188 protein-coding genes and 3 pseudogenes are annotated in these 202,911 nt (G+C 63.4%); 93 read left to right on the top strand and 98 right to left on the bottom strand.

Annotation, left to right across the window (positions count from 1 at the left end; translation table 11 throughout):
* Positions 1 to 161: transposase family protein (locus AC1D05_RS31215; RefSeq protein ID WP_477444546.1), on the bottom strand; the 161-nt coding region annotated here is incomplete at its 3' end.
* Positions 162 to 322: 161 nt separating this feature from the next.
* On the opposite strand from AC1D05_RS31215, the gene AC1D05_RS31210 reads away from it, so the two are divergent.
* The 6 genes from AC1D05_RS31210 to olsB all read left to right on the top strand — a co-directional run bounded on the left by AC1D05_RS31210 (position 323) and on the right by olsB (position 7,427).
* On the top strand, positions 323 to 1,408 hold the full coding sequence (locus AC1D05_RS31210; protein ID WP_477446177.1) for an RsmD family RNA methyltransferase: 1,086 nt from the start codon (positions 323 to 325) through the stop codon (positions 1,406 to 1,408).
* A gap of 17 nt (positions 1,409 to 1,425) precedes the next feature.
* Positions 1,426 to 2,283: a TrmH family RNA methyltransferase gene (locus AC1D05_RS31205; RefSeq protein ID WP_477446175.1), complete on the top strand. Its 858-nt coding sequence runs from the start codon at positions 1,426 to 1,428 to the stop codon at positions 2,281 to 2,283.
* 13 nt (positions 2,284 to 2,296) lie between these two features.
* Complete coding sequence (gene lspA, locus AC1D05_RS31200; RefSeq protein WP_477446173.1) at positions 2,297 to 2,794, top strand: signal peptidase II; 498 nt, start codon at positions 2,297 to 2,299, stop codon at positions 2,792 to 2,794.
* Positions 2,795 to 2,848: 54 nt separating this feature from the next.
* A complete protein-coding gene (gene acuI / locus AC1D05_RS31195; protein WP_477446171.1) occupies positions 2,849 to 3,838 on the top strand; it encodes an acrylyl-CoA reductase (NADPH) in 990 nt (329 codons plus the stop codon).
* Positions 3,839 to 3,982: 144 nt separating this feature from the next.
* Entirely contained in the window at positions 3,983 to 6,265 is a 2,283-nt protein-coding gene (locus AC1D05_RS31190; RefSeq protein ID WP_477446169.1) for an ATP-binding protein, read from the top strand.
* Between the two features lie 286 nt (positions 6,266 to 6,551).
* Positions 6,552 to 7,427 carry a l-ornithine N(alpha)-acyltransferase gene (gene olsB, locus AC1D05_RS31185; protein WP_056577807.1) on the top strand — a complete coding sequence of 292 codons (876 nt, stop codon included), beginning with the start codon at positions 6,552 to 6,554 and terminating at the stop codon, positions 7,425 to 7,427.
* Positions 7,428 to 7,520: 93 nt separating this feature from the next.
* On the opposite strand, the gene AC1D05_RS31180 is transcribed toward olsB, so the two are convergent.
* Positions 7,521 to 8,153, bottom strand: a complete 633-nt coding sequence (locus AC1D05_RS31180) for a trimeric intracellular cation channel family protein (protein ID WP_477446167.1) — start codon at positions 8,151 to 8,153, stop codon at positions 7,521 to 7,523.
* A gap of 104 nt (positions 8,154 to 8,257) precedes the next feature.
* Entirely contained in the window at positions 8,258 to 8,890 is a 633-nt protein-coding gene (gene grpE / locus AC1D05_RS31175) for a nucleotide exchange factor GrpE (protein ID WP_172224116.1), read from the bottom strand.
* 238 nt (positions 8,891 to 9,128) lie between these two features.
* On the opposite strand from grpE, the gene AC1D05_RS31170 reads away from it, so the two are divergent.
* Together AC1D05_RS31170 and AC1D05_RS31165 are read left to right on the top strand one after the other, a co-directional pair.
* Positions 9,129 to 9,329, top strand: a complete 201-nt coding sequence (locus tag AC1D05_RS31170) for a hypothetical protein (RefSeq protein ID WP_477446165.1) — start codon at positions 9,129 to 9,131, stop codon at positions 9,327 to 9,329.
* A 139-nt stretch (positions 9,330 to 9,468) separates the two neighbouring features.
* Entirely contained in the window at positions 9,469 to 10,491 is a 1,023-nt protein-coding gene (locus AC1D05_RS31165) for a fatty acid desaturase (RefSeq protein ID WP_477446163.1), read from the top strand.
* 168 nt (positions 10,492 to 10,659) lie between these two features.
* On the opposite strand, the gene AC1D05_RS31160 is transcribed toward AC1D05_RS31165, so the two are convergent.
* The 7 genes from AC1D05_RS31160 to cysG form a co-directional block, all read right to left on the bottom strand.
* Positions 10,660 to 11,280, bottom strand: coding sequence for a DJ-1/PfpI family protein (locus tag AC1D05_RS31160; RefSeq protein WP_475457312.1), 621 nt, complete (start codon positions 11,278 to 11,280; stop codon positions 10,660 to 10,662).
* Between the two features lie 191 nt (positions 11,281 to 11,471).
* Positions 11,472 to 13,079 (bottom strand): GMC family oxidoreductase, encoded by a 1,608-nt coding sequence (locus AC1D05_RS31155; RefSeq protein WP_477446161.1) that lies wholly within the window; start codon positions 13,077 to 13,079, stop codon positions 11,472 to 11,474.
* Positions 13,080 to 13,177: 98 nt separating this feature from the next.
* Positions 13,178 to 13,711, bottom strand: coding sequence for a DUF934 domain-containing protein (locus tag AC1D05_RS31150; protein ID WP_477446159.1), 534 nt, complete (start codon positions 13,709 to 13,711; stop codon positions 13,178 to 13,180).
* 171 nt (positions 13,712 to 13,882) lie between these two features.
* On the bottom strand, positions 13,883 to 14,647 hold the full coding sequence (locus AC1D05_RS31145; protein WP_477446157.1) for a phosphoadenylyl-sulfate reductase: 765 nt from the start codon (positions 14,645 to 14,647) through the stop codon (positions 13,883 to 13,885).
* The gene (locus AC1D05_RS31140; protein WP_477446155.1) at positions 14,622 to 16,292 is read right to left on the bottom strand and encodes a nitrite/sulfite reductase; all 1,671 of its coding nucleotides are present in this window, start codon (positions 16,290 to 16,292) and stop codon (positions 14,622 to 14,624) included. The genes AC1D05_RS31145 and AC1D05_RS31140 overlap by 26 nt, the downstream gene beginning before the upstream one ends.
* A 45-nt stretch (positions 16,293 to 16,337) precedes the next feature.
* Positions 16,338 to 16,631: a DUF2849 domain-containing protein gene (locus AC1D05_RS31135; protein ID WP_477446153.1), complete on the bottom strand. Its 294-nt coding sequence runs from the start codon at positions 16,629 to 16,631 to the stop codon at positions 16,338 to 16,340.
* Positions 16,628 to 18,094, bottom strand: coding sequence for a siroheme synthase CysG (gene cysG / locus AC1D05_RS31130; RefSeq protein WP_477446151.1), 1,467 nt, complete (start codon positions 18,092 to 18,094; stop codon positions 16,628 to 16,630). The genes AC1D05_RS31135 and cysG overlap by 4 nt, the downstream gene beginning before the upstream one ends.
* On the opposite strand from cysG, the gene AC1D05_RS31125 reads away from it, so the two are divergent.
* The 3 genes from AC1D05_RS31125 (at position 18,086) to AC1D05_RS31115 (ending at position 20,977) form a co-directional block, all read left to right on the top strand.
* Positions 18,086 to 18,325 carry a hypothetical protein gene (locus tag AC1D05_RS31125; RefSeq protein ID WP_477446149.1) on the top strand — a complete coding sequence of 80 codons (240 nt, stop codon included), beginning with the start codon at positions 18,086 to 18,088 and terminating at the stop codon, positions 18,323 to 18,325. The two genes, cysG and AC1D05_RS31125, sit on opposite strands and share 9 nt — an antisense overlap.
* A 199-nt stretch (positions 18,326 to 18,524) precedes the next feature.
* Positions 18,525 to 18,974, top strand: a complete 450-nt coding sequence (locus tag AC1D05_RS31120; protein WP_477446147.1) for a baeRF12 domain-containing protein — start codon at positions 18,525 to 18,527, stop codon at positions 18,972 to 18,974.
* 218 nt (positions 18,975 to 19,192) lie between these two features.
* Positions 19,193 to 20,977 (top strand): cation:proton antiporter domain-containing protein, encoded by a 1,785-nt coding sequence (locus AC1D05_RS31115; RefSeq protein ID WP_477446145.1) that lies wholly within the window; start codon positions 19,193 to 19,195, stop codon positions 20,975 to 20,977.
* On the opposite strand, the gene AC1D05_RS31110 is transcribed toward AC1D05_RS31115, so the two are convergent.
* Entirely contained in the window at positions 20,974 to 21,786 is an 813-nt protein-coding gene (locus AC1D05_RS31110; protein ID WP_477446143.1) for an AraC family transcriptional regulator, read from the bottom strand. The genes AC1D05_RS31115 and AC1D05_RS31110 overlap by 4 nt on opposite strands.
* Positions 21,787 to 21,900: 114 nt before the next feature.
* On the opposite strand from AC1D05_RS31110, the gene AC1D05_RS31105 reads away from it, so the two are divergent.
* A complete protein-coding gene (locus AC1D05_RS31105; protein ID WP_477446141.1) occupies positions 21,901 to 22,821 on the top strand; it encodes a zinc-binding dehydrogenase in 921 nt (306 codons plus the stop codon).
* Between the two features lie 120 nt (positions 22,822 to 22,941).
* Positions 22,942 to 24,126, top strand: a complete 1,185-nt coding sequence (locus AC1D05_RS31100) for an MFS transporter (RefSeq protein ID WP_477446139.1) — start codon at positions 22,942 to 22,944, stop codon at positions 24,124 to 24,126.
* Positions 24,127 to 24,133: 7 nt separating this feature from the next.
* Here the strand turns inward: AC1D05_RS31100 and AC1D05_RS31095 are convergent, their stop codons facing one another.
* From AC1D05_RS31095 to AC1D05_RS31055, 9 genes are all read right to left on the bottom strand, one after another.
* Positions 24,134 to 24,886, bottom strand: coding sequence for an SDR family NAD(P)-dependent oxidoreductase (locus AC1D05_RS31095; RefSeq protein ID WP_477446137.1), 753 nt, complete (start codon positions 24,884 to 24,886; stop codon positions 24,134 to 24,136).
* Positions 24,887 to 25,046: 160 nt separating this feature from the next.
* Positions 25,047 to 27,332, bottom strand: a complete 2,286-nt coding sequence (locus AC1D05_RS31090) for a transglycosylase domain-containing protein (protein ID WP_477446135.1) — start codon at positions 27,330 to 27,332, stop codon at positions 25,047 to 25,049.
* Between the two features lie 123 nt (positions 27,333 to 27,455).
* A complete protein-coding gene (locus tag AC1D05_RS31085; protein ID WP_477446133.1) occupies positions 27,456 to 28,487 on the bottom strand; it encodes a WD40 repeat domain-containing protein in 1,032 nt (343 codons plus the stop codon).
* A 146-nt stretch (positions 28,488 to 28,633) separates the two neighbouring features.
* Positions 28,634 to 30,601, bottom strand: coding sequence for an acyltransferase family protein (locus tag AC1D05_RS31080; RefSeq protein WP_477446131.1), 1,968 nt, complete (start codon positions 30,599 to 30,601; stop codon positions 28,634 to 28,636).
* Between the two features lie 55 nt (positions 30,602 to 30,656).
* Positions 30,657 to 30,803, bottom strand: a complete 147-nt coding sequence (locus AC1D05_RS31075; RefSeq protein WP_027031097.1) for a hypothetical protein — start codon at positions 30,801 to 30,803, stop codon at positions 30,657 to 30,659.
* A 25-nt stretch (positions 30,804 to 30,828) separates the two neighbouring features.
* Positions 30,829 to 31,083, bottom strand: coding sequence for a GlsB/YeaQ/YmgE family stress response membrane protein (locus tag AC1D05_RS31070; RefSeq protein WP_095199549.1), 255 nt, complete (start codon positions 31,081 to 31,083; stop codon positions 30,829 to 30,831).
* A gap of 76 nt (positions 31,084 to 31,159) precedes the next feature.
* Positions 31,160 to 31,393, bottom strand: a complete 234-nt coding sequence (locus tag AC1D05_RS31065) for a hypothetical protein (protein WP_477446129.1) — start codon at positions 31,391 to 31,393, stop codon at positions 31,160 to 31,162.
* A 93-nt stretch (positions 31,394 to 31,486) separates the two neighbouring features.
* Positions 31,487 to 32,107 carry a ribonuclease D gene (locus tag AC1D05_RS31060; RefSeq protein WP_477446127.1) on the bottom strand — a complete coding sequence of 207 codons (621 nt, stop codon included), beginning with the start codon at positions 32,105 to 32,107 and terminating at the stop codon, positions 31,487 to 31,489.
* A gap of 80 nt (positions 32,108 to 32,187) precedes the next feature.
* Positions 32,188 to 33,573, bottom strand: coding sequence for a M20/M25/M40 family metallo-hydrolase (locus tag AC1D05_RS31055; protein ID WP_477446125.1), 1,386 nt, complete (start codon positions 33,571 to 33,573; stop codon positions 32,188 to 32,190).
* Between the two features lie 420 nt (positions 33,574 to 33,993).
* On the opposite strand from AC1D05_RS31055, the gene polA reads away from it, so the two are divergent.
* Positions 33,994 to 36,945, top strand: coding sequence for a DNA polymerase I (gene polA, locus AC1D05_RS31050; protein ID WP_477446123.1), 2,952 nt, complete (start codon positions 33,994 to 33,996; stop codon positions 36,943 to 36,945).
* A 151-nt stretch (positions 36,946 to 37,096) separates the two neighbouring features.
* Here polA and AC1D05_RS31045 read toward each other — a convergent pair whose 3' ends face one another.
* Positions 37,097 to 37,501 (bottom strand): Fur family transcriptional regulator, encoded by a 405-nt coding sequence (locus AC1D05_RS31045; protein ID WP_477446121.1) that lies wholly within the window; start codon positions 37,499 to 37,501, stop codon positions 37,097 to 37,099.
* A gap of 229 nt (positions 37,502 to 37,730) precedes the next feature.
* Between AC1D05_RS31045 and AC1D05_RS31040 the strand changes: the two genes are divergently transcribed.
* From AC1D05_RS31040 to amrB, 5 genes are all read left to right on the top strand, one after another.
* Positions 37,731 to 39,932 (top strand): caspase family protein, encoded by a 2,202-nt coding sequence (locus tag AC1D05_RS31040; RefSeq protein WP_477446119.1) that lies wholly within the window; start codon positions 37,731 to 37,733, stop codon positions 39,930 to 39,932.
* A 175-nt stretch (positions 39,933 to 40,107) separates the two neighbouring features.
* Positions 40,108 to 40,431 carry a hypothetical protein gene (locus AC1D05_RS31035; protein ID WP_477446117.1) on the top strand — a complete coding sequence of 108 codons (324 nt, stop codon included), beginning with the start codon at positions 40,108 to 40,110 and terminating at the stop codon, positions 40,429 to 40,431.
* Positions 40,428 to 41,135 carry a DUF4760 domain-containing protein gene (locus tag AC1D05_RS31030; RefSeq protein ID WP_477446115.1) on the top strand — a complete coding sequence of 236 codons (708 nt, stop codon included), beginning with the start codon at positions 40,428 to 40,430 and terminating at the stop codon, positions 41,133 to 41,135. Before AC1D05_RS31035 ends, AC1D05_RS31030 begins: the two co-directional genes overlap by 4 nt.
* 2 nt (positions 41,136 to 41,137) lie before the next feature.
* Complete coding sequence (locus AC1D05_RS31025; protein WP_477446113.1) at positions 41,138 to 44,170, top strand: caspase family protein; 3,033 nt, start codon at positions 41,138 to 41,140, stop codon at positions 44,168 to 44,170.
* Positions 44,167 to 45,852: an AmmeMemoRadiSam system protein B gene (gene amrB / locus AC1D05_RS31020; RefSeq protein WP_477446111.1), complete on the top strand. Its 1,686-nt coding sequence runs from the start codon at positions 44,167 to 44,169 to the stop codon at positions 45,850 to 45,852. The genes AC1D05_RS31025 and amrB overlap by 4 nt, the downstream gene beginning before the upstream one ends.
* Before the next feature lie 4 nt (positions 45,853 to 45,856).
* On the opposite strand, the gene AC1D05_RS31015 is transcribed toward amrB, so the two are convergent.
* Together AC1D05_RS31015 and AC1D05_RS31010 are read right to left on the bottom strand one after the other, a co-directional pair.
* Positions 45,857 to 47,683: an MORN repeat-containing protein gene (locus tag AC1D05_RS31015; protein ID WP_477446109.1), complete on the bottom strand. Its 1,827-nt coding sequence runs from the start codon at positions 47,681 to 47,683 to the stop codon at positions 45,857 to 45,859.
* A 141-nt stretch (positions 47,684 to 47,824) separates the two neighbouring features.
* Positions 47,825 to 48,799: a trypsin-like serine peptidase gene (locus AC1D05_RS31010; RefSeq protein WP_477446107.1), complete on the bottom strand. Its 975-nt coding sequence runs from the start codon at positions 48,797 to 48,799 to the stop codon at positions 47,825 to 47,827.
* Between the two features lie 514 nt (positions 48,800 to 49,313).
* Here AC1D05_RS31010 and AC1D05_RS31005 point away from each other — a divergent pair.
* The gene (locus tag AC1D05_RS31005; protein ID WP_477446105.1) at positions 49,314 to 50,411 is read left to right on the top strand and encodes a S1 family serine peptidase; all 1,098 of its coding nucleotides are present in this window, start codon (positions 49,314 to 49,316) and stop codon (positions 50,409 to 50,411) included.
* A 91-nt stretch (positions 50,412 to 50,502) separates the two neighbouring features.
* Here AC1D05_RS31005 and mgrA read toward each other — a convergent pair whose 3' ends face one another.
* The 7 genes from mgrA to AC1D05_RS30970 all read right to left on the bottom strand — a co-directional run bounded on the left by mgrA (position 50,503) and on the right by AC1D05_RS30970 (position 58,020).
* Complete coding sequence (gene mgrA / locus AC1D05_RS31000; RefSeq protein ID WP_477446103.1) at positions 50,503 to 51,549, bottom strand: L-glyceraldehyde 3-phosphate reductase; 1,047 nt, start codon at positions 51,547 to 51,549, stop codon at positions 50,503 to 50,505.
* A gap of 133 nt (positions 51,550 to 51,682) precedes the next feature.
* Positions 51,683 to 52,825 carry a Gfo/Idh/MocA family protein gene (locus AC1D05_RS30995; RefSeq protein WP_095199561.1) on the bottom strand — a complete coding sequence of 381 codons (1,143 nt, stop codon included), beginning with the start codon at positions 52,823 to 52,825 and terminating at the stop codon, positions 51,683 to 51,685.
* Between the two features lie 11 nt (positions 52,826 to 52,836).
* Positions 52,837 to 53,583, bottom strand: coding sequence for a sugar phosphate isomerase/epimerase family protein (locus AC1D05_RS30990; RefSeq protein ID WP_477446101.1), 747 nt, complete (start codon positions 53,581 to 53,583; stop codon positions 52,837 to 52,839).
* 72 nt (positions 53,584 to 53,655) lie between these two features.
* Positions 53,656 to 54,756 (bottom strand): ABC transporter ATP-binding protein, encoded by a 1,101-nt coding sequence (locus tag AC1D05_RS30985; protein WP_477446099.1) that lies wholly within the window; start codon positions 54,754 to 54,756, stop codon positions 53,656 to 53,658.
* Entirely contained in the window at positions 54,756 to 55,679 is a 924-nt protein-coding gene (locus tag AC1D05_RS30980) for a carbohydrate ABC transporter permease (protein WP_477446097.1), read from the bottom strand. The genes AC1D05_RS30985 and AC1D05_RS30980 overlap by 1 nt, the downstream gene beginning before the upstream one ends.
* Entirely contained in the window at positions 55,676 to 56,572 is an 897-nt protein-coding gene (locus tag AC1D05_RS30975; RefSeq protein WP_477446095.1) for a carbohydrate ABC transporter permease, read from the bottom strand. The genes AC1D05_RS30980 and AC1D05_RS30975 overlap by 4 nt, the downstream gene beginning before the upstream one ends.
* Positions 56,573 to 56,763: 191 nt before the next feature.
* Positions 56,764 to 58,020: an ABC transporter substrate-binding protein gene (locus tag AC1D05_RS30970; RefSeq protein WP_477446093.1), complete on the bottom strand. Its 1,257-nt coding sequence runs from the start codon at positions 58,018 to 58,020 to the stop codon at positions 56,764 to 56,766.
* 406 nt (positions 58,021 to 58,426) lie between these two features.
* Between AC1D05_RS30970 and AC1D05_RS30965 the strand changes: the two genes are divergently transcribed.
* Positions 58,427 to 59,479 carry a LacI family transcriptional regulator gene (locus AC1D05_RS30965; protein ID WP_477446091.1) on the top strand — a complete coding sequence of 351 codons (1,053 nt, stop codon included), beginning with the start codon at positions 58,427 to 58,429 and terminating at the stop codon, positions 59,477 to 59,479.
* A 121-nt stretch (positions 59,480 to 59,600) separates the two neighbouring features.
* Here AC1D05_RS30965 and gndA read toward each other — a convergent pair whose 3' ends face one another.
* From gndA to AC1D05_RS30935, 6 genes are all read right to left on the bottom strand, one after another.
* Positions 59,601 to 61,028 carry an NADP-dependent phosphogluconate dehydrogenase gene (gene gndA / locus AC1D05_RS30960; RefSeq protein ID WP_477446089.1) on the bottom strand — a complete coding sequence of 476 codons (1,428 nt, stop codon included), beginning with the start codon at positions 61,026 to 61,028 and terminating at the stop codon, positions 59,601 to 59,603.
* Positions 61,029 to 61,177: 149 nt separating this feature from the next.
* Positions 61,178 to 62,815, bottom strand: a complete 1,638-nt coding sequence (locus tag AC1D05_RS30955) for a copper resistance CopC/CopD family protein (RefSeq protein WP_477446087.1) — start codon at positions 62,813 to 62,815, stop codon at positions 61,178 to 61,180.
* 53 nt (positions 62,816 to 62,868) lie between these two features.
* Positions 62,869 to 63,387, bottom strand: a complete 519-nt coding sequence (locus tag AC1D05_RS30950; protein WP_477446085.1) for a YcnI family copper-binding membrane protein — start codon at positions 63,385 to 63,387, stop codon at positions 62,869 to 62,871.
* A gap of 39 nt (positions 63,388 to 63,426) precedes the next feature.
* Complete coding sequence (locus AC1D05_RS30945; RefSeq protein WP_477446084.1) at positions 63,427 to 63,966, bottom strand: copper chaperone PCu(A)C; 540 nt, start codon at positions 63,964 to 63,966, stop codon at positions 63,427 to 63,429.
* 98 nt (positions 63,967 to 64,064) lie between these two features.
* Positions 64,065 to 64,421, bottom strand: coding sequence for a DUF2946 family protein (locus AC1D05_RS30940; RefSeq protein WP_477446082.1), 357 nt, complete (start codon positions 64,419 to 64,421; stop codon positions 64,065 to 64,067).
* A gap of 133 nt (positions 64,422 to 64,554) precedes the next feature.
* Positions 64,555 to 65,457, bottom strand: a complete 903-nt coding sequence (locus tag AC1D05_RS30935; protein WP_477446080.1) for a GntR family transcriptional regulator — start codon at positions 65,455 to 65,457, stop codon at positions 64,555 to 64,557.
* Between the two features lie 256 nt (positions 65,458 to 65,713).
* Here AC1D05_RS30935 and AC1D05_RS30930 point away from each other — a divergent pair, with 256 nt between their 5' ends.
* From AC1D05_RS30930 to AC1D05_RS30905, 6 genes are all read left to right on the top strand, one after another.
* Positions 65,714 to 67,219 (top strand): UxaA family hydrolase, encoded by a 1,506-nt coding sequence (locus AC1D05_RS30930; RefSeq protein WP_477446078.1) that lies wholly within the window; start codon positions 65,714 to 65,716, stop codon positions 67,217 to 67,219.
* A 62-nt stretch (positions 67,220 to 67,281) separates the two neighbouring features.
* The gene (locus tag AC1D05_RS30925; protein ID WP_477446076.1) at positions 67,282 to 68,280 is read left to right on the top strand and encodes an aldo/keto reductase; all 999 of its coding nucleotides are present in this window, start codon (positions 67,282 to 67,284) and stop codon (positions 68,278 to 68,280) included.
* A 341-nt stretch (positions 68,281 to 68,621) separates the two neighbouring features.
* On the top strand, positions 68,622 to 69,617 hold the full coding sequence (locus tag AC1D05_RS30920) for a substrate-binding domain-containing protein (protein ID WP_477446075.1): 996 nt from the start codon (positions 68,622 to 68,624) through the stop codon (positions 69,615 to 69,617).
* 161 nt (positions 69,618 to 69,778) lie between these two features.
* The gene (locus AC1D05_RS30915) at positions 69,779 to 71,332 is read left to right on the top strand and encodes a sugar ABC transporter ATP-binding protein (RefSeq protein WP_477446073.1); all 1,554 of its coding nucleotides are present in this window, start codon (positions 69,779 to 69,781) and stop codon (positions 71,330 to 71,332) included.
* Positions 71,329 to 72,294 (top strand): ABC transporter permease, encoded by a 966-nt coding sequence (locus AC1D05_RS30910; RefSeq protein WP_477446071.1) that lies wholly within the window; start codon positions 71,329 to 71,331, stop codon positions 72,292 to 72,294. Before AC1D05_RS30915 ends, AC1D05_RS30910 begins: the two co-directional genes overlap by 4 nt.
* A 70-nt stretch (positions 72,295 to 72,364) precedes the next feature.
* Positions 72,365 to 73,381, top strand: coding sequence for a zinc-binding alcohol dehydrogenase family protein (locus AC1D05_RS30905; protein ID WP_477446069.1), 1,017 nt, complete (start codon positions 72,365 to 72,367; stop codon positions 73,379 to 73,381).
* Between the two features lie 15 nt (positions 73,382 to 73,396).
* Here AC1D05_RS30905 and phnF read toward each other — a convergent pair whose 3' ends face one another.
* Entirely contained in the window at positions 73,397 to 74,146 is a 750-nt protein-coding gene (phnF, locus tag AC1D05_RS30900; protein ID WP_477446067.1) for a phosphonate metabolism transcriptional regulator PhnF, read from the bottom strand.
* Positions 74,147 to 74,266: 120 nt separating this feature from the next.
* On the opposite strand from phnF, the gene phnG reads away from it, so the two are divergent.
* The 13 genes from phnG (at position 74,267) to phnE (AC1D05_RS30835) (ending at position 85,575) form a co-directional block, all read left to right on the top strand.
* On the top strand, positions 74,267 to 74,728 hold the full coding sequence (phnG, locus tag AC1D05_RS30895; RefSeq protein WP_477446065.1) for a phosphonate C-P lyase system protein PhnG: 462 nt from the start codon (positions 74,267 to 74,269) through the stop codon (positions 74,726 to 74,728).
* Positions 74,728 to 75,339, top strand: a complete 612-nt coding sequence (gene phnH / locus AC1D05_RS30890; protein WP_477446063.1) for a phosphonate C-P lyase system protein PhnH — start codon at positions 74,728 to 74,730, stop codon at positions 75,337 to 75,339. Before phnG ends, phnH begins: the two co-directional genes overlap by 1 nt.
* A gap of 2 nt (positions 75,340 to 75,341) precedes the next feature.
* Entirely contained in the window at positions 75,342 to 76,454 is a 1,113-nt protein-coding gene (locus AC1D05_RS30885) for a carbon-phosphorus lyase complex subunit (RefSeq protein ID WP_477446061.1), read from the top strand.
* Positions 76,451 to 76,870, top strand: coding sequence for a FosX/FosE/FosI family fosfomycin resistance hydrolase (gene fosX / locus AC1D05_RS30880; protein WP_477446059.1), 420 nt, complete (start codon positions 76,451 to 76,453; stop codon positions 76,868 to 76,870). Before AC1D05_RS30885 ends, fosX begins: the two co-directional genes overlap by 4 nt.
* A complete protein-coding gene (locus AC1D05_RS30875) occupies positions 76,867 to 77,784 on the top strand; it encodes an alpha-D-ribose 1-methylphosphonate 5-phosphate C-P-lyase PhnJ (RefSeq protein WP_477446057.1) in 918 nt (305 codons plus the stop codon). Before fosX ends, AC1D05_RS30875 begins: the two co-directional genes overlap by 4 nt.
* The gene (phnK, locus tag AC1D05_RS30870; RefSeq protein WP_477446055.1) at positions 77,781 to 78,557 is read left to right on the top strand and encodes a phosphonate C-P lyase system protein PhnK; all 777 of its coding nucleotides are present in this window, start codon (positions 77,781 to 77,783) and stop codon (positions 78,555 to 78,557) included. Before AC1D05_RS30875 ends, phnK begins: the two co-directional genes overlap by 4 nt.
* A gap of 2 nt (positions 78,558 to 78,559) precedes the next feature.
* Positions 78,560 to 79,267 (top strand): phosphonate C-P lyase system protein PhnL, encoded by a 708-nt coding sequence (phnL, locus tag AC1D05_RS30865; RefSeq protein ID WP_477446053.1) that lies wholly within the window; start codon positions 78,560 to 78,562, stop codon positions 79,265 to 79,267.
* On the top strand, positions 79,264 to 79,878 hold the full coding sequence (locus AC1D05_RS30860) for a DapH/DapD/GlmU-related protein (protein ID WP_477446051.1): 615 nt from the start codon (positions 79,264 to 79,266) through the stop codon (positions 79,876 to 79,878). The genes phnL and AC1D05_RS30860 overlap by 4 nt, the downstream gene beginning before the upstream one ends.
* Positions 79,879 to 80,361: 483 nt before the next feature.
* Positions 80,362 to 81,072: a DUF1868 domain-containing protein gene (locus AC1D05_RS30855; RefSeq protein ID WP_477446049.1), complete on the top strand. Its 711-nt coding sequence runs from the start codon at positions 80,362 to 80,364 to the stop codon at positions 81,070 to 81,072.
* Positions 81,073 to 81,204: 132 nt separating this feature from the next.
* Positions 81,205 to 82,062: a phosphonate ABC transporter ATP-binding protein gene (phnC, locus tag AC1D05_RS30850; protein WP_477446047.1), complete on the top strand. Its 858-nt coding sequence runs from the start codon at positions 81,205 to 81,207 to the stop codon at positions 82,060 to 82,062.
* 102 nt (positions 82,063 to 82,164) lie between these two features.
* Positions 82,165 to 83,073 carry a phosphonate ABC transporter substrate-binding protein gene (gene phnD / locus AC1D05_RS30845; RefSeq protein ID WP_477446045.1) on the top strand — a complete coding sequence of 303 codons (909 nt, stop codon included), beginning with the start codon at positions 82,165 to 82,167 and terminating at the stop codon, positions 83,071 to 83,073.
* A 159-nt stretch (positions 83,074 to 83,232) separates the two neighbouring features.
* Positions 83,233 to 84,204 (top strand): phosphonate ABC transporter, permease protein PhnE, encoded by a 972-nt coding sequence (phnE, locus tag AC1D05_RS30840; RefSeq protein ID WP_477446043.1) that lies wholly within the window; start codon positions 83,233 to 83,235, stop codon positions 84,202 to 84,204.
* A 3-nt stretch (positions 84,205 to 84,207) separates the two neighbouring features.
* The gene (gene phnE, locus AC1D05_RS30835; protein ID WP_477446041.1) at positions 84,208 to 85,575 is read left to right on the top strand and encodes a phosphonate ABC transporter, permease protein PhnE; all 1,368 of its coding nucleotides are present in this window, start codon (positions 84,208 to 84,210) and stop codon (positions 85,573 to 85,575) included.
* Positions 85,576 to 85,751: 176 nt separating this feature from the next.
* On the opposite strand, the pseudogene AC1D05_RS30830 reads toward phnE (AC1D05_RS30835), so the two are convergent.
* The 4 genes and pseudogenes from AC1D05_RS30830 to AC1D05_RS30815 form a co-directional block, all read right to left on the bottom strand.
* Positions 85,752 to 86,519: pseudogene (locus tag AC1D05_RS30830) on the bottom strand (transposase); the annotation flags it as partial.
* Between the two features lie 330 nt (positions 86,520 to 86,849).
* Positions 86,850 to 87,329, bottom strand: coding sequence for a tetratricopeptide repeat protein (locus AC1D05_RS30825; RefSeq protein ID WP_477446039.1), 480 nt, complete (start codon positions 87,327 to 87,329; stop codon positions 86,850 to 86,852).
* A gap of 30 nt (positions 87,330 to 87,359) precedes the next feature.
* Positions 87,360 to 88,331, bottom strand: a complete 972-nt coding sequence (locus AC1D05_RS30820) for an MBL fold metallo-hydrolase (protein WP_477446037.1) — start codon at positions 88,329 to 88,331, stop codon at positions 87,360 to 87,362.
* 113 nt (positions 88,332 to 88,444) lie between these two features.
* On the bottom strand, positions 88,445 to 88,666 hold the full coding sequence (locus tag AC1D05_RS30815) for a DUF680 domain-containing protein (protein WP_477446035.1): 222 nt from the start codon (positions 88,664 to 88,666) through the stop codon (positions 88,445 to 88,447).
* Between the two features lie 379 nt (positions 88,667 to 89,045).
* Between AC1D05_RS30815 and AC1D05_RS30810 the strand changes: the two genes are divergently transcribed.
* Genes AC1D05_RS30810 through AC1D05_RS30800 form a run of 3 tightly spaced genes read left to right on the top strand, consistent with a single transcriptional unit; the run spans position 89,046 to position 94,245 of the window.
* Entirely contained in the window at positions 89,046 to 93,152 is a 4,107-nt protein-coding gene (locus tag AC1D05_RS30810; RefSeq protein WP_477446033.1) for a Pls/PosA family non-ribosomal peptide synthetase, read from the top strand.
* Positions 93,149 to 93,610 carry a GNAT family N-acetyltransferase gene (locus AC1D05_RS30805; protein ID WP_477446031.1) on the top strand — a complete coding sequence of 154 codons (462 nt, stop codon included), beginning with the start codon at positions 93,149 to 93,151 and terminating at the stop codon, positions 93,608 to 93,610. The genes AC1D05_RS30810 and AC1D05_RS30805 overlap by 4 nt, the downstream gene beginning before the upstream one ends.
* Positions 93,607 to 94,245 carry a 4'-phosphopantetheinyl transferase family protein gene (locus tag AC1D05_RS30800; protein WP_477446029.1) on the top strand — a complete coding sequence of 213 codons (639 nt, stop codon included), beginning with the start codon at positions 93,607 to 93,609 and terminating at the stop codon, positions 94,243 to 94,245. The genes AC1D05_RS30805 and AC1D05_RS30800 overlap by 4 nt, the downstream gene beginning before the upstream one ends.
* A 9-nt stretch (positions 94,246 to 94,254) precedes the next feature.
* Here the strand turns inward: AC1D05_RS30800 and AC1D05_RS30795 are convergent, their stop codons facing one another.
* From AC1D05_RS30795 to AC1D05_RS30785, 3 genes are all read right to left on the bottom strand, one after another.
* The gene (locus AC1D05_RS30795) at positions 94,255 to 95,355 is read right to left on the bottom strand and encodes a KamA family radical SAM protein (RefSeq protein WP_477446027.1); all 1,101 of its coding nucleotides are present in this window, start codon (positions 95,353 to 95,355) and stop codon (positions 94,255 to 94,257) included.
* Between the two features lie 287 nt (positions 95,356 to 95,642).
* Positions 95,643 to 96,539 (bottom strand): NmrA family NAD(P)-binding protein, encoded by an 897-nt coding sequence (locus AC1D05_RS30790; protein WP_477446025.1) that lies wholly within the window; start codon positions 96,537 to 96,539, stop codon positions 95,643 to 95,645.
* On the bottom strand, positions 96,536 to 96,718 hold the full coding sequence (locus AC1D05_RS30785) for a DUF1127 domain-containing protein (protein ID WP_477446023.1): 183 nt from the start codon (positions 96,716 to 96,718) through the stop codon (positions 96,536 to 96,538). The genes AC1D05_RS30790 and AC1D05_RS30785 overlap by 4 nt, the downstream gene beginning before the upstream one ends.
* 216 nt (positions 96,719 to 96,934) lie before the next feature.
* Here AC1D05_RS30785 and AC1D05_RS30780 point away from each other — a divergent pair, with 216 nt between their 5' ends.
* Complete coding sequence (locus AC1D05_RS30780; protein ID WP_477446021.1) at positions 96,935 to 97,846, top strand: transcriptional regulator GcvA; 912 nt, start codon at positions 96,935 to 96,937, stop codon at positions 97,844 to 97,846.
* Positions 97,847 to 97,869: 23 nt separating this feature from the next.
* Positions 97,870 to 98,154: pseudogene (locus tag AC1D05_RS30775) on the top strand (helix-turn-helix transcriptional regulator); the annotation flags it as partial.
* A gap of 420 nt (positions 98,155 to 98,574) precedes the next feature.
* On the opposite strand, the gene AC1D05_RS30770 reads toward AC1D05_RS30775, so the two are convergent.
* From AC1D05_RS30770 to AC1D05_RS30760, 3 genes are read right to left on the bottom strand one after another with little or no spacing between them, the layout of a single operon-like run.
* The gene (locus AC1D05_RS30770) at positions 98,575 to 98,787 is read right to left on the bottom strand and encodes a tautomerase family protein (protein WP_477446019.1); all 213 of its coding nucleotides are present in this window, start codon (positions 98,785 to 98,787) and stop codon (positions 98,575 to 98,577) included.
* A gap of 30 nt (positions 98,788 to 98,817) precedes the next feature.
* Positions 98,818 to 99,708 carry an SDR family oxidoreductase gene (locus AC1D05_RS30765; RefSeq protein ID WP_477446017.1) on the bottom strand — a complete coding sequence of 297 codons (891 nt, stop codon included), beginning with the start codon at positions 99,706 to 99,708 and terminating at the stop codon, positions 98,818 to 98,820.
* 11 nt (positions 99,709 to 99,719) lie between these two features.
* A complete protein-coding gene (locus AC1D05_RS30760; protein ID WP_477446016.1) occupies positions 99,720 to 100,478 on the bottom strand; it encodes an SDR family oxidoreductase in 759 nt (252 codons plus the stop codon).
* Between the two features lie 103 nt (positions 100,479 to 100,581).
* On the opposite strand from AC1D05_RS30760, the gene AC1D05_RS30755 reads away from it, so the two are divergent.
* Together AC1D05_RS30755 and AC1D05_RS30750 are read left to right on the top strand one after the other, a co-directional pair.
* Positions 100,582 to 101,475, top strand: a complete 894-nt coding sequence (locus tag AC1D05_RS30755; RefSeq protein WP_477446014.1) for a LysR family transcriptional regulator — start codon at positions 100,582 to 100,584, stop codon at positions 101,473 to 101,475.
* A gap of 213 nt (positions 101,476 to 101,688) precedes the next feature.
* Positions 101,689 to 102,624, top strand: a complete 936-nt coding sequence (locus tag AC1D05_RS30750) for a hypothetical protein (RefSeq protein ID WP_477446012.1) — start codon at positions 101,689 to 101,691, stop codon at positions 102,622 to 102,624.
* A gap of 522 nt (positions 102,625 to 103,146) precedes the next feature.
* On the opposite strand, the gene AC1D05_RS30745 is transcribed toward AC1D05_RS30750, so the two are convergent.
* Positions 103,147 to 104,775 carry a caspase family protein gene (locus tag AC1D05_RS30745; RefSeq protein WP_477446010.1) on the bottom strand — a complete coding sequence of 543 codons (1,629 nt, stop codon included), beginning with the start codon at positions 104,773 to 104,775 and terminating at the stop codon, positions 103,147 to 103,149.
* 126 nt (positions 104,776 to 104,901) lie between these two features.
* Here AC1D05_RS30745 and AC1D05_RS30740 point away from each other — a divergent pair, with 126 nt between their 5' ends.
* Both AC1D05_RS30740 and AC1D05_RS30735 read left to right on the top strand, forming a co-directional pair.
* The gene (locus AC1D05_RS30740; RefSeq protein WP_477446008.1) at positions 104,902 to 106,890 is read left to right on the top strand and encodes a CHASE2 domain-containing protein; all 1,989 of its coding nucleotides are present in this window, start codon (positions 104,902 to 104,904) and stop codon (positions 106,888 to 106,890) included.
* 12 nt (positions 106,891 to 106,902) lie between these two features.
* Entirely contained in the window at positions 106,903 to 107,688 is a 786-nt protein-coding gene (locus tag AC1D05_RS30735; RefSeq protein WP_477446006.1) for a hypothetical protein, read from the top strand.
* A gap of 404 nt (positions 107,689 to 108,092) precedes the next feature.
* Here AC1D05_RS30735 and AC1D05_RS30730 read toward each other — a convergent pair whose 3' ends face one another.
* Complete coding sequence (locus AC1D05_RS30730; protein WP_477446004.1) at positions 108,093 to 109,664, bottom strand: serine hydrolase; 1,572 nt, start codon at positions 109,662 to 109,664, stop codon at positions 108,093 to 108,095.
* A 171-nt stretch (positions 109,665 to 109,835) separates the two neighbouring features.
* Here AC1D05_RS30730 and AC1D05_RS30725 point away from each other — a divergent pair, with 171 nt between their 5' ends.
* Positions 109,836 to 111,497, top strand: a complete 1,662-nt coding sequence (locus tag AC1D05_RS30725) for an acyl-CoA synthetase (RefSeq protein WP_477446002.1) — start codon at positions 109,836 to 109,838, stop codon at positions 111,495 to 111,497.
* 26 nt (positions 111,498 to 111,523) lie between these two features.
* Here AC1D05_RS30725 and AC1D05_RS30720 read toward each other — a convergent pair whose 3' ends face one another.
* Both AC1D05_RS30720 and AC1D05_RS30715 read right to left on the bottom strand, forming a co-directional pair.
* Entirely contained in the window at positions 111,524 to 112,507 is a 984-nt protein-coding gene (locus AC1D05_RS30720) for a methyltransferase (RefSeq protein WP_477446000.1), read from the bottom strand.
* A 141-nt stretch (positions 112,508 to 112,648) separates the two neighbouring features.
* Positions 112,649 to 113,467 carry a DUF2066 domain-containing protein gene (locus AC1D05_RS30715; protein WP_477445998.1) on the bottom strand — a complete coding sequence of 273 codons (819 nt, stop codon included), beginning with the start codon at positions 113,465 to 113,467 and terminating at the stop codon, positions 112,649 to 112,651.
* 52 nt (positions 113,468 to 113,519) lie between these two features.
* On the opposite strand from AC1D05_RS30715, the gene AC1D05_RS30710 reads away from it, so the two are divergent.
* The 3 genes from AC1D05_RS30710 (at position 113,520) to AC1D05_RS30700 (ending at position 117,525) form a co-directional block, all read left to right on the top strand.
* A complete protein-coding gene (locus AC1D05_RS30710) occupies positions 113,520 to 114,167 on the top strand; it encodes a CGNR zinc finger domain-containing protein (RefSeq protein WP_477445996.1) in 648 nt (215 codons plus the stop codon).
* A 164-nt stretch (positions 114,168 to 114,331) separates the two neighbouring features.
* On the top strand, positions 114,332 to 115,306 hold the full coding sequence (locus AC1D05_RS30705) for a nucleoside hydrolase (RefSeq protein ID WP_477445994.1): 975 nt from the start codon (positions 114,332 to 114,334) through the stop codon (positions 115,304 to 115,306).
* A gap of 266 nt (positions 115,307 to 115,572) precedes the next feature.
* Positions 115,573 to 117,525, top strand: a complete 1,953-nt coding sequence (locus AC1D05_RS30700; RefSeq protein WP_477445992.1) for a tetratricopeptide repeat protein — start codon at positions 115,573 to 115,575, stop codon at positions 117,523 to 117,525.
* A 155-nt stretch (positions 117,526 to 117,680) separates the two neighbouring features.
* On the opposite strand, the gene AC1D05_RS30695 is transcribed toward AC1D05_RS30700, so the two are convergent.
* Positions 117,681 to 117,962 (bottom strand): hypothetical protein, encoded by a 282-nt coding sequence (locus AC1D05_RS30695; protein ID WP_477445990.1) that lies wholly within the window; start codon positions 117,960 to 117,962, stop codon positions 117,681 to 117,683.
* A 353-nt stretch (positions 117,963 to 118,315) separates the two neighbouring features.
* Between AC1D05_RS30695 and AC1D05_RS30690 the strand changes: the two genes are divergently transcribed.
* From AC1D05_RS30690 to AC1D05_RS30665, 6 genes are all read left to right on the top strand, one after another.
* Positions 118,316 to 119,200 carry a hypothetical protein gene (locus AC1D05_RS30690; protein WP_477445988.1) on the top strand — a complete coding sequence of 295 codons (885 nt, stop codon included), beginning with the start codon at positions 118,316 to 118,318 and terminating at the stop codon, positions 119,198 to 119,200.
* Positions 119,201 to 119,414: 214 nt separating this feature from the next.
* A complete protein-coding gene (htpG, locus tag AC1D05_RS30685; protein WP_477445986.1) occupies positions 119,415 to 121,301 on the top strand; it encodes a molecular chaperone HtpG in 1,887 nt (628 codons plus the stop codon).
* Between the two features lie 166 nt (positions 121,302 to 121,467).
* Positions 121,468 to 122,304 (top strand): ABC transporter permease, encoded by an 837-nt coding sequence (locus tag AC1D05_RS30680; RefSeq protein ID WP_477446189.1) that lies wholly within the window; start codon positions 121,468 to 121,470, stop codon positions 122,302 to 122,304.
* A complete protein-coding gene (locus AC1D05_RS30675; protein WP_477445984.1) occupies positions 122,301 to 123,140 on the top strand; it encodes an ABC transporter permease in 840 nt (279 codons plus the stop codon). Before AC1D05_RS30680 ends, AC1D05_RS30675 begins: the two co-directional genes overlap by 4 nt.
* Positions 123,137 to 124,279: an ABC transporter substrate-binding protein gene (locus AC1D05_RS30670; RefSeq protein ID WP_477445982.1), complete on the top strand. Its 1,143-nt coding sequence runs from the start codon at positions 123,137 to 123,139 to the stop codon at positions 124,277 to 124,279. The genes AC1D05_RS30675 and AC1D05_RS30670 overlap by 4 nt, the downstream gene beginning before the upstream one ends.
* Complete coding sequence (locus AC1D05_RS30665) at positions 124,272 to 125,450, top strand: ABC transporter ATP-binding protein (RefSeq protein ID WP_477445980.1); 1,179 nt, start codon at positions 124,272 to 124,274, stop codon at positions 125,448 to 125,450. Before AC1D05_RS30670 ends, AC1D05_RS30665 begins: the two co-directional genes overlap by 8 nt.
* A gap of 62 nt (positions 125,451 to 125,512) precedes the next feature.
* On the opposite strand, the gene AC1D05_RS30660 is transcribed toward AC1D05_RS30665, so the two are convergent.
* The 3 genes from AC1D05_RS30660 to AC1D05_RS30650 all read right to left on the bottom strand — a co-directional run bounded on the left by AC1D05_RS30660 (position 125,513) and on the right by AC1D05_RS30650 (position 128,280).
* Entirely contained in the window at positions 125,513 to 126,490 is a 978-nt protein-coding gene (locus AC1D05_RS30660) for a GlxA family transcriptional regulator (protein ID WP_477445978.1), read from the bottom strand.
* A gap of 154 nt (positions 126,491 to 126,644) precedes the next feature.
* Positions 126,645 to 127,406 carry a hypothetical protein gene (locus tag AC1D05_RS30655; RefSeq protein WP_477445976.1) on the bottom strand — a complete coding sequence of 254 codons (762 nt, stop codon included), beginning with the start codon at positions 127,404 to 127,406 and terminating at the stop codon, positions 126,645 to 126,647.
* Positions 127,407 to 127,578: 172 nt separating this feature from the next.
* Entirely contained in the window at positions 127,579 to 128,280 is a 702-nt protein-coding gene (locus AC1D05_RS30650; protein ID WP_477445974.1) for an alpha/beta hydrolase, read from the bottom strand.
* 187 nt (positions 128,281 to 128,467) lie between these two features.
* Here AC1D05_RS30650 and AC1D05_RS30645 point away from each other — a divergent pair, with 187 nt between their 5' ends.
* The 5 genes from AC1D05_RS30645 (at position 128,468) to AC1D05_RS30625 (ending at position 136,223) form a co-directional block, all read left to right on the top strand.
* Entirely contained in the window at positions 128,468 to 130,012 is a 1,545-nt protein-coding gene (locus AC1D05_RS30645; protein ID WP_477445972.1) for a winged helix-turn-helix domain-containing protein, read from the top strand.
* A 288-nt stretch (positions 130,013 to 130,300) separates the two neighbouring features.
* Complete coding sequence (locus tag AC1D05_RS30640) at positions 130,301 to 132,892, top strand: bifunctional diguanylate cyclase/phosphodiesterase (protein WP_477446187.1); 2,592 nt, start codon at positions 130,301 to 130,303, stop codon at positions 132,890 to 132,892.
* Between the two features lie 261 nt (positions 132,893 to 133,153).
* Complete coding sequence (locus tag AC1D05_RS30635) at positions 133,154 to 134,683, top strand: FAD-dependent monooxygenase (RefSeq protein WP_477445970.1); 1,530 nt, start codon at positions 133,154 to 133,156, stop codon at positions 134,681 to 134,683.
* A 100-nt stretch (positions 134,684 to 134,783) separates the two neighbouring features.
* A complete protein-coding gene (locus AC1D05_RS30630) occupies positions 134,784 to 135,491 on the top strand; it encodes a hypothetical protein (protein WP_477445968.1) in 708 nt (235 codons plus the stop codon).
* Positions 135,492 to 135,581: 90 nt separating this feature from the next.
* A complete protein-coding gene (locus AC1D05_RS30625) occupies positions 135,582 to 136,223 on the top strand; it encodes a glutathione S-transferase family protein (protein ID WP_477445966.1) in 642 nt (213 codons plus the stop codon).
* Positions 136,224 to 136,266: 43 nt separating this feature from the next.
* Here the strand turns inward: AC1D05_RS30625 and AC1D05_RS30620 are convergent.
* Positions 136,267 to 137,175, bottom strand: a pseudogene (locus tag AC1D05_RS30620) (translation factor GTPase family protein); the annotation flags it as partial.
* 74 nt (positions 137,176 to 137,249) lie between these two features.
* Positions 137,250 to 137,606 carry a hypothetical protein gene (locus AC1D05_RS30615; protein WP_477445964.1) on the bottom strand — a complete coding sequence of 119 codons (357 nt, stop codon included), beginning with the start codon at positions 137,604 to 137,606 and terminating at the stop codon, positions 137,250 to 137,252.
* 296 nt (positions 137,607 to 137,902) lie between these two features.
* Between AC1D05_RS30615 and AC1D05_RS30610 the strand changes: the two genes are divergently transcribed.
* Together AC1D05_RS30610 and AC1D05_RS30605 are read left to right on the top strand one after the other, a co-directional pair.
* Complete coding sequence (locus tag AC1D05_RS30610; protein ID WP_096448255.1) at positions 137,903 to 138,343, top strand: lipid-binding SYLF domain-containing protein; 441 nt, start codon at positions 137,903 to 137,905, stop codon at positions 138,341 to 138,343.
* A 202-nt stretch (positions 138,344 to 138,545) separates the two neighbouring features.
* Positions 138,546 to 138,983, top strand: a complete 438-nt coding sequence (locus AC1D05_RS30605; protein WP_477445962.1) for a VOC family protein — start codon at positions 138,546 to 138,548, stop codon at positions 138,981 to 138,983.
* A gap of 45 nt (positions 138,984 to 139,028) precedes the next feature.
* Here AC1D05_RS30605 and AC1D05_RS30600 read toward each other — a convergent pair whose 3' ends face one another.
* Positions 139,029 to 140,651, bottom strand: a complete 1,623-nt coding sequence (locus AC1D05_RS30600; RefSeq protein WP_475459643.1) for an ABC-F family ATP-binding cassette domain-containing protein — start codon at positions 140,649 to 140,651, stop codon at positions 139,029 to 139,031.
* Positions 140,652 to 141,036: 385 nt separating this feature from the next.
* Between AC1D05_RS30600 and AC1D05_RS30595 the strand changes: the two genes are divergently transcribed.
* Both AC1D05_RS30595 and AC1D05_RS30590 read left to right on the top strand, forming a co-directional pair.
* Entirely contained in the window at positions 141,037 to 141,348 is a 312-nt protein-coding gene (locus tag AC1D05_RS30595) for a hypothetical protein (RefSeq protein ID WP_477445960.1), read from the top strand.
* A gap of 32 nt (positions 141,349 to 141,380) precedes the next feature.
* Positions 141,381 to 141,704, top strand: coding sequence for a hypothetical protein (locus AC1D05_RS30590; RefSeq protein WP_477445958.1), 324 nt, complete (start codon positions 141,381 to 141,383; stop codon positions 141,702 to 141,704).
* Between the two features lie 157 nt (positions 141,705 to 141,861).
* Here AC1D05_RS30590 and AC1D05_RS30585 read toward each other — a convergent pair whose 3' ends face one another.
* Together AC1D05_RS30585 and AC1D05_RS30580 are read right to left on the bottom strand one after the other, a co-directional pair.
* On the bottom strand, positions 141,862 to 142,491 hold the full coding sequence (locus AC1D05_RS30585) for an NADPH-dependent F420 reductase (RefSeq protein WP_477445956.1): 630 nt from the start codon (positions 142,489 to 142,491) through the stop codon (positions 141,862 to 141,864).
* A gap of 23 nt (positions 142,492 to 142,514) precedes the next feature.
* A complete protein-coding gene (locus AC1D05_RS30580) occupies positions 142,515 to 143,213 on the bottom strand; it encodes an SDR family NAD(P)-dependent oxidoreductase (RefSeq protein WP_477445954.1) in 699 nt (232 codons plus the stop codon).
* Positions 143,214 to 143,385: 172 nt separating this feature from the next.
* Here AC1D05_RS30580 and AC1D05_RS30575 point away from each other — a divergent pair, with 172 nt between their 5' ends.
* Positions 143,386 to 144,015 (top strand): glutathione S-transferase family protein, encoded by a 630-nt coding sequence (locus AC1D05_RS30575; protein WP_477445952.1) that lies wholly within the window; start codon positions 143,386 to 143,388, stop codon positions 144,013 to 144,015.
* Positions 144,016 to 144,116: 101 nt separating this feature from the next.
* Entirely contained in the window at positions 144,117 to 144,605 is a 489-nt protein-coding gene (locus AC1D05_RS30570; RefSeq protein ID WP_477445950.1) for an RrF2 family transcriptional regulator, read from the top strand.
* A gap of 102 nt (positions 144,606 to 144,707) precedes the next feature.
* Here AC1D05_RS30570 and AC1D05_RS30565 read toward each other — a convergent pair whose 3' ends face one another.
* From AC1D05_RS30565 to AC1D05_RS30555, 3 genes are all read right to left on the bottom strand, one after another.
* Entirely contained in the window at positions 144,708 to 145,136 is a 429-nt protein-coding gene (locus tag AC1D05_RS30565; RefSeq protein ID WP_477445948.1) for a cupin domain-containing protein, read from the bottom strand.
* A gap of 61 nt (positions 145,137 to 145,197) precedes the next feature.
* On the bottom strand, positions 145,198 to 145,950 hold the full coding sequence (locus AC1D05_RS30560) for an SDR family oxidoreductase (RefSeq protein ID WP_477445946.1): 753 nt from the start codon (positions 145,948 to 145,950) through the stop codon (positions 145,198 to 145,200).
* A 64-nt stretch (positions 145,951 to 146,014) separates the two neighbouring features.
* Entirely contained in the window at positions 146,015 to 146,494 is a 480-nt protein-coding gene (locus AC1D05_RS30555) for a carboxymuconolactone decarboxylase family protein (RefSeq protein ID WP_477445944.1), read from the bottom strand.
* A 126-nt stretch (positions 146,495 to 146,620) separates the two neighbouring features.
* On the opposite strand from AC1D05_RS30555, the gene AC1D05_RS30550 reads away from it, so the two are divergent.
* Positions 146,621 to 147,598, top strand: coding sequence for a LysR family transcriptional regulator (locus AC1D05_RS30550; RefSeq protein ID WP_477445942.1), 978 nt, complete (start codon positions 146,621 to 146,623; stop codon positions 147,596 to 147,598).
* Here AC1D05_RS30550 and AC1D05_RS30545 read toward each other — a convergent pair.
* A complete protein-coding gene (locus AC1D05_RS30545; protein WP_477445940.1) occupies positions 147,577 to 148,176 on the bottom strand; it encodes a YdeI/OmpD-associated family protein in 600 nt (199 codons plus the stop codon). The two genes, AC1D05_RS30550 and AC1D05_RS30545, sit on opposite strands and share 22 nt — an antisense overlap.
* 249 nt (positions 148,177 to 148,425) lie before the next feature.
* Between AC1D05_RS30545 and AC1D05_RS30540 the strand changes: the two genes are divergently transcribed.
* Positions 148,426 to 149,037 (top strand): hypothetical protein, encoded by a 612-nt coding sequence (locus AC1D05_RS30540; RefSeq protein WP_477445938.1) that lies wholly within the window; start codon positions 148,426 to 148,428, stop codon positions 149,035 to 149,037.
* 26 nt (positions 149,038 to 149,063) lie between these two features.
* On the opposite strand, the gene AC1D05_RS30535 is transcribed toward AC1D05_RS30540, so the two are convergent.
* A complete protein-coding gene (locus tag AC1D05_RS30535; protein ID WP_477445936.1) occupies positions 149,064 to 149,537 on the bottom strand; it encodes a cupin domain-containing protein in 474 nt (157 codons plus the stop codon).
* A gap of 65 nt (positions 149,538 to 149,602) precedes the next feature.
* On the opposite strand from AC1D05_RS30535, the gene AC1D05_RS30530 reads away from it, so the two are divergent.
* Both AC1D05_RS30530 and AC1D05_RS30525 read left to right on the top strand, forming a co-directional pair.
* Positions 149,603 to 150,058 carry a MarR family winged helix-turn-helix transcriptional regulator gene (locus tag AC1D05_RS30530; RefSeq protein WP_477445934.1) on the top strand — a complete coding sequence of 152 codons (456 nt, stop codon included), beginning with the start codon at positions 149,603 to 149,605 and terminating at the stop codon, positions 150,056 to 150,058.
* A gap of 122 nt (positions 150,059 to 150,180) precedes the next feature.
* The gene (locus AC1D05_RS30525) at positions 150,181 to 150,909 is read left to right on the top strand and encodes an SDR family oxidoreductase (protein WP_477445932.1); all 729 of its coding nucleotides are present in this window, start codon (positions 150,181 to 150,183) and stop codon (positions 150,907 to 150,909) included.
* Between the two features lie 25 nt (positions 150,910 to 150,934).
* On the opposite strand, the gene AC1D05_RS30520 is transcribed toward AC1D05_RS30525, so the two are convergent.
* Together AC1D05_RS30520 and AC1D05_RS30515 are read right to left on the bottom strand one after the other, a co-directional pair.
* Complete coding sequence (locus AC1D05_RS30520) at positions 150,935 to 151,882, bottom strand: LysR family transcriptional regulator (protein WP_477445930.1); 948 nt, start codon at positions 151,880 to 151,882, stop codon at positions 150,935 to 150,937.
* A 16-nt stretch (positions 151,883 to 151,898) separates the two neighbouring features.
* On the bottom strand, positions 151,899 to 152,804 hold the full coding sequence (locus tag AC1D05_RS30515) for a S1C family serine protease (RefSeq protein ID WP_477445928.1): 906 nt from the start codon (positions 152,802 to 152,804) through the stop codon (positions 151,899 to 151,901).
* 228 nt (positions 152,805 to 153,032) lie between these two features.
* Between AC1D05_RS30515 and yghU the strand changes: the two genes are divergently transcribed.
* The gene (gene yghU, locus AC1D05_RS30510) at positions 153,033 to 153,899 is read left to right on the top strand and encodes a glutathione-dependent disulfide-bond oxidoreductase (RefSeq protein ID WP_477445926.1); all 867 of its coding nucleotides are present in this window, start codon (positions 153,033 to 153,035) and stop codon (positions 153,897 to 153,899) included.
* Between the two features lie 176 nt (positions 153,900 to 154,075).
* Here the strand turns inward: yghU and AC1D05_RS30505 are convergent, their stop codons facing one another.
* Both AC1D05_RS30505 and AC1D05_RS30500 read right to left on the bottom strand, forming a co-directional pair.
* Positions 154,076 to 154,375 (bottom strand): DUF1236 domain-containing protein, encoded by a 300-nt coding sequence (locus AC1D05_RS30505; protein WP_095793610.1) that lies wholly within the window; start codon positions 154,373 to 154,375, stop codon positions 154,076 to 154,078.
* 704 nt (positions 154,376 to 155,079) lie between these two features.
* A complete protein-coding gene (locus tag AC1D05_RS30500; protein ID WP_477445924.1) occupies positions 155,080 to 155,295 on the bottom strand; it encodes an exopolysaccharide production repressor protein in 216 nt (71 codons plus the stop codon).
* A 237-nt stretch (positions 155,296 to 155,532) separates the two neighbouring features.
* Between AC1D05_RS30500 and AC1D05_RS30495 the strand changes: the two genes are divergently transcribed.
* The 4 genes from AC1D05_RS30495 (at position 155,533) to AC1D05_RS30480 (ending at position 158,194) form a co-directional block, all read left to right on the top strand.
* The gene (locus AC1D05_RS30495) at positions 155,533 to 156,273 is read left to right on the top strand and encodes a sulfotransferase family protein (protein ID WP_477445922.1); all 741 of its coding nucleotides are present in this window, start codon (positions 155,533 to 155,535) and stop codon (positions 156,271 to 156,273) included.
* A gap of 89 nt (positions 156,274 to 156,362) precedes the next feature.
* A complete protein-coding gene (locus AC1D05_RS30490; RefSeq protein WP_477445921.1) occupies positions 156,363 to 157,496 on the top strand; it encodes a DUF535 family protein in 1,134 nt (377 codons plus the stop codon).
* Positions 157,497 to 157,685: 189 nt separating this feature from the next.
* A complete protein-coding gene (locus AC1D05_RS30485; RefSeq protein WP_477445919.1) occupies positions 157,686 to 157,892 on the top strand; it encodes a hypothetical protein in 207 nt (68 codons plus the stop codon).
* Between the two features lie 56 nt (positions 157,893 to 157,948).
* A complete protein-coding gene (locus AC1D05_RS30480) occupies positions 157,949 to 158,194 on the top strand; it encodes a hypothetical protein (RefSeq protein WP_477445917.1) in 246 nt (81 codons plus the stop codon).
* 298 nt (positions 158,195 to 158,492) lie between these two features.
* Here AC1D05_RS30480 and AC1D05_RS30475 read toward each other — a convergent pair whose 3' ends face one another.
* The 15 genes from AC1D05_RS30475 to AC1D05_RS30405 form a co-directional block, all read right to left on the bottom strand.
* Positions 158,493 to 159,704 carry an amidohydrolase family protein gene (locus AC1D05_RS30475; RefSeq protein WP_477445915.1) on the bottom strand — a complete coding sequence of 404 codons (1,212 nt, stop codon included), beginning with the start codon at positions 159,702 to 159,704 and terminating at the stop codon, positions 158,493 to 158,495.
* Between the two features lie 345 nt (positions 159,705 to 160,049).
* Positions 160,050 to 160,601 (bottom strand): isochorismatase family protein, encoded by a 552-nt coding sequence (locus tag AC1D05_RS30470; protein WP_477445913.1) that lies wholly within the window; start codon positions 160,599 to 160,601, stop codon positions 160,050 to 160,052.
* 62 nt (positions 160,602 to 160,663) lie between these two features.
* Positions 160,664 to 161,272 (bottom strand): mobile mystery protein B, encoded by a 609-nt coding sequence (locus AC1D05_RS30465; RefSeq protein ID WP_477445911.1) that lies wholly within the window; start codon positions 161,270 to 161,272, stop codon positions 160,664 to 160,666.
* Positions 161,269 to 161,727: a mobile mystery protein A gene (locus AC1D05_RS30460; protein ID WP_477445910.1), complete on the bottom strand. Its 459-nt coding sequence runs from the start codon at positions 161,725 to 161,727 to the stop codon at positions 161,269 to 161,271. The genes AC1D05_RS30465 and AC1D05_RS30460 overlap by 4 nt, the downstream gene beginning before the upstream one ends.
* A 134-nt stretch (positions 161,728 to 161,861) precedes the next feature.
* Entirely contained in the window at positions 161,862 to 163,454 is a 1,593-nt protein-coding gene (locus AC1D05_RS30455; protein WP_477445908.1) for a WD40 repeat domain-containing protein, read from the bottom strand.
* A 444-nt stretch (positions 163,455 to 163,898) separates the two neighbouring features.
* Positions 163,899 to 165,092: a hypothetical protein gene (locus AC1D05_RS30450; RefSeq protein WP_477445906.1), complete on the bottom strand. Its 1,194-nt coding sequence runs from the start codon at positions 165,090 to 165,092 to the stop codon at positions 163,899 to 163,901.
* A gap of 185 nt (positions 165,093 to 165,277) precedes the next feature.
* Positions 165,278 to 166,420, bottom strand: a complete 1,143-nt coding sequence (locus AC1D05_RS30445; protein WP_477446185.1) for a peroxidase family protein — start codon at positions 166,418 to 166,420, stop codon at positions 165,278 to 165,280.
* Positions 166,421 to 166,459: 39 nt separating this feature from the next.
* Positions 166,460 to 166,804 (bottom strand): hypothetical protein, encoded by a 345-nt coding sequence (locus tag AC1D05_RS30440; RefSeq protein ID WP_477445904.1) that lies wholly within the window; start codon positions 166,802 to 166,804, stop codon positions 166,460 to 166,462.
* Positions 166,805 to 167,405: 601 nt separating this feature from the next.
* On the bottom strand, positions 167,406 to 168,176 hold the full coding sequence (locus tag AC1D05_RS30435; protein WP_477445902.1) for an exodeoxyribonuclease III: 771 nt from the start codon (positions 168,174 to 168,176) through the stop codon (positions 167,406 to 167,408).
* A gap of 7 nt (positions 168,177 to 168,183) precedes the next feature.
* Entirely contained in the window at positions 168,184 to 168,828 is a 645-nt protein-coding gene (locus AC1D05_RS30430) for an alpha/beta hydrolase family protein (RefSeq protein WP_477445900.1), read from the bottom strand.
* Positions 168,829 to 168,882: 54 nt separating this feature from the next.
* Positions 168,883 to 169,995: a tetratricopeptide repeat protein gene (locus tag AC1D05_RS30425; RefSeq protein ID WP_477445898.1), complete on the bottom strand. Its 1,113-nt coding sequence runs from the start codon at positions 169,993 to 169,995 to the stop codon at positions 168,883 to 168,885.
* A complete protein-coding gene (gene ku / locus AC1D05_RS30420) occupies positions 169,992 to 170,900 on the bottom strand; it encodes a non-homologous end joining protein Ku (RefSeq protein ID WP_477445896.1) in 909 nt (302 codons plus the stop codon). Before ku ends, AC1D05_RS30425 begins: the two co-directional genes overlap by 4 nt.
* Before the next feature lie 586 nt (positions 170,901 to 171,486).
* Positions 171,487 to 173,982, bottom strand: coding sequence for a DNA ligase D (ligD, locus tag AC1D05_RS30415; protein WP_477445894.1), 2,496 nt, complete (start codon positions 173,980 to 173,982; stop codon positions 171,487 to 171,489).
* A 47-nt stretch (positions 173,983 to 174,029) separates the two neighbouring features.
* Positions 174,030 to 174,254 (bottom strand): hypothetical protein, encoded by a 225-nt coding sequence (locus tag AC1D05_RS30410; RefSeq protein ID WP_477446183.1) that lies wholly within the window; start codon positions 174,252 to 174,254, stop codon positions 174,030 to 174,032.
* A gap of 120 nt (positions 174,255 to 174,374) precedes the next feature.
* Positions 174,375 to 174,551, bottom strand: a complete 177-nt coding sequence (locus tag AC1D05_RS30405) for a Flp family type IVb pilin (protein WP_477445892.1) — start codon at positions 174,549 to 174,551, stop codon at positions 174,375 to 174,377.
* Positions 174,552 to 174,988: 437 nt separating this feature from the next.
* Between AC1D05_RS30405 and AC1D05_RS30400 the strand changes: the two genes are divergently transcribed.
* A complete protein-coding gene (locus tag AC1D05_RS30400) occupies positions 174,989 to 175,300 on the top strand; it encodes an EthD family reductase (protein ID WP_477445890.1) in 312 nt (103 codons plus the stop codon).
* Positions 175,301 to 175,475: 175 nt separating this feature from the next.
* Here the strand turns inward: AC1D05_RS30400 and AC1D05_RS30395 are convergent, their stop codons facing one another.
* From AC1D05_RS30395 to AC1D05_RS30375, 5 genes are all read right to left on the bottom strand, one after another.
* Positions 175,476 to 175,784: an EthD family reductase gene (locus AC1D05_RS30395; protein ID WP_477445888.1), complete on the bottom strand. Its 309-nt coding sequence runs from the start codon at positions 175,782 to 175,784 to the stop codon at positions 175,476 to 175,478.
* A 102-nt stretch (positions 175,785 to 175,886) separates the two neighbouring features.
* A complete protein-coding gene (locus AC1D05_RS30390; protein WP_477445886.1) occupies positions 175,887 to 177,107 on the bottom strand; it encodes a GNAT family N-acetyltransferase in 1,221 nt (406 codons plus the stop codon).
* Between the two features lie 29 nt (positions 177,108 to 177,136).
* Positions 177,137 to 178,363, bottom strand: coding sequence for a GNAT family N-acetyltransferase (locus AC1D05_RS30385; RefSeq protein ID WP_477445884.1), 1,227 nt, complete (start codon positions 178,361 to 178,363; stop codon positions 177,137 to 177,139).
* Positions 178,364 to 178,372: 9 nt separating this feature from the next.
* Positions 178,373 to 179,674 carry an MATE family efflux transporter gene (locus AC1D05_RS30380; RefSeq protein WP_477445882.1) on the bottom strand — a complete coding sequence of 434 codons (1,302 nt, stop codon included), beginning with the start codon at positions 179,672 to 179,674 and terminating at the stop codon, positions 178,373 to 178,375.
* Positions 179,671 to 180,840, bottom strand: coding sequence for a glycosyltransferase family 4 protein (locus AC1D05_RS30375; protein ID WP_477446181.1), 1,170 nt, complete (start codon positions 180,838 to 180,840; stop codon positions 179,671 to 179,673). Before AC1D05_RS30375 ends, AC1D05_RS30380 begins: the two co-directional genes overlap by 4 nt.
* A gap of 439 nt (positions 180,841 to 181,279) precedes the next feature.
* Here AC1D05_RS30375 and AC1D05_RS30370 point away from each other — a divergent pair, with 439 nt between their 5' ends.
* Both AC1D05_RS30370 and AC1D05_RS30365 read left to right on the top strand, forming a co-directional pair.
* Positions 181,280 to 182,449, top strand: a complete 1,170-nt coding sequence (locus tag AC1D05_RS30370) for a DUF1972 domain-containing protein (protein ID WP_477445880.1) — start codon at positions 181,280 to 181,282, stop codon at positions 182,447 to 182,449.
* A complete protein-coding gene (locus tag AC1D05_RS30365; RefSeq protein ID WP_477445878.1) occupies positions 182,446 to 183,723 on the top strand; it encodes a glycoside hydrolase family 5 protein in 1,278 nt (425 codons plus the stop codon). The genes AC1D05_RS30370 and AC1D05_RS30365 overlap by 4 nt, the downstream gene beginning before the upstream one ends.
* A 9-nt stretch (positions 183,724 to 183,732) precedes the next feature.
* Here the strand turns inward: AC1D05_RS30365 and AC1D05_RS30360 are convergent, their stop codons facing one another.
* Together AC1D05_RS30360 and AC1D05_RS30355 are read right to left on the bottom strand one after the other, a co-directional pair.
* A complete protein-coding gene (locus tag AC1D05_RS30360) occupies positions 183,733 to 185,127 on the bottom strand; it encodes a VpsF family polysaccharide biosynthesis protein (protein WP_477445876.1) in 1,395 nt (464 codons plus the stop codon).
* A gap of 1 nt (position 185,128) precedes the next feature.
* A complete protein-coding gene (locus AC1D05_RS30355) occupies positions 185,129 to 187,183 on the bottom strand; it encodes a GumC family protein (protein ID WP_477445874.1) in 2,055 nt (684 codons plus the stop codon).
* 381 nt (positions 187,184 to 187,564) lie between these two features.
* Here AC1D05_RS30355 and AC1D05_RS30350 point away from each other — a divergent pair, with 381 nt between their 5' ends.
* Positions 187,565 to 189,067, top strand: a complete 1,503-nt coding sequence (locus tag AC1D05_RS30350) for a glucosamine inositolphosphorylceramide transferase family protein (protein WP_477445872.1) — start codon at positions 187,565 to 187,567, stop codon at positions 189,065 to 189,067.
* Between the two features lie 94 nt (positions 189,068 to 189,161).
* Entirely contained in the window at positions 189,162 to 190,370 is a 1,209-nt protein-coding gene (locus AC1D05_RS30345) for an FAD-dependent oxidoreductase (RefSeq protein WP_477445870.1), read from the top strand.
* Positions 190,371 to 190,382: 12 nt separating this feature from the next.
* On the opposite strand, the gene AC1D05_RS30340 is transcribed toward AC1D05_RS30345, so the two are convergent.
* The 5 genes from AC1D05_RS30340 to AC1D05_RS30320 all read right to left on the bottom strand — a co-directional run bounded on the left by AC1D05_RS30340 (position 190,383) and on the right by AC1D05_RS30320 (position 195,244).
* The gene (locus tag AC1D05_RS30340; protein WP_477445868.1) at positions 190,383 to 191,237 is read right to left on the bottom strand and encodes a sugar phosphate isomerase/epimerase family protein; all 855 of its coding nucleotides are present in this window, start codon (positions 191,235 to 191,237) and stop codon (positions 190,383 to 190,385) included.
* 1 nt (position 191,238) lies between these two features.
* Entirely contained in the window at positions 191,239 to 192,015 is a 777-nt protein-coding gene (locus AC1D05_RS30335; RefSeq protein WP_258582462.1) for an ATP-binding cassette domain-containing protein, read from the bottom strand.
* Positions 192,012 to 192,983: an ABC transporter permease gene (locus tag AC1D05_RS30330; protein ID WP_477445865.1), complete on the bottom strand. Its 972-nt coding sequence runs from the start codon at positions 192,981 to 192,983 to the stop codon at positions 192,012 to 192,014. The genes AC1D05_RS30335 and AC1D05_RS30330 overlap by 4 nt, the downstream gene beginning before the upstream one ends.
* A gap of 136 nt (positions 192,984 to 193,119) precedes the next feature.
* Entirely contained in the window at positions 193,120 to 194,109 is a 990-nt protein-coding gene (locus AC1D05_RS30325) for a sugar ABC transporter substrate-binding protein (protein ID WP_477445863.1), read from the bottom strand.
* A gap of 73 nt (positions 194,110 to 194,182) precedes the next feature.
* Entirely contained in the window at positions 194,183 to 195,244 is a 1,062-nt protein-coding gene (locus AC1D05_RS30320) for a LacI family DNA-binding transcriptional regulator (protein WP_477445861.1), read from the bottom strand.
* A 204-nt stretch (positions 195,245 to 195,448) separates the two neighbouring features.
* On the opposite strand from AC1D05_RS30320, the gene AC1D05_RS30315 reads away from it, so the two are divergent.
* The 4 genes from AC1D05_RS30315 to AC1D05_RS30300 all read left to right on the top strand — a co-directional run bounded on the left by AC1D05_RS30315 (position 195,449) and on the right by AC1D05_RS30300 (position 198,473).
* A complete protein-coding gene (locus AC1D05_RS30315; RefSeq protein WP_477445859.1) occupies positions 195,449 to 196,480 on the top strand; it encodes a hydroxyacid dehydrogenase in 1,032 nt (343 codons plus the stop codon).
* Positions 196,481 to 197,141: 661 nt separating this feature from the next.
* Positions 197,142 to 197,231 carry a putative RiPP precursor gene (locus AC1D05_RS30310; protein ID WP_477445857.1) on the top strand — a complete coding sequence of 30 codons (90 nt, stop codon included), beginning with the start codon at positions 197,142 to 197,144 and terminating at the stop codon, positions 197,229 to 197,231.
* Between the two features lie 300 nt (positions 197,232 to 197,531).
* Positions 197,532 to 197,747, top strand: coding sequence for a CsbD family protein (locus AC1D05_RS30305; RefSeq protein ID WP_019859538.1), 216 nt, complete (start codon positions 197,532 to 197,534; stop codon positions 197,745 to 197,747).
* A 345-nt stretch (positions 197,748 to 198,092) separates the two neighbouring features.
* Positions 198,093 to 198,473 carry a YkvA family protein gene (locus AC1D05_RS30300; protein ID WP_477445855.1) on the top strand — a complete coding sequence of 127 codons (381 nt, stop codon included), beginning with the start codon at positions 198,093 to 198,095 and terminating at the stop codon, positions 198,471 to 198,473.
* 118 nt (positions 198,474 to 198,591) lie between these two features.
* Here AC1D05_RS30300 and AC1D05_RS30295 read toward each other — a convergent pair whose 3' ends face one another.
* Entirely contained in the window at positions 198,592 to 198,771 is a 180-nt protein-coding gene (locus AC1D05_RS30295) for a hypothetical protein (protein WP_477445853.1), read from the bottom strand.
* Between the two features lie 646 nt (positions 198,772 to 199,417).
* On the opposite strand from AC1D05_RS30295, the gene AC1D05_RS30290 reads away from it, so the two are divergent.
* From AC1D05_RS30290 to AC1D05_RS30270, 5 genes are all read left to right on the top strand, one after another.
* Positions 199,418 to 199,810 (top strand): hypothetical protein, encoded by a 393-nt coding sequence (locus AC1D05_RS30290; RefSeq protein WP_477445852.1) that lies wholly within the window; start codon positions 199,418 to 199,420, stop codon positions 199,808 to 199,810.
* Positions 199,811 to 200,084: 274 nt separating this feature from the next.
* Positions 200,085 to 200,774 (top strand): Crp/Fnr family transcriptional regulator, encoded by a 690-nt coding sequence (locus AC1D05_RS30285; RefSeq protein ID WP_477446179.1) that lies wholly within the window; start codon positions 200,085 to 200,087, stop codon positions 200,772 to 200,774.
* A 101-nt stretch (positions 200,775 to 200,875) separates the two neighbouring features.
* Positions 200,876 to 201,064 (top strand): hypothetical protein, encoded by a 189-nt coding sequence (locus AC1D05_RS30280; RefSeq protein WP_477445850.1) that lies wholly within the window; start codon positions 200,876 to 200,878, stop codon positions 201,062 to 201,064.
* Positions 201,065 to 201,306: 242 nt separating this feature from the next.
* Positions 201,307 to 201,567 (top strand): DUF982 domain-containing protein, encoded by a 261-nt coding sequence (locus tag AC1D05_RS30275; protein ID WP_477445848.1) that lies wholly within the window; start codon positions 201,307 to 201,309, stop codon positions 201,565 to 201,567.
* A gap of 7 nt (positions 201,568 to 201,574) precedes the next feature.
* Complete coding sequence (locus AC1D05_RS30270; protein ID WP_477445846.1) at positions 201,575 to 202,048, top strand: hypothetical protein; 474 nt, start codon at positions 201,575 to 201,577, stop codon at positions 202,046 to 202,048.
* Positions 202,049 to 202,657: 609 nt separating this feature from the next.
* Here the strand turns inward: AC1D05_RS30270 and AC1D05_RS30265 are convergent.
* Positions 202,658 to 202,911 (bottom strand): integrase core domain-containing protein (locus tag AC1D05_RS30265; protein WP_477445844.1); only part of this gene is annotated, 254 nt, incomplete at its 5' end.

Below are 202,911 nucleotides of genomic sequence, written 5' to 3'. Positions count from 1 at the left end.
GCTTCCGCCCCGGCGATCACCGCCATAAGACACAGCAGCAGCACCTCATCCAGCGGATACCTTACCTTCGCACTCTGCCGACCATCAGGCAGATCCTTGAAATGACCCAGAAAAACAACCGTTTCCGCGAACGCACCGGCGTTGCAAGCCACATCGTCCATCCAGATATTCCCCCTCAGAATCAAATGATCTCGACAGATTCAGCTCTCAACCTCCTTGTCACGCGTTAACTCACCCGATTGCCCTGGGGGTAGTGGCAGACTTGGTTGCGAAGCCGGTTGCCCTATGCCAAAAGCGGCACGCCGCTCGGAGATGCTCCTGCTTGAAGTCTTTTCGCGACAAACGCCGCGACAGCCGCCCGCCCGCAAAAGGCGGAAGTGGAGAGGTGCGTCCGAACGAGACGCGTGGCGCCGCACGTCCGGAGGCCAAACCGCGCGAGCGGCATGAGACCAGAACCGACGATCGCAACGAACCGAAATCCGCACCGCGCATCCTCGCCCGCCGCGAAGGGACGCTGCCCGCTGAGCAACTTCCGGTAATCCTCGAAGTGGCACCCAACGCCGATTACGCACTGCTCGACAGCGGCGCCGGCGAAAAACTCGAACAATACGGCCCCTATCGCATCGTGCGGCCCGAGGGCCAGGCAATCTGGCAGAAGACCTTGCCGGCCAAGGACTGGGAGCGTGCCGACGCCATCTTCACCGGTGACACTGACGAGGAAGGCATCGGCCGCTGGCGTTTTCCGAAGACGCCGCTCGGCGAGACCTGGCCGATGAAGCACGACGGCATCGACTATCTCGGCCGTTTCACCTCGTTTCGTCATGTCGGCGTCTTTCCCGAACAGGCCTCGCACTGGGACCATATGGCTGGCTTGATCGCGGCGGCGAAGCGACCAGTCAAGGTGCTCAACCTGTTCGGCTATACCGGCCTTGCCTCGCTGGTAGCGGCCCGCGCGGGCGCCGAGGTCACCCATGTCGATGCCTCGAAGAAGGCGATCGGCTGGGCGCGTGAAAACCAGGAGATGGCCGGGTTGGGCAGCAAGCCGATCCGTTGGATCGTCGACGACGCGGTGAAATTCGCCGAGCGCGAAGAGCGCCGCGGCAGCCGCTACGACATCATCCTGTTCGACCCGCCGGCCTATGGCCGCGGCCCCAAGGGCGAGGTCTGGCAATTGTTCGAGGATCTGCCTGGTCTCACCGACCTTTGCCGGGCGATCCTGACGCCGAAACCGCTTGCCGTGGTGCTGACCGCCTATTCGATCCGCGCCTCCTTCTTCGCCATCCACGCTCTGATGCGCGACACTTTTGCCGGCATGGGCGGCAGGGTTGAATCGGGTGAGCTGATCATCCGCGAAAAGTCTGCCGGCAGGGCGCTTTCGACCTCACTGTTTTCGCGTTGGGTGGCCTGAATGCCCTGGAGTCCTGAATGAACGAACGGCACGTCGGCGCACCTGGCCAGGTGAAGGAAGTCACCAGCCTCGCCAATCCGCTGATCAAGGACATCAAGGCGCTTGCGCTGAAGAAATTCCGCGACCAGCAGAACGCCTTCATGGCCGAGGGGCTGAAGCTGATCATCGATGCGCTCGACCTCGGCTGGCAGATCAGGACGCTTGTGTTCGCCAAGGCCGGGCGCGGCAATGCCGCGGTCGAAAAGGTCGCGGCACGCACGGTTGCCGCCGGCGGCACGGTGCTCGAAGTGTCGGAAAAAGTGCTTGTCGCCATCACCCGCCGTGACAATCCGCAAATGGTGGTCGGCGTCTTCTCGCAGAGATTCCTGGCCCTGAAAGACATCCGCGCCGACAATGGCGATGTCTGGGTGGCGCTCGACCGGGTGCGCGATCCCGGCAATCTCGGCACCGTCATCCGCACCGTCGATGCCGTCGGCGCCAAGGGCGTCATCCTGGTCGGCGACACCACCGATCCTTTTTCGGTGGAGACAGTGCGCGCCACAATGGGTTCGATCTTCGCCGTGCCGGTGGCCAAGGCGACGACCGAAGCTTTCCTTGCCTGGCGCGGCGGGTTTTCAGGCCTCGTCGCCGGCACGCATCTGAAAGGCGCCGTCGATTACCGCTCGGTCGATTTCTCCCGTGGGCCGGTGCTGCTGATGATGGGCAACGAGCAGCAGGGCCTGCCCGAAAGCCTGGCGGCGAGTTGCGACCGGCTGCTGCGGATCCCACAAGCCGGCCGCGCCGATTCGCTCAATCTTGCCGTCGCCACCGGCATCATGCTGTTCGAGATCCGGCGCGGCGCGCTGAAGCTCGAACCTATCGCCGACCAGCAATGAAGGTTGCCCGCCCGTGAGATCATGGTCCCCCTACGCGCTGCTCGTCGTCGCGGCCATTGCGCTTGATCAGTGGATAAAGCACCTGGTCGAGACCGGCCTGCCCTTCCAGGAAAAGCTCGATCTGGTGCCGTTCCTGGCGCTGTTTCGCACCTACAACACAGGCATCGCCTTCTCGATGTTCTCCTCCTTCGGCGACACCGGCCTGGTGGTCATCGCCGTGCTGGTCGTCGCTTTCGTGCTCTACCTCGCCACCCGCACGCCATCGGCCCATGTCATCGCCCGCACCGGCTTTGCCCTGATCATCGGCGGCGCGCTGGGCAATCTGATCGACCGCGCCGTCTACGGCCACGTCATCGACTACATCCTGTTCCACACGCCGGTCTGGTCCTTTGCCATCTTCAATCTCGCCGACGCCTTCATTTCCGTGGGCGCGGCACTGGTCGTCTTCGACGAACTCATCGGCTGGCGGCGCGAGCCCAAGCCTTCGAACGCCAAGCCTTCCAAAGATTGACCGCAGGCGGCCATCGCCGCACAGTCCACACCGAGCAAGCTCGCGGAGAAAAAGATGTCCGAAACCTTCAAAGCCATCCTCGTCTCGCGCGATGCCGACAAGAAGCAATCGGTGGCCGTGACGGATCTCACCGACGCCGACCTGATGGAGGGCGACGTCACCGTCGCGGTCGAGGCGACGACGGTGAACTACAAGGATGGGCTGGCCATCACGGGCAAGGCGCCGGTGGTCCGCCGCTGGCCGCTGGTGCCAGGCATCGACTTCGCCGGCACGGTGATCTCGTCCTCCAATCCCGACTGGCGCCAGGGAGACCAGGTCATCCTGAATGGCTGGGGCGTCGGCGAAACGCATTTCGGCGCCTATGCCGGGCGCGCCCGCGTCAAGGGCGACTGGCTGGTGCCGCTGCCGGAAGGCATCAGCGCGCATGACGCGATGGCGGTCGGCACCGCGGGCTACACCGCCATGCTCTGCGTCATGGCGCTGGAGCGGCACGGCATCCTGCCAGACCGCGGCCCGGTGGTGGTGACGGGTGCCGCCGGCGGCGTCGGTTCGGTCGCGGTCTCCATCCTGTCCAGCCTCGGTTACCACGTCATTGCGTCGACCGGCCGCAATGCCGAAAGCCCTTATCTGATCAACCTCGGCGCCGCCGAGGTAATCTCGCGCGACGAGCTCAACCTGCCCGCCAAACCGCTGGCCAAGGAACGCTGGGCCGGCGGCATCGATTCGGTCGGCAGCCACACGCTGGCCAATGTGCTTTCGATGACCTCCTATGGCGGCGCGGTCGCGGCCTGCGGCCTCGCCGGCGGCATGGATCTGCCGTCGAGCGTCGCCCCCTTCATCCTGCGCGGCGTCTCGCTGCTTGGCATCGATTCGGTGATGGCGCCCAAGGCTGTGCGCCTTGAGGCCTGGCGGCGCATTGGTTCCGATCTCGACCTGCAGAAGCTCGCCAGCCTGTCCACGACCATCGGCTTCGACGGCATCATCGATGCCGCGCGCGACATCGTCGACGGCAAGATCCGCGGTCGCGTCGTCGTCGACATGTAAACCCGCCGAGCTGGTCGCAGGCGGCGGACTGAATTGCCAAATCCGGTGGCGAATCCGCCGCTGCCGGGACAAAAACGCCCTATCCGCTAAAATTCGAACGATCCGCCGCAATTTTCCATAATCTCTGTCTGGCAAGGATTTCGCATGATCGCGGAATCCGACAGCCAGCAGGTGGACAAGGGCGACGACGTCGATGCGTTTGCCGGACCCGCACGGCGGTTCATCGCTGCGCCGCCGCTGGTGCCCGAGCCGCAAGTGGCCAGGCGGGAAAGCCTGCCGCTGCTGACCTTCGCTGCCATCATCGTACTGGCCGGCCTCGCGCATCTGACCGGGGCGCCGATCTTCATCAGCCTCGCATTGCTGGCAACCGGCCTCGCCGGCCTTGGAATGCATCTGCATGCCAGACGCAGCGTCCACCGCACCGTGGTGCTTCTGGACGAGACCACCGCCCGCAGCCGCGCCGAGATCGAGACGCTCGCCGACCGCATGTGGGAAATGCAGGAAAGCGAGGAGCGCTTTCGCGGTCTCATCGACGCGCTTGGCGATCTCGTCATCCATCGCGACCGCGACGGCTACATCGTCTATGCCAACAAGGTGTTCGCCGATCTGGTCGAAACCGATCAGCGCGACCTTGCCGGCAAGACCCTTGCCGAACTCGGCATCGAGGTCGGCATCGTGCCCGACGCCGCCTTTTCCGACCATGAGTGCCTGAGTTCCACCGATGTCGCCATCCGCACGCCGAGCGGCTCGCGCTGGTTCTCCTGGATCGAACTGTCGGTGCGCGACAAGGATAGCGGCGCGGCCTCGCATCGCGCCATCGCCCGTGACATCACCGCCCGCAAGCGCGCTGAATCCTCGCTGATCACCGCGCGCGAGCGGGCCGAATATGCAAGCCAGGCCAAGTCGCGCTTCCTCGCCACCGTCAGCCATGAAATCCGCACGCCGATGAACGGCATCATGGGCATGGCCAGGCTATTGGCCGACACCAGCCTGTCGCCGGAACAGCAGACCTATGTTGGCGCCGTCTCGACCTCTGCCAGCGCCTTGCTCGCCTTGATCGAGGATCTGCTCGACTATTCCAAGATCGAGGCCGGCCGCTTCGATCCGGAGCCGCAGCCGATGTCGGTGCGCGAGATCGCCGACAACATCATCGAATTGCTGGCCGCGCGCGCCTTCGCCAAGGATATTGGCCTCGGCTGCCACGTCGAACCGGATGTGCCGCAATTGATCACCGCTGATCCAGGCCGGGTCAGGCAGGTGCTGCTCAACCTCATCGGCAACGCCATCAAGTTCACCGACAGCGGCGGCGTGCTGGTCAGCATCGCGCGCGCCCGCACCGAGACCACCGACCGCATCTGCTTCACCATCACCGACACTGGTCCCGGCCTGCGCGACGAGGACATGGAGCGCATCTTTGAAGAGTTCGAGCAGGCCGACGGCACCTCGACGCGCACACATGGCGGGGCGGGGCTGGGGCTTGCCATCTCCAGGCGCCTGGTGGCTGCCATGGGCGGCACGATTTCGGTCTCCAGTCGGCTTGGCCAGGGGTCGGAATTCGTCTTCGAAATCCCAGCTACGGAAGCTACCGAGGCGCCGCAGGGCCGGCAGAACGTGCTTGCCGGCAGGCGCGCGGTGATCCTGTCCAGGAACGCCGTCGAGGCCGACGCCATCGCCCGCACCATCCGTGCCAATGGCGGCACGGCCGGTATCGCCACCACCGTGGCGCAGGCCGCCCCCCTGGCCGAGGGCTGCGACGCGCTTCTGGTCGACGCGGCCATGGAGGAGAGTGACGGCAGGCTGCTCAAGCGGTTGCGCCAAAGCGGCTTTTCCGATTGCGAAGCCATCACGCTGATCGCGCCGACCGACCGCGGCATGCTTGGCGAGTTCCGTGCCAGCGGCTACGCGACCTTCCTGGCCCGGCCGGTGCGCGGGGGAACACTTTTGCGTGTCCTTTTAACCAGCCATGCGCCGGCCCTTGCCCAGCCGCAGCCGGAAAAGCGTCGCACTCCGGCACTTCGCGCCTCAAGCGACCGCCAGCAGGGCCTGTCCGTGCTGATCGCCGAAGACAACGACATCAATGCCATGCTGGCACGCGCCACGCTGTTGAAGGCGGGGCACCGCGTCAAGGTGGTCGGCAATGGCAAGGCCGCCGTCGAGGCCGTCACCAGCGCCGGACACAAGCACCGCTTCGACGTGGTGCTGATGGACCTGCATATGCCGGTCATGGACGGGTTGGACGCCATTGCCGCGATCCGCCGCCATGAAGAGGAAACATCGGCGGCGCCCGTGCCGATCATGGTGCTGTCGGCCGACAGCCAGGAAAAAACCCGCCATACGGTGCTAGCCCACGGCGCCAGCGGCTTCGTCACCAAGCCGCTCGACCCCGATGCGCTTGTCAGCGCCGTCGAGGGCCAGGTCGCCGCTTGAACAGGTTTTTTCCGGCGCGCGGCTAGTGCATTTCGCGCAAAAGTGACTCCGTTTTTGCGACGACGACATGCATGAAAACAAGGACCTGACGCGCGTTGCCTGGGCTCGCGCAAACGCGACGCACTTCATGTTTCCTCACCGAACGTAGCCGGTTGACCGTTTTCGCCAGCCGACGAAGTATTGCCCGCGACGCCGTATCACGGTACTGTCACAATCCTGTTGCACCTACACCGTATCCCCGTGCCAAGAGGGATGGCTCGAAGGAGAATCACTCGTGCATACAGTTATGCCGGAATGTGACACTCGGCCAAACGCCAGCAGCGCCTTGCTTGCCGGACGTAACGTCGATTCCGTCATAAAAGGCGCAGCACTCGGCCGTATCGGCAATCTCGAAGTGCGGCTCGCCCGCAACGAGGCCGAGATCGCGGCCGCGCAGGAAGTGCGCTACCGCGTATTTTACGACGAGCTTGGTGCCAGGAAGGACCTGTTCCAGGCGCAGGACCGTCGCGACGCCGATCGGTTCGATCCGCTCTGCGACCATCTTCTGGTGCTGGATACGACGCTTTCAGGCCCCGAACATCGCCGTATCGTCGGTACCTATCGCCTGCTGCGGCAAGAAATCGCGGCCACCGCCGGCGGCTTCTATTCCGAAGGCGAGTTCGAGCTGACCAAGCTCATCGCCCGTCACCCCGGCCAGCGTTTTCTCGAACTCGGCCGTTCCTGCGTTTTGCCGCAATACCGCTCGAAGCGTACCATCGAGGCGCTGTGGCAAGGCATCTGGGCCTATATCAACCACTACGAAATCGGCGTGATGACCGGCTGCGCCTCTTTTCACGGCACCGTGCCGGCCGCTCACGCGGAGGCGCTCACCTATCTTGCCCATCACTGCCGTACCAACTCCGCCTGGGACGTGCGCGCGGTTTCTGATCGGTACTGCTCCATGGATCTGATGCCGATCGAGGCGGTCAATGCCAAGGCGGCGATCGCGGCGATGCCGCCTCTGGTCAAGGGCTATCTGCGGGTCGGCGCCCGCATCGGCGACGGCTGCGTCATCGACCGCGAATTCTCGACCGTCGACGTCTTCGTGGTGATGCCGGTCAAGGAGATCGGTGCCCGCTACGTCAACTACTATGGCGGGGAAGCGCAGCGTTTCGCGGCGTGAGTAGTGAGTAGTGAGTAGTGAGTAGTGAGTGCTATGCCGCGACATCACGGACACTCTACTGACTACTGACTACTGACTATTCCCTACTCACTCTTACGGAATATCCTCCGGCCGCCTTCCCGGCCTGCTCTTGTAGGACGCAAACGTCCAGCCGAAACGCAGCGCGCCGCCGCGCACGGCGAGTGCCACGCCGAAGCCGGCCAACCCCGAGATGATCTGCGGCAATCCGGCGACGTCGCCCAGTGTGAAGATGGCGGCGCCCGCCAGAGCCGCCGTCACGTAGATCTCGGGTCTCAGCAGCACCGATGGCTCGCCGGCCAGCAGATCGCGCAAGATGCCGCCGAAAGTCGCGGTCAGCATGCCGGTGATGATCGAAACCACCGGCGAACCGGTGATTGCCAGGCCCTTTGCCGCGCCCATCACCGAAAAGGCGGCCAGCCCGATGGCGTCGAGCCACAGCAGCAGCTTATAGCGGGATTCGACACGGTGCGCGGTGAAGAAGACCAGAACCGCCACAACAGCGCAGATCAGCACATAGTCGCGGTTTCCCACCCAGAAGACCGGCACATTGAGGATGAGGTCGCGAAATGTGCCGCCGCCAATGCCGGTGACACTGGCCAGGAACAGGAACCCGATAATGTCGAGCTGCTTGCGCGACGCAGCCAACGCCCCGGTCGCCGCAAAAACGGCGACGCCGGCATAGTCGAGAAGGGCGATGGGGTGCATGGGGATAAGGCAGTAGGGATTAGGAGTTGGGCATATGAATAGCACGAAGCCGCGCGATTGATATGGCTGCCTTACTCCCAACTGCCCTACTGCCTAATCCCTAGCTACGCATCCTTCTCGGCCTCGTCATTGACAGGCCCCGGCTCGACCGGCGCCTCGGCGGCAATCTTCGGGCCGCCCTTGGCGACGCCGACCATGGCCGGACGAAGCACCCGCTCGCCGATCGAATAGCCCGGCTGCACGACCTGAACCACCGTGTTGGCCGGGACATCGGGATTGGGCACTTCGAACATCGCCTGGTGGAAATTGGGGTCGAACTTCTCGCCTTCGGGAGTAAGCTTCTTGACCCCGTGCCGTTCCAGCGCCGACAGCATGGCACGCTCGGTCAGGTCGACGCCTTCGATCAGCGCCTTGAAGCCGGCGTCGCCCGACGCCTTGGCCTCGGCGGGTATAGCGTCCAGCGCGCGGCGCAGATTGTCCGACACCGACAGCATGTCGCGAGCGAAATTCGCAACCGCATAGGTGCGGGCGTCGTGGACGTCGCGCGCGGTGCGGCGGCGCAGGTTCTCCATCTCGGCCGCGACGCGCAGCGCGCGGTCCTTCAGCTCTTCATTTTCCTTCAGCAGTCGCACAAGCGCTTCATAGTCGCCGTCGATGCTGCCTTCCGTGCGCTCGGCATTGGCCTCAGCCGCCTCGACTTCACTGGGGGCGCGTTCGTCTTTTGCCTGGTCGCTCATCGCCGTTTCCCGTCATCTCGAATGGTGTGGATTTTGTGCCCGATATCGAGGTTTGGCGGCCAAAAATCAAGGGGTAAGCCACCGGGAGGACCTTCGGAGGACCGATACGGTGACCAATGACACTCCTTCGATTTTAATTCAAATTTTACCGTACTTGCCGGCTTGGCTTGCCACAGAAGCGTGATCTGGGAACCATTCCCTTGCTGCAGGAGTTTCGGAACCGACAAAGGATTTTGAAATGATGACCCGCGACAAGGCTGAAAAGGGAGAAAAGCTCGCCACCGAAGTCAGGCGCCAGTTCGGCGCCGAGGCGATGACGCGCTTTCTGCGCACCTTGCCGGCTTTCCGTGCCGAAGCCGACATTCCCAATCGCTTCAGGGAGTTGCTCGACGATCTCGATCGGGTGGAGAGCAACAGCCTTGGCGGCGGGCGTCAATAGGTGGCGCCCGGCCGGGCCATCCCTGCCTCTCAGGACTCTGGAGAACCGGCCCGGGATCGCCTGTCGCGCGACAATTACGCACAGTAATTTTGCGTGATGGTTGCCTTGCGGTGGCCACAAGCCCCGCCTATGCTTCCTGATGAACATGATTTCCCCTGATGCGGCCGCCAACAGCAGGCGTGCCTGGCTAAAGATTCTGGCGCGCTACAAGAAGCCGGATCGGCGACGCAGCGCCATCGAACTTGCCATCACCCTCATTCCGTTTGCCACGCTCTGGGCACTGTCCTCGGCGGCCTATGCCTACGGCCATTGGTGGGGGCTGATCCTGATCCTGCCGGCGGCCGGGTTCCTGGTGCGCATCTTCATGATCCAGCACGATTGCGGCCATGGCTCCTTCTTCGCCAACCGGTATGCCGACGACTGGATCGGCCGTGCGCTCGGCGTCCTGACGCTGACGCCCTACGATTGCTGGCGGCGCGCCCACGCTGTGCATCATGCCAGCGCCGGCAATCTCGACGAGCGCGGCATGGGCGACATCAGGACGCTGACCGTTGCCGAATACCGGCAATTGTCCTGGCGAGGCCGCCTTGCCTACCGGCTCTACCGCCATCCGCTGGTGATGTTCGGGCTGGGGCCGATCTGGCTGTTCATCTTCGAGCAAAGACTGCCCATCGGCATGATGCGCGGCGGCCTGACGCCATGGGTGTCATCCATGACCACCAATCTCGCCATCGCGGTTGCGGCGGCCATTCTCATCTGGGCCGTCGGCCCCGGCGCCTTCCTGGTCGTCCATCTGCCGATCGTCATCCTCGCCGGTTCGGCCGGCATCTGGCTGTTCTACGTGCAGCACCAGTTCGAGGAGACGGAATGGGCAAAGGATGACGACTGGGAATTCCAGCATGCCGCCCTGCATGGCTCGTCCTACTACGATCTGCCGCCGGTGTTGAACTGGTTCACCGGCAACATCGGCGTCCATCACGTCCATCACCTCTCCGCCAAGGTGCCGGGCTACCGGCTGCAGGAAGTGCTGCGGGATTACCCGGAACTGCGCGGCATCGGTCGCGTCACGCTGCTCGACAGCCTTCGTTGCGTCAAACTGGCATTGTGGGACGAAAACCGCCGCAAGCTGGTATCGTTCCGCGAAGCACGGGCGGCTATCTAGGCAGTTTCAGGAAAAGTGTGAACGACGACCGCCGCGCCATGGCGCGGCGGCGGCGCTAGAGCAATTCCAGGAAAGTGTGTACGGTTTTCCGTCTGGAATTGCGTAAAAACAGAGAGTTAGAGCGGTTTGCCGTTTCCATGAAACGGTGAAACGCTCTAACGTCCCGGATCAGGCCGCCTGGCGCTCGTCGCGCATCAGGATTTCGCCATGGCGGATTTCGGTGCCCAGCACCTTCAGGCATTCGCGGATGAAGTTGGACAGGCCCGGCCAGCCCTTGGCTGACACCAGATTGCCGTCGACATGGGCGCCGGTCGGCGCGACATCGATGTAGATGCCGCCGGCCAGCGTCACTTCCGGCTCGCAATAGTGCAGTGCCGCCACTTCCCTGCCCCGCACCACGCCATCGACCGCGATCAGGATCTGCACGCCGTGGCAGATGGTGAAGATCGGCTTGCCGGTCTCGTGGAAATGCCGCACCAGCGCCTGCACCCGTTTGTCGATACGGATGTATTCGGGACCGCGCCCACCCGCCGCGTAGACGGCGTCGTATTGGGCCGGATCCACCTCGGAAAACGTCTTGTTGAGGATGTAGTCGTGGCCGAGCTTTTCCGTGTAGGTCTGGTGCCCTTCGAAGTCGTGCAGCGAGGTCTTCAGGATATCGCCCGCTTTCTTGTCCGGGCAGACGACATGCACTGTGTGGCCGACGGCATGCATGGCCTGTTCAAAGACGAAAATCTCATACTCCTCGCTGAACTCGCCAACGAGCATCAATATTTTCTTGCCAGCCATTCCCGGTTCCTCCCTTGTGGCCATTTATTTCGAAGTGCGAAATAATAGACCTATCCTAAGGGCAGGCCCGCGAAAGGGAAAGTGTAAATCGCACAATTGGTACGACCAGTTTTCGTCATTCTCTGCCGAAGAAGCCACAAGGCGCTTCTCATCGAGCGAAACCAGCATCGCTGGTTCGACCAGACTTGCAGTCAGGCTGCAGCCTTGATCATGTCCGCCGCCTTTTCAGCAATCATGATGGTCGGCGCATTGGTGTTGCCGCCGATCAGGGTCGGCATCACCGAGGCGTCGACGACCCGCAAGGCTTCAAGGCCATGGACCCGCAATTGCGGATCGACCACCGCCATCTCGTCGACGCCCATCCGGCAAGAGCCGACCGGGTGATAGACGGTGTCGGCACGGGCGCGGATATGCCTCGTCAGCTCGGCATCGCTAGGCAAGCCGGCGATATGCATCTCCTTGCGCCGGTAACGCTCCAGCGCCGGTGAAGCTAGCACCTGCCGGGTGAGCTTCACGCCCTTCAGCAGCAGCTCGGCATCGCGTTCGTCATCAAGAAAGCGCGGATCGATGCGCGGCGCGGCCACCGGATCGGCACTGACAAGGCCGACCTCGCCGCGCGAATGCGGCCGCAAGATGCAGACGTGACAGGAGAAACCGAAGCCGTAGTGCAGCGTGCGCGCATGGTTCTCGACCAAGCCGATGATGAACTGCAACTGCAGGTCAGGGCGATCGAGCGCCGGATCGGATTTGACGAACGCGCCGCTTTCCGCTGCCGGCGAGGCGATCAGTCCAGTTCCATCCCGCCGCCATTGCAGGATATGCCTCAGGAAAGCCAGCGCCCCGCGTGGGCTCATGCCAAGCATGTCGGTATTCCCAGATTTCCAGCCGACGATGAAATCGAGATGGTCCTGCAAATTCTTGCCGACACCCGGCAATTCGTGGACGACGGGAATTCCGTGCATGGCGAGTTCGGCGGCCGGGCCGATACCGGACAACAGCAAGAGTTGCGGCGAGCCGAAGGCGCCGCCGCACAGGATCACCTCGCGCGACGCCTGCGCCACCGCCTCGCCCTGTCGCGTGCGGTAGCGGAGGCCGGTGGCGCGCTTGCCGTCAAGGACGATGCCGGTGGCGTGCGCGCGCGTGATGACAGTCAGGTTGGTCCGCTGCATCACCGGATGGATATAGGCGGCGGCCGACGAACAGCGTTCGCCATTGCGCGTGCCGCCGGCAAATTGCGTGACCTGAAAATAGCCGGCGCCCTCTTGCTCCGGCCCGTTGAAATCGTCCGTCATGCGGATTTGGTTTTCCGCGCAGGCCTCGATGAAGGCTTTCGCGATCGGCCGGGGCGAACGCTGGTTCGACACTTTCAGCGGGCCGTCGCCACCATGCAGGGCGTCCGTGCCGCGCTCATTGCTTTCGGCGCGCCGGAAATAGGGCAGCACCTCGTCCCACGACCAGCCGTCGCAGCCGAGATCGGCCCATTCGTCATAGTCGCTGCGATGGCCCCTGACATAGAGCATGGCGTTGATAGCACTGGAGCCACCCAGCGCCTTGCCGCGCGGCTGATAGCCCTTGCGGCCGCCAAGACCTTGCTGCGGCACCGTCTCGAAAGCCCAGTTGTTAATCTTTGGCCGGCCGGAAAGCATGCCGATGATGCCGGCCGGAGCGCGGATCAGCATATCCCTGCCCTCGCCGCCGGCTTCGATCAGGCACACGGTGACGGATGGATCCTCGGAAAGCCGTGAAGCAAGCGCACAGCCAGCGGACCCACCGCCGGCTATGACATAGTCGTAGCGCATGAAGACCCTCCCCGATCATCCGACGAATATTTCCGTCCGGACAGCTCAGAGAAGGCCTGATCGCAAGCGATGTAAAGACGCGCGCAATTACCGCAGCGTCAGCTGCTGCGAACGCGCCGCCAGGAATATTTGGGACCGTTCGGCTCCGGCACGGCGGTTGGCTGGTAGTAGAGCCCCAGCCCGCCGGTGCGGCCCTCTTCCAGGCGCTTCAACAGCACGGGGTTGGAAATCTCGAACTCGTCGAAGCCCAGCCGCAGCATATGCGGCAACGGGTCGACCAGCACCTGTCCGGTGGCGCGAACGGCACCTTCGAAGTGGTAGCGGCTGCGCAGTAGTTCAGCCTTGGAGAAGGAGCGGCCGTCGCTGAAGGCCGGGAAAACCAGCGCCACCAGCGACAGCTGGTCGAGCAGGTCTGCGATCTTCTCCAGCTGGTCGCCAGGCTGCAGCACCACGCCGAGCCGCTCTTTGGCGGACCGGCGCACCTCCGGATCAAGGTCGAGGAACGCCTGCAGCGGCAGGATGAAGCGGCCATTGCCGGAAAGCGCGTCCGCACTTTCGGCGTGAGCCCACTCATCCTCGCGAAAACCCTCAGGGGTCCAGAGCCGGGTCTCCGGTGTCGTCGGTTCAGTCATCAAAAATTCCTAAAAATTCAAAGAAGCTCAGGGTGCGTTGAGATTCAGGTCAGGCCGAGCCGAAAATGGTGGCTTCCGAGAACCGGAGCGGAGCGTACTTGAAGTACGTGAGCACCGGAAGCGCAGGAAACCGCCATTTGCAGGCCGGCCTCACCTGAATATCAACCCGCCCTACAGTGATGCGTCGGTCAGCGATACTTCCAACCCCGACAGGTGAATGCCGCACTCGGTCTTGGCATGACCGGCCCAGCGGCCGCTGCGCGCGTCCTCGCCCGGCTGCACCGGTTGCGTACAGGGGAAACAGCCGATCGACAGATAGCCATAGGCGACCAGCGGATTTTCACGCAGCGCATGCGCGCGCATGTAGTCGGCCTGGTCCGATGTCGTCCAGTGCGCCAATGGATTGATGCGGATGCGCGCGCCGACCGCCTCGAACACCGGCAACGCTGCCCGCGTCGAGGCCTGGAAGCGCTTGCGCCCGGTCAACCAGGCTCGGAACGGTGCAACCCCGCGCGCCAGCGGCTCGACCTTGCGCACGTCGCAGCAGGCATCGGTGTTGCTCTGGTGCAGATTGCCCGTTGGATCGATCCGCTCGAGCGCAGCCTCCTCGGGCTTGATCACCCTGATATTGGTCAGCCCGAAATCGGCGACGAGCGCATCGCGATAGCCGAGCGTCTCCTCGAAATGCTTGCCGGTGTCGAGGAAGATGACCGGCAGCGTGCGGTCGATCTCGGCGATCATGTGCAGCAGCACCGCCGAATCCGCGCCGAAGGACGACACCGCGGCGATCTCGTCGTGAAACAATTCGCGGGCCGAGCGTTCGATGATCTCGAGCGGCCTCAGATGGCCATAGAGCGCATCAAGCCCCGCCGCTTTCGCGGCGGCGCCGTCATCGACATCGGCTATCCGGTCAAGCGGCCTTGGCTTCGCCAGCATAGAGCGCCTCCTTGAACGGCGCGGGACCGACACGGCGGTAGGCGTCGATGAATTTTTCCTGTGGGTTGAGCCTGAGGCCGAGATAGGTCTCGACGATCTGCTCGATGGCGTCGGTGATCTCTTCCGACGAGAAGCCCCGGCCGATGATCTCGCCGACCGACGTGTTCTCGTCGGCCGAGCCGCCCAGCGTCACCTGATAGAGCTCGGAGCCCTTCTTCTCGACGCCGAGAATGCCGATATGGCCGACATGGTGATGGCCGCAGGCATTGATGCAGCCTGAGATCTTCAGCTTCAACTCGCCGATCTCGCGCTGACGTTCCAGCGAGGCAAAGCGTTGCGAGATTTCCTGCGCGATCGGGATCGAGCGTGCGGTGGCCAGCGCGCAATAGTCGAGGCCCGGGCACGCGATGATGTCCGATATCAAATTGGAGTTGGCCGTCGCCAGCCCGATGTCGACCAGCGCGTCATAGACCGCCTTGAGGTCGCTCCGCGCCACATGCGGCAGGATCAGGTTCTGCTCATGGCTGACACGCAGCTCGTCGAAGGCGTATTTCTCGGCGATGTCGGCCACCGCTTCCATCTGGCTGTCGGAAGCATCGCCCGGCACCTCACCGATGCCCTTGAGCGAGATCGTCACCGCCGCGTAGTCGGGATGGCGGTGTGTCACCACGTTCTGGTCGAGCCATTCGGAGAAGCCCTTGGAATCGAGGCGCGCCAGCTTGACCGCCTGGTCGCCTTCCGGCCGGTCAGTCAGCGCCGGCGGCGCGAAATAGGCCTCGATGGCGCGGATGTCGGCATCCGGCAGCTTCAGCTCGGCGTCCTTCAACTCCTGCCACTCTGTCTCGACCTGGCGGGTGATTTCCTCGACCCCGGTCTCGTGCACCAGGATCTTGATGCGCGCCTTGTACTTGTTGTCGCGGCGGCCATAGAGGTTGTAAACGCGCAGGATCGCCGTGCAGTAGGACAGAAGGTCGGCTTCCGGCAGGAAGTCGCGGATTTTCCTCGCCACCATCGGCGTGCGGCCCTGGCCGCCGCCGATATAGACGGCAAAGCCAAGTTCGCCGGCGGCGTTCTTCTTCACATGAAGGCCGATGTCATGGGTCTGGATGGCGGCGCGGTCGCGCTCCGCCCCTGTCACCGCGATCTTGAATTTTCTGGGCAGGAACGAGAATTCCGGATGCACCGACGACCATTGGCGCAGGATTTCCGCATAGGGGCGCGGATCGGCGACCTCGTCGGCGGCCGCGCCGGCAAAGTGATCGGCGGTGACGTTGCGGATGCAATTGCCGCTGGTCTGGATGGCGTGCATCTCGACGCTGGCTAGATCGGCGAGGATCGCCGGAATGTCCGACAGCGCCGGCCAGTTGAACTGGATGTTCTGGCGCGTGGTGAAATGGCCGTAGCCCTTGTCGTATTTGCGGGCGATGTGGCCGAGCATGCGCAGCTGCTTGCCGTTCAGCGTGCCGTAGGGCACCGCGATGCGCAGCATATAGGCATGCAGCTGCAGATAGACGCCGTTCATCAGCCTGAGCGGCCGGAACTGGTCCTCGGTGATCTCGCCAGACAGCCGGCGCTGAACCTGGTCGCTGAACTCGGCGACGCGGGCCTGGACAAAATCGTGGTCGAACTCATCGTAACGGTACATGCTTCGTCTTTCAGGGCGCGTCCGCCCGTTTCACTCAAATCCTGGCTACGCCGCCCGCTCGGCCTGCTTGCCGAGATCGCCGCGGATGGTCGGGCCAGCGGCGCGGATCTTTTCGCGCAACCGCACCGGCTCGACAACGCCGTCGACGACGTCCGCGTCGATCAGATTGACGTCGACCACCTGATTGTCGGCATAGGCCTTGGCGCCGATCGCTTCCAGGCGGTCCTCGGCCGCCTTGTCATGGGCGAGGTCGGCGTGGTCCACCGTCTCGGCCCAGCCGCCATCGGCGTACCAGACGGCGATGCCATCGGTCAGGCGGTTGGCGGTCAGTATCTTCATGGCTGAACTCTCTCAGTGGCGGCAATGGCCGCGCCTTCGTGCCCCAAATCCTCGTGCCTGTGTGCTGCGAGCGGCTCGGACCGTTCAAAATTGGCGCCGGCAACCGCATCGCCGATAATGGTCATGACCGGCCCGGAAAGGTCGCCACGCGCTTCCAGCGACGGCAGGTCGGCAAGCGTGCCGTGGAAACGGCGCCGGTTGGCTAGGCTGGCATTCTCGACCACGGCGACCGCCGTGTCCGGCGACAGGCCAGCTTCGATCAGCCGACCGGCGACTTCGGCCGCGACCGAGCGGCCCATATAGACGGCGACGGTGGCGCCGGAAATGGCGAGCTTCGCCCAGTCGGGCAATGAATTGCCCTTAAGGTCGTGGCCGGTGGTGAACACCATCGACGAGGACACACCGCGCAAGGTCAGCGGCAGTTCGAAATCGGCGGCGGCGGCGAAGGCCGCGGTGACGCCCGGAACCACCTCATAGGCAATGCCGGCGTCGCGCAGTGCCGCCATCTCCTCGCCGGCGCGACCGAACACCAGCGGATCACCCGACTTCAGCCGCACGACGCGCTTGCCCTGGCGGCCAAGCTCGACCAGCAGCGCGTTGATCTCGGCCTGGCTCTTGGTGTGGCAGCCCTTGCGTTTGCCGACCGGCAGCCGCTCGGCATCGCGGCGGCCCATGGCAACGACCGCCTCCGGCACCAGCGCGTCATGGACGATGACATCGGCTTCCATCAGCAAACGATGCGCCCGCAAGGTCAAAAGATCCTCGGCGCCGGGACCGGCACCGACCAGGGCGATGTGGCCCGCAGCCGGTGCGTTGGACAGCAGAAGATTCACGGCGGCGTCATGCGCCTGCGACAGCTGGCCGGCTTCCACGGCATGGGCAGGCGCACCGTGGAAAAAACTGCTCCAGAAGCGGCGGCGGGCATTGCCTTTCGGCAGCACTTTCTCGGCGGCACCACGCAGCGAAGCGGCGAGCGTTGCCAGCGACCCGAGCGACGGCGACAGCATCTGATCGATGCGGCCGCGCAGCATCTGGGCAAGCACCGGGCCGGCGCCTTCGGTGCCGATGGCAATGGCGACCGGCGCGCGGTTGACCAGCGCCGGTGTGAAGAAATCGCAGAGCTCAGGCCGGTCGACGGCATTGACGGGGATGCCCAGTTTCCGCGCGTCCGCCACGACGCGGCGATCGAGCGCCTCATCGCCGCTGGCGGCAAACACCATGACCGCGCCTTCGAGCTGCGAGGCATCGTAGGCCGCCGCGACATGGCTGGCGCCGGACTGGGTGATGAAGGCAAGCAACTCCGGTTCGGCATCTTGGGCAATGATCCGCAGCACCGCGCTCGATTGTGCGATCAGCCGCGCCTTGGCCAGGGCTTCCTCGCCACCACCGACAATGGCCACGGCTTCGCCCTCGACCCGCACGAAGACGGGGAAGGCGTTGAGCTTGGCATTGGCATGCGGCATGACAAAAGCAATCCGGGAACAGTATCGCAGTTTTACGCCCGGGCGCGAAAAACCAGAAGCAAAGCACTCGCGCATCCTGTGATGGCAGGCAATCGCTTTTTCGCAACTGCGAAAGGCAGGAGAAAAATATTCCACATCCAGAGTATGGGCGGATTCAAGCCGCTGAAGCGGGCCTTGATTTCAGGTCTTTTTAGCCGCCCGCCATTTGTTTCGCAAAACAGTTTTTTCTAATTTCTACCAATTCAGTAGATTAAAGTCGCCGATCGCCGACTCTCGACCCTCGGCCTCGGTCGGCGGGCGTTCAACTGGCCTATGCAGGTGGAACATTACCGCTTCGCAAGGCGTTCCCATCATGTCCGCAATCCGAAATCGAAACTGCTCCGGAGCGCCGCACAAGGCGGCACCGCAGCAAGGAAAGGAACCCATCATCATGGGCACGATCAAGCTGAAGCATGGCATCTGGGTCATGGTGGCCGACGGCGAAAAAGCGCTCTTCCTCAAGAATGCCGGCGACAACAAGTTTCCCAACCTTGAGGTCGTGCAGATGATGGAGCAGGAGAATCCGCCAACCCGTGAACAAGGCACCGACAGTCCAGGCCGGCACAATGATGGCCCGTCGGTACATCGCAGCGCCGTCGAGGACACCGACTGGCACCGGATCGGCAAGGAGCGCTTCGCCGATGACATTGCCGCTCGGCTCTACAAGCTCGCGCATGGCGGCGAGTTCGACAGCATCGTGCTTGTCGCCCCACCCGTGGTGCTCGGCGCCATGCGCAAGAAACTGCACAAGGAAGTCGAGGACAAGGTGGCCGCCGAGATTTCAAAGACTCTGACTAACCACACCATATCCGAGATCGAGGCCTTGCTGCAGGCAGCCTGACCCCAGGCCACGGATCGGCTATCGAAACGAATGCCATCAAGAGCCCAAATCTGACCGGCGTCTGCTCAGCCGCCGGTCAGGCATCTTGCCGCCGCACCGTCGATTTTCGCGCCCTGCGGGTTGCATCACCGTCACCCCTTCCACCATATTGGAAAACAGGCGGCGGCTTCGGGCGGCGCACATCCGACATCGCTAGTTTGAAAGGCGCTCCATAGACAATGCCGCATGACACGCCCCTTATCGCCACCATCGTCGCCGGTCTGGGGCTGGCTTTCGTCTTCGGGGCTCTCGCCAACCGTTTCCGCATTCCGCCCCTAGTGGGCTATCTCGTAGCCGGCGTGCTGGTCGGGCCGAACACGCCCGGTTTCGTCGCCGATGCCGGGCTGGCCAATGAACTGGCCGAGATCGGCGTCATCCTGCTGATGTTCGGCGTCGGCCTGCATTTCTCGCTCAAGGACCTGCTGTCCGTCCGCGCCATCGCTGTGCCCGGCGCCATCGTCCAGATCGGTTTTGCCACCGCACTCGGCGCCGGACTGTCCTGGATGCTCGGCTGGTCGATGGGCGCGGGTCTGGTGTTCGGTCTGGCGCTGTCGGTCGCCTCGACCGTGGTGCTGCTGCGCGCGCTTCAGGAGCGCCGCCTGATCGAGACCGAACGCGGCCGCATCGCCGTCGGCTGGCTCATCGTCGAGGACCTCGCCATGGTGCTGGCGCTGGTGCTGCTGCCGGCCCTTGCCGGCGTGCTCGGCGGCCAGGAACAGGCGGATGTGCATTCGAGCGGCCTGCTGTCGCTGCCGGCCAGCTACGGTATCTGGGGCGTCGTCGGCATCACGCTGGCCAAGGTCGCCGCCTTCGTCGTCGTCATGCTGGTGGTCGGCCGCCGGGTCATCCCCTGGATCCTGCATTACGTCGCCCACACCGGGTCGCGCGAGCTGTTCCGGCTGGCGGTGCTGGCCATCGCGCTCGGCGTCGCTTTCGGCGCGGCGAAACTGTTTGGCGTCTCGCTGGCGCTCGGCGCCTTCTTCGCCGGCATGATCATGAGCGAATCCGAGCTCAGCCACCGCGCGGCGGAAGAATCATTGCCTTTGCGCGATGCCTTCTCGGTGCTGTTCTTCGTCTCCGTCGGCATGCTGTTCGACCCGTTCAGCCTGTTCAGCAACGGCCTGCCGATCCTGGCGACGCTCGCCATCATCGTCATCGGCAAGTCACTGGCGGCCTTCGTCATCGTCATCGCCTTCGGCTATCCCCTGGCGACAGCCCTAATGATTTCGGCCAGCCTTGCCCAGATCGGCGAATTCTCCTTCATCCTGGCCGAACTCGGCGTCGGACTGAAACTTCTGCCCGAGCAGGGCCGCGACCTGATTCTCGCCGGCGCCATCCTGTCGATCGTGCTGAACCCGCTGATGTTCCTGGTCATCGACTGGATGAAGCCTTGGCTGGAGGCCCGTGCCACCGGGACCGCACCGCCCGCGGACGCAAAGCCGGTCGGTCCGGCGACGGAACCGGGCCAGGTGGCCTCGGTTGCGGCGACGTCCAACAAGGAAGACGGACCGCCGCCGAAGACGGCACTCACCGGCCATGCCATCCTGATCGGCTATGGCCGTGTCGGCGGCCTGGTTGGCGCGGCGCTGAAAGACGCTGGCTTGCCCTTCGTCGTCATCGAGGACGCCGACAAGACGCTGGCCAGGCTGAAGGCAGACGGCGTCGAAACCGTCGCCGGCAATGCCGCCAATGCCGAAGTATTCGCCGCCGCCAATCCCGAAGGCGCCAGGCGGCTGATCCTCGCCATCCCGAACGCCTTCGAGGCCGGCCAGATCGTGCTACGGGCGCGTGCCGCCAATCCCGGCATCAATGTCGTCGCCCGTGCCCATTCCGATGCCGAGGTCGAGCATCTCAAGGGGCTCGGCGCCGACACGGTGATCATGGGCGAGCGCGAAATCGCGCGCGGCATTGTCGAAGAGGTGCTCGGTCACAAGCTGGAGGCTACCGAGCCATCCGCGGCCTAAGCTGATCGCACGAAGGCAGAACCGCCATTCTGCGCGATGCTGCTGAGATACTGTGCGGGAGGCTTGCCGAGCGCCTTTTTGAACATGGTGATGAAGGCGGTGACGGACTCATAGCCGAGATCGCCCGAAACCCGCTGAACGCTTGCGCCCGCAGCCAGCTCCCTGATCGCGACGATCAAGTGCAACTGCTGACGCCAGCGGCCGAAGCTCAGTCCGGTTTCCTTGACCACCAAGCGCGCGAGGCTGCTCTCGCTGAGCGCAACGCGATTGGCCCATTCCGCCAGCGTGCTGCGGTCAGCGGGATCGTCCGCCAGCGCTTCGGCGATCCGCCGCAAGCGCGGCTCGGAAGAGATCGGCAGATGCAATTGCTGGACAGGCATATCAGGCAGTTCGGCAAGCAGGACGCTTCCTAGGAAAGCGCACCGCACGTCGTCCGGCGCGCAGTCCGACAGCTCGATGATCAGCTCGCGCAGCAGCGGCGAGATCGAAAGCGTGCAGCACCGGTCCGGCAGCTCGGCGGCACCGGGCTCGATGTAGACGAAGAAAATCCGCGCATTGGCCGTCGCGATGTTGCTGTGCTCCATGCGGCTTGGCACCCACACGCCGCAATGCGGCGGTACCATCCACAGGCCACTGGGAACGCGGCAGGTCACGCCGCCGCCGAGCGCGAAGACGAGTTGCCCTTTGCGATGCCAATGGGCTGACACCTCCGCTCTGGTTTCGGGGACGTCGACGCGCACGGCAATCGCCGGCGCCGAAAACTCGTCCACATCGAAATTCAGCCAAGGGTAGTGAAGGGGTTGTTTCATGGTTGACTGCTTTTAGCGATCATTTCCTCTGATATCTAAATTATTCAAGAGAGAAAATCGATAGGGTCCGCTTGTGAACGCGGGCGTCCACCACGCGGCAATGAGGTATGAACCATGCTTGCCCTAGTTATCTCTCCCGACAGCGAGGCCAGGTTGAGGCTCGCCGAGGTCGAGGAACCCCGGCCCCTCGCGCACGAAGCGCTGATCGCCGTCCATGCAACCTCGTTGAACCGTGGCGAACTGCGCCTGCTCGCCATACGTCCGGACGGCTGGATACCCGGCCAGGACGTCGTTGGGGTCGTCGAACGGGCGGCCGCCGATGGCTCCGGGCCGGCCCTTGGCACGCGGGTCGTGGCCTTGGTCGACGAAGCCGGCTGGGCCGAACGTGCCGCGGTTCCGACCGAGCGTCTCTCCGTCCTGCCGGAGGAAGTCAGTTTCGTCTCGGCGGCCACGCTTCCGGTCGCCGGCACGACGGCGCTCAGGACGTTACGCCATGGCGGTGACCTCACTGGCCAGCAGGTGCTGATCACCGGCGCGAGCGGTGCGGTCGGCCGTTTCCAGATCCAGATCGCCCGCGAGCAAGGCGCCTCGGTGACCGCGATCGCCGCTGCCCGGCATGCCGACGATCTCCGCGGCCTCGGAGCCCAGCAGGTTGTCGAGTTGATCGAGCGGGCGGAGGGACCGTTCTCGCTGATCACCGAGTCGGTCGGCGGCGAAAGCCTCGCCCACGCAATCGAACGCATCGCGCCTGGCGGGACCATCGTCATCTTCGGTTCGAGCAGCGGCGAACTGACGCCGGTTGGCTTCCGCCAGTTCGTTCCGGGCCATGAGGGCGCGAGACTTCAGACCTTCGCCTACTACAATTCCGGCTCGGGCATTGGCGTAGATATCGCCTCGCTGCTCACGCTGGTCGCAGCCGGCCGGCTTGAGACCCGCGTGGCCTTGAGCTTGCCGTGGACAGACATCGCCCAGGCTCTGGACGCCCTGCGACAGCGCAGCTTCAGCGGCAAGGCTGTTCTCACCATAGCCCGATAAGCAGGCCGTTCTGGTCGACGGCCCTGCACTCCGGCACGGGCTGGAGACGGCTGACGATATTCATTTCCGCAACACGCAAATCAAAGCGCCCAGGCGCTAGCAACAGGTCAGGAGCCTGCCATGACGGTAAGAGACATTGTCAGGACCTCGAGCGGCCAAGGGCTTCTCCTGGTCGGCATCATGCTGATCGCATCGACGCTTCGCGCGCCCATCACCGGCATAGCACCGATGCTCGGCATGATCAGGCAAACGAGCGGCATCAGCGCCGCCGAAGCGGGAATGCTGACGACCCTTCCCTTGCTGGCGTTCGCGGCGATCTCGCCTTTCGCGGCTGGCCTGGCGCGCCAATACGGCATCGAAAGGTCGTTGTTCGCCGCGCTGCTTGTCGTCGCGACCGGTATTGTCCTGCGCTCGACCAGCCCCCTCTGGGCGCTGTTCGTCGGCACCGGTACAGTTGGGGCAGGGATTGCTGTCGCCAACGTCCTGCTGCCAAGCTTGCTGAAGCGCGATTTTCCCAACCGGGTCGCCAGCCTGACCGGCTTCTATGCCATCGTGTCCGGACTTTCGCAGGCATTGGCATCGACCGCGGTGATCCCGCTCGCTCAATTGCCGGGGTCGAGTTGGCATGTCTCGCTCGCCTGCACGCTGATCTTTCCAGTCGCGGCCCTGATTGCCTGGGCGCCTCAGCTTCAAATGCCGGCAGCCCCGGAGCGAGCGGCAGCCTCCACGCAGGATCGCGGACACCTCTGGCGCTCGGCCCTTGCCTGGCAGGTTACGGGCTTTCTTGGCCTCACCTCGCTGGTCTTCTATGTGATTGTCGGATGGCTGCCCTCGATCCTGGCGGAGGCAGGCTATCCCGCAGCGACCGCGGGCTCGCTGCATGGGCTGTGTCAACTGGCAATCGCGATCCCCGGCCTGCTGCTCGGCACCGCCGTCAAGCGTATGAAGGACCAGCGCGCCATGGCCATCGGCATGGCACTGATCACATGTTTCTCGCTGCTCGGCCTCTGGCAGCTACCGGCCCTCGCAGCACTTTGGATCGCGCTGTTCGGCTTCGGTGCCGGTGCCGCCTTCATGCTTGGCCTCTCCTTCGTCAGCCTGAGGGCCGCGCACAGCCATGAGGCGGCAGCACTATCGGGAATGGCGCAATGCCTGGGCTATTCGCTGGCGGCCGTTGGCCCGCCGCTGGCCGGCCTTGCCCATGATGCGACCGGGACCTGGAGCCTGGCCCTGGGCGCCTGCGCCGTCGCCACCTTGCTGATGGCGGTCCTGGGAAGCCTTGCGGGGCGGGCGAGGACGATCTGACGTCTAGCTAGACGTGCTGGCCGCCATTGATGTGGATTTCCGAGCCCGTCACATAGGACGCCTGCTGCGAGCACAGGAAGAAGATGATGTCGGCAACTTCCGCCGTGGTGCCGAGGCGCCGCAGCGGAATGGTCTCGACGATCTTGTCCGTACCCGGCGACAGGATCGCGGTGTCGATCTCGCCTGGCGCAATGGCGTTGACGCGGATGCCATGCGGACCAAAGTCATGCGCCATTTCGCGCGTCAGCGAGCCGAGTGCCGCCTTCGATGTCGCATAAGCGGTGCCGGCGAAAGGATGCACACGGGTGCCGGCGATCGAGGTGACATTGACGATCGAGCCCTTGGCCGCGGCTAACTCTTTGAACAACCCCCGCGCGAGCATGATCGGCGCGAAGAAATTGACCTGGAACACATCGCGCCAGACATGCATCGGCGTGTCGATCGAGTCCATGCGGCTGTTGCCGTCCTTGAGCTTCGGCGAGATACCCGCATTGTTGACCAGCGCATGCAACTGGCCGCCATGCGCTTCCAGCCTATGGCGGATTTCGGAAACAGCGATGCCGACATCTTCCTGGTCGGCGAGATCGACCTTGATGTGGTCCTCGGGGCCTGCCGGCCACGGGCAATCCTCGGCAAAGGCCTGCCGCGAGCAGGTGATGACGCGCCAACCCTCGCGCGAAAAGCGCTTGACCGTGGCGTGGCCGATGCCGCGGCTGGCGCCGGTCAGCACGATGGTTTTTCTTGTGTCAGTTTCAGCCATGTCGCGGTCTCCGGCCGGAGGTGTAGCCGAACACCGTGGCGCTGGCGAGAGGCGGATTGACGCCGCTCGGGTGACCAATGCATGTCGCCCAAAAGTGACTTCGGTTTTGGGAGAACGACATGTATAAAAACAAAGAGCTAAAGCGCGGCGCGCTTTAGCCTCAGCCGCCGCCCAGAATATCCAGGATCGAGGTCCGCTTCTTCTTGAGCGGACCGCCGACGCTGCCTGGCGGCACCGGATGCCCGACCGAGGCGGTTGTGCCATTGTCCGCAGGCATGTCAAAGCCATCCGCATCGACGGTCTGAGCGGGACGCACCGCGCGGGCCGGCGCTGGCGCCTGGACAACAGGAGCGGCTCGCGGAACTGTCGGCGCCGGCGCCTGCTGGCCAACCGACGCGGACGGAACCGGTGCCGGCTGGTTGTTGTCGACAGAGGGTATGTCGTCGGGGACGATCGTGTCGGCCGGCGTCGATTTCCAGGTTCCGGGAAGCGGCCGCACCGGCACACCTTCGTGCGCGGCGACCATGAATTCGTGCCAGGCCTGCGCCGGCAGCGCGCCGCCGGTGACCTTCTTCATCGCCGTGCCGTCATCATTGCCGAACCACACGCCGGTGGTGAGATTGGCGGTGTAGCCGACGAACCACGCATCGCGCGAATTCTGGCTGGTGCCGGTCTTGCCGGCCGACGGCCAGGCGAAAGCCGCCTTCTTAGCCGAACCGAACTCGACCGTGCCCATCATCATCGAGTTCATCATGCCGACGATCTCGGGTTTGACCACACGGGGCGCGTTGCCGCCGCCGCTGTCATAGAGCACCTTGCCCTCGGCGGTGGTGATGCGGCGGATGAAATGGATGTCCGGTTTGTAGCCGCCATTGGCGAACGGCACATAGGCCGAGGTCAGTTCCAGCGGCGTCACTTCCGAAGTGCCGAGCGCGATCGAGGTATTGGCCTGCAGATCGGACTGGATGCCCATGCGGTGCGCTGCCTCGACGACGGCGGTCGGCCCGACCTCCATGGTCAATTGCGCGGCAACCGAGTTCAGCGACTTGGCCAGCGCCGTCGCCAGCGTCACCTTGCCAAAGTACTTGCCGCCGTAATTGTCGGGTGTCCAATTGCCGATCCTGATCGGCGCATCATTGCGCGTGCTGTCAGGCGTGCGGCCGGCTTCGAGCGCCGCCATGTAGACGAACGGCTTGAATGCCGAGCCCGGCTGGCGGCGCGCTTCCGAGGCGCGGTCGAACTGGCTGGTCGAATAGTCGTAGCCGCCGACCATGGCGCGCACCGCGCCGGAATCGTCGATCGACACCAGCGCACCCTGGGTGACGTTGAGCTTCTTGCCGCTTTCATCGATCAGCCGGCGGATCGACTGTTCGGCAAGCTTCTGCAGGTTGAGGTCGACGGTGGAGTCGATGACGATGTCGCCGCGCACGTCGCCGATCAGGTCGGGCAGTTCTTCCATGATGGTGTCGGCGACATAGTTTTCCGAGCCCGTCCAGTAGGACGGCGAACGCGTCGCCGGAGCACTGAGCGCCGTCTTGAGTTCCTTGTCGCTGATCTTGCCTTCCTCGCGCATGGCGGCGAGCACCAGCTGCGAGCGCTCCTCGGCGGCTTTCGGATCACGCGCCGGCGACAACCGCGACGGGGCCTTCAACAGGCCGGCAAGCAGGGCCGCTTCCGACAGGGTGACGTCGCGCGCGCTCTTGCCGAAATAGCGCCGCGACGCTGCCTCGACACCATAGGCGCCGGAGCCGAAATAGACCCGGTTGAGGTACATTTCGAGGATCTGGTCCTTGGTGTGCTTGTGCTCCAGCCACAGCGCCAGCAGCACCTCCTGCACCTTGCGCTCCAGCGTGCGGTCGGGCTTCAGGAACAGGTTTTTCGCCAATTGCTGCGTCAGCGTCGAGCCGCCTTGCGAGAAATGCCCGCCGGCGAGGTTGGTCACCATGGCGCGCGACAGGCCGATCGGATCGACGCCGAAATGCGAATAGAACCGGCGGTCTTCGATAGCGATGACGGCTTCCGGAATATAGGGCGACATTTCGTGCAGGCCGACAGCCTCGCCGCCGCTCATGCCCCTGTTGGCGAGCAACTGGCCATCGACCGAAACGATCTTGATGTTGGGGGCGCGATCAGGGATCGACCAGGTCGTCGCCGCCGGCATCTTGGCGCCGTAGTAGACGACGACGCCCGCCACCGCGATGCCGCCCCAGATGGCGAGCACGAAGCACCAGTAGAACAGCCGGCCAAGCACGCCGAACAGGCCGCGTCGGCTCCTGCCACGCCCGCCGCGCGACGATTTCGCCTTCGACGATTTGCGCTTTGCGGAGGCTTTGCGGTTGCTGGGCACGACGCGATCCTCCTCGCTCACCGAAAGACCCGGCTGGGATCGCGCCTGTGGCGGTCCCTCGAAACTGGGCTCGATGCGGCTGTCTCTGCGGTTCGCCATGCCTGCGCTTGCTATCCCCGGTGCCTATGGCGCTCCGGTTGCAGAGTAGATGCGGCGATTTAAGGGCGGGTTAAAGCAGGGTTTATGCACCCTTTTGAAATTCCTTACGATTTTCTAAATTCGTTAACGCGCATTGCCGCTGTGTGTTGGCCGGCCGCGTTGAGCTGAAGCGGTCCCGCCGTCCGATGAGCCGATCATCGATGCGAGGGAGAAAAAAGCCAGCGTCTGCTCTTCGCAAGTCATCGCAACGACGCTGTCGGAGCGGTCGATGTCGAGGCCTTTCGGGCCGCCTTCCTCGGGACTAGCCCTGCCGCGCAGGAAGGTTTCCTCGTCGAGCACGGCAACCGAACGCGCCGGCGCGCGATGCCCGTTCCAGTCACCGTCGCCGGCATAGACATGCACCATCCGGCTGCCGGCATCGGCGACGAGGATGTGCCGATCGTCCGCCGTAAAGCGCACACCGTGCGGATAGCCGGCGTGCTGCAGGACGCTGGTCGGTTCGGTGTCGGGCCCAAGCGACGCGGACATAGAGTAGAGCTTCACGTCCTGGGTGCCGTGGCTGCTGACCGCGATCCAGCGGCCGTCATGGCTGAGCGCGATGCCGTCCGGTATATCGAGACCACGCTCCAGCAGCCGCTGGTTGCTCGTCGCGCGATAACCGAGCCACCGGTTGACCACGTGCCTTGTGACCAGATGCGTGTAGTTGTTGCAGACCAGCAGGCTGACACGATCGCGCGACTCGCGCCTGACGGCAATCGAACCCGGCGAATTCAGTTTGAAGGGCCGCCTGCCCTTTATCAGGCGAATGGCTGATATCTCGCGACTCTGGCCGGCCGGCTCTTCGCGCGGCAGGCTGAAGATCGCAACCAACCCGTCGCGGTTGCCGATCGCCAGGGTGCGGTCATCAATGAAATCCAGGCCATGGATTTCGCCCATATTGTCTGACGTCAGCTCCATGAAATCGCGGATCGTTACATCGGGACCACCAGGTCCGCCCCCGATGTCGATGCGCAGGGCCAGCAGGCGCTTGCGCGCATAGCCGGCGATCACCAGCAATCGATTGTCCGGTGAAAAGCGCAGATCCTCGGTGCGTCCGATCGCCGAAAGCGCCGCCCGCACCGCCGCGCTGGCCTTGAAGTTGATCGCGGGGATCATTGGCGACTCAGCCTGGGAATCGAACAACGGAAGGGATCGAGAAATATCCAACTGATCCCGGCTCCTTGAAGACTGTTTGCCCCGCTTTGATGCCCGATCGCCCTCTCGACGGTCAAGCGCAATACAGGATTGTCAGGCTTCAAGGCCTAGAGCCCCGCCGCCTTCGCCAGATAGGGCGCCAGCGCCAACGCGTAGGTCGCCGTCATATGGTGATAGTCGCGCCAGACGATGATGTTGCCGACGACAGCGGCGCATGTTTCCTTGGCACACAAGGCATCGTTCATGTCGACGACACGGACCCCGGGCAATGGCGCGGCGGCAAGCGCAAAGACGTTGCTTGCCTCGACCTGCTTGCGCGCGGTGACGCATTTGTCGGGGTTGGCGGCCAGGCAGTCGCCAGGGTCGAATTTGACGAAGGGTGTGTTGCGGATGGCGATGATCTTCACGCCCGCTCCGTTCAACTCACTCCAGATGCCGCGCAGGCCTTCGATCATCGCCGGCTCCGGCGTGTCGGAATAGCGCGACTGGCTGGTGAACATCAGGTCTGGCCGCAGCTTGCCGATCTCGGCCAGAACATTGTCGCGCCATTGCGCGCAGGCCTCATAGGGTTTGCCGTTGTCCGTCACAGCAGCGCGGGTGAAAGGGCAAGCAGCCTTTGTGAAGGTGACCAGTTTCCATTTGTGGTCCCTGGCGATCTTGTCGATGGCCGGAACCCATTGCGCCGCGTGTGAATCCCCGGTGACCACAATGGTCCGGCCTCCCTGGGGATCGCCAAGCTGGCAGCCCACCGGCTCCGTGCTGTCCTGCTCCTGGTGGCATTTCAGGCGGTAGACGACCGGCACGTCGCGCTTCAATTTGCCAAGCGCCGGCAGCAGCTCGACACCGTCCGGAACCACGGCATTGGCAAGCAGCGCCGCAGGCCCCGGATAGTTCGGGGTTCCGATCAGGCTGATGTCGACGCCTTGACGGTCGAGTGCGTAGCCAAGACCGCCGGACGCTGCGACGCAGACGGCAATCGCAGCCGAACCGTAGGCCAAGGGGCGCCATTCCGTTCGTCCCTGCGGCCGGCGGTACCGCTGTTCGACATAGCGGTATGACAGCTCTGAGATGCCTAGCGTCAGCGCCATCAGTCCAAGCCCCGCAAGAATGCCCACAGCCGGGCGATGTGCGGTGTAGAAGACGATCAACGGCCAGTGCCAGAGATAGATCGAATAGGATCGGTCGCCGACATAGCGCAGGATCGCGACATCGAAGCCGCGGAACCGGCCAAGCCCGATATTCCCGGCGGCTATGACCAGCACGGCCCCCAGCGTCGGCAGCAGAGCGTGGAGGCCTGGAAACGGTGTCGAGGCGGAAAACAAGAATGCCGAAATCACGATACCACCGATGCCTGCCGCCGTCATCGCAAGGCGCCACGGGGCGGTTGGTGAGAACCGTTCGCCAGCCAGCGCCAGCAGCCCGCCCAGCGCCAGTTCCCAAAGGCGCGTATGGGTGACGAAATAGGCCCAGGCGGGGTCGGCTCGGGTCACGACCACCGAAGCCATCAAAGATCCGGCGAAAACAACGGCCAGCGCGACCAGCAATACACCCTTCGGGGGTCGCCCGAGACGCCGCGCGAGCCAGATCGATGCCGCCATCAGCAACGGCCAGACGATATAGAACTGCTCCTCGATCGACAGCGACCAGTAGTGCTGCACCGGGCTCGGCGCTTCCGCCGCACCGAGATAGTCGACCGCCTGCAAGGCGAGCCGCCAGTTCTGCACATAGAGAGCGCTGGCCGCGACTTGGATAGCCGTCTCTTCCCATCGCGCCTTGGACAGAAAGACCAGCGTACCGGCGAGCGTGACGAGAAGAGCCAGGATCGCCGCCGGCAACAGCCGCCGCACCCGCCGCGAATAGAAGCTTATCAGCCAGGCGTGGCCGCCGGCAGTTGCCAGGCGGGCGAGCAGGTCGGTGATGAGAAAGCCGGAGATGACGAAGAACACGTCCACCCCGACATAACCGCCGGGAAGAGCTGTTGGCCAGAGATGGAAACCCACGACGAGGGCGACGGCAACGCCGCGCAGCCCCTGGATTTCGGGGCGCCAGCCATGCTCCTCGCTTTTATCGATCAAGGCCGCCCGCCATCTGCAAATCAAGCGATAAGACGCCGCCCAATCAACGGCAGGCTCAGTTCTGCTGGATCGAAATGCCTTTGTCGTCGATCTTGAGCTCGACACCTTTCGGCTTGGTCTGCTCGCGGTAGACATAGGCGCCAAGCGCGATGACCACGACGACGAGCGCGCCAATGAGGAGATAGAGTGTGTTCTGCTTCATGGCGCGCTCTTTTCGATGTCGAGCCTCAGGCTCGTTTCAGGACCTTGACCAGCACCAAAAGGATGATGGCGCCGATCGTGGCGTGGATGATGGAAGCGAGAATGCCGCCGCCAATGGAGAAGCCGATCCGCGGCAACAGCCAGCCGGCGATGAACGCACCGACGATGCCGACGATGATGTTGCCGATCAGGCCGAAGCCGAAGCCGGAAACGATGAGACCGGCAAGCCAGCCGGCGATGGCACCGATAATAATGAAGACGAGCAGGCTTTCGACGCCCATGGCGATTTTCCTCCGAGCAAGAGGGCGAGTACGGAGCGGAAGGCTCCGAATCGGCCCCGATATCAACGGCTTCAGGCTATTCGAAAGCGGCCTTGCTCGCCAGCGGCGCGCTCACGTCGTCATCGCTTGAGGCTGGCCGCCAGCTGGTCGGCTCGACCTTTTTCTGGGTGTTGCTGTCGATGTAAACCCACCAGCCGCCGTCGCGATGTTGCGCGATGGATTCGTTGACGACGCCGTCGCTGTCCTTCCACATGACGGAGACCTTGGAGCCGTCGGTCGGCGCTGTCGATATCGGCTTGCGATCGGCCATGTCATCCCCCTCTGAAGTGATGCGCTGAGCCGACAAAACGCTACGGCTTGCATCTGGTTCCAAACCGGCCTCAGCAGACCGTCGGCAGGGCCATCAGCTATGAGCGAAGATATCCTCTTCGTCCCAGCCCATCAGGTCAAGCTTCGCCCGCGTCGGCAGGAAGCGGAAGCAGGCGTCGGCTTCCTTTGTCCGCCCATCGCGTGCCAGCCGCCCGGCCAGAACATCGCGCAACCGGTGCATATAGAGCACATCGGAAGCGGCATATTCGAGTTGCTCGGGCGACAGCGTCTCGGCCGCCCAGTCCGACGATTGCTGCGCCTTGGACAGGCCGACGCCGAGAAGCTCGAAGCAGATGTCCTTCAGCCCGTGCCGGTCGGTATAGGTGCGGGTGAGCCGCGAGGCGATCTTGGTGCAGAACACCGGTTCGGGCATCACCCCGAACGCATTGTAGAGCACGGCAAGGTCAAATCGGCCGAAATGGAAGAGCTTCGTCACGTTGCGGTTCTTCAGCAGGCTGACGAGGTTGGGCGCCTTCTTCTGGCCGGGTGCGATCTGGATGACATCGGCGCTGCCGTCGCCAGGCGATATCTGCACCACGCACAACCGGTCGCGATGCGGATTCAGACCAAGCGTCTCGGTGTCGATGGCCACCGCCCCGACATTGTAATGCGTGAGGTCGGGCAGATCATGCTTGTGAAAACGGATATCGGCCATTGTCTTCTCCGGATCGCGGCTTTGCGTTCGTCCTCGCCGCGATCCGGTGAAAAATCAACAGGAAAACGACTTTCCGCCGCTCAGCGCGTCAGTGCATCGAGAATACGCGCCCACGAGCGCTGGCCCTTGTGGAAGGATGAGAGCTCGTATTTCTCGTTGGGCGAGTGGATCCGGTCGTCGTCGAGGCCGAAGCCGACCAGCAAAGATTCCATGCCGAGATAGGTCTGGAAATCACCGACCACGGGAATGGAGCCGCCGCTGCCCGTTGTCACCGCCGGCTTCGGCCATTCGTCCGACAGCGCGTTCTTGGCCTTGGCCAGGAACGGCGAGTCGTAGGAAAGCTGGATTGCCGGCGAGCCGCCATGCGGATGGAATTCGACCGAACAGTCGGCCGGAATGCGCTCCTCGACGAATTTCTGGAAGGCGGCGCGGATCTTGGCTGGATCCTGCTTGTGGACGAGGCGGAACGACACTTTTGCCGAGGCTTCCGCCGCGATCACCGTCTTGAACCCCTTGCCGGTATAGCCGCCGATGATGCCGTTGAACTCAGCTGTCGGCCGCGCCCAGGTCAGCTCCAGCACCGAACGGCCCTTTTCGCCTGACGGGATCGACAGGCCAACGGGTCCAAGGAAGGTCTCGGCCGTCTCGCCCAGCGTCTCCCAGGATTTCAGCACCTGCGTCGGCGTTTCCTCGACACCGTCATAGAAGCCGGGGATGCTGATGTGGCCATCCTTGTCGTGGATGTCGGCCAGCACCTTTGCCAGGACGCGGATCGGGTTGGCGGCGGCACCGCCATAGAGACCCGAATGCAGGTCGCGATCGGCGGCCTTGACCGTGATCTCCTCGCCGACCAGCCCGCGCAGCCCGACGCAGATCGACGGCGTGTCGCGGTCCCACATGCCGGTATCGCAGACCAGTGCGAAATCGGCCTTGAGTTCGTCGGCATTGGCCTCGAGGAATGGCTTCAGCGACGGCGAGCCGGACTCCTCCTCGCCCTCGAACAGGATGGTGACGCGGCATGGCAGATTGCCATGCACCTGCTTCCAGGCGCGGCAAGCCTCGACGAAGGTCATCAACTGACCCTTGTCGTCGGCCGAGCCACGGCCTGATATCACCTTGTGGTCGGGTCCGACCTCCTTCACCGCAGGCGCGAACGGATCGTTTTCCCACAGTTCGATCGGGTCGACCGGCTGCACATCATAGTGGCCATAGAACAGCACATGCGGCGAACCGGCCGGCCCTTCATGATGCGCCACCACCATCGGGTGGCCTGGTGTATCGCGCACGCTGGCATCGAAGCCGATCAGGTTGAGTTCCGCCACCAGCCACTCCGCCGCCTTGCGGCAGTCGGCGGCATAGGCCGGGTCGGTGGAGATCGACTTGATCCTGAGCAGGCCGAATAGGCGCTCCAGGCTCTGGTCGAGATTTTTGTCGAGACGGTCGAGGACGGGGGAAACTGCGGACATTTGGCAAGCCTTTCGATTCAGTGCCGGAACCGTAAAGGCAGAGCGGCGAAACGAAAAGCCCGGGACCATTGGACCAAGGCGCCGGTCGGCTATCCCCGGGCAAAAAAAGACCGCCGTGGTGGAGGGGGAACCACGGCGGTCCTGTACTCGAAACGATGCGGCAGCCCGGAGAGGGGGATAGGCTGCCGCAGTTGTCCGGGATAGGCGGGGGACGGGCCTTGCTCCGGACTCGGCGAAAACTGCCGATGACGTGTATTTGGGTCTCTGAACGTGGCGATTCAAGGGCATCAACGTTACACTTTTGTAACGTGCTCGTGAGCGGGCCTGTATAACCCCGATCTGTCAGGGTGTTGACGGAACCGATACCTGGCGGTGTCTTTGGCATGGACCAAGCCATCGCGCCGCGCTATCCCTGCCGGCATGAAAAAAGGCGATCATCTCTTCCTTATCGACGGTTCCGGCTACATCTTCCGGGCCTACCACGCACTGCCGCCGCTGACCCGCAAGTCCGACGGCCTGCCGGTCGGCGCCGTTTCCGGTTTCTGCAACATGCTGTGGAAGCTGATGCAGGATGCCCGCAACACCGATGTAGGCATTGTGCCGACGCATTTCGCGGTCATTTTCGACTATTCCTCGAAAACCTTCCGCAACGACCTCTACCCCGAATACAAGGCCAACCGTTCGGCGCCACCCGAGGATTTGATCCCGCAATTCGGCCTGATCCGCCAGGCGACCAAGGCGTTCAACCTGCCTTGCATCGAGATCGAAGGTTATGAAGCCGACGACCTCATCGCCACTTATGCCAGGCTGGCCCGCGAAGCTGGCGGCGACACCACCATCATCTCTTCCGACAAGGATTTGATGCAGCTGGTCGGCGACACGGTCGGCATGTACGACCCGATGAAGGACCGTCAGATCGGCATTCCCGAAGTTATCGAGAAATGGGGCGTGCCGCCGGAAAAGATGGTCGATCTGCAGGCGCTGACCGGCGATTCGGTCGACAATGTGCCTGGCGTACCCGGCATCGGGCCGAAGACGGCGGCGCAGCTGCTGGAGCAGTTCGGCGACCTCGACAGGCTGCTGGCCCGCGCCGGCGAGATCAAGCAGGACAAGAGGCGCGAATCGATCATCGCCAACACTGACAAGGCGCTGATCTCGCGCCAATTGGTGACGCTGAAGAACGACGTGCCGGTAACCGACGGGCTGGACGACTTCGTCCTGCATGCCCCGGACGGGCCAAAGCTGATCGGTTTCCTGAAAACCATGGAATTCACCTCGCTGACCCGTCGCGTGGCGGAAGCGACCAGCACCGAGGCCGGCGACGTCCAGGCGGTCGCCGTCACAGTCGAACGCGCCGATAACGCGCACGGCCCCGATGTCGGCGCCGGAGCGCCGGCTCGGACCAGTGCCGAGCCGAGCCAGACCAACGGGGTGGCGACCACCGCAGCGGACACCGCCAAGCAAGGCGACACTCCTTCCCTGCTCTCAGCCCTGCGGCTGGAGCGTGCGGCAACCGGCAAAATCGACACGTCAGCCTATCAATGCATTCGCGATATCGCGACGCTGAAGGCGTGGGTCGCCGAGGCGCGGGAGGCTGGTGTCACCGCCTTCGACGTCAGGGCGACGTCGGGCGATCCGATGCAGGCCGAACTGATCGGCATGGCGATAGCCACGGCGCCCGGCCGCGCCGGCTACATTCCCTTCGCCCACAAGAGCGGCAATGGCGACCTGCTCGGCGGCGGTGCGCTCGAAAACCAGATTCCGCTTCGCGAGGCGCTGGCGGTGCTGAAACCGCTGCTCGAGGACAAGTCGGTCCTCAAGATCGCGCAGAACCTGAAATACGATCTGGTCATCATGAGCCGCTATGGCGTCGATGTCGCGCCGTTCGACGACACCATGCTGATCTCCTACGTGCTCGATGCCGGCACCCCGCATGGTCACGGCATGGACGCGCTGGCCGACAAATGGCTTGGCCATACCCCGCTCGTGCTCAAGGACGTGACCGGCTCCGGCAAGAGCGCCGTCGGTTTCGACCAGGTCGACATCGACAGAGCGACCGCTCATGCCGCCGAGGATGCCGATGTGACCTTGCGGCTCTGGCTGGTGCTGAAACCCCGGCTTGCCGCCAAGGGCCTGGTCTCCGTCTATGAGCGCTTGGAGCGGCCGCTGGTGCCGGTGCTGGCGCGCATGGAGCAACGCGGCATCTCCGTCGACCGGCAGATCCTGTCGCGACTGTCGGGCGAACTGGCGCAAGGTGCTGCCCGGCTCGAAGAGGAAATCTACCAGCTCATCGGCGAGCGCATCAACATCGGCTCGCCCAAGCAGCTCGGCGATATATTGTTCGGCCGCATGGGCCTGCCCGGCGGCTCCAAGACCAAGACCGGGCAATGGTCGACTTCGGCACAACTGCTGGAAGACCTTGCCGCCGAAGGTCATGAACTGCCGCGCAAGATCGTCGACTGGCGCCAGCTGACCAAGCTGAAATCGACCTACACCGATGCGCTGCCGGGCTTCATCCACCCCGACACCAGGCGCGTCCACACCTCCTACGCGCTCGCCGCGACAACGACGGGCCGGCTGTCATCCTCCGACCCGAACCTGCAGAACATTCCGGTGCGCACGTCCGAGGGCCGCAAGATCAGGACGGCCTTCATCGCCGACAAGGGCAACCGGCTGGTTTCGGCCGACTACAGCCAGATCGAACTGCGCGTGCTTGCCCATGTCGCCGAAATCCCGCAATTGCGGCAGGCTTTCGCCGACGGCGCCGACATCCATGCCATCACCGCATCGGAAATGTTCAACGTGCCCGTGGAAGGCATGCCATCGGAAATCCGCCGCCGCGCCAAGGCGATCAATTTCGGCATCATCTACGGCATTTCCGCCTTCGGCCTCGCCAACCAGCTGTCCATCCCGCGCGAGGAGGCCAGCAACTACATCAAGAAATACTTCGAGCGCTTCCCCGGCATCCGCGATTATATCGAGGAGACCAAGGCCTACGCCCGCGAGCACGGCTTCGTCGAAACCATCTTCGGCCGCCGCATCCACTATCCGGACATCCGCTCGTCCAACCCGTCGTTGCGCGCGTTCAACGAGCGCGCCTCGATCAACGCCCGCCTGCAAGGCACCGCCGCCGACATCATCCGCCGCGCCATGGTGCGCATGGAGGAGGCGCTGGACAAGGCAAAGCTGTCGGCCCGCATGCTCTTGCAGGTGCATGACGAACTGATCTTCGAAACGGTCGAGGCGGAGGTCGAGGCGACAATCCCGGTCGTGCGCCATGTCATGGAAAACGCGGCGATGCCGGCGGTATCGATGTCGGTGCCGCTGCACGTCGACGCCCGCGCGGCCAACAACTGGGACGAGGCGCATTAGCGCCAACGCAAGGTGTGTTGAGATTCAGGTCAGGCCGAGTCGAAAACGGTAGGTTCCGAGAACCGGAGCGGAGCGGACTTTTCGTACGTGAGCACCGGAAGCGCAGGAAGCTGCCGTTTGCAGGCCGGCATCACCTGAATATCAATACACCTTAAGCTGCCTCGGCCCGGCACTTCGCACACGTCCCGCGAAATTCGATCACCGCCTTCTTGGCGGCGAAACCGGTGGAGCGCACCCATTCGTCAAGCTGGTGGCCGACGTCGTGATCGGACATTTCGGTCACTTGCCCGCATGTGTCGCAGATGGCGAAAGCGGTCATCGAATGGCTGTGGTCATGCGGCTCGGCGCAAGCGACGAAGGAGTTGATGCTTTCCAGCCGGTGCACGAAGCCGGATTTTACCAGCGTGTCGAGCGCGCGGTAGACCTGTAGCGGCGCGCGAAAACCGCGCTCGCGCAACTGGTCAAGCAAGGTGTAGGCGCTAAGCGGCCCGCTGGCGGCCTCGAGCTTCTCGAGTACGCACACCTGGTTTTTCGTCAGCACATCCCTTGCCGCCATGGTCTCGTTCCAACTTGTCCTGCGCCATCCCAGGCTGTTTGCCCGTGCAAACGGCCTGATCCCATTCAGATAGCGACGAACCGCCGTCTTTGCTACTGTTCTGTTGTTGTCCCGGGCCAATCGATCACGTGCGGGCATATTTGATGACGGAGCGATATTCAAAATACTGACAAAATCCTCGACGAGGATAGTTTCGCTTGGGAAATTCGATCGGGCTTGGGGAAGCAGTATGATCAAATTGACACGCCGGACGCTGCTGGTCGGCACGTCGGCGCTAATGGCGGCCGGTGCTGTATCGTTCCGGGCACTGGCGGCATCGCGCACCTACCATGCGCTGCTGGTGGCCTGTACCGAATATCCCGCTCTGCCGCAAAGGAACTGGCTTATCGGGCCGAAGAACGATGCCGGCCTGGTGCACGAGTATTTGCTGAAGAACGTGCCGGACCCGGTTAGGTTCGCGCCTGAAAACGTCACGCTGCTCGCCAAGGACGTGCCTGGCGCCAATGGCTTGCCGACCCATGCTGCGATCAAGGCCGCCTTGGCCGACCTCGCCGCCAAGGTTCAGCGCGACGATTTCGTCTACCTGCATCTGTCCGGCCACGGCGCGCAGCAGCCGGAGAGGGTCAAGGGCGACGAGACCGACGGGCTCGACGAGATTTTCCTGCCCGTCGATATCGAGAAATGGATCAACCGCGATGCCGGCGTGCCGAACGCACTGGTCGACAACGAAATCGGCGACGCGCTCGACGCCATCCGCAACAAGGGCGCCTTCGTCTGGGCTGTGTTCGACTGCTGCCATTCCGGCACCGCCACCCGCGCCGTCGAAGTCGACGACGAGCTGGAACGCAAGGTTGAATTCGCCGACCTGGTCGGCGGCGACGAGGCGGCAAGAGCGGCGGCCATCAAGACCTATGAGGACACTGTCGCAAGCGCCTCGAGTGGCCTCGACGAGAATGGCGCGCGCAAGCCCGCCTTCAACCTGACGCCGACCGGCGGCGAGCCGATCACCAAGGGCAAACTGGTCGCCTTCTACGCCGCTCAGACGGTGGAGACGACGCCGGAGATGCCGCTGCCCAAGGGCACGACGGACGCCCCACGCTTCGGCCTGTTCACCTTCACCATCCTGTCGAAACTGGCCGAGAACCCCAGCGTCACCTATCGCCAGCTTGGTCAGGCCGTGCTGCAGCAATATTCGGCCGACAGCCGAACCCGGCCGACGCCGCTGTTCGAGGGCGAACTCGACGCGCGCGTCTTCGGCACCGACAAGACCGACGCGGTCATGCAGTGGCCCATAGTCGTCAAGGACGGCGAGGCGACGATCGGCGCCGGCCTGCTGCATCGCCTGACGCCGGGCAGCAAGCTCGCCATCCTGCCGTCGGCGCTGTCGCCGCTGTCCGACGCGGTCGGTTATCTCGAGGTGGAGTCGGCAAAAAACCTGGAAAGCCACGTCAAACCGGTCGAGTTCGAGAAGAAACCGGCACTCAAACTGGCCGACATTCCCGCCAACGCCTATGCGCGGGTGGCGGAGATCGCTGTCGACTACAAGCTCACCGTCGCACGGCCGGCCGCAACGAAGGGACTGGAGAAGGAAGCGGCTCTGGTCAATTCGGTCCTCGACGAACTGGCCGCGGCCAAGGAGACCGGCTTCAACATCGAGCTGGTTGATCCCGGCAAAAGCGCCGAGCTGCGCTTCGCGGTGATGCGCGAGAACGCCATTGAAGGCGCCGCCAAGGACGCGTCCGACAAGCCGGCGCTGTGGTTCCTGCCGGCATCGGGCGACGTGACCTTGAAGGACGGCGGCAAGCCGCCGCTGATCATCATCCATCCGGACGATCGCCAGAAGCTGGTCGACGCAACGACCAGGAATTTGCGCACCATCTTCCGGGCCACCGGGCTGTCGCGGCTGGCGGCGGCCTCCGACTACAAGCCCGAGGATGTCGACGTCCAGTTCCAGGTCAAGCGCCGCGACAAGGATGGGCTTGAGCCGTTGCAGGCCTCGGTGGTGCCGCGCGCCTCGCCGGGCGATGAGGTGCATGTGCTGGCCAAGAACAGTTCGGACCAGCTGGTCGACATCAACGTGCTCTATGTCGGCAGCGACTATTCGATCACCCACATCGTCGCCGAGCGCCTCGCCCCGCAGGCGACGCTCGAGGAAGGGCTGCTCGCCTTCACCGACACCAGCTTCGGCATGGAGCGGATGATCGCGGTGCTGACCGAGGCGCCACCGGAGAGCGAGAAGGAAGATCTGAGCTTCCTGGCGCAGGACGGCGTCGCCTCGATGACGCGTGGCCTCGGCCCCGCCAGCTTCTCCGACATGCTTGCCGATATCGGCGCGGCGCCGCCGACCCGCTCGGTGATGCGGCTTGCCGACAAGAGCGGCCCGAAGGGCGCGGTGATGATCTTCCCGATGGAGACGGTGCCGCGCGCCTGAGTTTCGGCGCCGGGCCAGACCGCCCGGTATAGCCGGCTCTTGCGCGATTGGCGCGATATGAGAACATCCCCAGCCGCAGCCAAGGGCCCAGCGGCTGATGCAGCAGATAGGATCGATTGTGAAGAAGTCTTTATTCTCCTGGCGTGGAACGGTTGCCGGACTTGCCGGCGGCCTGTTGCTGATTGCCAATGCCTCGGCGCAGGACAGCTGTGGGCTCTGCGCCAAGCAAGTGATCATCAATTCGGAACTGGCAACGTGCTTCCTCGATCAATATGACCAGTTCGCCAAAACCAGCAGTGACGCGGTGGTGGTCGATCTCTCAAGCTGCGCCTCGCGCGGCGTGGTCGAGGCATTGCCCTCACCGAACAAGACGCCTGTGGAACCGGACGTGCAGTTCATGGTTTCGCACCCGCAGCTGCAGTGCCTCAAAAAACAGCTGGAGACGCCGGGCATCGTGCTTGATCCCTCCGCCACCATCGAACTGGACAGCTGCAAATGAAGAAGCCGGGGGGCACGACAAAGCAGGCGCCGGTGGCCGCGGCCGCCAAGGCGCCGGCGGCAAAGCAGACGCTGCCGGAAACCACCGAGGGTTTCCCCTGGCCAAGCAGCCATGAGATCAAGAAGGAGAGCAATCCCTTCACCGATCGCGACTGGCGCATGCTCGTCTATGCCTGGTCGGGCATGCTGGTGCGTTTCGCCATCATCTTCACCCTGGCATTCTCGGTCTACCAGTTCCTCGCCAACCAGGAGCAGAAGCGCGTCGAGCAGACCATGTCACTGGTCGAGCTTTGGGAAACCAAGGACTACCAGCAGGCGCAGCGGGCGCTGAAAGATCGGCTCGCGGCCCTCAATGCCAAATACGACAATCTGCTCAGCGCCAATCCTTCGCCGACCGAGGAGCAAGTTTTTCGGCAGCGCATCGGCATCGAGGCAATGACCGCCGCTGGCGGCGACATGCCGCTCGCCGATTTCAACGAGAATTTCGACCGCATCGTCTATTTCCTCAACCGCCTGGCCTTCTGCGTCGATGGCGACCTGTGTTCGCGCAAGGTGACCGACGCCTATTTCCGCGACTACGCCGTCTCGTTCTGGAGTTATTTTGCCGGCTATGTCGACAAGCAGCGCAAAGCTGGTTCGCCGACTTTCGCCACGGCGATCGAAGCCTATGTGCGTAACGGGCAACCGGCGGCCGAAGCCAAATAGCGATGGGAAAGGCCGGGATCCGCGTTCGCATCGTGCGCGCCTGCCGCTGGCTCGCCATGGCTGGAGCGTTGGTCACGGCCTCGGTCGCCCGCGCCGAGGACGCCCCGGATTTCCATCTCGATCTCGACACCGGCGGCCATACCGCCCGGATTGCCGACCTCGCCTTCACACCCGATGGCGAGGATATCGTCTCGGCATCCGACGACAAGACCATCCGCATCTGGGACTGGCAGAGCGGCGTAACGCTGCGCACCATACGCGGCTATCTCGGCAATGGCAGCGACGGCAAGGTCTTCGCGGTTGCGGTTTCGCCGGATGGCAAGACGATCGCCGCCGGCGGCTATTTCGGCGCCAGTCTCGGCGACAAGCCGCCCTATGGCGACATCAGGCTGTTCGATTTCGCCAGCGGCAAGATCAAGGCCGTGCTTGAGGCCGCCGACTACGCGACCTATGATCTCGCCTTTTCTCCCGATGGCAAGACGCTTGCCGCCGGCGGTGCCGACGGCGTCGTCTATCTGTGGAAACAGGACGACAAGGCCGCGTCAGGCTGGACGCTGGACGAGAAGCTCGACGCCGATTCCTGGCACATCGACAAGCTGGCCTTCGCCGCTGCGGGAACCCGGCTGGCGGCGACCACGACCGACAACGGCATCCGGCTCTGGGATGTGGCCAAGGGCGAGGAGATCGCCTTGCCGGCAGAGGCCGAGCCCTTGCGGGACATCAGCGTCATGGCGCTGGCCATCTCGCAGGACGGCAGCCTGTTTGCCACCGGCAGCAAGGACGGCCAGGTCCAGCTCTGGCGCGCGGTGGACGGCACGCTGGTGCGCGCCATGCCGAGGCAGGATTTCCTCATCGGCTCGCTGACCTTCGCCAAGGGATCACGGCTGATCGCTTCCTGCGGCTATCGCTGCGCCGACAAGCACCGCTCCATCGTCTGGAACACCGACAGCGGCGATAAGCTGCTCGACTATGCCGGCCATGACGGCACGGTCTATGCCAGCGCCGCCAATGCCGACGGCTCGCTGGTGGCGACCGCCGGCGGCACCCGCAACGCTATCCAGGTCTGGGACCCGGCGACGGGGGAACGCAAGGCCCTGCTGCAGGGGGTGGGGGAGCCGGTGACTGCCATCGGCATCGACGCGGCGAACGGCATCATCGCCTGGAGCAATGCCAACCCCTGTCCCGAGCGCGTGGCTTGCCCGGAACATATGGGTGCTCTGGACAAGAGGCTGGAGCTGCCCACCACCGAGCGGTTCTTCGAGGATCCGCAGCCGTTGACGGAGCCGGGCTCGTTTGCCCGCGCCGCGCTGAGCGACGGCGAGTGGTCGCTGCACGCCACTCAAGGCGGCAAGGACGCACTGGAAAACGCGGTGCTGGAGATCGCCAATGGCGGCAAGGTGGTGCGCTCGATCGAGAACGATGCCACCAACGGCTTTGTCCATTCCGCCTTCACGCTCATCGACAACGGGCTTGGCCTGATCACCGGCGGCAATGACGGCACGCTGCTGGAATACAAGGCCGCGACCGCCAGGGTTTTCGGCGAATTCACCGGCCATACCGGCGAAATCAACGCAATGGTCGCTTCCGAGAAGGCCGGCCTGCTGGTCACCGGAAGCGCCGACCAGACAGTGAGGCTGTGGAACCTGAAGACGCACGAGCTGATCGTGTCGATGTTCTTTGCCGGCTCGCAATGGATCGCCTGGATGCCGCAGGGCTACTATTATTCCTCCGATGAGGGCGACAAGCTGATCGGCTGGCAGGTCAACCAGGGCCGCGACCATGAAGGCCGCTTCATCCGTGCCGGCCAGCTGAAGAAATACCTCTGGAGCCCGGAAATGGTGCGCCGCGCCATCATCCTGCGCAGCGCCAAACAGGCGGTCAAGGAGATGCGGCCGGGCGTCGACAATGAGTTGCAGAAGCTGTTGCAGCGCAAGCCGCCGGAATTCGGCATCCGCCTCGCCGACGACCAGAGCAAGGTCCGCGACGGCTATGTCGCCGTCGAGATCACAGGCGCCAAGGAAGCCGGCACCGATGTCGCCGGCTTCTCGATCCTGTCGAACAGCCGCAATGTCGGCGACATTGCCACTCGTTCGGCGGACGGCAACAATACCATCGTCGAAGTGCCGGTCGAGGATGGCCAAAACACCATCCGCATCACCGGCACCAATGAATATGGTTATCTGACCGAGCGCAGCGTGACGGCACTGGCGAGGAAGGTCGAGAAGGCCGAGGCCAAGGGCAAGCTCTATGTCGCTGTCATCGGCGTCGACAAATATCCGTTCCTTAGCGATGCCTGCTCCGGCCACGCCTGCGACCTGCGTTACCCCGTCGACGATGCCACCGAATTCCTCAAAGTGATCGCGCAGAAATCGGCGCCACTGTTCTCATCGATGGAGACGCTGGTTCTGGTCAACCGCGAGGCGCTCGACGAAAGCCCCGACAAGGCGCAGCAGACCTACACGGTCGCCAGCGCCGACAACATCATGGAACCGGACTCGCACACGATCGACGACCAACTCGCCGATTTCCTCGACAGGCCCGGCGAGCACGACACCACCATCATCTTCGTCGCCGGCCATGGCATCAACATAGACGAGGACTACTATTTCATCCCGACCGATGGCCGCAAACAGGATGCCGATCGCTGGAAGCGCTCCTCGCTTGTCGACTGGGGTGATATCCAGAAATCGGTCGAGCGGGCCAAGGGCATGCGCTTCATGCTGCTCGACACCTGCCATGCCGCCAACGCCTTCAATCCGCGCCTGGAAAAGGACGCGCAGGACGCGCGCATCGTCGTGTTCTCCGCCACCGCCGCCAACAACACCGCCGCCGAACTGCCCGAACTCGGCCACGGTGTCTTCACCTATTCGATCCTGGAAGGCCTGCGCGGCAAGGCGAGAACCTCGGATGGCGGCGTCACGCTGTTCGGGCTCGCCGATTTCATTTCGCGTGAAGTGGTGCGGCTGACATCGTCGAAGCAGAAACCGTTCTACTATGTCGGCGGGGTGGAGAACATTGTGTTGGCCGAGCCGTGATCGCTCGTTTGCTGACTATTGTCGTATGTTCTCTGATTGTCAGCGGAGCGGTACAGGCCGCCCCTATCGTCTGCCCGCCCGGCACCGAGAACTTCCCGCCCTTCTACGACGACGCGACGCTGTTCAAGAATGCCATCGCCAGCGTCGCCGATGTCCAGCCATCCAACCAGCGGCTGACCGGTATCACCGTGCCGCATCATCTGCTGGCCGCCGACCTCGTGGCACTCGGCTTCCGCGCGGCATCCGGCTTCCGCTACAAGCGCATCGTCATCCTGTCGCCGGACCATTTCCACAAGACGCACAAGCTCTACGCCACCACGGCGCGCGGCTTCGACACGGTGCTTGGCCCGGTTACAGCCGACACCGATGCCGTGCGCCTTCTGGAGGCACATGGAGACATGGTCGAAGAATCCTGCCTGTTCGACAAGGAGCACGGCGTGCGTGCCATGCTGCCTTTCCTCCACCACTATTTCCCCGAGGCGAAAATCGTGCCGATAGCGATGTCGGTGAAGGCGAAGCGCGGCGACTGGGACAGGCTGGCAGAGGCGCTCAAACCGATCGTCGACCAGGACACGCTGATCGTCGAATCCACCGACTTTTCGCATTATTTGCCGCAGCATGATTCCAGGCGTTTCGACCAGCAGACGCTAAACATGCTGGCCGCCGGATCGCTCGATGGCATAGCGGCCCTGCGCCAGCCCGATCATGCTGATTCCGTCGGCGCGCTCTACATCCAGACCAGGCTGCAGCGCGAATTGTTCGGCGCCCAGCCGCTGGTCGTCGCCAATGAGAACTCGCAGGAGCACACATCCGACTATGTCGAGCGGACCACCAGCTATGTCGTGGCGCTGTTCGGTGCCTTCGGTCCCGGCTTCAACAACCCGGCACGGACCAAGGACAGGATCTACTATCTCGCCGGCGATGTGAATTTCGGCCGCGCCATGAAGAAAATCCTGGTCCGCGACGGCGTTGCCGACAAGATCGTCGACAGCATCCTGGCGCTGACCGGATCGCGGCCGCTGATCGTCAATCTCGAAGGCGTCATCCTGCCCAATGTGCCGGAAGCGATCGACGATATGACGCTGGCCATGCCGGAAGACCTCGCTGCCAGCATGCTGAAGCGGCTGCATGTCGCCGGCGTCGGCCTCGCCAACAATCACGCTCATGATCTCGGCCCGTCTGGCTATGCCGAGACGCTGCGCGCGCTGGACGAGGCAGGCATCGCGCATTTCGGCCAGGGCGAGACGCTGGCGCTTGCCGATCTCGATCTCGTCGGCCTGACCGACATCGACACCAACGGCTCCAAGAACACCGACCTGTTGACCCCTGCCTTGCTCGACCGGTTGCTGCATGAGAATGCGCAGCGGCCGGTGGTCGCCTTCGTCCATTGGGGCCGCGAGTACAAGACCGAGCCGTCGCCGCGTGAAGACATGCTGGCTGACCAGATGCGGCTGCGTGGCGTCTCGGCGATTGTCGGCGGCCATCCGCATGTGTCGAGCGAGGCGATCGTCCCGCTTGCCGGCGGCGATGTGGCGGAGGTCTATTCGCTCGGCAATTTTTTATTCGACCAGAGTGCCGAACGCTCGTCAGGATCGATGCTGGAACTGCGCGTCTTCGCCCAAGGCACGATCTTTATCAGGCTCATTCCGCTGCCCAACTATTTCGAGATGGGACGGAAGTAGGAGCCTAGCCGCAACCGACCATGTCGCGTGGCAGGTAACAAGCCGCCGGTTCGGTCCTGGTCTCGAACAGCGACCGCTTCGGCTTGAAATAGAAGAAGGTCACCGGCTTGCTCTCGCGCACACTGCCGTCGGCAAAATGCGCGGCGATGCTGAAACTGTGGATCGACGACATCGACGACCACATTTTCAGCCGCGCCGTGTAGGCGCTGAGGTTCTTGTTGCCGCGCACCGGCATGGCAATCGTGTAGTTATGCTTGCCGATCGGGAACTCGATGTTCTGGTAGCGCATCGCTTCGGGCGTGCCGCCACCGCCATCGCCGCATTCGGCCATCGATTCCGGGGTCTCGAAAACCGCCATGCTCACCGAGGCGCGGAACGGCTCGCTCTTCTGATAGACATGACCTTCGTCATCCGCCCAAGAATAATCGAACTTGCCGATCGCATTCAGCGTCATCAGCTGTTGCATATTGCCGAGATAGTCGGCGACCTCGCCGAACTTGATCTTGTTGGTCAGCTGGCTGCGGCAGACATTGAGACTGTCCACCGAAGGGCAGGGAAAACGCCCCGTTTCCAGACTGGCCGTATCGACACCGGCTTCGGTGAGCACGCTCTTTATCGATACGTCGACGCCCTCGCCGAAACTGCCGATGTCCTTGGTGAACATCCGGCTTGGCTCGCCGGTTGGCTTGCCATCCTCGTCCACCGTGGTGAACTGGATCGACATCTTCATGTCCTTTGCGTCGCCCCAGCCATTGTTGATGATCGAGAAATCCGGCCGGAAGCCGACGCAGCCGAAATGCTCCGATATCGATAGCATCGGCTTGCGATAGGCATCGCTCGACGCGACCTTCATTTCCAGGCTGTCGAGCCTGACTTTGGATTGGTCTGTTGTCTTGAGGTCCACCTCGGCAAAGGCCGGCGCGTCGTCCCAGTCCTTGCTGCCAAAGACATTACTGGTCGTGATCTGCCCGGTGCCGTTCCAGCTGTCATTGTCCTCATCCGCCTGCGGATAGATAGCGATGTCCTCGTCGCGCACCAGATGCTGGTACTGCATGTCGGATTGCTGGGTCATGCGCTGGTCGACCACGACGCCGATTTCGACCTTGTCGGCATCACCGCCGCCGGTCTGCGCCTTGAGCAGGCCGCCGACCCGGGCATCGGCCAGCACGTCCGGGCGCGAGCCGCCGACCTCCTTGCCCATCACCCATTGCGATTCATAGACCGTGCCGCCGGCGAGCCGGGTCTGGCCCTTGGCGTTCTTCAGGCCATCGACAAAAGAGCCGGCAAAGATCTCGCCGGTCTTCGACAGCAGCCGGCCCTCGCCATTCGGCATGCCGTCGACGAATTGCCCCTCATAACGGTTGCCGTCGGCATCGACGTGGATGCCTTTCCCGTTGAGTGCTCCGGCGAGCCAATGCCCATCGAAAACCTCGCCCGAGCGCAGTTCTAGCCGGCCCTGCCCGTCGGGCCGGCCGTTCCTGACATCACCGAAATAGCTGGAATAGACGGTCTTCGGATCATAGCTCGCCGATCCGCGCACGCGCCACACCAGCCTGCCCTTGCCGTTGATCGTGCCGTCCTCGGCGATGGTCTTATCGGGCGACTGGCCTGCCGCCGGCTCCCAGACGAAGTCGAGGTTCTTTTCCGGATGAAAATCCCAGACACGCACCGTCCGGCGCAGCACCGAGCGTGTGTCGGCCTGATAGACGATCTGCACGCGCTCTGCCCAGGCGCCGCCGACAGCGGCGGGATCGGCGAAAGCCGGCGAAAGCATCAGCGTGGCCAGCATCGATGCAGCCGCGACCCCGAACACTGACCTTGCCCGCGCCATCCCCAAAACCCCTTTGGATGCCAACCCCTTGGCAAGCCAAGCGTAGTCGCGGTGCCTGCCTCGTGCAAGCGGAAGGATCGGCACGAAAAAGGCGGCAGGATTGACCCGCCGCCTTTGCATTCTCTGCGAACCCAGCCCGGATTATTTGTACAGGCTGTTGATCCACTGGATGTTGGCAGCGTTCAGGCGCACGGCGGTGTTCGCCTCGGGGCTTTCCGCCACGTTGACGCCGGTGATGATGCGCTGCTTGGAGTTGTTGTCGTAGGCATAGACCGAGCTGCCGCTCGACCCCGGGAACGTATCGCAGTCATACTGGAAATATTCCGGGGCGATGTTCTCGGCTTTCACTTCGCAGCTCGCCTTCCACATCGTGCCCATCGGCTTGTCGCCAGGATAGCCGACGAGGTTGGCGGTGAAGTCACCGAGATCGTCATAGTTGGCGTAGCCCAGCCAGCCGAGGTTGGTGCCGACATCCTGCTTCAGCGTGATGATGCCGAGATCCCACGGGATGACCGAACCATAATAGCCCTGGTAGTTGTCGATGAAGCCTTGCAGCACATAGGCGCTTTCATAGGTGAAGGCGCCGAACGGTGCGTCATCGGCAGTGCTGCCATTGAGGCCCGGCACGAACAGATAGTCGGACAACCAGTCCTTGTCCTCATGGCTGTAGAGGCAGTGCGCCGCGGTGAGCACGGTGCGCGGGCCGATCAGGGTTGCCGAGCAGCTGCCGTAGCCGGTCTTCGACTTGGCTTCGAGATAGCCGATTGCCGAGAACGGATAGGTCTTGGTGTTCTTGACCTGCTCGCGATCGTCGGTGCCGAAAACCTGGCGTCCGGCTTCGCCTTCGCCGAGCCCCGGATCCTCGGTCTTGCGCGGCCCACCTTCAGCTCCATTGGCCGGCGCATTCAGTTCCTTGATGATGAGCTCGCGCAGCGCTTCGCTCGGCTCGATCTTGATCACCTTGCCATCGGCGGAACGTCCGACGATGCCATAGGATTTCACAGCCGTTTTCTCGTCGGTGAGCGGCGCGGCGCGGCTGTCTTCGTCAGTAAGCTTCGGTGTCGTGATCGGTTTTGCCCGACCAGCCTTGAAGTCGCCTGAAGATACGTCCCGCATGCTTTCGCCATTACCGGCACTGGCGGAACCAGGGTCGGCGGCGAAAACCGGGACCGCCCACATTGCGGTGGAAAGCAATGCGGACGCAATTATAACGTTTGTCAGTTTTGTCATGGTGAGACTCTCCCAAAAGTCAGCAAGGACTGGATCAAAATACAGAAATATTGTCGAGATCGTGGTGGTAGCGAAAAAATGGTTAAGGCAATCGGCGCACGCACCGGTTCGTTGTTTGCCACGGTCAATCTAAGCCCCCGCCAAAAGACCCTATCGCGACATACTGCCTAAAATAATCCTAGATTGGCAATGACAAATCGCTTCCACGTAGCCCGTGGGGGGCTATAGGATTTTGTGCGGGTTCTACTCGCGGGCACGGTTAGCAAAAGTGGGCTTCGGTTTTGTGACCGAGCGCGCGCCGTTTCGATACGGCACGCGTACGGATCGCTGAACCGGCAGCACCTCCTTGTACAATGCCCGGCGTCGATCTGCGCGGGAGAATTGTCTCAGGAGGGTTCAGGTGCACATCACAAATCGGTTCGGACCAATCGCTGCCGCATCGCTGCTTGGCATTGCCGCTGCTTTTGTATCAATCAACACCGGCCGGGCGGATGAAGCCACCGCAAGGCCCGAAGCGGCGGTCTCGCCGATGCAGCGGGTGACCGACGCCAGGGCCAAGGCGGCAGCGGAAAACCCTGACGGCGCCGACCGGGTCTATGGCGGCAACCAGGCCGAAAAGGGCGCCTATCCGTTCCAGGTCGCGCTACTCACCACCGCCAGGCTGGACGAGAATCCGGCCTCGCAGGCCGATGCACAATTCTGCGGCGGCAGCCTGATCGCGCCGCAATGGGTGCTGACAGCGGCGCACTGCCTCAACGACAAGGGCAAGCCGATCTCGCCGGACTCTGTCACCGTGCTGACCGGCGCCACCGACCTCAGCGAAGGCAAGCGCCACAAAGTGGTGCAGGTCATCGTCAACGAGGGTTACAGCGAGCAGACGCTCGACAACGACCTCGGCCTGCTCCGGCTTGCGGATACGGCCGATGCGCCGACCATCAAGCTCACCCGTGAGGCGACCCCCGACACCGGCAAGACCACCGTCACCGGCTGGGGCAAGATGCAGGACGGGACGTTCCCGACCACGCTCATGGTCGCGGACCTCGATCTGCAGCCGAACAAGGCCTGCAACAGCGGCATCAAGGCCATCTACGCGCATGATTTGAAGGCGGCGCTTGGCGATCTGTCGCACCGCATGCGCTACTCGGAAAAGGGCATCGATGCCGCCGCCAACGCCATCGCCGCCGACATGACCGACCCGCTGACCAGCAACATGATCTGCGCCGGCACCACCAGCGGCGTGCGCGATGCGTGCAACGGCGACAGCGGCGGCCCGCTGTTCATCACCGGCGCCGACGGCCCGGTCCAGGTCGGCGTCGTCAGCTGGGGCGAAGGCCCAGCCGACGGCAGTGCGGCCTGTGGCCACAAGGACGCCTATGGCATCTACACGCGGCTGGCCAACTACAGCGGCTGGATCGAGGCGAAGATGAAGACCCCTGCTCCGGCGCCGGAAAAGCCGAAGGCAGGGCTGGGCACCGCCCAGAAGCCGAAGACGCCCTGAAACGCGACATTTGCTTTCACATGAAAACGGCGGGAGATGTCCCGCCGTTTCTGTTTGCCGGCTTGCCAAATGAAGCCATTGCCTTGGCACCCTATTTCCTCGGCGGACCTTTGCGCTCGGCGGAGGCCGCCCACAGATTGATGTCGGATTCGCGCGCATAGCTGTCGATCTCGGCCAGTTCGGCATCGCTGAAGTCGAGCGCCTTCAGTGCGCCGACGCAGTCCTCGACCTGCTCCGGCCGGCTGGCACCGATCAGCGCCGACGTCACCTTGCCCTTTCGCAGCACCCAGGCCAGCGCCATCTGCGCCAGCGTCTGGCCACGCTTGCCGGCAATCGCGTTCAGTGCCTTGATATTGGCGATGGTGCGGTCGTTGATGAAGGCCGACTTCAGCGACTTGCCCTGCGAGGCGCGGCTGCCTTCGGGGATGCCGCCGAGATATTTGTCGGTCAGCATGCCTTGCGCCAGCGGCGAGAACACGATCGAGCCGACGCCGAGCCCTTCCAGCGTATCGAGCAGGCCATCTTCCTCGACCCAGCGGTTCAGCATCGAATAGCTCGGCTGGTGGATGATGCAGGGCGTGCCGAGCTGCTTCAAAATATCGGCGGCCTCGCGGGTGCGCTGCGAATTGTAGGACGAGATGCCGGCATAGAGCGCCTTGCCCGAGCGCACCGCATGGTCGAGCGCGCCCATGGTTTCTTCCAGCGGCGTGTCGGGATCGAAGCGGTGCGAGTAGAAGATGTCGACATAGTCGAGCCCCATCCGCTTCAGGCTCTGGTCGAGGCTGGCCAACATGTATTTGCGCCCGCCCCATTCGCCATAGGGGCCTGCCCACATCTCATAGCCGGCCTTGGTCGAGATGATCAGTTCGTCACGATAGGCGGCAAAGTCGGTGCGCATGATTTCGCCGAAAGCGGTCTCGGCCGAGCCGGGCGGCGGCCCGTAATTGTTGGCGAGGTCGAAATGGGTGATGCCGAGATCGAAGGCCTTGCGGGCGATCGCCTGCTTGGTCTTGTGCGGCGTGTCATTGCCGAAATTGTGCCACAGGCCGAGCGAGATCGCCGGCAGCTTGAGGCCGGACCGTCCGCAACGGTTGTAGATCATTTTCTCGTAGCGGTTTTCGGCGGCGATGTAGGGCATGGGAAATCCTCAGGATCAGGCGGCGCGGGGATCGCCGGAAGGAACAATTGATTCGATGCTCGCCCTCTCTTTACCCCCTCCCCGGCGAAACGGGGAGAGGGAGATTTGAAAAATTATCGATAATCCCTGCAGCCTATTTTTTCTTGGCCAGCAGTTCCTTGGCTGCCTTGACGCCAAGGGCGGCCGGGCGCTCGCAAGTGGTCTGCATGGCGACGAATTTTCCCGTTTCGCCGGAACGCAGGATGCCGGTCATGACATCGACGGCATGCAGCGCCAGCTCCATCGAACAGCGGTGCGGCCGCCCCTCGACGATCGCCAGCGCCATGTCGGCGAGGCCTGATGTGCGGTAATTGGCCATCATGCCCTGGCCGTGCATCTCATTGGGAACGCCAAGCGGGTGCTTCCATTTCGGCAGCTTCTTGACCGGCTTGCCTTCTTCGGTGAAGCGCACGTCGCCGCCGAAGAAATTCGGATCCGGCACGAACACCGTGCCTGCCTCGCCATAGAGCTCCATCGGCGCGTGGCCGTGAGCCCAGACATCCCAGCTGGTGTTCAGCGTCACCACGGCGCCATTCTCGAATTCCAGCAGGCCGTGGATGGTGGTCGGCGTGTTGACCGGAATTTTTTCGCCCGCGCGCGGTTTCGATGAAATCGTCCGCTCCTTGGCCGGGGTCGTCGCGAAAGCCGCCACTTGCTTCACCGGTCCGATCAGCTGGATCAGATTGGTGATGTAGTACGGCCCGATATCGAGCACCGGTCCGGCGCCCGGCTGGAAGAAGAAATCCGGATTGGGGTGCCAATGCTCCATGCCATGGCCCATGACATGGCAGGTACCGCTGGTGATCTTGCCGAGCTTTCCCTCGTCGATCAGCTCGCGCACGAGCTGGTGCGCGCCGCCGAGGAAAGTGTCCGGCGCCGAGCCGATGCGCAGCCCCTTCTTCTCGGCCCGCGCCTTGAGGTCCTGGCCCTCTTTCAGCGACAGCACGAACGGCTTTTCCGAATAAACGTGCTTGCCAGCGTCGAGCACCCGTTTCGACACCTCGTAATGCACCGCCGGTATCGTCAAATTGACGATGATGTCGATGTCGTCGGCCTTGAGCAGGTCCTCGACAGTCTCGGCGCGCAGCTTGAATTCCTTCGCCCGCGCCCTGGCCGCATCCATGTTGATGTCGGCGCAGGCACGCATCTCGATGCCGCGAAACAGCGGCGCCAGCGAGAAATACGCCTTCGAGATGTTGCCGCAGCCGATGACGCCAATACCCAGTTTCTTTGCCATGATGATTGTTCCTAGTAAGCCTTGACGGATGCGATCGAGCGGCGGGCGAAGCGCTCGATGTCGTTGGGATTGTCCTGTTCCATGACAAAGTACTTTGCCGCGCTCTTGGCCCGCAACAGTTTGATCAGGCCGGCCCAGTCGATCGTGCCGTGGCCGACATCCGACCAGCCATCCTCATCCAGTCCTTCGCCCGGCTTTGCAATGTCCTTCACATGTACGGCGACGATGCGCTTGCCGTGCTTTTCGATCCAGGGCAGCGGATCGGCGCCACCGCGCACCACCCAGGCGAGGTCCATCTCCCAGCCGATACCGGGAGCGGAAGACAGAATGTGCTCCTGCGGCACCGAGCCGTCGGCGAGTGCCTTGAACTCGAAATCATGGTTGTGCCAGGCAAAGCCGTAGCCGGCCCTCGAGGCCACCTCGCCGACCTTGGCCAGACGTTCACCGAAGCCACGCCAGCCGGCCGCATCGGACGGCCTTTGCTCTGCCAGGAGATAGGGGCAAATCAAGAGCTTGATGTCGAGCGCCTCGGCGATCCTGCGCACGCCGTCGAAATCCTTCTCCAGCGCGTCGATGGAGAAATGCCCGGTCGGCATGGCAAGGCCGTTCTTGTCGAGTTCGGCGCGGAAGGCCTTGGGATCGTCATAGACGCCGCCGAAGCCTTCGACTTGCGTGTAGCCAAGCTTGCCGAGTGTCGCGAGCACGCCTTCCCAGGGCTGGAAATTGCGGGCGCTGTAAAGTTGGAATGACCAGTTCATCGTCTTGTCCGTTCTGCTTGGGATGGTGGGACTTTGGGGATGGATTTTGGGGGGATGGTTCTTGGGGAGAGATTAGAGCCGGTTGCCGGTTTGGGCATCGAACAGCGAGGCCCGCATCGGATCGAAGCCGATGCTTACCGCGTCCGCATTTTTCGGCGTGCGCTCCGACGTCACCCGGACGGTGAAATTCTGCTTGCCGAGCTTCAGCCAGACCAGCGTATCGGAACCCATGGGTTCGACGACTTCGACATTTGCGTCAGCCGTAAAAGGCCAGCCGGCGCCGCTGTTGAAGGCGACGTGCTCGGGGCGCATGCCGAATACGGCCGGCCCCGCTACTGGCTCCTTCTCGAAGGCGTAGGTCGCGAGTGGAATGCGCACATCCTCGACGAGGAAATGCCAGTCGCCCTTGTCCTTCTCCAGCCTGCCGTCGATGAAATTCATCGCCGGCGAGCCGAGGAAGCCGGCGACGAAACGGTTGACCGGGCGGTTGTAGATGGTCTGCGGCGCGTCGAGCTGCTGGATGACGCCGCCCTTCATCACCGCGATGCGGTCGGCGAGCGTCATCGCCTCGATCTGGTCGTGGGTGACGTAGATCATGGTGTTCTGCAATTTGCGGTGCAAAAGCTTGATCTCGACACGCAGTTCCGAGCGCAATTTCGCGTCGAGGTTGGACAGTGGCTCGTCGAAGAGGAAGACGTCGACATCGCGCACCAGTGCGCGCCCGATCGCCACGCGCTGGCGCTGGCCGCCGGAAAGTGCCGAGGGCTTGCGTTGCAGCAGCGGCTCGATCTGCAGAATCTCCGCGGCGCGCGCGATGCGTTTGGCGATTTCGTCCTTGGGCAGGCCCGCGACGCGCAGGCCGAAAGACAGGTTCTTTTCCACCGTCATCTGCGGATAGAGCGCGTAGGACTGGAACACCATGCCGATGCCGCGGTCCTTCGGCTCTTCCCAAGTGACGTTCTTGCCCTTGATGAAGATGCGGCCTTCGGAAACGTCGAGCAGGCCGGCAATGCAGTTGAGCAAGGTCGACTTGCCGCAGCCGGAGGGACCCAGAAGCACGATGAACTCGCCTTCGGCGACATCGAGATTGAGCGTCTTCAGCACCGTCACCGCGCCGAAATTCAGCGACAGATCCTGGATCGATACGCTGGTACCGTTTTGCGCCATATCCATCAGCCTTTCACTGCGCCGGCGGCGATGCCGCGCACGAACCATCTTCCCGAGATGAAGTAGATGATCAGAGGTACCGCCGCCGTCAGAATGGTGGCTGCCATGTTGACATTGTACTCCCGCACGCCGGTCGTGGTGTTGACAATGTTGTTGAGCTGCACCGTCATCGGCCAGTTGGACCGCCCGGCAAACACGATGCCGAACAGAAAATCGTTCCAGATGCCCGTCACCTGCAGGATGACGGCGACGACGGTGATCGGCACCGACATCGGCAGCATGATGGAGAAGAAGATGCGCCAGAACCCCGCACCGTCGACCCGCGCCGCCTTGAACAGCTCGACCGGCAGCGCCGCATAGAAATTGCGGAACAGCAGCGTCAGGATCGGCATGCCGAAGATCGTGTGAATGATGATGATGCCGGGAAGGGTCGCAAACAGCCCGACCGAGCTCAGGCCGATGATCAGCGGATAGATCACGACCTGATAAGGCACGAAGGCGCCGAAGACGAGCAAACCGAACAGCAGATTGGCGCCCTTGTAGGGCCAGAAGGTCAGCGCATAACCATTGATCGAGGCGCAGATGATGGAGATCATCACGCTCGGCACGGTGATCTTCACCGAATTGTAGAAGCCAGGGCTGAGCCCGTTGCAGTCGCGGCCGGTGCAGGCATGCAGCCAGGCGTCGGCCCAGGGCTGAAAGGTCGGCTCGAGCGGAAAGCTGAAAAGATGTCCGAGCCTGATCTCGGGCATCCCCTTCAGCGACGTGACGATCATGATGTAGACCGGGATGAGGAAGAAGAGCGCCGCAACGACCAGGAACGCATAGAGGCCGATGCGACCGGCCGATGTCCGCCGTGGTTTCGGCCCGAAGGGCGCGACGCCGGCTTGATCCAGCTGCTCTTCAGTGGTGATCACGCCGGCGGTCATACGGCTGCTTCCCGCTGGCGATTGCGCCGCCACAGAACAAGTCCACCGAAAGCCAGCACGACCAGCACGGGCAGCAGCATCATCGTTGCCGCAGCCATGCCCTGGCCGACGTTCTGGCGCACTGTGATGAGCTGGATCACATAGACTGCCGGCATCGACGTGGCGATGCCGGGACCGCCGCCCGTCATGGCGATGACCAGGTCGTAGACGCGCACCACGCCGACACATTGCAGAACAAAGGCGGTGGCGAAGGCGCCCTTCATCATCGGCGCCACGATGGAAACATGCGTGCGCCATGTCGGGATGCCGTCGACCTTCGCGGCTTTCCAGATCTCCTCGTCAACGCCGCGCAGGCCGGCAAGCAGGATCGCCATCGTCACGCCCGAGCCCTGCCAGATGCCCGCCACGACCAGCGCGTAGATCGCGGTGTTGGCGTCAACCAGGGGGGCGAAGCTGAAGCTCGACCAGCCCAGATTGTGCATTGCCTCCTGCAGGCCGAGATTGGGATCGAGCACCCACTGCCAGACGAGGCCGGTGACGATCAGCGACATGGCGAAAGGATAGAGGAAGATCGAGCGGAACAGGTCTTCCTGGCGGATGCGCTGGTCCATGAAAACGGCGAGCAGATAGCCGAACACCATGTTGCAGGTGATGGACATCAGGCCGAAGAACCAGATGTTGTTGACCGAGACGAGCCAGCGGCTATCCGCCCAAAGTCGCCTGTACTGCGCCAAGCCGACGAAATCATAGGTGGGGAAGAGCTTGGAACTGGTGAACGACCACATCACCGAGAAGCCGATGCCGATCACGAAGACGCCGACGGCAACAAGAATCATCGGTATCGTGCCGATGACGGCAGGCAGGTGAAATCTACGCCTCCAGCTCCTCTGCATCGTCCGTCTTTCTCCGCTTCTACCGACACGCCGGGCTATCTGCCGACACGAAAGTCAGCCTCGGCCACGTTCCCAACCGCCGCGGCTTCCGATCCTGCGATTGTCGGTCCGCCGACAACGCTTTCTGCTTGGCGAGCCGAGGTTGGACCGAGGCGCTGCTGCAATAGCGGCGCCTCGGTGCTGATCGGCTCCTAGTCGGAATTTCCGATGATGGTGGCGAACTTCGCGGTGGCGTCGTCAGCCGTCATGGAGTCGTCGGCGAAGAATTGCGCGACGAGTTCATTGAGCTGCTGGTTGGTGTTCTCGGTGATGAACCGGTTGGTCGCGGTGACGATGTTGGCCGGATCTTCCACCGCTTTCAGCGACTTCTGCATGCACGGGTCGGCCGTCGACATGTCGACATCGCCACGTACGGGCATCGACCCCTTGGCGTTGTTGAAGGCGACCTGAACCTCAGGGCTGATGAGCAGTGCGGCAAGACGCTTCTGCGCCGCCTCGACATCCGGATTGTTCTGCTTGAAGAAAACGATGATGTCGCCGTCGGTGCTGACCACCGGCTTGGCCTCGTTCAGGCCGATCATGCAGCCGAAATCCTTGACGCCGGTCATGCCGGCGGCCGCGAATTCGCCGCGCGCCCAGTCGCCCATCACCTGAAGTCCGGCCTTGCCGGTGATCACCAGATTGGTGGTGTCGTTCCAGTTGCGGTTGGCATAGCCATTGTCGGTGAACTGCTTCAAGGTCCTCAACTGGGTGAAGACGCCTTTCATTTCGGGGCCGCCGGCAATTTCGGCGCTCTTCTTGGTGTACATCTCGTCACGCTTGGCGACGCCGAGAGCCTCGGTGACCATGTCCTGGAAAAGCAACTGGATCTGCCAGCCGTTTCCGTCGCCGCCGATGGCGAAGGGAATGAAGCCGGCCTCCTTGATCTTCGGCGCGGCCGCGATGAATTCGGCCAGGCTCTTCGGCTCCGGCACGCCGGCTTTCTCGAACACCGGCTTGGAATACCAGGCCCAGTAGTTCGAGTGAATGTTGACCGGAACGCACCACCAGTGGCCGTCAACGAGGCAGGCGCTGCCGATCGCCTTCGGGCGGATAACCTGACCCCACTTGCCGGCGGTCGCGATGTCGGTGAGGTCGAGCAGCTTGCCGCCCGAAATCAGTTCCTCGTACTGCCGACCGGGATTGAACTGGGCCGCACCGGGCGGATCGCCGCCGAGCACGCGCTGCATGACCGTCGAGCGGGCGGTTTCACCCAGGGCAATCGCGCTGTCCACCCACTTGTCGCCATGGCCGTCATTGTCGAAGGCCTTTGCGAACTGCGAGACCGCCGCCGACTCGCCCTTCGATGTCCACCAATGGATGACTTCCAGGTCCGTGGCCCTGGCCGGGCCGGCAAACTGCAGCGCGGCCGATGCTGCCAGCGCAGCGGTCAAAATCCTGTATCGCATTTCGGTTCCTCCCAGAATCTGAAACGTTACAGATTTTGGATAAGGCAATTGCAGGGACGACGCAACCCTGAGGCATGCGGTCGTCCGATATTTTTTCGAGCCGCGAATAAAATACACGATCGACTATCTCGTTGTGCGCCGCAATATGAGCCATCGCAGTGCAAAACAAACGCTTCGGCCACGGAAGCCGGCAAAACGAGCGTCGGAAGGACGCTTCGCCTTGTATTCCCAAGGGAAATCACGACCCCGTGTTCGCCGGCCTATTCGCCAGCCGGCAAACGAGATTGGCAATCTGTAACGTTTCAGTATATTGCCGCCTTCGCCGGGCTTGAAATTGTGCGACGCCGCAAATCGCGGCGATTGCCGACCCGCCCTGCGACTGCTATGCGCCTGACGGGCGGGACGAATGGACAGACGGCGTACGGAAAAGAACGAAGAGACGTCGGCCAAGGAGCGGCCAACGCTGAAGACGCTTGCCTTCATGACCGGGCTCGGCGTCACCACCGTATCGCGCGCCCTGAAGGACGCGCCGGAGATCGGCGCCGAGACCAGGCGCCGCGTCCAGCTGGTCGCCAAGCAGATCGGTTACCGGCCCAACCGCGCCGGCGTGCGCCTGCGCACCGGCAGGACCAATGTCATCAGTCTTGTGCTCAACACCGAGCGCGAAATCATGAGCTTTGTCTCGGACATCATCTACGGCGTTTCGGAAGTGCTCGCCGACACGCCCTATCACCTGATCGTCACGCCCTATTCGCGTTCACAGGATCCGCTCGACCCCATACGCTATCTGGTCGAGACCGGTTCCGCCGATGGCGTCATCATCTCACGCACGCAGCCGAATGATGCCAGGGCCCGCTATATGCTGGAACACGGCATTCCTTTTGCCACGCATGGCCGCACCGACATGGGGCTGGTCCACCCCTATCATGATTTCGACAATCACGCTTTCGCGGTCGAAGCCGTGCGTCGCCTTGCGAGCATGGGACGCCGCAAGCTCGCTCTGCTGGCACCACCCATTGGACTGAGCTACCACAGCCATACGGTCAACGGCTTTGCCGATGCGCTGAGCGAGGTCGACGCCAGCGAGATCCCGTTCAGCACCGTATCGATCGACCATTCGATCGAGCAGATCAGGACGAGGACCGCGCAGCTGATGCGCCGCGACATCAGGCCGGACGGCTTCGTCAGCAGCGGCGCTGCCGCCACGCTAGCGCTCGTCGCAGGCATTGAGGATGCCGGCCTCAAGCTTGGCCGCGACGTCGATATCGTCTCCAAGCAATCTTCGGACCTTTTGCACCTGTTCCGGCCCGAACTGCTGATCGTCAACGAGAACTTCCGGCTGGCAGGCTCTGAGCTCGCCCGCTCGGTGCTCGGCTGGATCGGCGGCGCAGCACCTGGCTCGCTGCAAAGTCTCAGCGTGCCCGGCGAGGTTCTTGCCTACCAGCGCTCAATGGCCTAGAGTGTTTCACCGTTTCATGGAAACGGCGAACCGCTCTAACTCTTTGTTTTGACGCAATTCCCAAGGGAAGGCGCTACGCGCTTTTCCCGGGAAAACCGCTCACACTTTTCCTGGAATTGCTCTAGCCGGCTGCGCCGCTGCCCCACGGGCCATGGAAGGCACCCTGCTCGCCGATGCGTTCGAAGCCATGCGCGCCGAAGAAGTCGCGTTGCGCCTGGATCAGGTTCGAAGTGCCGCGGCCCTGGCGGTAGCTGTCAAAATACGCAAGCGCGGAAGACAGCGCCGGCACCGGCGCGCCGGCCTCGGAAGCCCTGGCCACGATACGCCGCAGCGACGGATGCGCGTCCTGCATCAGGCTGATGAAAGCCGGCGCCATCAAAAGATTGGTCGAAGCGCCGCCACTGCTGAAAGCCTCGGCCATCGTATCCAGCATCTGCGAGCGGATGATGCAGCCCGCCCGCCAGATCCTGGCGATGGTCGGCATCGGCAGGTTCCAGTTGAACTCCTTGGAGGCGCCAGCCATCACCGCGAAACCTTGCGCGTAGGCGGCGATCTTGCCGGCGAACAGCGCCAGTTCGAGGTCTTTCAGCAGCGCATCCTTGTCGCCGGAAATCTTCGTCACGCCGATATTGCCATAGGCTTTTTCCGCCGCCTGCCGCTCATCCTTGATCGACGACAAAACGCGCGCCGCCACCGCCGCCTCGATCGCGGTCGCCGGAATGCCGAGCTGCTGCGCCTCGATGACAGACCATTTGCCCGTGCCCTTCTGGCCGGCGCGGTCGAGGATGATGTCGACCACCGGCTTGCCGGTCTTGGGATCGTCGGCGGCCAGCACCTTGGCGGTGATCTCGATCAGGTAGGAGTTGAGCCGGCCCTTGTTCCAGTTTTCAAAGACGGTGCCAATCTCCTTCGGCCCCATGCCCAGGCCATCGCGCAGGATGCCGTAGATTTCGGCGATCATCTGCATGTCAGCATATTCGATGCCGTTGTGAATGGTCTTGACGAAGTGGCCAGCGCCATCGGTGCCGAGCCAGGCTGCACAGGGCTCGTCCTTGAATTTGGCGGAGATGGCGGTCAGCACTTTTTCGACCCGCTTCCAGCTATCTTCCGTGCCGCCAACCATGATCGACGGGCCGTGGCGCGCGCCCTCCTCGCCACCGGAGACGCCCATGCCGATAAAGGTCAGGCCCGAGCCGGACAATTCGGAGAAGCGCCGCATCGTGTCGCGGAAATTGGCGTTGCCGGCGTCGATGACGATGTCATTGGCCGACAGCACGCCGCGCAGCGCTTCGATCTGTTCGTCGACCGGCTTGCCGGCCAACACCATGATGATGATCGGACGTGGCGGGCGGATCGCCGCGGCGAGTTCTTCCAGACTGTAGCAAGGCACCACCATGTCTTTCAGCACGCCGGCATTCTCGACGAAAGCGTCGGTGCGTGCCCTTGTGCGGTTGAAGACGGCGATGCGATGCCCGTGTTCGGCGATATTCAGCGCCAGGTTGGAGCCCATCGTGCCAAGGCCGATCAGGCCGATTTCGGCTTTTTCCATCGTTTCTTCCCTGCTTTCGGATCTTGTTGGTTGGAGCCCGCGATTTGGCGGGATGATTGACGGGCCTTTCAGGCCGCGTCAACCGCCTCGCCGAATTGTGTTGCCGTTGCACAATGCAGACCGTTCGACAACGGTATCACATCTGTCGGTTACGGCCTGATGTCCACCGGGGCCTCAATCTTCACGATCTCGAAGTCCGAGACGAGGATGTCGATGCGCACCGTCCAGCGGCCGGGAACCGGGATGACGAGGTTGTCGACACGCCAGCTGCCGTCGCCGGGCTTGGTCGCCGCGCGCTTCAACGGTTCGATGCCGGAATCAGGCTTCGACAGCACCAGCGTCACTTCCTTGGCGTCAAGCGGGCCGAAATCACCGGTCATGATGATCATCGAGGCGGCGACAGGCCCGGCATGGCCCGGCACGATGCTGAGATCGGCCATCGCCTGCAGCGTATGGATATGGACCGAAACCGGCTGCGCCGCAGCGATCGCCAGCGCCCGCGGCGGCGGCGTGAAACGCCAGCCCGCGGCAACGCCGAAGATCGCCAGCACAATCAGCATTTCGACGCCGATCGAGCGGGTGAGCCTGCGTTGCACCTCCGTAGCGCCCGCCTCGGCCGAGGCCGTCAGCTTCCAGCGATTGACGGCAGCCAGCGTGAACAGGAAGACCAGCAGCGCGAGCTTGACCAGCAGCAGCCGGCCATAGGCGGTGCCGACCAGTGCCAAGGGCGTCTGCACCTGGATGACGGCCAACACGGTGCCGGCCACGGCAAGCACGGCCACGACAGGCAGGATCGCTGAGGAGAAGCGGCGCAGGAAAGCAACGGCATCAGCCGTCTGGCGCTTCAGCGCGAGACCGAGCGGCACCAGTGCGCCGGCCCAGAAGGCAATGCCGACGCCATGCACGAACACCATCGGCCGCGTCAGCCATTGTGGTTCGGCCGCACTGGCGTGGCCGCTGGCGGCAAGCGCAACGCCGACGCCGGCAAGGCCGGCAAGCGCAAATGGCCTGGCGAGTACACGCGGTCCGGCCAGCGACAACAGACCGAGCCCCAGCGCGATGAGAGCGACCAGCACCGTCCAGCCGAAGCTGGTACCGAGCCCGGTCCGCCAGATCACGGCTTGCGCGAGATGGGAGAGCGGCGCCCCGAGCGCATCGAGACCCTGAAAGCCGAGCGACAAGGGTGCCGCCAGCAGCCCGTAGAGGATCGCCGCGGTGACAAAACGCTGACCGGCTCGTCCGTCGCCGCCTAGCCAAGCAAGCGCGAAGGCGCCGCCAACGCCGAGGAAAAGACCGATGTAGAGAAAGACCTTGCTGATCCAGATCGCCGACCGCAGCGGCCAGTCGACGGCTTCGGACACGGCGGGCGGTTCGCTTGGGGCGTCGATGGAAAACAGCAGCGAACCGCCGACCGGATGGCCGTCGGCGGAAATGACACGCCAGCTCAGCACATGCGTGCCGGATTTGAGCGCTTGCGGATTGTCGATCTCGACCGTCTGGTCGGTGAGGCGGAAGGATGTCAGCGCAACAGGCGTGCCATCGGGCTTCACCAGCGTCAGCACCAGCGGCGAAACCGGCTCGCTGAAGGTCAGCGAGAATTGCGTCGGAGCCTGCGCCAGGACCGCACCGTCAGCCGGGTCGGTCTTGATCAGTGCGGCATGGGCAAAGGCCTGGTTTGCCGAGGCCACAATGATGAACAGCATGATCAGGGCCAGCAGCCCGCCGGCAATGCGGCCGAGGGGCTTGCCGGTCGGACCGACCATACACAGGGAAGATATTGCGGTCATGGCATGCCTTGGGGTGCGGCGCGCCCTTATGAGCAGAGCGCGCCGCGAGAAGATTACTTCTTCGGCAAGAGCTTGATGCCGGGCGCGGGGTTCTCCAACGCGTCCTCATCCTGCCCTGCCGCCGGAATCTCGATCCAGCGGTCGGTGGCGCCATCGCATTCCTGCACCACCGGGAAGTAGAGTTTCTGGCCGACGGGCAGGTCCGCCGTCAACGTCGCGCGAAAGACGAACTCATCATAGAACTCATCCGGCAGATTGCCGCCGCTCCAGTCGACTTCCTTGACGCCGTCGGTCACCGCCTGACCATAGAGCTGATAGGATTTTTCATATTTGCCCTTCTTGGTCTGCAGCGTCCAGCCCGGCTTCGGCATCGGCTTCACCGCGATCACCCCTTCCGGGATCTGCACGCGCACAGCGGTCGTCGCCTTGCCGTCGCAGCCATGCGGCACGCGCAGCACTGCCTTGTAGGTCGAGCCGACCGCCGCTTCCTGAGTTTCGAGCGTGATGTGCGCAAAGGCGGCATTTGTCCCGAGCACCAGAAGCACTGCGGCCGACAGAAGATACTTGCTCATGATGGTCCCTCTAGAATCTTGATCGGTACGATGGCCGGTTCAGTCGTTGTCTTCTTGAGGCGCCGCGCTGCCCATGGCCTGCACGGCGAATTTGATTGTCACCGTCCCGGCCTTTTCGAAGGTCAGCGTGGCGGCGAACATCTCGCCTTGCTTGGGTGGCTGCTTCAAATCCATGAACATCACATGATAGCTGCCGGGACCCAAAACGACCTTGCCGCCGGCTGGAATCTCCAGGCCGCCGACAACGGGCCGCATGGTCATGACGCCGTCCTTGACACCCATCTCATGCAGTTCGGCCTTGTCCGAAATGTCGGAGGAAATCGACAGCAGCCGGTCCGGCGCGCTGCCGTTGTTTGTAACGGTAAAATAACCGCCGGCCACCTTGGCGCCGGCCGGCGTGGCGCGTGACCAGGGATGGCCGATCTCGATATCGCCGACCTTGAACTCATGCGCCATGACGGACTGGGCGCCTACGAGCACAATCGCGAAAGCCAGCGCGACAGCGCCGAGATGCTCCTGGAAGCGGGACAGAATGCGGCTGAACAGCGGGCCTGCGGCTGTGGGGGAAGAATGGGACATGGTTGCTCCATGAAGTGAGGATCGCGCCGTTGCCGGTCGCGAGCCGTTTGATCTTTGGATGGGTGCGCCCGCGAAAGGTTCCGCCGGGCAAAAAGGGTTCAGGCCGCCAGCGGCGGCGCGCGCGGGTTCGACGGCGAACGTTCGCGCGCGAAATCGAGATGAATGCTCGCCGGAAAGACGAAGGCGACCGCTTCAAAGGAAAGGCTGCCCAGGGCCAGCCCGGCATCGGGCGGCGGCGCAAAGGCCGATGAAAACATGCCGCAGCCAAGCGTGCAGCAGGCCGGTAGGTGGGACGGGTGCTGGTCACCGTCAGGACGCTGGGTGGCGCCGTCGCGGGTGCAGATGATGTTGCCGAAGGCGTCGAGCTGCGCGGCATTCGGGCCGGTGCCGAAGGCGAACGCGCCGAGCGTCGACTGGAGCAGCAGCAGGTAGGCCGCGACAAGCGCGACCGGCATGCTCCAGCGTCTCCCCTTCTTGCTCAAATGACTTGCCTGTTCAAACCATCTGCCTCTTCAGGCTTGGAAGATACCTACCACGGCCGGAGCAGGCCGAAAATCGGCAATTCGACACTGCGGCAACGCGGCGCGATTAGGATTTCTGCAATGGCCGGCTTTCAGGGATTGAGGTCAAAAGCGTGTTACGCGCCGACTTCAGGTGCTTGCGGCAGGCGGCATCGACCTTGCCGAGGTCGCGCGATTTGAGCGCCTCGATATAGGCAAGATGCTCGCTGACAGCGACTTCGTTGCGCTCGCGCTCCTGCGCCTTGTTCCACTGGTAGTGGTAATGGAAGATCATGGCGATGACGTCGTAGAAATCGACGATGAAACGGTTGCGTGACGCACGGTGGATAAGCCGGTGGAAGCGCTCGTCCAGCTCCGAAAACTCGTTGAACCGCGTGGCGATCTCGCGTGACAGCTGGCGATGTTCGTCCTCCAGGCGGTCGAGATCGGCCCAGACCGGGCTGTCCTGCGGCAAAGCGGCGAAGGCAGCCGCCGAGCGTATTTCGAACATCTCGCGGATTTCGGTCAGCTCCAGTGCGAAGGCCCGCGTAAAACCCTTCAGCACCCAATGGCTGTTGCGGCGCTTCTCGATCAGGCCGAAGCGCGAGAAGCGGATCAGGAATTCTCGCACGCTGGTGGTGCCGACGCCGATCTCGCGCGCCAGTTCGAGCTCGTTGATCTGCATGCCGACCTCGGCGCCGCCGGCGAGCAGCCTGCGCATGAACGACCGCTCGATGATCTCGGCCAGCGTGTCGGTCTCTTCCTCGGGGAAGAAATCGTCGGGACTCGGGTCGCGCAGCACCGTCTTGGCGCGCTTGTTCCAAGCGATCAAGCCGGTTTCCTCCATGCGCGTCAGGATGCTGCGCACGGTGGTGCGGCTGACGCCGAGCAGCGCGCCCAGCTCCGGTTCCGACGGCAGGCTGCGCGTTTCGTCGAGCAGCCTGAGGCACCTGTTGTAGGCGTCTTTGTAGACGTTGTTGCTCTTCGACATCCCCTGCCCCGTTCGCGCTGGCGCTTGCGGCGGCCGGCTTGAAGCGCAATATGACGTTCCTATGACCCTGAAAAGCAGGAATCGCTTTCGCCGATGTCCGGGTCATTGCTTGCAGCGCCACCACTTGCCCGGGAGCACGCGGGACGCCCATGAAAAAACAATTGACGCAAAACTGTTTTTTCACGATAAAAGACATTAGCTCTTATCAAGCGCGTGTCAATCCGCGCGCATCCCAAGATCACCCAGGAAACCGCCCGTGAACGTCTCCAACACCATTCTTCTGTCCTCCGCCGACAACGTCGCCGTTGCCAATGGCCGCATCGAGATCGGCACCGCGCTGCCGGGCGGCGCGCTTGCCACCGCAATCATCGAGCCCGGCCACAAGGTGGCGATCAAACCGATTGCCGCCGGTGAAGCCGTGGTCAAATACGCCCAGGCGATCGGCCGCGCCACGCAGGACATTGCGCCGGGCGAGCATGTCCATTCGCACAATCTGGTTTTCGAGGCCGGCCGCCTGCCGGTGGTGCCGCCGAGCGAGGCCGAGCATGCGACCGAGGCCGACCGCGCCCGCACCTTCATGGGCTATCGCCGCGCCGATGGCCGCGCCGGCACGCGCAATTTCATCGGCATTATCGCCAGCGTCAATTGCTCGGCCACCGTCTGCCATTCCATCGCCGACACCGCCAACCGGACGTTGCTGCCGAAATATCCGGGCATCGACGGCTTCGTGCCGATCGTGCACGGCCAGGGCTGCGGCATGAGCGCCACTGGCGACGGCATGATGGTGCTGCACCGCACGCTGGCCGGCTATGCCCGCCACCCGAATTTCGGCGGCGTGCTGATGGTCGGCCTCGGCTGCGAGGTCAACCAGCTCACCCTCTACGGCCAGAAGGGTGCTGCAGCGGGAAAACGCCATTTCAACATCCAGGACGCCGGCGGGTCGCGCAAATCGGTGGAGAAGGCGATGGACGTGCTGGCCGAGATCGCCGAGGAAGTCGGCCAGCTGAAGCGCGAGCCGATCCCGGTCAGCGAGATCGTCGTCGGCCTGCAATGCGGCGGCTCCGACGGCATGTCGGGCATAACAGCCAATCCGGCGCTGGGCGCGGCCGTCGACATCCTGGCTGGCGTCGGCGGCATCGGCATCCTGTCCGAGACGACGGAAATCTACGGCGCCGAGCATCTGCTCGCCTATCGAGCCGCGACGCCCGAGATCGCCAAGAAGCTCGATGGCTATGTGAAGTGGTGGGAAGACCACGTCGCCAAGCATGGCGCCTCGATCGACAACAACCCCTCGCCAGGAAACAAGCGCGGCGGCCTCACCACCATCCTGGAAAAGTCGCTGGGCGCGGTCGCCAAGGGCGGCCAGACGCCGCTCAACGGCGTCTTCGGCTATGCCGAGAAGGTCACCGGCAACGGACTGGTGTTCATGGACACGCCCGGCTACGACCCGGTCTCGGCCACCGGCCAGGTCGCGGGCGGCGCCAACGTCATCGTCTTCACCACCGGCCGCGGTTCCTGCTTCGGCTGCCGGCCGACCCCCTCAATCAAGGTCGCCACCAACTCGACCATGTATCACCAGATGGAAGAGGACATGGACGTCAATTGCGGAGTCATCGCCTCGGGCGAAAAGACCATCGCCGGCATGGGCCGCGAGATCTTCGAACTGATCGTCGAGACGGCTTCCGGCCGCAAGACCAAGAGTGAGGATTTCGGCTACGGCGACAACGAGTTCGTGCCCTGGCATCTCGGCGCGACGCTCTAGATTTAGCTGATATGTGGTAGAATGGCCGGGCCGGACAACGGCCGGCAACGGGGAGGCTTTGCATGGAAAAACGCCGCATCGGCCAGACGGCGCTCGAGGTCACCGAGATCAGCTTCGGTGGTGCCGCGATCGGCGGCCTCTACCGCGCCTGTTCGCGCGAGGCGGCGATGGAAACGCTGCAAGGCGCGTGGGAGGCGGGCTTGCGCTATTTCGACACCGCGCCCTTCTACGGTTTCGGCCTGTCGGAGCGGCGCTTCGGCGACTTCCTGCGCTACAAGCCACGCGATTCCTATGTGCTGTCCACCAAGGTCGGCCGCCTGTTTCACCCCGTGCCTGAAGACGAGGTTCCCGATCACTCCTATGTCGACCCGCTGCCCTTCGCGCTCGACTACGATTATTCCTATGACGGCATCATGCGGTCGGTCGACTTCAGCTATGCGCGGCTTGGCCTGAACAAGATCGACATCCTCTATGTGCACGACATCGGCGCTTACACGCATGGCGTCGAGAAGACCAAGCTGCACTTTCGCCAGCTGATGGATGGCGGGCTCAAGGCGCTCGAGGAGCTGAAGCGGGCCGGCACGATTTCCGCCTACGGGCTCGGCGTCAACGAAGTCCAGATCTGCCTCGACGTGATGCGCCGGGCGCCGCTCGACTGCATCCTGCTCGCCAGCCGCTATTCCTTGCTCGACCGCAGCGCGGAAGCCGAACTGCTGCCCTTGTGCCGGGCGCAGCAGACATCCCTTGTCATCGGTGGCGTCTTCAACTCCGGCATCCTGGCGACAGGCCCGGTGACAGGCGCGCATTTCGACTATGCGCCGGCCACCGCGGATGTCCTTCACCGTGTCGATGTGATGGAGAAGATCGCCGGCGAAGGCGGCTATCCCTTGGCTGCCGCGGCGTTCCAGTTCCCCCTGCAAGATCCGGTGGTCGCCACCGTGCTGACCGGTACCGCCAAACTGGCGAACCTGACACGCAACCTCGAACTGCTCGACATCGACGTGCCGGAGACGGAATATCAGAAATACCGTCCTTACACGGTGGTGCAGGATCTGGGATGAAAGCGGCATCTTGCCGACATGCCCTTCATGGCGGGCTCCAACTTCACAAATCCGCGACATCTCTGAGAGAATGAACATTCCATGTTGACTAAAGTATGGAATTAATATTCCATACCTCTACGGAACGAAACGGAGCTTCTGGCTGCATCTTGGGAGGAGCAGCGTGCGACTGTGTCCCGCCGACGACAGCAAGTCAGGCGCGAAACACCGCTTGCATCGTCCAGATCGATGCACTATCAAAACAGCGTAAATGTTTTTTATTGATAAAGTTCTGTTTGGGCCACGCCTATCCGGACGGAGCTTTCCGTAACGTTCACCGGGCGACTTAGGGAGGAATCCTAATGAAATTCGTGACCAGCATTCTCAACCGCCGCGCTGTCATGGCACTGGCAGCAGCTTCGATGCTCGCCGGCGTCATGCATTCGGCGCCGGTTTCGGCGGCGGACGTAACCATTCCGATCATCGTCAAGGACACCACGTCCTTCTACTGGCAGATCGTTCTGGCCGGCGCCCGCAAGGCCGGCAAGGATCTCGGCGTCAATGTGCCGGAACTCGGCGCCCAGGCTGAAACCGACGTCAACGGTCAGGTCTCGATCCTCGAGAACGCCGTCGCCAGCAACCCGGCCGCGATCGTGATTGCGCCCACCGAGTTCAAGGCGCTTGGCAAACCGATCGACGAAGCCGCCGCCAAGGTCAAGGTCATCGGTATCGACTCCGGCGCCGACTCCAAGGCCTTCACCTCGTTCCTGACCACCGACAACGTGCAGGGCGGCCGCGTTGCCGCTGACGGCCTCGCAGCCGCCATCGGCGCCGCCAATGGCGGCAAGATCGAGGGCGACGTCGCCCTGATCACCAACGCACCCGGCGCCGGCTCGCTCGAACAGCGCAAGCAGGGCTTCACCGAACAGCTCAAGGCAAAGTATCCGGGCCTGAAGCTGGTCGCCGACAAATATGCCGACGGCCAGGCCACGACCGGCCTCAACATCGCCACCGACCTGATCACCGCCAACCCGAACCTCAAGGGCATCTTCGCCTCCAACCTGATCATGGCGCAGGGCGTCGGTCAGGCTGTCGCCGAGAACAACCTTGGCGGCAAGCTGGCGCTGGTCGGTTTCGACAGCGATGAGAAGCTGATCAAGTTCCTCAACGACGGCGTCATTTCCGCCCTCGTCGTCCAGGATCCGTACCGGATGGGCTATGACGGCATCAAGACCGCGCTCGCCGCGTCCAAGGGCGAGAAGGTCGAAGCCAATGTCGACACCGGCGCCAATCTGGTGACCAAGGACAACATGAAAGACCCCAAGATCGACGCGCTGCTGAACCCGAAGCTCAAGTGAGCCGTCGCATTCATAATCGTTTCCGGGGCCTCGCGCCCCGGAAACATCCACTGCCGGCACAAACGGCTTGGCAACACGCAAGCTTAGGCTAGGCTGTTTTTCGAGGCGCATGTCCTGGCCTTGCCGCATGCCGATCGTGAGGCCAATCTGGGAGGATTGTCATGATTTCGACGGCGCAGGACCTGCACCCCGCCCCCGCGCTGGAGCCCGGCAGGACCATCCTCGAATTACGCGGGCTGGAGAAGCGTTATCCCGGCACGCACGCGCTGAAGCCGGTCAACCTCGCTTTCAAGTCCGGCGAGATCCACGCCATCGTCGGCGAGAACGGCGCCGGCAAATCAACCCTCATCAAGCTCCTGACCGGCGTCATGCCGCGCACCTCAGGCGATGTCTTCTGGGAAGGCAAACCGGCAGCGCTCGCCACCCCGCATGAGGCGATGGCGCTCGGCATCAACGCCGTGCATCAGGAGGTCGTGCTCTGCCGTCATTTGACGGTCGCCGCCAACATGTTCCTCGGCGAGGAGAATTCGCGCTTCGGCATCCTGCAGCAGCGCGCCATGGTCAGGGAAGCGCAGAAGATCATCGACGATCTCGGCTTCGACCTGCCGGCACATGTCGTGCTTGGTGACCTGACCATCGGCCAGCAGCAGCTGATCGCCGCCGCCCGCGCCACCGTGCGCGGCACCAAGTTCCTGATCTTCGACGAACCGACCGCCTACCTCACCCGCAAGGAGGCGGACCAGCTCTTCACGCTGATCCGCCGGCTGAAGGGCGAAGGCGTGACGATCATCTACATCAGCCACCGCATGGAGGAAGTCTTCGAGCTCGCCGATCGCGTCTCCGTGCTGCGCGACGGCACGCTGGTCGGCACCAGGAACATTGCCGAGACCGATGACGCCGAGCTGGTCAAGATGATGATCAACCGCTCAATCGAGCAGGTCTATCACAAAGAGCATTTCACCCCCGGCGCTGCAATCGTCGAGACCAGGAACCTGTCGGGCAAAGGCTTCGAAAATGTCTCGATGACGGTCCGCGCGGGCGAGATCATCGGGCTCTATGGCCTGATCGGCGCCGGGCGCAGCGAGTTCGTCACCACGCTTTACGGCCGCCATCGCAAGTCGGCAGGCGAAATTCTGTGGGAAGGCAAGCCGGTTCAGGTCAACTCCGAACATGACGCGATCAAGCTCGGCATGGCGCTGGCGCCGGAAAGCCGCCGCGACCAGGGTCTCTGCCTCAATCTGCCGGTCGGCCTCAACCTCAACCTGCCGATCTACAAGCGCATCTCCAGCAATTTCTTGATCTCCAACACAAAGGAGAAGGCGGAGGCCGACCGCCAGATCGCCGGCCTCCGGATCAAGACGCCGACACGCGGCGCGCTGGCGTCGAGCCTTTCCGGCGGCAACCAGCAGAAGATCGTCATCGGCAAATGGCTGGCGCATGGCGCCAAGCTGTTCATCTTCGACGAACCGACGGTCGGCGTCGATGTCGGCACCAAGGCCGAAATCTACCGCCTGTTCGGCGAATTGCTGTCGAAGGGCGCCGGCATCATCCTGATCTCGTCCTATTTGCCGGAGGTCTACGAACTGGCCGACACGCTGCACGTGTTCCGGCGCGGCAAGCTGGTGGCCACGCATGGGTTCCACACCGCCAGTCACGAGGACATTCTCACGCAGGCGCTCGCCGAGAAACAAGAAAAACTGGGAGGACAGACATGAGCATCGAGGCGATCCCCGCTGAGAAACCGAAGCGCAACTACAACGTCCTGTTCGGATTGACGCTGCTGGCGCTGCTGGTGTTGCTCTGGATCGTCCTTTCGCTGGCGACGCCAAGCTTCGCTTCGGGCAACAACATCGCCAATCTTCTGCGCCAGGGCTCGATGATCGCCATCATGGCGGTCGGCCAGACCTTCGTCATCATCACCGGCGGCATCGATCTGTCGGTCGGCGCGGTGGTCGGCTTCGCCACCGTCGTCGTCGCGATGATGATCAATGCCGGCTTCCCGATCTGGCTCGCCATTCTGGTGACATTGCTGGTCGGTGTCTCCATCGGCATGTTTCACGGCTTCGGCATCGTCAAGATGGGCCTGCCGCCCTTCATCATCACGCTGGCGACGCTGACCTCGCTGCGCGGCATCGGCCTTCTGATGACCAACGGCAATTCGATCAACATCAACAGCGACACCTTCACCGCCTTCTCGCGCAATTCCTTCGTCGGCATTCCCAATCTGTTCTGGATGGTCATCCTGGTCGGCATCCCGGCCTATATCTTCCTGCATCACAGCCGCTGGGGCCGGTATCTGTTCTCGGTCGGCTCCAACGCCGAGGCCTCGCGCCTGTCCGGCGTCAACGTCCAGCGCACCATCTACATGGCCTATACGCTGTCCGGTCTGTGTGCGGCCTTCGTCGGCGTGCTGCTTGCCGCCCGCATCGGCATCGGCAACCCGACCCAGGCAGAGGGCTGGGAGTTGCAAGCGATCGCCTCGTCGGTCATCGGCGGCACCTCATTGTTCGGCGCCGTCGGCTCAGTGCACGGCCCGCTGCTCGGCGCCTTCATTCTGGCCACCATCAACAACGGCGCCAACCTGCTCAACGTCAACTCGTTCTGGCAGCGCATCATCACCGGCGCGCTGATTATCATCATCGTCTACTTCGACGGGCTGCGCCGCCGCGGCAAGTAGCCCACCTCAATCGATCGCCGGTCCGCCAGAAGTGACGGGCCGGCGATTTCATTAGAGACTGGATTGAAGCATGAAAGCCGTCGTCTGCCGCTCGCCCGGCGAGCTTGTCCTGGAAGACCGCCCGGCGCCTGGCGCCCCGCCCGCCGGCTGGGCGCTGGTCGCGGTCAGCCATGTCGGCATCTGTGGCACCGACTACCACATCTTCGAGGGCAAGCACCCGTTCCTGGCCTATCCCCGCATCATGGGCCATGAAGTGTCGGGGACGATCGTCGAGACCGGTGAAGGTGTCGACCTTGCCGTTGGCGAGCCGGTCGTCATCAACCCCTATCTCTCCTGCGGTAAGTGCATCGCTTGCCGGCACGGCAAGCCGAATTGCTGCGTCAGGATCGAGGTGCTCGGCGTCCACCGTGACGGCGCCATGTGCGAACGCATCCTGGTGCCTGCGCAAAATCTCTATCCGGCAAACGGCCTGTCGTTGGCCGACGCCGCCGCCGTCGAATTCCTCGCCATCGGCGCGCATGCCGTGCGGCGCGCGCGGGGTGAGCCCGGTGCCCGCACGCTGGTCATCGGCGCCGGCCCGATCGGCCTCGGCACCGCCATCTTCGCCCGCATAGCCGGGCTCGACGTGACGCTGCTCGACATGAGCAGTGAAAGGCTGGCCTTCGCCGAAAACGAACTTGGCTTCCGGACCCTTGACGGATCACGCGGCGCGGTACCCGATCTGGTCAGGGAGGCGACATCAGGCGAAGGCTTCGACGTAGTGTTCGATGCCACCGGCAACACCCAATCGGTGCAGTCGGCCTTCGCTCATGTCGCGCATGGCGGGACACTGGTGCTGGTCAGCGTCGTCAAGGACGACATCGTCTTTTCCGACCCCGAATTCCACAAACGCGAAATGACACTGATCGGCAGCCGCAATGCGCTGCATGCCGACTTCGACCATGTCGCCGCCTCGATCCGCAATGGCGCCGTGCCTTTGGCCAAGCTCGTCACCCACCGCACATCGCTTGCCGATACGCCGCGCGATCTCGCCCGCTGGGCGCATGAGAAATCCGGCCTGATCAAGGCCGTGATCGAGGTGGGGTAGCCGGCCGCCGCCGACTCACAGCGCCGACAATTTGAGCTCCACCCGTTCCGCCGGGAAGCGCGATTCCGAAAACTGGATCGGCTGGCCATCCGGCGTCACGTTGACGGCGACCGTGACCAGCACGATGGCGCCAGGCTGCAGATCGAGTGCGGCAAGGTCAGCCGCATCGGCGTGGCGCGCCGACAGCACGGTCGATTGCCGGAGATAATCGTCTATGCCGAAGCGGGCCAGCGACGCGGTGATCGAGCCGGTGTCAGCCATCGCCTTGTCGATGCCGGTAAAGCGCCTGGCATCGAACCATCCGGCAGCGCGCGACACCGGCCGTCCATCGGCTTCGCCGCGTGTCTCCAACCTGATAACCTCGGCTCCTCTGGCCAGGCCAAGCCCCTCGGCAACACGCTGGCTGGCCGGCTCGACGGACGAGGAGAGCAGCACGATATGCCGTTCCGACGTTTGCCCTTGCAGACCGGTCGAGAACCGTGTGCGTGCGCCGATCGGATAGGACAGCCGCTTGCGTGACAGCACGAAGGTGCCGCGTCCCTGCTCGGCCCGCAGCACCCCTTCCTGCACAAGCGCCGATATGGCGCTGCGCACCGTGTGACGGTTGACGCCATAGCGCTCGGCCAGCGCCACCTCAGGCGGCAGTGCGGCATTCTCGGCGAAATCGCCGGTGGCGATCGCCTGCAGAATACTGTCTGCGATCTGCCGCCACAGCGAAACGCCGCTGCACCGCTCGATGCTGTCGGCCGCCATCTGCCCAATCATAACTTCCCCCCGCCTTCTATCGCTTGTCATCCACCCGTCATGGACTCGCGTTAGGTAATATGTATAATTTGTATAGTTGTCTATATCAATAGACAAATTCAGCAAAGAGGAATGCTGCCGATGCGAGGACAGGAAGCCCGCGACCAAGCCGAACGCAAGGCCGCCATGGCGACGCTGGCGCAATCGAGCGGCGACGACGTCGTCCGGCTCTGGAACGAGGCCGGCCTGCCTTCGCAAGCCGAACTGCTGCGCGGCCCCGAGACTGGCCTGGTGACGCTGCGCGGCCGCATCGGCGGCGGCGGCGCGCCCTTCAATGTCGGCGAGGCGACCGTCACCCGCGCCACCGTCCGTCTGCCGTCCGGACAGGTCGGCCATTGCTACGCGCTCGGCCGCGACAAGCAGAAGGCGAAGCTGGCGGCGATAGCCGACGCGCTCTGGCAGGACCCTGCCCGCCGCGCCGAGGTCGAGACCAGGCTGATCGCGCCTTTGAGGTTGGCCTTGACGACCGCCCAGGAAAAACGCCGCGCCGAGACGGCGGCAACGAAGGTGGATTTCTTCACCATGGTTCGCGGAGAAGACTGATGGATATTGCTGCGCAATCGATCGAGGGCGGCTTCGCCGATCCGGTGTTCAACGCCCAGACCGTTTTCCGCGCCGTCATGGACGCGATGGCGCGGCCGGGCAGCGTACAGCCCTTGCCGACCTTGGCCCGCCCGCCGGCGCCGTTCTCGGCAACCGCCGGCGCCGTGGCGCTGGCGCTGTGCGACAACGACACGCCGCTCTGGCTCGACCCGGCCCTGCACACCTCCGCCGCGATCGGCTCCTGGCTTGGTTTCCACACCGGCGCGCCGCTGGCCAACACGCCTGCCGACGCGCATTTCGCCTTCGTCGCCACGCCGGCCGAGATGATGTCGCTCGACGGCTTTTCGCAGGGAACGCAGGATTACCCCGACCGCTCGACCACGCTGATCCTGCAGGTCAGCGACCTCACCTCAGGCGCTCCACTGCTGCTCGAAGGTCCCGGTATCGAAACCAGCGCCACGATCGCGCCCGCGCAGATGCCGCGCCATTTCATCGAGCAGTGGAAGCAGAATACCAAGCGCTTTCCGCGCGGCGTCGACATCATCCTCGTCACCGCTGAAGGCATAGCCTGCCTGCCGCGCACGTCGCGCATCAAGACGATGGAGGCTTGAAGATGTATGTCGCGGTAAAAGGCGGCGAGGCCGCAATCGCCAACGCCCACAGCCTGCTCGCCGACCGTCGGCGCGGCGACCGTTCAGTACCGGCGCTGCGCCTCGACCAGATCGTCGAGCAGCTGGCGCTCGGCGTCGACCGGGTGATGAGCGAAGGCTCGCTCTATGACCGGGAACTCGCAGCATTGGCAATCGTCCAGGCGCGCGGTGACATGATCGAGGCGATCTTCCTGGTGCGCGCCTACCGCACCACGCTGCCGCGCTTCGGCTACAGCAAGGCCATCGACACCAGCACGATGCGGGTCGAGCGGCGTGTCTCGGCAACCTACAAGGATCTGCCCGGTGGTCAGTTGCTTGGTCCGACCTTCGACTACACCCACCGGCTGCTCGATCCCGAACTTGCCGCCGGCGCCGATGTCGCCGAACCCTTGCGGCGCGAGACGGAAGCGCAAGCCATGCCGCGCGTCTCGGCGATCCTTGCCCGCGAAGGCCTGATCGAACCCGATGGTGAGATGCCGCAGGACCATGTCCCCGGCGACATCACCCGCGAGCCGCTGGAATTCCCGATGGCGCGCGACATCCGACTGCAGGCGCTGTCGCGCGGCGATGAAGGTTTTCTCTTGGCGCTCGGCTATTCCACGCAGCGCGGCTATGCCCGCAACCATCCCTTCGTCGGCGAGATCCGCATCGGCGAGGTCGAGCTGGAATTGGACGTTCCCGAACTGCCCTTCGCGGCACCGCTCGGCACGGTCCGGGTCACCGAATGCCAGATGGTCAATCAGTTCAAGGGCTCGGCCAAGGCGCCGCCGCAGTTCACCCGCGGCTACGGCCTGGTCTTCGGCCAGAGCGAGCGCAAGGCGATGGCCATGGCGCTCTGCGACCGGGCGCTGCGTGCCTCCGAACTCGGCGAGGACATTGTCGCCGCGGCCCAGGACGAGGAGTTCGTCATCTCGCACTCCGACAACGTCCAGGCGACCGGCTTCGTCGAGCATTTGAAGCTGCCGCACTATGTTGACTTCCAGGCCGAACTCGACCTCGTGCGCCGTATGCGCGCCGAGTACGAAGCCCGCGAAAACCCGGCGAAGATCGAAGAGAAGCGGGAGGCCGCGGAATGATCGAAGGCCTGTCCCACATGACCTTCATCGTCCGCGATCTAGACCGGATGACCGAGATCCTGACCGGAGTTTTCGACGCGCGCGAAGTCTATGCCAGCGACGCCATGCAGTTCTCGCTGTCGCGCGAAAAATTCTTCCTGATCGGCGACATCTGGATCGCCATCATGCAAGGCGAGGCGCTGCCGGAGCGCAGCTACAACCACATCGCCTTCAAGATCGATGACGCCGATTTCGACCGCTACGCCGAGCGCGTCGGCAAGCTAGGCCTCGACATGCGCCCGCCGCGTCCGCGCGTCGAGGGCGAAGGCCGCTCGATCTATTTCTATGACGACGACAACCACATGTTCGAACTGCACACCGGCACGCTCACCGAGCGGCTGGCGCGCTATGCCAAGGGAGTTGAGGTCGCATCATGACCGACATCGCCACCTACAACTTCGCCTATCTCGACGAACAGACCAAGCGGATGATCCGCCGGGCGATCCTCAAGGGCATCGCCATTCCCGGCTACCAGGTGCCCTTTGCCTCGCGCGAAATGCCGATGCCCTATGGCTGGGGCACCGGCGGCGTCCAGGTCACCGCCTCGATCATCGGCCCGGACGATGTGCTGAAAGTGATCGACCAGGGCGCCGACGACACCACCAATGCGGTCTCCATCCGCGCCTTCTTCAAGAAGGTCGCCAATGTCGCGGTGACGACCGATACCGCCAGCGCCTCAATCATCCAGACCCGCCACCGCATTCCCGAACATCCGCTCACCGCGGGCCAGGTGCTGGTCTACCAGGTGCCGATCCCCGAGCCGCTGCGCTTCCTCGAGCCGCGCGAGACCGAAACGCGAAAGATGCATGCGCTGGAGGAATACGGCCTCATGCATGTGAAGCTCTACGAGGACATCGCCAAGCACGGCCGCATCGCCACCACCTATGCCTATCCGGTGAAGGTCGAGGGCCGCTATGTGATGGACCCCTCGCCGACACCGAAATTCGACAATCCCAAGATGCACCGCTCACCGGCCCTGCAGTTGTTCGGCGCCGGCCGCGAGAAGCGCATCTACGCGGTGCCGCCCTTCACCGAGGTCGTCAGCCTCGACTTCGAGGACCATCCGTTCGAGGTACAGACCTTCGACCAGCCCTGCGCACTGTGCGCGGCGGAGAATGTCTATCTCGACGAGGTCATCCTCGACGATCATGGCGGCCACATGTTCGTCTGCTCCGACACCGATCATTGCGAGAAGCGGCGGGCTGACGGCCATCGCGGCCACCTTGCTCCGGAAAACCATCCTGCCCCGGAAACCCATTCTGTCTCGGAAAAAATGGAGCCGGCACAATGACCAACGAACCGCTGCTGCGCGTCTCGGCGCTGTCCAAATTCTACGGCTCGCGCGTCGGCTGCGACAACGTCTCCTTCGACCTGTGGCCGGGCGAGGTCCTTGCCGTCGTCGGCGAATCCGGTTCCGGCAAGACGACGCTGCTCAACTGCCTGTCGACGCGGCTGCTGCCCTCTTCCGGCACCGCCAGCTACCGCATGCGCGACGGCCAGTTCCGCGAGCTCTACCGCATGAGTGAGGCCGAGCGCCGCTTCCTGATGCGTACCGACTGGGGCTTTGTCCATCAGAACCCGGCCGACGGCCTGCGCATGACGGTGTCGGCCGGCGCCAATGTCGGCGAACGGCTGATGGCGGTGGGCGACCGCCACTACGGCAAGATCCGCGCCACAGCGGTCGACTGGCTGTCGCGCGTCGAGATCGAGGAAGATCGCATCGACGACGAGCCCCGCGCCTTTTCCGGCGGCATGCGCCAGCGCCTGCAGATCGCCCGCAACCTCGTCACCGGGCCACGGCTGGTGTTCATGGATGAGCCGACCGGCGGCCTCGACGTCTCGGTGCAGGCACGCCTGCTCGACCTCCTGCGCGGGCTGGTCACCGATCTTGGCCTCGCCGCCATCGTCGTCACCCACGACCTGGCGGTAGCGCGGCTGCTGTCGCAGCGCATGATGGTGATGAAGGACGGCCGCGTCGTCGAAAGCGGCCTTACCGACCGCGTGCTCGACGACCCGCGCGCGCCTTACACGCAGTTGCTTGTTTCCTCGATTCTGCAGGTCTGACGATGCCGACGCCTCTCGTTGTTTCCGACGTCGCCAAGAGCTTCACCATGCATCTGCGCGACGGCATCAAATTGCCGGTCGTGGCCGGTGTCTCGTTCTCGATCAAGGCCGGCGAATGCACGGTGCTCGGCGGCCCGTCCGGTGCCGGCAAGAGCTCGATCCTGAAAATGCTCTACGGCAACTACGCCGTCGACGAGGGCCAGATCATCGTCAAGCATGAGGACGGACTGATCGATCTCGCCCATGCCAGCCCGCGCACTGTGCTTGCCGTTCGCCGGCAAACGATCGGCTATGTCAGCCAGTTCCTGCGCACCGTACCGCGCGTCGCGGCGCTCGATGTCGTCGCCGAACCGCTGGTCGAGCGCGGCGAAGAGCGCGAGACAGCCAGAGGCAAGGCACGCGCCCTGTTGGCGCAGCTCAATTTGCCGGAAAAACTCTGGGCGCTGCCGCCGGCGACCTTCTCCGGCGGCGAGCAGCAGCGCGTCAACATCGCGCGCGGCTTCATCACCGAGCACCCGATCCTGCTGCTCGACGAACCGACCGCCTCGCTCGACGCCAAAAATCGTGACGTGGTGATCGAACTCATTGCCGCCAAGAAGGCAGCCGATGTCGCCCTGCTCGGCATCTTCCACGACCATGATGTGCGCGAGGCGGTGGCCGACCGCATCATCGACGTCACTGCCTTCGCTCCAGGAAAAATCGCCGCATGACCAGGAAACTGTCGGAGACGCCACTGATCCACCCGACGGCGGAAGTGCACAATTCGACGCTCGGCCGCTGGACCGAGATTGCCGACCGCAGCCGGGTTTCGGAAAGCGAACTCGGCGACTATTCCTACATGATGCAGGACTGCGCCGTCTGGTGCGCGACGATCGGCAAATTTGCCAACATCGCGGCAAGCGTGCGCCTCAACGCCACCAATCACCCGACCTGGCGGCCGACGCTGCACCACTTCACCTACCGCGCCTCGGACTATTGGGACGACGCCGAGCACGAGAGTGAATTCTTCGCTGAGCGTCGCGCCAAGCGCGTCACCATCGGCCACGACACCTGGCTCGGCCACGGCTCGACCGTCCTGCCCGGCGTCACCGTCGGCGATGGCGCGGCTGTCGGCGCCGGCGCGGTGGTCTCGAAGGACGTCCCGCCCTACACCATTGTCGCCGGCGTGCCGGCCAAGCCGATCCGCGAGCGCTTCGACCGCCGCACCGCCGAGCGCTACCAGGCACTCGCCTGGTGGGACTGGGACCACGCCAGGCTGCGCGCCTCACTCGACGATTTCCGTGACCTGTCGGCGGAGGCGTTTCTGGAGAAGTATGGTTGACGCGAATGGTGTTTTCGTCGAACTAATAATCAGCCAACCAATGCGATGGAGCATATGTGACCTTTATTGTCGTAATCCCTCTTTTCATTGGACTGGGGTTGGTCGCGTTGGGGATTTTGGCGATTAAGCTTGGAGTTAAGCGTTGGAGGCAATCTGACGTTGGCTCTTCAGTAACGTTGATGATATTGGGTTGTGTTTTGCTCACGGCGGCGATAGCCCCGCTCTATATGTTGTGGATCCTTGCGCAACTTACAGGTAAGCCAGGCTGACAAAGTAATACAAGCAAAGCAAGATAATTCGGAGAGCGAGGGTAGACCGGCATCTTTACATTGCTATAGGTGGGCGCCATGCGTTTTATTGACCAGTATCGCTTGCTTTGGTATGCCTTGTTCGCGGCTCGCTATATGCTTTTGAAACATTCGACAATTTCATATCCCTGACACAGGACTCGGACAGGACGCCATCTCCCCCAAGGAGATCGCCATGCTCGAAACCGTGAAACCCTCGCTCGCCGGATTCTTTGCCGGCTCCAACCCGGCTCCGCCGGCGCATCTTGGCACGCGTTACGACACGTCAGGCAATTTCCTGACCGAGCCCGGCAACACCGTCGTCAGTCATCTCGTCAGCGGTTCGCCGTCCGAGGCAGTCATGCTTGTGGTGCGCGACAAGATGCTGGCGATGCCCGACGCCGACCGACTCGCCTTCACGCCCGTTTCCAGCCTGCACATGACGCTGTTCCAGGGCATCATCGAGTACCGCCGCCGCTTGCCCTACTGGCCGCAGGACGTGCCGCTCGACACCAGCATCGACGCCATGACCCGGCTTTATCTGGAACGCTTGAAAGGCTTCGAAGGCTTCGGTCCCTTCAACATCAAGGTGGTCGAAATCGTGCCGACCGGCCTCACCGTTGCCGGTGCGACGGACAACGACGTGCGCATCATGCGTCAATGGCGCGATGCGCTGGCGGTGCCGTTCGGGTACCGGCACCCCGATCACGACACGTATGTCTTCCACATCACCTTCGCTTACCAGATCCAGCGCCTGGCAGATGCCAGAGCCGCTGCGTGGCAGACGCTGTTCGATGAGGGCCTGGCACTTTTCGCACGGCAGGCACCGGTGATCGAGATCAAGGCCCCCGCCTTCTGCGCCTTCCGCGACATGAAGCATTTCGAGGAATTGCTGGTGCTTGGCTGACCGTCGGCAAGACACCAGTCGTCGCGCCTGTGGAGCGTAACAAAACTGACATGCTGGCGACATGGCAGGTTCATGTGGCTGCGTTAGGCGAGAGCCTGACGATCAATAAGGCCCGGACTGGAGCCCAGCCCCATGTCAGCAAGCTCTGCCACGCTCGAAATCCGCGGTGTCAGCCGACGATTTGGCAAAAACACCGCCGTCAGCGATGTCAACATCTCGATCCCGCAGGGTCAGATGGTCGGTGTCATTGGTCGTTCGGGCGCCGGCAAATCGACCCTTCTTCGCATGATCAACCGTCTTGTCGACCCCAGCCAGGGGTCGATTTTTTTTGACAGCGCCGAGGTCTCCCAGCTGCGCGGCTCGCCGCTGCGGCGTTGGCAGCGCGACTGCGCCATGATCTTCCAGCAGTTCAACCTGGTGCCGCGCCTCGACGTGCTGACCAACGTGCTGCTCGGCAAGTTGAACCACCGTTCGACCCTGTCCAACCTTCTCGGCATGTTTTCGCGCGCCGAATGCGCCGAGGCAGTCGCCGCGCTCGAGCGGCTCGATATTGCCCGCACCGCGCTTCAGCCCGCCGGTACGCTGTCCGGCGGACAACAGCAGCGCGTCGCCATCGCCCGCGCCCTGATGCAGCAGCCCAAGGTGATCCTCGCCGACGAGCCGATCGCCTCGCTCGACCCGCTCAACGCCAAGGTGGTGATGGATTCGCTGCAGGACATCAATCTGCGCGAAGGCATCACCGTCGTCACCAACCTGCATACGCTCGATACCGCGCGCACCTATTGCAGCCGCATCATCGGCATGGCCGCCGGCAAGGTTGTCTTCGACGGCCCGCCCGAAGAGCTCAACCGCGAGGCCGTGCGTCTCGTCTATGGCGCCGACAGCAATGGCGGCGAAATCGCCGAGGCCATCACCTCGACCAGCGTTGCCTTCAAGCAAAAGATTGCAGCATCCGCCGGACCGCTCGAGCCTGCATTCCCAGGTTACTGAGTTCAAGAAAGGGCGGCTCGGATCGTCCGCCCGCGTCAAGGGCACCTGTCAAAATCGATAACGCTGCCGGCGCGGGGCCGGAACCTACAGGAGAGATATCAAATGTTCAGGAAGATGGTTCTCAGCGCCGTTTCGGTGCTCGCCATGGCAACCAGCATGGCCCACGCCGCCGATCTGAAGGAATTCCGCGTCGGCATTCTGGGCGGTGAAAACGAGACCGACCGGCTGCGCAACTACCAGTGCCTTGCCGACCATCTGAAGACCGAATTCGGCTTCGAGAAGGTCTCGCTGTTCCCCGCCGCCGACTATGACGGCGTCATCCAGGGCCTGCTCGGCGGCACGCTCGACTTCGCAGAGCTCGGCGCGTCCGGCTATGCCAGCGTCTATCTCAAGGATCCGAAGGCGGTGACCCCGATCCTCACGACCAAACAGACCGACGGTTCCACCGGTTACTATTCGATCGGCCTGGCGCTGAAGACCTCGGGCATCACCGACATCAAGTCGGCCAAGGGCAAGAAGCTCGGCTACGCCGATCCGGATTCGACCTCCGGCTACCTGATCCCGCTGACGCAAATTCCGAAGGACACCGGCGCCTCCAACGAGACCTATTTCGCCTCGACCCAGTTCAACGGCGGCCATGAGAACAACATCCTGGCCGTGCGCGATGGCAAGGTAGACGTCGCGGTGGACGATTCCTCCGGCATCGGCGACTTCAAGAACGGCTACACCTCCGGCACCTTCCACAAGGAAGTCGCCAAGGGCGCCGTCGACTCCAACGACTTCGTCGAAGTCTGGCGTTCGGGCCAGATCCCGAACGGTCCGCTGGTCGTGCGCGCCGCGCTCGGCGACGAGATGACCGCCAAGCTCGCCGCCTTCTTCACCGATCTGCCGAAGAAGGACAAAGCTTGCTTCGAGGGCGTCGAAGGTGGCGATTTCACCGGCTACGTTCCGGTGAAGCCGGACTTCTACAACGTCATCGTCGAAGCCCGTAAGGCAGCCATCGGCGGCTAACGGCGAAATCGAAAAGGGCGGTGTTACTAAAGCGACGTGCGTTCATTTGGACGCACAAAGTACGCTTTAGCACTTAGGATTGCCGCATCGGACCTTCAGAAAATCGGGTTTCGATTTTCGGGCCGATGCGGCGGCACCGCCCTTTTTGCATCTCCGATCATGACCCTTTCCGTGACAGCCCCCTCTTTGACAGCCTCTTCCGGCGCCACCCACCAGATGGCCGATGCCTGGCGACGCCAGACGTCGCTGCGCCGGTTCTATACAGTGCTGGGTGTCGGCCTGCTGCTCGTCGCGATGTTCGCCAGCATGTGGTTCGCCGACGAGGCCAATGCCGGGCACTTCTTCGACCGGCTGCCGCATATTCTGGATTTCTTGAGTTGGCTCACCCCCAAGGACTGGAACGACGTCTGGCGGGCGCTATTCGACATTGCCTCGCCGCATGACACCGGCACGCAGGAATTCAACTTCCCGCTCGGTCGCATCTATGTCTGGGGCGGGTTCTACATCCCCGAATATTTCGAGCTGATGATCACCACCGTGAACGTGGCCCTGGTTTCGACCTTCATCGGCCTCATCTTCGCCGTGCCGTTCTCGTTCATCGCCGCGCGCAATCTGACGCCCCATCCGCTGCTGCGGCTGATCGTCAAGCGTTTCATGGAGTTGCTTCGCGCCTTTCCGGAGATCGTCATCGCCGGCCTGTTCGCGGCCATCGTCTCGATCGGGCCGATCGCCGCCATCATCGCCATCGGCCTGCATTCGATCGGCGCACTCGGCAAGCTGTTCTACGAGGTCAACGAGAACATCGACATGCGTGCCGAGGAAGGTCTGCGCGCGGTCGGCGCCAACTGGTTCGAGCGGGTGCGCTTTGCCGGCCTGCCGCAGGTGCTGCCCAATTTCATGTCCTACACGCTGCTGCGCGTCGAGATCAATGTCCGCATCTCGACCATCATCGGCGCCGTCGGCGGCGGCGGCATCGGCGAGGAATTGAAGCTCTCCATCTCGCGCGGCTTCGGCGCCAAGACGCTGGCGCTGGTGCTGCTCTTGTTCACGACCATCTTCATCATTGACCAGTTTTCCGCCTGGCTGCGCCGCAAGCTGGTCGGCGAACAAGCCTTCATGATGGGGGCGTAAATCATGGCCAGCATGACCGCCGAGGAGATGCTGTCGATCGAGGAGCGCTATCCCCAGGTGTTCCGGCGGCCGCTGTACAAGCGCTTCGCCCCGCTCTTCCTGTTCGTCGGCATCCTGACGTACCTCATCTATGTCCTGTGGTTCTTCAGCCTGCCGCAAGTGCTGCGGGAATCGCACTGGGAGCGTCTGCCGCTGTTCCTGACGCAATGGATCAGCTACGATTTGCAGCCAGAGTTCCGCCTCGACCAGCCTGAGATCACGCCAAAATACCCGCGCTTTTCCGCGCTTGGCGAGAACCCCAACCCCGACTGGGTGATCAAGAACCCGGACGGCACCTTCACCGTGCTGATCGACGGCCCGGCGAAATCCGTCACCTTCGACAAGGCGCAGGCGACGATCGTGGCCAACGGCCAGACCGTGCCGGTTTCGCTGACCAGCGGCAAGCCGGTGATCACGGGCCCGGTGCCGGACTGGATCACCGCGCATGACGACGAGGTGGTCGCCAAGATGGGCTTCGTCGGCGAGGTGCGCGTCACCGTCGACCGCGTCAAGGTGCGCAAGCGTTTCCTCGGCTGGGCGAATTTCGTCTTCGACACGCGCTCGCCCTTCTTCGGCAAATCAGCGTCAGAAGTGGTCTCTCTGATCGTATCCGGGCCTGAGCTGAAACCGGGCACCTCGAACCTGGCGCTGGCCGGCAACAACATCTGGAACAACGCCCAGTGGCAGCATGGCGACGTCTGGACGAAGCTTTTGCAGACCATCGTCATGGCGTTTCTGGGCACGCTGCTCGGCGGGATCGTCGCCTTCCCGCTCGCCTTCTTCGCCGCCCGCAACATCACGCCGAGCGGCGCCCTCAGCCAGGTGCTGAAGCGCTTCTTCGACTTCATGCGTTCGGTCGACATGCTGATCTGGGCGCTGTTCTTCACCCGCGCCTTCGGCCCCGGACCTCTGGCCGGCAGTGCCGCGATCTTCTTCACCGAGATCGGCACGCTCGGCAAAACCTATTCCGAGGCGCTGGAGAACATCGACGACAAACCGCGCGAAGGCGTGCTGTCGACCGGCGCCAACGGCCTCCTGGTGCAGCGCTACGGCGTGATGCCGGAAGTGATACCCGTCTTCATCAGCCAGACGCTCTACCAGTGGGAATCCAACACCCGCGGCGCCACCATCATCGGCGCCGTCGGCGCCGGCGGCATCGGCCTGAAGCTGTGGGAAGCGATGCGCACCAACTCCAACTGGGCCAACGTCTTCTACATGGTGCTGCTGATCCTGCTGGTCGTCTTCATCTTCGACAACATCTCGAACTTCCTGCGCCGCCGGCTGAGCCGCACCATCCACGACTACAACAGGATCCAGGCCGAGCAGGGGTAACCTTGTGACGCATAAGCGCGGGCGTCGTATAGTGCCGCGCCAAGGGTCGACCCCCACTCCGTCGAGCTGCGCTCGACACCTCTCCCCCGATCGACGGGGTGGAGGAAAGGCACGAGTTTGCCACCCTTGGCTCCTTTCCTCTCCCTCCGGAGGGGGGAGAGCGACTATCTGGGGTGTCAAGTTGCATTTGCGAACTCAGTTCTCGCGTCGCGTGCTTTTGCATTGAGGATGACGAGAAGTTTTCTGGCGAGTGCGATGCGGATGAGCATTTTGGGCTTTCCCGCCTGCTGCAACCGTTGAGCGAACGCTTTGAGGTGGGGATCGAACTTGGCCACGATGGCCGCGACGACGAAGAGGATGCCGCGCGGCCCAGCACGTCCGCCGCGCACATGCCTGTTGCCGGCGCGCCTGCCGCTGTCGTTGGCGATGGGGGCGAGGCCCGCCAGCTTGGCGATGGCTTTGTTGGAGATGAGGCCGATCTCGGGCTGTTCGGCCATCAGGCGGGCAACGGTGCGGCCAGCCACACCCTTGAGCGAACGAAAGGCCGACCCCAGCTTGGCCCACAGCGGATCGTCGTCGATCATGGAGGCGATCTCGCCTTCCAGGCGCCGCTGCTCGCGCTTGAGGAAGGCCAACATGGCCTCGATGCTGGCGCATGCCTCTGCATCGGGTGCAGCACTTTTGCGCTGCTTGTTGATGGTGGTATCGCCAACAACCTGGCAAAGCCGCCCGACCAGCGCAGCAAGGCGCTGCTGGGAGTTGCYGGGCGGTGGCGTCGGGACGATCTTCTTGACTGCGCCGTAATGGGCAATGACAGCAGCGTCGATCCGGTCGGTCTTCTCCAGATAGCCCATCGCCTCGGCGAAGCGGCGCACGCTTCTGGCATTGACCAGGGCGCATGGCATGCCATGCGCCCACAAAAGCATGAAGCCAAGCCGCTCATACTCCACAAATGATCCTGTTCACGGTAACCTGCCTTGTACGTACGGTTGGAACCAAGCGACTTTTCGGTCGTGCGTGACGAAGGCGAAGATCCCAAGCTCTCCCGCGGTTGTAACCTCAGGTGGTACGGGCGACTTCGCCAAGCCAAGGTCCGGCTGGCCGGCCGGACCTTGGCTCAATCGCTTCAATCCCACGAAATCTCTCTCGTGTAGATACAAGGTGGCTCGGCGAAGCCGAGACGGAGTGGGGGCCGACCAGCGCAGCATAGGACAATGCATGGCCAAGCTCATGCGGTAGCCACGTCCGTGAAGGACAGAGAACGGGTCACGGCTTTACTGCGTCACCTTGGTGTCGATCGCCTTCTGCAGGTCGGAAAGCTCGTCGCAGCCGGCGGGGCACAGCTTTTGCAGCGACGCCAGTTGCTCCTTGGCCTTGGCCATGTCGCCGGTCTCGACATAGAGCTCGCCCAGATATTCGCGGGCGGCCTTATGGTCGGGCTTCAGCTCCAGCGCCTTGTTGTAGTAGGTCAGCGCAGTGGTGAAGTCGCCGGTTTTGCGCAGCGTGAAGCCGAGCAGATTGTAGACGTCGGCCTGCTGGTTGTCTTGCGCAAGGTCACGCAGATCGGCCAGCGCGCCCTTGTAGTCCTTGGCGGCGATCTTGGCCTGGACGGCGGTGAGGTCGGGCGCGTCAGCGCCCTCGATATCGTCGACCGCATAGGCCGGCATGATCGTTGCGACGGGAACCACGGTCAGCACGGCAATGGCGCCGAGCAGGCCGTAGAGGGCGTGCTTGCCCAGGAAGGATTGTTTCATTGTCTTTCTCGCTTGGTCGGAGTTACCCGTTCAAATCTGAACGGGAGAGAAGCCGTAGGCATTGCCGTCTTTCACGAAGACGCCGGTGCCGGGGAACGGGAAGTGCGAACCGGAAATGCGGATGTTGTCCGCGATCACCCGGTCGATGATCTTGTGGCGGGTGGCAATCGCGGTGGGTCCATCCTGGTCGTAAGCGCCCTGCCACTCCGGATGCGGCGCCAGAAGGGCGGGCACATACATGGTGTCGGCCGAGATCATCAGCTGTTCCTTGCCGGAATTGGCGAGGTAGACCGAATGGCCGGGCGTATGGCCAGGCGCGGCGATGATCTGGATGCCGGGTGCGACTTCGGCACCGTCCTGAACCAGCTTCCAGTTCTTCCATTTCGGAAAGTTTTCGGCGATGCGCTTGCCCGCCGGCTTGCGGCCCTCGGGCAGCTTGGCCAGACGGCTGGGGTCGGTCCACCAATTGTATTCGGTGGTGTTGACGATCAGCTCGGCATTGGGGAACACCGGCGTGTTGGTGCCCTTCTCCATCAGGCCCCAGACATGGTCGGGGTGGAAATGCGAGATCATGATGGTGTCGATCGCCTTGTAGTCGATGCCGGCGGCGGCCATGTTGGCCGGCAGATGCGTGGCATTGGCCTGCCACTGGCCGACGCCGGAGCCCGCATCCATCATGATCAGTTTGCCGCCCATCTTGAGCACGACGACGGTGAGCGGAATGGGCATGAAGTCGGTCGGCAGCCCCGCCTTGGCGAGTGCAGCCTTGGTGTCGTCGACGGAAACATCCTTGATGAAGGCCGGGTCGTGCGGCTTCTTCCAGATGCCGTCATAGATGGCGGTCACCTCGATGTCGCCGACCGTGTATTTGTAGAAGCCGACGGTCGGCTCCACCGGGGTCTCGGCGAAAGCGGGGCGGGTGAACTCAAGTTTGCCGGCGAGGCCGAAGGCGGCAGCGGCGGCGGCGGATTGAAGCACTGTGCGGCGTGTCATGCTGAACATGGTGGTCTCCTGTGGGTTGCGTGGCGGAAGGAGTGACGGAGGGCCACGCCACATGGCCCCCCGTCCTGATTGCGGACCGGGTCGGGACCTCGAGGGTGTCCCGACCCCTGAATTCAGTTTCCCCAGATGCCCTGGCCTGATTCATCCGCATCAGATTTCATCGTCGCCTGGGCACTGTGCCGGACCATGTCCGGCTTGCGGATCGAGGCGGTGTAGCTGTTGTCGATGGTGGCTGCCGTCGGGTTGGCGTTGTCGGCGCCGAAATGGTCGCTGCCGGCAAAGGCAGCACTCGAGGCAAGCACCATCGCAGCCACGCTGAGAGCGAGCTTGGTCATTTCTAAAAATCCTTGTTCGTTTCTTCGGGTCGCGGGCCGCTGAATGGCCCCGCTGAAGTGAAGACCCGGCAGGGCCACGCTTTATTCCCGGACGGTATGAGATTTTTTTGAAAGGGCGGAATTTGGGGCGGCGGGCTCCCGGAAAAGGCCGACTAGAGAGAGTCTAGGAAGAGCCCTCAGACACACTTCAGAAACAATATTCAACAGTTCGGAAAAACTGGCGAAAAGATCGGATGGCATAAGCATCCCTCAACGGCCGGGAATCGGTCGCCGCACGCGCGCATATCAGTCAGATGCAGCGGCGGCGCAGCCGGCAAGACCTGCCAAGCGGCGACATGAACAGCCTGGCAATGCGCGGCCAGGACGGGAAAGTTTGGAAATGGATTACGGTATCGATATCGCCGCATTGGACAGGGACGCGGCAAGGCCGGGCAGAGAGCCCGAAACGGGCGACGTGCAGCCGAAAACCGGTTCCGCAATGGTCGCGCGCGCCCAGATCCTGACGGGCGCCGACTTCGCCCGGGCAGGTCAGCCCGACGAGCGGCTGGACAAGGTCTTCGAGCAGCTCGCAGAGACATTCGCCACCTTGCCTGCGGTGATCTCCGACGGACGTAGCTGGACCTATGAGGAACTGGACAGCCGCGCCAACCAGTTCGCCCGTGTGCTGATCAAGCGCGGCGTGCGGCCGGGCCACCGGGTCGGGCTCATTCTCGACCGGTCGGCGGAAACCTATGTCGCCGTGCTCGCCGTTGTGAAGGCAGGCGCCGCCTTCGTGCCGCTGGCCACCGCCTTTCCGCAAGAGCGCATGGCGCTCATCATCGAAGACGCCTCAGTCAGCCTGATCGTCACCATCGCCACCTATGCCTCGCGCGCCGACCAGCTGCCGGTTCCCCATGTGCTGATCGACAGCGCTGCCGCCGAAATCTCCAAACAGTCCGGCGCGCCGCTGAAGCCGCACAAGGCCCCCACTGCCGGCGAAGACATCTGCTACATCCTCTACACTTCTGGCACGACCGGCAGGCCGAAGGGCGTGGCTGTCCGGCACCAGAGCTTCGTCAACTTCATCCGCGTCGCCGCCGCATCCTACGGCTACAGACCGGGCGACCGCGTCTACCAGGGCATGACCATCGCCTTCGACTTTTCCTCCGAAGAGATCTGGGTGCCCTTCGTCGCCGGCGCGACCGTGGTGCCGGCACCCGGCCAGATGCCTCTGGTGGGCGAGGAGCTCGCCGATTTCCTGCGCCAGCACAGCATCACTTGCATGGCCTGCAGCCCGACCCTTTTGTCGTCGATGACATCTGATGTGCCCAGCCTGCGCACGCTCCTGGTCGGCGGCGAGGCCTGCCCGCACAATCTGGTGGTGCGCTGGTCGAAGCCGGGGCGGCAGATCCTCAACACCTATGGCCCGACAGAGGCGACCGTCACGGCGACGATGGGCGCGCTGACGCCGGACAAGCCCGTCACCATCGGCGCGCCGCTGCCCACCTATTCCATCGTCATTCTCGACCCTTCGCTGCCGGAGCTGGCCGAACCTGGCGAACTGGGCGAGATCGGCATCGCCGGCATCGGGCTCGCAGTCGGCTATCTCAACAGGCAAGACCTGACGGACCAGAAATTCATCCCCGATTTCCTCGGCCTGCCGAACAATCCGTCGCAGCGCATCTACCGCACCGGCGACCTTGGCCGGATCAACGGCGATGGCGAGATCGAATATGCCGGGCGCATCGACACCCAGGTGAAGATCCGCGGCTATCGCATCGAGCTCGGCGAGATCGAGGCGGTGCTGCTGGACCAGCCGGAGATCGCGCAAGCTGCCGTCACCACCTGGGAGATCGAGCCCGGCCGCGTCGAACTGGTCGCCTATTACGCGCGCAAGGCCGGCCAGCCGGCGCTGTCGCGCGCCGACATCGCCCAGACGATGAAGCGCCGCCTGCCGGATTACATGGTGCCCTCCTATCTGGAGGAACTGCCCGCGATCCCGATGACGGTCTCCAACAAGGTCGACCTTCGCCAGCTGCCGAAGCCGACAAGCGTGCGGCTTTCCGCCGACCGCACCATGGTTGCGCCCGGCAATGACGACGAGCGCTTCCTGGCCGAGGCGCTGGCCGCGTTGCTGAAATTCGAAGACGTGTCGGTCGAGGACAATTTCTTCGACGATCTCGGCGCCAACTCGCTGTTGATGGCGCATTTCTGCGCCCGCGTGCGCACCCGCAAGGAATGGGCGACGACGTCCATGCGCGACATCTATCTCTACCCGACGGTCGCGCGCCTGGCCAAGCATCTGAGCGTAGCTGAAGAGATGACGACGGCCACCAACGAGCCTGTCCTCACCCGCCGGGCATCGAACTTTGCCTACTGGACCTGCGGCATGGCGCAGTTGCTGTTCTATGGGGTCTACAGCTATGTGGCGCTGTGGGCGATCAACATCGGCCTCAACTGGATGTATGACGCGCTCGACGATCCGCTGCAGCTCTATATCAGGTGCGTGGCGCTCTCCTCCGGCGTCTTCTTCGGCATGACGGGCTTTGCCGTCCTGGCGAAATGGGTGCTCGTCGGCCGCTGGAAGGCCGAGGCGTTCCCGATCTGGGGCCTGCGTTACTACCGCTTCTGGGTGGTCAAGACATTGATCCGCACCGCCCCGGTCGTGTTGTTCCGCGGCAGCCCGCTCTACAGCTTCTACCTGCAGCTGCTGGGAACCAGGATCGGCAAGAACGCCGTCATCGAATCCCGGTCCGTGCCCGTCTGCACGGACCTCATCTCGATTGGCGCCAACACCATCCTGCGCAAGGAATCGCTGATCCTCGGCTTTCGGGCGCAGTCCGGCTATATCCATATGGGTCCGCTGACCATCGGTCGCGATGCCTTCGTCGGCGTCGGCTCGACGCTCGACATCGACACGTCGATCGGCGACGGCGGCCAGCTCGGCCATTCGTCCTCGCTGCAGCGCGGGCAAAGCATCCCGGACGGCGAACACTGGCATGGGTCGCCGGCCGTGCCGACCACGGCGGACTACTGCAAGGTGCGCAACGAGAACGCTTCCGACGTCAGGCGCTTCCTCTTCGAAGCGGTGCAGCTGATCGGGTTGTTTGCCGTCGTCATCCCGCTGCCGCTGCTGTTCCACAGCTATTGGGAGAATGTCGGCGACGACTATCAGGAAACGATCGGCCTGGTCGCGATCGGCACCACGGTCACGCTCTTCGGCTATATCGCCGTGGCTTTTCTCGCCGCGACGCTGCTGCCGCGCCTGCTCAGCCTGGTGCTGAAGCCAGGCCGCACCTACGCGCTCTACGGTTTCCGCTACTGGCTGCAGGCCGCCACCGAATTCTCGAGCAATTCGCGTGTGCTGGGGCTGTTGTTCGGTGACAGCTCGGCGATCGTCTATTACATGCGCGCCATCGGCTGGAACCTCAACAAGGTGGTGCAGACCGGCTCCAATTTCGGCTCCAACCAGCAGCACGAAAACCCGCTCCTGTGCGAGATTGGCAGCGAGACCATGGTGTCGGACGGCCTGTTCATGATCAACATGCACAAGTCGGCCTCCGCGTTCCGTCTCGAGCCGACGCGCATTGGTGAACGCAACTATCTCGGCAACAACATCTACTATCCGCCGGATGGGCGCACGGGCGACAACGTCCTGCTCGGCACCAAGGTGATGATCCCGATCGATGGGCTGCTGCGCGAGAATGTCGGGCTCCTGGGTTCGCCTGCGTTTGAAATCCCGCGCATGGTCAACCGCGACAAGGAACTCATCGCCGGCGTCGACGAGGCCGACCGCCGCAAGCGCATCCCGTTCAAGAACCGCCACAATCTGGTGACGATCCTGCTGTTCTTGGCAACGCAATGGGTCATGCTGTTCGCCACGCTGGCGATCTGGGACCGGGCACTGAACTACTACACCGAATGGGCGGAGGTCGCTCTCTTCGTCGCCGTGCTCCTGACCTCGGCGATCACCATCCCGTTCTACATCTTTGTCGAGCGGGCAAGCCTTGGCTTTCGCAGGCTGAAGCCGCGGATCACGACGATCTACGACGTCGACTTCTGGCGTCACGAACGCCACTGGAAGCTGGCGGATTCGCCGATCGTGAACCTGTTTGGCGGCACGCCGTTCCGGCCGATGATCCTGCGCCTGCTCGGCGTCAAGGTCGGCAAGCGCGTCTATGACGGTGGAGCCAACCTCACCGAACGCTCGCTGGTCGAGATCGGCGATGACGCCACGCTCAACGAGGGCTGCGTCATCCAGGCTCACTCGCTGGAGGAAGGCGCGTTCAAGTCCGACTACATCCGCATCGGCAAGGGCTGCACGCTCGGACCGTCGGCGTTTGTCCATTACGGCGTCGTGATGGGTGAAGGATCGGTGGCCGATACCGATTCCTTCGTGATGAAGGGTGAAGAGCTGGAGCCCTACTCCATCTGGCGCGGCAACCCGGCCAAGCTGCATCGCTTCGTCATCCCGGTCACGGAAGACGGCGCCAAGGCGTCGGCTTGAAGGCCGCAGAAGTCCGCCTTGCTCCCGTGACCGAGGCCAACCGGGCCCTGGTCGCAGCGCTGGAACTGGCCCCGCAGCAGATGGATTTCGTCGCTGGCAATGCGGAGTCCCTGGAGGAGGCTGAATCCGACGAGGACGCCCGGCCGCGCGTGGTGATGGCCGGGGATCGTGTCGTCGGTTTCCTGATGTACGACGCACCGGAAGATGACGACGAGGCGCGCATCTACCGCTTCATGATCGACCGCGCCAGCCAGGGCAAGGGCTATGGCAAGGCCGCGCTGCGCGAGGTGCTGGACGAAATCAGAAGCCTCGGCCACATCAGGCACGTCTCGATCTGCTATGAACCGGAGAATGAAGCGGCACGCCAGCTCTACCGCGCCGCCGGTTTCGTCGAAGAAGGGCTCGACGAGGATGGAGAAATGATCGCCGACCTCGTCCTGCCAAGGGATGACCGTTGACGCGACCGCCCTCCCCTGAAGCCGCGCTGACCGAGGCGATGGCGGCAATAGCGCCCCCAGGTGTCCGGACCGGATGCCGGCTGATAGGCGACGCGGACGAGGCCCATCTGCTGCCCGAAGAGGCGCGTTCCATCCCCGCGCGCCAGCCGGCCATGCGGCGCGCCAGCGGTGCCGCCCGCTGGGTCGCGCACCGACTTCTGGCCGATATCGGCATCGCGAATGTCGCCATCCCGCGCGCGCCGTCCGGTGCCCCGGTCTGGCCGGACGGGATAATCGGTTCGCTCGCCCATGACGATGACATGGCCGTGGCGGCGGTCGCGCCTGTCGGCCGTATCGTCTCCCTCGGCATCGATGTCGAGCCCGCACAGCCCCTGCCGGATGATATTTTCGCGATCGTTGCAACCGGCGCGGATCGGACCGGCGCGGCGGACCGGCGGCTTGCCGGCCGCATCCTGTTTTGCGCCAAGGAAGCGGTCTACAAGGCGGCCTATCCGCTCGACCGCGAGATACTGGGCTACGAAGATATCGCCGTCGACCTCGACGCGGGCCGCGCGACGACGAAGACCGGCCGCAAGGTCAGGCTCGCATATTGCGTTGCCCCGCGGGTGGTCGTCCTGGCGTTTGTCGGCGAATAGCGCGCCGCCCTATTCGCTCACAATCTCCCGATAGGTCCTCACCGCACCGTCCAGCCCGCGTATCCGCCATGTCTCCCCATCGCGTCCCTCGACAGGACACGGCCCGAGCGGCACCTTGCCGCCGCCTTCCGGCAGGTCGAGCACATAGACCGGGTTGCAGATGCCGGACAGCCGCGCCCTCAGCGCTTCGACCAGCGCCTGGCCCTCGGCAATCGTCGTGCGCCGGTGCGCCATGCCGCGCGCGAGGTCGCCATGGTGCAGGTAATAGGGTTTTACCCCCAGCCGATACATCAGCTCGCGGCAGAGCTCTTCCAGCACCTCGACGCTGTCATTGACGCCTTTGAGCAGAACGCTCTGGTTGAGCAGCACGAAGCCCGCTTGCCGCATCGTTCGGCAGGCCGCCTCGGCAGCATCGGTGATCTCGCGCGCGTGGTTGAAATGGGTGACGACGGTGACCATCAGCCGGCCCTGCAGCGCCGCGACCAGCCCCGAAGTGATGCGGGACGGCAGCGCCACCGGCACGCGCGTGTGGATGCGCAAGAGCCGCACATGCTGGATCGCCTCGATGCGCGCGACGATCTCGGCCAACGCCTTGTCGGGCAGTGACAGCGGGTCGCCGCCGGTCAGGATCACCTCGCGGATTTCGGGATGATCCGCGATATAGGCCAGCGCCGGCTCCAGCGCCTCGCGCGTATAGCCGCGACCTATAGAGGTCAGCGACTCCTTGCGGAAGCAGAACCGGCAATAGACCGCGCATTGATAGGTCGGAAACAGCAGCACCCGGTCGGCATGGCGATGCGTCAGCCGGGGCACCGGGCTGAAGTCATGGTCGGCGATCGGATCGCCAAGCTCGCCCTCCGTCTCCACCAATTCGTCTGGCGACGGGATGACTTGCGCGCGGATCGGATCGGCGGGATCGTTCCAGTCGATCAGGTCGAGATAGGCTTTCGGCGCCCGCACCTTGTGGAGCGTAGCGGCAGCTTGCGCGGCCGCGCGCTCGGCTGGCGACAGCGGCAGGGCGGCAAGATCGCGCACATGGCGCACACCCTGGCGGACATCGTCCTGCCAGTCGGCGTCGGGGGCGCGGGTTGCATCTTTTAGGTCGGTCATTGGCGGCCTCGGGCTGTTCGCGCGGACCTATCGGCCGGATGGGCGGTTGGGTCAACCACTGTGGCAACGCCAATTGCGCCCGCCGCACTCTACGGCGCCCCCCTCTGTCCTGCCGGACATCTTCCCCTCGAGGGGGAGATTGGCAGTTTTGGCGCCGGCTCTCCCCCTTGGAGACATTGGAGATTGGCGAAGGCCGTCGCGACATCGATCTCCCCCCTTGTGGGGGAGATGTCCGGCAGGACAGAGGGGGGCGCCGTAGCGCATCAGCCTTTGCCAGCGTCCAACCTTCACGCCGTACGCCCGGCCTTTGCCACCATCGCCACAAAAGCACTCTCAATCGTCTCAAACCTCAGCTCCGGATAAAGCGCCCCCGCCTCGGGTGTGTTCGTCTCAAGCGCGGTCTCGCCACGGATCCAGAACGCCCGCAGCAACCCAAGGCCGGGCGCTGCCGCGATCATCGCCTCCAGTTCCTCGGCGCTCATGTTCACGATGCACGGCGAGCGGCCGCTGACCCGGCGCCACAGTTCGATCATCACACTCTGCGTGATCCTGTTCTGCGCGATGCGGATTTCGTGTCGCACGGCATTGGGATCCTCCAGCGCGCGCATGGTGACGGCAGCGATGTCCCTTTCGCTGACGAAGGTCGCCGACACATTGCCGTCGCCATAGAGCGTCACCTCGTCCGGCGGCAGGGAGGCCGAGCCGAAGCGTGTCAGGTCGCCGAGCGTCGCCACCCAGGTCGAGAAGAAGCCGTTGGTATAGATCACCGTATAGGGCAGATCAGCCTCCCTGACCGCGTCGAAGACGGCTCTCTTTATGTCGAGCGGCGCGATCGAGCCGGGTGCGGCGGCGGCAAAGTCGAGGCCGAAGCCGGCGGAGGGCACGAAGCGGGAGACGCCGACATCTTTCACGGCGCGCACCAGCGTCATTTCGCTGGCCGAACCGACATGCACCGAGCTGATGACGCGATCGGCCTTGCCGACGGCGCGCACAAGGCTGTCATAGTCGTCGAGATCACCGACATGCACCGTGGCGCCCAATTCCTTGAGCGGACGCATCCGCGCTTCGTTGGCTGAAGTCGCCGGCCGGACAAGCACATGGACGCCGTCGCCATTATGCGCGCTGGCCTTCGCCATCTCGCTGCCCAGAAGCCCCGTCGCGCCGATGATCAGGGTGCTGGTCATATCCTCCTCCCATTACCAAGAATGGAACCGTCCCAGTCGCGCTCCAGGCCGATATCCTGCAGACGACGGTCGGAAAGGCGGGAAATACGGCGCAGCACGCGCCGACGCTCGAATGCTGCGGTACTGCGCATGGCAAGGCCGCTCATCGCGGCGCCAATGGGTCCAAGGGTTAAGGTCATCGTCCGTCTCCTGTTTCGTTAGGCGCAAGCGTGCCGGTGTCGCCCCAATGGAGCGAGCATGATGATTGCTCACACTATGTCTGGGTCGTGGGGGCGCATCGACGGATGGAAACTAGATGTCTGTGCGCCGGTACGTCCTGATACTGGGCATTTCCGGGCTGGACGACAAACGACTCTTTGTGCATGATTTGTGAGCAACGCTCACAGGTCAAGATCATGCCGCGCAGACTGCCGCCCCTCACCGCTTTGCCCGCTTTCGACGCCGCAGCCCGGCACTTAAGTTTCACCAGGGCAGCGGAAGAGCTCAACCTCACCCATGGCGCGGTCAGCCGCGCTATCCGCAACATAGAGGACAGGCTGGGCATCCAGCTTTTCGATCGCGGGACACGATCCGTGCGCCTGACTGCCGTCGGTGCTGCCTACGCGGTCGAGGTCGGCAAGGCGCTCGACCAGATCGCCGCCGCAACCATCGTCGCCACGCCCGACCGCTCGACGCGCATCCTCAACGTCAGCACATCCGACGGCTTCGCCGGCCGCTGGCTGGTGCCGCGGCTGCATCGCTTCCACCGCGCCAATGCCGATATCGACGTGCGGCTGGCGACCTCGGGCGTGCTGGCCGATTTCGTCAGCGACGGCATTGACATCGCCATCCGCTACGGCAAGGGCGGCTACACCGGCGTGACGGCGGAATTTCTCGCCGATGAGGAGGTCTTCCCCGTCTGCAGCCCGGAGTTGATGCAAGGTGACCATCCGCTGCGCCAACCCAGGGATCTCAGGCATCACAAGCTTATCCATGACGCCTTTCGCATCGACTGGGCGACATGGTTGCGAGAGGCAGGCGTCGACGGCATCGACCCCAAACGCGGCGTGCGCTTCGATTCCGCCACCTTCGCCGTCGAGGCCGCCGTGCATGGCGAAGGCGTGCTGCTAGGCCGCAGTGCGCTGGTCTCGGCCGATCTCGCGTCAGGGCGGCTGGTGCGCCCCTTCGACCTCGCGCTGAAATCGGCGGCCAGCTACTACCTCGTCTATCCCGAAGGCGCGCTGCGCCAGAAAAAAGTCAGGGCGTTTCGCGACTGGCTGTTTGCCGAGGTGGCGGCTGACTGGGTCGGCATGCCCGGGAAGGACTGAGGCGGAAAGTCCCGCCCACCTATGTTGCCAAGGCGGCCGCCATGTCGCGCACCAGTTTTGCTTTCCATTTCAGGCGGACAGCCGGCGTCGCGCCGCTGACCTACCTGACGCAATGGCGCATGCATCTGGCCGAGCGCGCTCTGCGCGAGGAAGACACGCCCGTGGCGGTGCTGGCCCGCTCCCCTCGGCTACACCTCGGAAAGCGCCTTCAGGCGCGCCACCGGCACCGCGCCCAAGCGCTATCGGACCGCAGGGAAAGCCGAACGCTGGAGGATACGGAGGCGCAGTCGTTGAGCCTGGTGTCTTGAGACTTCGCATGCAGCCAAACTTTGCAGCGCCGCGCTGCCCCCCACCCCGCTGCTTCGCAGCGACCCTCCCCACAAGGGGGAGGGTGAGGAAGCGCTTCATCCACCCGTGCAACAGTGTTCTTATGGGGACGCGGAAAACTGGGCTCCCCACCTCCCCCTTGTGGGGAGGTCGGACCGAAGGTCCGGGTGGGGGTGCTGGCGCAACCCTTGCAGAACTTGTTTCCCTCCCCCTGCGGGTCGTAGGCAAGCGCGAGCAAGACAGGTGGACAGCCCGGGGCTGTCCACCTGGCCCCCGCCTGATGCATGTCGCCCCAAAGGGGGCATCGGTTTTCAGGGAACCGACATGCAGGCCCGCGGACAGAGTGGACGTTGGCGTCCGCGGCGGCCAGTCGTCATATGACGGGTATCAGCCCGGAGCGGCTAGTCCTTGGCGCGATAGGCTTCCGGTATGACGAACACCTCGTCGGCGCGGCCATAGCCGCCGTCAGCGACTTCCTCGATCAGCACCATCGTGGTGGCGCGCGCGACCTCGCCGAAAAAGTCGACGAACATGGCTGTGGTCCGATGGATGAGGTCTTCCTTCTGCGCCCTTGAGAGTGCGGCCTGCGGTACTTTGATGTTGGCGAACGGCATGGTTGTATTCCTTCTGTTTGAGATTGGATTTCAGGCTTTGGGATGGAGCAGGTCGGCAAGGCCGATCCGTTCCAGCAACTGCGCACGCACGCGGGCGGCAACGCCGTTGACGATCACGGCGCCATCGTCGGAGGGGTCGATATGGACGCGCAGCGGACGGCTTCCGTGCGGCATGGCGACGAGGTCGACGATTGCTCCCGCAACCTCGGCCGGATCGGCATCCGCCGGCTCAAGCGACGCCAGCCCCTTCAGCGCCTGCTGATCGGCACCGGCATAGGGACCGGACCAATAGGCGTCAGCGCGCTCCGCGTCGGCCGGCGCCGCCGCATGGTGGAAATGCTCGGTGCCCTTGGTGAAGGCGCCCGGCACGACGATCGTCGTTTCGATGCCGAAGCGGGCGAGTTCCAGCGCATAGCTCTGCGCCAGCGCGTCCATGCCGGCCTTGGCGGCGAAATAGGGCGCCAGGAACGGCGGCGTGCCGCCGCGCGTGCTGCTCGAACCGACCCAGATCATCTGCGCCCGGCCGAGAGACCGCATATGCGGCAGGGCGGCACGGTTGACGCGCTGCGTGCCGACGACGTTGACGTCATAGAGCTGCGCCAGTTGTTCGGGCGAGAACGCCTCGGCCGGCCCGAACCCCATATGCCCGGCATTGTGGATCAGCACGTCGAGCTGGCCGGCCTCAGTGACGATCTGCTGGATCGCCGCCTGCGCCGAGGCGTCGGAGGTGACGTCGAGCGCAATGGTCTTCAGCGCCACGCCCTCGTCACGAGCGAACTTTTCCATTTCGGCTACCGCCGCGCCACGTGCCGAGGGGTCGCGCATCGAGGCATAGACCGTGTGGCCCGCCCTTGCGAGCGCCCGCGCCGTCATGGCGCCGAAGCCTGAGGAAGCGCCGGTGATCAAGATTGTCTGTTGCATGTCAGTCTCCTTCAGAGAACGCCGCCATTGGCGCGGATGATTTGTCCATTGACCCAGCCACTGTCCGGCCCGGCCAGGAACGCGACCACGCCGGCAATGTCGTCGGGTTGGCCGAGCCGGCCGAGCGGGATCATCTTGGCCGTAGCCTCGATCTGCGCCGCGCTCTTGCCATCCGTGAACAGCGCGGTTTCGACCGGTCCGGGTGCCACCGCATTGACGGTGACGCGGCGTGCGCCAAGCTCCTTGGCCAGGATGTGCGTCATCGCCTCGACGGCCGCCTTGGTGGCGGCATAGACGCCGTAGCCCGGCTGATAGAGACCGACGACGCTCGAGGAGAAATTGACGATGCGGCCGCCATCGCGAAGGCGTTTTGCCCCTTCGCGCATGCCACGGAACACACCGCCGAGATTGATCGCCACCTGGGTGTCGAACGCGGCGTCGTCGGTCGCGGCGATCGGCGAAAGCTTCATGATGCCGGCATTGTTGACGAGGATGTCGACACCGCCGAACGCCTTCTCGCCGGCGTCGAACAGTGACGCGATGCCTGTGGGATCGGCGATGTCGGCCTGCACGGCGATCGCCTTGCCGCCTTCGGCTTCGATCGCGCTGACGACCGCTTCGGCCTCGGCACGGCCCCGTGCATAGTTGACGACGACGGCGACGCCGTCGCGGGCGAGCCGCTGTGCGATCGCCGCGCCGATGCCCTTGGAGGCGCCGGTCACGATCGCGATTCTGATTGGATTGCCCGTACTTGTCTGCTGGTTTGTCATGGAAGTCTCTCCGTGTTGTTGATGACACGGATATAGCCGTTGCCATCTTCCGGATAATCAGCCGCCTCTTGACATCACTATTCGGAAACTGCGAACAAAGGTCATGGATCGGCTGGACACGATGCGGCTCTTCGTCCGCGTTCTGGAACGGCGCAGCTTCACCGCTGCCGCCGCCGATCTCGGCCTGCCGCGTTCAACCGCGACGGAGGCGATCCGCCGGCTCGAAGAGCATCTCGGCGCCCGCCTGCTGGAGCGGACGACGCGGCAGGTGAACGCCACGCAGGATGGCGAGGCCTACTATCAGCGCTGCCTGTCGATCCTGGCCGAGATCGAGGATGCCGAGGCCGCCTTCCGCAACGCAGAACCCTTCGGCCTGCTGCGCATCGACGCCAGCACGCTGCTCACGCGCACCTTCCTGCTGCCGCGCCTGCCGGAGTTCTTGGCCCGCTATGTCAGGATTGACCTGCAGATCGGCCAGAGCGACCGGCTGGTCGACCTCGTGCGCGAGGGTGTCGATTGCGTCATCCGCGTCGGCGAGCCGCCTGACAGCGGCATGATCATGCGCCGTCTAGCGATGATCCGCGAAATGACTTGCGCCAGCCCGGCCTATCTCGAACGCCACGGAATACCCGCCTCTCCCGACGCGCTCGACGGCCACCAGGCAGTGGGCTTCGTCTCGTCGCGCAGCGGCGAGGTGCTCCCCTTCGAATTCACCGTCAACGGCAAGATCCGCGAAGTCCGATTGCCCGGCCGCGTCGCCGCCAACAATTCCGACACCGCCGCCGATCTGGCGCGGCTCGGCCTCGGCCTCATCCAGGCGCCGCGCTATCGCTTCGAGAAGGACCTTGCCGACGGCACGCTAGTCGAAGTGCTGGCCGACTACCCGCCATCGCCGACGCCGCTGTCGGCGCTCTACCCACAGAACCGGCAGCTCTCGCCGCGCCTGCGCGTCTTCCTCGACTGGGCCGCGCGCATCTTCGCCGAGGCGAACCTTTAAGAGCAAGTCCAGGAAAAGTGTGTAGCGGTTTTCCCGGGAAAAGCGCGTAGCGCTTTCCCTTGGGAATTGCGTCAAAACAAAGAGATAGGGATGCAGCCATCGGTTCCGTTGCCCATCATGGGTACCTCGCCGCTATCGACCTCACCGACGAAACCGTAGGTATTGAAGCAAAATGGCACTATTCTGTGCGGTCTGGGGTCTTGGAACAAGCGGATGGATTTCAACACGGGCCATGGCTACCTCCTCATTGGCGGCCTTATCCTGGTCGGCGCCGGGCTGCTGATCCTGTCGCTGATCGTCAATCTTCGCGTCGCCCACAGCGTGCGCGACGATGTGCGCCATCGCGAAAAGCTGCTCGAATATTACCGCAACATCTTTTCACAGCTGGGCGTGATCCTGATCGGCATCGGCGTGTCGCTGTTCATCTTCTTCTTCCAGCAGAACTATCAGGACCAGCGCAGGCGCGAGACGGAACTGCAGCAGGTTCTCGCCAAGCTGGCGGCGCGCATTGCCCGCGGCGCCCCCGTCGTCGGTTCGCTTGGCGAATTCGACACGCTGCTGGATGAAGGCGGGCCCTATGTCAGTCCGGAGCTCGGGGGAACGAACGCCGCGGTCAGCGCGCAGGGAACCGAGCTCGGCAAGCAGGTCGCCGAGATCCTCCTGGTCGAGCGCGACGTCGATATCAGGGACTTCGATATCCTGAACCTGTCGCGCGATTTCGAATCGTCGTCCGTCGTCAACGAGCTCGATCCGACGCTGTGGTTCAACATCGTGCGTGACGAGAGCGAGGTCAAATACGCCACCACCCAGCTCGCCCTCGACTACAAGGACCTGCAGGACGCGATCGGCGGCGAGCCGGTCGAGGTCGCGCTCGCCGATCCTGAAAAACAGCGCAAGATCAAGCATGAGGTGCTGGACATCTTCTACGATGCCGACCTGCTGCGCCAGCGCAGCAGGCGGTTTCTCGGCCGCGCGTGCTGGCTCTTGAGCGACGGGCGCGGCTTCGTCAGCCTTCGACCGATCGATGTGATCGAGGCCGATGTCAGGTCGCACCAGGAATGGATCGAGCGCTCGAAACCGCTACTGACGCAGGCGAAGTCGGGCAGCGGTGATTGCTTCAAACTGCTCCGGTTCGGCCAGGGGTCGTGAGGTGGGAGCGAGCGGGCAAGGCCCACCGCTTTGGTGCCAACACCCAATCACTCTCAACGACCGGGTTCGACCCATTGCGGACTCTTAGTTGCGGGGGGCGCTTGACGCGATCCGCCCCCTGAGGCGCCCTTCGTTTGTTGCTTGGTGAATGGCGGCTTTGCGCCTCATTTCGGTCGCAGTGATCGTAGTCTGTGAATCCTGAAAGCAGTCACTGTCGGCGACACGAGGAGGGCCGCGGGACCGGCGACCGTTCCGGCGCCGCCGCCGATGGATCATGCACCAAGCCCGTTCGCGTATTTTCAGGCAGTGGATTCCGCTATCTGGCGTTGAAGCTCGATTGTGCGTGTGCAGCTTTGACGCCGCTGTCGAACTCCAGAACCGCAATATTACTCATGAGCTTTACGATACGACCGCCGTTCATGTTAAGATCGGTTCTTGACTCGCCTATGTAGCTCTTTCAACTGCTGGTCTCGTAGCATCAGTCTTTCAACATAGGTGCGGCCGACGGCAGACTCCGCCCTTCTACATTCTCTCCATGATAATTTTTCCTGAACACCCGCTGCCGGCTCCAGTCCCTTTGAATTTGCCAGTTCCGTTGCTACCTTTTATGACACCAGTCAGGGTGTTCCCGCCTCTTTTTCCTTTATCAATAAAGGAATGCTTTATATTTACTGCGCCGCTGCTAGAAACACTTCCAGTAAATCCGGAGCTAGACGATACTTTGCCGTCACTTATGACGACATATGTTGAGAGTTCTCGCCAGTCGCCGCAATCCGTTGTGGCTCGTCTGACTAATTTCCATGTGCCATTGAAGGCGCTTAGCCTGCTCGTCTGAGGCAGACAATGATCGCCCTGCACCACCATTCCGTCTTCACAAGCAAGCGGGCAGATACGAGTTCCGACCGCCTTTAGTTTTTCCAGAAGTGCCGCCGTCGGTTCCAACGATGCAAGCTTGACACCTTGCCGGTCGGCATAGTCTTGAAGTGCTTTGCGGCTGCCTAAGCCCCATTTGCCGTCGGCATGGCCGGCCAGGCACCCCAGGCGAACCAGTTCCGCTTGAGTAGCCAGCGTAAGTTCGCCAGAATTTATGTCGCCTGCCGGTGACCGCGCCAGCGGGTCGGGGTGTTCAAGGCTTGCGACTTCCGTCCCCTTGGCGCGCTCCGTCCCCGGCCGGTGCGCCACCTGTCGTTCCGTTTCGATGCGCTTGTCGATCGCGTCGATCTTCAACTTCGCAAGGGGTGCAAAAGCGCCCCCCGGAAATTGCTGCAAATACGCCTCGAAGAAGCTCTTGTCGGTCGAGTCCTTGATAGTCGCCCAATATGCAAGTTCGACTGCATTGTCCGGCAACGTCGACTGTGAAGTGGGGGCAGATGCCGCCTTCGGTTCCGTTGCGAGAGGCTCCAACACTACCTCGCCCGTGAGCGAAGAGTTCTCCCAAGGCACTTGCTTGCCATCTGTCGCAGCCAGCACATCGCGGCGCACATCGATGAGGTCGCGCATGATATCGTGCCCCGGCGTGCCGAGGTGAGCGACCAGTGCAGTCGTGAATGGAGAATTCCGCCCCGCTCCGTCCATGGCGACATTGCCCGGTTGTGTTGCGAAAGCTATGAGCGAGCCGACTCCGCTGCCAAGCCTGGCCAGACCCCGACGCACGGAACCGGAGCGCGTCCCCATCGAGCGGGAAAGCTTCTCGGTGAACGGATTGTCCCGGCAAGCATCTAGGAAGATGAGGTTGACCTTGGTGCTGCGCTCCATCGCTGAAAGTACGAGGTCGATCGGAAGGGCCTCAAAGTCGAGGTCGTTGTAGCTGGACAACTGTGCATCGACCGGCACCATATAGTTGCTGCCATTCACCTGCAGGCCGTGTCCGGCATAGAAAAAAAGTGCCATGTCGGCACCGTCGAGCTTCTCCAAGAACTGGCGGACCGTGCGACGCATTCCCGCCAAGTCGAGGTCCTGGTCGCTCACGACCTGAAAGCCAAGGCTTTCAAGTTTGGCAGCTATGTCGGAGGAATCGTTCTTCGGATTGGCTAGTTGGACGGCATGCTGGTAGGCCGAATTGCCAATCACCAACGCAACGCGTTTCTCGGCGACTGCGTGTCCCGAAACAGTGGCAAGCAATAGAACCAAAAGAATGAAAGCGCTGCGCATGGCAGAAACGGCTCCCCAAGGGAACTGTAGCAGAGGCTAATGCAACCGAAAAGAGCTATGCCCCCGGGGCTGCGGACGAGTGGCCCGCCACAATTTGCTTGATGCGCCTGAACGGGTATGCTGGCTGTGAGCATCGCTTCACTGGCACTAAGGATCTGTTTCGGCGTGTGGACACTTAGCCGAATCGTCAGCGTTCGGCGAAATGCGATCGCCGCATCGCTCGCCTATTTGATTCTGCTGGCCCTCTCGACTGCTCTCGTGTCACCGCCATTGGAGAATATCCTGCGCGACGTGATGATGGTCTCTATCTCGCCGTTCACCCATCCTCCACCCAACATTGTTGTGGTCTCAATAACAGAACAGACCCTGGCGGATTTTCCATACCGCTCACCACTGGACCGTGCCTTCTTGGCCGACATCCTGGCTCGGATCGAGTCGGCCCGCCCTCTTGCCATCGGCATCGACCTGCTGTTCGACCAGGCAACAGAGCCGGAAAAGGATGCCCGCCTCGAAACTGTCATCGAAACCGCCAGTGTGCCTGTGGTGATCGCCTCGGCTTCGCGGACTGACGGCCTTACCCAAAGGCAATCCGACTTTCTAAACGCGTTCGCTCCGTCGGCAAAGCGGGGCCTTGCAGCATTGTTGCATGACAATCTCGACGGCGTGGTCCGTGGAGCCTTTCCCGGTCGAGAAGGCGACGGGGCCTGGATGCCAAGCTTTGCTGCTGTGATCGCAGCATCAACCGGCGTTGGTCGCGGCCACTGGCCGGAGGAGATGGTCTACTACCGCACGGCGAACAGCTTGCCCTTCAGCTTTCCAACCTATCCGGCACAGGCCGTTCCGCTGGCACCGCTCAGCTGGTTCGAGGGGAAATATGTTCTTATCGGTGTAGATCTACAGCAAATAGACCGTCATCCGACACCGTTCGCGTTGTTGAGCGGCGCGAAAATCGGTGTCCTCCCTGGCGTCGCGATCCACGCCCATTCGTTAGCCAGGCTCGTGTCCGGGAATCGGATAACGACCCCTTGGCCTGCAGTGGGCTATGCGCCAATGCTTCTTGTCGGGCTGTTCTGCTTGTGGATCGTTTCGCGTCCGATCCCGGTGGTCTTCAAACCTGTCGCGGTCGCTTGTGCGGTGCTGCTGGTGTGGATCGGTGAGGCGTGGGCCTTCGCGCGGTTCGCAATCCTCGTTCCGATGGTCGCCCCTGCATTGCTTGTGGTCGGCCTGTCGGCGTTCGTTGGCTTCCTGGCTTGGAGACGGGACGCCAAGGCTCGCCAGTTCATTCAGAACGCGTTCTCGAAATATGTCAGTCCGGCCGTTGTTGCAGCGATTGTCAAGGAACCCAACGCTCTCCATCTCGGTGGCGAGAAGCGTGAGCTCACCTGTGTATTCACGGATGTCGAGGGATTTACGTCATTCAGCGAGCAAGTCGCGCCAGAGGTGCTCGCAGATGTATTGAACGAATATCTGAACGGGCTCTGCGAGTTATTTATCGAGCATGGTGCAACCATCGACAAGGTCATCGGCGATGCGGTGGTCGGCTTCTTCGGGGCTCCGGCAGCACAAAATGACCAAGCGGAGCGGGCGGTGTCTCTGGCACTTGCTGTGCAGGACCACGCGCAGCGGCTGCGAGAGAAATCGGCACGACGGGGCCATTCACTCGGATCCACCCGCATAGGTATTCATGGCGGGCCGGCAATCGTCGGCAACTTCGGGGGAAATCGGTTCTTCAATTACACAGCTATTGGAGATACTGTAAATGCCGCAGCCCGGCTTGAGGGAGCGAACAAGTATATCGGCACCAAAAACTGCATCAGCTCCGAAGTGGCGAGGCAGACGACGCGCTTCCTGTTACGCCCTGCTGGAGTTCTACACCTTAAGGGCAAGAGCCAAGGCATCGAGGCTTTCGAGGCAATGACACGTATTCCAGAAAATAAGATACTCTGCGAGGAGTATTTGAACGCGTATGCCCTACTTGCCGCAAGGGATACGCGGGCGATAGCGGCATTTAAGGTATTGGTCAAAAACTACCCGCAAGACGGCCTGATCGCTTTTCACCATAACCGTCTTGCAAGCGGAGAGTTCGGAGCAGACATTCATCTTGTCGGGAAATAAGGTCATCGTGACATGAGCCTCCGGCGTTCGACCTCGCAGATCGCCTCCCTGATCGTCGCGACGACCGTCCTTGTGACGACGCAACACGCGGCAGCCGGCAGCCAGTACGTGGTCCTGTCGACTCAGCCGATGGTGGATGAACTGCCGCCCGGCAAGCTCTTTATGCCAAGCGACGTCATCAACGTTCCAGCCGGTACGGTCGTCACTCTGCTCGGCGAAGACGGCAGCGTGAACGCGCTTTCGGGTCCAAGTTCCTTCGTGGTTACGGAGGATGCATTGACGTCCGGCAGTTTACAGGGGACTACCAACCCGAACGAAGGGCCTTCAAAACTTGACCTGATAGCGGTCCTCTTGGCGAATGAGCGCAAGAGAACGGAGTCCATCGGCGGTTCGCGCACCACTACCGACTATTCCACTCCGAGCGGACTCGACGACCCTTGGGCAGTGTCCATCGAAGAATCCGCCCCTGGCTGCATCCGCGATGGTGAAATGGTTCTAGCGCGCGCGGGCACAGGTCAGAGCGCGGTTTTCTCGATTCGCATCGGCGACGGTGAGCCATTCAACGGCATAGTCTGGAGCGCCGGCAAGCTCACTTACTCTCTTCCAGACCGTATTCCTCCCGAGGTGAAATCTGTTGTCGTCGAGACCAACAAGACATCGGCGTCGATCGAAATTAAAACGTTTCCAAAGAACGCCGTTCTTGAAAATCCGCTGGAAGTTCTTGGATGGATGGTGAGCAGCGGTTGCAAACGCCAAGCGTTGGCCTTGGTGCGTCAACTTGCGACAAAACAGCGATAGGTTATTGGCCAGGAGCCAACGCCGCGAATGCCGGAGCGACTGGCTCTACTGTGCGGCGGGCGGTGGCGGCGCGCTCGGCAAGGCGGCCCAGGTGATCGTCAGGACCAATGAAAGGGCGCCCAACTCGAACTTTCAGGCAAGCAGGTAGGCCTGCAAGTCAATGCCGATCTCAGCGGTATGGCCATCACGGTGAAGTAAGGCCCGTCGCTCCGTTCGTTTTGCCTGCAGTTGGCCCACTACGCTGAATACAAAGGTCGGCTTTCTGGCTTTATCATCTCGGAAGCAGACGTTCCGCTTGCGGCCCCGTCCCGGCCGTTGAGAAACGCACGTCCGAAGAGCTACTTCTGGCGCAATGTGCTTCGCTCTAACAGCTGAGCCGAACGGCAACTCCACCCTGTCGGCCCTTAGTCACCCACCCGCCGCAGTGTGCCGAGATGGTTGTCGTCGAGGAAGCCGATGGTCATGGCCGACGCCTTGCCGTTGGCGCCGACGACGAAGCTCACGCCGGTCGGCCTGTCCGGCGTCTCGGCATCGGGGAAGGTCAGGAACAGATCGCCGTCGAAATGCGTCAGTGAGTAGGACCGGGCGCCGGCCGGGCCGACCTTGAGCACAAGGCTGTCTCCCGCGCTCGCCACGACAGCATCGCCGATGAAGTCGTTGGTGTAGCGGCCTGCATAGGCACTGGCCGGTGCGGCCGGCCTTGCCGGAGACGGCGGCGTGGCATAGGTGGCCTTGGCCGCTTCGACCACCGGACCGAACATGCCAGCATAGATGCCGTCCCACGCCTTGATCCAGTCCTTCTCGACCGAACCCTCGAAAACGAGATCGGCAAAACTGTCGGACAGCCCCTCCGGCACCCCTGTCGGGAAAGCGTTGGCGAGGATGACGATGCCAAGCTTCTCCTCCGGGAAGATCGTCACCAGCGTACGCGCGCCGACGCTGAAGGCACCCGCATGGCCCCAGCTCAAGCCATGGCGGCCGAATTCGACATTCCAGCCAAGGCCGTAGAACGATGCGCCGCCCGAGACAGGGTTCTTGCCCCGCGTCATCAGCGGCACATGCGTTTGATCCAGCGCATCGGCGGCAATCAGCGTCTTGCCGGCGTAGACCCCGTTGCCGATGATGAGGCGCACCCATTGCGAGAGATCGCGTGCGCTGGAACTGACGCCGCCCGCGGGCGCCTGCGCATCAGGATCACGCTTGATCTTCGCGGCCCAGGCACCATCAACCTTGATATGCAGCGTGGCACGATCGGCGTGCTTGACGAAATCGGCGAGACGCGAACTTGTCGAGGCCATGCCAAGCGGACGATAGAGCTTCTCCTCGGCGACCTCCTCCCACGGCTTGCCCGCCGGCATGGCGGCCGCGATCGCGCCCTCGGTCAGACCAAAATTGCTGTAGGAATAGCCGGCGCGAAAGCTCGACGATGGCGGCACGAAGCGCAGGCGATGCAGGATTTCGGCGCGATCATAGCCAATGTCCTCGAGGTCGTCTCCGGCGGTGCCCGGAAGCCCGCTGCGGTGCGAAAACAGGTCGCGCACGGTGAGTTGGCTGGTCGGATAGGGATCGGCCAGCCGGAAGGCCGGATCGAGGTCGGTGATCTTCGAATCCCAGGACACGATCCCGTCGCTGACCAGCGCCGCTACCACGGTGGCGGAGACCGGCTTTGAAAGCGAGGCGATCTGGAACACAGTGTCCGGATCGACGGCCTCCGGCTTGCCGGCCTCGCGATGCCCGAAACCTTTCAGGAAGACCACCTGGTCATCATGCACGACCGCTATGGCGAGACCTGGCACGCCACCTTCGGAGACGGCGGTTTGCGCCAGCGCTTCCAGCTTCGGCAGGGCGGCAGCGATGGCCTCGGGCGTGACGGGGTCGGCCGATGCGGTATGGGGCCAAAGCACCATCACGGCGATGACGGCCCAAATCCTCAAATGCCAAATCCTCAAATCACAGAGATTCCGATCAAGCCGCATGCTCGCGCCTCCCCTCCGTGCATTCATCCGACAACAGTACAGCCTGGCGCCGGCGAGGCCAATGCTGGCTCACCTCTGAACTTTCGCCGCAATCGACCCGCGCTGCGTTTTCGGGCAATCTCCCGGCGGCGCATCCATGGGGAGATGATGCGCCGCCGAGGGAGGATAGCCATGACCAGGACGCCAGCAGCCAGCCTGCCGCGCTATGAGGATGCCGTTGCGCGCTTCCGCATCGAGGATGAAGTTGCCCGGCTGCACGGCGACCCGGCAACCGGCATCAATGCCTATGTCGAATGCTGCGGCCGCCATACCGGTGAAAACCGGCTGGCCTTGCGCGCGATCTCCACCGGCGGCGAGTTGCGTGAATTCAGCTTCGATGATCTCGCTGATATGTCGGGCCGCGTCGCCAACCTGCTGAAGGGCGCAGGCGTCGGCCCTGGCGACGTTGTGGCCGGCATGCTGCCGCGCATCCCGGAACTGGTGGCGCTCATCCTCGGCACCTGGCGCATCGGCGCCGTCTATCAGCCGCTGTTCACTGCTTTCGGCCCGAAGGCGATCGAACACCGCCTCGGCTACAGCGGCGCCAAGCTGGTCGTGACCAATCCCGCCAATCGCGGCAAGCTCGACGAGATGGAGGCTTGCCCGCGTGTGGCAACCATCCTTGGCGCCGGCGATACCCTGCTCCAGGGCGACGTCGACTTCCGCGCCGCCCTCGCCGCCGCCTCCCCCGATTGCGAACCCATCATGCGCAAGGGCGATGACCTGCTCATGATGATGTCGACTTCGGGCACGACGGGCCTTCCGAAAGGCGTGCCGGTGCCGCTCAGCGCGCTGCTCGCCTTCGGCGCCTATATGCGCGATGCGATCGGGCTGCGCCCCGACGACATCTTCTGGAACATCGCCGATCCCGGCTGGGCCTATGGCCTCTACTACGCCATCACCGGCCCTCTGCTGCTCGGCGTCGCCACCACCTTCAACGAAGGCGCTTTCACCGCCAAGAGCACATACGACGTCATCGAGCGGCTCGGCGTCACCAGCCTGGCGGGCTCGCCCACCGCCTTCCGTCTGCTGCTTGCCGAAGGACCCGAGGCCGCCACCCGCATCAAGGGCCGGCTGCGTGTCGTCAGCAGCGCCGGCGAGCCGCTCAACCCGGAAGTGATCCGCTGGTTCGACGCCCATCTCGCCGCGCCCATTCACGATCACTACGGCCAGACCGAGAATGGCATGATGGTCAACAACCACCATGGCATTGCGCATTCCGTACGCGCGGGCTCCGCCGGCTTCGCCATGCCGGGCTACCGCATGGTGGTGCTCGACGAGGTCGGCAACGAGCTCGGCCCCAACCAGCCCGGCATTCTCGCCGTCGACATCGCCAACTCGCCGCTGCGCTGGTTCGACGGCTACCACCAGGAGCAGACGCCGGCGATTGTGGGTGGCTACTACCGCACCGGCGACACGGTGGAATACGAGCCGGACGGCTCGGTCTCCTTCATCGGCCGCGCCGACGATGTCATCACCTCGTCCGGCTACCGCATCGGCCCCTTCGATGTCGAAAGCGCGCTCATCGAACATCCCGCGGTCAACGAAGCGGCGGTGGTCGGCGTGCCCGACCCGCAGCGCACCGAAATCGTCAAGGCCTTCGTCATCCTGGCGCCCGCTTACAAGGGCAGTCCAGAGCTTGCCGAGGAACTGGCCCAGCACGTCCGCAAGCGGCTCTCGGCGCACGCCTATCCGCGCGAGATCGATTTCGTGGCGGAATTGCCGAAGACGCCGAGCGGCAAGATCCAGCGGTTCCTGCTGAGGAAGGCGGAGGTGGAAAAGCGGAAGGGGTGAAAGGGCCACAACGCCACGGCTGATCTTCAGCCGAGGCGCCCACGAAACAATGTGGTGCCGTCTGTCAGGCGCGACCTGGAGATATCGCGGAATCCAGCCTCCGTCATCCACGCGCGATACTGGCCTTCCGTGTAGGATTCGCCGTGGCGATAGAGGTTCAGGAAGGTGAGGTTGAGAAAGACGCCCTCGTGCGGGCCGAGGCGGTCGTCATCGACGACACCCCACCCGGCAATTGCGATCTCGCCGCCAGCGTTCAGGCAACGCGCCGCGTTCAGGATCGAACTGCGCGCCTGGTCCGGCGGAAGGACCTGGACGACGGCCTTCAGGATCGCCAGATCGTGCCGCCCGATCGACGGCGCGATAGTTATGTCGCCTTCTTCGACGACCACGTCATTGGCGCCGTATTCGGCCAGGATAGAAGGCGCGACCGCTGCCACCGTCGGCAGTTCCATCAGCGTCGCCGCAATCCGTGGCCACCCCTCACGAAGCCCGACGAGAATGGTCCCGGCGCCGCCGCCGATATCGATCACCGAACGGATTGCCGAGAGGTCGATCTCCCGGGCCAGGTTGCGGCCGAAAATCACCCCGCCTGGTGCCAGCATGCGGCTGAAGGCCGCCGCGGACTCAGGCCCCGCTTCGGAAAAGTCGTGCAGCGCGGCCGGCCGCTTCTGTCGCAACGACTCCGCGGTCAAGAGGTCGGCTCCCCAGAGCTCGCGCAGCAGCGCATGATCGCCGCCGCGATAGGCGGGCTTCGACGCATCGAGGAAGGCCGACGCTTCGGCTCCGTTGCGAAACTGACCATCCTTGACGTCGAGGAGACCGATGCTGGCGAGCGCGTAGAGGAGCCGCGACAGACGATCGGGCTCAACGTTGAGCGCGGCCCCAAGGCTGTCGGCAGTCGCGGCATCGCCACCAAGCCGGGTGAAGACGCCAAGGTCCAGCCCGGCTCGAAGCGCCAGTGCGGAGGGCACCGCTGCGATCAGCCTGTCGATCCGATCGGAATCCACCATGTCACCTCCCCTTCCACGGTCCAGGACCGGCCTCGAAGCAGCTCCCATAAGATTAGAGCGAACCGTCCTCCGGAAAGTGAAGACACAATCATGATTTCGCGTGGCCGACGCGACGAGGCGGCCGTGGCCGGCGTGCCCCGCCTAGTGAATTGGTCGCAGCCGCTTGGCGGCTCCGCCCACGGCAGCGCGGAAGGCGGCATCGAAGTTTACGCCGGCGATCTCCCAGCTTGCATCTTTCGCCCAACTTGAATCGTTCGCATTGAGGGGTAGCCGCCAAATAGCATGCCAGCCCGGCTCGTTGGTTTCCCAATCAAGCCGACCGACCAGGATCGCATCGGCGCCCAATCTGGATTTCAGCGTCATCAACTTGTCAGCCGGAATTGCATCAATGCTCTCAGGCGTGACCGCTGCCGCCGCCAGATCGGCTTCGTTCGCGAACATCACAGGCATCGAGAAGCGTGCCGAGGCATCCTCAAAGCTTGCGCGCATGTCGGAGCCATGGGCGCCATCCGCCGCGAGCATATAGCTGCGCGCCATATCGGTGACTTCGAGGACGATTGCCAGCTTCGGGCGCGGGCCGAGCCACGGCTTCTCACCCAGCGCCGCCATCGCATCGTCCATCCGCTTTCGGTCAAACTGGAAAGTGAGGTCAAAGGGGCGGTCGTGTGTCCCTTGCTCGTCATGGATGGGAATGCCGAACATGCGATCATGATACGTATACGACCAAACCATGGCAGTGGCCTTGATAGCCAACGAAGCGAAGACCGGATTTTGCGCAATATCGGGATTTCCCGTCAGCTTTTGCGCCGCCAGTTCGAATCCCTGTGGAACGGCGGGGATGCGTGTTTCCTCACGATCTCCGGTGACAATCAGGCTTGAGCGATAGAGAACATCGTCATCCGCCTGCGCCAGGTTCGAGAATGCGAACCACGCCACCAGCGTCAACGAGATGGCCTTCATGGACGCCTCCCAGCCGCTTGAGTAACCGCATAAACGGTTACATATTGGATGGATGGAATCAACTGAATTTGTCCGCACCTACCTCTCGCCGCTCGGCCCCATGCGCATGTTGGGCGGCGCGCCCGCGCTCGACCTTGCAAACACTTTGCACTGGCGTGACGGAAGCGAGGTCGATTTCATTCCGACCTATCAAGACATGTTGGCCTTTTGCGCTCCTGCCCAGTTGCTGTCTGAAGACGAGGGGCGTGCGCTGAAGCGCATGGCGGGACATCATGGAAGCGCAGCCGGCAAGGTGCATCTCGAGGTGCTGAAGCTGCGCCAGGCCCTCAAATCGTGGCTCACTGTTTCGGCACGAAATCTGAACCATGGAATGGCGCCCGGGGAATTTGCCTTGCGCCAGATCCAGGAGGCGATAGCGCGGGCGGGCGGCACAGCCGGCTTTGGCGAAATTTTGAAGCTCACATCCGCTTCCGCGAATGAGGCCATTCACTTACCCCTGCGCCGGTCCGCGGCCGCTGCCGCCATGTTGGTGCTATTTCCGCCGGGAAACGACATCCGGCAATGTGAGGCCGACCATTGCGGCGGCTTCTTCATAAATGACAGTCGCTCGAAACCGCGGCGCTGGTGCTCGATGGATGGTTGCGGCAATCGTGCCAAGGCAGCGCGCTATCGCCTGGCACACCGAAAATCCATTGCGTAGCATCCGCCCAAGGCGCACGCTCTTCCAAGGACGTTGCGTGACTGTCACGGAGCGTTCCTGCGCCTGACGATCAGCTTTCTCATGCGATGTGATATGAGCGCCCGCCGGCTTTTGGCGGGCTTTTTGTGCCGGGAAGCTCTCGGCCGGCAAGGGAGGTGCCCACCATGGAAAAGATCATTCTCGACTGCGACCCCGGCCATGATGACGCCATCGCCATCCTACTGGCGGCGGGCAATCCGAAGATCGACCTTCTCGGCATCACCACGGTTTCGGGCAACCACAATGTCGAGAACACCACCCGCAATGCGCTTTCCGTATGCACCGCCTATGGCATCAAGGTGCCGGTGGCGAAGGGCTCTCCCGGTCCGCTCATCATCGACCAGGTGCTGGCCGTCGAGATCCACGGCGATACCGGGCTCGACGGCCCCGATCTGCCGCCCGCCTCGTTCGACCTCGACAAGCGCCACGCCGTCGACTTCATCATCGACACCGTCATGGCGCATGAGCCGAAGACGGTGACGCTGGTGCCGGTCGGTCCCTACACCAACATCGCGCTTGCCGTGCGCAAGGACCCGCGCATCGTCAGCCGCGTGAAGCGGGTCGTCGCGATGGGCGGCAGCTACACGCGCGGCAACATCACGCCCGCGGCGGAGTTCAACGTCTACGGCGACCCGGAGGCCGCCGACGTGGTGTTCCGGGCGAATTGGGACGTCACCATGGTGGGGCTCGACCTCACCCACCAGGCGCTGGCCACCCCGGACCTGCAGGACAGGGTGCGCGCCATCGGCGGCCCGATGGCCAAGTTCATCCTCGATATCTGGGAGTTCATAGCGACCACGCATGGCGGCTTGCTGCAGATCGAATATCCCGCCATCCACGACGCGTGCTGCGTCGCGGCGATGATCGACCCGACCGTGTTCACCACCGAGAAGGCCGACATCCGCGTCGAGCTTGCCGGCCGCTGGACCAAGGGCATGACGGTCTGCAATTTCGAGAAAATGGGTGGCATGCACCATTTCGGCGGCACGGCGAGCGAGCAGACCGACTTCCGCCACGCGGTGGCGATGAAGCTCGACCATGCGAAGTTTTGTGATTTGATCGTGGACGCGCTGGACCGGTTGGTCAGGCAGAAGGGGTGATTGAATCATTGTCCGAATGAGCGGTCACCGCCGGTTCCTCTTGGACTTTATCAACTCCAACTGACCTTCGCCGAGGATGCCTCATAGCGTCGCTTTGGGCCGGAAGCGGAATTGCGGCTTGGAGGCTTGGAATGTGAGAAGCGGACGTTCAGGCGCCCCCATGCATCGACGCGATCTGACCCATCTCGGAAGTCGGGCCGGATAGACTCCAGGCCAGATGACCAATACAATCCCAAGTGCCGGGTTTCTGAAAGTATTCAACCCACATGGCCGAGATTCGGACCCAACGCCGCCTTGCCGCGATTCTGGCTGCTGATGTCGTTGGCTTTTCGCGCCTCATGGAGCACGACGAGGCTGGCACACTGGCCGCTCTCAAAGCGCGGCGGCGCGATGTTCTGGTTCCATTGGTTGCCCAGTACCACGGTCGCGTGGTCAAGGTGATGGGCGACGGTGTGCTGGTGGAATTTGGCAGTGCGGTTGATGCCGTCCAATGCGCCGTCGAATTACAAAAGGGTTTTACCGGGGCCAACGAGAGCGTGGCGGAGGCCTACCGCATCGTCCTGCGTATCGGCATCAATCTGGGCGACGTCATCGTCGAGGGCAGCGATCTCTATGGCGACGGTGTCAACGTGGCAGCCCGGCTGGAGGGTCTGGCTGAGCCCGGCGGCATCTACGTCTCCGCCACCGTGCACGATCATGTCACCGGCAAGCTGACATTGGCGTTCGACGATCTCGGCGAGCACGCGCTCAAGAATATCGCAAAGCCGGTGCAGGTTTACCGCGCCGGAACAGGGGGGATCGGCAAACGCGCGGTGCAACCGGTGCCTCAACTCCTGGATAAACCCTCGATCGCGGTTCTGCCCTTCGTTAACATGAGCGGCGATCCCGAGCAGGAGTACTTTTCCGACGGCATCACCGAGGACATTATCACCGACCTTTCGAAGGTGTCCGGACTCTCCGTCGTCGCGCGCAATACGGTCTTCACCTTCAAGGGCAAGGCGGTATTAATCGAGGAAGTGGCGAAGAAGCTGAATGTTGCCTACGTCCTGGAGGGAAGTGTACGCAAGGCTGGAGGACGGGTGCGCATCACGGCTCAGCTAATCAATGGTCGTGGCGGCGACCATATCTGGGCCGAGCGATATGACCGGACGCTGGACGATATCTTCAAACTGCAGGACGAGATTTCCAAGACCATAGTCGATGTCCTCAAAGTGAAGCTGTTGCCCGAAGAACTGGAGACTATTACAAACCGCTCGACCGACAACCCAGAGGCTTACGAGACGCTGTTGATGGGCAGGTCGTTCCTCAATAGGGGAGTCGAGACCAAGTTTATCAAAACAGCGCAGCGACTGTTTGCCAGAGCTGTTGAAATTGACCCAAATTATGCGCGCGCTTATGCCGCTTTGGCTGATTGTGAGTGGCTTCTGTTGACTTGCAACGATCCCGACGCCAGCTTCGAGGCAGTCCTTTCCCACAGCACACGGGCGCTGGAACTTGAGCCAGGTCTCGCCGACGCCCACGCATCACGTGGCGGGGCCTTGTTCGTAAATGGCCGGTATGCCGAGGCGGAAGTGGAGTTCGAGCGAGCTTTAGAGTTAGACGCCAGTTCTTCCGATACCTATTTCTCTTACGGCCGGAATTGTTTCATTCAAGGTCAATACGAGAAAGCTGCCGCTCTGTACGAGCGTGCCGTATCGTTGTCACCCGATGACTATCGGTTATGGACCAATCTAGGGATGGTCTATGTTTCACTTGGCCGCCGCGACGACGCCAAGGAAGCAGCAAGGCAAGGTGTGCTGGGAGTGGAAAAGGAAGTCAAAGCGCATCCCGACAATGCCACCGCGCTATGTTACGGCGCCTCAATGCTGGCGGAAATTGGCGAGATTGAACGCGCGCTGTCGTGGGTCTCCCGTGCTGAAATGTTCGCCGGAGACAACATTGCGGTTCAGTACAACATAGGCTGTTTTTATGCGAGGCTGGGCAAGGCGGAACAGGCTATCGATTGCCTGGAACGTCAGCTAACTGCATCACATGCCTACCTCATTTTGCGCATGCCTTGGATGCGTCAGGATAGCGACCTCGACTCGCTCCGCTCTCATCCCCGTTATGTCGCGCTTGTCAATCGGATGGAGGCCCAAATAGCCGCGACTGGGGCTCGAATACCAGCAGGCCACGAGGAGAGTGAAGCAATGACCCTGAATATGATGCCCAGAAAATGAGTTGGTTGAGGGCAGGTCCGTTCCTGGCGCAACTACGCCCTCAAGCGCGGTCGCCGGTAATGTCCGCTGTCAGGTGGTGGCACAACTAACTTTAACGGCCGACATGAGGCTCATTGCAGCCATTGGCGACACGACCGATGCCGGTCTGGCCGAGATCAGTGCGCCACGCCATCGGATGCGTGCAGCAACCTCCACGTCAACCCAATCCGCCCATCGAATTGCGAGGCAAAACGCTCCGCGGCCACATTCTCAAGGCCGTCATCGATCAGCGCCTCGATGCTTCGTCGCATCAGAGCAAGCTGCATCTGCCGGGCGTGTTCCCGGTCGGCCTCTCGCATGATTGCCGTGACGTGGTAGGCGACGACGGGCTGGCCGAGGCACGACAGCAGAGCGCTGGCCTCGGCTGTTACAGCAGTAATCGCATCTTCGATCTTCATTCTGGCGACCTCATCAAGAATGATGCTGACGCCTCCCGCAAGGCGACGGTGGTCCGTCGCTTCTTTTTTAGAGCTCAAGCTGCCGCGTGCTCCCGAAAGCCGCGCGCCAGTCTAAAAATTACTGTCTTCTCCGGGTCCCCCAAGCAGCCTGGTTTGGCAGCCTCGTTTGGCCAAAGACAATATCCGCCAAATTTGATTCAAAGGCGAATGGATAGTTAACTGTTGGTTAATGGCGGCGCTTGGCTTGCCTCCCCGATCAGGATGTTTCGTCTCGACGTTTCCCGCCGCGCAATCGCCGCAAAGCTGCCCGATGGCTGCCTTGCCTGTTGATCGCCACGAAGAAAGGTTCTGTCATGCGGTTGGTCTGGACGGTCATGTTTGCACTCGCGAGCAGCGCGGCTTTCGCCGCCACGCCCGAGGACGATTATATCGCCGCGCGTGACAAGGCGATTGCCGAGATCGCGGCGATGGACAGCGCGAACACCCCGGTGGAAACGCTCGATGCGGCCAATGAAAAGGCCCGCGCCGATCTCGAAAAGCGCCTTTCCGCGCTTCTCGGGCCTTTCACGGTCAAGGATTTTCCGACGGCCGGCACGATCAATATCGAAAGCCTCAGTTCCTCCGATGTCGGCTTCGGCATGCTGGACGGGCTGCGCCATGGCACCGAGGACGGCCCCAGCATCGTGGCATCGACACGCGGGCTGGTCGAACGCTGGCTGCAGTCGCGCGCCGCCGAGACGGACGCCGATCTCAAACTGCCCACCAGCTTCGACGCGGCGCTGAAGCTCGATGCCTTCTACACCCAGGCCATCGGCAGCGACGCCGCCTTCACTGGTACGCTCGACTTCGCGCTGAAGACGCCTGACGGCGCCGACAAGGCGATCGCCCGCCTCGGCGGCTGGGCACAGGATGTCGGGCCGAACTACGACCAAGAGGTCGTGGTCACACTCGTCAAGGGCAACAGCGTGCTGATCGCCGAAGCGCCCGCGACCCCGCCCATTCCGAAGATCGCGGCCTGCGACGCCGTGTGGACCGCCGCCGACGCCGCCGCCCAGAAACTCGTCAAGCAGGCCACCGACGACAGCGACGAAAACACATCGGACGCCGCCAACGCCGCCTGGACAAAAGGCGACAACGACTTCCGCGCCTGCCTGGGCAAGAGCTTGCCGGCCGATGCTGCCTTCCCCGCGCTGCTGGCACAGGCGCAGGCGCTGGCGGATCATATGGCGGGCAAGTAGGCGCGACGCGGAAACTGCCAATCTACCCCTTCGTGGGGGAGATCGCAGTTTCGCCGTCGGCGCCCATTCCACCCCCTTGTCACCCTCGCATCGCGTCACAATATTGTCGTCGCGCTGGCACCTGCCGAGTTGCCAGCACCGCTAAAAATGGTTGAAACAAAGTCCTGAACGCGCCCCGGCGCGGCGGGCGGATGAACAGCGTGGGAAAAATGGAATGACGACGGATACGAAAGCGACGGAAACCAGGGCATTCGAGGCGGATGTTTCGCGGCTGCTGCACATGATGGTGCACTCGGTTTATTCCGATAAGGACGTCTTCCTGCGCGAATTGATTTCCAATGCCGCCGACGCCTGCGAGAAGCTGCGCTTCGAGGCCGTCAGCCGCCCCGAATTGCTGGGCGAAGACCCCAAGCCGCGCATCTCGATTTCAGCAGATCCGGACAACAAGGAGATCACCGTCGAGGACAACGGCATCGGCATGAGCCGCGACGACATGGCCGAGGCCCTCGGTACGATCGCCCGCTCGGGCACGCGCGCCTTCATCGAGCGCGTCGGCGCAGGCAGTGAGGACACGCAGCTCATCGGCCAGTTTGGCGTCGGTTTCTATTCCGCCTTCATGGTCGCCGACCGGGTCGACGTCATCAGCCGCCTGGCCGGAAGCGAGGAGGCCTGGCGCTGGTCGTCCGACGGCAAGGGTTCCTACGAGATCGCGCCCGCCCCGCTCGAAGCCTCCCCCAGGCGTGGCACCCGCGTCGTGCTGCATCTCATGGACGACGCCGTCTCCTACACCGGATCCTACCGGCTCGAGCAACTGGCCAAGTCGCAGTCCGGCCATGTGCCGGTGCCGATAACGCTTGTCGAAAAGCCCGGCGCCGAGGCGCGCGACATTGCCGACGGCACCGCACTCTGGGTCAGGCCGAAGAGCGAGATCAAGTCCGAGGAATACACCGACTTCTACCGCGGCCTGTCCGGCCAGTATGACGAGCCGGCCGCCACCATCCATTTCCGCGCCGAAGGCCGGCAGGAATACTCCGTGCTGGCCTTCGTGCCCGGCTCGCGCCCGTTCGATCTGTTCGATCAGGACCGCAAGGGCCGCATGAAGCTCTATGTGCGCCGCGTCTTCATCACCGACGAGGCCGACCTTCTGCCGCGCTATTTGCGCTTCGTGCGCGGCCTGGTCGATTCCGCCGACCTGCCGCTCAACGTCTCGCGCGAGATGATCCAGGAAAGCCCGCTGCTGGCGTCGATCCGCAAGGGCCTGACCAACCGCGTGCTCGGCGACCTCGTCAAGCTGGCTGAAAACGACGCCGAGGCCTATGCCAAAATCTGGGAGAATTTCGGCGTTGTGCTGAAAGAAGGCCTCTACGAGGATCATGAGCGGCGCGAACAATTGCTGAAGCTCGCCCGCTTCCACTCGACCACATCGGGCGAAAGCTGGCGCGGCCTTGCCGACTATGTCGCAGCGATGAAGGAAGGCCAGAAGGCGATCTTCTTCATGGCCGGCGACGACCGCGCCCGGCTTGAAGCCTCGCCGCAGCTCGAAGGGTTCAAGGCGCGCGGCATCGAGGTTCTGCTCTTGACCGACCCGGTCGACAGCTTCTGGGTGACGATGGCGCCGGACTTCGACGGCAAGCCGTTCAAGTCGGTGACGCAGGGCGGGGCCGAGCTTTCTGACATTCCGCTGCTCGACGAGGCCAAGAAGCCGGAGACAGCGGCAACGCCGGAGGTCGACAGCTTCCTGGCCTTCGTCAAGTCCGCGCTCGGCGATGCCGTCTCGGACGTGAAAGCCTCTGACCGCCTGACCCAAAGCGCCGTCTGCCTGGTCGCCCCCGAACACGGCCCCGACCGGCAGTTCGAGCGGCTGATGAACGCCGCCGGCCGCCTCGACAAGGCAGCCAAGCCGATCCTCGAGATCAACCCGCGTCACGAACGCGTGCTGGCCCTCGCTGGCCTCGGCGAAGAGGACCAGGCCTTCAAGGACGACGCCGCCCACCTCCTCTACGACGAGGCGCGCGTGCTCGACGGCGACAAGCCGGCGGACGCGAGGGCATTCTCGGAGCGTCTGGCGCGGCTGATCGCGCGAGGCATCTCGAAGGGCTGAGGCAGCGCCGACCGACCGTCCCCGACACTGGCTCAATCGCCGACTGTAGACATCAGGCCTCCAATCACCCAATCTTGGCCCCGGGAACAAGACAGGCGCTTCAAAGAAAGCGCACCGGGTGCTCATGAAACGACGATGGACATTGTATGATCCACGACTGGCCTGGATGCTCGTCGCGCCGGTCTTCTTGCTGCTGATCTTCTTCCTGGTGCTGCCGATCGCTGTGATGGCCGCCTACACCTTCTTCACCTTCGTCACCGCCGGGGTGGAAACCAGTTCGCTGACGACGGCGAACTGGCACGAATTCCTGACCGACAGCTATTATTCCGGCTTCCTGCTGAAGACGCTGAGGGTCGGCGCCATGACGGCGGTGCTTTGCGGGGTGCTCGGCTATTTCCCGGCCTATTTCATCTGGGCCACGACCTTCAAGCACAAATGGCTGCTGCTGCTTCTGCTCATCGTGCCGTTCTGGATCAGCTTCACCATCCGCACCTTTTCGTGGATCAACATTCTGGGCGAACAGGGCGTCATCAACGTCGCGTTGCTGAAACTGGGGATCATCAACGAGCCGCTGCCGATGCTCTACAACGAGGGCGCGGTGATCCTCGGCATGCTGCACTTCCTGCTGCCCTACATGATCCTCAACGTCTATGTCAGCCTCGAGGGCATCGACCGCACTTTGATCTCGGCCGCTCGCTCGATGGGCTGCACCAGCGCGCAGGCGTTCCGCGAGGTCACGCTGCCGCTGTCCCTGCCCGGCCTGGCGGCAGGCCTGCTGCTCTGCTTCGTGCTGGCCGCCGGCAGCTATGTCACGCCGCAATTGCTGGGCTCAGGTCGCGACGCGCTGTTCGGCAATCTGATCTATGACACCATCATGGGCGAGCTGAACTGGCCGATGGGCGCCACGCTTTCGATCGTGCTGTTCGTCGTGCTCGGCTTCTTCGCCGCCGTCTACACCCGCTACATGGGCATGTCGCAGATCGTCAAAGGATTGGGAGGATGAAGGCACGGCGAAAAGAGGAAGGCAGATGGGCCTGGCGGCTGACCGGCTTCGTCACGCTCTGCGTCTACATCTTCATGTTCGCGCCGATCGTGGCGACAGTGATCCTGTCGTTCAACGCTTCGATGTTCGGCGGCTTTCCGATGACCGGCTTTTCCCTGCAATGGTACGGCAAGCTGATGGCCAATGAGCAGGTGCTGGCCGCCTTCCGCACCTCGCTGTGGATCGCGCTGGTCACCGCCGCCGTCACCACGGCAATGGGCGTCGTCACGGCGTTTGCGCTGGTGCGCTTCGAATTTCGTGGCAAGCAGGCGCTGAGCACGCTGGTGATCCTGCCGGCGCTGGTACCGGAGACCATCCTCGGCGTCGGCCTGCTGGTGCTGATCAAGGCTATCGACCAGCCACGGACCATGCTGTTGCTGGTGCTCGGCCATATCCTGCTCGCCGTGCCCTACGTTGTGCTGATCACCCAGGCGCGCATGGTCGGCATCCGCCGCGTCTATGAGGAGGCGGCGCTCTCGCTCGGCGCCTCGCGGTTTTCGTCCTTCCGCGAGATCACGCTGCCGCTGCTGATCCCGGCGGTGGTGGGCGGCGCCTTGCTCGCCTTCACCATCTCTTTCGACAACACCTCGGCCAGCCTGTTCTGGCGGCCGGCCGGCGTCGAGACCATGCCGACCCAGATCCTTTCGATGCTCAAGATATCGATCAGCCCGGAGATCAACGCGCTCGGCACCGTGATGATCCTGGTGACCGTCGGCATACCGCTGCTCGGCGGCCTGATCCTGCAAAGTCTGACCAGATTGAAACGACGCGACCAACCCAAGGAGGAAGCACGATGAAACTGTCCAACGGCAAGCGGCTTGAAAGGCTGCACGATAGATATCAAAACGGTGATCTGAGCCGACGCACGTTCCTAACGCTGAGCGCCGCCGCTGCGGCCGCGGTGGGCCTCGACATGCCCTGGATGCGGCAGGCGCTGGCCGCGGTCGAAGAGGTTCGCTTCGACGGCTGGGGCGGCACGGTGCAGGATGCGATCGACAAATATGCCTTCCAGCCCTACACGACCAAGACCAAGATCAAGGTGGTCCAGGGCACGTTCGGCGACGAGGACGAGATCATCACCAAGATCAAGACCGCCAAGCCCGGCGACTACCAGGTCATCCATTCCTCCGGCGTCAACTACTACATCAAATATGTGAACGGCGGCCTGACCTCGGAGATCAACGAGGCCAACATTCCCAACATGGCCAATGTGCTGCAGCCGATGATCGATCCGTTCCGCAAGCTGACGCCGAAACTCTCGGCGGTGCCTTACGACTACGGCACGACAGGCATCGCCTATAACACCAAGGTGATCTCACCCGAGGAAGCCAAGGAAAAGGGTGCCGCGCTCCTGCTGGACAAGAAATATGCGGGCAAGGTCGGCGGCTATGACGACATGACCACGCGCGTCTGGTACGCCGCGCTCGCCACCGGACAGGATCCCAACAACCTCAAGGACATGGACGCGATCTGGGCCAAGGTGCGCGAGACGCGCGACCTCGCCAAGAAGTTCTGGAGTTCCGGCGCGGAGCTGATGGACCTGCTTTCCAAGGGCGAGATCGTGGTCACGGACGCATGGTCGGGCCGCGTCGCCGCCTTGCAGGACCAGGGCGCCCCGATCGGCTATCTCGATCCGGCCGGCTCCTATGCCTGGATGGAGGACATGCTGATCCTCAAGGGTTCGCCGATGGCCGAGTGCGAGGAGTTGATCAACTTCATGCTCGACCCGGCGACCTCGATCGCGGTGGCCGAGGGCCAGAGCTATCCGCCCTCGCTCGACCCAACAAAGGTCAAGCTCACCGAGAAGATCGAGAAGCTGCCGGCCTTCGACAAAACGGGCACGATGAAGGCGCTGACCTTCGCCGACCCGGTCTACTGGGCGACCAACGAGGACGCCTGGACCAAGCAGTGGAACAGGATCTCGAAAGGTGCCTGACAGCCACGACCTTTCAGAAGTGCCCCGACCGGCCGCGGCCGGGGCAGCAAGTCCCGGCGCGGGTAGACCCGCTCCGGGCGGCGGCGAGACGAGCCAGCCGGCGGTCGAGTTCCGCGACATCGACATTGCCTATGGCAAATTCGTCGCCGTGCGCGATTTCTCGCTCTCGATCGCCAAGGGCAGTTTCGTCACCTTGCTCGGGCCTTCGGGCTGCGGCAAGACCACGATCCTGCGCTCCATCGCCGGCCTGGTCGACATTTCGGGCGGCCAGATCATGATCGACGGGCGGCGGGTCGACGACGTGCCGATCTACAAGCGCAATATCGGGCTGGTCTTCCAGAGCTACGCGCTGTTTCCGCACAAGAACGTGTTCGACAATGTCGCTTTCGGCCTGAAGTATCGTAACGTGCCGAAGCCCGAGATCGTGCGCAAGGTCGGCCAGGCGCTCGAAATGGTGCGACTGCCGGGCAGCGAGAAGAAGCTGCCCTCGCAGCTGTCGGGCGGGCAGCAACAGCGCATCGCGCTTGCCCGCGCCATCGTCTTCGAGCCGCAGGTGCTGCTGCTTGACGAGCCGCTATCGGCTCTGGACGCGAACATGCGCGAGGAGATGCGCGTCGAGATCAAGAAGATCCAGAAGGAAACCGGCATCACCGCGATCTTCGTCACGCACGACCAGGAGGAAGCGCTCTCCATGTCGGACCGCATCGTGGTGATGAACGCAGGCGCTGTCGAGCAAATCGGAACCCCGCAGGAAGTCTACGAGCGACCTGCCACGGCCTTCGTTGCCGACTTCCTCGGCAAGGCCAACATGCTTGCCGGGACCGTGAGCGGATCCGGCCAGGCAACGGCGGTGGTGCTTGCCACGGGCCAGACGATCAATGTGGCCTGTCCAAGGCCGCTTGCGAGCGGCAGCAAGGTCACTGTCGTTGTGCGGCCGCAGAAATTGTCGGTCGGCGTGGCGGTGAGCGCCAACAGGCTGTCGGGCCGTGTCGTCTCGGCCTCCTATCTGGGCGGCAGCGCGATCTACGAGATCGACGTTGGCGGCAAAACCAGCATCCGCGCCAACGCGCCGATCAGTGGTCGCGTCCTTCGCGAAGGCGAGGCGATCGATCTTGGATTCGATCCCGAGGGCTGCGTTCTGCTCGACGAGGACGGTCAGCGGATTTCGTGATGCATGGCGTCCAAGAGTTGGCACGGCTCGGCCGACGCTGAGGCAGCGCGTCTTCGAACGTATTACCCCGCCGCGCCGGGGGGCATGCGGTTGGGGTGCCTGAGATGGGTTGGCGTGATGCCGGTCTGCTGGCGGAACACGCGGCTGAAATGGCCGGCATTGGTGAAGCCGCAGCGATAGGCGATGTCGCCGATCTGCAGGTCGCTGCCTTCCAGCAGCGACTTCGCATGATGCACCCGCAGCGCCAGGTATGCCGCCATCGGGCCGACGCCGAGCTCGGTGCCCAAGAGACGCTCGAGCTGGCGCCGCGAGCAGTTCAGGCGGCTTGCGATCTCGCTGACCGACAGCGTCTCCTGCAAATTGCTCTCCATCAACAGCAAAGCGCGCTTCACCGCACGGCTCGACGCCGCTGGAAAGAGGTCGCCGACGGGCTGCACGTCGCGGCTGCTTCTGATCCGGTCGAGCACCAGGATCTTGGCCGCCTTTTCCGCCGCCTTCCGGCCGATGAACTGGGACACGAAATGGCCGGCGAGGTCGGCGGCACCCGTGCCGCCGGCGCAGGTCGAGCGGCCCCGGTCGACGGAAAACAGGCTGTCGGCATGGGCATTCACATCGGGAAACTGGCTGCGAAAATCCTTGATGTGGAACCAGCTGACGGCGGCAGCGTAGCCGTCGAGCAGGCCGTAGCGCGCCAGCACGAAGCTTCCCGTACACAGCGCCGTCAGCGGCACCCCCTTCTCGGCGGCGCGCAACAGGAAGGCCTCCTTGTCGGAACTCAAGCTGCGGTTGGTGTCGAGCAGGCCGCCGACGACCACGACATTGTCGAAATCCTCCGGATTGCCGATCGCTTTGGTCGGCAGCAATTCGACGCCGCAACTTGCCCGGATCGGCAGACCGCGTTCGCCGACGATCTCCCAGTCGAATTCGATCCTGCGGCTGCGGTCGCCCTCATCACCCGCCAGCCGCAGCGTGTCGATGAACAACGACAGCGGCGACAGCGTGAAGTCGCGAACCAGGAGAAACGCAAACCGCCTTGCCATAGTGTTTCCGGAACCGCCTTGTCTCAAGCTTATTCAGCCAGCACATTATCCTGGAACACCGGACGATGTGTTTGCCAAAAGCGGCACCAGACTTCCTGCTTGTTACCGGCCGCGCAGTCCATAGCGCCTTCCCTCGACACGTGCCGTCACGGCTTTAGGGGTCATAGGATCGCCCTCCGGCTCGGACCACGTGCAATTCCAGCGGTCGAGGCGCCGATGGGAAAAAGAGAGGTTTGGTCAGCGCCTCGGGAATTTCAATTTCGCAACGATCTGACCCGTCGTTGTAGACCAGCGCTCCTTGCGAAATCCATAGCGCAATATTCGAACCACGCTGGGGTTCATTGGACCAGCTATCCAGGGCCGCTATGCTGTCCGGCGCGGCAAACCTTTGAAACAGTTGGATCTCGGGAATGAGGAATTTTGGTCGCAGCATTGCTGACCAAATTCTATGAGGGAGGAACGTGATCGAAAAATCACTCTTGCTTTCTAGGTCGTCGATATCGGCCATCACTCGCTGAAGTCCGCCCATGCAACTCAGGAGCCTGCGATGGAAATTTGGTGGCCAAGGTGAGAACAGAAGATGGCCGGGCAGTTTGTAGCTCATATTGCCACTTTTTGTTCGCCTCCACGGCCAAGGGCAATCTTGGTCCGAGTCAGTCGATCGAACGAGAAGCACACCTTTGGTCTCGCGGATTACGGGCCAGAAATTTCTCGCGGGTGAACGGCGAATTGCTTCGTGAAGCTGCGCAATAGCCTGAGTGACGGGGACAGCTTCGGCCAACGCATCGATGGCTGTGGATACATTCGGCCTTTGCTGGCGTATGTATTCCTCCGCCAAGGGCCGATTTAGACTCCTCAAATATCCGCGATAGGTCCACATGTGTTCATTGTAGGCACCATCTTCGCGCTTGATCACTGATCAATCCACCTAACAGAACCCGAACCAATTGATTCGAATTATTATCCGCTCAGACTCGTAGTCAAATACAGATATTAGCTTGATGTGATAAAGGTATGCCGAGGGGCGCCAAAACAGCAAAAAAGCCCAGGCGCCAAGCGCCCGGGCTTTTGTTCAAAGGCATGCAGGCTCACTTCTTGCCGACGCCGGCAGCGGCCTGTTCGATGATCTTGGCGACGGCCGAGGGATCGGAGACGTAGACCGCGTGGCTGCCGGGCACTTCGACCGTCGTCGCGCCGGCCCGGGTCGCCATCTGGCGCTGTGCCGGCGGCGGGATCATGTGGTCGTCGGTGGCGACGAGATACCAGCTCGGCTTCACCCGCCAGGCCGGCTTGGTGACCTTGCCTTCGAGCGCCGGAATGCCCCACGGAACCTGCGAGTCCGCCATGAAGGCAGCGAGCGAGGGACGGACATCGGCGGCGAAGGCGGCGGCGAACTTCTCCTTGTCGAGCATCAGGAAACCGTCGACGGGCGGCAGGATCGGCGGCACGGAAGCGCCGGGAGGCGGGTTGGCGATCAAGGTCGAGACCGACTCGCCGGCATCCGCCGCGAAGGCCGCGATGTAGACGACGGCAGCCACTTTGGGATCGGTGCCGGCTTCCGACACCACGACGCCGCCATAGGAATGGCCGACCAGGATGACGTCGCCCTTCGCCTCTGCGATGGCGCGCTTGGTCACCGCGACATCGTCGGCGAGCGAGGTGGTCGGGTTCTGGACGATGGTGACGTCGTAGCCGTCCTTCTTGAGCTGGTGGTAGACGCCTTCCCAGCCGGAGCCATCGACGAAGCCGCCATGAACGAGGACGACGGAATTTGCTGCAGTGTTCGACATTTGAGTTCTCCTTTTTCAAAGTGTTGTCTGCGTTGGCTGCAGGAGGACTATGCGCCGCAGCCGCCGCGCTCGCTTTGAGGCGGCCTTCAGGACCTCTTGATTTTCCCTTGAGATGGCTTTGATTTTGCGGCCACCACACGGCTACAGTGTCCAGAATCGCTATGAACCGCGTGCCGGAGCCAGCAATTTGCCGTATCTTTTCGAGGATTTCGCTCTGGACGGCGACCGGCGCGAATTGCGTCGCGGCAACGACCTGATCTCCGTCGAGCCGCAGGTGTTCGACCTGCTGCAATATCTGATCCGCAACCGCGAGCGGGTGGTCAGCAAGGACGATCTGGTCGATGCGGTCTGGCAGGGACGCATCGTCTCCGACGCGACGCTGGCGAGCCGCGTCAACGCCGCGCGCAGCGCCCTGCAGGACAATGGCGAGCAGCAGCGTCTCGTCCGCACCTTCCCGCGCCGGGGCTTTCGCTTCGTCGGCACCGTGCGCGAGGAGGCCGGCGCCGACGCACCGGTGGAACAGGCGAAGCCTGGCCTTGGCATTCCCGCCCGCCCCTCCATCGCCGTGCTGCCTTTCGTCAACCTGAGCGGCGATGCCGATCAGGATTATTTTGCCGACGGCATGGTCGAGGACATCATCACCGGCCTGTCGCGCATCCGCTGGCTGTTCGTCATCGCGCGCAATTCAAGCTTCACCTACAAGGGCCGCGCGGTGGATATGAAGCAAATCGGGCGCGAACTCGGCGTGCGCTACGTGCTGGAGGGCAGCGTGCGCAAGGTGGGCAGCCGCGTGCGCATCACCGGCCAGCTCATCGACGCCGAGGATGGCAGCCATCTTTGGGCCGAGCGCTACGACCGCGAGCTGACCGACGTGTTCGCGCTCCAGGACGAGATCACCATCAGCGTGGTCGCGGCCATAGAACCCAATCTGCGCCGGGCCGAGATCGAGCGCGTCAAGCGCAAGCGGCCCGACAGTCTCGACGCCTACGATCTCTTTCTGCGCGCCCTGCCCGACGTCTACACCTTCATGCCGCAGGGTGCCGCCAGGGGCCTGCCGCTGCTCGACCAGGCGCTGGCCATCGAGCCTAGCTATGCGCTCGTCCACGGCTTTGCCGCCTGGGCGCATCAAACCCTTTTCATCCGCGGCGGCATGCTGGCGGAGCACGGCGAGAAGGCATCCCGCCATGCCCATGCGGCGATCGAGCACGGCTCAGGCGATGCCATGGCGCTGGCTCTGGCCGGCTTCACCATTGGCCTGGTCGAGCATGACCGCAAGCTCGCCGACGAGGCGTTTTCGCAGGCGCTTTCGCTCAGCGCCTCCTGTGCCTTCGTCTATGCTTTCGGCTGCGTGCCGGTGGCCTATGGCGGCGACGCCACACGCTCCATCGACTGGGGCGAGCAGGCGTTGCGGCTGAACCCGCTGGACGCCATGAACTGCGTGCCGCAAGGCATGATCGGCTTCGGCAATTTTCTCGCCGGCCGGCACGAGCAGGCCATAGAAGCCGGCCGGCGGGCGGTGGAGATGAACCCCGGCTTCAGCATCCTGCACGGATGGCTGGCGGCGCCGCTGGCCCGGCTTGGACGGATCGGGGAGGCAAAGGCGGCAGGTTCGCGGCTCATGGCACTCGACCCGCATTTTTCCATAGGCAGGTGGGCGGCGGCAGTCGGGCTGGCGCCGGAGATTGTCGGCGAGGTGACCGACGCCATGCTGATGGCGGGATTGCCGGCATGATCGCTTCGAGCGTGAGCCGATATCGGGAGAATGCGAAGTGGTTTATCCCGACTCGACAAAGCCGTCCCTCGACACGTCCAGAAGCGCCGGCCACGCCAGGCGTTTGGGCACTGCTCCGCCCGGCAAGTTGAAATGCCCCGCATAGGCTAATGCTGAAACTTCCTGCCAGCCTGGAAGGGCAAATTTAAGCGTTTGCTACTAGGCTGGACCGATGAGCTATTGTTCAGGACAGCTATCCGGGTCGAATTGACCACAACAAGATCCAGTCTTGGCCGCGCGAGCCGGGCCATTTTTTCTACCGCCAACTTGCCGGCGGCGATCGCTTTTGTCGTGCTGTTGATCTGCGCCGTCGTTGCCGACCAGCAGAACAGAAGGGTCTCCGATCAACTGGCCCGCGCCGACGTGCTGGCCAAGGTCAACATCATTCGCGCCAAGCTCGAAGGCAATATAAACGGCAATCTTCAGCTTGTGCAGGGGTTGGTTTCGGCCATCGATACCGAACCCCATATGGGCCAGCAGAGATTTGCCTCGCTTGCCAGCAATCTGTTCGAGCAAAAATCGCAATTGCGCAACATTGCCGGGGCGCCCGACCTCGTCATCTCGCTGATGTATCCGATGCAGGGCAACGAGAAGGCGATCGGGCTCGATTACCGCAAGAACGAAGCGCAGCGAGCGGCAGCGCTGCGGGCGCGCGACCAGCGGGCGCTGGTGTTTGCCGGCCCGGTGGACCTTGCCCAGGGCGGGCGCGGCTTCATCGGCCGCATTCCGGTCTTTGTGCCGACCGCGGGCGGCGGCGACCGCTTCTGGGGCATCGTCTCGGCGGTGGTCGATGTCGACCGCCTCTACGCGGCGAGCGGGCTGACCGACCCGGATCTCAGCATCGATGTCGCGCTCACAGGCAAGGATGCCCTGGGCGGCGGCGGCGAACGCTTCTTCGGTCGCGACCAGGTCATCGCCGGAAATCCCGTATCGGCCGATGTTCAGCTGCCTTCAGGCTCCTGGCAGATTTCGGCCATCCCCAAGGGCGGCTGGCCGGCGGCTCCGAAGAACGAGTGGACCTTGCGGTCGCTTATGTTGCTGGCCGGCGCACTGGTGGTGCTGCCGATCATGGTGGCCGGCCGGCTGTTCGGCGAGAGGCAGAAAAACTATGCCGAGCTGAGGCGCTTGTCCGGACGCCTGGAGCTGGCGCTTGAAGCCTCTGGTATCGGCGTTTGGGAACACGACCTCACCACCAACGAAATGGTGTGGGATGACCGCCTCAACGAAATCTACGGCAAGTCTGCCGACGGCAAGCCGCGCGGCTATGATGACTGGGCGCAGACGATCCATCCTGAAGATCTCGGGCGGGCAAGACAGGACTTTGATTCGGCCGCGGCCAGAAAGGGCCCCTACTCCTCACAATACCGGCTCCAGCGCCCCGACGGCACCGTCCGCCATGTGCGCACCCGCGCAACCTACTTCCAGGACATCGGCGGCACGCCCAAGTTGATCGGTGCGGAATGGGACGTGACCAGCGACGTGCTGCTCAACGAAAACCTCATTCGCGAGCGCCAGTTGACGGAATCGAAGAACGCCGAGCTCAATCTCGCCAAGGCACATATTGAGTATGCGGCGCTGCACGATTCGCTGACCGGCCTTCCCAACCGCCGCTATCTCGATGAGCTGCTGGCCGAAAGCGGCGAACCGGGCCGGCGCACGGCACTGCTGCATCTGGACCTCGACCGCTTCAAGCAGATCAACGACACGCTCGGCCACGCAGCCGGAGATACCATGCTGATGCATGCCTCGAAGGTGATCAAGGCCAATGCTGGCGCCGCTGATTTCGTTGCGCGCATCGGCGGCGACGAGTTCGTCCTGGTGAGCCGTGGGCTTGACGACGACGAGCTTTCGGCGCTTGCCGACCGGATCATCGAGGAGATGCGCCAGCCTGTCGATTATCGTGGCCATCCCTGCCGTTTCGGGGTCAGCATCGGCATTGCCGCCAACAGCGGCGTCGACGTGAAGCAGTTGCTGATCAACGCCGATCTCGCGCTCTATCGGGCAAAGAGCCGTGGCCGCAACCGCTACGAATTCTTCAACGAAGAATTGCAGAGCGAGATCGTGCGGACCAAGCAGATCGCCGACGAGATTCTCGGCGGGCTGGAGCGGCACGAATTCATCGCCTACTATCAGCCACAGTTCGACGCCAGCACGCTCGAGATCGTCGGTGTCGAGGCGTTGTCGCGCTGGAAGCATCCGCGACGCGGCATCCTGGCCCCCGACGCCTATCTCAAGGTGGCCGAGGAACTCAACGTCGTGGCGCTGATCGACCGCATCGTCCTCAAACACGCGCTGGAGAATTTCGAGCGTTGGTCGCAAAGCCATCTCAACATCCCGCACGTGTCGGTCAACGTCTCGGCCAGGCGGCTGGAGGACAAGGATCTGATCGAGGGCCTGCGCAAGCTCGCCATCAAGCCGGGAACCGTGTCGTTCGAGCTGGTGGAGTCGATTTTCCTCGATGAAAACGACGATCTGGTCACTTGGAACATCGACCACATCAAGGAGCTCGGCATAGACATCGAGATCGATGATTTCGGCACCGGCCATGCCTCGATCGTCTCGCTGCTTAAGCTGCGGCCGCGTCGCCTCAAGATCGACCGCCAACTGATCACACCCATCACCGGCTCAATGGCGCAACGGCAGCTGGTGGCGTCGATCATCGATATCGGCAAATCGCTCGGCATCGAAGTGGTTGCCGAGGGCGTCGAGACGATGGAGCACGCGCGTATCCTCAAGGAACTTGGCTGCGATATCCTGCAGGGCTACCTGTTTGGCCGCCCAATGGAGGCCAAGGCCTTCAAGGCATTCGCCCAGTCGCGCAAATGGCTGGCCGCGGGATAGTGGCCCTACTCCTGGCGTTACCTAGCCGCCGCCTCACCCTGTTGCAGACCAATCGCTACATCGCTATATAGCCGCTGTCGGAAAAGGCAGAGTTGGTTTGGTAAGCCCAACTCCTCTCGGTAACGAGAGCTCTGGTCTTTGGCTTCGTGCACGAGATCCCCACGACGAACATCGGACGCTGTTTAGCGCCCAATCGTTCGTCCGTGTGGCTCTCAAACTCGAGGAACGCTCCGGTCGAACACATCGACCAAGGAGTAGTTCATGCCCAACCCGATTCCCTATGATGTCGTCATCGCCGGCGCCGGTCCTGTCGGCCTGTTTCTCGCCTGCGAGCTGCGCCTGGCAGGCCTCTGCGTGCTGGTGCTGGAGCAGGCCCCGAGCCCCAGCTCGCCGCTGAAGCGGCTGCCCTTCGGCATGCGCGGCCTTAACGTGCCCACCATCGAAGCCTTCCACCGTCGCGGCCTGCTGGACGACATTGCGCCGCCCGCGAAGGATGGCCCGGGCGGCAAATTGGCCGCCGCCCACTGGATGCAACAGCCGCGCCGCCCCGGCGGCCATTTCGCCGGTATCCAGTTCCATCTCGACGCCGTCGATAGCTCGAGATGGCCCTATCGTCTGCCAGGCCCGGCGAGCCCCGGCATGGCGGTCGAGATGGAGCATCTCGAGACCGCGCTTGCCGTCCGCGCGACCGCGATGGGCGTCGAGATCAGGCGCGGCCTCGCCGTCGACGGCTTCACCCAGGCGGACGAAGGCGTGACCATCCGCGCCGGTGGCGAGACTTTTCACGCATGCTGGCTCGTCGGTTGCGATGGCGGCCGCAGCACGGTTCGCAAGCTCGGCGGCTTTGCCTTCACCGGCACCGATGCCGAATTCACCGGCTATTCCGTCGAAGTCGAAATGGCCGATCCGGACTCAATCAGCCTCGGCCGCCACTACACGCCGACGGGCATGTACACCTACTCACGGCCAGGCACGATCGCGATGGTGGAGTTCGACGGCGCCGCTTTCCACCGGACAGAGCCGATCACGCTTGAGCATGTGCAGGCGGTGTTGCGCCGCGTGTCCGGCACGGACGTCACCTTGACCGCGCTGCGCCTCGCCACGACCTGGACCGATCGCGCCTATCAGGCGACCGCCTACCGCAACGAGCGGGTGCTGCTTGCCGGCGACGCCGCGCACATCCATTCGCCGCTCGGCGGCCAGGGACTCAATCTCGGACTCGGCGACGCGATGAACCTCGGCTGGAAGCTTGCCGCCACCATCCGCGGCGACGCGCCGGCCGGCCTGCTCGACAGCTATTTCGAGGAACGGCACCCGGTCGGCGCGCAGATTCTCGACTGGTCGCGCGCCCAGGTCGCGCTGATGCGGCCAAGCCGCAGTTCACGTGCGCTCGAAGCCATCATCCGCGATCTCATCGACACGCGCGACGGCGCGACCTATTTCGCCGAGCGCGTCTGGGGCGTTTCGCTGCGCTACGATCTTGGCGGCAGCCACAAGCTGGTGGGCCGCAGCGCCCCCGATTTCGAGCTGGCCGACGGGACGAGGCTCGGCGAACGCTTGAGAAACGGGCAAGGCCTGCTGCTGGACTTCGACATCAGCCCTGCCCTTCAGGCGCTTGCCAGCCGCTGGAATGGGCGGATCAGCTATGCCGCCGGCAACGCCCAGGAGCGGCTCGGCCTCAGCGCCGTGCTCGTGCGCCCGGATGGCTTTGTCGCCTGGGCTGCTGATGGCGAGCCTGACCTCGAGGGCGCGGCCCAGGTGGCGGCGCGGTGGTTTGGCGAACCCGAATAGGTGCGCATGCGCGTGCCAAAGGAACTGTTTGAGCCTGATTTCGGTTGTCTGCTGTGCGAACTGCCTTTCCACGAAGGCAGCTGATGAGCGAACATGAAACATGACAGACACGAAGCGTGGTTCCCTGCGAAAGGTCGTGAGCGGCATCGTCGCGGCAATTGCCACCGGCCCTGACCGCGCATCCGAGCGCGGCAAGGGCACCACTGTGGTCGCCGAATGGCCGCTGCCGCCATCGGCAACGCTTGGCTCCTCCATGCGCCTGAAAGGGATCGAACGTGAAGTTCGAGCTCGCCTGCCATGGGTGGTGAGGAAATTCGCCAAGGCTGAGACGGGCCGCATCGTATTGCGCATGTTGAAGACCGACGCGGATGCATTCCATGCGGCCTCGGCAACCATCTCCAGGACACTGGAGGGGATCGAATCCCTGGCCGTGCTTCCGCGCGAGGCAGAAGACATTCTCACCATCTCGGCCCGCGAGCGTCACAAATGGCTCAGGGATGGCCGCCTGAAGAGCATCGGCACGCGCACCGTCAAGATGCGCGGGCGGTCCAAGGCCGTCACCTTCCATGTCTTCGACCCACGCCACATCGAGGATATTCTCGATCGTGACCTGGCGAGCGCCTGGCGGGAGGAAGATGCGCAGGAAGCGTCCGAAAACAGACGGCGCGGTGCTGGTAAGGCCGCTCTGACGCGCGCGGGAAAGCGGGATCGCAAGGCTCGCAGTGCCGGGACTTCGGGAAGGGAAGGCGCGGCGCAGCCAAAATTGGAAGGCTGGGATACGTTCGAGGCGGAAGGCCTGCTGCGCTAAAAAACGAGGCAGCTTGTCGGGAACAGCCCCGGTCGTTCGTCCTCTGTGTGCAAGCGCAAGACCTAGACACCAACCCTTCGGAGCCTGCCAATGATCCCCACCATCACAGCCTTTGAACGCTCGCCCGATGGCGGCAAGGGACTGGCGCGCGATACGCGCGTTCGCTGGGCGCTCGAAGAAGTGGGGCAACCCTATGAGGTTCGGCTTGTTTCCTTCGCCGCGATGAAGGCGCCTGGCCATCTTGCCATCCATCCCTTCGGCCAGATCCCCACCTATGAGGAAGGATCTCTGTGCCTGTTCGAGACCGGCTCGATCGTCTTTCATCTTGCCGAGCAGCATGCGGGGCTGCTGCCCCGGGAGCGCGATGCCCGCGCCCGCGCGATCACCTGGATGTTTGCCGCGCTCAACACCGTCGAGCCGCCGGTCCTCGATTTGACGACGGCCAGGATATTCGAAGCCGACAGGCCCTGGGCAAAGGAGCGTCTGCCGCTGGTGAAGGACCGTATTCGCGCGACGCTGGACAAGCTCTCGGCCTATCTGGGCGCCGCAGAATGGCTCGATGGTGCATTCAGCGCCGGCGATCTGCTGATGGTATCGGTGCTGCTGCGCCTGAGAATGTCAGGCATTCTGGACGAATATCAAAACCTGGCCGCCTATGTGGCGCGCGGCGAAGCGCGGCCCGCTTATGCAAGGGCTTTCGCCGCGCAATTTGCGGTCAACGGCCGATCATAAGCCGATCCGACAGCAGCCTGAACCCTTCGGCGGTGAGCGGACGTCAGGCGAACACCGCCGCAGCGGGCGGCGGGTCACGATCGTCAGGGAGCGGAACGGGAGCATATGCGGCGTAGCTGACGCCCAGGCGCGCCTGCCCGTTCGAACGCGACCAGAGTGTCTCCTCCAGTTTGAACATGTTTACGAGCGGCATCGTGGCGTGGATGACGACGGCAACATCGCGGCTTTCCTGGTCCTGGATCTGGCTGCGGCGGCTCTTCAGTTCGCTGATGATGCTGCCGGCATAGTCCGCCGGCGTCACCACCTCGACCCTCATGATCGGCTCGAGCAGTTGCACGCCGAGATGCGGCGCGGCTTCGCGAAAGCAGGCGCGGCCCGCAACCTCGAAAGCCAAGGCCGAGGAGTCGGTCTCGTGCCAGGCGCCGTCCACCAGTATCGCCTTGACGCCGATCATCGGAAAGCCCGCAAACGGCCCCTGCGACTGGATGCTGCGCAGCCCCTTTTCGACCCCCGCCATATACTCGTTCGGGATCGCACCGCCGGCGATCCTCGACGCGAACACCAAGTCCGGATTGTGCGCGTTCGGCTCGAACATGATCTTGACGCGGGCGAACTGACCCGTGCCGGCCAACAGCTTCTTGTGGGTGTAGTCCTGCTGATAGCTGCGGATGATCGTCTCGCGATAGGCAATTTGCGGGGCGCCGACATTCACTGCAAGATTGAACTCGCGGCGCACGCGGTCGATGATCCTGTCGAGTTCAACTTCGCCCATGGCGGCGATGATCGTCTGACCCGATTCCTCGTCCCATTTGACGTAGAACCAAGGATCCTCGTCCGCCAGCCTCGACAGGACGATACGCAGCTTCCCCTCATCGGCTTTCGACTTCGCCTCGATCGCGAGTTGCAGCAAAGGCCATGGCGCGGCAGGTTTTTCCATGACGATAGGATCGCAGCTTGGCCGTATGTCCGCAACAGGGGGACAGGACCAGCGCCATCAACATCCGCTTCCCCACCCAGGCCGGACGGCTACGGATATTGCGCCTTTGCGACCGCAGGGTCGCCCTGCAACTCCTTCGGCAGGGGAAGGCTCGAGCATTGCAGGTGCACGTTGCGGGCGTAAAGCTTCCGATGCTTCTGCTCGGCCTCCTTGGTGGCCGCTATGATGCCCAGCCCATACGGGCCAAGTGCCGCGAGTTCCCAACCCGGATGTTGTTTCTCGCGAACCGCGTAGTCCGCAGCCGCCGCCCGGGCCTGCTGGCATTCGGGCGACGTCCATTTCGGGTCCTGCGGCGAAAGCGACGTCCCATAGTCGACCGGAGAGGTCGCGCATCCCGCCACCGTCGCGGCCAATGCGGACATCGCTATTCGCGTCGCAAGTCTCATTCCCAAGCCCTTCTCGTGAACCGCATCATCTTAGAGTCCGCACGCGCATACGCTTCCCCGCTGATGCCGTCCCTCTCTCTGCGGGCCCGGCCGACGTGCCGGCCGCGCCAATCACGTATACGCGATGTCTTGCCCTTGCGCTTGCCATAGGCCTCGCTTCATGTCGATCTTCCCGCGGTCAGATTCGGGCTGCGTGCCTGGAACCAAATGACCGGCGAGACTGTTCAGTTGTAACTTTGACACAGCGCTGACACGCCCAGCCGGTTGGGCAAGCGGCGACCTTGAGGAGTTCTCACATGAAGATTTCGTCCAGTTTTCGTTCAATCGCGGTTGCCGCCATCGCCACAGCGGGCATTGGCTTTGCCAGCGCCGCGCATGCCGACAGCGGCACGATCCGCTTTGCCGTCTACAAGGCGGCCTTCTTCGTCGGCGGCTCCGGCGGCGAAGGTACGTTCACCTTCCACGGTAAGTCGTATCCAATCTCCATCGGCGCCGTTTCGGGCGGCCTCGCCTTCGGCGTTTCCAAGACCTATTTCCACGGCACCGTGCGCCATATCAGGCGCGCCCGCGATGTGACGGGTGTCTATGGCGCGGCGGGTGGCGGCGGCACGATCGGCAAGGGCGCCCAGGTAATCGTCATGACAAACGACAAGGGTGCCCAGCTCGAACTCACCGGCAAGCAGGTTGGCCTGCAGGTCAACGCCGATCTCAGCGGCTTTGCCATCTCGCTGAAGTAATGGCCTCGTCCCTTCCGGGGGCACGCTGGACACCAAAGAGGGCGGCGTCAGCTCGACGACCGCCTTTTTTCCACCCATAGGCTTTTGATCCAGTGAGAACTTGATGGCGGCGAGGAAAACTTGATGGCGGCGAGGAAATTGTCGGCGCCGGCAAGCAGTTTTACGCGTTTACGGCCCAAACGACACTTTGTAGGTTGGACACATGGCGCTGAAACGCATGGACAACATAGGAATCGTCGTTGACGACCTCGATGAGACGATTGATTTCTTTCGCGAGCTCGGCCTTGAGCTCGAAGGACGGGCGACGGTCGAAGGAGAATGGGCCGGACGTGTCACCGGACTGGGCGATCAGCGCGTCGAGATTGCCATGATGCGCACGCCGGACGGCCACAGCCGGCTCGAGCTATCCCGCTTCCTCGCGCCGCCTGTCGTGGCGGATCACCGCAACGCCCCGGTCAACGCTCTGGGCTACCTTCGCGTCATGTTCACTGTCGACGACGTCGACGACACGCTGGAAAGGCTCCGCGATCGCGGCGCGCGGCTCGAAGGCGAAGTCGTCCGGTACAAGGACGTGTATCGGCTCTGCTACATCCGCGGGCCCGGCGGCGTTCCCATCGGACTTGCCCAGGAGCTCGGCTGAGCGCGACACGACGACGATGTCAGGAAACGCCTCTCCGTCGTTGGATCAGCTCCGCAGTCCCGGCGCTTCCTGCCCGGTGCGCTCGACATACTCCGTATAGCCGCCGCCATAGGTGTGGATGCCTTCCGGCGTCAGTTCCAGCACGCGGTTCGAAAGTGCTGCCAGGAAGTGCCGGTCGTGCGAGACGAACAGCATGGTGCCTTCATATTGCGACAGCGCCTCGATCAGCATCTGCTTGGTGGCGATGTCGAGGTGGTTGGTGGGCTCGTCCAGCACCAGCAAATTGGGCGGGTCGAACAGCATCAGCGCCATCACCAGCCGCGCCTTCTCGCCGCCTGACAGGACGCGGCATTTCTTCTCGATCTCGTCGCCGGAAAAACCGAAGCAGCCGGCAAGCGCCCGAAGCGGCGCCTGGCCGGCCTGCGGGAAATTGTCTTCCAGCGTCTGGAACACGGTGCGCTCGCCTTCGAGCAGCTCCATGGCGTGCTGGGCGAAATAGCCCATCTTCACGCTCGGCCCCCGCGCCACCGTGCCGGTATCAGGATCGGAGGCGCCCGCCACCAGCTTCAGCAGCGTCGACTTGCCGGCGCCGTTGACGCCCATGATGCACCAGCGCTCGCGGCGGCGGACCTGGAAGTCGAGCCCCTCATAGATGGTGCGGCTGCCATAGGCCTTGTGCACATTCTTCAAGGTGACGACGTCCTCGCCGCAACGCGGTGCCGGCTGGAACTCGAAATTCACGATCTGGCGGCGCTTGGGCGGCTCGACGCGGTCGATCTTGTCGAGCTTCTTGACCCGGCTCTGCACCTGGGCGGCATGCGAAGCGCGCGCCTTGAAGCGCTCGATGAAGGCGATCTCCTTGGCCAGCATCGCCTGCTGGCGCTCGAACTGCGCCTGCTGCTGCTTGTCGGCGATCGCCCGCTGCTGCTGGTAGAATTCATAGTTGCCGGAGTAAGCGGTGAGCGAACCGGCATCGATCTCGACGATCTTGTTGACGATGCGGTTCATGAACTCGCGGTCGTGCGAGGTCATCAAGAGCGCGCCGTCATAGCCCTTGAGGAACTGCTCCAGCCAGATCAGGCTTTCCAGATCGAGATGGTTGGATGGTTCGTCGAGCAACATCACGTCAGGCCGCATCAACAGGATACGGGCCAGCGCCACGCGCATCTTCCAGCCGCCCGACAGCTTGCCGACATCGCCGTCCATCATCTCCTGGCTGAAGCCTAGACCATCCAGAACCTCACGCGCCCGGCCGTCGAGCGCATAGCCGTCGAGCTCTTCGAAGCGATGCTGTGCCTCGCCATATTTCTCGATGATCTCGTCCATCCGGTCGGCCTGGTCCGGGTCGGCCATCGCCGCCTCGAGTTCCGCCATCTCGGCCGCAACATCACTCACCGGCCCGGCACCGTTCATCACTTCGGCGACCGCACTATGGCCCGCCATGTCGCCGACATCCTGGCTGAAATAACCAATGGTAACGCCGCGATCGACCTGCACCTGGCCCTCGTCGGGCTGCTCCTGACTGGTGATCATGCGAAACAGCGTCGTCTTGCCGGCGCCATTGGGTCCGACAAGCCCAACCTTCTCGCCCTTCTGCAGGGAAGCCGACGCCTCGATGAAGACAAGCTGACGGCCGTTCTGCTTGCTGATGCTTTCAAGTCTGATCATGCGGTTTCCGGACTATGCCTGCGCTGAAAGGATTTGCCCGGCGCCATACGCGAAGGAAGGCGCCAAAGGAAGAGGCACAAGCGCCGCAGCGGGTGCGACGCTCTTCCTTCTCCCCTTGCGGGAGAAGGTGGCCTCGCGAAGCGAGGTCGGATGAGGGGTGCTCCAGCTTGGCAATGACGGCACTCTGTCACCCACCCCTCAACCGTCTCGGCGCTAGCGCGCCGATCCACCTTCTCCCACAGGGGGAGAAGGAAACCCGCCCAGACACACTCCAGAAACAAGATTCAACATCCGGGAAAAACTGGCGAAAAGATCGTCTGCGATAACCATCCTCGTAGCAACCGAACAGCGGTCGCCACATCAACGCAAAGGGATGGTCCCGACAATGCAACGACGTTCGACCGGATGGATGGGTGCCCTCGCGGGCATTTCGCTCGCCATGCTTGCGGTCGCGCAATCGGGTGCGGAAGCGGCGGTTACCCGGAGCGAATATTGCAGCCGGCTCGGTCTTCAACTCGACGGAGCCATCCGGACCAAAGCCGAACCCGGTGCCAGTGCGAGCCAGATCGCGCAGGCAACGGCACTCCAGGACAAGGCGAACCGGTTCTGTTCCGAGCGCAAGCAGGCGCAAGGCATCCGGACCTACGCCAACGCCCTGAAACTTCTTGGCGTGACACCGGTCGACCTCGACCGGTGACAGCAACCATCAAACTCTGAAGGAAGCCTCTCATGAACAAGCCCCTCCTCTCCGCCCTCGGCCTGGCCATCGCTCTCGGTCTGGCAATGCCGGTTGTCGGCACCGCCAATGCGGCGTCCACAACCACGACGACGACCGCTCCGGCGACGACGACCGCCCCGGCGACCGCTCCGGCGGCTCCCGCTGCCGTGGACGCGGCGAAGACGCCGGTCAAGGCGGCCGCGCACAAGCGTCACCGGCACCACAAGAAGCACCACAGGCATGTGCGCAAGCACGCTCACCGGCACGTCGCCAGGAAGCATCATCACACGCGTACCCACAAGAAGCACGGCCACAAGCACGCCAAGGCAGCTTAAGCTGCTCTGACCTCTCTCTGACTACCTCCCGGGAAAAGGCCGCCACTCGCAGAAAGCGAGGGCGGCTTTTTCTTGTGCCCTTTCACGCAAGCCAATCGCTGAAAGTACGCCAAAACAAGCGCTTACAGCAATTCCGCGATTCAGATCGTGAAGCGCCTCAAGCCACCCCGAGCGCGGCCCGAACCTGCCGTCCGCTCATGCCGCTGTCGAAGACGGCGGTGCCTGGATCGAAGCGGCGGGCCTGTGACAGCGGTCCGACAACCACCGGATCGAAGCCGGCGTCGCTCGCCAGCCGCACCGCCAGGGCAACAGCGTATTCGTCATCGCCGGCAAGGGGAATGCCGATCCCGTCGCCGGCGCGATGCGCCTGCGATTGCAGCGTCGTCCACATCACCGTGCTGAAGGCACGAACCAGCCTTGCACGCGGCAACAGCGGCGCGACGGCGAAAGCCACGCCATCCTTGCGGGCAAGCGCTGCGTCGCCAAAGGCGCCGTCGCGCGGCGGGTCGGGCACCGTAGCGTCGAGCAGCACCGTGTCGCCGAGTGCTGCCGCGATCTCGGCCGCGACATCGGGCCATGCGCGAAACGGGATGGCCGCCAGCACGACATCCGCGCCGGCAACGGCGTCGAGGACAGAGCCCGCAGTGGCCTTGCCGCCAAGGCCGGAAAGCATAGAGCGCAACCGCTCGGGATGCCGCACACCAAAGCTCACCTCATGTCCGGCCTGCACCCACAGCCGCCCGACCGTGCCGCCGATCATGCCGGCGCCCAGAATGCCTATTCTCATCGTCACCTCCTGTTCAACCGCCATTACCACGGCAGTCTTTTGCCATCGCGAAAGAAGCCACCGTTGGGGCCGTCATCCGGCAAGGTTGCGGCCCAGACGATGCCGGCCGCCCCTTGCGCCACCGGGCGTCCGCCCGGCCCGCCCATATCGGTGGCGACCCAGCCCGGACAGATGGCGTTGACCAGCACGCCGAAGCCGCGCAGTTCGGCCGCCAGCACGCAGGTCAGCGCATTGAGCGCCGCCTTCGAGGTCGAATAGGCTGGCGCCCCTGCCCCCATCGAGGCCAGCGATCCGCCTTCCGACGACACATTGACCAGCCTGCCATGGCCGCCTGCCTTCAACAGCGGCGCGAAAGCCGCCGCCGCGCGCCAGGCGCCGAAGACATTGGTCTCGAACGCCTCGCGGATCACGGTCCAGTCCGGCCGCAAGGCGCGCGAACCGCTGTCGTAGTGGATGGCGGCATTGTTGATCAGCGCGTCGAGCCGGCCGAACCGGCGCTCGACCTCAGCGGCCGCCTGGGCTGCGGCGTCGGGTGCTGCGACATCGAGCGCAATCGCCTCGACATGGCCATCGAGCCCTTTCGCCACCGCCTCGCCCTTGGCGAGGTCGCGCACGCCGAGCAGCACGGTGAAGCCGAGTTTCGCCAGTTGCCGGCCGGTCTCCAGCCCGATGCCGCGATTGGCGCCGGTGACGAGGGCGACTTTGCTTGGATGGGTGGTCATGTGGGGATGCCTCTGTATGTCGTCTCAGGGAAAAATGGCACGGGCGGAATTGATTTATTAGGTGGTGGAGATCGCAGTCATTGCGCGATGGAATGCATGAATTAATCGTGCAGGAATCGGGTGTCGCCAGGCATCTCGCCATGCGATCGTTCCCCCCTCACGAGGACCCGCCATGCTCACGCTTCACGATTATCTGCCATCGCAAAATGGCTGGAAAGTCCGGGTTCTGCTCGGCCTGCTGAAGATTCCTTACGAGACCCGCATTGTCTCGATTTTCGAGGGCGAGAGCCACACCGATGCGTTCCACAAACTGAACCCGGCCGGTGCCGTTCCAGTGCTTCAGCTCGAAAACGGCAGTGCCATCGCCGAATCCAATGCGATCCTCACCTACCTCGCCGAAGGCACGCTGCTGCTGCCGGCGGACCGTTTCCGACGCGCCAAGATCATGCAATGGCTGTTCTTCGAACAATACAATGTCGAGCCCGTCATCGGCTCGCTGCGCTTCTGGACCTTGACCGGGCGGCTCGAGCGCAACCAGGCCATGGTCGCCGGCAAGCGCGAGGCCGGCGCCCGCACGCTCGCTGCGCTAAACCGCAGCCTTGGCGAGACGCCGTTCCTCACCGGAAGCAATCTTACCATCGCCGACATCGCCATCTATGCCTACAGCCACCGCGCCGAGGATTGCGGTTTTTCTCTTGCGGACTATCCGGCATTCCTCGCCTGGACCAACCGCGTGCGCGATGCCATCGGCCAGGGCTATCCGGTCCATCCCTACAGCATCGATCCGCACTCGGGTGCGTGAAAGCCGGCTCAATCCCACCCGCCAGAACCTGTCTGTTTACACCATGGCAGAATAGGGATATTTCATATCCTTAATAGAGTTCGGTCGGCCGGAATCCGTGGATGATCCTGAAAAGCCAAGTCGAATGGGCACTGCACTGTTGCGCCATTCTCGCCGGCCTGCCCGAGGGGCGCTATCTCTCCACGAAAGCGCTCGCAGAATTCCACGGCCTTCCCAAGGAATATCTTTCCAAGGCGCTGCAAAGCCTGTCGCAGGCGGGGCTGGTCGCTACGACCCTGGGCCCATCAGGTGGATACCGGTTGGCGCGGGCACCGGCCGAGCTGACCTTCCTGGACATCGTGGAAGCGGTGGAGGGCAAGGCGCGGACGTTTGTGTGCAACAACATCCGCGAGAACAATCCGTGTCGTCCCCAAGGCTATTGCGAAAGCGGGCCCTGCCCGGTGGCGCGCATCATGTGGGAAGCCGACGAGGCCTGGCGTGAAAAATTGCGCGCCGTCAGGCTTTCCGACCTCACCGAAGCGCTGGCCCTCGACATTCCGGCGGACCTTTGGAAAAGCAGCTTCGAATGGGTGCTGGAGCGAGCCGGATGACCGGTCGCGACGGGCGACGGGCCTCTCGTCGCCGAGAGAACCCGGCGTCATCCGGGTTCTCAGGCACGGCCGGACGCCTGGAAGGCGTCCGCTCTGCTCGGTCTACTTCTTGACCGGATAGGTCAGTTCCTTCTGCGCGGTATCGACCACGAACACCGCCAGCAGCTTCGCGGGCTTCGTCTTGCTGCCGTTCTCGCTCACGCTGTGGCGATCGCCCGGCATCTCCGAGAAGCTCTCGCCGGCCTTGTAGACCTTGACCGGGCCGTCATTGACCTGGCTGCGGATGGAGCCTTCCAGAACCGTCGCATAGATGAAGGCGGAGCTTGGATGCGTATGCGCCTCCGAAGTGCCGCCTGGGCCATATTCGACCAGAATACCCTTGATGCTTTTGCCCGGAACATTCGGCAGTTCATGCTCATAGACGAGGGTCACCTTGGCCGCCTTCTCGCCGGCGGGATGGGCCTCCGTGGCTCCGGCCGGGCCGGCCAGGGCTGCCGTTATGACGAGGGCGGCGGCGATTGACTTGATCATTTGAAAAACTCCTTCTTGTGTTGGGCGATCGCCGCGCCTGAGCCACGGCGCATCCTGGCGGTCATTTCCGCGCCGAGGTGGGAAACCACTGCTCGAAGGTGATGCGGCCAAGGCGAGGATTGTTGTCGGAGACGAGCGAAGTGTCGTTCAGCCGCGCGCCGAAGTAGAGCGCCTCCGGATCGGCCACCACCTCACGAGGATCGCTGACAGCCTTGAGGTAGCGGGCGACGAGCTCGCTCATGCGCACGCGCTCTGGACCCGAAATCTCGATCATGCCGTTGATCGGCGCGGCGAGCGCGACACCGGCCATGACGTCGGCGACGTCGTCGGATGCGATGGGCTGCACATAGGCCGGCGACAGATGCACGGCCTCGCCGACAGTGCCCGACTTGGCGATGCCGGCCAGGAACTCCATGAACTGCGTGGAATGAACGATGGTGTAGGGGATGCCGGAAGCCTTGATCAGCTCTTCCTGGACGAGTTTAGCGCGGAAATAGCCGCAGTCCTGCAGGCGTTCGGTGCCGACAACCGAGAGCGCGATATGGTGCCTGACCCCGGCGACCTTGTCCGCCGCGAGCAGGTTGCGGCCTGATGTCGTGAAGAAGTCCATCGACGCCTTGTCCTCGAAGGAAGGGGAGTTGGCGAGGTCGATGACGACCTCCGCGCCTTGGAGCGCCTCCGGCAGGCCTTCGCCGGTGATGGTGTTGACGCCGGTATTCGGCGCGGCGGCAATCACCTCGTGACCCTGCTTGCGAAGGCGTTCGGTGGTCTTGGAACCGATGAGGCCGGTGCCCCCGATGATGACGATTTTCATAACAGTCTCCATTTGCGGCCGCACTGTTTCGCCGCAGCGATTGATAGGTCTGTTCAGGGATGGGTTAGTTCAGGCCGGCCTTGTCGAGGCCGTAAAGCTTGTCCGCGGAGCCGGGCACGGTCTTGAAGGCGACGTTGACGCGGTTCCAGGCATTGATGGCCATGACCGAGAAGGTGAGGTCGGAGATTTCCTTTTCCGAAAGCTGCCCGCGCACACGCTCGTAGAGCTCGTCCGGGATACCGCTTTCGGAGAGTTTGGTGACGGCCTCGGTCCAGGCAAGGGCGGCACGTTCACGGGGAATGAAAAGGGTCGATTCCCGCCAGACGGCGACATGATAGAGCCGCAGCTCGCTCTCGCCGTGGATCTTGGCTTCCTTGACATGCATGTCGAGGCAGAAGGCGCAGCCATTGATCTGCGATGCCCGGATGTGGACCAGATCGCGGATCTTTTCTTCGATGGCGCTGTGTGTCTCGGCCATGCTGAGATCGATGAGCTTTTTGAACAATTCAGGCGATTGCTGCGCGGCGTTGAGGCGCTGTGTCATGGCTTTCCCTTACTTGAGGATATTTCATGTCCTTAAGGATATTTAATATCCATAATATCTGGACAGTAAAGCGCCACTCGCCTAGGATGCGGACATAAGGCTTATGTCGAAAAGTATGAGGCGAGGATGGATGTCGTATCGGCGTTGCGAACGTTCCTGCGCGTGGCGCAGACAAAATCCTTCTCGGCGGCCGCCATCGACCTCAATCTGACGCAGCCGGCTGTATCCCGGCAGGTTTCGGCGCTGGAATCGCATCTGAAGACGCGCCTTCTGCACCGCACGACGAGCGCGCTCGCCTTGACGGCGGAGGGCGAACAGATGTTGCCGATGGCGCTGCGCGTCATCGAAGCGGTCGAAGCGCTCGGCCAGGCCAGCAGCGCCGAGGCGGCAGCCGTATCCGGAAAGGTGAGGCTCAGCCTGCCGACGCCGCTCGGCTTCTTCATCAGCGACCGCCTGGCAACGCTGCTGGGGCGCCATCCGGCACTTCAAGTCGAACTGCTGCTTCGCGACGAGCCGTCGGACCTCATCGCGAACGCAATCGATCTCGAGGTACGGCTCGGGCCGGTCGGTGACAGCAGCCTGATGTGCCGCCGGATCGGCTGGACAACAGCCTTTCTCGTGGCCTCGCCAGCCTATCTCAAGGGACGCGACGCACCGCGAACGCCGCAAGACATAAGGGATCACGCCTGCATCTGTTACAGCCGTGGCGGCGACGGCCGGTCATGGTCGTTCTCCAGCGGAGCGGATGAAATTGTTCTGCGGATCGAGCCCCGCCTTGTCGCCAACAATTCAATGGCCGTCCATCGCGCGGCATTGGCAGGAGCCGGGCTTGCGGTGCTCTCGCATATTCTGGCCGAGCCGGACATCGAAGCAGGCAGGCTGGTCAAGCTGATGCCGGATTTTCCGCCGACACGCCTGCCGATCAATGTCGTCTACCCATCCCGCCGGAATATACCGCTGCGGGTGACAACGGTCCTCGACTTTCTTATCCAGGCCGTGCGCGACGACATCCTGATGTCGTCGGCGGCGCCCTCGCCGACCATCCCTGTGGCGTCGCCCCGCGCTCCGGCGCCGGACGCGCCCTACTTCTTGCCCTGCGGATAGATCGTCTCGCCACGCTTCAGCATCGCGACGAAGGTCTCGATCTTCTTCTTGCGTCCCGCCTCGGTCTTCATGTTGTGGGTGCGGAAGGCGAGCGAGAAGCGGTTCTGCGCGCTGAGTTTCTCCAGCATCGCCTTGGCCGCCGGCTCGGCATCGATCGCCGCCTGCAAATCGTCAGGGATTTTCATCTCCTTGCCGCTGCCATAGGCGCGCGCCCAGCGTCCGTCGGCCTTGGCGGCTTCGACCTGTTTCAGCCCATGCCCGGTCATGCGGCCCTCCTCGATGAGCCGCGCGACATTGTCGATGTTGATCTTGCTCCAGATGCTCTTCTTGCCGCGCGGCGTGTAGCGCTGCAGGAAACTGTTGTCGTCCAGCCCCTTGCGCACCGCGTCTATCCAGCCGAAGCACAGCACGACGTCGATGGCTTCTTTCGGTGTGATCGACTTCAGCCCCGACCCTACCTTGTGCACCTTGATCCATACTTCGGTTTCCGTGGCGTGGTGTTGGCCGAGCCAGGCGTGGAAACTCGCCGCATCGGGGAATTCCCGGACCTTGTCCGGATCGACCTTGACCGGCGCCATCAGCGGGCCAGCCGGTTCAGAATTGTTGTCGCTGGCGTCGTAGTCACCTTGCCTCCGTCATCTTGCGATTCCCGGTATCATGGCATCGATCTCTGCCATTTTCCGTCAGCAGAAAAACGGCTGCCGCGAAGCAACGGAACGCACCATCCATCGCCGTTGCGGCAAGAGTGCAACCGACCAGACCGACGAGCGCGACACTTCCCCACCGTGCTATAGGACCACAAATTGTCACGCGGGGGATACGTCACGATGAAATCTCTGCTCTTCGCCATTGCCTTGTTGCTACCGACCGTCGCCGTCGCCGAGCCTATCGAAACCCAAAAAATCATCACCGCTGTGACCGGCGACTTCAATGGCGACGGTGCTCCCGACCTTGCCATGGTGGTCGAGACCGGGCCGAACGACCCGATGGACATCCATTTCTTCCTTAAGGATATCGAGCACAATTACCTCAAGCCCGTCGAAATTGTGCGCGAACAGATCGGTGGTGCGTGGAACGGTTACGACCGGCCGGGCTATGAAAACTCCGACACCGAGCCGGAGCTGACGATGCTGCCCAACGGCTCGATCAAATTCTATCTGCCGGCGCCGGAGATCGGCAGCGAGCGCACCAACCAGACGCTGACCATCGCCTACCGCAATGGCGCCTTCATCGTTGCCGGCTTCGCCTACGATTCCGATGATTATCTGCAGGAGAATGCCGCCAGCGCCTGTGACTACAATGTGCTGACCGGCAAGGGCACCAGCTCGAAGCAGCAGCCGGACGGCAGCACCAAGCACAAGACCGTGTCGGCTGAAGGCCGGACCATCGCATTCCGGGACTGGAACTCAGGCGACGCCTTCACCGCTTGCCAGGAATAAGCGGCGCCCTGCCCCTCCGACCGGCGTCAGACCGGCGGCGGTGCTGCCGGAGTCAGCCCATGGCGGCGCATGATCTCCATCATCTTGGCCTTGTCCGGCGGCCCGCCGGCGGCGTCGTTGAGCAAGCCGAAGGCTTCGCGGAAATAGTCCGGGCCGATCGCCGCCGGCGTGATGACGCACAGCGCCTTCGCGTCTCGGGTGCCGTTGTTGTCGAAGCGGTGAACGGCGCCGCGTGGAATGCACAGCGCTTCCCCCGGCCCAACCTCGATCGGCTTGCCGTTCACGGTCCAGGTCAGAACGCCGTCAATGCCGTAGATCGTTTCCTCGTAGTGATCGTGGCTGTGCGCCGGCGCGGGCAAGCGCTGTGCTCCCGGCACCATCAGCTCGAAAGCGGCGACACTGCCATTCGAACTTTCACCCGATACCAGGAAGCGGACCGACAGCCCCTTGGTGCCGATGATCTCGTTGGCTGGATTGACCTGAAGATTCATCACGGACATTGCGCAAACCCCTCCGGTAAATTACATTTACTAGCTATCAGTAAACTCAATTTACCGGATCGTCAATGGCCACCTCCGCCGAAGTTCTCCAGACCAAGACCGAGAACCTGCTGATCGGCGCCCTCTTGCGCGTGCCGGCGCAGGCGATCCAGCGCCGGCTGATCAAGGAACTCAACGCCGCCGGTTTCGACGAATTGCGCTTGCCGCACATGGCCGTGCTGCAGTTTCCAGGGCCAGACGGCGCGCGCCCTGGCACCATTGCGGAGCGTGCCGGCATGAGCAAACAGGCCATCAACCAGTTGCTCAGCAGCCTCGAAGGCTACGGCTACATCGTCCGCTCCGACGGCGAAGGCAGCGCGCGCGTGGTGCGCTCCACCGAACGCGGCCATGCCGCCTTCTGGAAAATGGTCGACATCTTGCGCGACATCGAGGAGGAGTGGCGCAGCGAGCTCGGGCCGGAGCGCTTTGCCCAACTGAAAGCGCTGCTGTTCGTCGTCTGGGACAGCCCGCTGGTGCGCTGAGCGGGACGTGCTCTGCTGGCACTATCGGCCTCTCCGATAGCACCATCGGTTTCTTCCGTTTTCCCATAGCGCCCTGACCTGCCAATCCCTGCCCTTGTCCAATCCAGCAAAGGCAGAGCGACATGACCATTTCAAACCAGAAAATCCTGATCGTCGGCGGTGGCTCCGGCATGGGGCTGGCATTGGCCAGGCGCTGCGTCGAGGCCGGCGCCAAGGTTGTCATTGCCGGGCGCGGCGAGGACCGGCTGCAGCAGGCACGCGAGGAACTCGGCAATCCCCCCGGCCTGGAGATGACCGTGGTCGACATCGCCCGGGAAGACCAGGTCGCGGACCTGTTCGCGCGCATCGGCGCTCTCGACCACATCGTCAGCACGGCAGCCGACATCGAAGGCGCCTACAGGCTGCTGCCGGAGCTTGACCTCAAGGCGGCGCAGCGCGCGGTCGACAGCAAGCTCTTCGGCCCGCTGCTGCTCGCCAAGCACGGTGCGCCACGGCTTGGCGTCGGCGGCTCGATGACCTTCGTCTCCGGCATTGCCGCCTACCGGCCGGCCGCGCGCGGCTCGGTCGTCGCCGCCGTCAATGCAGCACTTGAAGGGCTGGTGCGGGCGCTTGCCGTCGAACTCGCGCCGGTCCGCGTCAACGCCGTCTCGCCCGGCTGGGTCGACACCACGATCTGGGCGCAGGTCGCCGGCGACCGCAAGGCCGAAATGCTTGCCGCGATGGCCGAGCGGCTTCCGGTCGGCCGGATCGGCCAGCCCGCAGACATCGCCGACGCCATTTTCTTCCTCATCGGCAATGGTTTTACCACCGGAACGACGCTGCATGTCGAAGGCGGACACCGGCTCGTCTGAAATGGACCGGCATCGGGAACTGCTTTCAAAGCAAGACCTTGAGGCGGCTTGTCGATTCAGGTTCTGAACTGGTTCGAGAGGGTTCCAGCATGTCGCGTGCCGCGGCGAGCAAGTGCCGCAGCGCCGGCGGCTGGACGCGCCGGCGGCGCCAGATCATCGTCAGCGGTGCCGCCTGTGCTGGGCCGGGCCACGGCAGTTCGACAAGATCGCCACGCTCAAGCGCGTCGCTGACCGCGAGACGCGGAACCAACCCTAGCCCCGCGCCGGCCGCCACCAGCCGGGCAATGGCACTGACGCTGCCGACTTCGGCGGCAAGTTTTGGCACCGCCATATCAGCCTCGGCAAAGGCGGTGTCGAACATATGCCGGTAGATGCATCCAGGCTCGGTCGCCACGAAACGCAGCGCGGCAAGGCCGGCCAGGTCGCGTGGCGCAATGCCCTGTCCCGGACCCGCGACCAGCACCAGCGGTTCGGCGCCTATGGTGCGGCTGGCCAGGCGTTCATCGGCGCCCTTCGCACCGTCGCGACGCTCGAAGCGGAATGCGACATCGATGTCGCCGTCCTCCAGCAGGTGCCGCAGTGTGCCGCTGTCGGTCACCTTCATCCGCACGGCGATATCGGGATGGCTGGCCTGGAACCCCGGCAGCCAGGGCGCCAGCCGGGCCGAGGCGATCGTTTCCAGCGCGCCGATGGTCAGCGTTCCGCTTGTCTGTCCCGCCGCCGCCAGCACGGCCGCACGTCCCTCGCCGTCGAGCCGCAGCAACTCTTCGGCGATCGGCTGCAGCGCCAGCCCCGCCGGCGTCAGCTCGAGGCCGGACTTGGAGCGCGTGAACAAGGCAGCACCCAGCTCGGCCTCGAGGGTCTGGATCTGGTCGCTGACACTCGATTGGGCGAGGTTCACCGCCTCGGCGGCGCGGGTGATGTTGCGGCTACGCGCCACCGCGAGGAAGGTCCTGAGCAGCCTTGGATGCATTACCGACCCAACGCGGCTACTGCAGCTGCGGCTTCTTCAAGAAACTGCCGCGGTCGGCGGATTTGACGCGCAGCCAGGTCTCGCGACCGTCGCGCACCACCCGCATCGGAATCTCGGCGCCGGCTGAGCCGCTGTCCCAGAGCTTGCGATAGAAATCGGCGAGCCCGTCGACCGCGCCGTCGCGAACCTCGGAAATGACATCGCCCTGGCGCAGGCCGGCCTTGGCGGCCGGGCCGCCTTCGGTCACGCTCATCACCACCACCTTGCCATCACTTTCGGCCGACAGCGCGCCGAGCCACGGACGCGGCGGCCTGGCCACCTGGCCGCGCGTCAGCAGATCGTCGAGGATCGGCGGCAACAGATCGATCGGCACCACCATGTTGATATCGGCGACCTCGCCGGCGCGGCTCATCTGCAGGCGCAGCGATCCGATGCCGAGCAGCGCGCCATCGGCGCCAAACAGCGGCGCCCCGCCCCAGGACGGGTGAGCGGGCGCGATGAAGATCGCCTCGTCGAGCAGATACTCCCAATAGCCGGCGAATTCCTGCTTGGTGACGATCTTGGCCTCGACCGCCCGGCCGATGCCGTCGGCAAGCACCACAGCGTCGCCGATACGAGCCTTGCCGGCATCGCCGAGCGCCACGGCCGGCAGCCCGGTCGGCGCCAGCGCCTGGACAAGGCCGAAGCCCGATTCCTGGTCATAGGCCAGAGCATGCGCCGGGATGACGCGGCCGTCATGCGCGGTCAGCCAGACCTCCTCGGCCTCGGTGATGAGATAGCCGATCGTCAGCACCAGCCCGTCGTCACGGATGACGACGCCGCTGCCCTCCCTGAGCGTGCCCAGCGCGCCGGCGGTAAAAGCATCCTCCGGGACGGTTGCCCGCACGGCAACGACGGAGCGCGGATTGGGATTGATGGCCATGATTTTGTCCTGCGATGCAAATGCTTGGCGGCTTCTCCTATAGGTATGCCTTGGGGAGCTTGGTGCAAGGTGCGTATCGCTGGTTCTTCCTTATCCCCTTGTGGGAGAAGGGAGGAAGCCGCAGCACCCATAAAACAATAGTTCAACGCAAGTTGAACTTCCGCCTCCGCAGCCCTAGCTGTAGATGGTTCCGTTCAATCCCGCCCTTCCCTTCCCACGAGGCCCGACATGACAGACTACACCCCGCCGAAAGTATGGACCTGGAACAAGGCAAATGGCGGCACCTTTGCCAGCATCAACCGGCCGATCGCCGGGCCGACGCATGACAAGGAATTGCCCATCGGCAAGCATCCGCTGCAGCTCTATTCGCTGGCAACGCCGAACGGCGTCAAGGTGACGGTGATGCTGGAAGAGCTTCTGGCGCGCGGCCACAAGGGCGCCGAATACGACGCCTGGCTCATCCGCATCAACGATGGCGACCAGTTCGGCAGCGGCTTCGTCGAGGTCAACCCCAACTCCAAGATCCCGGCTTTGATGGATCGCAGCGGCAAGACACCGGTGCGCATCTTCGAATCCGGCTCGATCCTGGTCTATCTCGCCGAGAAATTCGGCGAATTCCTGCCCACCGAACAGCCGGCCCGCGCGGAAGTGCTGTCATGGCTGTTCTGGCAGATGGGCTCGGCGCCCTATCTTGGCGGCGGCTTCGGCCATTTCTACGCCTATGCACCGCAGAAATTCGAATACGCCATCGACCGCTTCGCCATGGAAACCAAGCGCCAGATGGACGTGCTCGACCGCCGGCTGGCCGAAAGCGAATATCTCGGCGGCAAGGATTACTCGATCGCCGACATGGCGGTGTGGCCCTGGTATGGCGGGCTGGCGCTCGGCCGCATGTACAATGATTCCGCCGACTTCCTGTCGGTGCAGGAGTACAGCCATGTTCAGCGCTGGGCAAAAGCGATCGACGAGCGGCCGGCGGTCAAGCGCGGCCGCATGGTCAACCGTGCCTTCGGCGAACCGGCCATGCAGCTGCACGAGCGCCACGATGCCAGCGATTTCGAGACGAATACGCAGGACAAGCTGGCGGCTGAGTAGACAGCGGCTAATGCATGTCGCCCAAAAGTGACCTCGGTTTTGGGAGGACGACATGCATAAAACAACGGCTTAAAGCGCGTCGCATGAATCAGTTTCATCGCGACGCGCTTTAAGCCGACAACAAAAACCCGCCACGAAATTGGTGGCGGGTTTTTGAATGCCAGTTGCTGCGCCGGTTAGTGCAGAACCTCGACGATCTGACGGGTCTCGGGGTCGACGAGAACGGTCTGGTCGTTGATCACGGCGACGCGATACTTGACGTTCGGCACCTCACGCAGTTCGACCTTGTCCGGCACCGGCGAGCCGAGCTTAAGCTCGAGGCCCAGCAAATTCACGGATGCCAAAGGCTGTTTCTTGACGTATTCGCGAACCACGGTCTCCTGCTCCGGCTGAACGACGATGGTGTCCGCCAAAGCCGCACCAATGCCGCCCATCAGGACGATCGCGGCTGCTGCACTCGAAAGATAATGTTTCATAACAAGTCTCCATGTTAGCTATCTGGGTTGCACCCTGCAGGGAAACTCGGCGCCAGCAGCTAGGTTCCATCCCAAATTCTGAAATAAATACGCATATTGTTCGTTAAACGCTGATTTCGATTGTTTTTAAATGTGAGCTATCACAGCTTAATATGCTTTGAAATTCCATAATCGATTGCGTGCGATTCCAATATTACATGAGAATGCGGCCGCAGAGCCCACTTGCTTCGGAAAGGCGCATCGGAATGCCTCTTTCCGAAGGAGAAGTCGGTTCCGTCATTGCTTGGCAACGGCTAACGTTGAACGCGCGGCGTCGTTCCCCGAATGCTTCGCCCGACGCACGAAAAAGGCCCGCCCTGCCGGGAGCAGAGCGAGCCTCAAACGGCGCCGGCGGAGGTGGCAGCCTCACCGGTCACAACAGAAAAACGCCGGCGCCATCGTCTGGTTCCCGCCGCCGAGCCGGCACGGCTTGCGTCAGATGCAACCCATGTCGCGGTGATGACGTTGTGCCCGACATTTCCCAAATGGAATCTTCCAGCAAGGACGATCGCGACATGGCTCCCCGACCCTCCGTGACCAGGCATCCCTTCACGCTGAGGTTTGTCGTCATCGCACTGCTGGCGCCGTTTGCCGGTCTTGCCTGGCGCACGCGCGAATGGATGGGCTGGTAACGCGAAGCACCGATCGATCCCGAGTGCCCAGCCTCAAAACCAGACGCCGTCGCGATGCAACGGCGGAACAGCGTCGACCTCATCCCGGCTTGTCGCCTCGTGCGCGCGGTTGAAGATCAGCCGCACGACGAGCACGAAATAGCCCACCTGCAGGACAACCAGCACAGCGATTGTCCAGGCTAGCGCCTCCCAGAAAGAACCGGTGGCCATATAGGTCCAGCCCGCGACAATGACTGTAGTGGCCGACATCCCAACGAGAAATTGTCCAAAATACATCGATGACCAAGGCCGCCGAAACCGCCCCGGTTTCGAACGACTCCCTTCCCGAACTCCCATTGCCCGCACACAAAGTTCCATTATTTTAGCAACTTCGCAAGTATGTGATCGACCGGCTTAGCATCGGCTATTGCGCGTTGGCGTGGTCCGGCGCAATTTGATGCTCACGGACTGAGATAACGTAGAAAACAAGTCCGCGGGGATGGGGGAATGACGCTCAAATTGATTGGGGCCGGTTTCGGCCGCACCGGCACGTGGTCGACTTTTGCCGCGCTGAACAGGCTCGGCCTGCCCTGCTATCACATGCAGGAAGTGATCATGAACAAGGCCAACAAGGGCCATCTCGACTTCTGGCGCAAGGTGGCCAACAGCCCGCCCGGCAGCCAGCACGACTGGAACCGCGTTTTCGCCAACTATACGGCCACCGTCGATAATCCCGGCTGCTGCGTGTGGAAGGAATTGCTGGCCACCTATCCCGACGCCAAGGTGCTTTTGACCTTGCACCCGCGCGGCGCCGAGGCCTGGTATGAAAGCACGATCGACACGATCTATTTCACCGAGAATGTCTGGCAGTTCAAGATCCTGGAATGGCTGACCCCCTTCGGGCGAAAATTCGGCGACATGTCGCGCAAGCTGATATGGGGCCGCACGCTAAACGGCGTGATGGACGACCGGGCCAAGGCAGTGGCGCGCTACCTCAGCTATATCGAGGAGGTGAAGGCGGCCGTGCCGCCTGAAAGACTGCTGGTCTACAAGGTGACCGAGGGCTGGGCGCCGCTCTGCGAGTTCCTCGGCGTGGCGCTGCCCAACGATCCCTTCCCCAACCTCAACGACCGCGAGACGATCAAGAAGATCATCCGCGACATCATCAAGGGGTCGTACATCATGCTGGGGCTTGCGGTCGCCGCCGTGGCGGCGGTGCTTGCCGCGCTGTGGTGGTGGCTGGGGTAGAAGGGGACATAACGTACTTCGCCCCCGCAATGTCGGCGTAATCCCTTCGGGCTAACCCCGCTCCCACAACAGCCGTGTGGGATTTGATCTTGATTTTCGAAACGAGCGGGCGCGCCGGGTTGCGGGAAACCGCTGGCGTCTTCAGTCAGATCCTTGGCCTTTGCGGGCGGTTGGGGGTGCGGCAATCCAGGATTTTCCTCACCCGCTTCGTCTGCAAGCCGGTGAGCTCCTTCAAATGGTTCCGCTTTCTCGCGCGCTTCCGGCGGCGGCACGGGCTCGGCTGCCCGCATGACGATCTCATGCGCAAGAAGCCCTACAAATTCTTCGCCCTTGGGCTGCCCGGCCATCGCGGCTTCGACCTTCTGGTCGACCATTTCAATCTGGCGGCGGCGGGCCTGCCACCGGAAATGCTTGAGGCGGCCTGGCGCGGGCGGGCGATGGGCATCGGCCAGGTGACCGGGCGACGCGATGCCTATGCGCTCACCATGCGTCTGTCCGTTCATTCCGGCACCAGCCACGAAGGCGCCTTCTCGATAAGGCTGACGCGGCAGAGCGACCGGCTCGACCTGGTCAGGTTGAGCTTCATCCTCTATCCCTTGGGCGCCAGCCCCTTGGGCGCCAGCCCCTTGGGCGCCAGCCCCTTGGGCGCCAGCCCCCTGGGCGCCGGCCGCTACACCATCGCCATTGGCGGGCTCCAGGGCAGCAAGGAGCCGGAGGCCAAGCGCGCCGTCATCGAGGCCACGCGCGACCTGTGCGGACTCAGGCCCAAGGATGCGGCACTGCTGGTCATGGAAGGCATCGCCATCGGCGGCGGCGCCGATCATGTCCTCGGCGTCTGCGATGCCAGGCACACCATCAACTACCGCTCGCCCGAAAAACGCGCCTGCAAGCGCGCCGACATGAACCGGTACTGGATCGATCGCGGCGGTTGCGAAGGCGGCGAATTCGGCTTCGCCATGCCGGTACGGAGCCGCGACATGGCAGCACCGCACAGCCGCCGTGAGGTCTACAAGTTCGAATTCCTGGAGTTCGGCAAGCGCCTGTTTGCCTCACCGCCCAGGCTGAACGAGGTTCCACTTGGCCTGCCTGCGGAAGGGTCATCACCCGACGAAATGTGGAGGTCAGCACATCACTGCCGGATGGCGGCCGGCCGTCATTTTGCCCTTCGCAGTGTCCGAATTCGCCCGTCGAAGGGGGACAGGTATTATATCTCATTTGGCTAAAATAGTGGAACGTCCCATGGACATTGCCGGAACCGAACGAGGCCTCTCGGACCTTTGCTTCAGCCACCTAAGACCTTGGTCCTACAAGGAAACGCAAAAGGCCGATGCGGCTCCTCATCGGGAACATCCCGCCTTTGGCGTCGTTTGCCGCAAGGTCTTCGGACCGGACTGGATTTCGGAGGAAGAGCAATGCACCATCGGTCCATCATCACCAGAACAGGCCACGGCCCGGGCACGGCGATCGCCGTGTTGATGGTCGGACTTGTGGCGGTCGGGATTGTGTTCCTCGTCCTGGGCGGCTTGCTCTATTTCGGCCAGCAGCAGTCCAATGAACACGCTCTGTCTTCCGTGCCTGCCCGATCGGCCCAGGCGACCGACCAGAGGGCGGCGGAGTGACGAGCCGGAGCGCCACTTTCTTTGCACAAAACCTTATTCACAATGGAGGACTCAAAGTGAAAACCACTCTTCTCTGCGCACTTCTCTTTGTCTCCGTCCTGTCCCCTATCAACGTTGCCCCGACGCAGGCCGCCAGCCTCGTCATCACCACCGACAATGGCGGCATGGGCCGCCATCACTGGCGCGATCATCGCTGGCGCAAACATCACAGCCGGCATTGCTTCGTGAAGGTCAGGAAGCATTGGCGCCACCACCACTGGGTCATCGAAAAGGTACGGGTCTGCGATTTCGATCGCTTCTGAGCCATGCCGAGGATGCAATTGCCAAATCCCCGCCGAAGGTTCCGTCCGAACGGGCAAACCTTGGCAGTGGCGGCTGTCTGGAGCGTGGCAGCGGTGGTTCTGGTGCTGATGGTGGCGGGCGCGGCCGGGTTTTGAAATCCGGCAGCGTCTATCCCCAAGGGATGCCTCGCCTTCATCTTGCAATTACATTAGATATTACTAATGTAAAAGGCACCGGCTCCCGCCAGAAGCCGGCGGGGCCTGGCGTGTCTCCCTTTGCACCTGCCCGCCAGGCCCCTTCCGACGTCAACCCATGGCGTCAACGCGCCAGCATTGCCCCACTGTTCGCCACCGCCTTGCCCCGGCGATAGACCATCCGGTCTTTCGGCACGGCCACCACCGCTTCGGGCACGTGCAGCGCCCGCATGACGACGAAATCGGCGCTGGCGCCAACCACGATGCCGTAGCCCTCCAGCGCCAACGCCTTGGCGCCGGCGTGGGTCACCACATCGAAGGCGGCGGCCAGCTCGTGGTCCTCATAGAAGCCGGAGCGGTAGCCGATCATGCTGGCCCGGTTCAGCATGTCGCCATCGCCATAGGGCCACCAGGAATCGCGGATGTTGTCGGAGCCGCTGAACACGGTGACGCCTGCCTGCCGCAGAGCCGCCACCGGCGGGAAGGCATCGTTGCCGGGCGCGTTGGTCATGATCGCCACGCCGGCCGCCGCCAGCATCGCGCCAGCCTTGTTAAGCGCATCGGCCGGAATGTCGCCAAGCCCATAGGCGTGGCTGACGGCGACATGGCCCTGCATGCCGAGCGCCTTTGTCCGCGCGGCGATCTCCTCGACCTGGAACAGGCCGAGGGTGCCGCCATCATGCAGGTGGATGTCGACGCCGGCGCCATGCTTTTGCGCCAGGGCGAACACCACGTCGAGATGGCCCTTCACATCGCGGTCGAAGCTGGCCGGGTCGAGCCCGCCGATCAGCTCGCAGCCGAGTTTTAAGGCCTCGTCCAAAAACTCCGCCGTGCCGGGGGACGAAAGAATACCGCTTTGCGGGAAGGCGACGAGCTGGATGTCGATGAGGTCGCGGTATTTTTCGCGCACGGCAAGAATCGTTTCGACATGGCTGAGCCCGACCGAGCCGTCGACCATGACATGGCTGCGCATGGCCAGGCTGCCATTGCCGACGCAGAGGTCGAGCTGGTTTTTCGCCCGCTCGGCCATCGGCGCGGCGGCGGCAAGGTTCTGCGCCTGGAAGGCCACGCGCTCGCGCACGTCGAAGCCGTTGCTGCAGGGAATATGCGGCCGCCAGGCGTCGCCATAGAACGACGTATCGAGATGGATATGCCCCTCGACGAAGGCCGGCACGACAAGCTGGCCGCCGAGATCGATGATGGCAGGGCCGGCGGAATCAGCCGGCGGCGCCTTGCCGGCCGGCGCGATGGCGCTGAAGCGGCCGCCGGTGACGGAAAGATCCGCCAGCGAGCCATCGGCCAGTTTCGCGTTGCGGAAAATCGTCTGCTCGCTCATGGGCATCATCCCTGCTGAAAGCGCCACTCCTCGCCGCCCGCCCGCCGCGGGTCAATGCGGCAGGCAAGAGAAACTGTTTCTCGGCAAATATCCCAGCGAAGGCTTCGGCGAAGCAAACCGCGAATCCGCGCTGCTGCTCCTGCCTATTCCGCTATCACGGAAGTTTCGAACGCCCGGCGACGTGTCATGGTGTTGCTGCGGCGGTACGAGCCGCCCTGGTTGACGCGGGCGCCCAGCCATCCCAACAATGCGCCCCCCCGTCCGCGTCGACCACGGCAAGCGTCCCAGACGACGCAGCCGCCGCGCGAAGCGACGATCCGCCCGCAGCGTCATTCTTCTGCAACGTCAGCCGCCGACCAGCGCCTTCGTGGTCACCACGGTCGCGCCGGCCGCGGTGAATTCGCCATTGTGCCGGGCGATGATCTGCTCGGCGCTCTCGCTGGCGCTGTCCAGCGTGCTGTGGGCATCCGAAACCACGGTCACGCCGAGCCCTCTGGCGATCGCGCCCTTGACGGTTGCCGCCACGCAAAAATCGCTCTGCGCCCCGAGGATCAACACGGCACCCGCGCCCTGCCCGGCAACCCAGTCGCCAAAGGCAGGATTGCTGAAAGCATCGCGCACGGATTTGGCGAAGGTCGGCTCATCGTCGCCCTGGCCAAGGGCTGGCCACACCGGCCAGCCCGGCTCACCCGGCGCCAGCGGGTCACCCTCGGGTCCGTCATGCCTGACGAAAGCGACCTTGCGCCCACCGCGCCTTGCCCAGTCGATCACCGCGCGGGCGCGCTCGGCAATGGCAGGCGCATCATGGATCGGCGGCTCATGCACGCCGTCGAACATGCCGGTCTGAAGATCGATGACGATGAGTGGCGCTTTGGCAGTGAGGCTGGGGGCTGACATGATTTTTACATAGCATGGTCGGCCAGCCGATCAAGGTTGGGGTGGCGTGATGACCGCGCCGGTCACAACTGCAGCTGCCCTGCCAGTCCGACAAAAGCCAGCAACGGACCGATGTCGTGCCGGTCGGCTGCCTTCAATGCCGAGATATAAGCCGCTCGCCTTTCATTCATTTCCAGCAGATCCGCCCCGGCGGTCCAATCGATCGGATCGACACCGTACAGCTTCTCAAGCATGGCGTCCGCCAGGACACGAGCATGGCGCCCATTGCCATTCGCAAACGGATGGATGAACACGACCCTGTGGTGAAGCCGCACGGCTGCTTCCACAGGCGCATATGTGCCCCGATCCATCCAGTAGAGTGCATCATCCAGCGCTGCGCGCAACTGCACCCCGATTTGCATGGGATCGACGCCGATGTTCTTGCCGGTGGTTCTGAAGGTTCCAGCCCAGTTCCACACCTCGCCGAACAGCCGCCGGTGAAGTTCGATGGCGAAACCGTCGGTGAGGATGTCCTTCCTTCGTGTCCGGGAGAGCCACAACAGGCCGGACGTGATGTTGGCCTGCTCCAGTTCATCGAGCTCGGCCTGGGTCGTGATGTGCCTGTACTTCAGTCCGCCGAGTTCATTGGGATCAAGCGGCGTCGCGCCCTCGGGATAGTCGGGTGCAATCACTTGTCCTGCCAGAAATCGGACGGCATTTCATACATCAGTTCGTTCGTCAGCCGGGTCACTTCTTGCCGGGTCCGGCTGTCGGTCACGGTCTGGTCTTCCAGCGCCATATGTTTACCCGCGGTCGCGACAATCGCCTGCGCCTTTTTCCGTGCCTGTGCGATAATGAGAGTCTCGATGGTGTCGGGCGGCACGAACGCATAGACGAACCGGCACCCCATCGCTTCGGCCGTGGCCTGCATCGACTTCAGTGTGACGCCGCCTTCCAGTTCGGCCTGTTCCACCTGGGCAATGCGGGCGCGGGTTACGCCCATCCGCCCCGCAAGCTGGGCGCCGGACATGCCGAGCGCCTTCCGCACGGTCCTTATCCAGCCTTCCGCTGGAACCTGGATGTTGCCGCCTCGGGCGAGATTCACCACAGCCTGGTATTGCTGACGGACCGCCTGCCTAACGCTCATTGTAAACTCATATATTGACCGATTCTCATAAATTGTAAATATATATATATACCAAATCACACATAACGTCAACTTATATGTTTACCAAGGCGCGAGCCAAACATGGCTTGTCTTGCTCTCGGCCTCTCCAGCCCTCACCCCGGCGCGCCGGCAAACAGCACCACGCCATCGCCACCGGTCGCCGGCCAATCCCTGATGGTGCGGTCGTAGCCGCCGGTCAGCACCGTGCCGTCGGGGGCGAAGGCCACGGCGTAGATCGGGCCGGTCTGGCTGTCGAATAGGGCGATCTGGTTGCCGGTTTCCATGTCCCAAAGCCGTGCCGTGCCGTCGAGCGAGCCCGACAGCAGGCGCTTGCCGTCGGCGGATAGCGCCAGCGTGTAGACCGTGCCTTCGTGGCCTTCGAAACGCTTCACCTCGCGGCCGCTGTCGAGATCCCAGACCTTGATCGTCAGGTCGCCGCTGCCGGTGATCACATGGTGCCCGTCGGCGGTGAACACGGCGCCATAGGTGCCCTGCTCGTGGCCGTGCCAGCTGCGCAACTGCTTGCCGCTTTCGATGTCCCAGAGTTTCAACGTGCCGTCGATGCTGCCGCTCAGCGCCTGCTCGCCATCAGGCGAGACGGCGACCGCGCTGATCGACCAGTCATGCCCGGTCAGCACATGCAGCACGGAATTGTCGACGAGGTCCCAGACGATGACATTGCCGGTGTCGTGCCCGCTGACGGCGCGCTTGCCGTCCGGGCTGATCGCCAATTGCCTGACGCCGCCATTCTGGCCGGGCTGGAAGACATGCAGCACGGCACCATCGGCCAATTTGCGCAGCACGATCTCGCCATCGTCGCCGGCCGTCAGCGCGCTGACGCCGTCGGGCATATAGAGCGCCGTGCGCGCCATGTCCTTGTGGACGCCGAGATTGCGGATCAGGTGCTTGCCGCCAATGTCCCACAGCTTGATCACATGATCGGTGCTGGCGCTGAGGATCGAGCGCCCGTCGGGCGCCACCGAAAGCCAGACCACCGCGTCGCGATGGCCGTCGGGCTGCGTTGGAGCCGCCGGCAGCGGTGGCGGCAACGGCGCCACCGTGGGCGGCGGAATGACCGCGACCTCCGGCGGCGCGACGGGCGTTGGCGCAGGCACGGCCACGGGCGGCGCTGCGGGTGCCGGCGGCGGGTTGGCGGCTATCGGTGGCGGAGCGGGTGGCGCCACGGGCGGGGCTGGCGCAGGTGCCGGTTCTGGCGCCGGCGGCGCGCTGGCGACATCCTGGCCCTTCGGCTCAGCGGGTTTGGGTTCATCGGGCTTGGTTTCACCAGGCTTCGGCTCGGCCGCCTTGGGCTGGCTCGCAATCTCGCCGCCGCCCCCATGCGAGGGGCCGAACCGGTCGGCGGCCAGACCCGCAAGCACAATCAACGGCAAGGCAAGAAAGACCTTGCGCAGTCCGGGCCTGCCGGTCTCCTGCACGTCCGCCGCGCGGCCAAACAGCGGCATCCCGGCAGCATGCGCCGGCCGCCCCGGCAACAGGCCGGCCCAGAACAACAAGGCGCCGGTCAGGCAGGCAAGTGCCGCCAGAGCGAGCCCGCTCAACCGCCAGGAGGACGCATCCGAGGGCAGTGCGAAAAAGTCTTGCCAGCCAACGGCACCAGTAACGACGAGCGGATAAATCCGCGCCAGGCACCCGATGGCGACCCCAGCCAAGGCGAGCGCCAGCACCCTGTCAGCCAATCTGTTCATTGCGCTCTCCGCCCGCGGATTTGGCGAAGATTATCAGCGCCGCTGTATACCGCAAAGCGCAGCCCTCGCTTCCTGCCTTCATGTATATCACCTGATATATCCCAGGCTGGGCCGGGGATATGCATGGAAACAACGGCTTAAGCATGTCGGGCCGCGCTTTGGCGGGATGCGCTTTGGAGCGTCGATTTATGCCCGATCGGGCCGAAGCAATCGGCATCCCCGCGCCAGATTCTCCGATGGTCTGGTCGAGATAGTCTGGACTGTCCCCAACGCAACATTGACAGAACATCGGGATGTGTCACATTCGCGACGGGATATAGTGGAGAGACTGCATCATGAAGAAGATTTATGAACGGCCTGCTTTGATCAAGAAGGGCAATTTGAAATCGATCACCGCCGCAACCAACGGCCCGGTCGTAACCTCAAATCCGATACCGCAATAAGTCAGACCGTCAGCATCAGGTCGTCCAGCACCATTTGCCAATAGTGTTTCGTCGACAGACGGACACGGGTCACTGCCTTGAGCATTGGGGCGTAGTGCAGCGGCGTCAGCGCCGACAGCGCCAGTTCGTCGCTGGCGACCAGTTGCTCGCCCAGCCAACACTCGATCCGCGCCACCTCCCCTTCCGACTTCAGCCAGGCGGCGCTCAAAAGCACCGAGTGGAAACCAAACGGGGTCTCGCGGCTGAACTCGGCCGGGTAGCCGCTGCTGGTATAGGCGACGTGGTCGCCCGAAACATTGCCGTTGACATAGCCTTCGCTGCCCTTGGTGTGATCCTGCGCCATGGCGTTGATGTTGCGCCATTGCAGCCCGGCATGGCCGCACGGAATCTTCCGAAAGCCGCGCCCGGTGACGTCGTCGAAGCCGATCGTCCGCAGCGCTGCTCCACTCGGCAGTGTTTGCGGCGACAGCAGCCCGAAATTGGTTGGATAGGGCGAAAGCGCAAGCTGCCGGTCAAGACCGCCGCCGACGATCGCCACCGTGTCGGCCCTGCCGGCGAGGTCGAGCCGGAAGGGAGAGCCCGGCGCCAGCACCAGGCTCTCCAGCACCTGCCCGTTTGCCATCACCGACAGGGTCACGCTGCCGCCCGCCGCCATCCTGCCGGTTAGGCTGCGCGCCGGCGCCAGCCCGACCGGCTGGGGCAGGTTCTGCGACACCAGCCCGGCGGGCGAGCCGGGCGCCAGCCGAAAATCCTTCGATTGCGTCTCGTTGGCGCTTGGCGAGCGCCAGCCCGGCGGCACCGAAACCGCAAACCGGTAGGCGCCCGGCGAGCGGATCATGGCATTGGCCAAAGACGTCGACATGGCGAAGTTGGCAAAGCCGCCATTGTTTGTACGGGTTGAAGCGACGAAGCCGCCCTGCCCGTCGAACAGCCGCACCATGATGCCGGCCATCGGCCGGTCGCCCACGCCGTATGTCCCGTCGCGATCGACATCGAAATAGACGAAGGACGAGTAGTTGACGGTGCCCGTGCTGCGCTCCCAGTCGCCGCGCACGGCATAGTCGTTGGCCGGATCCGCACGTCGCCGGGCACGGCGCCGGAGACGCGCCTTGCGCAACAGCCAGACGACGCAAAGCGCGACCGCAATGATGGCAGCGGCCGCGAGCAGGATTTCGACAAGGCCGAAATCATGCATGGCAGATGAGCTTCGATCGTGATCGACGGTCGCTATTGGAAACGGCGTTCATGGATAATCTGGCTGCGCGATTGCTTTGTCGCAGCCTAGCTTGCGATACCGCCGATGCACAGATGGGCGCTGGCGATTGGCGACATGGCCATCAAGGCCATCGCCAGCCTCATCACATGTCCGACCGGACCGGGTCAGCCACCAAGCGCATATTTTATCAGATGGCCCACCGTCAGGGACCTGCCTCCGACAGGCGGTTCCCAGTTCGGATCCTGGATCAGATACGAGTGACCGTCTCCATAGGCCAGGCCAATCAGCGTTTCCGCAACGATACGACCTCCCACCGGGCCCAGATGGACCGGCTCCTCGTCGCCCTTGCTGCCCTTTTTCGAAGCGCGCTTGAACCAGTCATGCTGCGCTTCCGCCAGCACGTAGTACCAAAGCGGCGCATTGCCGGCGAATTCCCCATCGATATCGACTATGCCCTTGGCATCTTTCATCTCGTCGAGGACGGCTTTTCCTATCTTCAGATCGGCATCGGGAATAACTGGCACACCCATCGCCCGCGCTACGTTCTGGCCGCTTGGCATGCGCAAGGCGAGGCCGCGAAGCAGATTCCGCGCCGCGAGGTTGGCCGGGTCGTTCTTCGGATCGTTCGGCTTGGCTTGCAGTTGCTCGAGTGTGAGCGGTGGTGAAGCCGGCACCGTCTTTGAAAACTCCGGAAGGAACCCAAGCGGATTCACCAGCGACGTGTCGATCTTATACGCCGGCTGAGCCCGATGCTTGCCGCCCTTTTTGCCTGACCCGTCGATGTCGAAGAACAAGCTCCAGTCTATGGCCCATTGGGTTGGAAATTCGTCGAAGCCGTTCAGGCCTCTGTTGGCGACGCCGGCGAATATGAAGAAGCGGCCGGCAAGTCCGCGAGCCTTCTCGTCAGGCGTTGCCGACAACGGATTGTCGCCCCCATTCAACTCGGTGTTCAGCCGATAGATCGGCCTCACCATCGAATGGCCAAACCGGTAGCCGGCGACCGAAAATTCCAAGGGCATATAAGGCGCGTTGCGCCAGTGGAAGAACTGAAGCTTGGGCTTCTTTTCGGCAGCGCTGGCAACTGACCGGCGGTGGGGGAGTATTTCGTCGATCAACCCAGCACCGCAGATACGCGGCAGGAAGTCGTTGAGAACCACATATTGATAGTGCCAACGCACCATGCGCTGGACTTCATCGAAGGTGGCTCCTTTCAATTTTGGCTCGTCCATCAGCCGGTTGTGCAACCGCATGAATATGCCGTGCAACTGGGAGACGATGACGTTCTCGTCGTTGCGTTTGTCCCCGATGAGTGCGCGCGCCGCAGAACCGGGATTTTCCGGATCGCGCTAGCGCGGGAGATCCCGCGACGGTGAAGGCTTGCTCAACTCGAGCAGCTGTTTTCCCAGCCGAAACTTGCCGTCGATATACAAATAGGGCTGGTCTGCCGGCCCACGGCCGTAGACGCTGTCCAGGTCGAGGCGCGGCGTCCTGAAATCCACCAGGCTGTCCGGATCATTCATCTGCATCAGCAAGGATGCAGGGTCGAAAGTGATGTCGTGGTCGATGAACTGGCCGAGATAGGTATATCCAGCCGCGATGCCGGTATTTTCCTCGTCATCCTGAATATGCTTGTCTGTCTCCGCCGCGGCCATAGGCCGGTTGTCCGCGGTTTTCTCGGGCTCGGCCGTCATCGCGTTCCCCAGCGCCAGAAGCGCGCTCTGGGAATGAACCGCTGGAGCGAGCTCCCTGAACATCCGGCCGAAGCGGCCTTCGAACAAGGATGACCGGCGCGAGACATCGGCGCCTCTGATGCCGCCACCATGTGGGCTGAACGAACTTTTGGCTGCACTGGATTCCATGGCTGCCTCCGCAAATCATTTCGCTGATAGGAAATACGCGCGCATAAGTGCAGAGCCACGCATATGCAGCGGCCCTCGGCACCATTTCATGATCAAGATCAACGGAATGGCCAATCGTTCCGCATTTTAACTCTGGGATCGGCCTATGCTTTTCAGTCTATGCTAATATCACAATAAAATATGACGCCAGTCAAGATACTGATCAATAAACCTGATAATTGATGCCAACAAATCTATTGCATTTTACAACTCTAGGGAATCATTGAATTTTCACAGAGTTGCTGCTGGGCATTGGACTAGACGCCCTCTCCGGTAAGGTTCTCAAAACCTGCTTCGGACGATCAAAAAACCGACAGACAGCCTTTTATTCAAACCCGTTCTACCGGTTGATTTTCTTCGATTGGATGCCGAGACAGACAGGTGTTCCATCCCCTCACCTCAACTCCACCCAAACCGGCGCGTGGTCGCTGGCGCCGTCCTCACCGCGCACGTCACGGTCGATATCAGCCCCTTTCAGCCGGCGGGCGAGTGTCTTCGACAGCAATATGTGGTCGAGCCTTAAACCCGCATCGCGCGGCCAGCGGTTGCGACGATAATCCCAGAACGTATAGAGCGTCTCCGTCGGATAGACCCTGCGCAGAGCGTCAAGCCAGCCCTGCTCGATGAGGGCGGCGAAGGCAGCCCGGCTTTCCGGCTGCACCAGCGCGTTGTCGTCATAAGAGCGGGTGGCATAGATGTCGCGCGGCTCGGGCACGATGTTGTAGTCGCCGGCCAGCACGACCGGCAGGCCGGTGTCGAGGAGTTGTTCGGCATGCGCCTCCAGCCGCGCATGCCAGGCGAGCTTGTACTGGAATTTCGGCCCCGGCCGCGGGTTGCCGTTCGGCGCATAGAGGCAAGCGATGACGATGCCGTTCACCGCCGCCTCGATATAGCGGCTTTGCTTGTCGGCATCGTCGCCCGGCAGCGCATCGCGGGTCAGGACGGGTTCGGACCCTCGCGCGAGTATGGCGACGCCGTTCCAGGTCGGCTCGCCCTTCCACACCGCGCCATAGCCGGCATCGGCGAGCGCAGTGCGCGGAAACTGCATGTCGCGCGCCTTCAATTCCTGCAAGCAGACGACATCGGGTTTGGCCACGGCCAGCCACGCCAGCAGGTTTTCCAGCCGGCTGTTGATGTTGTTGATGTTGAAGGTGGCGATTTTCATTGGTGGATCAGGAGGCGAGCCTGCCTGCCCAACCCTTCACCGTCTCCGCCAGCATCTTCAGATGATCGGCCGTCGAAAATCCTGAAATGCTCTTGCGCGGCTTGAGGTCGTGGTCGCCATCCTCCAGCCACACCACCTCGATGCTGTCGGAGAGCCCATAACCGGCCACCTCGTCTTTCGTGCCGAACTCGTCGCGCGTGCCCTGGAAGATCAGCGTCGGCGTCTTCAGCCCGGCGAGATGCTTGGTCCGCAACTGCTCCGGCTTTCCCGGCGGATGGAAGGGATAGCCGAGGCAGACCAGCCCAGCGATCTCGCCCTTGGCGAACATCTCGTCCGCGACCATCGACGCGACACGGCCGCCCATCGACTTGCCGCCGATGATCAGCTTGCCGCTCACGCCCCTGGCCCTCAGATCGGCGATCGCCTTCACATATTCCGGGTTCACCGTCTCGGCGCGCGGCGGCGGCTTGCGCTGGCCGTAGCGGCGGGCGGCCATATAGTGGAATTCGAAGCGCGCGACCTGGAAGCCGGCGGCGGCAAAAGCCTTCGCGGTGGCGGTCATCGAGGGTGAATCCATCGACGCGCCGGCGCCATGCGCGAGCAGGATGGTGACGGGGGCGGTGTCGTCGCCGTCGAAGAGGAAGGTGGTCATGGGGCAACCTTTTCCGAGAGGTCGCGTTCCTTCACAAGCACCGGCATCAATCCCTCACCCCGCCGTCCGTGCCAGCTGCATATCCACGAACCGCACGCCCCTGGCCGCCACACCGGCCCATTCCGACTCTGCGTCGAGCTCCAGATATCGCACCCACAGCCGCCGCGCCTCCGGTAAATTCCCGGCATCGAATTCCAGCCTGGCGAGGTTGAACACCGGATCGGCATAAGTCTTGTCGAGCGCGATCGCTTTCTGCAAATGCCTTCGCGCCGAGGCGTCGCGGCCTTGCTCGCTCATCAGGCCGGCGAGGTTGAACCAGGCTTCGACGAAGGCCGGGTCGAGTTTTATCGCCCTGGCATAGTCATGCGCGGCGTCCGCCGCGTGGCCGCCGGCGCGCAGGCAGTTGGCGCGGTTGAAGGCGGCGATGGCGTCGCTCGGGTCGATGGCGAGGCAGCGCTGGTAGAGCGCGGCAGCACCTTCATGGTCGCCGCCCTCCTCCGCCGCTTCGGCCTCGGCGAACAACTCTTCCAGCGTGTCGTCGCCTTGTGCCGCGCTACCCAGATCGAACAGCAACTGCCCGTCGAGTTCGCTCTGGCCGCCTTCGAGATAGATCGCGTCAGGGCGGCCGTGCTGCGAGCCGACATTGAGCGATTTGGCGGTGAGCGAGGCGACCGGGCCGGAGCGGTGTACGGAGCGCGCGATCGCCCCCCAGGTCGCACCGCCGGCCACCAGCCCGGCATATTTGCGCGCCAGGATCAGGTCGCGGAAGGAATAGGGTTCTGCATCATGTTCGAAGGCATCGAACAGTGAAAGCAGGTCAAGGTCGGCGCCAGACAGCCGCGATTGCTCGATCAGCGATTGCCGCGACAGCGAGGACGCCTCCGGTGTCTTCATCAGCCCGAGCAGACGCAGGAAACCGTTCTCGCTGAGCAGCATGCGCCCGGCGGCGCGCTCGGCGGCGATGCGGCGCTCGATCCCGGCATCACCGGGTTTCGACAATCCAGCCTTGGCAAGCAGCACCCGGCCGAACACGACATGCGTGGTGCGCCGAGTGATGCCGCGTCGGAGCTGGCCATGCTGGCGCTCGACCTCGCGAGCCGCCAACCTAAGCGGAAACGCCGCCAGCGCGCCGATGGTGCCAAAGACGGCGCCCGCCGGTGCCGTCATTTCTTGCTCTTGCCGACCGCCTTCAACAGACTGGCCTTCAGCGGATTTTCAGCGGCACCGCCCGCTGCCGCCTTCTTGGCGGCGGGTTTTGCCTCCACCTCGTCGGCCTTGCTCTTCGACTTGGCCGGCGGCTTCGACTGCGACAGGCTGGCCTTCAGCGCATCCATGAGGTTGATGACATTGCCGCGCTCCGGCGCTGCCGCGATGATCGGCTTGTGGCCTTTCAGCTTCTCGCGGATCATCGCCATCAGCGCGATCTCGTAGCGGTCCTCGTAGTCCTTCGGGTCGAAGGTGGTTTCCTTCTGCTTGATCAGCGCTTCGGCCAGTTCAAGCATTTCCTGGTCCGGCTTGCCGGCCGGAATGTTGCCGAAATATTCAGCCGTGCCGCGCACTTCGTTCGGGTTCCTCAACGTGCACACGAACATGCCATTCTCGCGCGCGCCGATCGTCACGATGCGCTCGCGGCTGGATAGCACCAGCCGGGCGATCGCCAGCTTGCCGGATTTGCGCATGGCTTCGCGCAGCACGGCGAAGGTCTCTTCGGCCATCGCCCCATCCGGCGCCATGTAATAGGGCGCGTCCTGATAGATGACATCGACCTCGCCTTCGTCGACGAAGGCCTCGATGTTCATCGTGTGGTTGGATTCGATGCGCACCGCGTCGAGGTCGGCATCATCGATGATGATGTACTGCTTGTCCTCGTACTCGTAACCCTTGACCAGGTCCGAGCGCTCGACGAGCCCGAGTTCCGGATCGACCGGCTTCATGTTGATGCGGTTGTGGGTCTTCTTGTGCAGCTGATTGAACGAGATGCGCTCGCTGGTGGTCGTTGCGGGGTATAGCCGCACCGGACAGCTGACGAGGCTGAGCTTGAGATAACCCTTCCAACTTGCCCTGGGCGCCATGATACACTCCTACGCGGCCATGCACTGACATTGACTGCAGCGCTTTTCGTCCGAAGGACGATCAAGGCCGCGCAAATCCTACACCGACCCGGCACAATACCGGCAAATCCCTGACGAAATGTTTTAGGGCGCCTGAGGGTCGTGGGTGGAGGATAATTCAAATTGTATGAAGCGTCGATGGACATGGGTTCCTCGCCCCCGCGAAGGCGCTACGGCATGCACACATTTCCAAGCAGCTGGTCTTTGGCGATAGCGTGCATGGCAGCTTGGCGCATGTATTGTCCTATGCTGCGCTGGTCGACCCCCACTCCGTCGAGCTTCGCTCGCCACCTGCCGGGGCGAGCCACGGGTCTCGCCCGTCCTTCGGACCCCCCGATCGACGGGGTAGAGGAAAGACGCCAAGCTTTTTGCCGTCAACGCTCGTCCAGCAACGCTCGCTTCCTTTCCCTCCGGAGGGGGGAAAGGTGGCGCTGCGAAGCAGCGACGGATTGGGGGAACCACGTGGCAATCAAGCCTCAGGCTGATCAGTCACGCCAATCACAGAAGATGTGTGCATAGCGTAGACGCGAGTTGGGGGCGAGGAACCCTAGGTCTTCAAGGTAGGCAAATCCCTGGCAAACTCCTCAATCTCCGCCCACGGATCCCCCGACGTCTCCAGCAGCCCCGGCAGTGACGAATAGTTCAGATCCTGCGGCGCATCGATCGTCTCCAGATCACCCCAGCTCACCGGCGTCGAGGCCGGCAGATTGGTACGGGCGCGCAGCGAATAGGGCGCCGCCGAGGTGTGGCCCCGCGCATTGCGGTGATAGTCGATGAAGATGCGCTTCTTGCGGTTGTCCTTGCCCATGGTGGTGGTGAAGGTGTCTGGCGCGGTGGCGGCCAGATGGGTGGAGATGGCGCTGGTCGCCTGGTGCAGCTTCTTCCAGTTCTGCTTCTTCGTCACCGGCACGGTGATGTGGATGCCGTTGCCGCCGGAGGTCTTGGCGAAGGGTACCAGCCCCAGCCCCTCGAGCTCGCCCTTGATGTGGACGGCGGCTTCCACCACTTCGCGCCAGGAAATCCCCTCGCCCGGGTCGAGGTCGAAGACGATCTGGTCGGGCTTGTCGAGGCTCAAGCGGTGCGTGCCCCAGGTGTGGAACTCGACGACGCCGAACTGCGCCAGCGCCAGAAAACCCTTGGCGCCTTCGACCGACAGGAACGACTTGGTCTCGCCCTCGGAATTCATCGTCTCGAAGGTCACCACCGAGGGCGGCATGCCGGTGAAGGCGTGGCGCTGGAAGAAACAGTCTTTTGGCAGGCCGGTCGGGCAGCGCACCAGCGACACCGGGCGGCCAAGAATGTGCGGCAGCATGAAGTCGCCGACCAGCGCGTAGTAGACGGCAATGTCGAGCTTGGTTGGACCGGTCTTGCCGAACAGCCGCCGCTCCGGATTGGTCACCCAGATGGTGGCGAGATCCGCCTCCGAGATCAGCCGCTTGCGCTTGGCCGAGACCGGCGTCGACAGGCCGACATCCCTGAGACCGCGAAACACGCCATGGCGCAACGCATTGTCCGCCGTGCGGTTGGCATAATGGATGCGCGCCGAAAACAGCGGCTTCACCCAATGCATCTCGCGCATGATTTCGCGCGGCACGCCTTCGGGTGGGGTCGCGCCCGATGTCAGCGGCTCCAGCCGGGCGAGCAGGTCGGCTGATGTCTCGGCGTCGAAGCCGGTACCGACCTTGCCACGATAATGCAGCTCGCCGTCCTCCCACTCGGCCATGCCAAGCGCGGCCAGCCCTTCCGCCGCTTGCGAGATCGTGTAGCCGGCGATGACGAAATCGTCCTTCTGCAGCGCCTTGCACTTGGTCCAGCTCTTGGTGCGGCCGCTCTGGTAGATCGCGGTCGCACGCTTGGAGACGACGCCTTCGAGCCCGAGCTCCGTCGCCTGGTCGTAAAGCCCCTGCCCCGAGCCTTCGACATGGTCGGAGAACTGGATGGCGGAATTGGCGCCGAGGCCGCCAAGCAACTCGGCCAGCAGCGCCTTGCGCCGGATGAGCGGCACCTTCATCAGGTCCCAGCCATCGAGATGCAGCAAGTCGAAGGCATAAAAATGCAGCTTGCTGCCGGCGCCCTCGGCCAGCGCGTCCTGCAGCAATGCGAAGCGGCTGATACCCCGACCGTCGAGCACGACGATCTCGCCGTCGATGATCGCCTCGCGGCACGGCAGTTTTGCAAACGCATGCGGCAGGTCGCCATAGCGCTTCGTCCAGTCGATGCCGCCTCGGGTGATCAGCCGCACCTGGCCGTCGGACAGATGCGCCATGGTGCGGTAGCCGTCGAATTTGATCTCGTGCAGCCAGAGCTCGTTGGTGTTTTCGGCAGGGCCTTCGCCACCCGGCGGTTTTGGCACCTGCGTCGCCAGCTGCGGCTCGATGCGGCTCAGCGCCGGCGCCTTCACCGCGCCCGGCAGCGTGCCGGGTTTCAAGGTCCCCGGCTTTGGCGCGGACTTCGCGGCCGGCTTCGGCGGCGCCACCAGCTCCTCGATGCGCAGGCCGGATTTCACGCTTTCCGGCCGCGCTTCCAGAATGTTCAGCGCCGTGTCGGCGGCGAGATCGCGCTCCTTGAACAGCAGCCAGTTCTTTTTCTCCGCATCCTCGCCGGGCTTCGGCTTCAGGCGGGTCAGCATCCAGCCGCCATTGAGTTTTTCGCCGGCGAGGCGAAACTTGAAGGCGCCGGTGCGCAGGCTCTTCTCGGCATCGTCCATCGGCGCCCAGGTGCCGGTGTCCCAGACGATCATCGGCCCGCCGCCATACTCGCCCTCGGGAATGACGCCCTCGAAGTCGATATATTCGAGCGGATGGTCCTCGGTCTCGACCGCCAGCCTCTTGTCGGCCGGATTGAGCGAAGGCCCGCGTGGCACCGCCCAGCTCTTCAGCACGTCGCCAACCTGCAGGCGCAGATCGTAGTGATCCGCGGTGGCGTGGTGCTTGTGGACGACGAAGCGGTTGCCGTCGGCGGAGATGAGCCCGCCCGCCGGCTCCGGCGTTTTGGTGAATTCGCGCTTGGCGCGATAGGTTTTGAGTTTTGGCGGCGCTGCCATGTCAAGGACCGAAGCGCACGGCAGCAGGAAGCAAACCCGTCACGCTCTCAATCGTCGGCAGCCGGCGTCAGCTCGAGCTCGGCCGGCGACAGACCCTGCTGCAGCTGGCTCAGCCGGAACTCATCCACCCAGTAGGCCTCGCCGTCGACCAGCACGCGTGCCTGGTAGGCGCCGTCCGAAAAGCTTTGCGCGGTAATGTAGACCTTGTGGCTGTCGAGCGCCTTGCGCACCGCGGCGCGCTTGGCATTCTGGCCTGTGACGGGACTGAACATGACGCTGCCCTCGGTCGCCCTGACACGCAACATGGCCGCTTCCACGGCCTGGCGACTGGTCTCAAGGATGACGGAGACGCGCTGTCCTGTCAATTTGGCGGGCGACCATTGTGCCTGGCGCTACGACCCGCTGCTGTTGACCGTGTTGCCGATCGTCTTGAACTTGGTGTTGACCGCATTGCCGAGCGCGCCGGCGCCGGTGATGATGGCAAGCGCGATGAGGGCGGCGATCAGGCCATATTCGATGGCGGTCGCGCCGGTTTCATCCCGCATGAAACGGGAAACGATTGCTTGCATTTCAAGCCTCTGGTTTCTGATCCCTCGCACAACTCTATAGACACTGCGAGTTGCGGTTCGGTCAGATTTTGCCAGACTTTTGAAGGTGCTTGCGCGCGGAGCTGAATCAAAACATGAAGCATCCGCCCAGCGGACACGGCTTGGCTGCAGGCGGTCCAGGCCGAAGCTGTTTTCAGCTTGCCGGTCTGGAACCGCCCGCCCGCCTTGTGTCCTTCCCAAGACAGGAGACCAGATAGGCGCATCGACACCGATCCGCTTTGACATGGATCAAGTGCCAAATGCGCCACCGGTTTTGCCATTGTCAGGCGCGAAATATCTTCATGCGCCGGGGCCATTTTACTGGGTTCGCGACCCCCCTGTCGAAATCCGCTCCCGGCGAACGACATTGGTGCGGCGCCGGCGAGGCGCGATCACGTCAAACGACAGGGAGCACCATCATGGCCAAGATGCTTGTCATCTACAAAACCCCCGCCGATCCGGCGGCCTTCGAGCGGCACTATTTCGACATCCATCTGCCGCTCGCAAAACAGCTTCCGGGGCTGCGGCGCTACGATGTCAGCAAACAACCGATCGTGAACATGTTGCAAGGCGAGACGCCCTACATCGTGGCGACCCTCTATTTCGACAGCCTGGACGCCATGCGTGCGGCCTTTGCCACCGAGATCGGCAAGGCCTGCGCCGTCGACCGTCGCAAATACGCGCCTGACGACCGTGTAACGATGCTGCTTTTCGATTCCGAGGCGATGTGAATCGTTAATTCGCGGGCAGGCCTCAGGGGCAGAAAAACCCGCTGTCTTGCGGCGGCGGGTTTGATGGTCACGTCGAAAGGCCGTTTGCGTGTCAGTGCGCGGACGGGAGCGCTGGCGCCATCAAGCCGCGGCTGAAATACCTCGGCGAGAAGGCCATCGCCGAGTGGCCCTCGTCTCACACATCCTCGCTGTCGAAGATCAGCATATCGGCGCCACCCGTCGCGAAAACCTGGAGATCGGCGGCAGTCGCCTGACCTTCGGCACTGGCGAATGCATTCTGGATGGCGGCCAGGTCGTCGAACTGCAAGGTGGCGATCAGATGGACCTTCGCTGGTCCCGCCGGCGTCATGACAGGGCCGCGGTTGATTTCGTAGCGCCGCAATCCCGGAATGGTCTTGGCCAGCGGGATATGCTTTTCACGATAATAGGCATCGAACGCCGCCGGATCCGCAGGCGTGCCGTACATGACCACCAAGCTTGCCATCATTGCCTCCCGAAATCATTGCGCTGCAGGAGCGTGATGACTTTGCCGGGAGCTTGTCAATCCGCCCTTCCCTGCTAAGGCAAAGGAGCCTGGACGGCAGCCTCAGTTCTTCAATCGCCGCAACCGCCGCATCACACCCTGCACTGCCTTGTACAGCCCGGGTTTGGAGCGCACGAAAAGCTCGGTCTTGCCGCGCAGCTTGATATAGGCGGTCGAACCCCTGCCCTTGAGCGTCACCGCCTCGCACACCTCGGCCAGCACCGCGCTCGAAGCGCCGATATGCTGCTTGTAGCCCTGGCTGCCGACCGACAGGTCGAAATAACCGAGCCCCTGCTCGCGCGCCCAGATCATCAGCTTGCCGATCGTCGTCAGGCCCGGCGAGACGTTGGGAACCGCGTCCTGGTCGATCCCGAGCAGAAGCGCGTGCAAGGTGCCCTTCATGACCAGCACGTAGATGACGGCGAGACAGGCTTCACCGGCACGCAGCCCGAACAGCCGCACCGAGCCGTCGGACAGGCCTTGCAGGGCGGCGTTGCGGTAGAACTCGACGACCGGCGCCTGCGTCAGGAGGTCGAAGCGCCCGAGCTCGCGGAAGCGGTTGAGCCTGAGCTCCAGAAGCTTGGCGAACTGCTCCTCCACCAATTCAGGCGTCTCGGCCTCGATCAGATCGAGCTTGCCCATCTGTTCGAAGCGGCGGCAGTGCTTGTGGAAATTCTTGGCGAAGGACGATTTGCAGATGCGCTTGATCAGCGTCTCCGGATTGCCATCCAGGGCCAGGCCCGAGGCGATCTGGATGGAGTCGCGTGCCGCCGAAAGCAGCGCCAGCGGATTGTCGACGCCGTGGATCTGTTGCGGGATTCCCGCAATGTGGAAGCGGTCCGTCGGCGGCAGCACGGCGCACACCGCCGCCCAGGCGTCGTCGGCGCTCTGCCTGGTCCAGGGTCTCGCATCGGCCAGCAGTGGCGCAGCGTAGTCGCACACGCCGCCGCTCAGCCATTCGATCACGTAATGGCCCCGAGCGCGGCGGCGCATCAGCGGCAGCAGCATGACCGGCGCCCCCGTGGCGGCGTCATTGACCTCGACGACGAGCAACTCCGCGCTTTTTGGCATCAGCCGTTTGGCGATCCCTTCCACCCAGGCAAAGCCCTGGTGGCCGGTGCACAGGCCGGTCTCCTCAAGGCGCAACCAAAGGGGCTTTACGGTATCGAAGCTGGTGTGCAGCCGCGCCGTATAGCGCACGGCCATGCCGAAGCCGACGGTGATCGGCGAAAGCCTGACGGCACCCTCGGTCGCCGCAGCCTGTCGCATTGCCTGGCTTGCCAAACGCTTCTCCTGTTCGTTCTGGCCCGCCCTCAGCGCCCTCCACGCAAGCGCCGCAAGCCCCGCATCGTTCCCTGAGCCGCTTTCAGCAGCCGTGGCTTTGAGCGCACGAAAACCTCGGTCCAGTCGCGGAACTTGATGGCAGTGCTCGCGGCATTGCCCCGCATCGTGAACCCGTGGCAGAGTTCGACCAGGACCGAACCCGTAGCGCCCATATTTGCCTTGTAGCTCTGGTTGCCGACCGATAGGTCGAAATAACCAAAGCCTTGCTTGCGCGCCCAACTCATCAACCTGCCCATGATTGCAAGTCCTGGTGACACATTGGGCACCGCGCTCTGGTCGATTGCTATCAGGAGAGCATGAACAGTGTCTTGATGAACCAAAAGATATTGGACCGCGATCAGAGCCTCGGCCACGCGCAGCCCGAACAGCCGCACCGCTCCGTCCGACAAGCCGCGAACAGCGGCGTTGCGGTAGAAATCGACGACTTTCTCCTGCGTCAGCAGGTCGAAGCGGCCAAGCTCGCGAAAGCGGCTGAGCCGCATCCGGACCAGTTCGCCGAAGATACGCTCTACCTCGGCCGGCGTGCCGGCCTCGACCAGTTCCACTTCGCCGAGCCGTTCGAGCCGGCGCCAGTCCTTGCCGAATTCCTTGACGAAGGAGGGCTTGCACAAGCGCTTGAGGACCGTGTCCGGATCGCCGTCGATGGCGAGGCCGAAAGTGGTCTGGAGGGAATCGCGCGTCTCTGCGAGCAAGGCAAGCGGATTGGCGACGCCGCTGATCTGTTGTGGAATCCCCGTAATGTGGAACCGGTCCGCCGGCGGCAGCACGGAGCGCACCGCGGCCCATGCGGCCTGTGCGGATTGTGTGGTCCACGGCCTCGCATCGGCCAGCAGCGGTGCCGAATAGTCACTGACGCCACAGCTCAGCCATTCGATCACCCGATGGCCCAACGCCGGCCGGCGCATCAGCGGCACCAGCATCCTGGGTTCGCCCGTTGCGGCGTCGTTCACCTCGACGATGAGCGGTTCGGCACCTTGCGGCATCAGCTGCGCGACGATGCCCTCGGTCCAGGCGTAATGCTGATGGGCGGTGCATAGACCATCCGCCTGCAGGCGCAGCCAGAGCGGCCGCACCATTTCGAGACTGGTGTGCAATCGCGCCGTGTAGGCGTCGTTCGCTGCGACGGTGACTGGGTGCGAGACCTGCCCTTCGGCCAAGCCGGCCGCCGCAACTATTTCCACTGCCTGGCCCGTCACATCGCCCTCCTATCGTTTCGCCGGGGCGAATGTGATGGCCCGCCGCCAGGAGCCCAGGCGGCTGTGGCGCTGCTGGTCCGGATGCTCGATGTTCCACATGCGGTGATGCGCGAAATACCATGATGCCGCGAGCACGAAGACCTCGGAGACCGCCGAGCCCAGCAGCGCCCACGGCGGAGACGCGACTGAAAGCACGACCGCGATCAGCGCCAGCCCGACGATCGCGCCGCCCATCGTGGTGAAGGCAACGATGCGGAAGTCACCGAATATCTCAAGGACGATGCGGGGCATGATGTAGAGCATGATCGGGATAAAATTCGCTGTCACGAAAAGCCCGATGAACCCGACCGAGGCATCCTGGAGAGCCTGGGATTTGATCATCGGCAAGACGAACAGAATGGCGCATCCATAGGCCAGGCCGCCCAGCCCCATGACCACCGACCAGATCTTCGCCTGCGACCAGACGCGGCGCGTTTCGCCCAGCCGCATCAGCTTGGCGAGTTCCGGCTGCGTCATGTTGACGAAGGCAAGGCTGATGATGCGCAGCGGGGCGAACAGCACGATCACCGCCGCCAGCGGCGCGTAAGCCGCGGGCCCGGCAATGCCGGCGACCAGCAGCGCCAGGCATTGCCCCTGGATGTTGGTGGTGGTCGCGCTGAAGGCCGACCAGCACAGCTGACGCCACAGCCTGGCATAGCGCCGCCGCGTCGGCATGCGGAAAGAGATGCGAATTGTACGGCGCGCCAGCCGGACCAGGACGAAGATGCCGAACACATTCGCCGCGGCAAGCGCATAGAACACCGCCTGCAACGCGTCCCCGGCGAACCAGATTGCCAGCCCGGCGAGCACGGTGCCGGCAATGGTGAAAGCGGCATCGCTGATGGAGACGACCACCTGCTGGCGGCGCGCGAAGAAGGCCGTGCGCATATGGCTGCGCAGTGACCATGCGCCGACGAAGCAGCCGGCGGCAATGCCGCTCGGGTCGCCCAGGAGATGCATCAGGACAGCCGTGCCGACCGCCATCAGCAGCGCCACCATCAGAGCCGCCGTTCCGAAGGCCACGTCATACGCATCGACCCCGGCGGTGTTGGTGCTCTTGCTCATCCATATCGAGGCGGGGACGGCGGTCAGCGACCTGATGTAGGACAGGCCGACGCCGCCCATCACCATGCCTATGGCGAACAGGCCGTAGCCTTGCGCCGACAGCATGTGCAGCAGCATGATGTTGAGGGCAAAGTGGAAGCCGCTCTGCATCGCCTCGCCGCCGATCATCAGCACGAGGCGCCGCACCAGATGGATTGGGAACTTCACGACCGTGTCTCCGCCTGGCGCGTGCTTGCCGCCCTGCCCGGCCTTGCGATGGCCGCCTTCAGCTTCTCAGTCGCGATCGCGGCGATCGCCGCCGCCGCGACCGGCTCGCTGAACATCGTCTCGTAGCGCTTGCGCCCGGCGGCGACAAAACCGCGCCAGGACTCGGGGGCGAGGATGATCTGCTGCAATTTCGCGGCCAACGCCGCCGCATCGCCCGGCGGAACGTGCCAGCCGGTCTCGCCGTCTGCGACCACTTCGACCAACCCGCCGATCGCCGACACCAGTGGCGGACGGCCATAGGCCATTGCCTCGATGGCGACACGGCCGAGCGATTCCGGACGTCGCGACGGCACGGTGACGATGTCGGCCCAGCGATAGTGCTCCGAAGGGTCCGGGATGAAGGGCAAGGCGCTGACCTGTCCGGTGAGCCCCATGGTTTCGACCAGTTCGGCGAGCGCACGCTCACGTTCGACGCTTTCAAAGGCGCCGCCGACCAGCCGCACCTCGATCCGCGACTTGAGCTCCGCCGGCAGCAAGGCAATCGCCTGCAAAAGCACTTCCTGGCCCTTGATCCGGTTGATGCGGCCAAGCAGCAGCACCCGCAGCGGGCGCTTGCCGTCATAGGTCATCGCTTGCGCCGCCGCCGGACCGGCAACGCCATTATAGACGACGTAGGAGCGTGCGGATCTGGGCTCGCCGAAGGTGGCGCGCGTCGCTTTCGAATTGAAGATGAGGTCGGCATGGCTCCAGTGCATCAGCCCGACAAGGATCCGGCGCAGCACGCCTTCGGGAATTTCATGGATGTGCAGCAATGCCTTGCTGGGCAGCAGGCGCGAGGCCAGCGCATAGTCGGCGACGATCGAGGTGTTGACGTAGACGAGGTCACAATCGCGCAGGCGCCGCCAGGCCCGCCACAGCGCCACCGGCAGCCGCGCCATCTCGACGGTCGCCAGCCTCAGCATCGCCGGGCGCCTGAGCACCCAAAGCGGCTCGAAGACGATGCGGCTGGCATGAGGCTCCAGGATTTCGACGATCGGTCCGCTGCGCGGCAAAACCACCTCGATGTCGGCCGACGGAAACGCGGCGCGCAACGCGGCGACGCTCTCCGCGAAGCTGCGGTCGGAACCGTAGAGTTCGTAACCCTGATGGATGCAAGCAATCCGCATCTTCACATGCATCTTTCTGTCAGGGTGGTGAGACGAGTCCGCCGCCTGACGCTATCGGCGGCCGGAAACTTCAAGCCAACACCCCTTTGGACTTTCCTCGTTGTCAGTGTGGCCCTGAAACGGATGTTGAACCCGGATCACCACACCAATACTGCGCGCCCTCCGCCGATTCTGGCGCACAGAAGTCCTTACGCAAGCATTATGCCGTGCTAATATATCCATTCGCCGGCCAACAAGCCGTGGCATTGCCTCGTTTCAATACACTTACGTCGGGAAGGTTGACCGATAATGAAACAACTCGGGCGTTTGGAAGAAATATTTTACAACCCGGGTGCGATGATGGCTGGAAACGGGCCTGGCAGGCATCTTGCAAGGCCGCGGTTTTGAGATGAGACAGCCTCGCATCGCGGATCGGGCGGACCTGAAAGTGCCAGCAGTCATGAAATCGGAACAGCCTGCCATCCTGATCCTGGGAACGCGCGGCATTCCTGCCGCCCATGGCGGCTTTGAAACCTTCGCCGAGAAGCTGGCGCTTTTCCTGGTCGGGCGCGGCTGGAAGGTCGGCGTCTACTGTCAGGAAGAGGTCGAGCGGGTCGACCAGAGGGTGCGCACCGACACCTGGAACGGCATCGACCTCATCCACATCCAGGTCGCCTCGAAAGGCCCGCGCGCGACGTTGGAATTCGACTGGCAATGCGTGCTCGACGCCGCCCGCCGGCCCGGCGTCTGCCTCGTGCTCGGCTACAATGGCGCGGTCTTCCTGACCTGGCTCAGGCTGATGCGGCGCAAGATCATCACCAATATGGACGGCATCGAATGGCGCCGGCCCAAATGGGGGCGCGCGGCGCGCACATGGTTCTGGCTCAATGAGTGGATCGGCGCCTGGGCCTCGCATCGCCTGGTCGCCGACCATCCTGTTATCGCCAATCACCTGGCGACGCGCCGGCCGCGCAGCGCCATCACCACCATCGCCTACGGCGCCGACCCGGTGACTTCGGCACCCGAGGCGCCAGTGCGCGCGCTGGGCCTCGAGCCCGGAAAATACCTGATCTCGATCGCGCGCATCGAGCCCGATAACAACATCCTGCCGATCGTCGAAGCCTTCTGCAGCCGAAAGCGTGACATGAAGCTGGTGGTGCTGGGCACGCTGTCCGACCAGATTCCCTATCACGTCGCCGTCCGCAAGGCGGCAAACAGCTCAGTGGTCCTGCCGGGCGCCATCTACGACCAGGCGGCGGTCAAGGCGCTGCGCTATCACGCGCGCGCCTATATGCATGGCCACACGGTCGGCGGCACCAACCCGTCGCTGGTCGAGGCGCTGGCCGCCGGCAACATGGTGATCGCCCACGACAATCCCTACAACAGGTGGGTCGCTGGAGCTGCCGCCATCCACTTCACCGACACGCAGAGCTGCGCCGAGCGGATGCAGCAGGCGATGGAGGATGACGCGCTGGTCAAGGCCTGCGGCGAAGCCGCCAGGACGCGTGCCCGCGAAGCCTTCCGCTGGGACGACGTCCTGCTTGCCTATGAAAACGAAGCCTACCGGCTTCTCGGCGTGAGCGCCCCAAGAACGGCCGCGATCGACCGCCCCTCGCCCGGCGCCGTATGACGGGCTGGTCGCGACGGCGGGTTCTCAGCACCGCGCTGTCGACGGCCCTGGTGCCCGCTGCCGCAGTGCTGGCGCCGCGTTCCTCCGCACCGCCCGCCCTTGCCGCCAGCGGCGAATGGCGGTTCCGCCGCGGTGTCAACGCCTGGCCCTGGTTTGCGCTGACGCGCGAGGTTCCGGCACCCCGCACCGACTATGACTGGCCGCCCTTCCAGTCGCAGCGGCCGGTGCCAACCCCAGACGACCTTGCTCGGCTGCGTGCGACAGGGCTCGATTTCATCCGCCTGCCCGTCGATCCCGGCCCGTTTCTGGCGGCCGACGCCGCCACCCGCGGCAAGTTGCTGGACATGGTGGACGCCGCTGTCACCGCGACGCTCGACGCCGGTCTCGGTATCATCGTCAACGTCCAGGCCAACGGCGCCACGCATTACTGGAACCCCGACCGCATGGTCTCGAGCACCGCCGCACCCGAATTCGCAGCCTATCGCGCACTCGTCGGCGAGCTTGCCGGCAGGCTGGAGCGGTTCACGCCGGGCATGGTCGCGTTGGAGCCGGTCAACGAACCGCCTCAGTCCTGCGACTCCAACGTTTGGTCAAACGTCCAGGCAGCCCTGCTGACGGCGGCCAGGGCGTCATCCCAGACCTTGCCGCTGGTCGTCACCGGCGGCTGCGGCTCGATGGTGAGCGGACTGGCGGCACTCGATCCGGCGCCGCTGGCGGCCTTCGAACCGATCCTGTTCACCTTCCACTTCTACGAGCCCTATCTGTTCAGCCATCAAGGCGCGCCCTGGATGCGCGAACCCGTCTACCGTTCCCTGAACAATGTGCCCTGGCCGGCCTCCGCCGGCTCGCTCGAACAGACACTGGCCTCCGTCAGGGCGCGCATGGCCGGGGATACCGAGACCTCCGAGGCGGACAAGAAGGCCGCCTACGCCGAAACCGAGCGCGTGCTGAAAGTCTATTTCGACGCCCGGCCGGACCGCTGGTTCATCGACAAATATCTCAGCCAGGCGCGCGACTGGGCCGACGCCCACGGCATCGCGCCAGAACGTGTCATCATGGGCGAATTCGGCGCGCTGCGCACCGACGCCCACTATGTCGCCGCCCCCAACCCCGACCGCGCCCGCTACATATCAGATGTCCGGCAGAGCGCGGAGTCGTTCGGCCTCCCCTGGGCCTTCTGGGACCTCTTCGACGGCATGGGCATGATGGAAGGCACCACCCGCGCGCTGGACCCGGCGATGGTCGAGGCGCTTGGGTTGAAGATGCCGGAATAGGCGTCGGCGCTAGCGGCGGAGGGGCGCGCTCTGTCGCTGGTCATCCCCAGGTCCGCGCCCTGCTTGCACCCTGTGCCCCACCACAGCCCGCGTCGGCCTGTACAGCACCAGCGCGATCACCACGAATTTGGTCATGAGCGTGGTCTTGGAGGCCAGGCTTTCGGAGGTGTTGAGCAGGATCAGCCAGCCCAGCATCGTCAGCCAGAGGCCGGAATGGCAGCGGCGCGCCACTTCGTGCATGAACAGGGTGAAGCCGACAAACAACAGCAAGGTGAAGAAGGCGCCCTGGTAGAGGACCAGGCGGATGATCGGGTTCTCGATGCCCTGTTCGAGGCCGTTGATGCGGCGCAGGCTTTCGATGAGATCGATATCGGGCCCCACGATCAGGTCACGCAGTTCGAAATGTTTGAAGAGCTCGAACATTTCGACGCGGGCATTGGCGCTGCCTGAGTCCGACACGAAGCGCTCCAGCAGCGCGTCGAAGAAGCCGTATGACGCCGCGAGCGCGATGACGACCGGCACCAGCGCGGCAAGGATGAGGCCGAGTGCCGCGCCAAGCAGGTTGACGCGCCCCGTGCGCAGGCTGCCCAGGCCCTGGATGAGCAGGTAGCAACCGCCGAGCACGATCGTCGTCACCATCGCCGAGCGGCCGCCGAAGGCAACGAGAGCCGCGCATTGCAGGCCGATCAGGCCGAGCCGCAGCGGCATGGATAGCGATCTCGAACCGGAGAGCAGCGCCAGCACATAGACCGAGGTGACCGTGGCATTGGACAGCGGATGGCCCTGAAGTGCCGTCGAGCGCAGGTCGGCCATGAACACCTCACCGTCGAGGCGATAGGGAAAGATCAGCGTCTTGGTGGCGAACTCGAACAAAGCGAGCAATGCGTTCGCGGTCATGATGGCGTGAACGACGGTCTGCATCCGGGCGAATGTCTTCTCGTCGTCCTCGCCCAGCATCATCACCAGCAGCGCCGGCGCCACGAAAGTGTCGATCATGCCGGCCATGCCGGGACGCTGCCTGGCGATGACGACGACCAGCAGCACGATCGAGATGACCGCCATCAGCGTGCTGGCCGGCCGCCGGTCGGCGACGGCGACCATGTAGCCGATCGGATTGCCGAAAGTGCAGGCGCGCCAGGCAAACACCAGCACGAGCAGATAGGTCGAAGGATGGATCTTGGTCGCCGGATTGCCGGTCAGGCCGTCGTAATTATAGCCGACCAGCCACAACATGCCGCCGGAGATGGCGAACAGCAACGCCACCGTTGCGACCAGGCCGAAGCTGGTCAGCCAGTCGACGGAGCTGCCCGCGCGCCCAGTGGCTTGACCCGAACCGGCCCAGCCGGCTGCCGGGTTGGCGGCCCCCCGGGTGGCGGACCCGGTGCCGGGCCAACTGGTGGCCATGTCAGGCCGCCTCGTCGACCAGCAAGGCGCCGGTCGGCAACCGCCCCATGACGGAAATGGCCTGCGAGGCCGCCGTGACGTCGGCCATCGGCGTCGAGTTGAGCGTCGCGACCATGACGATCTCGTCGACCATGGCGACCAGCGGCGAGGCGTTGAGATTGTCGGCCAGCGCGCCGCCGTCGACGACGACGAGGTCGAAGTTGCGGCCCGCCTGGGCCAGCATGTGCTGCGTGAAATAGACGCCCTGCGCCTCGGAGAAGACGGCCGTTTGCCGGCCCCTGCCCAGCACCGCGACATTGCTGCCGGCCGTGCGCTGGCTCACCGCCTCGAAGGCGTATTCGCCGCGCAGCACGTCGAGGAGACCGGGCTGCGGCTCCTTCTTGTTGCCGCTGGCATTGTTGGTGTCGATGAACAGGACGCGGCTGCCCCTGGCGGCCGCGGCATTGGCGAGCAGGCGTGCCACCCGGCCCCGATGCGCGGCGTCCTCGGGCGGCGACGTCAGCAGTATGGACGGCACCAGCGGCCAGTTCGGCGGACGCCGGCTGGAGGCGAACAGGCGCCTCAGCGCCAGGCCCGCGACCGCATCCGTCTTCTGCCCTGCAGCCGTGGCGGCGCCGAACGGCCACCAGCGGCGACGGGATGATTTTGCCGGCAGCACGCCAAACACCGGCGCGTCGATGGCCGATTGCATCTGCGCACTGGAAAGCACGGTCGGTGAGGAATATTCCGCGATCAGCGCCAGCGCGGTGCCCAGTCCCAGCCCGCCGAAGAGGGCGCCGAAGAGCAGCAGCGGCAAAGGCGGCCAGCTCTTCTTCAGCGCTGGCATGGCGTTGGAGATGATGCGTACATTGGTGCTGTCGACATTGATCTGCTCGCGCGTTTCCTGCGCCCGCTGCAGATAAGTGGCGTAGACGGAGCGCACCGCCTCGAGATCGCGCTGCAATTCGCGCAGCTTGACCGAAGCCTGGTCGGTGTCGAGCGACTTGCTCTTCATGCCGGCGACCTTGGCCTCCAGCGCCTGCTGGTTGGCCAGCGCCCGCTCATAGTCGGTTTCGGCGGCGGCGCCGATGCGGCCGAGTTCACGTGCGATGAGCGCGCGCGTGTCGCGCAGCTGCTGCTGGGCGGCGATCATCGAGGGGTGGCGCGGCCCGAGTTCGGTGCCGAGCTGCGAGACCTGGTCGACAAGCGTCGCCTCCTGCGCCCGCAGGCTGGAGATCACCGACGAGCGCATCGCTTCCGAGGTGGCGTCCGGCGCGCCGCCGGAGCGGCGCAATTGGTCGACCTGTGCCTTCAGCGTCGCGGTGCGGCTCTGCGCGGCCGAAAGCTGCGTGTTGATCGCGGTCAGTTCCTGGTCGCTGACCAGATTGCCCGCCGCCATCACCATGTTGTTGGCGGACTTGTAGGCCTCGACAGCGTTCTCGGCCTTCTGCACGCGCTTGCGCTGCTCATCCAGCCGCGCGGTGATGGAGTCGGAAGCGTCCGTGGCCATCTTGGCGCGCGCGCTCGCCTGGTCGGCCAGATAGGCCTGCGCGATGGCATTGGCGAGCTTCGCAGCCTTGTCGGCGCTCTTGGCGGTGACGATCACGTCGAGGACCAGCACCTTGTCGGCCCGCTTCACCGCCAGCCGCCGGCGCAGCGCGTCGAGCGTCTTGCCCGTCCTGTCGGTTTCGGCCGAGCCCGAGCCCAGCACGCCGCCGAGCAAACGGCTCAACAACCCGCCCTGCCCGTTGAATTCCGGATCGTCGGTCAGGTTGGTTGCCTGGATGGCCTTGAGCAGCACGCCCGTCGACTGGACGACACTGACCTGGCTTTCCACCATGGTGATGCCGCCATCGGGCGGAACGCGGCTCGGATTGACGTCGTTGGTGACCACCTGCAGGTCTTGCGGATCGATGAGGATTTCCGACACCGAGCTGTAAAGCGCCGGCGTGAGCAATCCATAGGCCAGCGTCACCAGGGTCAGCAGCGCGGCGGTGGCAAGGATCAGGAACCGGCGGCGCATCAAAATGCGCTTCAGGTCACCCAGCTCGACGGTCGAGGATGAATAGGTCGCCATCGGCACCGGCTCCGGGGCATATTGCATCGCCTCCGGAGCTTGTTGTTGCGGCAACGAGAGCAGGGATGATTGCAACGGTCGCTCCGACACCACTCCATGTGCCCCAAAAGATTAAATTGCGGCTTCAGCCTAGCTATTCCTCCAACTGTTAAAACACTGTTAATTATGTTGGGAACTCTTCTGATTTTTGGCCCCGCGTTTACGCATTTTTGGCACGGAGTTTGCGTAATATTAGGCACAGGCGCTGATACGGGCGCGGGCGAGCAGGAGACGAATGGAAATGGGGCAGCACTTAAGTCCAGCCCCGCCGTGCCGCCATCTCCCCTGCCCTGATATCGAACACCGGCCAGACACAAGACATCACAACGCCAGGGGTGCGACATGCAAGTGAGCCTGCGCCTGGACGGCGAATGCGTCCGCGCTTTTCACCTGACGCTGATGCAACGCCTGGCGGCATTGCCGCAGGTCGAGGTTTCCGTCGACGCCCGCCCGGCCGGGGGCGGCATTCCAGGCAGCGCCGCGGCCTTGTTCCAGCTTGAAACGGTCCTCCATGGCCTGCCGGGGGACGGGCTGGCCAAGCGCCTGCCGCTGTCGGCGCTGGCGCCCTACCGGACGCAACCGCCCGCCTCTCCCGATCTGGTGATCGACCTCTGCGGCGACGTGAGCCTGGAAGGAACGCGGGTCTGGCGCGTCACCTATGACGGCGCCGCCGGCGAAGCGGCTCTGCTGGCGCTGATCCTCGACGGCCGCACGCCGATTGCCCGCATCGAGGAAAACGGCACCACCGTCGCCGAAGGACGCCTGGGCACCGAATATGGCGGCATCGCGCTGGCCTCCTTCCAGGACATGCTGGCGCGCACAGCAAGCCTGATCCTGGCGGCAATGACCGGGACGGCGCAGGCCCTGCCCGTGCTGCCCGAACCAGCACAGGCCGGAGCCTCGCCGCAGATACCCTCCACCGCCAAGCTTGGCGTCAGGGCGGGCAAGGCGCTGGCGCGGCGCATCGTCCAGAAGATCTACCACCTCTGCTACAACGCCCCGCACTGGAAGGTCGGCTGGCGCCAGACCAATGGCCGCGACCTCTACGACCTGCGCGCCCATCCGGCATCCGGCTGGCAGGTGTTGCCCGACGACGGCAGCCGCTTCTACGCCGACCCGTTTCCGATCCTGTATCAGGGACAAGTGACCCTGTTCGTCGAGGATTATATTCACCGTCTGGGCCGGGCCATCATCTCCGCAGTGCCCTTCGGCCCATCAGGGCCGATCGGACGTCCCGAGCCGGTGCTCGACCTGCCCTATCACCTCTCCTACCCCTTCGTCTTCGAGCGCGACGGCGAGGTCTGGATGGTGCCGGAAAGCTGCGCCAACCGCACGGTCGACCTCTACCGCGCCACCGCCTTCCCCGGCGGCTGGGTCAAGGAAGCGACGCTGCTGTCCGACATCGTCGCCAGCGACGCAACTTTGGTCGAGCATGGCGAGCGCTGGTGGCTGTTCGCCACCGTCCGCGACGGCGGCGGCGCCTTCTCCGACGCGCTGCATCTGTGGTCGGCGCCGGACTTTCGCGGCCCCTGGACGCCGCATCCCAAAAACCCCGTTTTGGTCGACATCGCCTCGGCGCGTCCGGCCGGCCGCATGGTCAAGCGCGGCAACGACCTGCTGCGTCCGGTGCAGGATTGCCGCAGGAGTTATGGCGCCGCCCTTGGCATCGCACGCGTCGCTCACCTTGATTTGAACGGCATGGAGCAGGTCGTCGAGACCATCTTAACTCCTGGCGCGCTATGGGATGGGCGCAAGCTGCACACGCTCAACGAGGCGGGCGGCCTGGAATTCATCGATGGCTCGGCGATCGCGCCGCGCTGGAAACAGAAGGGCGACCGTCGTTAACCTAAACATTCGTTTCTACCAGCCACGCGCGCTGGTTGCTTGAGGTTGATATGGGTCCACGGGATATTTCCACCACAGATTGTGGAGACGGAAGATGACTAGCATGAAGGGCGGTGACATGCCCCCCGCCGAGCCCGCCGCGGCTGAAGTCGACGTGGCGATCATTGGCGCCGGAATGGCCGGCACCACCCTGGCAACGGTGTTGGGAAACGCCGGCCGCAAGGTGGCGCTGATCGACCCGCACCGAGTCCATCACGACGAGTTCCGGGCCGAGAAGATCGGCGCGAACCAGATGCAGCTGTTCGAGAAGCTCGGTCTCGACAAGATGGTCATGCCTCTCGTCACCCCGTTTAGCGACATCGATGTCTTCCGCCTCGGTCAATTCTTCGGCCGTGAAAAGAAGTGGGAATACGCATTTTCCTATGGCGCGCTGATCAATGGCCTGCGCGATGCCTTGCCGTCGCAGGTGCCGCTGACGGTCGGCAAGGTAACCGAGGTCTCGACCGGACCGGACCGGCAGCGGCTTGTGCTGGCCGACGGCACCGTCATCAACGCCCGCCTGCTGGTGGTGGCCACCGGCTACAGCGAATTGGTGCGACGCGCCATCGGCGTCGAGCGCATCGAACTGTCGAAGGCGCATTCGCTGTCGATGGGATTCGACCTGGCCATTTTGCCGCGTGATTGCGCCTATCAGGCCGTCACTTGCTACGGCAAGCGGGCCTCGGACCGCGTCGCCTATCTCACCGTCTTTCCCATCGGCGACAGGATGCGGGCGAACATGTTCGTCTATCGCACCGTCGCCGAGCAGTGGACGCGGGATTTCCGCGCCGATCCGCAAAAGATGCTTTGCGAACTGATGCCCGAAATATCGGCGCAGTGCGGCAACTTCGAAGTGGCGAGCCCCGTCGAGGTCAGGCAGGTCAATCTGACCACGACGCAAGGCCATCGTCGCGACGGGGTCGTCTTCATTGGCGATGCATTCGTGACGACATGCCCGACGCCTGGCGTCGGCATCGGGCGGGTCATGATCGATGTCGATCAGCTCCATTCGGTTCACATTCCGCGCTGGCTGGAAACGCCAGGCATGGCGGCTGACAAGATCAACGCCTTCTACGACGACCCGGTCAAGGTGACCTCCGATGAGGAAGGCATGCGTGTGAGCTACTACGCCAAGCGGATCACCACCGAAACCAGCCTGGAATGGCGCGTGCGGCGCCTGCGCAACAACACGGCACGGCAGCTGATGATCCTCGGCCGCAAGATGCGTCATCTGGCACCGCGGCGGCAGCCCGGCATGGCGTGAGGGTCTTCCCCCTCACCCCAGCTGCAAGCCTGCCTTCCTCGCCTCCTCGCGCAGGAACGGCAGGCCGACGCCGATCACATCGTCGGGATTCTCCGCCACCGGCCGCCACACCGCCAGACCGCCAGCGATGTCGACATCGACATGGTTCATGCTTTCGAGCGTAATGGCGCCGGTGTAGCCGATGGCGGCGATTGCCTTCATGCAGGCCGCCCAGTTGAGCATGCCGCGCCCGGGCACGCCGCGATTGGCTTCCGAGACGTGGACATAGCCGAGATAGGGAGCCGCCGCCTTGAAGCCGGCGTCGAAACTCTCTTCCTCGATATGCATGTGGTAGGTGTCGAGATGGATGAAGATGTTGTCGGCGCCGACGCGCTCGATGATCCGCGTGGCGTCGATGCCGCGATTGATCAGATGCGTCTCGTAGCGGTTGCAGGGCTCGATGCCGAGCTTCAACCCATGCGCCTTGGCGGCCTTGGCCGCGCCCACCAGGAAGCGGCACATGCCGTCGATTTCCTCTTCGGTCGGCGCGCGGCCGGACGTCTTGCCGATCGTGCCATAAGTGACCCCGCCCAGCGCTTTACTGCCCACCGCTTCGCAGACGCCGAAGGCCGGCTCGAGGAAGGCCAGCGCCTCGTCCGGCCGCGCCACGACATCGAGTGAAGCCGGCAGGCCAAGCGACGGAGTAAGCTCGACATTCCAGCGTTCGGCAAAAGCGCGCGTGCGCAGAGTGTCGATCTCTTCCGGGCGCAACAGCGGGATTTCGAGCAGGCCGATGCCGAGGCCCTTCAGCCGCTCCATCTGTGGCTCGATCAGGTTCAAATCCCAGACCGGGGCGATGGCGAAAGTGTGCAGTCCAAAAGTGTTCATCTCAGCCTCTCTGTTCGTGCGCCGCCGCGGCGCTGGTGTCGCCGCCGCCGACGATGCGGCCGACGACTTCGTTCATATTGGTTTTCGCGGTCACCAGATTGGCCTCGGCGCGGCCATGGCGCAGCACGACGATGCGGTCGGTGACCGCCAGCACGTCGTTCAGCCGGTGCGAGATCAGGATGACGGCGATGCCTTCCGATTTCAGCCGGCGGATCAGGTCGAGCACGCTCTGCACCTCGCGCACGGCAAGTGCCGCCGTCGGCTCGTCCATGATGACCAGCTTGGGGTTGAAGGTCAGCGCCCGAGCGATCGCCACCGTCTGTTGCTGGCCGCCCGAGAACGAGCCGACCGAGCGGTTGATCGACGGCAGATGCGCGCCCAGCCGCTCGATCATTTTGGCCGCCTGGCGGTCCATCTCGGCCTTGTCGACAAAGCCCGGGATGAGACCGAACAGCTTCTTCACCGGCTCGCGGCCGAGGAAGATGTTGGCCGCCACGTCCTGCTGCTTGGCCAGCGACAGGTCCTGGTAGATCATCTCGATGCCGAGCTGGCGCCGTTGGCCGGGATCGAGCGGCAGGATATCCCTGCCGTCGAGCTGGATGGAACCGGAATCGGCGCGATAAATGCCGGTGATGGTCTTCATCAGCGTCGACTTGCCGGCGCCATTGTCGCCGACCAGGCCGATCACTTCGCCGGCCTCGACCGAGAGGTCGACGCCATGCAGCACGTCGACCGCGCCAAAGCTCTTGCGGATGCCTTGCAGGGTAAGAAGGGTCATACGCGTGACTCCTTGCGCACCTGGTACTGGTCGATGAACACGGCCAGGATCAGCACGGCGCCGATCGCCATCTGCTGGTAGTAGGATTGCACGGCGAGCAGCGTCAGCCCGTTCTGCAGCACGCCCATGATCAGCGCGCCGATCATGGTGCCGAGGATCGAGGCGCGGCCGCCGAACAGATTGGTGCCGCCGATGATCGCCGCCGTGATGGCGGTGAGCTCGTAATTGATGCCGGCGGTCGGGTCGCCGGCATTGACGCGGGCGGTGAACAGCAGGCCGGCGAGGCCGGCAAGCGCGCCTGACAGCGTGTAGATGATGCGGCGGTGATGCTCGACGCGGATGCCGGCGGCACGCGCCGCACCCTCGCTGTCGCCCAGCGCCAGCGTGTGGCGGCCAAAGCGTGTGTAGGCAAGCAGGCAGTGCGCAACGATCGCTGTCAGCACCAGCAGGATGACCGGCATCGGCACGCCGAACGGGCGGCCCTGACCGATATAGACGATCTCGGGCGGCAGGCCGTAGATCGCCCTGCCCTGTGAGATGACCAGCGCCAGCCCGCGCGCCAGGCCCAGCATGCCGAGCGTGACGATGAAGGCCGGCACGAAGGCGCGGGTGACGAGCTGCCCGTTGATGTAGCCGGCAATGCCGCCGGCGATGATGCAGGCGAGAACCGCCAGCGGCGACCACCAGCCGAGATTGACGGCGACGAAGGCGCCGGCGACACCCGACAGTCCCATCACCGAGCCGAGCGACAGGTCGAGCCCGCCCGAGCCGATGACGAAGGTGGCGGCGATCGCCAGCACGCCGATCGTCGATGTCGCGAGCAGGATGTTGAGGAAATTGCTCAGCGACAGGAAGTACGGCGACAGCACCGCCATGACGGCGCTGAGCGCCACCAGCACCAGCAGCGATTCCAGCCTGATATGAAGCCGTTCGACGGCTGTGCGCTGTAGCCGGGACCAGAATGACATTTGTTGCACCTTTTATGAGGGCAGAAGTACGGCAGTAGGCAGTGGGGATTAGGCAGTAGGGTAGAAGGTGAATAAGGGGCAGAACACCTGGTTCCCTTACTGCCTACTGCCTACTGCCTATTCCCCTGTTCCCTTCCTACTTCACGTATTCCAGCATCGGCTCCTTGCCGGCGTCGATGACCTCTTTGGTCAGCACCAGGGTCGGCACGGCGATGCTGTCTTCGACCTTCTCTCCGGCCAGCGCCTTCTTGACGTTTTCGACCGCCTGCTTGCCGACGAGATAGGGCAGCTGCGCCACCGAGGCGTTGAGGCGGCCTTCCTTGATCGACTTCACGGCGTCGGAATTCCCATCGACACCGATGATCGTAACCTGGGGACCCTTGCCGGCGGCGTAGACGGATTCCACGGCACCCAGCGCCATGCCGTCATTGGCGCAGAAGATGGCGACGAGGTCGGGATGCGCCGTCAGCGTGTCGGTGGCGATCGAAGCCGCCTTGCCGCGATCCCAGTCGCCCGGCAGCGAGGCGACGATCTCCAGCCCGGGCGCCAGTTCCTTCAACTTGTCGGCAAAGCCCTTGGCGCGCTTCTCGCCGGTGATGTTGCCCGACAGGCCTTCGATCACCAGCACCGGACCCTTGGCGTCCTTGCCGAGCTTGGAGACGAGATACTCGGCCCCTTGCGCGCCGGCGGCGTTGTTGTCGGAGCCGATGTGGAAGGTGACCTTGATGCCTTCCTTGTCGAGCACCGCCTGGTCGAGATTGTTGTCGAGGTCGACGATCTTGACGCCGGCCTCCTGCGCCACCTTCAGGCATGGCAGAAGGTTGGTGGAGTTGATGGCCGCGGTGATCATCGCCGCCGGCTTGCGCTCCAGCATGGTGTTGCAGAGGTTCAGCTGCGGCTCGGCCGCCTGGTCGCTCTCGGCCGCCTGCTCGAAGATCTTCACACCGGCGCCCTTGGCGCCGGCTTCGACGCCCTGGCTCATCGCACCCCAGAACGGATTGGCCAGCGTCTTCATCAGCACGCCGTATTCGGCATCGTCGGCCTTCGCCGACGTCGCGGCGCAAAGCGCCATGGCGACGCCAAAAGCCAGAGTAAATCGATTTATCTTCGGGATGAACGAGGTCATTTGTTTCTCCTCCGGTTGATGTCTGATGCCGCGAGCCGAGGCCAGGCGCAGCTTTGGTTGTCGACAATGGGGGCTATTGTCGGTGTCCTCCCCCGGAATGCGGGCCGCTGCCTGGCGAGCCAACGGATTCCCGCATCAAAACCCGGCAAGGCTCGAGCCGCGCTCTCGGCGGCCCCTCCTCGCCTTCAATCCTGGCAAACAGCGCTTCCATGGCGTGGCCGGCGATCTGGCGCACCGGCTGCACCACGGCGGCGATAGCCGGCCATGTCACCTGCATCCATTCGGCATCGTCGAAGCCGACCAGCGAAATGTCGTTGGGGCAGTGCCAGCCGCGCCGCCGGAATTCCGACAGCGCCACCAGCGTGCCCTTGAGGAACAGCGAATAGACCGCCGTCGGGCGCTCGCCTTTCGCAAAATAGTCACGCAACTGCGCCCTGAGCGGCTCGACATCGGTTTCGGCCAGCACGACATCGATGCGCACATCCGGCGCCAGATGCAGCGCGGTGGTGCGAAACCCGTCGAGGCGGGCGCGCACCGTCGCCGCCTGCTCGCCAAGGCCGACCACCAATATGTGACGGTGGCCCTTGCCGACCAGTTGGGCCGCCACCTCGGCGCTGGCCGCCGCACTGTCGGCCGACACGGTGTCGAAGGCGTCGTCGGACAGCACGCGGTCGATCAGCACGCCGGTCATGCCGTTGGCCTTCATGAACGCCGCCGCCGGGCCGTGCTCGTTGCGCACCGGCGCCAACACCACGCCGGCGACGCGCCAGTCATGCATGCGGGCCAGGATCTCCGTTTCACGCGCTTCGGATTCGCGGCTCGACGCCGCCACCAGCGTATAGCCGCGCTGCTCGGCCAGGCTCTCGAGCTGGGTGACCATCTGGCCGAAGAACTCGCTTTCGAATTCCGGCATGATGGCGCCGATGATGCGGCGCTTGGCCCGGCGCATGTCGGAGGCCAGCGGATCGACGCGGTAACCCAGATGCTCGATGGCATCGAGGACGCGCTGCGCATTCTCGGGCTTGACGGTGGTGACGCCGGCCATGACCTTGGAGACGGTGGCGGCGGACACGCCGGCACGGCTTGCCACGTCGTGGATGGACGGACGCCGCTGCGGGTCCTGCCTATGCGCCATTGCTCCTCCTCCCGAGGCGCGGACAAGAGGCATCTTCTTGTCTGCTGGAGAAATGAGTAAATCGATTTTTCGCAGTTGTAAATCGGTTCATCGGCGGTATTTTAGCCGCCGAGCCACATGTCGCCCAAAAACTATACAGCGGTTTTGGGACGCCCACATGTGCAAAGCAAAACGCGCGCTAGCATCGCGCCGGGAGGAATCGTCATGCCGAACAAGGATTTGCCGCTGGTCATCAGCGCGCCGGAACCGCGCTCGCTCGAGCTGATCTTCACGCCGCCACAGCTGGCGCGCTTCAAGGCGAAATACCGCATCGTCGAGACGACGGACGACGGCCTCGCCAAACTGCCGGCCGATGTGCTTGAAGAGGCCCGCTACATCGTCGGCCAGCCGCCGATCTCGCCCGAGACGCTGGACAGGATGAAAGCGCTGCGCTGCGTCTTCAATGTCGAGACCAACCTCATCAACAACATGCCCTACGAGACGCTGTTCGCGCGCGGCATCCACGTCGTCACCACCGGCCTGGTGTTCGCCGAGCCGGTGGCCGAGCTTGGCCTTGCCATGGCGCTCAACCTTGCCCGCGATATCGTCGATGCCGACCTTGCCTTCCGCAACGGCGAGGAACTGTGGGGCGGCGACGGCAATCTGACAGCGCGGCTGCTTTCGGGCGCCGATGTCGGCATCATTGGCTTCGGCGATCTAGGCCGCGCGCTGAACCGCCTGCTCACAGGCTTCCGCACCCGCACCAAAGTCTTCGATCCCTGGCTGCCGCCGTCGATCCTGATCGACAATAGCGTCGAGCCGGCCTCGCTCGACGAGGTGCTGACGCAGAGCGACTTCATCTTCGTCGTCGCCTCGGTGACCTCCGAGAACCAGGGCTTTCTCGGCGCGGACGCTTTCGCCAGCATGCGCAGGGGCGCCGCCTTCATCCTGCTCAGCCGCGCCGGCGTCGTCGATTTTCCCGCTTTGATGGCGGCGGTCAAAAGCGGCCACATCGTCGCCGCCAGTGACGTCTTCCCGGAAGAACCGCTGGCGCAGGATCATCCCGTGCGTGCCCTCCCCGGCTTCCTGCGCTCCGCTCACCGCGCCGGCGCATTGGACATCGCCTTCAAGCGCATGGGCGACATGGTGCTGGAGGACATGGACCTGATCGACCGCGGCCTGCCGCCGCTGCGCTCCAAGCGCGCCGAGCGCGAGACGGTGTCGAGGATGCGGTCGAAGCCCGTGGACAGGAATTGAGGGTAACCGAAAGTCGTTTCCGCACCCGCAAATGCATGTTCGCTCGGCCCAGCGCCGCGCGGCCAAACAAACGGACCGAGGCCCCGGCGATCGGAACCTTTTCCGCAGTGTTTGCGTTTTTTATCCGGATCGTCTCCCATTCGATCCGTTGATCCTCCAATCAACACCCCGTCAGGCTCCGGCCGGCGGGGTTTTTTGCGTCTGTTTGCGGCGACAGAAACTGTTGGCCATCGCTTCTTCTCACGCGAAATCCAGCCATTTCGCGCCATTTTGTGGGGTTTTGGCATCAGCAAGCCCTAAACCAACGAACGCCTCGTGTCTCAGAGACCGAAACGTTTTGACACCCGCGTTTTCCCCGGCGTCATGCTGGATAACGTTGGGGCAAGGGGAAATGAAATGAAGAAAAACTACGCAAAGCCGACACTTCTGAAGCGCCAGAAACTGTCGCTGGTTACCGCGCAACTTTGTCCAATCTCACAGTGCGCGGACGTTTGAAATCACAGTGCGCCCCGGGGTTGGGGCGCTTTATCAGAACGGGGGATTGCATGAAAAAGACCTACCAGAAGCCAGTTTTGGTGAAGCGTGACAGGCTGTCGGCCGTAACCGCTGTCTGCACTCCTTCAAATCCTTGCGCAGGCTGATTTTTACACCGCGATAGGCCATGAAGAAAACCTACGCCAAGCCGACACTTCTGAAGCGCGAGAAACTCTCGGCGGTCACCGCGGGTAGCTGCACCTCGATTTGCATCTGAACCGCAGAGCCCGTCGAAGAGCTGAGGCTTGAGACATAGGCTAGGCCTTGCGACCTCGCGCTAAGAAGACACGATCGAGCCGCTCCCCTGAGGAGGCGGCTTCCAGTTGTGATGGAACGATCATGGCGCCGTGAAGTTTTCCAGACAGCCGGGCGGTGGGACGCCCGGCGTACTCCAGAAGGCCCGTCACGATTCGCGTCGGTGGCGGGCCTTTTCGTTTGGCGCCCTCCCCTGCGATGAGCGGAACTTTCCAAACAAAGCGACGTTGGTCCCCGCAAACAATCCACGAAAGGAAATCCCATGGGAAGCACCAGCGACAAGGCATCGGGTCTCGCCAATCAGGCCGTCGGCAAGGCCAAGGAAGGCGTCGGCAAGGCCGTCGGCAATGACCGCCTGCGCGCCGAAGGCGCGGCACAGGAAGCCAAGGGCAAGGTCCAGAAGGCCGTGGGCGACGCGAAGTCCGCCGTCAAGGACGCGACCAACAAGACCGCCGCCGCGATCAACAAGAACCTCTGAGGGTTCTCCTGAAAAGACGATTGGAGGCCGCCGTGCGAACCGGCGGCCTTCTTCATTTTCGCATCTGAAATCGGCGGGGAACGCATTGCCATTCCAGAGATTGAGGAACCAGCGCAGCGGCGACCCCGCTGCTGGACAAGGCCGGCGTTGCCGAGGATGAGGCGGTGATCCCGCTGGCATCCGCCAGGGATGCTGCTGGCTTCCTCACCAGGCTCGGCGACCTGCGCTTCTGGGGGCGCGAACCGAAGGTGAAGCTGGGCTGACCTCGAACATAGCTCGGCCCGCTCGTGAGCAAGCAGGCATGGCGGCGTCGCCCTTTCGACAGGGCTTCCGTATATTAGTGCTATGTCGGCTCTCGATTCTGCGAAGCAATGGGCGCGCAATATCAAGCGCGATGTCGTGGCACTCTGGCTTGCGGCGCGTGATCCGCGTGTTCCGTGGTATGCAAAGGCCACTGCTGGCGCGGTTGCGGCCTACGCTCTAAGCCCTATCGACCTGATACCGGACTTCATTCCGATCATCGGCTATCTGGACGACCTCATCATTGTGCCGCTCGGCATCATGCTTGCCGTCAAGCTGGTGCCGGCCGATCTCATGCAAGAGTTCCGAGACGAAGCGACACGCCGCGCCAAGCCGGTAAGCAAGGCAGGGCTGGCGTTCATGGTCGCGGTCTGGATACTGGCGGCGCTTGTCTTGCTCTGGCTGTTCTGGCCGAAGCCAGCTTAGGTCGCGTGACTTGGATTCGAGCGCGCGAAGGAAGCCCTTGGCGGATGGAAGCTGGTCCACCGCCAGCGGATCCTGCTTCAGCCCGTCAAAACCGATATAGTTGAACCCTCGGCGAAAATCAGGATGGGCCGGAGGCCTGCAGCTTGGTCAGTTGCTTCTCGGCTTCTTCGACAGCGTTTGCCATCAGCCTGTCGAAGTCGATCATGGCCTCGAGATGACCATGGTCGGCAATGGATTTCCGCACCATTCGCATTGCCAGGATGGCGTCCGCCATCGCCTGTTCGATACTGACCACCATGGTGCAATCCTCGCTTCGCAAATAAACCTTTCGGGAAGCGTGCGGTTCCGCCTGCGCGACAACAGGACGGCATTTGCCAAACCGGAACGTGCTGGTCTCGCATCGATGGGACGAACTGCGCCTTACGCGTCCGAAGGATCGCTCCTCGTCGTGTCCGGGCTGGTCCGGAAAATCCGCCTGAGAATGTCGCGCGCGATCTCGGCCCGATGCCGATCCTGGCCGCGCAGCTCAACCCCTCCGAGTTTTGCGGGTGCGCCGCCCTTATGGTCCCACACCATCCAGCTGCCGGAATCTTCCTTCAGGCACTCGAATCTGTCCCTTGGCATCAGGCAGATCTATCTCTCGGCATCGGCGTCTCCATTCACAGGCCCGCAATCGAGGCATTTTCACCGATGGCCATGCCGGCTTGGATGGTGGCCGTGTCCCGTGTCGGCCAAGGCGGCACCTGAGGTCCACCGCGTCGCGAGGCTAGCGAGTTGCCGGTGGCCGAACAATGAAGGCGGTTGCTTGGTACGTTTCCGAACAGTTCGCGGGACTGGCTAACGGATTGTCGGAAGCGTACAGTCGCTCTGTCGCCGGCCGTTGAATGGGCGCTGGCGCTTGAAAGAGCCGCTCGCGCTTTCGCCCCACCGATGGGACAAACGCGATGATGCCAAACGGTTCGGCGGACTCAAATCAGCTTTCGATCCTGGCCAAAGTGCTCGACGAGTATTGCCGCCAGGCCGGCATTGGAGCCGGTCACGCGGCGCGGGAGCGGCTTGGCCGCCGCGTCATGGAGCTGTTCCAGGGCGGCATGGACAAGTCCGCGGAATTGTATGCTGCCATGAACGCCAGCTACGCCGAATGGCTCGGCGAGGTCGATCGCCTGTCTTCATCTTCACAACAGCCTGTCTTGTGGGCGATCGACGCTGCAATCGCGGAACCATCCTCGGCCGAGACTGTTGGTTCCGGTGGCGGCGGAGCATTGCGCTTCCCTCAGGCTGATGCGGTGGACACCTCCGCCAATTCGTCGCCACGCCCCTCGACAGAAGAGTTGTAAGTAAGCAACGCATCTAGTTGCAGTTCCGCCCGGGTTTCCTTGTCTCTGCTACCGTCCAGGAACGGAATGACTCGCTATCGGAATGTCGAAAGCGTACAGTTCTCCTGTCGCTAGCCACTGAACGGGCGCTGGCGCTTGAGAGTGTCGATCGTACTCCCGCCCCTGCGGGAGCTACGCGATGAATTACGAAATTCCAAAATCGACTGTCACCGGCCAGGCACTGGCCGACGAAACCTCCGCTCAGCCAAGATTCCGCAATGAACTGTTGCGCAAGATGAGCGAGCAGGACCTTGCGCTGCTGGAGCCCGGTCTGCAGCGGATAGCCCTGCCGCTGAGAATGCCGCTTGTGACGCCCGGCGTGTCGATTGCAGCCGTCTACTTCATCGAGCACGGCATTGCGTCGGTGGTCGCGCGCACGTCCGGCGGCCAGGAGGCGGAGATCGGGTTCATCGGCTTTGAGGGAATGGCCGGATATTCGCTGGTGATGGCCGACAACCGCTCGCCGCAAGCCTGCTTCGTGCAACTCGAGGGCGAAGCAATGCGCATCGACGCAAACAGCTTTGACGCGGCTCTGACGACCAGCCCTACATTGCGATTGTTCCTGTTGCGCTTCGTCAATTCCCTGCAGATCCAGACCGGGTATACTGCACTTGTCAACGCTCGGCTGAAGTTGACAGATCGCCTGGCCCGATGGCTGCTGATGTGCGACGACCGCGTGGTGGGCGTGCGGTTTTCCATTACCCATGAATTCCTCGCCACGATGCTGGGCGTAAGACGGCCAGGCGTCACCATCGCCCTGCAGGAATTGGAAGGACTCACTCTGATCCGGTCGCGCCGGGGTGAGGTTGTCATCCTCGACCGGCCTGGGCTGATTTCTCTGGCTGGTGGCGGATATGGGGTACCGGAAGCCGAATATGCCAGGCTTTTGGGAGCGATCGGTTCGGAGCCTGAATTGACTGGCTAAAGGATTGTCGGAAGCGTACGATTCCCAAGTCGTCCGCCGTCTGCGGCACACGGACGCTTGGGAGCCAAATCAGGTGCTTTCGCCCTTTCGGGAGGAAAGTCATGGCTGATGCAGAACAACCTATTCCGGATGGCGTCGAAGTCACCGAGACCATGGGCGAATGGCGTGTTCGGGTCGTCATCAACGGCAACGTGCACTTGAGCACGTTTGATGTGGAATCCTACGCCCGGTCCTTTGCCGATAGCCAGCGCATGCGCGTAGGGCTGACCCGGCTCGCTTCGCGCATTTGATGCGAATTGCCCGCACCGCCCAGATTGTCGGTTTGGTACCAATACTAAAAGAAATGTCGGAACCGTACGGTTTTCACCAAGTAAACCTCGAAGTTCATAAAAATTGAATATTATTAGACTGATGCGTCATGGTTAATAGACGGCACCTTGTTTAAATGCTTAGTCAAGATGTCATCAGCTTTTGCACGGGCGCTGGTGCTTGAGAGCGCTTAACATTCTCCCGCCCAAGCGGGAGCTATACAGTGACCGTCAACCGGCCAAACATGTTTTTGGGAATTCCCATCGAGCGAAGTGACGGCACCATTTCGGTGCTTTGTACACTTCCGCAAATGGCCGACGCCTTGGCAGATTCCTGGCCGTCCAATGGCCCCATGTTTCTGGCGGCACTTGCCGCCCTGGTTGGGGAACGGGTGGGATGCTGCAGCACAAGGGAGGTCCACCGGGCTTTCATTGCGGCCGCGGTCGAAGCCGATTGTCTTCCCGAAAGCTATATGAAGGAGTGAACGCGAAATGCCCATCACCCTGCGCACGACACTTTGCGAAACGAGAGATGCGCTGCACGTGCTGCGACGGGCTTTGTTTGTCCGCGGGCATATCGAGGCCATGGAAGAGATCGATTCCCTCATAGGCGTCGCGGAAGGAAAGGCAGTCCACGCGATCGGCAACATTGACCGGGCGGAGATAAGAAAGCCTGTCCTGGTGGCGGTCGCACATCCGGCAGAGCCGGCAGATATTGTTCTGCAGATGGCGCAACCGAAGAACCTTGGCGAGCTTCGGGAACAGGGCATGGGCCTCAGCATGTATTGCGGCAATGCACGCTGCGGTCATTTGCGCTCGCTGGATCTCGATGGCCTGATCGAGACCTACGGCACCCACTATGATTTCAACACCGAAAGGCGTTTGGCGTCGAAGCTCGTCTGCAAACGGTGCCAGCATGTTGGAGGGAGGCTGGTCGTCGTTTCCGATAAAAGGCCCCGGTACTGAAGACCGGGCGACGGACTGAACCTCTGAGCCGCTCGTGCTTTTCGTGCGCGGACGGAACCTCTTGGCCGACAGCCCGTTCCTGGTAGCGCCTCGGAAGCCCCCCGGCCGAAAAAGGCGCCGGAAAGTTAGTCAAACAACTTTTCATTGAGCCCGCCACTGACCCCTCGGTGGCGGGTTTACATTTTGTCGGTTTCGTACCAAGCCTCGCTCTACGATTGTCGGAAGCGTACAGTGCTGTCGTCGCTGGCCACTGAACGGGCGCTGGCGCTTGAGAGTGTACATCGTACTCCCGCCCTGAGGGAGTTGAGACGATGAACGACCACACCGACAGCCCGGTTTCCGCCCTCGATTTCCATACCCTTCGCAGCGCATTCAGAAGTCTGGTCGCCGAAGGCTTGTTGCCTGAAGCCATATGGGTTCGCCATGCCGAGGAAATGGTCAGGGAACTGACCGGATCGAGTGTTGTCGACCCGAGATTATCCTTCAGATCATCCGAAAGTAGGACCAGGACGCATTGGCAAGTGCAGTCAATTGCAGCTCAGGCGGCGCGGCCGAAGCCAAGCACCAGCCGTTCGGCGTCATCAAACGACAGGTCGCCATGGCGGTCGGCTAGTTGTGGAGCCTCAACAGGTTGTCCTCGGTTAGGCCGAGGCGGCTGATTGGTGTTTTGGACTTTAGGCTGCCGTGAGGTCGATGCCAATTGTATCGGTGCAGCCAGACGGGAAGTTCTCCGGCACGATGATCGGAGTTCGGGTAGGCAATGGCGTAGGCCCATTCCCTGAGCGCGGTCTGAATGAAGCGCTCTGCCTTGCCATTGGTCTTAGGCGTGTAGGGCTTTGTGGGGATATGTTTGAGGCCAAGCT

It is taken from the genome of Mesorhizobium sp. P2_E9 (assembly GCF_056403815.1).
The sequence above is the reverse complement of the archived record's forward strand: the minus strand, read 5'-3'. Positions and strand labels throughout refer to the sequence as shown.

Excerpts from the sequence above, each read along its gene's own strand:
- AC1D05_RS31205 (WP_477446175.1), top strand. The coding sequence starts at position 1,426 with ATGAACGAACGGCACGTCGGCGCACCTGGCCAGGTGAAGGAAGTCACC.
- acuI (WP_477446171.1), top strand. The coding sequence starts at position 2,849 with ATGTCCGAAACCTTCAAAGCCATCCTCGTCTCGCGCGATGCCGACAAG.
- AC1D05_RS31190 (WP_477446169.1), top strand. The coding sequence starts at position 3,983 with ATGATCGCGGAATCCGACAGCCAGCAGGTGGACAAGGGCGACGACGTC.
- olsB (WP_056577807.1), top strand. The coding sequence starts at position 6,552 with ATGCCGGAATGTGACACTCGGCCAAACGCCAGCAGCGCCTTGCTTGCC.
- AC1D05_RS31180 (WP_477446167.1), bottom strand. The coding sequence starts at position 8,153 with ATGCACCCCATCGCCCTTCTCGACTATGCCGGCGTCGCCGTTTTTGCG.
- grpE (WP_172224116.1), bottom strand. The coding sequence starts at position 8,890 with ATGAGCGACCAGGCAAAAGACGAACGCGCCCCCAGTGAAGTCGAGGCG.
- AC1D05_RS31170 (WP_477446165.1), top strand. The coding sequence starts at position 9,129 with ATGATGACCCGCGACAAGGCTGAAAAGGGAGAAAAGCTCGCCACCGAA.
- AC1D05_RS31165 (WP_477446163.1), top strand. The coding sequence starts at position 9,469 with ATGAACATGATTTCCCCTGATGCGGCCGCCAACAGCAGGCGTGCCTGG.
- AC1D05_RS31160 (WP_475457312.1), bottom strand. The coding sequence starts at position 11,280 with ATGGCTGGCAAGAAAATATTGATGCTCGTTGGCGAGTTCAGCGAGGAG.
- AC1D05_RS31155 (WP_477446161.1), bottom strand. The coding sequence starts at position 13,079 with ATGCGCTACGACTATGTCATAGCCGGCGGTGGGTCCGCTGGCTGTGCG.
- AC1D05_RS31150 (WP_477446159.1), bottom strand. The coding sequence starts at position 13,711 with ATGACTGAACCGACGACACCGGAGACCCGGCTCTGGACCCCTGAGGGT.
- AC1D05_RS31145 (WP_477446157.1), bottom strand. The coding sequence starts at position 14,647 with ATGCTGGCGAAGCCAAGGCCGCTTGACCGGATAGCCGATGTCGATGAC.
- AC1D05_RS31140 (WP_477446155.1), bottom strand. The coding sequence starts at position 16,292 with ATGTACCGTTACGATGAGTTCGACCACGATTTTGTCCAGGCCCGCGTC.
- AC1D05_RS31135 (WP_477446153.1), bottom strand. The coding sequence starts at position 16,631 with ATGAAGATACTGACCGCCAACCGCCTGACCGATGGCATCGCCGTCTGG.
- AC1D05_RS31125 (WP_477446149.1), top strand. The coding sequence starts at position 18,086 with ATGCGGCATGACAAAAGCAATCCGGGAACAGTATCGCAGTTTTACGCC.
- cysG (WP_477446151.1), bottom strand. The coding sequence starts at position 18,094 with ATGCCGCATGCCAATGCCAAGCTCAACGCCTTCCCCGTCTTCGTGCGG.
- AC1D05_RS31120 (WP_477446147.1), top strand. The coding sequence starts at position 18,525 with ATGGGCACGATCAAGCTGAAGCATGGCATCTGGGTCATGGTGGCCGAC.
- AC1D05_RS31115 (WP_477446145.1), top strand. The coding sequence starts at position 19,193 with ATGCCGCATGACACGCCCCTTATCGCCACCATCGTCGCCGGTCTGGGG.
- AC1D05_RS31110 (WP_477446143.1), bottom strand. The coding sequence starts at position 21,786 with ATGAAACAACCCCTTCACTACCCTTGGCTGAATTTCGATGTGGACGAG.
- AC1D05_RS31105 (WP_477446141.1), top strand. The coding sequence starts at position 21,901 with ATGCTTGCCCTAGTTATCTCTCCCGACAGCGAGGCCAGGTTGAGGCTC.
- AC1D05_RS31100 (WP_477446139.1), top strand. The coding sequence starts at position 22,942 with ATGACGGTAAGAGACATTGTCAGGACCTCGAGCGGCCAAGGGCTTCTC.
- AC1D05_RS31095 (WP_477446137.1), bottom strand. The coding sequence starts at position 24,886 with ATGGCTGAAACTGACACAAGAAAAACCATCGTGCTGACCGGCGCCAGC.
- AC1D05_RS31090 (WP_477446135.1), bottom strand. The coding sequence starts at position 27,332 with ATGGCGAACCGCAGAGACAGCCGCATCGAGCCCAGTTTCGAGGGACCG.
- AC1D05_RS31085 (WP_477446133.1), bottom strand. The coding sequence starts at position 28,487 with ATGATCCCCGCGATCAACTTCAAGGCCAGCGCGGCGGTGCGGGCGGCG.
- AC1D05_RS31075 (WP_027031097.1), bottom strand. The coding sequence starts at position 30,803 with ATGAAGCAGAACACACTCTATCTCCTCATTGGCGCGCTCGTCGTCGTG.
- AC1D05_RS31070 (WP_095199549.1), bottom strand. The coding sequence starts at position 31,083 with ATGGGCGTCGAAAGCCTGCTCGTCTTCATTATTATCGGTGCCATCGCC.
- AC1D05_RS31065 (WP_477446129.1), bottom strand. The coding sequence starts at position 31,393 with ATGGCCGATCGCAAGCCGATATCGACAGCGCCGACCGACGGCTCCAAG.
- AC1D05_RS31060 (WP_477446127.1), bottom strand. The coding sequence starts at position 32,107 with ATGGCCGATATCCGTTTTCACAAGCATGATCTGCCCGACCTCACGCAT.
- AC1D05_RS31055 (WP_477446125.1), bottom strand. The coding sequence starts at position 33,573 with ATGTCCGCAGTTTCCCCCGTCCTCGACCGTCTCGACAAAAATCTCGAC.
- polA (WP_477446123.1), top strand. The coding sequence starts at position 33,994 with ATGAAAAAAGGCGATCATCTCTTCCTTATCGACGGTTCCGGCTACATC.
- AC1D05_RS31045 (WP_477446121.1), bottom strand. The coding sequence starts at position 37,501 with ATGGCGGCAAGGGATGTGCTGACGAAAAACCAGGTGTGCGTACTCGAG.
- AC1D05_RS31040 (WP_477446119.1), top strand. The coding sequence starts at position 37,731 with ATGATCAAATTGACACGCCGGACGCTGCTGGTCGGCACGTCGGCGCTA.
- AC1D05_RS31030 (WP_477446115.1), top strand. The coding sequence starts at position 40,428 with ATGAAGAAGCCGGGGGGCACGACAAAGCAGGCGCCGGTGGCCGCGGCC.
- AC1D05_RS31025 (WP_477446113.1), top strand. The coding sequence starts at position 41,138 with ATGGGAAAGGCCGGGATCCGCGTTCGCATCGTGCGCGCCTGCCGCTGG.
- AC1D05_RS31015 (WP_477446109.1), bottom strand. The coding sequence starts at position 47,683 with ATGGCGCGGGCAAGGTCAGTGTTCGGGGTCGCGGCTGCATCGATGCTG.
- AC1D05_RS31010 (WP_477446107.1), bottom strand. The coding sequence starts at position 48,799 with ATGCGGGACGTATCTTCAGGCGACTTCAAGGCTGGTCGGGCAAAACCG.
- mgrA (WP_477446103.1), bottom strand. The coding sequence starts at position 51,549 with ATGCCCTACATCGCCGCCGAAAACCGCTACGAGAAAATGATCTACAAC.
- AC1D05_RS30995 (WP_095199561.1), bottom strand. The coding sequence starts at position 52,825 with ATGGCAAAGAAACTGGGTATTGGCGTCATCGGCTGCGGCAACATCTCG.
- AC1D05_RS30990 (WP_477446101.1), bottom strand. The coding sequence starts at position 53,583 with ATGAACTGGTCATTCCAACTTTACAGCGCCCGCAATTTCCAGCCCTGG.
- AC1D05_RS30985 (WP_477446099.1), bottom strand. The coding sequence starts at position 54,756 with ATGGATATGGCGCAAAACGGTACCAGCGTATCGATCCAGGATCTGTCG.
- AC1D05_RS30980 (WP_477446097.1), bottom strand. The coding sequence starts at position 55,679 with ATGACCGCCGGCGTGATCACCACTGAAGAGCAGCTGGATCAAGCCGGC.
- AC1D05_RS30975 (WP_477446095.1), bottom strand. The coding sequence starts at position 56,572 with ATGCAGAGGAGCTGGAGGCGTAGATTTCACCTGCCTGCCGTCATCGGC.
- AC1D05_RS30970 (WP_477446093.1), bottom strand. The coding sequence starts at position 58,020 with ATGCGATACAGGATTTTGACCGCTGCGCTGGCAGCATCGGCCGCGCTG.
- AC1D05_RS30965 (WP_477446091.1), top strand. The coding sequence starts at position 58,427 with ATGGACAGACGGCGTACGGAAAAGAACGAAGAGACGTCGGCCAAGGAG.
- gndA (WP_477446089.1), bottom strand. The coding sequence starts at position 61,028 with ATGGAAAAAGCCGAAATCGGCCTGATCGGCCTTGGCACGATGGGCTCC.
- AC1D05_RS30955 (WP_477446087.1), bottom strand. The coding sequence starts at position 62,815 with ATGACCGCAATATCTTCCCTGTGTATGGTCGGTCCGACCGGCAAGCCC.
- AC1D05_RS30950 (WP_477446085.1), bottom strand. The coding sequence starts at position 63,387 with ATGAGCAAGTATCTTCTGTCGGCCGCAGTGCTTCTGGTGCTCGGGACA.
- AC1D05_RS30945 (WP_477446084.1), bottom strand. The coding sequence starts at position 63,966 with ATGTCCCATTCTTCCCCCACAGCCGCAGGCCCGCTGTTCAGCCGCATT.
- AC1D05_RS30940 (WP_477446082.1), bottom strand. The coding sequence starts at position 64,421 with ATGCCGGTCGCGCTTGTCGCGGCCTACCTGCTGCTGCTCCAGTCGACG.
- AC1D05_RS30935 (WP_477446080.1), bottom strand. The coding sequence starts at position 65,457 with ATGTCGAAGAGCAACAACGTCTACAAAGACGCCTACAACAGGTGCCTC.
- AC1D05_RS30925 (WP_477446076.1), top strand. The coding sequence starts at position 67,282 with ATGGAAAAACGCCGCATCGGCCAGACGGCGCTCGAGGTCACCGAGATC.
- AC1D05_RS30920 (WP_477446075.1), top strand. The coding sequence starts at position 68,622 with ATGAAATTCGTGACCAGCATTCTCAACCGCCGCGCTGTCATGGCACTG.
- AC1D05_RS30915 (WP_477446073.1), top strand. The coding sequence starts at position 69,779 with ATGATTTCGACGGCGCAGGACCTGCACCCCGCCCCCGCGCTGGAGCCC.
- AC1D05_RS30910 (WP_477446071.1), top strand. The coding sequence starts at position 71,329 with ATGAGCATCGAGGCGATCCCCGCTGAGAAACCGAAGCGCAACTACAAC.
- AC1D05_RS30905 (WP_477446069.1), top strand. The coding sequence starts at position 72,365 with ATGAAAGCCGTCGTCTGCCGCTCGCCCGGCGAGCTTGTCCTGGAAGAC.
- phnF (WP_477446067.1), bottom strand. The coding sequence starts at position 74,146 with ATGATTGGGCAGATGGCGGCCGACAGCATCGAGCGGTGCAGCGGCGTT.
- phnG (WP_477446065.1), top strand. The coding sequence starts at position 74,267 with ATGCGAGGACAGGAAGCCCGCGACCAAGCCGAACGCAAGGCCGCCATG.
- phnH (WP_477446063.1), top strand. The coding sequence starts at position 74,728 with ATGGATATTGCTGCGCAATCGATCGAGGGCGGCTTCGCCGATCCGGTG.
- AC1D05_RS30885 (WP_477446061.1), top strand. The coding sequence starts at position 75,342 with ATGTATGTCGCGGTAAAAGGCGGCGAGGCCGCAATCGCCAACGCCCAC.
- fosX (WP_477446059.1), top strand. The coding sequence starts at position 76,451 with ATGATCGAAGGCCTGTCCCACATGACCTTCATCGTCCGCGATCTAGAC.
- AC1D05_RS30875 (WP_477446057.1), top strand. The coding sequence starts at position 76,867 with ATGACCGACATCGCCACCTACAACTTCGCCTATCTCGACGAACAGACC.
- phnK (WP_477446055.1), top strand. The coding sequence starts at position 77,781 with ATGACCAACGAACCGCTGCTGCGCGTCTCGGCGCTGTCCAAATTCTAC.
- phnL (WP_477446053.1), top strand. The coding sequence starts at position 78,560 with ATGCCGACGCCTCTCGTTGTTTCCGACGTCGCCAAGAGCTTCACCATG.
- AC1D05_RS30860 (WP_477446051.1), top strand. The coding sequence starts at position 79,264 with ATGACCAGGAAACTGTCGGAGACGCCACTGATCCACCCGACGGCGGAA.
- AC1D05_RS30855 (WP_477446049.1), top strand. The coding sequence starts at position 80,362 with ATGCTCGAAACCGTGAAACCCTCGCTCGCCGGATTCTTTGCCGGCTCC.
- phnC (WP_477446047.1), top strand. The coding sequence starts at position 81,205 with ATGTCAGCAAGCTCTGCCACGCTCGAAATCCGCGGTGTCAGCCGACGA.
- phnD (WP_477446045.1), top strand. The coding sequence starts at position 82,165 with ATGTTCAGGAAGATGGTTCTCAGCGCCGTTTCGGTGCTCGCCATGGCA.
- phnE (WP_477446043.1), top strand. The coding sequence starts at position 83,233 with ATGACCCTTTCCGTGACAGCCCCCTCTTTGACAGCCTCTTCCGGCGCC.
- phnE (WP_477446041.1), top strand. The coding sequence starts at position 84,208 with ATGGCCAGCATGACCGCCGAGGAGATGCTGTCGATCGAGGAGCGCTAT.
- AC1D05_RS30825 (WP_477446039.1), bottom strand. The coding sequence starts at position 87,329 with ATGAAACAATCCTTCCTGGGCAAGCACGCCCTCTACGGCCTGCTCGGC.
- AC1D05_RS30820 (WP_477446037.1), bottom strand. The coding sequence starts at position 88,331 with ATGTTCAGCATGACACGCCGCACAGTGCTTCAATCCGCCGCCGCCGCT.
- AC1D05_RS30815 (WP_477446035.1), bottom strand. The coding sequence starts at position 88,666 with ATGACCAAGCTCGCTCTCAGCGTGGCTGCGATGGTGCTTGCCTCGAGT.
- AC1D05_RS30810 (WP_477446033.1), top strand. The coding sequence starts at position 89,046 with ATGGATTACGGTATCGATATCGCCGCATTGGACAGGGACGCGGCAAGG.
- AC1D05_RS30795 (WP_477446027.1), bottom strand. The coding sequence starts at position 95,355 with ATGACCGACCTAAAAGATGCAACCCGCGCCCCCGACGCCGACTGGCAG.
- AC1D05_RS30790 (WP_477446025.1), bottom strand. The coding sequence starts at position 96,539 with ATGACCAGCACCCTGATCATCGGCGCGACGGGGCTTCTGGGCAGCGAG.
- AC1D05_RS30785 (WP_477446023.1), bottom strand. The coding sequence starts at position 96,718 with ATGACCTTAACCCTTGGACCCATTGGCGCCGCGATGAGCGGCCTTGCC.
- AC1D05_RS30780 (WP_477446021.1), top strand. The coding sequence starts at position 96,935 with ATGCCGCGCAGACTGCCGCCCCTCACCGCTTTGCCCGCTTTCGACGCC.
- AC1D05_RS30770 (WP_477446019.1), bottom strand. The coding sequence starts at position 98,787 with ATGCCGTTCGCCAACATCAAAGTACCGCAGGCCGCACTCTCAAGGGCG.
- AC1D05_RS30765 (WP_477446017.1), bottom strand. The coding sequence starts at position 99,708 with ATGCAACAGACAATCTTGATCACCGGCGCTTCCTCAGGCTTCGGCGCC.
- AC1D05_RS30760 (WP_477446016.1), bottom strand. The coding sequence starts at position 100,478 with ATGACAAACCAGCAGACAAGTACGGGCAATCCAATCAGAATCGCGATC.
- AC1D05_RS30755 (WP_477446014.1), top strand. The coding sequence starts at position 100,582 with ATGGATCGGCTGGACACGATGCGGCTCTTCGTCCGCGTTCTGGAACGG.
- AC1D05_RS30750 (WP_477446012.1), top strand. The coding sequence starts at position 101,689 with ATGGATTTCAACACGGGCCATGGCTACCTCCTCATTGGCGGCCTTATC.
- AC1D05_RS30745 (WP_477446010.1), bottom strand. The coding sequence starts at position 104,775 with ATGCGCAGCGCTTTCATTCTTTTGGTTCTATTGCTTGCCACTGTTTCG.
- AC1D05_RS30735 (WP_477446006.1), top strand. The coding sequence starts at position 106,903 with ATGAGCCTCCGGCGTTCGACCTCGCAGATCGCCTCCCTGATCGTCGCG.
- AC1D05_RS30730 (WP_477446004.1), bottom strand. The coding sequence starts at position 109,664 with ATGCGGCTTGATCGGAATCTCTGTGATTTGAGGATTTGGCATTTGAGG.
- AC1D05_RS30725 (WP_477446002.1), top strand. The coding sequence starts at position 109,836 with ATGACCAGGACGCCAGCAGCCAGCCTGCCGCGCTATGAGGATGCCGTT.
- AC1D05_RS30720 (WP_477446000.1), bottom strand. The coding sequence starts at position 112,507 with ATGGTGGATTCCGATCGGATCGACAGGCTGATCGCAGCGGTGCCCTCC.
- AC1D05_RS30715 (WP_477445998.1), bottom strand. The coding sequence starts at position 113,467 with ATGAAGGCCATCTCGTTGACGCTGGTGGCGTGGTTCGCATTCTCGAAC.
- AC1D05_RS30710 (WP_477445996.1), top strand. The coding sequence starts at position 113,520 with ATGGAATCAACTGAATTTGTCCGCACCTACCTCTCGCCGCTCGGCCCC.
- AC1D05_RS30705 (WP_477445994.1), top strand. The coding sequence starts at position 114,332 with ATGGAAAAGATCATTCTCGACTGCGACCCCGGCCATGATGACGCCATC.
- AC1D05_RS30700 (WP_477445992.1), top strand. The coding sequence starts at position 115,573 with ATGGCCGAGATTCGGACCCAACGCCGCCTTGCCGCGATTCTGGCTGCT.
- AC1D05_RS30695 (WP_477445990.1), bottom strand. The coding sequence starts at position 117,962 with ATGAAGATCGAAGATGCGATTACTGCTGTAACAGCCGAGGCCAGCGCT.
- AC1D05_RS30690 (WP_477445988.1), top strand. The coding sequence starts at position 118,316 with ATGCGGTTGGTCTGGACGGTCATGTTTGCACTCGCGAGCAGCGCGGCT.
- htpG (WP_477445986.1), top strand. The coding sequence starts at position 119,415 with ATGACGACGGATACGAAAGCGACGGAAACCAGGGCATTCGAGGCGGAT.
- AC1D05_RS30680 (WP_477446189.1), top strand. The coding sequence starts at position 121,468 with ATGCTCGTCGCGCCGGTCTTCTTGCTGCTGATCTTCTTCCTGGTGCTG.
- AC1D05_RS30675 (WP_477445984.1), top strand. The coding sequence starts at position 122,301 with ATGAAGGCACGGCGAAAAGAGGAAGGCAGATGGGCCTGGCGGCTGACC.
- AC1D05_RS30670 (WP_477445982.1), top strand. The coding sequence starts at position 123,137 with ATGAAACTGTCCAACGGCAAGCGGCTTGAAAGGCTGCACGATAGATAT.
- AC1D05_RS30660 (WP_477445978.1), bottom strand. The coding sequence starts at position 126,490 with ATGGCAAGGCGGTTTGCGTTTCTCCTGGTTCGCGACTTCACGCTGTCG.
- AC1D05_RS30650 (WP_477445974.1), bottom strand. The coding sequence starts at position 128,280 with ATGTCGAACACTGCAGCAAATTCCGTCGTCCTCGTTCATGGCGGCTTC.
- AC1D05_RS30635 (WP_477445970.1), top strand. The coding sequence starts at position 133,154 with ATGCCCAACCCGATTCCCTATGATGTCGTCATCGCCGGCGCCGGTCCT.
- AC1D05_RS30630 (WP_477445968.1), top strand. The coding sequence starts at position 134,784 with ATGACAGACACGAAGCGTGGTTCCCTGCGAAAGGTCGTGAGCGGCATC.
- AC1D05_RS30625 (WP_477445966.1), top strand. The coding sequence starts at position 135,582 with ATGATCCCCACCATCACAGCCTTTGAACGCTCGCCCGATGGCGGCAAG.
- AC1D05_RS30615 (WP_477445964.1), bottom strand. The coding sequence starts at position 137,606 with ATGAGACTTGCGACGCGAATAGCGATGTCCGCATTGGCCGCGACGGTG.
- AC1D05_RS30610 (WP_096448255.1), top strand. The coding sequence starts at position 137,903 with ATGAAGATTTCGTCCAGTTTTCGTTCAATCGCGGTTGCCGCCATCGCC.
- AC1D05_RS30605 (WP_477445962.1), top strand. The coding sequence starts at position 138,546 with ATGGCGCTGAAACGCATGGACAACATAGGAATCGTCGTTGACGACCTC.
- AC1D05_RS30600 (WP_475459643.1), bottom strand. The coding sequence starts at position 140,651 with ATGATCAGACTTGAAAGCATCAGCAAGCAGAACGGCCGTCAGCTTGTC.
- AC1D05_RS30595 (WP_477445960.1), top strand. The coding sequence starts at position 141,037 with ATGCAACGACGTTCGACCGGATGGATGGGTGCCCTCGCGGGCATTTCG.
- AC1D05_RS30590 (WP_477445958.1), top strand. The coding sequence starts at position 141,381 with ATGAACAAGCCCCTCCTCTCCGCCCTCGGCCTGGCCATCGCTCTCGGT.
- AC1D05_RS30585 (WP_477445956.1), bottom strand. The coding sequence starts at position 142,491 with ATGAGAATAGGCATTCTGGGCGCCGGCATGATCGGCGGCACGGTCGGG.
- AC1D05_RS30580 (WP_477445954.1), bottom strand. The coding sequence starts at position 143,213 with ATGACCACCCATCCAAGCAAAGTCGCCCTCGTCACCGGCGCCAATCGC.
- AC1D05_RS30575 (WP_477445952.1), top strand. The coding sequence starts at position 143,386 with ATGCTCACGCTTCACGATTATCTGCCATCGCAAAATGGCTGGAAAGTC.
- AC1D05_RS30570 (WP_477445950.1), top strand. The coding sequence starts at position 144,117 with ATGATCCTGAAAAGCCAAGTCGAATGGGCACTGCACTGTTGCGCCATT.
- AC1D05_RS30565 (WP_477445948.1), bottom strand. The coding sequence starts at position 145,136 with ATGATCAAGTCAATCGCCGCCGCCCTCGTCATAACGGCAGCCCTGGCC.
- AC1D05_RS30560 (WP_477445946.1), bottom strand. The coding sequence starts at position 145,950 with ATGAAAATCGTCATCATCGGGGGCACCGGCCTCATCGGTTCCAAGACC.
- AC1D05_RS30555 (WP_477445944.1), bottom strand. The coding sequence starts at position 146,494 with ATGACACAGCGCCTCAACGCCGCGCAGCAATCGCCTGAATTGTTCAAA.
- AC1D05_RS30550 (WP_477445942.1), top strand. The coding sequence starts at position 146,621 with ATGGATGTCGTATCGGCGTTGCGAACGTTCCTGCGCGTGGCGCAGACA.
- AC1D05_RS30545 (WP_477445940.1), bottom strand. The coding sequence starts at position 148,176 with ATGGCGCCGGTCAAGGTCGATCCGGACAAGGTCCGGGAATTCCCCGAT.
- AC1D05_RS30540 (WP_477445938.1), top strand. The coding sequence starts at position 148,426 with ATGAAATCTCTGCTCTTCGCCATTGCCTTGTTGCTACCGACCGTCGCC.
- AC1D05_RS30535 (WP_477445936.1), bottom strand. The coding sequence starts at position 149,537 with ATGTCCGTGATGAATCTTCAGGTCAATCCAGCCAACGAGATCATCGGC.
- AC1D05_RS30530 (WP_477445934.1), top strand. The coding sequence starts at position 149,603 with ATGGCCACCTCCGCCGAAGTTCTCCAGACCAAGACCGAGAACCTGCTG.
- AC1D05_RS30525 (WP_477445932.1), top strand. The coding sequence starts at position 150,181 with ATGACCATTTCAAACCAGAAAATCCTGATCGTCGGCGGTGGCTCCGGC.
- AC1D05_RS30520 (WP_477445930.1), bottom strand. The coding sequence starts at position 151,882 with ATGCATCCAAGGCTGCTCAGGACCTTCCTCGCGGTGGCGCGTAGCCGC.
- AC1D05_RS30515 (WP_477445928.1), bottom strand. The coding sequence starts at position 152,804 with ATGGCCATCAATCCCAATCCGCGCTCCGTCGTTGCCGTGCGGGCAACC.
- yghU (WP_477445926.1), top strand. The coding sequence starts at position 153,033 with ATGACAGACTACACCCCGCCGAAAGTATGGACCTGGAACAAGGCAAAT.
- AC1D05_RS30505 (WP_095793610.1), bottom strand. The coding sequence starts at position 154,375 with ATGAAACATTATCTTTCGAGTGCAGCAGCCGCGATCGTCCTGATGGGC.
- AC1D05_RS30500 (WP_477445924.1), bottom strand. The coding sequence starts at position 155,295 with ATGTCGGCCACTACAGTCATTGTCGCGGGCTGGACCTATATGGCCACC.
- AC1D05_RS30495 (WP_477445922.1), top strand. The coding sequence starts at position 155,533 with ATGACGCTCAAATTGATTGGGGCCGGTTTCGGCCGCACCGGCACGTGG.
- AC1D05_RS30485 (WP_477445919.1), top strand. The coding sequence starts at position 157,686 with ATGCACCATCGGTCCATCATCACCAGAACAGGCCACGGCCCGGGCACG.
- AC1D05_RS30475 (WP_477445915.1), bottom strand. The coding sequence starts at position 159,704 with ATGAGCGAGCAGACGATTTTCCGCAACGCGAAACTGGCCGATGGCTCG.
- AC1D05_RS30470 (WP_477445913.1), bottom strand. The coding sequence starts at position 160,601 with ATGTCAGCCCCCAGCCTCACTGCCAAAGCGCCACTCATCGTCATCGAT.
- AC1D05_RS30460 (WP_477445910.1), bottom strand. The coding sequence starts at position 161,727 with ATGAGCGTTAGGCAGGCGGTCCGTCAGCAATACCAGGCTGTGGTGAAT.
- AC1D05_RS30455 (WP_477445908.1), bottom strand. The coding sequence starts at position 163,454 with ATGAACAGATTGGCTGACAGGGTGCTGGCGCTCGCCTTGGCTGGGGTC.
- AC1D05_RS30450 (WP_477445906.1), bottom strand. The coding sequence starts at position 165,092 with ATGCATGATTTCGGCCTTGTCGAAATCCTGCTCGCGGCCGCTGCCATC.
- AC1D05_RS30440 (WP_477445904.1), bottom strand. The coding sequence starts at position 166,804 with ATGACGGCCGAGCCCGAGAAAACCGCGGACAACCGGCCTATGGCCGCG.
- AC1D05_RS30435 (WP_477445902.1), bottom strand. The coding sequence starts at position 168,176 with ATGAAAATCGCCACCTTCAACATCAACAACATCAACAGCCGGCTGGAA.
- AC1D05_RS30430 (WP_477445900.1), bottom strand. The coding sequence starts at position 168,828 with ATGACCACCTTCCTCTTCGACGGCGACGACACCGCCCCCGTCACCATC.
- AC1D05_RS30425 (WP_477445898.1), bottom strand. The coding sequence starts at position 169,995 with ATGACGGCACCGGCGGGCGCCGTCTTTGGCACCATCGGCGCGCTGGCG.
- ku (WP_477445896.1), bottom strand. The coding sequence starts at position 170,900 with ATGGCGCCCAGGGCAAGTTGGAAGGGTTATCTCAAGCTCAGCCTCGTC.
- ligD (WP_477445894.1), bottom strand. The coding sequence starts at position 173,982 with ATGGCAGCGCCGCCAAAACTCAAAACCTATCGCGCCAAGCGCGAATTC.
- AC1D05_RS30410 (WP_477446183.1), bottom strand. The coding sequence starts at position 174,254 with ATGTTCAGTCCCGTCACAGGCCAGAATGCCAAGCGCGCCGCGGTGCGC.
- AC1D05_RS30405 (WP_477445892.1), bottom strand. The coding sequence starts at position 174,551 with ATGCAAGCAATCGTTTCCCGTTTCATGCGGGATGAAACCGGCGCGACC.
- AC1D05_RS30400 (WP_477445890.1), top strand. The coding sequence starts at position 174,989 with ATGGCCAAGATGCTTGTCATCTACAAAACCCCCGCCGATCCGGCGGCC.
- AC1D05_RS30395 (WP_477445888.1), bottom strand. The coding sequence starts at position 175,784 with ATGGCAAGCTTGGTGGTCATGTACGGCACGCCTGCGGATCCGGCGGCG.
- AC1D05_RS30375 (WP_477446181.1), bottom strand. The coding sequence starts at position 180,840 with ATGCGGATTGCTTGCATCCATCAGGGTTACGAACTCTACGGTTCCGAC.
- AC1D05_RS30370 (WP_477445880.1), top strand. The coding sequence starts at position 181,280 with ATGAAATCGGAACAGCCTGCCATCCTGATCCTGGGAACGCGCGGCATT.
- AC1D05_RS30365 (WP_477445878.1), top strand. The coding sequence starts at position 182,446 with ATGACGGGCTGGTCGCGACGGCGGGTTCTCAGCACCGCGCTGTCGACG.
- AC1D05_RS30360 (WP_477445876.1), bottom strand. The coding sequence starts at position 185,127 with ATGGCCACCAGTTGGCCCGGCACCGGGTCCGCCACCCGGGGGGCCGCC.
- AC1D05_RS30355 (WP_477445874.1), bottom strand. The coding sequence starts at position 187,183 with ATGGCGACCTATTCATCCTCGACCGTCGAGCTGGGTGACCTGAAGCGC.
- AC1D05_RS30350 (WP_477445872.1), top strand. The coding sequence starts at position 187,565 with ATGCAAGTGAGCCTGCGCCTGGACGGCGAATGCGTCCGCGCTTTTCAC.
- AC1D05_RS30345 (WP_477445870.1), top strand. The coding sequence starts at position 189,162 with ATGACTAGCATGAAGGGCGGTGACATGCCCCCCGCCGAGCCCGCCGCG.
- AC1D05_RS30340 (WP_477445868.1), bottom strand. The coding sequence starts at position 191,237 with ATGAACACTTTTGGACTGCACACTTTCGCCATCGCCCCGGTCTGGGAT.
- AC1D05_RS30335 (WP_258582462.1), bottom strand. The coding sequence starts at position 192,015 with ATGACCCTTCTTACCCTGCAAGGCATCCGCAAGAGCTTTGGCGCGGTC.
- AC1D05_RS30330 (WP_477445865.1), bottom strand. The coding sequence starts at position 192,983 with ATGTCATTCTGGTCCCGGCTACAGCGCACAGCCGTCGAACGGCTTCAT.
- AC1D05_RS30325 (WP_477445863.1), bottom strand. The coding sequence starts at position 194,109 with ATGACCTCGTTCATCCCGAAGATAAATCGATTTACTCTGGCTTTTGGC.
- AC1D05_RS30320 (WP_477445861.1), bottom strand. The coding sequence starts at position 195,244 with ATGGCGCATAGGCAGGACCCGCAGCGGCGTCCGTCCATCCACGACGTG.
- AC1D05_RS30315 (WP_477445859.1), top strand. The coding sequence starts at position 195,449 with ATGCCGAACAAGGATTTGCCGCTGGTCATCAGCGCGCCGGAACCGCGC.
- AC1D05_RS30310 (WP_477445857.1), top strand. The coding sequence starts at position 197,142 with ATGAAGAAAACCTACGCCAAGCCGACACTTCTGAAGCGCGAGAAACTC.
- AC1D05_RS30305 (WP_019859538.1), top strand. The coding sequence starts at position 197,532 with ATGGGAAGCACCAGCGACAAGGCATCGGGTCTCGCCAATCAGGCCGTC.
- AC1D05_RS30300 (WP_477445855.1), top strand. The coding sequence starts at position 198,093 with ATGTCGGCTCTCGATTCTGCGAAGCAATGGGCGCGCAATATCAAGCGC.
- AC1D05_RS30295 (WP_477445853.1), bottom strand. The coding sequence starts at position 198,771 with ATGGTGGTCAGTATCGAACAGGCGATGGCGGACGCCATCCTGGCAATG.
- AC1D05_RS30290 (WP_477445852.1), top strand. The coding sequence starts at position 199,418 with ATGATGCCAAACGGTTCGGCGGACTCAAATCAGCTTTCGATCCTGGCC.
- AC1D05_RS30285 (WP_477446179.1), top strand. The coding sequence starts at position 200,085 with ATGAGCGAGCAGGACCTTGCGCTGCTGGAGCCCGGTCTGCAGCGGATA.
- AC1D05_RS30280 (WP_477445850.1), top strand. The coding sequence starts at position 200,876 with ATGGCTGATGCAGAACAACCTATTCCGGATGGCGTCGAAGTCACCGAG.
- AC1D05_RS30270 (WP_477445846.1), top strand. The coding sequence starts at position 201,575 with ATGCCCATCACCCTGCGCACGACACTTTGCGAAACGAGAGATGCGCTG.